General features: G+C 51.4%; 175 protein-coding genes, 1 tRNA gene, 3 pseudogenes and 1 riboswitch (2 of these 180 only partly in view). Of the genes and pseudogenes, 63 read left to right on the top strand and 116 right to left on the bottom strand.

Features of this window, described 5'->3' with window-relative positions; translation table 11 throughout:
* A protein-coding gene (asd, locus tag CR46_RS0109345; RefSeq protein WP_030072191.1) for an archaetidylserine decarboxylase crosses the window boundary here: on the top strand, positions 1 to 463 show its 3' portion. Its footprint begins 371 nt before the window's first position; the window shows 463 of its 834 coding nt (coding positions 372-834); the start codon falls outside the window, past its left edge; its stop codon occupies positions 461 to 463.
* Positions 464 to 477: 14 nt separating this feature from the next.
* On the opposite strand, the gene epmA is transcribed toward asd, so the two are convergent.
* On the bottom strand, positions 478 to 1,458 hold the full coding sequence (epmA, locus tag CR46_RS0109340; RefSeq protein ID WP_030072189.1) for an EF-P lysine aminoacylase EpmA: 981 nt from the start codon (positions 1,456 to 1,458) through the stop codon (positions 478 to 480).
* A 133-nt stretch (positions 1,459 to 1,591) separates the two neighbouring features.
* Entirely contained in the window at positions 1,592 to 2,158 is a 567-nt protein-coding gene (gene efp / locus CR46_RS0109335) for an elongation factor P (protein ID WP_030072187.1), read from the bottom strand.
* A gap of 104 nt (positions 2,159 to 2,262) precedes the next feature.
* Between efp and epmB the strand changes: the two genes are divergently transcribed.
* The 10 genes from epmB (at position 2,263) to atzF (ending at position 15,223) form a co-directional block, all read left to right on the top strand.
* Positions 2,263 to 3,285 (top strand): EF-P beta-lysylation protein EpmB, encoded by a 1,023-nt coding sequence (gene epmB / locus CR46_RS0109330; RefSeq protein ID WP_030072186.1) that lies wholly within the window; start codon positions 2,263 to 2,265, stop codon positions 3,283 to 3,285.
* Between the two features lie 287 nt (positions 3,286 to 3,572).
* Positions 3,573 to 3,709: riboswitch (guanidine-I (ykkC/yxkD leader) on the top strand.
* 58 nt (positions 3,710 to 3,767) lie between these two features.
* On the top strand, positions 3,768 to 4,856 hold the full coding sequence (locus CR46_RS0109325) for a putative urea ABC transporter substrate-binding protein (RefSeq protein WP_030072185.1): 1,089 nt from the start codon (positions 3,768 to 3,770) through the stop codon (positions 4,854 to 4,856).
* Positions 4,857 to 4,916: 60 nt separating this feature from the next.
* The gene (locus CR46_RS0109320) at positions 4,917 to 5,744 is read left to right on the top strand and encodes an ABC transporter permease (protein ID WP_030072183.1); all 828 of its coding nucleotides are present in this window, start codon (positions 4,917 to 4,919) and stop codon (positions 5,742 to 5,744) included.
* Positions 5,741 to 6,535 (top strand): ABC transporter ATP-binding protein, encoded by a 795-nt coding sequence (locus tag CR46_RS0109315; protein WP_030072181.1) that lies wholly within the window; start codon positions 5,741 to 5,743, stop codon positions 6,533 to 6,535. The genes CR46_RS0109320 and CR46_RS0109315 overlap by 4 nt, the downstream gene beginning before the upstream one ends.
* Positions 6,532 to 7,254: an urea amidolyase associated protein UAAP1 gene (locus CR46_RS0109310; RefSeq protein ID WP_030072179.1), complete on the top strand. Its 723-nt coding sequence runs from the start codon at positions 6,532 to 6,534 to the stop codon at positions 7,252 to 7,254. Before CR46_RS0109315 ends, CR46_RS0109310 begins: the two co-directional genes overlap by 4 nt.
* A 14-nt stretch (positions 7,255 to 7,268) precedes the next feature.
* Positions 7,269 to 7,907, top strand: coding sequence for an urea amidolyase associated protein UAAP2 (locus CR46_RS0109305; protein WP_030072177.1), 639 nt, complete (start codon positions 7,269 to 7,271; stop codon positions 7,905 to 7,907).
* A gap of 77 nt (positions 7,908 to 7,984) precedes the next feature.
* Positions 7,985 to 11,602: an urea carboxylase gene (gene uca, locus CR46_RS0109300; RefSeq protein ID WP_030072175.1), complete on the top strand. Its 3,618-nt coding sequence runs from the start codon at positions 7,985 to 7,987 to the stop codon at positions 11,600 to 11,602.
* Positions 11,599 to 12,678 (top strand): isopenicillin N synthase family dioxygenase, encoded by a 1,080-nt coding sequence (locus CR46_RS0109295; protein ID WP_051690156.1) that lies wholly within the window; start codon positions 11,599 to 11,601, stop codon positions 12,676 to 12,678. The genes uca and CR46_RS0109295 overlap by 4 nt, the downstream gene beginning before the upstream one ends.
* A complete protein-coding gene (locus tag CR46_RS17955) occupies positions 12,675 to 13,406 on the top strand; it encodes a hypothetical protein (protein ID WP_051690155.1) in 732 nt (243 codons plus the stop codon). The genes CR46_RS0109295 and CR46_RS17955 overlap by 4 nt, the downstream gene beginning before the upstream one ends.
* Positions 13,403 to 15,223 (top strand): allophanate hydrolase, encoded by a 1,821-nt coding sequence (gene atzF / locus CR46_RS0109285; protein ID WP_030072171.1) that lies wholly within the window; start codon positions 13,403 to 13,405, stop codon positions 15,221 to 15,223. The genes CR46_RS17955 and atzF overlap by 4 nt, the downstream gene beginning before the upstream one ends.
* A 46-nt stretch (positions 15,224 to 15,269) precedes the next feature.
* On the opposite strand, the gene CR46_RS0109280 is transcribed toward atzF, so the two are convergent.
* The 3 genes from CR46_RS0109280 to CR46_RS0109270 are packed head-to-tail and all read right to left on the bottom strand — an operon-like array spanning position 15,270 to position 19,108.
* Complete coding sequence (locus CR46_RS0109280; RefSeq protein WP_030072169.1) at positions 15,270 to 16,433, bottom strand: hypothetical protein; 1,164 nt, start codon at positions 16,431 to 16,433, stop codon at positions 15,270 to 15,272.
* Positions 16,434 to 16,467: 34 nt separating this feature from the next.
* Positions 16,468 to 18,174: a 2-isopropylmalate synthase gene (gene leuA, locus CR46_RS0109275; protein WP_030072167.1), complete on the bottom strand. Its 1,707-nt coding sequence runs from the start codon at positions 18,172 to 18,174 to the stop codon at positions 16,468 to 16,470.
* Between the two features lie 16 nt (positions 18,175 to 18,190).
* On the bottom strand, positions 18,191 to 19,108 hold the full coding sequence (locus CR46_RS0109270) for an ion transporter (protein WP_035536528.1): 918 nt from the start codon (positions 19,106 to 19,108) through the stop codon (positions 18,191 to 18,193).
* Positions 19,109 to 19,266: 158 nt separating this feature from the next.
* Between CR46_RS0109270 and CR46_RS0109265 the strand changes: the two genes are divergently transcribed.
* The 7 genes from CR46_RS0109265 to CR46_RS0109235 all read left to right on the top strand — a co-directional run bounded on the left by CR46_RS0109265 (position 19,267) and on the right by CR46_RS0109235 (position 26,087).
* Complete coding sequence (locus CR46_RS0109265; RefSeq protein ID WP_030072163.1) at positions 19,267 to 22,098, top strand: monovalent cation/H+ antiporter subunit A; 2,832 nt, start codon at positions 19,267 to 19,269, stop codon at positions 22,096 to 22,098.
* Complete coding sequence (locus tag CR46_RS0109260) at positions 22,098 to 22,430, top strand: Na+/H+ antiporter subunit C (protein WP_030072161.1); 333 nt, start codon at positions 22,098 to 22,100, stop codon at positions 22,428 to 22,430. The genes CR46_RS0109265 and CR46_RS0109260 overlap by 1 nt, the downstream gene beginning before the upstream one ends.
* Positions 22,427 to 23,938 carry a monovalent cation/H+ antiporter subunit D gene (locus tag CR46_RS0109255; RefSeq protein ID WP_030072158.1) on the top strand — a complete coding sequence of 504 codons (1,512 nt, stop codon included), beginning with the start codon at positions 22,427 to 22,429 and terminating at the stop codon, positions 23,936 to 23,938. The genes CR46_RS0109260 and CR46_RS0109255 overlap by 4 nt, the downstream gene beginning before the upstream one ends.
* On the top strand, positions 23,935 to 24,432 hold the full coding sequence (locus tag CR46_RS0109250; RefSeq protein ID WP_030072156.1) for a Na+/H+ antiporter subunit E: 498 nt from the start codon (positions 23,935 to 23,937) through the stop codon (positions 24,430 to 24,432). Before CR46_RS0109255 ends, CR46_RS0109250 begins: the two co-directional genes overlap by 4 nt.
* On the top strand, positions 24,426 to 24,695 hold the full coding sequence (locus CR46_RS0109245; RefSeq protein ID WP_030072154.1) for a K+/H+ antiporter subunit F: 270 nt from the start codon (positions 24,426 to 24,428) through the stop codon (positions 24,693 to 24,695). Before CR46_RS0109250 ends, CR46_RS0109245 begins: the two co-directional genes overlap by 7 nt.
* Before the next feature lie 28 nt (positions 24,696 to 24,723).
* Positions 24,724 to 25,110: a Na+/H+ antiporter subunit G gene (locus CR46_RS0109240; RefSeq protein WP_030072152.1), complete on the top strand. Its 387-nt coding sequence runs from the start codon at positions 24,724 to 24,726 to the stop codon at positions 25,108 to 25,110.
* A 143-nt stretch (positions 25,111 to 25,253) separates the two neighbouring features.
* Positions 25,254 to 26,087, top strand: coding sequence for a DUF6694 family lipoprotein (locus CR46_RS0109235; RefSeq protein WP_030072150.1), 834 nt, complete (start codon positions 25,254 to 25,256; stop codon positions 26,085 to 26,087).
* A 44-nt stretch (positions 26,088 to 26,131) separates the two neighbouring features.
* Here the strand turns inward: CR46_RS0109235 and serB are convergent, their stop codons facing one another.
* From serB to pgi (CR46_RS0109210), 5 genes are all read right to left on the bottom strand, one after another.
* On the bottom strand, positions 26,132 to 27,337 hold the full coding sequence (serB, locus tag CR46_RS0109230; RefSeq protein WP_030072148.1) for a phosphoserine phosphatase SerB: 1,206 nt from the start codon (positions 27,335 to 27,337) through the stop codon (positions 26,132 to 26,134).
* Positions 27,338 to 27,340: 3 nt separating this feature from the next.
* A complete protein-coding gene (gene parC / locus CR46_RS0109225) occupies positions 27,341 to 29,596 on the bottom strand; it encodes a DNA topoisomerase IV subunit A (protein ID WP_232222367.1) in 2,256 nt (751 codons plus the stop codon).
* A gap of 74 nt (positions 29,597 to 29,670) precedes the next feature.
* Positions 29,671 to 31,638: a methyl-accepting chemotaxis protein gene (locus CR46_RS0109220; protein WP_051690154.1), complete on the bottom strand. Its 1,968-nt coding sequence runs from the start codon at positions 31,636 to 31,638 to the stop codon at positions 29,671 to 29,673.
* 175 nt (positions 31,639 to 31,813) lie between these two features.
* Positions 31,814 to 33,709, bottom strand: a complete 1,896-nt coding sequence (gene parE, locus CR46_RS0109215) for a DNA topoisomerase IV subunit B (protein WP_030072143.1) — start codon at positions 33,707 to 33,709, stop codon at positions 31,814 to 31,816.
* A 154-nt stretch (positions 33,710 to 33,863) separates the two neighbouring features.
* On the bottom strand, positions 33,864 to 35,558 hold the full coding sequence (gene pgi, locus CR46_RS0109210) for a glucose-6-phosphate isomerase (protein ID WP_030072141.1): 1,695 nt from the start codon (positions 35,556 to 35,558) through the stop codon (positions 33,864 to 33,866).
* A 114-nt stretch (positions 35,559 to 35,672) separates the two neighbouring features.
* Here pgi (CR46_RS0109210) and cmoA point away from each other — a divergent pair, with 114 nt between their 5' ends.
* Both cmoA and cmoB read left to right on the top strand, forming a co-directional pair.
* Positions 35,673 to 36,416, top strand: coding sequence for a carboxy-S-adenosyl-L-methionine synthase CmoA (cmoA, locus tag CR46_RS0109205; protein WP_030072140.1), 744 nt, complete (start codon positions 35,673 to 35,675; stop codon positions 36,414 to 36,416).
* A 1-nt stretch (position 36,417) separates the two neighbouring features.
* Positions 36,418 to 37,449: a tRNA 5-methoxyuridine(34)/uridine 5-oxyacetic acid(34) synthase CmoB gene (gene cmoB, locus CR46_RS0109200; RefSeq protein WP_030072138.1), complete on the top strand. Its 1,032-nt coding sequence runs from the start codon at positions 36,418 to 36,420 to the stop codon at positions 37,447 to 37,449.
* A 28-nt stretch (positions 37,450 to 37,477) separates the two neighbouring features.
* Here cmoB and CR46_RS0109195 read toward each other — a convergent pair whose 3' ends face one another.
* The 4 genes from CR46_RS0109195 to CR46_RS0109180 all read right to left on the bottom strand — a co-directional run bounded on the left by CR46_RS0109195 (position 37,478) and on the right by CR46_RS0109180 (position 40,923).
* Positions 37,478 to 38,152: a zinc metallopeptidase gene (locus CR46_RS0109195; protein WP_030072136.1), complete on the bottom strand. Its 675-nt coding sequence runs from the start codon at positions 38,150 to 38,152 to the stop codon at positions 37,478 to 37,480.
* Between the two features lie 99 nt (positions 38,153 to 38,251).
* Entirely contained in the window at positions 38,252 to 39,370 is a 1,119-nt protein-coding gene (locus CR46_RS0109190) for an App1 family protein (protein WP_030072134.1), read from the bottom strand.
* Entirely contained in the window at positions 39,370 to 39,933 is a 564-nt protein-coding gene (locus CR46_RS0109185; RefSeq protein WP_030072131.1) for a type 1 glutamine amidotransferase domain-containing protein, read from the bottom strand. The genes CR46_RS0109190 and CR46_RS0109185 overlap by 1 nt, the downstream gene beginning before the upstream one ends.
* Positions 39,934 to 40,041: 108 nt before the next feature.
* On the bottom strand, positions 40,042 to 40,923 hold the full coding sequence (locus CR46_RS0109180) for a helix-turn-helix transcriptional regulator (protein ID WP_030072129.1): 882 nt from the start codon (positions 40,921 to 40,923) through the stop codon (positions 40,042 to 40,044).
* A 167-nt stretch (positions 40,924 to 41,090) separates the two neighbouring features.
* Here CR46_RS0109180 and CR46_RS0109175 point away from each other — a divergent pair, with 167 nt between their 5' ends.
* Genes CR46_RS0109175 through CR46_RS0109165 form a run of 3 tightly spaced genes read left to right on the top strand, consistent with a single transcriptional unit; the run spans position 41,091 to position 43,397 of the window.
* Entirely contained in the window at positions 41,091 to 41,795 is a 705-nt protein-coding gene (locus CR46_RS0109175) for an ABC transporter permease (protein WP_030072127.1), read from the top strand.
* Complete coding sequence (locus CR46_RS0109170; protein WP_030072125.1) at positions 41,792 to 42,538, top strand: ATP-binding cassette domain-containing protein; 747 nt, start codon at positions 41,792 to 41,794, stop codon at positions 42,536 to 42,538. The genes CR46_RS0109175 and CR46_RS0109170 overlap by 4 nt, the downstream gene beginning before the upstream one ends.
* Before the next feature lie 16 nt (positions 42,539 to 42,554).
* The gene (locus tag CR46_RS0109165; protein WP_030072123.1) at positions 42,555 to 43,397 is read left to right on the top strand and encodes an ABC transporter substrate-binding protein; all 843 of its coding nucleotides are present in this window, start codon (positions 42,555 to 42,557) and stop codon (positions 43,395 to 43,397) included.
* An 86-nt stretch (positions 43,398 to 43,483) separates the two neighbouring features.
* On the opposite strand, the gene cysN is transcribed toward CR46_RS0109165, so the two are convergent.
* From cysN to CR46_RS0109135, 6 genes are all read right to left on the bottom strand, one after another.
* A complete protein-coding gene (gene cysN, locus CR46_RS0109160) occupies positions 43,484 to 44,926 on the bottom strand; it encodes a sulfate adenylyltransferase subunit CysN (protein ID WP_030072120.1) in 1,443 nt (480 codons plus the stop codon).
* Between the two features lie 12 nt (positions 44,927 to 44,938).
* On the bottom strand, positions 44,939 to 45,898 hold the full coding sequence (gene cysD, locus CR46_RS0109155; RefSeq protein ID WP_030072118.1) for a sulfate adenylyltransferase subunit CysD: 960 nt from the start codon (positions 45,896 to 45,898) through the stop codon (positions 44,939 to 44,941).
* Between the two features lie 178 nt (positions 45,899 to 46,076).
* Entirely contained in the window at positions 46,077 to 46,811 is a 735-nt protein-coding gene (locus tag CR46_RS0109150; protein WP_030072116.1) for a phosphodiesterase, read from the bottom strand.
* Positions 46,811 to 47,257 carry a DUF1249 domain-containing protein gene (locus CR46_RS0109145; protein WP_030072115.1) on the bottom strand — a complete coding sequence of 149 codons (447 nt, stop codon included), beginning with the start codon at positions 47,255 to 47,257 and terminating at the stop codon, positions 46,811 to 46,813. Before CR46_RS0109145 ends, CR46_RS0109150 begins: the two co-directional genes overlap by 1 nt.
* A gap of 41 nt (positions 47,258 to 47,298) precedes the next feature.
* The gene (locus CR46_RS0109140; RefSeq protein WP_030072113.1) at positions 47,299 to 47,982 is read right to left on the bottom strand and encodes an NUDIX domain-containing protein; all 684 of its coding nucleotides are present in this window, start codon (positions 47,980 to 47,982) and stop codon (positions 47,299 to 47,301) included.
* Between the two features lie 105 nt (positions 47,983 to 48,087).
* Positions 48,088 to 48,732 (bottom strand): TRAP transporter TatT component family protein, encoded by a 645-nt coding sequence (locus CR46_RS0109135; RefSeq protein ID WP_030072111.1) that lies wholly within the window; start codon positions 48,730 to 48,732, stop codon positions 48,088 to 48,090.
* 177 nt (positions 48,733 to 48,909) lie between these two features.
* Between CR46_RS0109135 and greB the strand changes: the two genes are divergently transcribed.
* Positions 48,910 to 49,443: a transcription elongation factor GreB gene (gene greB, locus CR46_RS0109130; protein WP_084180465.1), complete on the top strand. Its 534-nt coding sequence runs from the start codon at positions 48,910 to 48,912 to the stop codon at positions 49,441 to 49,443.
* A 26-nt stretch (positions 49,444 to 49,469) separates the two neighbouring features.
* Here the strand turns inward: greB and CR46_RS0109125 are convergent, their stop codons facing one another.
* From CR46_RS0109125 to CR46_RS0109115, 3 genes are all read right to left on the bottom strand, one after another.
* Positions 49,470 to 50,198 (bottom strand): SIMPL domain-containing protein, encoded by a 729-nt coding sequence (locus CR46_RS0109125; RefSeq protein ID WP_030072109.1) that lies wholly within the window; start codon positions 50,196 to 50,198, stop codon positions 49,470 to 49,472.
* Positions 50,199 to 50,279: 81 nt separating this feature from the next.
* On the bottom strand, positions 50,280 to 51,269 hold the full coding sequence (locus CR46_RS0109120) for a methyltransferase (RefSeq protein ID WP_030072106.1): 990 nt from the start codon (positions 51,267 to 51,269) through the stop codon (positions 50,280 to 50,282).
* Positions 51,266 to 52,099: a methyltransferase domain-containing protein gene (locus CR46_RS0109115; RefSeq protein WP_030072105.1), complete on the bottom strand. Its 834-nt coding sequence runs from the start codon at positions 52,097 to 52,099 to the stop codon at positions 51,266 to 51,268. The genes CR46_RS0109120 and CR46_RS0109115 overlap by 4 nt, the downstream gene beginning before the upstream one ends.
* 418 nt (positions 52,100 to 52,517) lie before the next feature.
* Between CR46_RS0109115 and CR46_RS0109105 the strand changes: the two genes are divergently transcribed.
* Positions 52,518 to 53,324 (top strand): potassium channel family protein, encoded by an 807-nt coding sequence (locus CR46_RS0109105; protein ID WP_232222366.1) that lies wholly within the window; start codon positions 52,518 to 52,520, stop codon positions 53,322 to 53,324.
* On the opposite strand, the gene CR46_RS0109100 is transcribed toward CR46_RS0109105, so the two are convergent.
* Entirely contained in the window at positions 53,282 to 54,802 is a 1,521-nt protein-coding gene (locus CR46_RS0109100; RefSeq protein ID WP_035536512.1) for an amidase, read from the bottom strand. The genes CR46_RS0109105 and CR46_RS0109100 overlap by 43 nt on opposite strands.
* Positions 54,803 to 54,928: 126 nt before the next feature.
* Between CR46_RS0109100 and CR46_RS0109095 the strand changes: the two genes are divergently transcribed.
* The 5 genes from CR46_RS0109095 to CR46_RS0109075 all read left to right on the top strand — a co-directional run bounded on the left by CR46_RS0109095 (position 54,929) and on the right by CR46_RS0109075 (position 59,972).
* On the top strand, positions 54,929 to 55,840 hold the full coding sequence (locus CR46_RS0109095; protein ID WP_030072100.1) for a beta-keto acid cleavage family enzyme: 912 nt from the start codon (positions 54,929 to 54,931) through the stop codon (positions 55,838 to 55,840).
* Positions 55,837 to 56,793: an L-carnitine dehydrogenase gene (locus tag CR46_RS0109090; RefSeq protein WP_030072097.1), complete on the top strand. Its 957-nt coding sequence runs from the start codon at positions 55,837 to 55,839 to the stop codon at positions 56,791 to 56,793. Before CR46_RS0109095 ends, CR46_RS0109090 begins: the two co-directional genes overlap by 4 nt.
* Positions 56,793 to 57,248: a thioesterase family protein gene (locus CR46_RS0109085; RefSeq protein WP_030072095.1), complete on the top strand. Its 456-nt coding sequence runs from the start codon at positions 56,793 to 56,795 to the stop codon at positions 57,246 to 57,248. The genes CR46_RS0109090 and CR46_RS0109085 overlap by 1 nt, the downstream gene beginning before the upstream one ends.
* Positions 57,249 to 57,417: 169 nt before the next feature.
* Positions 57,418 to 59,019, top strand: coding sequence for a BCCT family transporter (locus CR46_RS0109080; protein ID WP_030072093.1), 1,602 nt, complete (start codon positions 57,418 to 57,420; stop codon positions 59,017 to 59,019).
* Positions 59,020 to 59,123: 104 nt separating this feature from the next.
* Positions 59,124 to 59,972, top strand: coding sequence for an alpha/beta hydrolase fold domain-containing protein (locus CR46_RS0109075; protein WP_030072091.1), 849 nt, complete (start codon positions 59,124 to 59,126; stop codon positions 59,970 to 59,972).
* Here the strand turns inward: CR46_RS0109075 and CR46_RS0109070 are convergent.
* The 3 genes from CR46_RS0109070 to alr form a co-directional block, all read right to left on the bottom strand.
* Positions 59,963 to 60,910, bottom strand: a complete 948-nt coding sequence (locus CR46_RS0109070; RefSeq protein ID WP_030072089.1) for an ABC transporter substrate-binding protein — start codon at positions 60,908 to 60,910, stop codon at positions 59,963 to 59,965. The genes CR46_RS0109075 and CR46_RS0109070 overlap by 10 nt on opposite strands.
* A gap of 113 nt (positions 60,911 to 61,023) precedes the next feature.
* A complete protein-coding gene (locus CR46_RS0109065; RefSeq protein ID WP_030072087.1) occupies positions 61,024 to 61,995 on the bottom strand; it encodes a GlxA family transcriptional regulator in 972 nt (323 codons plus the stop codon).
* 254 nt (positions 61,996 to 62,249) lie between these two features.
* Positions 62,250 to 63,485, bottom strand: a complete 1,236-nt coding sequence (gene alr, locus CR46_RS0109060) for an alanine racemase (protein ID WP_030072085.1) — start codon at positions 63,483 to 63,485, stop codon at positions 62,250 to 62,252.
* A gap of 419 nt (positions 63,486 to 63,904) precedes the next feature.
* Between alr and CR46_RS0109055 the strand changes: the two genes are divergently transcribed.
* Complete coding sequence (locus tag CR46_RS0109055; protein ID WP_030072083.1) at positions 63,905 to 64,393, top strand: pyridoxamine 5'-phosphate oxidase family protein; 489 nt, start codon at positions 63,905 to 63,907, stop codon at positions 64,391 to 64,393.
* A gap of 43 nt (positions 64,394 to 64,436) precedes the next feature.
* Positions 64,437 to 64,940 carry a CAP domain-containing protein gene (locus CR46_RS0109050; RefSeq protein ID WP_232222365.1) on the top strand — a complete coding sequence of 168 codons (504 nt, stop codon included), beginning with the start codon at positions 64,437 to 64,439 and terminating at the stop codon, positions 64,938 to 64,940.
* Between the two features lie 6 nt (positions 64,941 to 64,946).
* Here the strand turns inward: CR46_RS0109050 and CR46_RS0109045 are convergent, their stop codons facing one another.
* Together CR46_RS0109045 and CR46_RS0109040 are read right to left on the bottom strand one after the other, a co-directional pair.
* Positions 64,947 to 65,420: a CreA family protein gene (locus tag CR46_RS0109045; protein ID WP_030072079.1), complete on the bottom strand. Its 474-nt coding sequence runs from the start codon at positions 65,418 to 65,420 to the stop codon at positions 64,947 to 64,949.
* A 212-nt stretch (positions 65,421 to 65,632) separates the two neighbouring features.
* A complete protein-coding gene (locus CR46_RS0109040) occupies positions 65,633 to 66,745 on the bottom strand; it encodes an RNA-guided endonuclease InsQ/TnpB family protein (RefSeq protein ID WP_030072077.1) in 1,113 nt (370 codons plus the stop codon).
* 243 nt (positions 66,746 to 66,988) lie between these two features.
* Between CR46_RS0109040 and CR46_RS0109035 the strand changes: the two genes are divergently transcribed.
* Positions 66,989 to 68,089, top strand: coding sequence for an ADP-ribosylglycohydrolase family protein (locus tag CR46_RS0109035; RefSeq protein WP_232222364.1), 1,101 nt, complete (start codon positions 66,989 to 66,991; stop codon positions 68,087 to 68,089).
* Between the two features lie 14 nt (positions 68,090 to 68,103).
* Here the strand turns inward: CR46_RS0109035 and ovoA are convergent, their stop codons facing one another.
* Entirely contained in the window at positions 68,104 to 70,251 is a 2,148-nt protein-coding gene (gene ovoA / locus CR46_RS0109030; protein ID WP_030072073.1) for a 5-histidylcysteine sulfoxide synthase, read from the bottom strand.
* Between the two features lie 674 nt (positions 70,252 to 70,925).
* On the opposite strand from ovoA, the gene CR46_RS0109025 reads away from it, so the two are divergent.
* A complete protein-coding gene (locus CR46_RS0109025) occupies positions 70,926 to 72,455 on the top strand; it encodes a sensor domain-containing diguanylate cyclase (RefSeq protein ID WP_030072071.1) in 1,530 nt (509 codons plus the stop codon).
* Positions 72,456 to 72,549: 94 nt separating this feature from the next.
* Here CR46_RS0109025 and CR46_RS0109020 read toward each other — a convergent pair whose 3' ends face one another.
* Positions 72,550 to 73,323 (bottom strand): HNH endonuclease, encoded by a 774-nt coding sequence (locus CR46_RS0109020; RefSeq protein ID WP_030072069.1) that lies wholly within the window; start codon positions 73,321 to 73,323, stop codon positions 72,550 to 72,552.
* Positions 73,324 to 74,254: 931 nt separating this feature from the next.
* Between CR46_RS0109020 and CR46_RS0109015 the strand changes: the two genes are divergently transcribed.
* Both CR46_RS0109015 and CR46_RS0109010 read left to right on the top strand, forming a co-directional pair.
* On the top strand, positions 74,255 to 75,232 hold the full coding sequence (locus tag CR46_RS0109015; RefSeq protein ID WP_030072067.1) for a TAXI family TRAP transporter solute-binding subunit: 978 nt from the start codon (positions 74,255 to 74,257) through the stop codon (positions 75,230 to 75,232).
* 62 nt (positions 75,233 to 75,294) lie between these two features.
* A complete protein-coding gene (locus tag CR46_RS0109010) occupies positions 75,295 to 77,064 on the top strand; it encodes a TRAP transporter permease (RefSeq protein WP_030072064.1) in 1,770 nt (589 codons plus the stop codon).
* A 25-nt stretch (positions 77,065 to 77,089) separates the two neighbouring features.
* Here CR46_RS0109010 and CR46_RS0109005 read toward each other — a convergent pair whose 3' ends face one another.
* Entirely contained in the window at positions 77,090 to 77,632 is a 543-nt protein-coding gene (locus CR46_RS0109005) for a type 2 periplasmic-binding domain-containing protein (RefSeq protein WP_030072062.1), read from the bottom strand.
* A 436-nt stretch (positions 77,633 to 78,068) separates the two neighbouring features.
* Between CR46_RS0109005 and CR46_RS0109000 the strand changes: the two genes are divergently transcribed.
* Complete coding sequence (locus tag CR46_RS0109000; RefSeq protein ID WP_051690153.1) at positions 78,069 to 79,835, top strand: sensor domain-containing protein; 1,767 nt, start codon at positions 78,069 to 78,071, stop codon at positions 79,833 to 79,835.
* 108 nt (positions 79,836 to 79,943) lie between these two features.
* Here the strand turns inward: CR46_RS0109000 and CR46_RS0108995 are convergent, their stop codons facing one another.
* The 6 genes from CR46_RS0108995 to CR46_RS0108970 all read right to left on the bottom strand — a co-directional run bounded on the left by CR46_RS0108995 (position 79,944) and on the right by CR46_RS0108970 (position 86,055).
* Positions 79,944 to 80,255 carry a zinc ribbon domain-containing protein gene (locus CR46_RS0108995; protein ID WP_198023717.1) on the bottom strand — a complete coding sequence of 104 codons (312 nt, stop codon included), beginning with the start codon at positions 80,253 to 80,255 and terminating at the stop codon, positions 79,944 to 79,946.
* 201 nt (positions 80,256 to 80,456) lie between these two features.
* Positions 80,457 to 80,984 carry a hypothetical protein gene (locus CR46_RS0108990; protein WP_030072055.1) on the bottom strand — a complete coding sequence of 176 codons (528 nt, stop codon included), beginning with the start codon at positions 80,982 to 80,984 and terminating at the stop codon, positions 80,457 to 80,459.
* Between the two features lie 24 nt (positions 80,985 to 81,008).
* Positions 81,009 to 81,848 (bottom strand): hypothetical protein, encoded by an 840-nt coding sequence (locus CR46_RS0108985; protein ID WP_030072054.1) that lies wholly within the window; start codon positions 81,846 to 81,848, stop codon positions 81,009 to 81,011.
* Complete coding sequence (locus CR46_RS0108980) at positions 81,849 to 82,781, bottom strand: hypothetical protein (RefSeq protein ID WP_030072052.1); 933 nt, start codon at positions 82,779 to 82,781, stop codon at positions 81,849 to 81,851.
* Positions 82,778 to 85,636, bottom strand: coding sequence for a hypothetical protein (locus tag CR46_RS0108975; protein ID WP_030072050.1), 2,859 nt, complete (start codon positions 85,634 to 85,636; stop codon positions 82,778 to 82,780). The genes CR46_RS0108980 and CR46_RS0108975 overlap by 4 nt, the downstream gene beginning before the upstream one ends.
* Positions 85,636 to 86,055, bottom strand: a complete 420-nt coding sequence (locus CR46_RS0108970; RefSeq protein ID WP_030072048.1) for a hypothetical protein — start codon at positions 86,053 to 86,055, stop codon at positions 85,636 to 85,638. The genes CR46_RS0108975 and CR46_RS0108970 overlap by 1 nt, the downstream gene beginning before the upstream one ends.
* Positions 86,056 to 86,630: 575 nt before the next feature.
* Between CR46_RS0108970 and CR46_RS18135 the strand changes: the two genes are divergently transcribed.
* A complete protein-coding gene (locus CR46_RS18135) occupies positions 86,631 to 86,996 on the top strand; it encodes a GFA family protein (RefSeq protein WP_198023716.1) in 366 nt (121 codons plus the stop codon).
* Positions 86,997 to 87,068: 72 nt separating this feature from the next.
* On the opposite strand, the gene CR46_RS17950 is transcribed toward CR46_RS18135, so the two are convergent.
* The 5 genes from CR46_RS17950 to CR46_RS0108940 form a co-directional block, all read right to left on the bottom strand.
* Complete coding sequence (locus tag CR46_RS17950) at positions 87,069 to 88,193, bottom strand: GGDEF domain-containing protein (protein ID WP_051690152.1); 1,125 nt, start codon at positions 88,191 to 88,193, stop codon at positions 87,069 to 87,071.
* Complete coding sequence (locus tag CR46_RS0108955) at positions 88,190 to 88,726, bottom strand: molybdopterin-dependent oxidoreductase (protein ID WP_030072044.1); 537 nt, start codon at positions 88,724 to 88,726, stop codon at positions 88,190 to 88,192. The genes CR46_RS17950 and CR46_RS0108955 overlap by 4 nt, the downstream gene beginning before the upstream one ends.
* A 225-nt stretch (positions 88,727 to 88,951) precedes the next feature.
* A complete protein-coding gene (locus CR46_RS0108950; RefSeq protein ID WP_030072041.1) occupies positions 88,952 to 90,574 on the bottom strand; it encodes a serine hydrolase in 1,623 nt (540 codons plus the stop codon).
* Between the two features lie 57 nt (positions 90,575 to 90,631).
* Entirely contained in the window at positions 90,632 to 92,212 is a 1,581-nt protein-coding gene (locus tag CR46_RS0108945) for a ShlB/FhaC/HecB family hemolysin secretion/activation protein (protein ID WP_198023715.1), read from the bottom strand.
* Positions 92,213 to 92,304: 92 nt separating this feature from the next.
* On the bottom strand, positions 92,305 to 93,531 hold the full coding sequence (locus CR46_RS0108940; RefSeq protein ID WP_232222363.1) for a serine hydrolase domain-containing protein: 1,227 nt from the start codon (positions 93,529 to 93,531) through the stop codon (positions 92,305 to 92,307).
* Between the two features lie 281 nt (positions 93,532 to 93,812).
* Between CR46_RS0108940 and CR46_RS18550 the strand changes: the two are divergent.
* From CR46_RS18550 to CR46_RS0108930, 3 genes and pseudogenes are all read left to right on the top strand, one after another.
* Positions 93,813 to 94,625, top strand: a pseudogene (locus CR46_RS18550) (winged helix-turn-helix domain-containing protein); the annotation flags it as partial.
* A gap of 897 nt (positions 94,626 to 95,522) precedes the next feature.
* Positions 95,523 to 96,542: a hypothetical protein gene (locus CR46_RS18545; protein ID WP_232222384.1), complete on the top strand. Its 1,020-nt coding sequence runs from the start codon at positions 95,523 to 95,525 to the stop codon at positions 96,540 to 96,542.
* 197 nt (positions 96,543 to 96,739) lie between these two features.
* On the top strand, positions 96,740 to 97,057 hold the full coding sequence (locus CR46_RS0108930; RefSeq protein ID WP_030072033.1) for a monooxygenase: 318 nt from the start codon (positions 96,740 to 96,742) through the stop codon (positions 97,055 to 97,057).
* A 209-nt stretch (positions 97,058 to 97,266) separates the two neighbouring features.
* Here the strand turns inward: CR46_RS0108930 and CR46_RS0108925 are convergent, their stop codons facing one another.
* Complete coding sequence (locus tag CR46_RS0108925) at positions 97,267 to 98,544, bottom strand: RNA-guided endonuclease InsQ/TnpB family protein (RefSeq protein ID WP_030072031.1); 1,278 nt, start codon at positions 98,542 to 98,544, stop codon at positions 97,267 to 97,269.
* Positions 98,545 to 98,613: 69 nt separating this feature from the next.
* Here CR46_RS0108925 and tnpA point away from each other — a divergent pair, with 69 nt between their 5' ends.
* The gene (tnpA, locus tag CR46_RS0108920) at positions 98,614 to 99,012 is read left to right on the top strand and encodes an IS200/IS605 family transposase (RefSeq protein WP_030072029.1); all 399 of its coding nucleotides are present in this window, start codon (positions 98,614 to 98,616) and stop codon (positions 99,010 to 99,012) included.
* Between the two features lie 15 nt (positions 99,013 to 99,027).
* Here tnpA and CR46_RS0108915 read toward each other — a convergent pair whose 3' ends face one another.
* Complete coding sequence (locus CR46_RS0108915; protein ID WP_030072027.1) at positions 99,028 to 99,282, bottom strand: hypothetical protein; 255 nt, start codon at positions 99,280 to 99,282, stop codon at positions 99,028 to 99,030.
* A 259-nt stretch (positions 99,283 to 99,541) separates the two neighbouring features.
* On the opposite strand from CR46_RS0108915, the gene CR46_RS0108910 reads away from it, so the two are divergent.
* The 4 genes from CR46_RS0108910 (at position 99,542) to CR46_RS0108890 (ending at position 107,533) form a co-directional block, all read left to right on the top strand.
* Positions 99,542 to 101,215 (top strand): methyl-accepting chemotaxis protein, encoded by a 1,674-nt coding sequence (locus CR46_RS0108910; RefSeq protein WP_051690151.1) that lies wholly within the window; start codon positions 99,542 to 99,544, stop codon positions 101,213 to 101,215.
* Positions 101,215 to 104,307: a bifunctional diguanylate cyclase/phosphodiesterase gene (locus CR46_RS0108905; protein WP_030072023.1), complete on the top strand. Its 3,093-nt coding sequence runs from the start codon at positions 101,215 to 101,217 to the stop codon at positions 104,305 to 104,307. The genes CR46_RS0108910 and CR46_RS0108905 overlap by 1 nt, the downstream gene beginning before the upstream one ends.
* A gap of 317 nt (positions 104,308 to 104,624) precedes the next feature.
* The gene (locus tag CR46_RS0108895; RefSeq protein WP_030072021.1) at positions 104,625 to 105,689 is read left to right on the top strand and encodes a sensor domain-containing diguanylate cyclase; all 1,065 of its coding nucleotides are present in this window, start codon (positions 104,625 to 104,627) and stop codon (positions 105,687 to 105,689) included.
* A 146-nt stretch (positions 105,690 to 105,835) separates the two neighbouring features.
* Positions 105,836 to 107,533 carry a methyl-accepting chemotaxis protein gene (locus CR46_RS0108890; protein ID WP_030072019.1) on the top strand — a complete coding sequence of 566 codons (1,698 nt, stop codon included), beginning with the start codon at positions 105,836 to 105,838 and terminating at the stop codon, positions 107,531 to 107,533.
* Between the two features lie 263 nt (positions 107,534 to 107,796).
* Here CR46_RS0108890 and CR46_RS0108885 read toward each other — a convergent pair.
* The 3 genes from CR46_RS0108885 to CR46_RS0108875 form a co-directional block, all read right to left on the bottom strand.
* A tRNA-Arg gene (locus tag CR46_RS0108885) sits at positions 107,797 to 107,873 on the bottom strand.
* A gap of 51 nt (positions 107,874 to 107,924) precedes the next feature.
* Positions 107,925 to 108,872, bottom strand: a complete 948-nt coding sequence (locus tag CR46_RS0108880; protein ID WP_030072017.1) for an AEC family transporter — start codon at positions 108,870 to 108,872, stop codon at positions 107,925 to 107,927.
* Between the two features lie 97 nt (positions 108,873 to 108,969).
* Complete coding sequence (locus CR46_RS0108875; RefSeq protein ID WP_030072015.1) at positions 108,970 to 110,985, bottom strand: sensor domain-containing diguanylate cyclase; 2,016 nt, start codon at positions 110,983 to 110,985, stop codon at positions 108,970 to 108,972.
* 456 nt (positions 110,986 to 111,441) lie between these two features.
* Between CR46_RS0108875 and CR46_RS0108870 the strand changes: the two genes are divergently transcribed.
* From CR46_RS0108870 to rfaH, 8 genes are all read left to right on the top strand, one after another.
* Positions 111,442 to 112,587 (top strand): RNA-guided endonuclease InsQ/TnpB family protein, encoded by a 1,146-nt coding sequence (locus tag CR46_RS0108870; protein WP_030072013.1) that lies wholly within the window; start codon positions 111,442 to 111,444, stop codon positions 112,585 to 112,587.
* A 178-nt stretch (positions 112,588 to 112,765) separates the two neighbouring features.
* Positions 112,766 to 114,814 (top strand): capsular polysaccharide biosynthesis protein, encoded by a 2,049-nt coding sequence (locus CR46_RS0108865; protein WP_030072011.1) that lies wholly within the window; start codon positions 112,766 to 112,768, stop codon positions 114,812 to 114,814.
* A gap of 1 nt (position 114,815) precedes the next feature.
* Positions 114,816 to 116,051, top strand: a complete 1,236-nt coding sequence (locus tag CR46_RS0108860; RefSeq protein ID WP_030072008.1) for a capsule biosynthesis protein — start codon at positions 114,816 to 114,818, stop codon at positions 116,049 to 116,051.
* Positions 116,048 to 116,854 carry an SDR family NAD(P)-dependent oxidoreductase gene (locus tag CR46_RS0108855; RefSeq protein ID WP_030072006.1) on the top strand — a complete coding sequence of 269 codons (807 nt, stop codon included), beginning with the start codon at positions 116,048 to 116,050 and terminating at the stop codon, positions 116,852 to 116,854. Before CR46_RS0108860 ends, CR46_RS0108855 begins: the two co-directional genes overlap by 4 nt.
* A 1-nt stretch (position 116,855) precedes the next feature.
* On the top strand, positions 116,856 to 118,478 hold the full coding sequence (locus CR46_RS0108850) for an LTA synthase family protein (protein WP_030072003.1): 1,623 nt from the start codon (positions 116,856 to 116,858) through the stop codon (positions 118,476 to 118,478).
* Positions 118,475 to 125,806 (top strand): type I polyketide synthase, encoded by a 7,332-nt coding sequence (locus tag CR46_RS0108845; protein ID WP_030072001.1) that lies wholly within the window; start codon positions 118,475 to 118,477, stop codon positions 125,804 to 125,806. Before CR46_RS0108850 ends, CR46_RS0108845 begins: the two co-directional genes overlap by 4 nt.
* The gene (locus tag CR46_RS0108840) at positions 125,803 to 127,137 is read left to right on the top strand and encodes an aminotransferase class I/II-fold pyridoxal phosphate-dependent enzyme (RefSeq protein ID WP_030071999.1); all 1,335 of its coding nucleotides are present in this window, start codon (positions 125,803 to 125,805) and stop codon (positions 127,135 to 127,137) included. Before CR46_RS0108845 ends, CR46_RS0108840 begins: the two co-directional genes overlap by 4 nt.
* Before the next feature lie 6 nt (positions 127,138 to 127,143).
* On the top strand, positions 127,144 to 127,665 hold the full coding sequence (gene rfaH, locus CR46_RS0108835) for a transcription/translation regulatory transformer protein RfaH (RefSeq protein ID WP_030071997.1): 522 nt from the start codon (positions 127,144 to 127,146) through the stop codon (positions 127,663 to 127,665).
* Positions 127,666 to 127,747: 82 nt separating this feature from the next.
* Here rfaH and CR46_RS0108830 read toward each other — a convergent pair whose 3' ends face one another.
* Together CR46_RS0108830 and CR46_RS0108825 are read right to left on the bottom strand one after the other, a co-directional pair.
* Positions 127,748 to 128,809, bottom strand: a complete 1,062-nt coding sequence (locus CR46_RS0108830) for a TRAP transporter substrate-binding protein (protein WP_030071994.1) — start codon at positions 128,807 to 128,809, stop codon at positions 127,748 to 127,750.
* Between the two features lie 87 nt (positions 128,810 to 128,896).
* Positions 128,897 to 131,272, bottom strand: coding sequence for a cytochrome P450/oxidoreductase (locus CR46_RS0108825; protein WP_084180429.1), 2,376 nt, complete (start codon positions 131,270 to 131,272; stop codon positions 128,897 to 128,899).
* Between the two features lie 200 nt (positions 131,273 to 131,472).
* Here CR46_RS0108825 and CR46_RS0108820 point away from each other — a divergent pair, with 200 nt between their 5' ends.
* Complete coding sequence (locus CR46_RS0108820; RefSeq protein ID WP_030071992.1) at positions 131,473 to 132,150, top strand: IclR family transcriptional regulator; 678 nt, start codon at positions 131,473 to 131,475, stop codon at positions 132,148 to 132,150.
* A 210-nt stretch (positions 132,151 to 132,360) separates the two neighbouring features.
* On the opposite strand, the gene CR46_RS0108815 is transcribed toward CR46_RS0108820, so the two are convergent.
* The 5 genes from CR46_RS0108815 to gdhA form a co-directional block, all read right to left on the bottom strand.
* On the bottom strand, positions 132,361 to 133,716 hold the full coding sequence (locus tag CR46_RS0108815) for a type II toxin-antitoxin system HipA family toxin (RefSeq protein WP_030071991.1): 1,356 nt from the start codon (positions 133,714 to 133,716) through the stop codon (positions 132,361 to 132,363).
* The gene (locus tag CR46_RS0108810) at positions 133,706 to 133,996 is read right to left on the bottom strand and encodes a helix-turn-helix domain-containing protein (RefSeq protein WP_030071989.1); all 291 of its coding nucleotides are present in this window, start codon (positions 133,994 to 133,996) and stop codon (positions 133,706 to 133,708) included. The genes CR46_RS0108815 and CR46_RS0108810 overlap by 11 nt, the downstream gene beginning before the upstream one ends.
* A gap of 139 nt (positions 133,997 to 134,135) precedes the next feature.
* Entirely contained in the window at positions 134,136 to 134,369 is a 234-nt protein-coding gene (locus CR46_RS18130) for a transposase (RefSeq protein WP_232222378.1), read from the bottom strand.
* A 36-nt stretch (positions 134,370 to 134,405) separates the two neighbouring features.
* Positions 134,406 to 134,819, bottom strand: coding sequence for a nucleoside diphosphate kinase regulator (rnk, locus tag CR46_RS0108800; protein WP_030071985.1), 414 nt, complete (start codon positions 134,817 to 134,819; stop codon positions 134,406 to 134,408).
* A 146-nt stretch (positions 134,820 to 134,965) separates the two neighbouring features.
* Positions 134,966 to 136,318, bottom strand: a complete 1,353-nt coding sequence (gdhA, locus tag CR46_RS0108795; protein WP_030071983.1) for an NADP-specific glutamate dehydrogenase — start codon at positions 136,316 to 136,318, stop codon at positions 134,966 to 134,968.
* Positions 136,319 to 136,715: 397 nt separating this feature from the next.
* On the opposite strand from gdhA, the gene CR46_RS0108790 reads away from it, so the two are divergent.
* Positions 136,716 to 137,225 carry an REP-associated tyrosine transposase gene (locus tag CR46_RS0108790; protein WP_030071981.1) on the top strand — a complete coding sequence of 170 codons (510 nt, stop codon included), beginning with the start codon at positions 136,716 to 136,718 and terminating at the stop codon, positions 137,223 to 137,225.
* 1,011 nt (positions 137,226 to 138,236) lie between these two features.
* Positions 138,237 to 139,151, top strand: coding sequence for a transcriptional regulator FeaR (feaR, locus tag CR46_RS0108785; protein WP_030071979.1), 915 nt, complete (start codon positions 138,237 to 138,239; stop codon positions 139,149 to 139,151).
* Positions 139,152 to 139,207: 56 nt separating this feature from the next.
* On the opposite strand, the gene CR46_RS0108780 is transcribed toward feaR, so the two are convergent.
* The 3 genes from CR46_RS0108780 to CR46_RS0108770 form a co-directional block, all read right to left on the bottom strand.
* On the bottom strand, positions 139,208 to 140,617 hold the full coding sequence (locus tag CR46_RS0108780; protein WP_030071978.1) for an aldehyde dehydrogenase family protein: 1,410 nt from the start codon (positions 140,615 to 140,617) through the stop codon (positions 139,208 to 139,210).
* Between the two features lie 106 nt (positions 140,618 to 140,723).
* The gene (locus CR46_RS0108775; RefSeq protein WP_030071976.1) at positions 140,724 to 142,079 is read right to left on the bottom strand and encodes an alginate export family protein; all 1,356 of its coding nucleotides are present in this window, start codon (positions 142,077 to 142,079) and stop codon (positions 140,724 to 140,726) included.
* A 69-nt stretch (positions 142,080 to 142,148) separates the two neighbouring features.
* Positions 142,149 to 144,425: a copper amine oxidase gene (locus CR46_RS0108770; protein ID WP_030071974.1), complete on the bottom strand. Its 2,277-nt coding sequence runs from the start codon at positions 144,423 to 144,425 to the stop codon at positions 142,149 to 142,151.
* 317 nt (positions 144,426 to 144,742) lie between these two features.
* Here CR46_RS0108770 and CR46_RS0108765 point away from each other — a divergent pair, with 317 nt between their 5' ends.
* Positions 144,743 to 145,483 carry a ZIP family metal transporter gene (locus CR46_RS0108765; protein ID WP_030071972.1) on the top strand — a complete coding sequence of 247 codons (741 nt, stop codon included), beginning with the start codon at positions 144,743 to 144,745 and terminating at the stop codon, positions 145,481 to 145,483.
* A gap of 123 nt (positions 145,484 to 145,606) precedes the next feature.
* Here CR46_RS0108765 and CR46_RS0108760 read toward each other — a convergent pair whose 3' ends face one another.
* The 5 genes and pseudogenes from CR46_RS0108760 to pgm form a co-directional block, all read right to left on the bottom strand.
* A complete protein-coding gene (locus CR46_RS0108760; protein WP_156963059.1) occupies positions 145,607 to 146,962 on the bottom strand; it encodes a hypothetical protein in 1,356 nt (451 codons plus the stop codon).
* A 255-nt stretch (positions 146,963 to 147,217) separates the two neighbouring features.
* The gene (gene cysQ, locus CR46_RS0108755) at positions 147,218 to 147,976 is read right to left on the bottom strand and encodes a 3'(2'),5'-bisphosphate nucleotidase CysQ (RefSeq protein WP_030071967.1); all 759 of its coding nucleotides are present in this window, start codon (positions 147,974 to 147,976) and stop codon (positions 147,218 to 147,220) included.
* 91 nt (positions 147,977 to 148,067) lie between these two features.
* Positions 148,068 to 148,922: a UTP--glucose-1-phosphate uridylyltransferase gene (locus tag CR46_RS0108750; RefSeq protein WP_030071964.1), complete on the bottom strand. Its 855-nt coding sequence runs from the start codon at positions 148,920 to 148,922 to the stop codon at positions 148,068 to 148,070.
* Positions 148,923 to 148,945: 23 nt separating this feature from the next.
* Complete coding sequence (gene pgi, locus CR46_RS0108745; RefSeq protein ID WP_030071962.1) at positions 148,946 to 150,619, bottom strand: glucose-6-phosphate isomerase; 1,674 nt, start codon at positions 150,617 to 150,619, stop codon at positions 148,946 to 148,948.
* Between the two features lie 313 nt (positions 150,620 to 150,932).
* Positions 150,933 to 152,570 (bottom strand): annotated as a pseudogene (gene pgm, locus CR46_RS18425) (phosphoglucomutase (alpha-D-glucose-1,6-bisphosphate-dependent)); the annotation flags it as partial.
* 1,168 nt (positions 152,571 to 153,738) lie between these two features.
* Here pgm and CR46_RS18630 point away from each other — a divergent pair.
* On the top strand, positions 153,739 to 153,864 hold the full coding sequence (locus tag CR46_RS18630; RefSeq protein ID WP_269556849.1) for a hypothetical protein: 126 nt from the start codon (positions 153,739 to 153,741) through the stop codon (positions 153,862 to 153,864).
* Here CR46_RS18630 and CR46_RS0108735 read toward each other — a convergent pair.
* The 50 genes and pseudogenes from CR46_RS0108735 to CR46_RS0108470 form a co-directional block, all read right to left on the bottom strand.
* Positions 153,856 to 156,168: a glycosyltransferase family 2 protein gene (locus CR46_RS0108735; RefSeq protein ID WP_030071958.1), complete on the bottom strand. Its 2,313-nt coding sequence runs from the start codon at positions 156,166 to 156,168 to the stop codon at positions 153,856 to 153,858. The genes CR46_RS18630 and CR46_RS0108735 overlap by 9 nt on opposite strands.
* 36 nt (positions 156,169 to 156,204) lie before the next feature.
* A complete protein-coding gene (locus CR46_RS0108730) occupies positions 156,205 to 158,532 on the bottom strand; it encodes a glycosyltransferase family 2 protein (protein WP_030071956.1) in 2,328 nt (775 codons plus the stop codon).
* Positions 158,533 to 158,634: 102 nt separating this feature from the next.
* Positions 158,635 to 161,811, bottom strand: a complete 3,177-nt coding sequence (locus CR46_RS0108725) for a glycosyltransferase (RefSeq protein ID WP_030071954.1) — start codon at positions 161,809 to 161,811, stop codon at positions 158,635 to 158,637.
* 28 nt (positions 161,812 to 161,839) lie between these two features.
* Positions 161,840 to 163,006, bottom strand: coding sequence for a nucleotide sugar dehydrogenase (locus CR46_RS0108720; RefSeq protein WP_030071952.1), 1,167 nt, complete (start codon positions 163,004 to 163,006; stop codon positions 161,840 to 161,842).
* 75 nt (positions 163,007 to 163,081) lie between these two features.
* Entirely contained in the window at positions 163,082 to 163,870 is a 789-nt protein-coding gene (locus CR46_RS17945) for a polysaccharide lyase (protein ID WP_051690149.1), read from the bottom strand.
* A 36-nt stretch (positions 163,871 to 163,906) separates the two neighbouring features.
* A complete protein-coding gene (locus tag CR46_RS0108710) occupies positions 163,907 to 164,566 on the bottom strand; it encodes an HAD family hydrolase (protein ID WP_030071948.1) in 660 nt (219 codons plus the stop codon).
* Positions 164,563 to 165,303: a 3-deoxy-manno-octulosonate cytidylyltransferase gene (locus CR46_RS0108705; RefSeq protein WP_030071946.1), complete on the bottom strand. Its 741-nt coding sequence runs from the start codon at positions 165,301 to 165,303 to the stop codon at positions 164,563 to 164,565. Before CR46_RS0108705 ends, CR46_RS0108710 begins: the two co-directional genes overlap by 4 nt.
* Positions 165,304 to 165,324: 21 nt before the next feature.
* Positions 165,325 to 166,923 (bottom strand): aldolase catalytic domain-containing protein, encoded by a 1,599-nt coding sequence (locus CR46_RS0108700; RefSeq protein WP_030071944.1) that lies wholly within the window; start codon positions 166,921 to 166,923, stop codon positions 165,325 to 165,327.
* Positions 166,924 to 166,936: 13 nt separating this feature from the next.
* Positions 166,937 to 169,411 carry a hypothetical protein gene (locus CR46_RS0108695; RefSeq protein ID WP_156963057.1) on the bottom strand — a complete coding sequence of 825 codons (2,475 nt, stop codon included), beginning with the start codon at positions 169,409 to 169,411 and terminating at the stop codon, positions 166,937 to 166,939.
* A 5-nt stretch (positions 169,412 to 169,416) separates the two neighbouring features.
* On the bottom strand, positions 169,417 to 171,468 hold the full coding sequence (locus CR46_RS0108690) for a glycosyltransferase family A protein (RefSeq protein WP_030071940.1): 2,052 nt from the start codon (positions 171,466 to 171,468) through the stop codon (positions 169,417 to 169,419).
* 222 nt (positions 171,469 to 171,690) lie between these two features.
* The gene (glmM, locus tag CR46_RS0108685; RefSeq protein ID WP_030071938.1) at positions 171,691 to 173,034 is read right to left on the bottom strand and encodes a phosphoglucosamine mutase; all 1,344 of its coding nucleotides are present in this window, start codon (positions 173,032 to 173,034) and stop codon (positions 171,691 to 171,693) included.
* 283 nt (positions 173,035 to 173,317) lie between these two features.
* Positions 173,318 to 175,165, bottom strand: a complete 1,848-nt coding sequence (gene glmS / locus CR46_RS0108680; RefSeq protein WP_030071936.1) for a glutamine--fructose-6-phosphate transaminase (isomerizing) — start codon at positions 175,163 to 175,165, stop codon at positions 173,318 to 173,320.
* Between the two features lie 104 nt (positions 175,166 to 175,269).
* Entirely contained in the window at positions 175,270 to 177,243 is a 1,974-nt protein-coding gene (locus CR46_RS18125) for a glycosyltransferase (RefSeq protein WP_198023713.1), read from the bottom strand.
* A gap of 575 nt (positions 177,244 to 177,818) precedes the next feature.
* Positions 177,819 to 178,911 (bottom strand): annotated as a pseudogene (locus tag CR46_RS18120) (IS3 family transposase).
* A gap of 76 nt (positions 178,912 to 178,987) precedes the next feature.
* Entirely contained in the window at positions 178,988 to 180,268 is a 1,281-nt protein-coding gene (locus CR46_RS0108650; RefSeq protein ID WP_156963056.1) for a hypothetical protein, read from the bottom strand.
* A gap of 26 nt (positions 180,269 to 180,294) precedes the next feature.
* Positions 180,295 to 180,987, bottom strand: coding sequence for an HAD family hydrolase (locus tag CR46_RS0108640; RefSeq protein ID WP_030071932.1), 693 nt, complete (start codon positions 180,985 to 180,987; stop codon positions 180,295 to 180,297).
* Complete coding sequence (locus tag CR46_RS0108635) at positions 180,984 to 181,730, bottom strand: 3-deoxy-manno-octulosonate cytidylyltransferase (RefSeq protein ID WP_030071930.1); 747 nt, start codon at positions 181,728 to 181,730, stop codon at positions 180,984 to 180,986. Before CR46_RS0108635 ends, CR46_RS0108640 begins: the two co-directional genes overlap by 4 nt.
* A 61-nt stretch (positions 181,731 to 181,791) precedes the next feature.
* Entirely contained in the window at positions 181,792 to 183,402 is a 1,611-nt protein-coding gene (locus CR46_RS0108630; protein ID WP_232222362.1) for an aldolase catalytic domain-containing protein, read from the bottom strand.
* Positions 183,392 to 184,762 (bottom strand): hypothetical protein, encoded by a 1,371-nt coding sequence (locus CR46_RS0108625; protein ID WP_156963055.1) that lies wholly within the window; start codon positions 184,760 to 184,762, stop codon positions 183,392 to 183,394. The genes CR46_RS0108630 and CR46_RS0108625 overlap by 11 nt, the downstream gene beginning before the upstream one ends.
* A gap of 10 nt (positions 184,763 to 184,772) precedes the next feature.
* On the bottom strand, positions 184,773 to 186,743 hold the full coding sequence (locus CR46_RS0108620; RefSeq protein ID WP_030071926.1) for a glycosyltransferase: 1,971 nt from the start codon (positions 186,741 to 186,743) through the stop codon (positions 184,773 to 184,775).
* 4 nt (positions 186,744 to 186,747) lie between these two features.
* A complete protein-coding gene (locus CR46_RS0108615) occupies positions 186,748 to 190,074 on the bottom strand; it encodes a glycosyltransferase (RefSeq protein WP_030071923.1) in 3,327 nt (1,108 codons plus the stop codon).
* A gap of 88 nt (positions 190,075 to 190,162) precedes the next feature.
* On the bottom strand, positions 190,163 to 191,443 hold the full coding sequence (wecC, locus tag CR46_RS0108610) for a UDP-N-acetyl-D-mannosamine dehydrogenase (RefSeq protein ID WP_030071922.1): 1,281 nt from the start codon (positions 191,441 to 191,443) through the stop codon (positions 190,163 to 190,165).
* A 138-nt stretch (positions 191,444 to 191,581) separates the two neighbouring features.
* Positions 191,582 to 192,700: a non-hydrolyzing UDP-N-acetylglucosamine 2-epimerase gene (gene wecB / locus CR46_RS0108605; protein ID WP_030071919.1), complete on the bottom strand. Its 1,119-nt coding sequence runs from the start codon at positions 192,698 to 192,700 to the stop codon at positions 191,582 to 191,584.
* 18 nt (positions 192,701 to 192,718) lie between these two features.
* Complete coding sequence (locus CR46_RS0108600; RefSeq protein WP_030071917.1) at positions 192,719 to 193,012, bottom strand: hypothetical protein; 294 nt, start codon at positions 193,010 to 193,012, stop codon at positions 192,719 to 192,721.
* Between the two features lie 36 nt (positions 193,013 to 193,048).
* Positions 193,049 to 194,068 (bottom strand): hypothetical protein, encoded by a 1,020-nt coding sequence (locus CR46_RS0108595; RefSeq protein ID WP_030071915.1) that lies wholly within the window; start codon positions 194,066 to 194,068, stop codon positions 193,049 to 193,051.
* Between the two features lie 69 nt (positions 194,069 to 194,137).
* Positions 194,138 to 196,387: a coiled-coil domain-containing protein gene (locus CR46_RS0108590; RefSeq protein ID WP_030071913.1), complete on the bottom strand. Its 2,250-nt coding sequence runs from the start codon at positions 196,385 to 196,387 to the stop codon at positions 194,138 to 194,140.
* Between the two features lie 41 nt (positions 196,388 to 196,428).
* Entirely contained in the window at positions 196,429 to 196,977 is a 549-nt protein-coding gene (rfbC, locus tag CR46_RS0108585; protein ID WP_030071911.1) for a dTDP-4-dehydrorhamnose 3,5-epimerase, read from the bottom strand.
* Positions 196,978 to 197,173: 196 nt separating this feature from the next.
* Entirely contained in the window at positions 197,174 to 198,064 is an 891-nt protein-coding gene (rfbA, locus tag CR46_RS0108580; RefSeq protein WP_030071909.1) for a glucose-1-phosphate thymidylyltransferase RfbA, read from the bottom strand.
* A 241-nt stretch (positions 198,065 to 198,305) separates the two neighbouring features.
* Positions 198,306 to 199,199, bottom strand: coding sequence for a dTDP-4-dehydrorhamnose reductase (rfbD, locus tag CR46_RS0108575; RefSeq protein WP_030071907.1), 894 nt, complete (start codon positions 199,197 to 199,199; stop codon positions 198,306 to 198,308).
* A 152-nt stretch (positions 199,200 to 199,351) separates the two neighbouring features.
* Complete coding sequence (gene rfbB, locus CR46_RS0108570; RefSeq protein ID WP_030071904.1) at positions 199,352 to 200,416, bottom strand: dTDP-glucose 4,6-dehydratase; 1,065 nt, start codon at positions 200,414 to 200,416, stop codon at positions 199,352 to 199,354.
* 69 nt (positions 200,417 to 200,485) lie between these two features.
* A complete protein-coding gene (locus CR46_RS0108565) occupies positions 200,486 to 201,367 on the bottom strand; it encodes an ABC transporter ATP-binding protein (protein WP_030071902.1) in 882 nt (293 codons plus the stop codon).
* A 211-nt stretch (positions 201,368 to 201,578) separates the two neighbouring features.
* Entirely contained in the window at positions 201,579 to 202,988 is a 1,410-nt protein-coding gene (locus CR46_RS0108560; RefSeq protein ID WP_030071899.1) for an MBL fold metallo-hydrolase RNA specificity domain-containing protein, read from the bottom strand.
* 396 nt (positions 202,989 to 203,384) lie between these two features.
* On the bottom strand, positions 203,385 to 204,482 hold the full coding sequence (locus tag CR46_RS0108555) for a KpsE/RkpR family capsule polysaccharide export protein (protein ID WP_030071897.1): 1,098 nt from the start codon (positions 204,480 to 204,482) through the stop codon (positions 203,385 to 203,387).
* Between the two features lie 3 nt (positions 204,483 to 204,485).
* Positions 204,486 to 205,295 carry an ABC transporter permease gene (locus CR46_RS0108550; RefSeq protein ID WP_030071895.1) on the bottom strand — a complete coding sequence of 270 codons (810 nt, stop codon included), beginning with the start codon at positions 205,293 to 205,295 and terminating at the stop codon, positions 204,486 to 204,488.
* 164 nt (positions 205,296 to 205,459) lie between these two features.
* Positions 205,460 to 207,187, bottom strand: coding sequence for a polysaccharide biosynthesis/export family protein (locus tag CR46_RS0108545; protein ID WP_030071893.1), 1,728 nt, complete (start codon positions 207,185 to 207,187; stop codon positions 205,460 to 205,462).
* Positions 207,187 to 207,612 (bottom strand): DVU3141 family protein, encoded by a 426-nt coding sequence (locus CR46_RS0108540; RefSeq protein ID WP_035536557.1) that lies wholly within the window; start codon positions 207,610 to 207,612, stop codon positions 207,187 to 207,189. Before CR46_RS0108540 ends, CR46_RS0108545 begins: the two co-directional genes overlap by 1 nt.
* 274 nt (positions 207,613 to 207,886) lie before the next feature.
* On the bottom strand, positions 207,887 to 209,143 hold the full coding sequence (locus tag CR46_RS0108535; RefSeq protein WP_332245086.1) for an O-antigen ligase family protein: 1,257 nt from the start codon (positions 209,141 to 209,143) through the stop codon (positions 207,887 to 207,889).
* Between the two features lie 133 nt (positions 209,144 to 209,276).
* Positions 209,277 to 210,662 carry an undecaprenyl-phosphate glucose phosphotransferase gene (locus CR46_RS0108530; protein WP_030071887.1) on the bottom strand — a complete coding sequence of 462 codons (1,386 nt, stop codon included), beginning with the start codon at positions 210,660 to 210,662 and terminating at the stop codon, positions 209,277 to 209,279.
* Between the two features lie 5 nt (positions 210,663 to 210,667).
* Complete coding sequence (locus CR46_RS0108525; RefSeq protein WP_030071885.1) at positions 210,668 to 211,792, bottom strand: glycosyltransferase family 4 protein; 1,125 nt, start codon at positions 211,790 to 211,792, stop codon at positions 210,668 to 210,670.
* Positions 211,789 to 212,301: a glycosyltransferase gene (locus tag CR46_RS0108520; RefSeq protein WP_030071883.1), complete on the bottom strand. Its 513-nt coding sequence runs from the start codon at positions 212,299 to 212,301 to the stop codon at positions 211,789 to 211,791. The genes CR46_RS0108525 and CR46_RS0108520 overlap by 4 nt, the downstream gene beginning before the upstream one ends.
* Positions 212,298 to 212,759 carry a glycosyltransferase family protein gene (locus tag CR46_RS0108515; protein ID WP_030071881.1) on the bottom strand — a complete coding sequence of 154 codons (462 nt, stop codon included), beginning with the start codon at positions 212,757 to 212,759 and terminating at the stop codon, positions 212,298 to 212,300. The genes CR46_RS0108520 and CR46_RS0108515 overlap by 4 nt, the downstream gene beginning before the upstream one ends.
* A 1-nt stretch (position 212,760) precedes the next feature.
* The gene (locus tag CR46_RS0108510) at positions 212,761 to 213,990 is read right to left on the bottom strand and encodes an O-antigen ligase family protein (protein ID WP_030071879.1); all 1,230 of its coding nucleotides are present in this window, start codon (positions 213,988 to 213,990) and stop codon (positions 212,761 to 212,763) included.
* A gap of 2 nt (positions 213,991 to 213,992) precedes the next feature.
* Entirely contained in the window at positions 213,993 to 214,763 is a 771-nt protein-coding gene (locus CR46_RS0108505) for a Wzz/FepE/Etk N-terminal domain-containing protein (protein ID WP_030071877.1), read from the bottom strand.
* Positions 214,764 to 215,167: 404 nt separating this feature from the next.
* Positions 215,168 to 216,217, bottom strand: a complete 1,050-nt coding sequence (locus tag CR46_RS0108500; RefSeq protein ID WP_030071875.1) for a porin — start codon at positions 216,215 to 216,217, stop codon at positions 215,168 to 215,170.
* Between the two features lie 274 nt (positions 216,218 to 216,491).
* Positions 216,492 to 217,349 (bottom strand): ProQ/FINO family protein, encoded by an 858-nt coding sequence (locus CR46_RS0108495; RefSeq protein WP_030071872.1) that lies wholly within the window; start codon positions 217,347 to 217,349, stop codon positions 216,492 to 216,494.
* 19 nt (positions 217,350 to 217,368) lie between these two features.
* Positions 217,369 to 217,905, bottom strand: coding sequence for a dihydrofolate reductase (locus tag CR46_RS0108490; RefSeq protein WP_030071871.1), 537 nt, complete (start codon positions 217,903 to 217,905; stop codon positions 217,369 to 217,371).
* A complete protein-coding gene (locus CR46_RS0108485; protein ID WP_232222377.1) occupies positions 217,902 to 218,675 on the bottom strand; it encodes a thymidylate synthase in 774 nt (257 codons plus the stop codon). The genes CR46_RS0108490 and CR46_RS0108485 overlap by 4 nt, the downstream gene beginning before the upstream one ends.
* Positions 218,676 to 218,863: 188 nt before the next feature.
* Positions 218,864 to 219,652 (bottom strand): prolipoprotein diacylglyceryl transferase, encoded by a 789-nt coding sequence (gene lgt / locus CR46_RS0108480; protein WP_030071868.1) that lies wholly within the window; start codon positions 219,650 to 219,652, stop codon positions 218,864 to 218,866.
* Positions 219,653 to 219,764: 112 nt separating this feature from the next.
* Complete coding sequence (locus CR46_RS0108475) at positions 219,765 to 220,562, bottom strand: sulfite exporter TauE/SafE family protein (RefSeq protein ID WP_030071866.1); 798 nt, start codon at positions 220,560 to 220,562, stop codon at positions 219,765 to 219,767.
* Positions 220,559 to 221,737, bottom strand: a complete 1,179-nt coding sequence (locus CR46_RS0108470; protein ID WP_030071863.1) for a response regulator — start codon at positions 221,735 to 221,737, stop codon at positions 220,559 to 220,561. Before CR46_RS0108470 ends, CR46_RS0108475 begins: the two co-directional genes overlap by 4 nt.
* A 165-nt stretch (positions 221,738 to 221,902) precedes the next feature.
* Between CR46_RS0108470 and CR46_RS0108465 the strand changes: the two genes are divergently transcribed.
* Positions 221,903 to 222,664: an NRDE family protein gene (locus CR46_RS0108465; protein ID WP_030071861.1), complete on the top strand. Its 762-nt coding sequence runs from the start codon at positions 221,903 to 221,905 to the stop codon at positions 222,662 to 222,664.
* Between the two features lie 43 nt (positions 222,665 to 222,707).
* On the opposite strand, the gene ptsP is transcribed toward CR46_RS0108465, so the two are convergent.
* Both ptsP and CR46_RS0108455 read right to left on the bottom strand, forming a co-directional pair.
* A complete protein-coding gene (ptsP, locus tag CR46_RS0108460) occupies positions 222,708 to 224,969 on the bottom strand; it encodes a phosphoenolpyruvate--protein phosphotransferase (RefSeq protein WP_030071859.1) in 2,262 nt (753 codons plus the stop codon).
* 154 nt (positions 224,970 to 225,123) lie between these two features.
* Positions 225,124 to 225,621, bottom strand: coding sequence for an RNA pyrophosphohydrolase (locus CR46_RS0108455; protein WP_030071856.1), 498 nt, complete (start codon positions 225,619 to 225,621; stop codon positions 225,124 to 225,126).
* A gap of 188 nt (positions 225,622 to 225,809) precedes the next feature.
* On the opposite strand from CR46_RS0108455, the gene CR46_RS0108450 reads away from it, so the two are divergent.
* Positions 225,810 to 226,466 carry a histidinol-phosphatase gene (locus CR46_RS0108450; RefSeq protein ID WP_030071854.1) on the top strand — a complete coding sequence of 219 codons (657 nt, stop codon included), beginning with the start codon at positions 225,810 to 225,812 and terminating at the stop codon, positions 226,464 to 226,466.
* A gap of 405 nt (positions 226,467 to 226,871) precedes the next feature.
* Here CR46_RS0108450 and CR46_RS0108445 read toward each other — a convergent pair whose 3' ends face one another.
* Entirely contained in the window at positions 226,872 to 227,846 is a 975-nt protein-coding gene (locus tag CR46_RS0108445) for a malate dehydrogenase (RefSeq protein ID WP_030071852.1), read from the bottom strand.
* Between the two features lie 279 nt (positions 227,847 to 228,125).
* Between CR46_RS0108445 and CR46_RS0108440 the strand changes: the two genes are divergently transcribed.
* Both CR46_RS0108440 and CR46_RS0108435 read left to right on the top strand, forming a co-directional pair.
* Positions 228,126 to 229,235 (top strand): efflux RND transporter periplasmic adaptor subunit, encoded by a 1,110-nt coding sequence (locus CR46_RS0108440; RefSeq protein ID WP_030071850.1) that lies wholly within the window; start codon positions 228,126 to 228,128, stop codon positions 229,233 to 229,235.
* Positions 229,219 to 230,686, top strand: partial view of an efflux RND transporter permease subunit gene (locus CR46_RS0108435; protein ID WP_030071848.1) — the 5' end (the start) only. Its footprint extends 1,607 nt past the window's final position; the window shows 1,468 of its 3,075 coding nt (coding positions 1-1,468); its start codon is at positions 229,219 to 229,221; its stop codon lies beyond the right edge, outside the window. Before CR46_RS0108440 ends, CR46_RS0108435 begins: the two co-directional genes overlap by 17 nt.

Below are 230,686 nucleotides of genomic sequence, written 5' to 3'. Positions count from 1 at the left end.
GGAAGAGTTTATGGGCGGCAGTTTTGCGACCGTTTATCTTTCCCCGCGTGATTATCACCGTGTACATATGCCACTCACGGGTACCTTGCGGGAAATGATCTACGTGCCAGGGCGGCTCTTCTCAGTCAATCAAGCCACCGCTAACTACGTGCCAGGGCTGTTTGCTCGTAACGAGCGTTTAGTGTGCATTTTCGATACCGAGCACGGCCCGATGGCGATGGTATTGGTCGGCGCAATGATTGTAGCGGCTATCGAGACAGTCTGGTCAGGCCAGGTAACACCGCTTTCCGGCCACCCACAGCGCATGCGTTTCGGGCAGCCAATCACGCTTGAAAAAGGTGCCGAAATGGGTCGTTTCAAGCTCGGTTCCACGGTAGTGATGTGCTTTGCCAAGCCGGTAGCTTTTGAAGATAACCCGCTCGGCTCCAGCGTACAGATGGGCCAAACATTGGGAACGCCTTAAAAGCTAAGCAGCCGCTAGCAATTAGGTGTTGAAAAGGTAAGCACGTCTTCCAGGCGTGCTTTGCCTAACGCCAGTTGAATCAGACGATCCACTCCCAGCGCCACGCCTGCACTTGCAGGCATTCCGTGTTCAAGTGCCGCCAGCAAACATTCATCACAGTCCACTTCAGGCAGCCCCAAACGGCGGCGCTCGGCGTTATCTTCGCTGAACCGCAGCCGCTGTTCCTCAGCATCGATCAACTCATCATAGCCATTTGCCAGCTCAATACCATTGAGATAAAGCTCAAAACGAGAGGCCATCCACTCGCCGTCCGCATCCTGATGGCGGCGCGCCAAAGCGGCTTGGCTGGCAGGGTAGTCGACTACAACGCTTAACTCGTTTTGACCAAGCGTCGGCTCAATTACCATGCTCATTAACAGGTCAAGACAAGTATCACGACCCTCATCTGCTAGCGCATGCGCTGGCATTTGGCCACGCTCTGCGGCTAAAGCACGCAAGTTATCTAGAGACGTCGTGAATGGATCAACTGACAAGTAGGTGTGAAACAGCTCTCGGTAACGATGATATACCACCGGGCCTGCAAAGCTCGGCAGTATCGTGGCAACCAGGGTAGTGGTTTCGTCAATCAGCTCGGCCAAAGAAAACCCTGGCCGATACCACTCAAGCATGGTGAACTCGATATTATGGCGGCTGCCAATTTCACCGTCGCGGAAACTCTTAGCAAGTTGAAAAATCGGCCCACTGCCCGCTGCTAACAAACGTTTCATATGGAACTCAGGCGACGTTTGCAGCCATAGCCTGCGCTGGCCTTTATCGGTGCGCGCTAGTGTAGCAAGCGATACAAGGTGCACATCGGTACTACCGCCCTGCCCCAACACTGGTGTTTCTACCTCCAGCACACCGCGCTCAACAAAAAAAGCACGCACGGCGGCCATTAAGCGTGCCCGCTCACGCAGCGTTTCAATACTTGCCGTTGGCTGCCAGTTAGCCGTCATTGACTCTCTCCTAACGTTATAAAGCCACGCGTGTCATCGCGTGGCTTTATAAAACAGTTGCGTTGGCGGCTAACTTACCACCGGACATTCAAACAGCGCTTATGCTCTAGAAACGCTTATGCTTTAGAAACACTTACGCTCTAGAAACATAGTCACCAGAGCGCGTATCGATTTTCAGCACTTCGCCCTGATTGATAAACAGCGGTACGCGCACCACAGCACCCGATGACAGCGTTGCAGGCTTGGAACCACCCTGGGCAGTATCACCTTTCAAACCTGGGTCAGTCTCAACCACTTCCAGTTCAATGAAGTTGGGCGGCGTCACGGAAATCGCCTTATCGTTCCACAGGGTAATAATATAAGGCACCTGCTCCTTAAGCCATTTTGCAGTATCACCCAAGGCTTTCTTTTCAACAGCGTACTGCTCGAAGGAACCATCGGTCTTCATGAAATACCACATGTCACCATCGGTGTAGAGATATTCCATCTCTAAATCCATGACATCAGCCCCTTCCAGCGAGTCACCAGACTTAAACGTCCGCTCACCGACACGACCGGTCATCAGGTTACGCAGCTTAACGCGGTTAAACGCTTGGCCCTTACCTGGTTTAACCAGCTCGTTCTCAACGATTGAGCAGGGGTCGCCATCGAGCATTACTTTCAGACCGCCTTTGAATTCATTGGTAGAATAGTTCGCCATAATGCCTCTCAATGTTTTATTTCAGTAGCGTAATGCGCGAAGCCACGCTTCGCTAGATCGTTCTTTGAATAAGTGCGCGCATGATAACCCGAAGGAGGACTTTTTTGCAGGAGAACATCATTATTGCTGGTCAGCACACCTCAGGCCAGCCGACTGCCTCATGGCAACAGCAGCTTTCCCGAGCAATCCGCGACCCTGCTGTCCTTTGTCAACGCCTAGGCTTGAGCGATCAGTGGTTAGCTGGCGCCGATGCAGGCCATCAGCTGTTTGAGATCTGTGTGCCTGAAGCTTATCTGGCGCGTATCCCCCCTAACGCACCGGATGACCCGCTGCTGCGCCAAGTGCTACCCCTTGGCGATGAAACGCTAACCCCACCCGGTTACGTTACTGATCCCCTTGAAGAAGCTGATCATCAACCCGTGAAAGGGCTGATTCATAAGTATGCAAACCGCGTACTGCTAATCGCCAGTCCAGCCTGTGCGATTAACTGCCGCTACTGTTTTCGTCGCCACTTTCCCTATAGCGAAAGCTCGCCTTCCAGAAGCCAGTGGCACGCCGCGCTTGACTATCTGCAAGCCGACAACACTATCCAGGAAGCCATACTCTCTGGTGGCGATCCACTGGCTGCCAGCGACCGCCAGTTAGCGTGGCTTGTCGAGCAGCTCGACAGTATTGTGCATCTTAAGCGGCTGCGCATACATACGCGGCTACCCGTCGTCATACCGGACCGTGTTGATAACGCGTTATTGGATTGGCTCGCAAACACCCGCTTACAAAAAGTGGTCGTACTGCATATCAACCACCCCAACGAAATAGACCAAGCGGTCGTTGATGCCTGTGCTCGCTTAAAGCAGGTAGGCGTCACACTGCTAAACCAAAGCGTGTTGCTACGAGGCATCAACGATAACGTTAGCACCCTGGCAGCACTCTCTGAGCGCCTTTTTGACGCGGGGGTGCTGCCTTACTACCTGCATGTGGTCGACCCCGTACAAGGCGCCGCCCACTTTGATGTTCCCGATTCAGAAGCTAAAACGCTCGTTAACCAGTTGCTTGAACACTTGCCCGGCTTCTTAATGCCCCGCTTGGTGCGCGAAGTGCCCGGCAGAGCCAGCAAGACACCGCTTTGATACCCACGTTCGCGCCCAATAGCCCCCAGCAAGGGCGCTTACGACAAAACACACGCGTGTTAAATCGGTGCAATAATCGCCTCACGCGCACCATCACCAAGCAGCTAACGCGGCAGCCCTACTGCCAGGGCGAGCACCAATTCCAGCCAACTTTATGAAATCAAAAGCATTAAACCTAATCGGCCGCAATTTTGCTTTCTATATATAAGTAACAAAGTAGATAGGTAATAAAGTAGATAGGTAATAAACGGGGTATCGGCTGCGTAGGCTGCCACACAATTGAGTTTCCAATAGATCGCTAGGGTTCCGACGCCATCAATGTTCTGCCCCTGATGACGTGACTGGTCCAAGAGCAATCGACCTTGCACTTACTGATTGAAAGCGGTAAAGCAAGGTTACACGGCGGGACAAAAGCCCGGGAGGATAAGGTGCAGCCATGCGCCGACGCCCCCGAGTTTTTCTTCTAGCCGCTGGAGGCTTCTATGACCCGTCTCTCTCGTATTTCTCTAAAAAACTTACCGTTCGCTTCGCTACCTGCCGCTCTTCTGGCTGCTAGCCTTACCTCTCCGATGACGGTCACGCCCGCCCAGGCTCAAGAGCGCGATGAATTCAGCGTTTGCTGGTCTATTTATGCCGGCTGGATGCCCTGGGCCTATGCCGACGTTGAAGGCGTAGTGGATAGGTGGGCCGACGAATACGGCATAAGTATCGATGTGGTGCAAGTCAACGACTATGTCGAGTCGATCAATCAATTTACCTCGGGTAACGTTGACGGCTGTGCGATGACGAATATGGACGCACTGACGATCCCCTCTGCCAGCGGCGTCGACTCTACCGCACTCATTATTAACGACTACTCAAACGGTAACGATGGCATTGTGCTAAAAGGCAGCGATGACCTCGCCGACATTGAAGGTCGCCGGGTTAACCTTGTCCAGTTTAGCGTTTCCCATTACTTCCTTGCTCGCGCCCTTGAAAGTGTCGGCCTTACCGAACGCGACATTGAAACGGTCAACACGTCAGATGCTGACATTGTGGGGCTGTTTTCCAGCAGCACCACGGAGGCAGTGGCCGCCTGGAACCCGCAGTTAAGCGCTATTGCTGACATGCCTGACAGCCACGTGGTGTATACCTCAGCGGAAATTCCTGGGGAGATTCTCGACATGATGGTCGTCAACACCCAAACCCTGGCGGATAACCCGTCGCTTGGCCATGCACTAGTCGGCGCTTGGTATGAAGTCATGGGCTTGATTGAAGCTGATGATGAACATGCGCTCACCATCATGGCGGATGCGGCAGGCACTAACGTCGAAGGCTACCGGCAACAGCTTGCGGCCACATACCTGTATACCGATCCTGCACAAGCCATCGAACTCATGGAAAGCCCCGAGTTGCTCGATACGATGGAGCGAGTAGCCGAGTTTAGCTTTACCCATGGCCTACTCGGCGATATGGCACCCAATGCTGGTGTAGTCGGCATTACCACCCCCGCCGGTACTTTTGGCGATGAGAGCAATGTAAAGCTGCGCTTTGACCCAAGCTTTACCCAAGCATATCTCGACGCTCAGTAATACGCGTCATGGGAGTGGCGAGCGCCACTCCCCCCGCTCTCATTTTGTGTGGACACCGCCATGAAGCGATTAATTAACCTAACGCCCTCACGGGGTAGCCGCTGGCTTTTAGGCTTACTGCCTTTTTTGCTACTGGCGATGCTCTATATGAGCCTCTCCAACGCAAGACTGGCGGAAAACCCCAACGACCGCCTACTGCCCACGCCTTCAACGATGGCGAGCTCCTTTTACCACTTAGCCACTGCTGAGAACGTTCGCACCGGCCAGATTGTGCTGTGGACAGACACCTTTGCCAGCCTGGAACGCATTGTGATTGGTGTTGGTATCAGTGCGTTGATTGGCTTAATTGTGGGCATCTTGAACGGCGGTCTACCCATCGTGAGAGCCAAACTTTCGCCCTTGGTCACCGTCGCCTCACTGATTCCGCCGATGGCCATCCTGCCCATTCTGTTTATTGCCTTTGGTACCGGCGAGGCCGCTAAAATTGCGCTGATCGTGATTGGGGTAACGCCCTTTCTTATTCGTGACCTTCAGGGCCACGCTTTACGGCTACCCGATGAACAGTTAATTAAAGCGCAAACTCTGGGTGCCAGTTCCTGGCAGGTGCTGTTAAGAGTGTTACTGCCTCAGCTGACGCCGCGCCTGCTCAACGCGACCCGCTTGGCGCTGGGCACCGCCTGGCTCTTTCTGATCGCCGCCGAAGCGATTGCTGCACAAGAAGGCCTTGGCTACCGCATTTTTCTGGTCCGTCGCTACCTCTCCATGGACGTCATTCTGCCCTACGTAGCGTGGATAACGCTGCTGGCCTTTCTGCTTGACCAACTGCTGGCCTGGGTGTCGCGCATAGCCTTTCCCTGGTACCACGCAGGTGAAGGAGATAAATCATGAGCCTGCTCGCTGCCAAACGGCTAGAGAAGCACTACGGTAACCATGTGGTGCTCGAAAATCTTAATTTTAGCGTCGAGCCTGGAGAGTTCGTCACCCTGGTCGGTGCCTCTGGCTGCGGGAAAACCACCTTTCTTAAAATGCTGCTGGGCACAGAAGCAACGTCGCGGGGCAGCTTAATGCTGGATGATAAGCCCATTCCCAACGAGCCAGGCCCCGACCGAGGCGTTGTTTTTCAGAAATATTCTGTCTTTCCCCATCTCACCGTGCTTGGCAACGTCATGATTGCCGACGAGCTACACAGCGCCAAGTTATTGGGTAAAAGCTTTGGTGCCGCCAAACGCCGCGCTATTGAAAAGGCACGCGCTCGCATCGACGAAGTTGGCCTGAGCCACGCGTTAAACAAATACCCCCACGAGCTTTCCGGCGGTATGCAGCAGCGCTTAGCCATCGCTCAAGCGCTGATGATGCGGCCACGCATTTTATTACTCGATGAACCTTTTGGCGCGCTTGACCCAGGTATTCGCCAGGACATGCACGGGCTCATCAACCGCTTGTGGCAAGAGCAGCAGCTCACGATTTTTATGATCACTCACGACCTTAAAGAAGCCTTTGAACTAGGCACCCGGCTGTGGGTATTCGACAAAACCCGCCACGACCCCCAAGCCCCAGAAGCGTTTGGTGCCACGATTACCTATGACTTGCCTATCTCCCGAGACCGCCCTTCAACCGCTCTCAAAGAAGCGCTGCAACAAGGCGGCCTGCAAACCCACACCCAGGAGACGCTGCTATGAAGAACGACGCTCATTACACCACTGTTTTACCCGGTGGGCATCACTGGTCGCTGCGCCTGCGCCGGGGTACCACGCTCACCCTAACCGCTCAACAGGCCGACAGTAACGTGGGGCTTTTATGCTACAACCCGGAAAACCTGTTGGAACGGCTAAATTTGCCCGACACCTTGAAGTGTCAGCACACCTTTAAGCTTACCCAAGGGCACTGCCTTTACTCGGATATGGGGCGTATTTTTGCCTCTATTACGCAAGACAGCCTGGGTTGGCATGACAGCGTCGGCGGTAACCTAATGCCCCATCATCTGTTAAAGAAGGGCTGGCAACCGGTGAGCTATCAGCAGGCGCACAACGACTGGACCCGCACCGGCTTTGACGCCTTTTTAGTAGAACTCGCCAAGTACGGGCTGGGCCGTCGGGATATGGCCGCCAACCTTAATCTCTTTTCCCGGGTAGAGAGCGACGATGAGGGAAAACTGCGCTATATCAGCGGCCACTGCCAGCCAGGTAGTCGCGTCACACTGCGCATGGAGATGGACACGCTGGTACTGCTTCACACCTGCCCCCACCCACTTGACCCCAGCGCCAACTACCCCCGTCGCGGTGTAGACATCGCACTCGGCACCGCCGAACCGCCCACAGAAGATGACCCTTGCTACGTGTCACGCCCCGAAAACGCACGCGGCTTTGCCAATAACCGCCTTTACCACCTCGGCCTATAGAGGGGAAACGCCCAATGATTATTGAAAGCACTCTGCGCCCCGAAAACGCCTTAACCCGCACCACGGTCAACGCAGGCGACCATTACATTGGTACCGTGAAGCGCGGCCAAACCCTGCGCATTCTCGACCTAGAAGGCAACCAGGCCGCCGACACGCTATTTTTTAGCGCTGAAGATACCAGCGAGCGCTATAGCGCTATGGACACCGTGCGCGAACAGGGTGCGGTCTACCTCACCGCTGGCACCACACTCATGTCGAGCGAAGGGCGAGGCATGCTAACCATTACCGCCGACACCTGCGGTCGCCACGACACCTTAGGCGGCGCCTGCGCCAGCGAAAGCAATACCGTGCGCTACGATCTGGAAAAACGCCACATGCACTCCTGCCGAGACAACTGGATGCAGGCCATTGCCAACTTTCCAGAATACGGCCTGACCAAGCGGGACATCACTCACAACATCAACTTTTTTATGAACGTGCCCGTTACCGCTGACGGCAAACTGACCTTTGAAGATGGTATCTCCGCACCAGGCAAATACGTTGAGATGGTCGCTGAGATGGATGTCATTGTGCTGGTCTCCAACTGCCCCCAGCTCAACAACCCCTGCAACGGCTACAACCCCACGCCCATTGAGCTGTTGGTTTGGCAGTAAGCGACTCGCCCTAGGGACGACCCTAGATGGCCAAACAACCTGCGGGACGACCCGCCCTTGTTTGCAGGCAACCTCACATGTTTAGCAAAGTACTTATTGCCAATCGCGGTGCTATTGCCGCACGCATTTTACGCACGCTAAAAGCACTGAATGTTGGCAGCGTGGTGGTTTATGCCGATGCCGACCGCGACGCCCCCTACGTCCACCAGGCCGATGAAGCCTATTCGCTTGGCGCGGGCCCGGCTTGCGATACCTATCTCAACATCGACAAGCTGATCGCCATTGCCAAGCAAAGCGGTGCCCAAGCGGTGCATCCCGGCTATGGTTTTCTGTCTGAAAACACGCGTTTTATTACCGCCTGCGACGCCGCTGGGCTAATCTTTTTAGGCCCTACCGCGGAGCAGATTGAGCAGTTCGGTTTAAAGCACCAAGCCCGCGCCATTGCCAAGCAGGCTGGAGTACCGTTGGTACCCGGCTCAGCGCTGCTCTCAAGCATTGACGACGCCCTTAGCAACGCCGAGCAAATTGGCTATCCTGTGATGCTCAAATCCACCGCAGGCGGTGGTGGTATTGGTATGCAGATATGCCAAACCCCCGCCGAACTTGAGCGCGCCTTTGATTCGGTAAAAGGCCTGAGCGAGCGTAACTTTGGCGATGGTGGCGTGTTTCTCGAAGCCTATATTGCTAGTGCCCGCCATCTGGAAGTACAGCTCTTCGGTGATGGCAACGGCAGCGTAGTGGCACTTGGCGAGCGGGACTGCTCTACCCAGCGCCGCCATCAAAAGGTACTGGAAGAGTGCCCTGCGCCTAACCTACCAGAAACAGTGCGCAGCGCACTACACGCTACCGCCGTCACGTTGGGTAAGGCAGTTAATTATCGCAGTGCCGGCACCGTTGAGTTTATCTACGACACCCAGCGCCAGGCCTTCTATTTTCTAGAAGTAAACACCCGGCTCCAAGTGGAGCACGGCGTGACAGAGATGGTGTATGGCATTGATATTGTTGAATGGATGGTTCGCCTAGGGGCAGATCAACTTCACCCGCTTGCCACGCTGACCCAGCAGCTCACGCCTCACGGTCACGCGGTACAGGCGCGCTTGTACGCCGAAGACCCTGCCCATGATTTTCGCCCCAGCGCCGGGCTGCTCACCGAGGTGAACTTTCCGCACGCAGAGGGCTTGCGTATCGACCACGCCTTGGAAGCTGGGCTGGAAATCTCAGCGCTCTTTGACCCCATGCTGGCCAAAGTTATTGTTCATGGCTCAAGTCGCCAGGCGGCTATCGACCAGTTAGCCGGTACGCTGGACAACGCCAGCGTTTACGGCATTACCACCAACCGAACTTGGCTTGCCCATGTACTGCGCGCCGAGCGTTTTCAGCGTGCTGACCTGGACACCCACTGGCTGACAACCCTTGACTGGGCACCGCCAGCCATTGAAGTTATCGCCCCCGGCACGTTAACCACTCTTCAGGATTTCCCCGGTCGACAGGGTCATTGGGATGTCGGCGTTCCGCCCTCTGGCCCCTTCGACGACTGGTCGTTTCGGCTTGGCAACCGCCTGCTGGATAACCCAGTCGAAGCCGCCGGGCTTGAAATCACCCTGACCGGCCCGACGCTGCGCTTTCATCGTGCCAGCCAAATTGTGCTAACGGGTGCCCACATGACCGCCACGCTGGATGGTCAAACGGTCGCCTTCTGGCAAGTGCTAGATATCGCCGCCGGTTCTACCCTGACACTAGGCAAAGCCACTACGGGCACCCGCGCTTACCTGCTGGTACGTGGCGGCATTGAGTGCCCCCACTACCTGGGCTCGCGCAGTACCTTCACCCTGGGCCAATTTGGCGGCCACGGCGGACGCGCTTTGCGCAGCGGCGACATGCTCGACCTGCCACCGTTTGATCCCACATCGGCGGTTAAGCTGGAAGAGGCGCTAATTCCCACCTTCGGCGATCAAGACGGCGGTAAGACATGGCAGGTAGCCGTACTTTACGGCCCCCACGGCGCGCCGGACTTTTTCACCGATAACGATGTTGAGCGCTTTTTTGATCACCACTGGGAGGTTCACTATAACTCCAGCCGCACAGGCGTACGGCTGATTGGCCCCCGTCCCGAGTGGGCCAGAGCCGACGGTGGCGAGGCGGGCTTACACCCCTCTAATATTCACGACAACGCTTACGCCTTTGGCACCATCGACTTTACCGGCGATATGCCGGTCATTCTTGGCCCTGACGGCCCCTCCCTAGGCGGCTTTGTTTGCCCAGCGACGGTAATCCGCGCCGAACGCTGGAAGTTAGGCCAGCTCAGCGCGGGTGACAAAGTACGCTTTGTGCCAGTAAGCCTTGCCACGGCGCGCGCACTCGAAGATCGCCAGCTCGCCGAGCTTGAAGCACTTGCTGCTCAGCCAAACCAACCGTGTATTGATGAAGAGCGCGACAGCTCCGTTTTGCGCGACGTGCCCGCCGAACAGGCCGGTGAACGGATTGTTTACCGTCGTGCTGGGGATGACTTCCTGCTTATCGAGTTTGGCGCGATGGAACTGGATATCGCGCTGCGCTTTCGTGTCCATGCCTGGATGCTGTGGCTGCAGGAGCACTCGCTTCCCGGCCTACGGGAATTAACCCCCGGTATCCGTTCGCTGCAAGTGCATTACGAGCCGCGTGAGCTGAGCCTTGATGAGTTGCTCGCCCACCTGCTCACCGCAGAGCAGGCCCTCGTCGACGTGGAGTCACTGGAAGTTGCCTCTCGGGTGGTGCATTTACCCCTCTCCTGGGATGACCCCTCCTGCCAGGAAGCCATCGATAAATACCAGCGCAGCGTGCGCCCGGACGCCCCCTGGTGCCCCAGCAACCTGGACTTTATTCGCCGCATTAACGCTCTTGAAAGTGAACAGGCCGTGCGCGATATCGTTTTCAATGCCCGCTACCTAGTGATGGGCCTGGGCGACGTGTATCTGGGAGCCCCAGTCGCCACACCGCTGGATCCTCGCCAGCGTCTTGTGACTACCAAATACAACCCCGCCCGCACCTGGACAGCAGAAAACTCTGTTGGCATTGGCGGCGCGTATTTATGTGTTTATGGCATGGAAGGCCCTGGTGGCTACCAGTTTGTCGGCCGCACGCTACAGATGTGGAACCGCTACCGCACAACAGCACACTTTGAAAATCCTTGGCTTCTGCGCTTTTTTGACCAGCTGCGTTTTTATGAGGTCAGCCACGACGAGCTTGAACAAATCCGCCGCGACTTTCCCCACGGGCGTTTTGAGCTATCAGTTGAAACGACTCACTTCCGTTTAGCGGATTACCAAGCCGATATCGACAAAAACGCCGCTGACATTGAGGCTTTTCGCAGCAAACGCGAAGCCGCTTTCCAGGCAGAGATGGCCGATTGGCGCGCCAATGGGCAGTTCACCTTTGAAGACCAAACACCGCAAAGTGCCGAGGTAACCGCGTTAAATGATAACGAGCTAGGCATAGAAAGCCCTGTCACCGGTAGCCTGTGGAAACTGCTTATCCAAGAGGGTGAGCAGGTCAGTGCTGGCCAAGCAGTGGCCCTGGTAGAATCTATGAAGATGGAAGTGGAGATCACCTCTCACTGTGCAGGCCGAGTGGTTAGGCTACCGCTAAGCGAAGGCGCTTCAGTTGCGCCTGGGCAGCCGCTGGTAGTGCTCACTGATAGCAAGGAGGCAAGCTCATGAGCCCGCTTCCCGCCGATCCGCGCCTAGCCGACTTCCAAACCATTCCCGTGATCGATATTGACCCTTTACTGCATGGCAATGCCGCCGCGCGTCGAGCCGTTGCCAACGCCCTTGGCCGCGCTGCGCGCGAGGTTGGCTTCTTTCAAATGGTTGGGCACGGTATTGATGATTCGCTGCGTCATGGGCTGATCACACAAGCCAAGCGCTTCTTTGCCCAGTCAACAGACGCCAAGATGCAGCGCTATATAGGCCATTATCATCACCATCGTGGCTATGTACCACCCGGTGAAGAGTCTCCTGACCCCACAAAACCCGACATGAAAGAAGCGTTTGACCTCGCCTTTGAGTTACCCGAAAACGATCCCGACGTTGTGGCTGGCACCCCACTCCTTGGCCCTAACCCCTGGCCAGCGCTTGACGGTTTCCGAGCGCCAGTGGCCGCCTATTACGATGCCGTCTACCAGGTGGGCCGCGCACTAATGGGCGGCTTTGCCCTGGCATTAGGGCTGGAAGAGCAGCAGCTGCTGCGCCATGTCACCAAACCGCCCAGCCAGCTGCGCCTGATTCACTACCCTTACAACCCTGATGCACAAGACACCCAAGGCATTGGCGCGCATACCGACTACGAGTGCTTCACTCTGTTGCTACCCACGGCGCCAGGGCTGGAAGTGATGAACGGTGCTGGGGAGTGGATCGACGTGCCGTTTCGCGAGGATGCCTTAGTGGTGAATATTGGCGATATGCTGGAAATATGGAGCAATGGAGAGTTTGTGGCAACGTCCCACCGGGTGCGCAAGGTAAAAGAAGAACGCTACTCGTTTCCGCTGTTTTTCGCCTGCGATTACCATACTGAGGTCGCGCCGCTACCTGCATTAGTCAAGCGCCATGGCCAGGCTAACTATGCGTCGCTAAAAGCAGGCGACCACCTTTACGCGCAAACCATCCAAACTTTCCGCTACCTGCGTGAGCGTCTAGCAAAAGGCGACATCACACTCCCAGAGGGCGCTCGTGAAGTCGGTAGCCTAGGCCAGCACGGCAAGCACAAAGAGCAGCAAAACGAGGCGCCAAAGCGATGAGCGCTCCACTACCAGCAGTTGCCAATCGCTATCGAGGCGTTTGGCAGCGAACGCTATATGCCGAGCCTGCCATGTCGCCCTACCAACAGGCCGATACTATCTCACGGGTTTTCTGGCTGCAGGGCCAGTACTGGCATGCCGACCTGCGCTTACCGGCAACGCTACCTGATTTTTCGGGCATCACGTGCTTAACCTCATGCGACCACGCCCAGCTTGAATGGCTAGCAAGCCTTAGCGCTTTTGCAGGCATTACCCAGATTGAAGGCGAACTGTGTACGTGGCACCGCTATCAGGACCTTTGCCCTGGCTTAGAGCGGGATGTGGGCCTACTGCGCTGGATTGACGATGACACGCTGGAAGAGAGCCATCCTACCGGGCGCTATGTGGAGCACTGGCAACGGCTTACTCGCGACATCCCCAAGGAGACAGTGCGCACCGACGAACGGGGGCAACTTTGCTGGCTGCAGCTTGGCGACTACGCCATGGCGATTACTCCACGCCCTGCAAACATACGTGCAGATACCTTGTTTACGCCTTTAAACCGCTTAGCTGATGAGACTCTGCGCTGGCGCGCTAGCCTGTGTTTTGACTTCTTACAGCGCACCCAGGCGGGTTGGCAAGTTGTGCTTTCTACGCAGCCTTGGCGAGAAGGTTGGAAATATGACAACGGTATCAACCTACCCCACCCTTCGCGCGTCATACAAGCCTCATTAAGGAACCCACAATGACACTTCCGATTTCACTCGATATTGCTAGCCTACACACCGCCTATCGCAGCGGTGAATTAACGCCGTCTGACCTAATCGATCAATTACTGGCAGCGGCTGACGTCTATGGCCACGATGCGGCTTGGATTACCCGTTTAACCCGTGAACAGTTAGCACCTTACCTGCAGCGCCTAGAAGGCGAATCACCTGAGTCATTGCCGCTATACGGCATCCCTTTTGCGCTTAAAGACAACATTGATCTTGCGGATATACCGACAACAGCAGGCAGCCCAGCATTTGCCTATACGCCATCAGAAAGTGCGTTTGTGGTACAGCAGTTAATCGCTGCAGGCGCTATCCCCTTGGGCAAAACTAACTTAGATCAGTTTGCGACTGGCTTAGTGGGCGAGCGGGCGCTGGAGGTTTATGGCACGCCCGCTAATGCCTTTGATCCCACCTTGGTGCCGGGTGGTTCCAGCAGCGGCTCGGCAGTGGTGACGGCGGCGGGCATGGTCAGCTTTGCACTGGGCACCGACACGGCCGGTTCTGGACGGGTGCCCGCCTGCTTCCACAACCTTTATGGTGTTAAACCCAGCCTCGGGCTGCTTAGCACCCGCGGCGTCGTGCCCGCCTGCGCCACTCTGGATACGATCAGCCTATTTACGCTTACCGCCGACGATGCGGCCAACGTGCTCGGCATTACCGCCGCTTATGATGATCAGTGCGCCTGGTCAAAACGCGTTGACTTTGCCATTCACGGTAAGCGTTATGGCAAAGCACCGGCAGCGTTCCGCTTTGGCGTGCCGCTAGAAGCGCAGTGGCAAACCGATGCTGCGTATACCCAGGGTATGCACCTAGCAATTGCAGAGTTGGAAGCTATTGGCGGTGAAAAAGTCGAGCTAGACTGTTCACCCTTATTGGCAGCAGCGCGCTTACTTTACGAAGGACCTTGGGTCGCTGAGCGCTATCATGTGATTCGTGAGCTGATGCAGAGCCACCCCGATGCCGTGCATCCCGTCACCTTCCAAATCACCCAGGGGGGAGCAACACCGCTGGCGGTGGATGCGTTTGATGCGCGCTATCAACTTGCTGAGTACAAACGCCAAGCCGACGCGTTAATCCGCCACGTGGATGTCATGCTTTCCCCCACGACCGTCACGCACCCTAGCAAAGCAGAGGTAGCGGCAGACCCTATTGGCGTAAACTCGCGCCTGGGCACCTGGACCAACTTTATGAACTTGCTCGACTACAGCGCGCTTGCCGTGCCCGTCGGCTTTAGCGAGCGCGGCCTACCCATTGGCGTCACCCTGTTTGGTCCAGCATTGGCTGATTTGGAGTTACTCTCCCTCGCTCGCGCCCTTGAACAGCGCCTTATGCTGCCGTTAGGCGCCACCGACCACCCGCACCCGCCATTAGCGGAGCTCTCCATCGCCGCCCAAGATGGCAGCATGGAACTGGTGGTATGCGGTGCACACCTACAGGGCTTAGCGCTTAACCACCAGTTGACCCAGCGGGGCGGCACCTTGGTCAGCGTCACCCACAGCGCACCGCGCTATAAACTGTTTGCACTGGCGGGAGGGGCCCCTAAACGCCCTGCAATGCTACGTGATGACAATGGCCAAGCCATTGAAGTGGAGGTTTGGCGCCTGCCTATCGAAACCCTCGGTAGCTTCTTGGCAGGTATTCCCGCCCCGCTCGGCTTAGGTCAGGTAGAACTTGCCGACGGCAGCTGGAAATGCGGCTTTATCTGCACCGCAGGCGCGCTCAATGAAGGCGGAGAAGCAGAGGAGATCACTCAGTTTGGCGGCTGGCGGGGGTGGTTGGCGAGCCAAGCATAACGCTGACTAGCAGGTTCATGCAGGCACATGGTGCCAACGGGCCTGCTTAACCCCGAGCCTTCGTATGCCCCTTGCGCTTGGCAAGTGAACGGTTAGCCGCCTTAATACACAGCCGCGCCAGTGGTACCACTAGCCATAGCAGCGGTGTAAGTAACCAGCGGTAACAAAAGCGCGCGATGATCAACACCGGCAATAGCACGATCAACCAAATCACAAACTGGCCAAGCCATACCGGCCAGCCTAGCCATGTCGCTAGGTTGGCACCTAGCGCACTGACCAAACTTGGGTGGCGAACGACCACATAGGCAGTCGTAGCCACCGCCGCCACTTTCGCCATTCGCGGCAGCGTAGCGAAGCGTCCGCCCGCAGCCACCATTCCGTGACGCACACCAGTGCGAGCACCCTGTGCTTCAAGGCTACCCAACCGAGCACTACGAGCCGCTTTGCCCGCACGTAGCACCTTCACTGTGCTAGCCATCACCAAGAGATCAACTCCGGCCCAAGCAACAGCGCTTGCGCCAATGTCGTCACCGCGCCGCCATTGGCTTTCAAGGTCACGTAGGCCACCGGTGAAAAAATCCCCAACCCCTGCGATTAGGCGTTCGCCCTGTAACCACTCAACATCGCCTTGCTCACTGACCACAAACTGGTTCAGCAGTGCATGGCCGTTAGACGCTAATAGCGCAACTCCCATCTGACCTCGTCGATAGGGTGTCAATTGTGCTATCGCTTTCTCTATGTCCGTTTCATTGGCCTGGCCTTCGTTCACACTCGCTGATCCTGAATCGTCATCGTCCCACCAACGACTGACCTGCTGATAACGCTCACCTAGCCAATGCTGAGCGCGAAGCGTAGCAATATCGTGATCACGGAAGTAAACCACAGGCAAGATTGCATCCGCGCCAAAGCGTACTAGCACCTCCTGAAACTGAGGAGAGTCTCCGTAGTCGACTAAGGCGCTGCGCGCACTATCGCCGTATCGTAAAATTGCCAGCGAGGCACTCATCCAAAGCGCTTGGTCAGCAGCGTAGCTGAGAAAAAGCGCATTGATGTCAGGCGACTCCTGCTCCAGCGTAGACGCAAGTGCTGGCAGCGCCTGCTGTGCTTCCAGACGCACCAGTCGGGAATCAAACGGTTCATGAGAAGCCGCAGCCGACAGCAGCCCTGCGATGACTATTGCGGTAAACGCTATGAGCTGCCAAGGCCGCATTTTCAGCTACTCCAGCGAGCTGGTTATTGTTGGATTAACCCAACGTATCCGCTGTTACGTTCGCCGCTACAGGCTGAGTAGAGTAGTGGCGATTAATTGCACTAAGCACCCCTTTCATCGACGCACTGGTGATGCTCTCGTCGGTACCCACGCCAAACACCGCTTTGCCATCAATGCGCACTTCGACATAGGCAATTGCTTCAGCATCCGCGCCTTGGCCACGGGAATGCTCGTGGTAGTCAATAATTTCCACATCATGGCCGCTGACGACCAACGCTTTCACGAAGGCAGCTAGGGGGCCGTTGCCTTCACCGGACACCGTTTCTCGATTACCACTGTTTTCTAACACGGCTTCTAGCGCTACTTTAGGGCTATCCGGCTCAGAAGAGAGGCGATGACTAATCAGCGCCAGCGGAGAATGCTGTTCAAGATACTCATCGGCAAACGCTTGATAGATCATTTGCGAGGTAATTTCACGCCCAGTGCGGTCGGCCACTTCCTGTACCACTTGGCTAAACTCGATAGAGAGCCTGCGCGGTAGCTCAATGCCGTGCTCTTGTTCCAGCAGATAGGAAATACCGCCTTTGCCTGACTGGCTGTTAACGCGAATCACCGCTTCATAACTGCGCCCCACATCCAGCGGGTCGATCGGCAGATATGGCACATCCCAAAGCGCTTCAGGATGGGCGCGACGGTCTGCCATACCTTTTTTGATGGCATCCTGGTGCGAGCCAGAGAACGCGGTAAATACTAGATCGCCCACGTAAGGGTGGCGTGGATGAACGGGTAGCTGGTTACAGTACTCCACCTCGCGCATGACCGGCGTGATGTTAGAAAAGTCGAGGTTCGGGTGAACACCTTGGGTGTACATGTTCATGGCCAGCGTGACGATATCCACGTTGCCAGTGCGCTCGCCGTTACCAAACAGCGTGCCTTCGACCCGATCAGCTCCGGCCATCAACGTTAGCTCTGCTGCCGCAACGCCTGTTCCCCTATCATTATGGGGATGAACACTGACAATTAACGTGTCGCGTTTTTTAACATGGCGGCAGAACCACTCAATTTGGTCGGCGTAGTTATTTGGTGTGGCGACTTCGACGGTGGCCGGTAAATTAACGATCATCCGGTTATCAACGCTCGGCCCAAACGTGTCCATCACCGCTTCGACAATCTCTACCGCAAAGTCCATTTCGGTAGTGGTAAACAGCTCCGGCGAGTACTGGAAGGTCCAATTAGTGTTTGGGTTGGCGGCCATCAAATCGCGGATTTGTGCTGTGGCATCCACCGCGATCTGAACACACTCCGTTTTATCCACATTAAACACGACGCGACGAAACATCGGATCGGTGGCGTTATAGACGTGGACAATAGCGTTTTTAGCGCCTTCAAGCGCTTCAAAAGTGCGCTCAATTAAGTGTGGGCGCGCCTGAGTCAGCACCTGAATGGTCACATCGTCAGGGATTTTATCCTGCTCTATTAACGCACGGACAAAGTCAAAGTCGGTTTGCGACGCTGATGGAAAACCAACCTCAATCTCTTTAAACCCCGTCTTCAGCAACAGATCAAACAAGCGCTGTTTACGCTCTTGATCCATCGGGTCAATTAACGACTGGTTGCCATCACGCAGGTCAACGCTGCACCAAATGGGTGGCGTTTCAATACGCTGGCTTGGCCACTGGCGATCGGGCAGGTCAACGGCCACAAAAGGACGGTATTTTTTAGAGGGGTCAGATAGCATCATGGCAGCGCTCCTTTCGTTACTCTGTTCTAGGTAAGCCGGTTCTAGGTAAGCCGGTTTTAGGCAACCCTGTTTCAGATAGGTCGGCTTGGTCGTTTAGCGTCGTTGGGGCGCCTTTTTGAACCATCGCAGCTTCCATACGATCAAGTTGAGCTTTTAACGTATGCACGTCGCTTCGAAGTGCTTGCAGTTGGGCAGAGTCACCTTCACCGCTATCTAAATCCAGCTGGGCACTCTCTTTTTGCATGACGTCCAACACAATACCAATCATCATATTGAGAAAAATAAATGCATTAAGAAAAATGAAGGTTAAGAAATAGATCCACGCATAGGGATAAACTTCCATGGTGGGATAAAGCACAGCGGTGGCCCAGCTCTCAAATGTCGCTACTTGAAACAGTGTCAACATGGCGAGGGCAATATTACCCCAAAGGCTTTCATCAACATTGTGGAACAGGAAGCTACCAATAGCGCCGTAGATGTAAAAGATAATAAACATCAACAGTACAACATAGCCCATCCTGGGGATGGACTTCACCAAAGCCACCAGCAGCATTTGCAGCTCAGGAATCATCGACACCAAGCGCAAGACGCGGAAAATCCTCAGTAAACGTGCCAGCAGCACCATCTCCGAGTCGTCCATCGGTATCAGGCTAGCGGTCACGATCAGGAAATCAAACACATTCCAGCCTTTCTTAAAAAAGCTGACTAAGTTGCGCTCGGCTGCCATTCTGATCAAAATCTCAATCAGAAAGAACACCGTAACGGCAATATCTAGATAAAGCAGCCACTGCTCTATTCGAGAGGTTTCCTCATAGGTTTTCGCACCGATCACTAGTGCAGAAACCACAATGATTGATATTACTACCCCTTCAAAAAGCTTGTTGCTACGCAGTTTTTCGAAGCGGGCTTGCCAGGTATTGAATGGTTCACTCATGGAACAAGGAGTCTCTGAACGGTTAACGGCAACACTTTATACTAAAACCACACACTTACTATACAAGTGATATCCTGTTGTTTCACTTGATGTATCTCCGTCACTCAGGTGCCTATTGCGACCTTGGTGTTTTATGATTTTTTGCGCTGGATAAGCCCATGACACTGCTGTGGATAGCTTTACTGCCTTTGCTAGGCGTAGTGGTACCGGCATTAAGTGCCAAACGCGGCCGCACTTTGTGCTCGCTAGCGACAAGCATACTGCCTGCGGTTGCCCTACTGCTTACATTGCTGCAAATCCCCACCCTGTTAGAAGGTGAAATGCTGCGTTTTAACGCGGCATGGATGCCCGAATTAGGCCTAGAGCTGGCATTTCGTTTAGATGGCCTGTCGCTGCTCTTTAACCTGCTGATTCTTGGCATTGGCCTTCTAATTCTATTGTATGCACATTTTTACCTAGCCAAAGATGAACCGTTTGGACGCTTTTATGCGTTTCTCATGCTGTTTATGGCATCGATGGTCGGTATTTCGATGTCAGACAACCTTATTTTACTCTGGTTGTTCTGGGAACTAACCAGTCTTTCCTCTTTTTTATTGATTGGCTTTTGGTCTTACCGGAGCGATGCCCGTAAAGGTGCCCGCATGGCACTTACCGTTACCGGTGCCGGTGGTTTGGCACTGTTAGCGGGGTTATTGCTATTGGGCGATATGGCAGGCAGCTACCGGATGGATGACGTACTTAGCAGCGGTACTGCAATCGTCGCTGACCCACGCTATCCGATAATGCTTGGTCTGGTTCTACTCGGTGCATTTACCAAATCAGCCCAATTCCCCTTCCAATTTTGGCTACCTCATGCCATGGCAGCCCCAACACCCGTCTCTGCTTACCTACACTCTGCCACCATGGTAAAGGCGGGTATTTTCCTAATGGCGCGTTTGCATCCCGCCATTGCGGGCAGCGAACTTTGGAGCGTGGTAGTACCGCTAGTAGGGACTATTACACTGCTTTATGGGGCCTGGTTTGCGTTATTTAAGACCGACCTAAAAGGGATTTTAGCATTTTCAACCGTGAGTCACTTGGGTTTAATTACCGTACTGCTCGGTATCGGCAGCCCAATGGCAGTGCTAGCAGCTCTGTTTCATATTTTGAATCATGCCACTTTCAAAGCTGCTCTGTTTATGAGTGCAGGAATTATCGATCACGAAACGGGCACTCGAGAACTCAAGCAATTAGGTGGCTTGAAAAAAGCCATGCCGGTTACCGCGCTGCTGACTACCCTGGCCGCCGCTGCCATGGCTGGCGTTCCCCTCTTTAACGGTTTTCTTTCTAAAGAGATGTTCTTTACCGAAACGCTAGCTACCCCGGTACTGGGAGGTCTTAGCTGGTTACTTCCTGCGCTAGCAGCGTTAGGTGGCATTCTTTCGGTAGCCTATTCTGTGCGTTTGGTGCATGCGGTATTTTATAAACCCGCCAAAGAATCAACGCCTAAAGCACCACACGAGCCACCACACTTAATGCGCCTACCCGTGGAAATTCTGGTGGTTCTGTGCGTTTTAGTCGGACTATTTCCCGCCTTTTTTGCTACCGGTATTTTACAGTTAGCGTCCCAGGCTGTGCTGGGAGAACCACTTGATTTCCATTTAGCTATTTGGCATGGCGTCAACCTACCTTTAATCATGAGTGGGCTGGCCTTTATTGTGGGCATTGCGCTGTATTGGCGCCACGCCGATCTACGCCGTTTCATGCAGCCATTTGCTAGTGTCGATGCCCGCCGCGTATTTGAGCGTTTTATCGTCACCCTTAGCTACCGTGCCGAGCAACTGATCACCAAGTTTGAAGGCAACTCGCTTCAGCGCTATATGGGTTGGTTACTTTTCGCGGCGTTACTGATGGGCGTAATCGGTTTGGCAAGTACTGGCAATTTAACTGGTGCTAAAGGCAATCAGCCAATTGATGGCATCGTCTTGCTGGGTGCGGGTATGCTAATTTTTGGGGGTATAGCAACCGCTGCTACGCATCGCTATCGGTTAATCTCATTACTAATGTTATCTGTTGTAGGCCTATTCGTTGCTCTCACCTTTGCACGCTTTTCGGCCCCAGACCTAGCACTGACGCAGCTATCGGTAGAAGTTGTCACCATGATTCTGCTGATGCTAGCGCTATTTTTCTTGCCCCAAAAAACACCGCGTGAGTCGAGCCCCAAGCGCAATGTACGAGATATGCTGCTGGCAGGGGCGCTGGGCTTGGTGGTGGCTAGCCTTAACTATGCGGTGATGACACGTGAAACGCTGTCGATTTCTGAGTTCTTCGTTGAAAACAGCAAACCTGGCGGCGGCGGGTACAACGTCGTCAACGTGATATTAGTCGACTTCCGTGGCTTCGATACGCTCGGTGAAATCACGGTGCTAGCCATTGCAGGCTTAGCAATCTTTAAACTGCTAAACCGGCTACGCCTATTCATCCCTCACAGCGATGGCGAAGGTCGCGTTTGGTCGCCTGATCGCTATCCGGCTATTTTAACGTCAATCTCAATGACCTTACTGCCGCTGGCGTTGCTGGTTTCTGCGTTTATCTTTTTACGCGGCCATAATCAACCTGGTGGTGGTTTTATTGCCGGTTTGATTACCGCTGTCGCGCTGATTTTGCTGTATATGGCGCGCGGTGTGGAGTGGGCGCAAGAGCGGCTTAACTTCCCCTTCCAACCGGTAGCCGTCGTGGGGGTAGCCATTGCAACGCTCACCGGACTGGGCAGCTGGCTGTTGGGCTACCCGTTCTTAACGTCATCATTCGGTTATTTCACGCTGCCACTGATTGGCACCTTCGAGCTGGCCACCGCTTTGCTATTTGATCTTGGTGTTTATCTCGCCGTTGTAGGTGCAACACTGATGATCCTGGCCAACCTGGGTAAAGTTACTACTCCCCATCGGCCTGTCACAGACCCCAAAACAACGGACGACTCCACAACGTCCAACGATAAGGAGTCCTACTAATGGAAATGCTCTATGCCATTACAACGGGCATATTAACCGCCTGCGGACTCTATCTAACCTTGCGGGGACGTACCTTCCCCGTTGTCGTCGGTCTAACGCTGCTCTCTTATGCGGTCAATCTGTTTTTGTTTTCGATGGGAGGCTTAACCACTGATGGGGCTGCCCTGGTAAATGAAAATGCGAACGTTGCTGACCCATTACCCCAAGCACTGGTATTGACAGCGATTGTGATTGGCTTTGCGATGACCGCCTTTGTGGTCATTCTAGCCATGCGCGCACGCAGCGAAGTAGGTAATGACCATGTTGATGGCAAAAAGGAAGACCGCGAATGATTCAGCATCTAATTGTTTTGCCTGTGGTGCTACCGTTAGTTGCGGGCATCTTATTGCTTTACCAACGCCAAGGGTTAGTACGCTATAAGCGCGCCGTCAGCGTTGTTGCCTCGGTACTCTTATTATTTGTCTCAATTGCCTTAGTCAATCAAGCGGCGAGTGGTGAGATCACTTACTACGCGCTGGGTGATTGGCAGCCACCGTTTGGAGTGGTGCTGGTGCTTGATCGCTTGTCAGCATTGATGGTGCTAGTAACCGCTATTCTAGCGGTCGGCGCGGTCATTTTTGCCTGCGGCGGTGATGATGAAAAAGGCAGTAACTTTCATGGCCTATTTCAATGGCAACTGCTCGGTATTAACGGCGCCTTTCTAACTGGCGACTTGTTTAACCTCTTCGTCTTTTTCGAAGTATTGCTTCTTGCCTCTTATGCATTACTGCTGCATGGCGGAGGTAAAGCACGTATACAAGCTAGCGTGCACTATGTCGTGCTTAATTTAGCGGGATCGTCCCTATTTCTAATTGCGGTGGGTGTTCTTTACGGTGCAACAGGCACGCTAAATATGGCCGACATGGCGCATAAGCTGACCAGCCTGCCCGCTGAGCGCGAAGGTTTAGTCACCGCTGGGGCGTTAATGCTGTTAGTGGTTTTTGGTTTAAAAGCCGCTATTTTACCTCTCTATTTCTGGCTGCCCCGCGCTTATGCCGCCGCGCCAGCCCCTGTGGCTGCGCTATTTGCTATCATGACGAAAGTGGGCATCTACGCTATTTTACGTGTCTATTCACTGATATTTAGCGATCAAGCGGGAAGTTTAGTCGCATTAGAGCAGCCCTGGATATGGTGGTTAGCCTTAGCAACCTTAGCGGCAGCTGGCGTTGGCGTTATGGCCGCCCGTGATCTTCGTCTGCTAATAGCGTACTTGGTGCTTATTTCAGTAGGCACGTTACTGGCCGGAATTGGCATGCGCACTCCAGCGGCGACATCTGCACTGCTTTATTATCTTATTCATACGACGTTAATTACTGGCGGGCTCTTTTTGCTGGCAGAAATGATTGGCCTGCAGCGAGGCAAACCCGGCACACGTATCGTGAAAGGCCGCCCGTTAGTACAAGGAAATGCACTTGCGATTACCTTTTTTATCGGTGCCATTGCGGTGGCAGGCTTACCGCCATTATCTGGTGCCTTAGGAAAAGCATTGATGCTTAACGCCGCAGAAGGTGGAGAACGTTTGTGGCTTTGGCCACTGCTACTATTGACCAGTCTTGCCTCGCTGATTGCGCTTTCTCGTGCGGGTTCTACGCTATTTTGGCGCAGCCATCGAGGTAGCCCAAGCGGCAGCACCCTCTCCCGCTATCAGTGGGTTGGCATGCTGTGGTTACTCAGTGCGGCACCGCTAATGGTTGTCTTTGCAGGTCCAGTGAGTAGCTACACTCAAGCCACAGGAGAGCAGCTAGCCAACCCACAGCTATTAATTAATACGCTTCTGCCTGATGCTGGAGACGCCCAATGATTGCCCCTCGCACTTGGCTTCCTACGCCAGTATTGTCACTGCTGCTGCTATTGGTATGGCTATTACTCGTGCGTAGCTTTGCGTTTGGCCAGATTGTGTTAGGCGGCGCGCTGGCCATCCTTATTCCGTTGTTAACCCATCGTTTTTGGGATGCACGCCCGCGTATTGGCAAGCCTCTTAAACTACTGCGTTTTGCGCTTCGCGTACTGGGCGATATCGTTATTGCCAACTTTGAAGTTGCGTATTTGATCGCTAATCCGTGGCGTAAACTTAAGCCTCACTTTATTGAATACCCGCTGATGCTTGAAGAGCGCTTCACAATTACGCTGCTCGCCAGCACCATTAGCCTGACGCCGGGCACTGTATCAGCCAATTTGCGCATGGACGGAAAGTCACTGCTTATTCATGCGCTAAATGTGGACGATGAGGACGCGCTAATCGAACAAATACGCGCGCGTTATGAGCGTCCGCTGAAGGAGATATACGAATGCTGAGCATTGCACTCGCGATTACCTTGACGCTGGTAGTGATGGCATTATTGATGAATCTTTATCGCTTAACTATTGGCCCAGACCTACCAGACCGTGTGCTGGCGCTTGACACGATGTATGTCAATTCGATTGCGCTCATTGTGCTACTAGGACTGTGGCTCAACAGCAAGACGTACTTTGAATCTGCGCTGTTAATTGCCATGCTCGGTTTCATCAGCACAGTGGCCGTATGCAAATACATTTTGCGCGGAGATATTATCGAATGAGCCGTGTAATCGTTAAGGAGATGCGCCAATGTCATTCTTAGTTGAAGCGCTAATTTCACTGCTGCTAGTGGCAGGCGGCATTTTCGTCTTTATTGGCTCACTGGGCCTTGCCCACCTAAGAGATTTTTACATGCGCTTGCATGGCCCTACCAAGGCCACCACGCTGGGCATAGGCTGCATGCTTGTTGCTTCAATGGGCTACTTTTGGAGCGTCGATGGCAAACCGGATGTTCAAGAACTACTGATTACGCTGTTTTTATTCATCACTGCGCCAGTTAGTGCCCACTTGCTTGCCAAAACGGGCCTACATATGCAGCTCAAGCACGCTGATAAAACCCAAGGAAAACCAGTAGAACTGCGTTCAGAAGAAGTCGGTGAAAAGCCGGTACCCCACCCTGATAAAGGGCATGGCTGAAAGAGTGAAGCAACACCGTTTAATCGTTAAGCGCTGGCCAAAACGCCAGCGCTTTTTATATGTCACAGGCGCGAGACAGTAGTGAGGAGCGCCACTTTCCGGTAAGCTCCTTGCGTTTTGTTAGCCTGTTTTGAGGTAATTCTATGTGGAGCCTGCTTAGATTGTCGGCACTGTCATTAACCACGTTGATGATAGCGGGTTGCTCAGACCCCAAAATAGACACCAGCTCAATGCCAGCCGCCGTTGTTTCCGTTGAGAAAGTGCGTGATTCTCTCCCTACCTACAAGCGCGATGAGTTTGATCAAGCCTTGACGATCATAGCCATGTCATCGTTCAGCGGCATCGATTTACTCAATGCACGTCGTATGAATGCCGCAGAAGTGGCCGAATCAGCAAATGCCTATATGCACGGCCTGACAGGGGATGAGATTATTGAGCGCGCCGACAGAATGCTGCGCGAACGTCGCGCCCGCGAACGAGAGCAGGCACTGCAAACGCTTGATCGTCTAGAAAATAAGCAGGCGAATGCAACATATGACCAGCAACAACGCGCACAGGTACGTCTTGAAAATGCTGATTACTACATTAGTACTAGCCCCTACGGTGCCTTTGAACCTGTCATTGACCTTCAGGTAACCAATAATTCTGATCAGGTGATTTCAGAACTATTGTTACATGGTGTCCTAACCAGTCCGGACCGCGAAACACCCTGGGTCGATGAAACGTTTTATTATGTGATTGCTGATGGTTTAGCGCCTGGCGAGACTGACCAATGGAGCCTTGCTCCCAACCGTTTCGGTCCCTGGGGAAATAACCAGATTCCTCGCGACACAAAACTTACCTTAACACTACAAGGGGTAAATGACGTGCAAGGTAATCCGCTGTGGAATTCACCACCGCTCAGCGAAAATGAAACTGCTAAGCTAGAAGCGCTACGCGCTGAATATGGTGGTGTGAACACGCATACAGACAACTAGCCAAAGGCGGTACTAATGACCGCCTGTTCGCTCGACAGCGCGCGTCAGTCGATTAGATCTGCTTCGCGATAGCCAATCAAATACAGCACCGCATCAATCCCCAACGTTGAAATTGCTTGGCGGGCCTGGGCACGAACCACCGGCTTAGCACGAAACGCGATACCTAGCCCTGCTTTCGCCAGCATCTTCAGATCGTTAGCGCCATCGCCGACGGCAATGGTCTGCTCTAAAGTAAAGCCTTCCCGTAGCGCAATTTGCTCCAAAAGATCGGCTTTACGCTGGGCATCAACAATCGGCTCTTTGACTTCGCCAGTCACCTTGCCATTTTCGATCACCAGCTCATTGGCATGGATTTCATCAAAGCCAAGCTTATCCTGAAGATGACGGGCGAAGTAGGTAAACCCTCCTGAGAGGATCACGGTGCGGTAACCAAAGCGCTTTAAGTTCGCCATTAGCCGTTCAACGCCATCCATTAGCGGCAGCTCAGCGGCGATCTCCTTCAAGACGGCTTCGTCTAAACCGGCTAACTTACTCATACGCTCGCGGAAGCTCTCTTGAAAATCCAGCTCGCCACGCATTGCTCGTTCGGTTACGTCGGCGACTTCATCGCCTACGCCATGACGACGTGCCAGCTCATCAATTACCTCGGTTTTAATCAAGGTCGAGTCCATATCAAAACACACTAAGCGACGGTGCCGACGCCAGATAGTGTCTTCTTGAATAGCAATATCGACTCCATGCTGAGCGCCCAGTGCTAGGGCCTTTTCGCGCAAGGCCTCTAGCTCCGCATCGCTACCCCTAAGCCAACACTCAACACAAGCACCGTTAGCTGGCGCATCTCCTTCAAGCGCTTCACGGCCTGAAAGGCGATGGATCAGCTCAACGGTTAGACCAAACTCAGCCGTTAGCGCGCCTACTTCAGCTAATATACCAGCAGGCAATTTAGGAGCTAGTAGGCTTAAAATCAGCCTTGGTTGGCTGGCTTGTTCGCTCCAGCGCTGGTAATCCTCACCACTCACCACAATTGCCTGTACGTCTAACCCTAATGTATCCCCCGCTTCGCTTAGAGCGGCTTCCAAAGCACTGTCGTGATTAAGCCCCACCAACATTTCCAACGAGAGCATGCCAAACGTCACGCTTTGATTTATATCCAACAGACGAGCGCCCCCTGCCGCCAGTGCCTTACCCAGGCCAGCCAGCTGTCCTGGGCGCGCAACACCGGTCGCACGAATCAGATAACGCGTTGCCATGACTTACTCCCCTGCTTCTAAACGGTCGACTTTTTGGAAACCACGCGGCAATTTGCTGCCTCGTCTACCGCGCTCACCACGATAATACGCGAGATCGTCGGCTTTCAGGGTTAGCTTACGCTTACCGGCATGAATAATAAGCTCACTCTTATCTGCCACAATGGCAATATCGCGCACAAACTCTTCCCGTCGGGCCGCGCGCGGGCCAGGGATATCGAGCATTTTGTTGCCTTTACCTTTAGCCATTTCAGGCAGCTGGTCTAGCGGGAACAGCAGCAACCTACCTTCGTTGGACACCGATGCTACCCACAGGCCTTCACCTTCCGGCACTTCCACAGGTGCCATCACGCTGCAGCCTTTCGGTACGCTGAGTACCGCTTTACCGGCTTTGTTTTTACCAGTCAGAGCGCCAAGCTGGGCTACAAACCCATAGCCACCGTCGCTGGCCAATACAAACCGTTTGGTGGGCGGTGCCAGCATTAACCCCGCCATTCGTGCACCTGCCGCCACATTGACCCGCCCAGTGACGGGCTCACCTTGGCCTCGGGCGCTGGGCAAATTATGCGCCGCTAAGGTGTAGGCGCGGCCGGTGTCATCCAATAGCACTAAGGGTTGATTGGTTTTACCGCGCGCCGCTAGCTGGAAGCTATCGCCTGCTTTATAAGAAAGCCCTTCAGGGTCAATATCGTGGCCTTTTGCTGCACGAATCCAGCCTTTGTCAGAGAGCACCACGGTAATCGGATCGGCGCCTAGCAGCTCAACTTCAGAGAGGGCCTTGGATTCTTCACGCTCGACCAGCGGCGAACGACGCGCATCACCATGCTCTTTACCCGCCGCGCGGATCTCTTTTTCAATCAGTGTGGTCAGCTTGGCTTCACTGCCTAGCAACCCTTGTAGCGACTTACGCTCTTTCTCAAGCTCATCCTGCTCACCACGGATTTTCATCTCTTCCAGCTTGGCAAGATGACGCAGCCGCAGCTCTAGAATTGCTTCAGCTTGTCGTTCAGAAAGACCAAAAGCAGCAATCAGCGCCGACTTTGGCTCATCCTCTTCACGAATAATACGGATCACTTCGTCGAGGTTGAGATAAGCCGTTAGCAGCCCTTCTAAAATGTGCAGTCGGTCTTCGACCTTGCCTAAGCGGTGCTCTAAACGACGACGTACCGTGGCACGTCGAAAACGCAGCCATTCACTCAGCATATCGGCTAGTGGCATCACACGGGGGCGGCCATCTAGGCCGATCACGTTCATGTTTACCCGCACGTTCTTTTCCAGATCCGTGGTAGCAAACAGGTGCGCCATTAGCGATTCAACATCCACACGATTTGAACGCGGCTCAATCACTAAGCGAGTCGGCTCTTCGTGGGTGGACTCATCGCGCAAGTCAGCAACCATCGGCAGCTTTTTAGCCTGCATTTGCGCGGCGATTTGCTCTAACACTTTGGCACCGCTGACCTGATAAGGCACGGCGGTAATCACGATATTGGCGTCTTCACGTACATAGCGGGCGCGTAGTTTGACCGAGCCACGTCCAGACTCATAAAGCTTACGCAGGTCTGCTTTGGGCGTGATGATTTCCGCATCGGTGGGGAAGTCTGGCGCGGGTACGAACTCCATCAGGTCGACGGTAGTCGCTTCGGGGTTGCGCAGCAGATGGCAGGTGGCTTCGACCACCTCCGTCACGTTGTGCGGCGGAATATCGGTTGCCATGCCGACCGCAATGCCAGTGCCGCCGTTGAGCAGCACGTGAGGCAGACGCGCAGGCAGCACCACTGGCTCTTGCATTGTGCCGTCGAAGTTCGGCGTCCAATCCACGTTACCCTGGCCCAGCTCGCTAAGCAGAACTTCCGCAAACTTAGAAAGCTTGGCCTCGGTGTAGCGCATGGCAGCAAAGGATTTAGGGTCATCAGGGCTACCCCAGTTACCTTGCCCGTCTACTAGCGGATAGCGATAGCTAAACGACTGGGCCATGAGCACCATCGCTTCATAGCAAGCACCATCGCCATGGGGGTGAAACTTACCCAGCACATCACCCACGGTACGCGCTGATTTTTTGTACTTAGCATTGGCGTGCAGCGCCAATTCACGCATGGCATAAATAATCCGCCGCTGCACAGGTTTCATGCCATCGCCAATATTGGGCAAAGCACGGTCTAAAATGACGTACATCGAGTAGTCGAGGTACGCTTTTTCGGTGTAATCGCGCAGGGACAGCCGTTCGACGTCACCCTCTGCTACCTGAATATCCATGTCGATCATATCCTACCTTAACAACAAAACCGCCCCAGTCGGGGCGGCTGATAAGCGGACACACGGCCACTTAGCATGGCACGCTATGTTAATTGATACCTTTCATGCGACGCATCCGACAGTGCAGGAGCCTGCGATACCGCCTGCGCACCGCCGTGAAACTCATCTAGCAAGCCTTTTAAACGCTGGGCCTGTAACGACAGTTCATTAGCAGCCCCTGCGGCCTGGCTGACTAAGCCTGCATTCTGCTGGGTCACCGTATCCATCTGCGTTACCGCTCGGTTAATCTCGTCAATGCCGTTGGTTTGTTCGCTGGAAGCTTGGCTGATCTCGCTAATGCGTGCTGTTACTTCCTCAATGGCGACGACAATCTCTTTCATAGCGGATTCAGCCTCTTGAGCATAACCGCTGCCCGTCGCGATCTGCTCAGACGTGGTTTTGATCAGCCCATTAATATTCCTGGCCGATGCAGCACTGCGCGAGGCAAGCTCACGTACTTCACTGGCAACAACCGCAAAGCCTCTCCCGTGCTCACCCGCACGCGCTGCTTCTACCGAGGCATTCAGCGCTAATATGTTGGTTTGAAATGCAATATTTTCGATTACTTGAACAATTGAAGCGACTTCAACCGAGCTTTCGTTGATCGCTTCCATAGATTGCGCCAGCCTCGATACCTGCTGGCCACCGCGTTTTACTTTATCCGCTGATTCTTTTGCCCGCAGGTCGGCCTCTTGAGCATTGTCAGCGTTACGCTTCACCGTAGCCGCCATCTCTTCCATCGTTGATGACGTTTCCTGAAGAGAAGCCGCCTGTTGTTCTGTTCGGCTAGAAAGCTCCGTATTGCCTGCCGCTATTTCAGTGGATTCGCTGGCAATGGCATCGGCCACACTCCGCACGTCACCAAATAGCCGCTGTAGCTTCTCCGAGTATCGATTAACAGCACGGCGCAGTTCACCAATCTCATCCTCACGATAGATCGTTAGCTCTCGACTCGAGTTATCCTGACCCAGCTGATCGATTTGACGCGTGGTACTGCGTATTTGCGCTAGCAAAATACGACCACCCCACCAGCCAAGCCCCAGCAACAGAGCCAGCAAAGGGACGATAAATAGCAGCAGGTCACGTGTTAACGTGCGCGCCAAAGCCGTGACTTGCTCGCTAGGCGTTACTAACCCAAGCGTCCACCCTGTACGTGGCATGTCAAACAAGCGCACTTCAGCAGGCTCTGCTAACACGCCTGCGCTTTCGATACTCGCTTGTTCCCGGCCAGCAGTTATCGCCGTAACAACAGGCTGAAGCCAGGGCATATCACGGACAACGTCAGCTACACCTTTCATTTCATCAGAGGCTTGCTCTACTCCAGGTAGGTCAATGACATTGCGCTCATTATCCAACACAAAGGCGTAACCGCCTGTACCACCGCCATTTTCCGCAAGAAACTCGGCCACGCCGCCTAGCTGCATATCAATGGTGGCTACACCTGAAAAAGCGCCATCGATATAATACGGAACACTACAGGTCACCATGGCGACCCCTGTCGCTGGGTCGCGGTACGCGGCAGACCAAACGCACTGTCCTGGCGTCGCATCGCGAGCACTGCTATACCATGCTTCGTCGTGGTATGGAGCAATAGTGCTTGCGTTGTAATCATCCAGAAACTCCAACGCTCCCTGAGCATTACGTGCCCAGAAAAAGCTGAAGCGCTCGACACCCGGCGAAAATGCGCCTGGCTCAGGCCAAATACCGCCTCCGGCAATTGTCATATTGCCATTATCATCGACCACATTGGGCAGTGCTTGCTGGTAAATCGCTTCATCTTGAGGAAGCGACTCGGCCAACGCCGCTAAGCTCGAGGTATTCCCCTCGACACGAGCCAACTGGCCATTCAGCGCATTCACGATAGAGCCGCCCGTACGCTCAATCAGTGACTGACTTGCATCGATCACTAACGGCTGGCCACGCCATGCCATCACGCCGTAAATACTGACAGCCATTAGTAGTGTTAACACCACTGCAGACAACGTTAACTGCCGAGAGATTGTGTTGAACAAAGCTATTCCCCTGTCTATGAGCGTTTTTTACGCGTCTTAGTATGTAATAAGCTACCTAATTCAACTATCGGCCAAATAGCATGGCACTGTAATAATGCCTGTTAACGTCTGCCTGACAAGTTGGCTTCACGCCTCTGGTCGTTACAATGAGGCTGATGACCTCTCTATGGGGTAACTACACGTCTACATCAGCAAGATTGCCGTAATCTTCCAGCCACTTTTTGCGGTCACCAGCGCGTTTTTTGGCTAGCAGCATATCCATCATTTCCATGGTGCCGTCGCCCTCTTCCAGGGTTAGCTGAACCAAGCGGCGGGTTTCCACAGCCATGGTAGTTTCACGCAGCTGTAGCGGGCTCATTTCGCCCAGACCCTTAAAGCGCTGAACGTTAGGTGTGCCGCGCTTTTTCGCCAGCTGTTTGAGAATCGCAGCTTTTTCGCTCTCATCCAGGGCGTAGTGCACTTCTTTACCTAAATCGATTCGGTAAAGCGGCGGCATGGCTACGAACACGTGCCCGGCATCCACCAAGCTGGGGAAATGCCTGACAAACAAGGCGCACAGCAGCGTCGCAATATGCAAACCGTCAGAGTCTGCATCCGCTAGAATGCAGACTTTGTGGTAACGCAGCTTTTCAAGGTCTGCACTGCCAGGGTCCGCGCCAATCGCCACGGCGATATCATGCACTTCCTGAGAGCCGTAAATATCGTGGGTCTCGACTTCCCAAGTGTTGAGGATCTTTCCACGCAGCGGAAGAATGGCCTGGGTTTCGCGATTACGCGCCTGCTTAGCACTGCCGCCTGCCGAATCGCCTTCCACTAAAAACAGCTCGCTTAGCGCAGGGTCTTGGCCGGAGCAATCCGCTAATTTACCAGGCAGCGCGGGGCCGGAAGTGACCTTTTTACGGGCAACTTTTTTAGACTTTTTTTGACGCTGCTGGGCAGCGCTGATCACCAGTTCCGCCAGCCGTTCAGCCTGTTCGATGTGATGGTTCAGCCACAGCGAAAAGGCGTCTTTCAACACGCCTGAGACAAAGCCCGCAATGGTGCGCGACGACAAACGCTCTTTGGTCTGCCCGGCAAACTGGGGGTCAAGCATCTTAACCGAGAGCACAAAAGAGGCTCGCTCCCATAAATCATCGGCAGTTAATTTAACGCCACGGGGCAGCAAACTGCGGTATTCACAGAACTCTCGCAATGCGTCTAACAGCCCTGAACGAAAGCCGTTCACATGGGTGCCACCCTGGGGCGTGGGAATCAGGTTAACGTAGCTTTCCAACAGCGTTTCGCCACCTTCAGGTAACCACTGAATCGCCCAGTCAACGCCATGTTCGTCATCGCTAAAATGACCCACAAAGGGCTCATTGGGTACCACCTCATAGCCATCGGTGGCTTCAGCCAGGTAGTCCCGCAGGCCGTCGGCATAGGCCCATTCGGTTTTTGTGCCGTCGGGTTCTACCAGGGTCACCTTTAACCCAGGGCACAGTACCGCCTTGGCGCGTAGCAAATGTTTTAACTTAGAGAGCGCCAGCTTCGGGCTGTCGAAATAGCTTTCATCTGGCCAGAAGCGCACCAACGTGCCGGTTGCTTTCTTGGCCGCTTTGCCAATTTCATGCAGCTCTTCAACTTTTTCACCAAACTCGAACGCCATCGCGTGGCGCGCACCATTGCGGGTAACTTCAACGTCTAGGCGACGTGATAAAGCGTTCACCACCGACACGCCAACCCCGTGGAGACCGCCTGAGAAACGGTAGCTAGAGGAAGAAAACTTCCCCCCTGAGTGCAGTTTGGTAAAAATCAATTCGACACCCGACACCCCGTACTCAGGGTGCAGGTCGATAGGCATGCCGCGGCCATTGTCCTGAACTTCAATGGCCCCGTCGTTGTGCAACACCACGCTAATCGCCGTGGCGTGCCCCGCAAGGGCCTCATCAACACTGTTGTCAATGACCTCTTGAGCGAGGTGATTAGGCCGCGAAGTATCGGTGTACATACCGGGACGCTTACGCACCGGCTCGAGCCCTGACAGGACTTCGATGGAACTCGCGCCGTACTGGGAGGCATCAAACTGGGTCATGTAACGTCGGTCCCTGAAAAATAGCGCTAACAGCCGCGCAGAATATTGAACCGAGCCATCGCATTGCAACGGCTCGCGGGCGGCTTACAAAAGAACACAGGATAGCGGAAAAGCAAAAAGCTGTATATCCAGCCATGACAATCAGAATAAGGCGTTACTCCTGTTCTGATGCCCAAAACGCGCCAATCAAGCCACGGCTGGAGGCATCCATGCGCGAAATATCGCCTTCACCATCGATAATCGCCTGGGTATCGGTGGCAATTTTCTTACCCAGCTCTACCCCCCATTGATCAAACGGGTTGATATCCCAAATGACCGCCTGAACAAATACTTTGTGCTCATATAGAGCAATCAGCGCACCCAAGGTGAAGGGCGTTAACTTATCCAGCAGCACCGTCGTAGAAGGTTGGTTGCCACGATAACGTTTGTGCTCAGGGCGAGGGCCTTCATCGTCGAGGGCGTCATCCCCCAGCATCAACACTCGCGATTGGGCAAAACAGTTAGCCAGCGCTAGCCGGTGCTGGGCTTTAAGATGACGGCGGGTATCAGGATCTTCGACTTCATCATAGCGCTTCAGCGGCGCAATAAAATCGCAAACCACCGGCTGGGTGCCCTGGTGAAGCAGCTGATAAAAGGCATGCTGCGCATTAGGGCCTAGCTGCCCCCACAGCACCGGGCAGGTCGAGTAGTTCACCGCCTGACCTTGGCGGGTCACCGACTTGCCGTTGGACTCCATCTCTAGCTGTTCAAGATAAGCAGCAAAGTATTCTAAACGTCCGTCGTAAGGCAGTATCGAATGGGCGCGGATATCCAGAAAATTAACGTTCCAGATACCGGCGAGTCCCAGCAACACGGGCAGATTATCTTCCATCGGCGCATCGCGGAAGTGGCAGTCCATGGCATGAGCGCCTGCCAGCAGTTCACGAAAGTTATCCATCCCCACCACAAGCGCAATCGGGAGGCCAATAGTGCCCCATAAGGAGTAGCGTCCGCCGACCCAGTCCCAAAACATCAGCTGATGATCCGAGGTAATACCCCATTCGCTCATTTTCTCGGGACTCGCCGACACACCAATAAAGTGCTGACGAACAATTAGTTCAGCACTTAATGGCGCAGCGGTCGGTAGATCACCGTGAGCTGATAGCTTTCCTAATAGCCAGTCTTTAGCCGTATTAGCATTGGAAAGCGTGTCGATGGTGGTAAACGACTTTGACGATAAAACGAACAGCGTGGTTTCTGGATTAAAACGGCTTAAATAATCTGCCAGCTGAGAGCCATCCATGGTGGACGCAAAGTGTACCTCCAACGGATGCCTCCCTTTGGGGCGGTAGTCCGCTAATGCGTGGGTGACCATGAGTGGGCCTAAATCTGATCCCCCCACCCCCAGGTTCACCACATGGCGGATCGGCTTACCGGTTGCACCGCGCCACTGGCCCGCCTGCAGCCGCTGCACCAAGCACTCCATCTGGGCAAGGCTGTCATGAACCGACGCCACCACATCTTCGCCTTCTACTTCAAGGGAGGCATCTGCGGGTAAGCGCAAAGCCGTATGTAACGCTGGTCGATTTTCGCTGACGTTGACCCGTTTCCCACTTAGCAGCGCGTCAATTGCTGCTGGCATACCCGCCTCATGCGCTAGTGCGAGTAAATGTTCAAGCGTATCGTCGTCCCAGCGCTGCTTGGATAGGTCTAAGGTCAGGCCTGCTACCTGACGCGTAAAATTCACCCAGCGACTGTCGTCATCACCAAATAAGTTCTTTAAGTGGACGTGCCGCAGCGCTTCAGCATGATGCTTCAACGTCTGCCATGCAGGTAGCGTATCGGGAGTCGTGCGTGTTGCTGAAGCCATATGCCCTCTCCTGTGGCGTCATTCCGTGCAGCAGTAATCTGTTATAAACAGGTCTGTTCTGGTCTTACAAGGGCGCGTAAACTACGCAGCCTCATTAATAATCCTGGCTTGCCCATGAGTGATGCATCTTACCGCGACGCTATCTTTTCAACACCCCTAGATAAGGTGGCAAGGTTCTCCTTCGACGAGCAGGTTGTTGCCTGCTTCCCTGATATGATCCGCCGTTCAGTGCCTGGTTATGGGCAAATTCTCGGCATGTTGAGCTTAATTGCCCAGCGCCACCTACGTCATGGTGCGCATGTTTACGATTTAGGTTGCTCGCTAGGCGCATCAGGCTTAGCGCTGGCTGGGGCACTTCCCGCCGATGCCTTTCGCTATACCGGGGTAGACCTTTCACCCGCCATGGTGGCCAGGGCCAAGCAAACGTTTTTAGAAGAGTGCCCTGACCACGCCATGCAGGTTGAAGAAGCTGACATACGCACCCTTGAGTATGTGCCTTCTGGCATGATTATTCTCAATTTTACCCTGCAGTTTTTGCCACCCGCTGACCGCGATGCGCTGTTGAAACGGCTTTTTGATGCCCTTGAGCCTGGCGGCGTACTGATTTTGTCGGAAAAAACTATTGATGCCGATGAGCGAGACAACGCTTGGCGTGTTGAGCGCTACCATGACTTCAAGCGCGCCAACGGCTACAGCGATATGGAAATCAGCCAAAAACGTACAGCGCTTGAAAACGTGCTGATTCCCGATACGCTCGACGCCCTACATGGCCGTTTAGCCCAAGCAGGCTTTCCCCGTTCGATGACGTGGTTTCAGTACTTGAACTTTACCTCGCTGATTGCCTTTAAGGAGGGTTAAGGTGGCGCTGTTACCCGATGACCATCGCGTGCTTTACCAAGCTTTTCTAGACCAAGCCAGCCAGGACGCCGCACTGACGCCGTGGCTTGCCAAACTGCCAGAACAGCTGGCAAACGGGCTAGACCGGCAGCGCCACGGCGACCTCTCTGCTTGGGAGAAAGCCGTTGCCAAACTGCCTGCACTGCCAGAGGAACGCCATGTCGACCTCACCAGCGATACAGTCAGCATTGATGTTGCATTGAGCGATAGCCAGAAGCGCCAATGCTTTAACCTTTTGCGTAAGCTTTCGCCCTGGCGCAAAGGGCCCTTTCGATTAGGCGGCATTGAGATTGATACCGAATGGCGTTCCGACTGGAAGTGGCAACGAGTTGCTCAACATCTTGCGCCGCTTAAATACCGTAAGGTATTGGATGTTGGTGGTGGCAGCGGCTACCACGCCTGGCGTATGGCTGGTGAAGGGGCGTCCTTTGTGTTGGTGATAGACCCGTCACCACGTTTTTATTGGCAGTTTCAAGCAGTGCGCCACTTTGTTGGTGAAGCCGACGGCGGACGCACCCAGTTTCTGCCAGTCGGCATTGGGGATGTACCGGAAAAGCTAGCCTTTTTCGATACGGTATTTTCCATGGGCGTGCTCTACCATCGCCCTTCACCTCTTGAGCACTTACAGCAGTTAAAAGAGGCGCTCGCGCCCGGTGGCGAACTCGTGCTGGAAACACTGGTGGTAGAAGGCGATGAGCAAACCGTGTTTGTGCCCGGCGAACGCTACGCAGCAATGCCTAATGTCTACTTCCTGCCCTCTTCAAAAGCACTCTGCCACTGGCTTACACGGTGTGGCTTTACCAATGTGCGCGTGGTCGACGAAGCAGTAACCACACTGGAAGAGCAACGCTCAACCGAGTGGATGACGTATCAGTCGCTTGCGGATTTTCTCGACCCCAACGATCCAACCCGCACCATTGAAGGCTACCCTGCTCCGCGCAGAGCAGTCATTATTGCCAATAAGCCCACCGCCGTGATTAGTTCGCCAACCTAGTGCTGACGGTTGTTGAGCCAATAGACCTTCATCTTCTTAAGATCACCAGCCAGCGGCCAAGATTCATCACGCTGGCCAACGAGGCTGCCACGTAAGTAAATGCACAGGCGGTGAGCACATGGCGGGCACCGGGCATGTCATAGGGAGGCACGTACTCTTTCAGCAGCGGCAGCGCGCGGTTAAAGCTGGCATCGAACTCGACGGGTAGCGTCACTAGATGGACCAGTGCGGCGGTGCCAAAGCTGATCACCGCCATCGCAATGACCACTGCCAGCCCACCAGGCAGCCTGGTAAGCACAAACAGAAAGGGCGCGGCCATCATTAAAATAGCACCCAACTTTTCTGCCTTTTGCGCTACTTGAACCAAGCGGCTTCTGGCTAGCAGGGGTGCGTAGCCTTCATGGTGTTGAATAGCGTGCCCAACCTCGTGGGCAGCGACGGTCACCGCTGTGAGCGAACGGCCATCATAATGCTCGGGGGTTAAGCGCACACAGCGCGATTCAGGATCATAATGATCGCCAAATTCGGTACGCTCAACGCTCACGCCTTCAACACCTAAACGACGCAAAAGATGCTCGGCAAGTTCCGCGCCAGTGCCAGGGTAATCATCTCGCCCACGGGTATGGCGTTTTAATACCCACTTTGCCCATAAATTGGGCAAAATAAAAATCGCCAACGCCAACACGATTAACACAATGAACATGGTCACACTCACCACTGATGAAGAACCTAATCTAACGACCCATTAACAAGTGTTTAGTTTTACCATGGCCACAAAACAGTCGCACTCACATTGAGCTAACTACTCGGGTTCATTGTGATGCGCTTCTACATCCCGCTGCACGGCCTGCAACCCTCTGGCAGAAATGTCACCCTTAGCGTGGGCATGCTCAGCAATCAAAATGCTGTCAGCGGCAAGCACTAGTTCACAGTCGGTATGGGCAAGTTCAGCGCGTAAGCGCTGAATTGCCTGCTCCCGTTTAGGATCTTTATCAACTCGGCGAATATAGATAGCTTTTATTCGCGTGGGATAGGCTTTTACCACCTCAGTATAAACCTCCGGGTCGTGCTGGCCGCTGTCGCCAATCAAAATACACGGCATATCGTGATAGAGCGCTAACATGCGATCGATTAAATCGCGCTTGTGAGCTTCCGCCCGCCGTGGCCAGGGGCGGCGCAGAGAAATCCCCCACTCGCGTAGGAATAGAATAGGCCCCACAGGAATACGGTTAAGCTGAAAGAAGGTTTCCAGCATCTCATAGATAGCCCAGGGTCCTCGGGAAACATACAAAATAGGGCGTTCAGCTTTCTCTGTTTGCCCTCGATACAGCGCCTGATAAAGCGATGCCACCCCGGGGAAAGCCGTGCGACGATGAGGTTTACGGACAAACAAGCGGTACAGCATTTTGAGTTTTTCAGCGACACCGGTAAACATGACGGTATCATCAATATCACTGATAACCAGCAGATCTGCTTCGGGAGGCGGGACGTAAACTTCAACACTAGTTCGGATGGGTGAATGGCCGTCTGCATGAACCATGATATCGGCGCGATGCCAGGAAATATCGACCGGCAAGGCGGTGCTAATCGGTAAGTGGGCATCAAAATAGCCATCGCGGTCCGTGGTTAAACACAGCTGATTTTCACCAATGCGTATGTCTACTTTGGCATTGGCAAGGCCGCGTCGAAAGATACGCCGAGCAACATCGGCGGTGTCTCGCAACATACCTCGACGTGGTATCGCACGGCCTAGCGCGGCCTGGCGAAACACACGTCCCATCACAAACACTTCTTGCTGGGAGCCGTAGCCACGGTAAGGATGCACCATCATCCCCCCATGCCCACTGTCCCGCTTCATCGGTTTTGCAATAACGTGGGCAAGCCTTTTGGCAAAGCTTGCCCACTGGTGATACCACGCCATTAAGCGTGCTGACCTGAATGACGACCTTCCTGCAGCTCTTCCAGCAGTTTAGCGTTGAACGCATCTAGATCTTTTGGTGTCCGGCTAGTGACTAACCCGCTATCCACAACGACAGATTCGTCAACCCAATTAGCACCAGCATTGCGCAAATCTTGGGCTACGCTAGGTACAGAGGTCATTTTGCGACCTTTTACTAACTCTGCGTTAATTAATATCCAGGGGGCGTGACAAATTGCAGCCACTGGTTTGCCCGCTTGAAAGAAAGCTTTAACAAAGGCAAGCGCATCTTCATTAAGCCTAAGCTCATCAGGATTAAATAAACCGCCGGGAAGTACCAACGCATGGTAGTTAGATTCGTTGGCGTCAGCTAATGATGTGTCAGCTTCATACGTATCGCCCCAGTCTGTTTCTGCCCAAGCTCGAATAGCTTTACCGTCAACAGAAACAACATGTACCTCAACACCCTCTTTTTGTAAGGCAGCGCGAGGCACACTTAACTCAGACTCCTCAAACCCATTAGTAGCCAAAATAGCCACTCGTTTGCCATTTAGTGCTTGTTTCATCATGCTCTCCTTTTCGTGATGATAAATACATCTACAGCATCTGTTTAGTGTGGCGCATCTTATACAATCGTCAAGCGAAAGCAGCTAAACAAGGTAGTAGCTGGGCACTTAGGCGTTATACAACACTTCTCCCAAGCCACTCACGTTATAGCCTTGTAAAGCGTCTGCTCGATCAACAAAGCGCTGCTCGCGAGTAAACGAAATAAGTGCTTGAAACGCTGGTTCAAAGTAACTTCGCCGATGCATTACTAAATCAAATGATTCTTCAATTAGCGGTATAAAGTGTAGGTGTTGACGATGGGCTGCTGCTTCAACCCCAAGCCCAACATCCGCTTCACCTTGGGCAATGGAAAGGGCCAAATCATCTTCGCTCAACGAAACATTAGCTGCCAAATTTAGTGTATCCGGTTCAATCGCTGCACGCCGTAGCAGACAGCGCAGTAACTGAGCCGCACCTGCACCAGGCTGACGGTGGGCAAGCGTAACCTTTTGCCGAGCAACATCCTTAAGCGTTTGAATACTTAGCGGGTTTCCCTGCGCCACTAGCAATCCTTGCTGGCGCTTCGCCCAATGCAGCACGATTAAGTCTCGAACACCACCCAGCCCTAGTGCCGCTGGCTCGTTATAGCGCCCAGTTTCAAAGTTGAGCAAGTGAATGCCCGCCAGCATCGCTTTTCCTTCCATCAAGCGGTGCAGGCCATCACCACTGCCGTGGCAAAGTGACGCCAAGTCACTACCGCTTTCGCGAACCGCCCACTCCAGCAGTGGATCTTGGCTACCCGCTAATATTAGCGGCAGCGGTGAACGCAACGCTTGATCACCTTCTAAATGGTTGAGCACCCACATATCGATATGCTGGCGAGGAAAGAGCAATTTTCCGGTAGCACGACTGCAAGGTATCTGGCCCTGGCGCACCAAATCGTACACCTTGCGCTCTTTTAAACGCAGGTAGTCGGCGACCTCTGCCGTGGTGAGAAATTCCCTTAACATATTCATGCCCCTCGCAGTTTACTGCATGTAGATGCATATATTTCAGGCTTAAGTGCATTACAACAAGTTTGCGTACATGATGTCAGCTAACGCACCTAATGTGATTGAGTACATGTGTCGGTTGTTAAAAACGATGTTGAATAATAAAAACGATGGTGTAAGACATTATGCCTGCAAGTGACAACCCTTTTTCTACAGCGTTTGCGCTGATTCTAGGAATGGATCAGAGCCTCATCACTATTGTGATACTGTCGCTGCAGGTATCACTGATCGCGGTGTTAATCGCCAGCCTACTGGCGCTTCCATTTGGCGCTGCACTCGCCCTGTGGCGCTTCCCTGGCCGCAATGCATTGATTGTGCTGCTTAATGCACTTATGGGCCTGCCCCCTGTAGTTGCTGGGCTATGTGTCTATCTGCTGCTTTCCCGCGCGGGGCCGCTAGGTCCGTTTGGGCTGCTGTTTACGCCAACGGCCATGGTGATTGCACAAGTCATTTTAGTCTTCCCGATTATTGCCGCACTGACTCGCCAGCAGGTGGAAACGCTGCATAACGAGTACGCCGAACAGCTGCGCTCTCTGGGGCTTAGTCAGCTACGAATGATGCCTACCCTGCTGTGGGACGCACGCTTTGGGTTATTAACCGTAATACTCGCAGGCTTTGGCCGCGCTAGCGCTGAAGTCGGTGCGGTGATGATTGTCGGTGGCAATATCGATGGCATCACCCGTGTCATGACCACCAGCATTGTGTTGGAAACCAGCAAAGGCAATCTGCCACTCGCGCTTGGCCTCGGCATTGTGCTGCTTAGCCTTGTCACTCTGATTAATGCGTTAGCTCACATGGTCAGTGAAACGGCTAAGAGGCGGTTAGGATGAACGCGTCTATTTTCCCGCCTCCTAGTTTCCAGCCGTCTTCAATGACCACTGTGCCAGCGCTGCATTTTGAACAGGTTAGCTTTGAACATCGCGGCCATCGGCTCCTTGCACCCACCACGCTGACACTCTCGGGCTGCCAGCGCACACTGATTATGGGCCCCAACGGCGCGGGAAAAAGCTTAATGATGCGTTTAGCTCACGGCCTGCTCACTCCCAGCAGTGGCAATATTCACTGGCAAGGAGCGCGGCCTACCCAAGCCATGGTCTTTCAGCGCCCAGTGCTACTGCGTCGCTCGGCAATCGATAACTTAACCTACGCCCTGGCGGTGAGGGGCGTGCCACGACGACAGCGCAAATCTATGGCACATCAGGCGCTTGAAAAGTTTGGCTTAGTCGCGCTTGCTAAGCGTCCTGCCCGAGTGCTCTCCGGCGGCGAACAGCAGCGTCTTACGCTTGCTCGTGCTTGGCTACTCAATCCTGCCGTGCTGTTTTTAGATGAGCCTACCGCGGCCTTAGACCCTGCCGCTATCAAAGCGGTTGAAGATGCGGTGAATGAATTTCACCAGAACGGCACCCGCATCATTATGACGACCCACGATCTGCATCAAGCCCGCCGCTTGGCTGATGAGGTGGTGTTTATGTATAGCGGTCAAGTACTAGAGCACACACAGGCCCAACACTTTTTTGACACGCCAGCTTCCACACAAGCGGGCGCCTTTATTCGCGGAGAACTTGTTTGGTAACCCCAGGAGCAACCCTATGAAAAAAAACACAACGTTGGCTACCGCTAGCTTATTAACCTCAGGATTAGTAGGCCTCTCGTGGAGTGCCTCACTGCTTGCTAACGATGATTTCATCACCTTAGCGTCAACCACCTCCACTGAAAACTCAGGGCTATTTGACGCGATTATTCCTACCTTCACCGATGCCACGGGTATTGATGTGCGTGTGGTCGCTGTAGGAACAGGGCAAGCGTTTGAGATTGCCCGCCGAGGCGATGCCGATAGCCTACTGGTACATGACACGGCGGGCGAAGAGCAATTTGTCGCCGATGGCTACGCCAGCGAGCGCCTGGACGTCATGTATAACGACTTTGTGATTGTCGGGCCCAGCGATGACCCTGCAGACATTAGCAGTAGTGCCAACGTCGCCGAGGCGTTTGCACGTATCGCGGAAAGCGAATCGCCCTTTGCATCCCGAGGAGATGACAGCGGCACCCACCGTGCCGAACTGCGCTTATGGGAAGATGCAGAGGTGACCCCTCAAGGTGAATGGTATCGCGAGTTAGGTAGCGGCATGGGGCCAACCCTAAACACCGCTGCAGGCATGAATGCCTACACATTCACTGACCGTGCAACTTGGGTGGCGTTTGAAAACCCACAAGACTTAACCCTGTTATTTGAAGGCGACAATGCGCTATTTAATCAGTACGGCAGCCTGCTACTTTCTGAACAGCAACACCCGCACTTGAAACACGATTTAGCGGCTCAGTGGCACCAGTGGCTGGTGTCAGAAGAAGGACAGCAAGCGATTGCCGATTTTGACGTCAACGGCCAACAGTTGTTTTTCCCTAACGCGCAGTCTTCGTCTAACACACAGTAGCGCTGCTCCTTACGTAAAATCGGCCTGGGTCACAATGACTCAGGCCGATTTTTAACGTCAAATAACGTATTTGCTAACACTCCCTGCTAGCGCAGCAAGTCGCGCACATCCTTCGCTTCCCAGTGGGGAAAATGCTTACGCACTAGCGCGTTCAAATCACGCTCAAAGGCAGCCCAATCGGTAGTAGCGCCACTCACCTGCTCGCGGGCATCGGCTGTTCCGCGAATCATGCCAGCGCCAACCGTTACGTTGGTCAGCCTGTCGATGATGATAAAGCTGCCGGTACCAGGGCTTGTGCGATAGTCATCCACGGGAATTGCCGCCGTTAACTCTACCTCACAGCGCGCAATCGCATTTAAGCCCAGTGAATCCGTGGCATGTCTTTCGAGCGTATTGACGTCAATTTGGTACTCAATACCACTTACCTGACCCGACAGATCGCGGGTGGCGAGCTTAAAGTCATAAAGCTTGCCCGGTGTTAGAGCATCTTCATGCATCCATACGATATCCGCTATAAATGCATTAGAAAGTGGTAAGTCAGCGTCTGCACTAACAATCCAATCACCGCGGGAAATATCAATCTCATCTTCCAGGGTAACGGTAATTGCCTGACCTGGGTAAGCAGCGCTTAAGTCGCCATCAAACGTCACCACTCGGGCAACCCGTGACGTTTTACCCGATGGTAGCACTTTCACTTCCTGGCCTGGATGCAAAACGCCTGCCGCCAAGGTGCCGCAGTAACCACGAAAATCCAGATTCGGACGATTAACGTACTGAACCGGCAAACGTAAATCAGTGAGGTTTTGGTCACGACTGATTTCGACACTTTCCAACAGCTCAATCAGCGTTTTGCCCTCGTAACCCGCACCGAAATACCATGGTGACTGCTCACTTGGGTTAACCACGTTGTCGCCGTTTAGTGCTGACATTGGTACAAAGCGAATATCCGGTGCACTTAGGTTGGTGGCAAAGGCGCGGTATTCATCCACAATCTCATTGAAGCGCTGCTCGGAGAAGTCCACCAAGTCCATCTTGTTAACCGCAATCACCAAGTGCTGAATGCCTAGCAAATCGGCGATAAAGCTATGGCGACGGGTTTGAGTCTGCACCCCATAACGGGCATCAATCAAGATAATCGCCAAGCTGGCCGTTGAAGCGCCTGTGGCCATATTGCGGGTGTACTGCTCGTGCCCAGGGGTATCCGCAATGATGAATTTACGCTTTTCCGTAGAGAAGAAGCGGTACGCCACATCAATAGTAATGCCCTGCTCTCGCTCTGACTGCAAGCCATCCACCAACAGCGCCAAATCAACCGTATCACCGGTAGTGCCACTGGTTTTAGACGCTTGGGTAATTGCCGCCAGTTGATCTTCAAAGATCATTTTAGAATCGTGCAGCAGGCGTCCGATCAGCGTGGACTTTCCGTCGTCAACACTGCCACAAGTGATAAAACGCAGCAGGTCTTTGTTTTCGTGCTCGTGAAGGTACTGCTCGATATTGTCAGCAATTAAATTAGATTGATGAGCCATTAGACCTACTCCTTAAAAATAGCCTTCGCGCTTTTTCTTCTCCATTGAACCGACCTGGTCGCGATCGATCGCACGGCCACTACGTTCGCTGGTTTTGGTCAACAGCATCTCTTGAATAATCTCAGGCAGCGTGGCAGCCGTTGATTCCACCGCGCCGGTCAGTGGGTAACAGCCCAGCGTTCTGAAGCGCACAAACTTCTCTTCAGGCACTTCACCTGGCGCCAAGGGCAAGCGGTCATCATCAACCATAACCTGCATGCCATCACGCTCAACCACAGGACGCTTGGCGGCGTAGTAAAGCGGCACAATCGGAATCGACTCAAGATAGATGTACTGCCAGATATCCAGCTCTGTCCAATTCGACAGCGGGAAAACGCGAATTGACTCGCCCTTATTAACGTTGGCGTTATACACATTCCAAAGCTCAGGACGCTGGCTCTTTGGGTCCCAGCGATGGTATTTATCTCGGAAAGAGTACACACGCTCTTTAGCCCGTGAGGCTTCCTCATCACGCCGCGCGCCACCAAAGGCAGCATCGAAACCATACTTATCTAACGCTTGCTTAAGCGCCTGGGTTTTCATGATGTCGGTATATTTGGCACTACCATGGTCGAAGGGGTTGATATTGGCGGCCCGCCCCTCTTCATTGGTATGCACAATCAGCTCCATCCCCGCTTCTTCTGCCATGCGGTTACGGAACGCGATCATTTCACGAAACTTCCAGGTGGTGTCCACATGCATCAATGGGAATGGCGGTGTACCTGGATAGAAAGCCTTACGCGCCAGATGTAGCATCACCGAAGAGTCTTTACCGATGGAGTACATCATTACCGGGTTACTAAACTCAGCGGCCACTTCCCGGATGATATGGATGGATTCAGCTTCTAGCTGCTTTAGGTGGGTCAAACGTGCCGCATCAGGTGCAATAGGCACCTCATGCTGGGACGCCGACGGCGCAGAAAACTGGTTCATTACCTACTCCCTCACAAAACGGTGCTTGCACGTGCAAACGCTATTTACCGCCTAGCGGCAGCGTTGCCAAAGGCGGTTATTTGAGAGTAGGGTAACGCCGAGCTGATAATAACCCAAAAGAATTAATAACTATCTTTTTATATCTTTATTGCCTAAAAGGATCATGACCTACGTGTCATTAGATAACAACGCGTTCCACCCAGGAGTGCCAATCACTGCCATTTAGGTCAATAACTCGATAGCCAGGCCGCGACGCTTCGTCAATTGCAAACTGCTTAGCACCGGGCAAGAACTGGTCAGCGATAGCAGGACAGCCGTAAACACTAATTTTGGTATCCGCAAGCTTATGCTGCTGGGCATAGGCTTGGTGGGTATGACCAAACAAAATAATCTTAACCTGAGGGTAATGGCTTAAAAGCTGCCAAAATGCATCGCGGTCCTGAAGACCAATCGCATCCATCCATACAGCGCCCACATCCACAGGCGGATGATGCATCACAATCAAAGTCGGGCGATCATCCTCTTCCAGACGCTGCGCCAGTGCGGCTAAGCGCTCGGCACCTAGCTCGCCATACGGCTGGCCTGCTACCTGCGTATCAAGAAGCAGTAAACGCCACTGGGTTAGATCAACCTCGTCCACCAGCGGGTGCTCTGCTTGCATCAATGCTAGCTGATCATGATTACCAGGAATCCACACCCATGGACATGGCAACGAGTTCATCGCCTGACGTGCCAATGCATAAGAGGCAGCCGTTTCGTCTTGGCTCACATCACCGCTAAACACGACCATATCCGGCCGCTCAGCGACGACCGCATCCAGGACACATTCAAACTGCCGCCAAGGAATGCCCGCTCGTGAACGAGCTGTTTTATCGGCATGCAGGTGTGCATCGGTAATTTGAACCAACCGCATCAGGGTAGCTCCGGCATATCATAGGCATGGCCATGAGCTAAGCCATGGGCCAACCACTCACCCAGAAAGCGATTAAGCTGCAGTTTCTCGTCTGGCTGGTGCATTCTGGCATTCGGATAGCGGTAGCGACCACTAAAGTGGCGCTCACGCTGAAAATCAGTCACTTCTGCCATGCGCACATCATGGTAAAGGTGCACACGCATCCTGGGGCCTTCAATTACCACATCCAGCGGCCCGCTCTGAGTTACTTCCACCATGGTAGTGTAAGGCGCTTGCTCTAAAATTTTCAGATGTAAATCGCCGAAATGCTGGTCGTCGCCATGCAGCGCGATATCGCGCTGCTGGCCGCTTTCCATATCGCCTACCAAGCGAATCATGCGCATATAGTTGGCGCTACATTCGCCCTGCAGGGATTTTAAATCGGTGACATAGGCGGTTCTGGCCATGTTCACTCCTTTTCAGATTCGCTTGGCTTCAGTGTTTAGTTTCACGGTTGGCTGTCCGCATTTGCAGTCACTGCACGGTGAGAGGCAGCACGCAGCGAAGCTCGCTGGCTTGCCAGCCAATGCAGCCCAATCAAACACATGGCGTTGTCGAGTCTTCCCTTCTCTAGGAGTTCCCATGCCGTCGGGAAAGTTACCACATGAACACGAATATCTTCGTGCTCATCATCCAGCCCATGAATTCCCCCCATACCTTGGGTATCGACTAAACCACAAAAGAGGGTCACCCGTTCGTTACAGGCGCCGGGGCTTGGGTAATAGGTATGCAATTTAGTCAATGCGCCTACCTGGCAGCCTGACTCTTCCAACGCTTCACGGCGGGCAACGTCTTCAAGGGATTCGTCTTTATCTGCCAGTCCCGCCACCAGCTCTAACTTCCAAGGAGAAAGTGGGTCGTCAATCGCACCCGCACGAAACTGTTCAACAAGTACTAACGCATCGCGAGCAGGGTCGTAAAGCAGCACGCCAACAGCGTCAAAGCGGTTATGTACCTCGCGACGCATCGTGTCGCTCCAGCCACCTTCGAAGAGACGATGCCGCAGCTCTAAGGCTTCCAAGCGGAAAAAACCCTGATAAAGGGTATCACGTTGGATTAGTTCGACATCATCTCGGCCCAGCTGAGGCGGCGCTGACGCGTCGGGCGCTAATACGTTAGGGCTAGCGACCATGAAGCACTCCCAGTGTTAACAATCGTTCTATTATCAATGCTTACCACTGGGAATGCCAACGCGCTTATCAACCCTTAAGGGAGGAAGGCTTAGAGGAGGGAAGGACTACAACTCACTCAAAAGTTTCTCAGCATCTCGGCGCAGTGCTTCGTCAGAGGCTTGACGGCTTTCACGTGCCGTTCCTTCTACTGCGCGCTGGGCGTGCTCTCGCGCCGCTTGGGTATTGCCCTCTTCTTGCAAAAACGCTGCGTAGTAATAGTTCACATCAATACCGTCTGGGCGGATCTCTAGCGCACGTTGAAACATACGCTCAGCGGTATCGCTATTGCCAAAGCCTAACGGCCTACCTGGCGCACGATCATAAAGCGCACCAAGTGTGACATACGCCGACCCATTGCCACCCTGTGGGTCAAGCTCAATCGCCCGCTCCAACACATCGCGGGCATCGCCTGCAGTGCCTAATGCACCAAGCCCGCCACGTTCACGGGCATAAGACGCCAATATAATGCCTTGCCAAATCAGCACGTCCGCTTGATCAGAATGTTGGCTAGCAAGTTGCTCAGCCTCACTAGCAAGCGCTTTCAACGTACTCTCGCGCTCGTTAGCAGGCATTTCAGTGACGGTGTGTTCCCAGCGGTTTTTTAGTGAGAATACCTCGCCTTCATAAGCCGACACGCTTAATGGGGCTAGCGCCAGCGCGCTGCCTAACGCCGCAGCAATGAGTAAGCGAGAAAAAGGCGTTGTATGCATAATGAGCTCCTGATTTATTTTTATGCTTTTCTAGCAAGTAATACGGTTAGTTTTGGGATTTAAAGCCCTCACCACACAATGTAACGAACGTTTGAATGAATCGCCAATAAATATGAGCTTTGTGAACAACACTCTCATTAGCGTAAGCTGGTACTCTTTATGGAGGTGGAAACCGCAATGAAAGGCCGCAACATGACGCGCTGGCGCGATCCAGCAAAAGACCCGCGCCAAGAACCTAAGAGCAACCTGATCACCGCAGAGGGCGCAGCTCGCTTGCGCGCTATTCTGGATCACCTATCACGGGTTAAACGTCCTGCTATTTCGGCCAAAGTCGGTGAAGCCGCCGCCCAGGGCGACCGCAGTGAAAATGCCGATTACACTTATAATAAAAAAGAGTTAAACCGCGTTATTGCGCGCATTGGTTACCTAACCAAGCGGTTGGACGAACTGCAAATTGTTGATCGCCTGCCCGCTGATACCAGCAAGGTTTTTTTCGGCGCGTACGTAAGTTTGGAAGATCAAAATGGGGAGCACGTTCATCTTAGAATTGTTGGCCACGACGAAATCGACACTAAAAAACGCTGGATCAGTATCGATGCCCCCATGGCCAAAGCGCTACTGGGGAAAGAAGTAGACGACGATATTACCGTGCTCACACCCAATGGCGAGACGTTCTACACTATCACGGAAATTCGCTATCAGGGCATGTAACCACCGTCTACGTTAATGCGTTTGGGCTACCCTTCTAACGCGTAATCTACCGTGGTGACGACTCTGATTCGTTTGATATGGGGGGTATAGCTATCTAGATCCTCAATAGAAAAGTAGCCCTGGGTCGCTTGGCGTATTCCCCCTACCCCACTGCCAGAATCTTCTGCAAACTGCTGAGCCGCGTTGCGTGCATCTGCCGTCGCTTCGGCAATCATGTCAGGCTTAATGGCGTCTAGTCCGGTAAACAAAAACTCGGTGCGGTATTCATAGCTAGGCGATAACAGCACACCTTGCCGTACCAACGCTGTGGCCTGGGGCACCGCCTCTATCACACCACTAACATTATCAGTACGTAGCAGCAATGTGGCCTCAGCGCGATAGCGCTCATCTGGGCGCTCGCCACCATACATATTGCTAAATTGATCAGTAATACGCGGTGGCGTGACGCTGACGTTGCCCATATCAAAACCACGGGACTCCAGAAACTGGCGAACTAACTGCTCGTTGCTGGAAAGCTGCTGCTCCAAGTCAGAAAGCGAATTAGCGTTGACGGTATAGTTCAGCGGCCATAACACCATATCCGCCGCTACTTCGCGCTCGGCCAAACCACGTACAGTGACGCTGCGTGAGGCTTGCTGCCAAACTTCAGCTGCGCCTTTAAAGTAACTGCCGCCCCATACCAGTCCCAACGCTAACAAACCGCCTAATAGTAAGGCGCTACCAACAATGGCCGTCGTACGAACGTTTGCTGACATGTCACTCTCCTTCACACGTGAAGCCGAAACACGGCTAGCTACCTTGCATCATAGACGCAAACTAATAAGCGATTACACTCGTTATTTAGCAGCCCGATACACTTTAAAGCGCCGATTATCTGCCAGAACCTCAAAGTCTTGAAAGACCCGCTGCAGGTGATCGGGATAAGGCAAGAAGCCATTCGCGACAATCACCAAGCGCCCGCCCGCCCGCAGATGCGCGGGGGCTTCGCTGATCAAACGGTGACTTGGCCCATAGGTGATCTCTCGCTCCTGGTGAAACGGCGGATTACTGATGATCAGATCAAACTGCTCATTCTCAAGCGCTGAATAAACATCGCTCTCAAGTACCCGTCCGCTCAACTGGTTGGCTGCTAACGTTCGGCGGCACGCTTCTACTGCAAACGCGCTAACATCCACAGCGGTGACTTGGTGGCCTCGCTGAGCTAACCAAGCACTGATAATGCCGTCGCCACAGCCCACATCCAGTACGTTGAGCGGCTTTTTGGACAAGCTAGTCTCGATGCTTTCGAGCATCAAACGCGTGCCCTCATCCACCTTGCCGTGACCAAAGACACCAGGATGGCTAACCAATTTTAAATCCAGCGCTTCAAAGGTTTGCCAAGCGTTAACCGGCGGCTCCATCGCTATCGTGCGCGTGGCAAACAGTGAGCAACGCCGCGCGTTATCGAGCTTATCGCAGCGCATGCCCAGCTCGCTCAGTATCTTTGGCACGCGCTTGATGCCGCCTTGGTGCTCACCCACCACATCAAGCGGAGTGTTTTCTGGCAATACATTGCACAACCATGTCAACCACCAAATTCCCAGCTGATGGGCTTTCGGCCAGAACAGCACTACCTGCCCAGCCTGCTCAACAAACGGAGCATCAAACGGGCTAGCGGCGGATTTACCACTGGATGCCCACTGCTCGCGCAGCGCTACATCCCCACTGATCATGGCTGTTGAATGAGCTTGCAGCCAACCATCAGCAGGCGGTGCAACGGGCCATAAATGAGCCGATTGACCATAGAAACGTTCAAGAAGTTGGCAAGCGGGCAGTTGAGCGCTCATACATCAGCCTCGGGTTTAGTGAAGGTATAAAGTAAATAGCGGCCTAGCCGCCAGTGAGGGTCTTGGCGACAATACTGCTTTTCAAGCGCCAGCAGCGTTGCCTGCTCGCTCCCTTCCGTGGAAGGATGGCGCAAATAATCTTGAAAAATTCGAATTCCGGCAACGCCTTCCATGACAAGGCCATTATTTACTGCCCACTGGCACATTTCATCGTGGGTGACCGGGGAAATCGGCGTCAAGCGCTGGCGCTTACCCTTGCCTTCCAACTGATCGCTCAACGCTTTTTTTAAGTTGCCTTTAACGACATTAGAAAAACGTAAGGCATCGCGGTTAAACACCATCAAACTTAACTGCCCACCTGGGGCAAGCAGACTTGCAAGCGTTTGCACAGCCTGCTCAGGCTCCCCTAGCCACTCAAGCACAGCGTGACAGGTGATGAGCGGCCAAGGCCCAGGCGCTTGCTGCGGCAGCAACTGAAGCGGCGCGGCAAGATAGCGAAGCTGTTCTACCGGCCAAGCGCCTGCAGCACTTCGCTCTGCATGCCACGCGCTGGCATGGGCTAGCATATCCTGAGAGGGTTCGGCCATGGTGACCGCGTGTCCGCGCTCAGCAAACCACCCCGAGAGCTGTCCTAAACCACCACCCACATCAAGCACGGGCTGCTCGGTTAAATGCAGCATTTGCGGCAGCAAATAATCAAGCATTGCTAGGCGCAGCTCGCCACGGGGCGCTTGATAGAGCGAACGCGAGAACTTATCGACCAAACCGTCGAAATAGCGGTCACCCGCCTGGGTTAGCTCATAGCTTGTTGAGGTGGGGATTGAATGCATGTCCGCCCGCGCTTCAGATAAAGGGCGGCTAGTTTACCCTGTATATCGGCAGCGTTCTAACCAGTTTCATGCGATAAAAAAACCGTGGCCTCTCCACGTTTTTCAGCGCCTTATTGGCGTTATTGGCAAGGCGTTGTTACCTTTTAATTAGCCAGAGCATGTCGTTATCACGGAAGAGAGACACCATCACGGAAGAGAGGTTCTCATGATAGAAAACCTTACGACAGTAAATATAGTAATCGGGTTGTTAGGCATCAGCCTTATCATACTGGGTAATTACGATGCGATTAAAACAACGCTGTCGGCATCCAGTTCAGGTCCCTTTACTAATCGATTTATCAGTCAAATTTGGGCAGTGCTTCTTTACCTCCACCAACGTCGCTCAAATCACAAAATGCTGGCCTCAACGGGCCCATGGATGACCGTTGGCCTCATGGTCACTTGGCTAGTAGTTATTTTACTGGGCTGGTGGCTGTTATTTTCTGCCTCGCCACTAGCGGTCGTTAATGCAGAAACAAAACAACCCGCAGACGCTATCGAAAGGCTCTACTACGCAGGCTATACCATTACCACACTGGGCTATGGTGACTTCGTGCCTGGCACAAATAGCTGGCGTATTGCGCCAATAGCAGCAGCGGCCAATGGCTTTTTTCTATTCACACTGACCATCACTTATATGCTGAACATCGTGGCCAATGTAACCGAAAAACGGCAAATTGCGCTCACTATCAGTGCGCTAGGCGAAACACCCTGGCAAATTCTGGAAGCCACCCATGACAACGGCAACTTTCAAAGCCTCAGTCAACAGCTTCAATCGCTCCAAGCTTCTATCGGAAAGCTAGGCCAGCAACACCTCGCCTACCCTATTCTTCACTACTACCATGCTACAGAACGCAATAAGTCACTCGCTTTAGCGCTAACACGCCTTTACCAAGCGCTAATCATCACCAAGGTAAGCTGCCACGATATAGACAGCACCGCCCAGCAGCAGCTGACTACCAGCATAAAAATAATAGAGAGTTTTATAGCAACGCTAGACAGCGCGTTCATTACCGCCGTGAAGGAACTGCCAGAACTACCTAAGCTTGACACCTATCAGCAGTTGTCTGGTATTGCGGCCTCTCAAAGCACGTTACAAAAACATCTTTCCAGCGAAAACCAAAAAGTGTTGGCCGCTTACGTTCATAAAGATGGCTGGGCCTGGGAGGATGTTTGGCGCACCTGACACTGCCAGTCATCATGCTGTTCCATGGCAGCCGCCAGCTGTAGCAGCTGTTTGTCTTCACCAAGGCGCCCCACCACTTGCACACCAACCGGTAGACCATTTGCCGCCACATGAAAAGGCACTGACATAGCAGGCTGCCCGGTAAGGTTCGCTAGTTGGGTAAACGGCGTGCGGCTAAGCGCATCCACTGCTAAGCGCTTCAGCATGCCCGCTTTTAATGCCAGTGATGGCACACCTGGAACAGCCAACAACGACATTAGCCGCTCACGGGCGGCAGAAGGATAAAGCTCACCTATCGCAGGGGCAGTATCCGCCGCTACCGGCAATACCAACGCATCATAGCGCTGGTGAAACCGGCTCATCTGCTCGCTGGCCGTATGCCAATAGCGCTTAGCCAGCTCGTAATCACGCGCTGAAAGCTTAGCGCCCAGCCTACCAATAGCGCGGGTAGAAGGCTCAATCGCTAGCCGATGCACCGGCACGCCGGTTTGCTGGCTTACCCATTGAAGGTCAGCGGCTAAATGGCCTAGATACAGCGTCAGATAGCTGTCCGCCAACGCTTCGCCATCCACTGGTGGGTCACACCACTCCACCTCATGTCCCAACTCGGTCAGCGCCTTGGCGGATTTTTCAACGGCTATTTTTATATCTGCACTTATCTGGGCACCCAGGCCATGACTCAAAAAACTACCCATCGACACGGCGATACGCAGTGGCTTAGCAGAAGATGACAACGCCGCCACATATCCCGTTTCACGAGGTACTGGATAAGGGCCGGAAGGTGCCATGCCGTTGATCTGCTCTAACAGCGCCGCACTATCGCGCACACTTCGGGTGATAGCATGCTCTATCACCGCACCCTGCCATACTTCTCCGTGGGCAGGCGCTAACGGCACCCGCCCACGGGAAGGTTTAAAACCGAACAAACCACAATAACTGGCAGGAATGCGGATAGAACCACCGCCATCGCCTGCCAGTGCAATAGGCACCATCCCGCTGGCGACCGCCGCTGCGGCACCACCGCTTGAGCCGCCAGGAGAATAACCCTTACGACACGGGTTGTGCGGGTGGGGAAATGCCTTAGGTTCCGTAATCCCCATTAGCCCTAACTCCGGCGTTGCGGTTTGCCCCATCACCACTAACCCAGCCTCACGCACACGCCGAATAAGCAGTGAATCTTCTTTAGGGCACCACGCTGACAGCGAGGCGCTGCCAAACGCCAGCGGCTCGCCAGCTAGAGCCATTAATAAATCTTTACTTAGCGTTGGAACTCCAGCAAACACCGCGCTTTCCAGCACTTGGTCACACTCGTGTTTAGCTTTGTCGAAGCGTGTTCTCACTACTGCATGCAGAGACGGATTAAGCGTTTCAATTGCCGCCACCGCTGCATCAAACACCTCTGACTGGCTTACCTCTCGACGGCGAATCAGCTCAGCAAGACCGGTGGCATCGTACTTCTGGTAGTCCTCAGGATGCATCGCATTAACTCCGTTTAATTAACAACGACGCTTTATGTGCATCTAGCGTCGCTTAATGACAATCGCTATCTCGCTATCTCTCCATACTTAAGTACGTTATTCATAGCTACTGTCAAGGAGCGGCCAATGAACCGCAACGTTATTTTAACCTGTGCTGTCACCGGCGCAGGCGATACCACTGGCAAAAATCCCCATGTGCCTATCACGCCCCAACAGATCGCGAACGACTGTATTACCGCCGCGAAAGCGGGTGCCAGCGTTGCGCATATTCATGTACGGGACCCTAACACCGGCGGTATCAGCCACTCTCTTGATCACTTTCGCGAAGTAATGGAACGCGTACGCGAAGCGAATGTGGATATCGTCATGAATATTACCGCTGGCGGTGGCGGTGATTGGATTCCCGACCTCCAAGATCCTACCCGCGGCGGCCCCGGCACAGATATCCAGACGCCTGCCCAACGCCATGAACCTGTAGGCGAACTATTGCCCGAACTCTGCACCCTAGACTGCGGTAGCCTCAACTTTGGCGATATGGTCTACGTTAATCCTGCCGACTGGCTACGCGAGCATGCTCGCTTGGTACAAGCTGCTGGCGTTAAACCAGAGCTAGAGTGTTTTGACTTAGGCCATGTCTGGTTCGCCAGGCAGTTACAACAAGAAGGCCTGATTGATGGTGACCCTCTTTATCAGCTTTGTTTAGGCATTCCCTGGGGCGCTGAAGCCGATACAGAAAGTATGCTGGCGATGCGCAACAAGCTCCCAGAAGATGCCCATTGGGCAGCCTTCGGCATCGGTCGCCATCAGATGCCTATGGCAGCTCAAGCGATACTACTAGGCGGCCATGCCCGCGTCGGCCTCGAAGACAACCTCTTTCTAAAAAAAGGTGTCCTGGCCACTAACGGACAACTGGTAGACCATGCCGCCACGCTGATTGAAAACCTTGGCGGCCGAATCATGACCCCCGCAGAGACTCGCGCCCATTTGTCCTTACGCGATCCCAAAACCGGGACTGTCAGTGCGGGAGGTGGCGTATGAACCATCAACTTAGCGTGATAGGAACCGGCGTTATTGGCAATGGCTGGATTGCTCGCGCCTTGGCACAAGGTTGGGATGTCGTGGCCTTTGACCCAGACCCCAAGGCCCCAGCACGCACCCATGCCTTTATTGAAAATGCCTGGCCCTCTTTACAACGTCTTGGCTTAGCAGAAAGCGCCAGCCCAACACGCTTACGGTTCGTCGATAGCGTAGAGGAGGCGGTTATTGGTGCTGACTTAATTCAGGAAAACGTACCTGAGCGGCTTGAGCTTAAGCGCGAAATGCTTGCGGCGCTGGATGCGGCTACGGAAAAGCACGTTATTATCGGTTCTTCCACATCCGGCTTTAAACCCAGCGACTTGCAGCAAGACTGCCATAACGCTCCTGGGCGAGTTATCGTGGCTCACCCCTTCAATCCCGTCTATCTATTGCCATTAGTGGAGCTTGTTGGCGGTGAAGCAACCGTGCCTGACCAGCTAGCGCGTGCCCAGGCCCACTATCAAGCACTTGCCATGCGGCCAATGGTTGTGCGCCGGGAAATTGAGGGGCATATTGCTGACCGCCTGATGGAAGCGCTTTGGCGCGAAGCGCTGCACTTGGTTAACGACGGCGTTGCCACTACTGAGGAAATAGACGCCGCGGTGGTCTACGGCTGCGGCCTGCGCTGGTCGCTGATGGGAACATTTTTGACCTTCCATCTCGCGGGGGGAGAACAAGGTATGCGTCATATGTTGGAGCAGTTTGGCCCGGCGCTGAAACTGCCCTGGACGAAGCTTGAAGCCCCCGAGCTTACCAACGACCTTATTGATCGTGTGGTAGATGGCTGCAACCACCAGGCCGCAGGTCGCTCAGTGGCCGAGCTTGACAGCCGCCGTGATGACTTCCTGGTGGAGCTACTCGGCCTGGTACAAAAATATTGGCCCGAAGCCGAAGGCTTGGAAGGACGTATCTGATGGTGATTTTAGAAAGCCGCGTCGCCTCAGCATGGGTCGATTACAACGGCCATATGAACGATGCTGAATACGCTCGGGTATTCTCGCTAGCGGTAGAGGCGCTGATGGAGCATATTGGCCTGGATACTCCAGGCCGCGCGCACTTCGGCTACACGATTTATACCCTTGAGACGCATCTTTGTTACCGTCGCGAGGCCCACGAGGGGCAGCCACTCAGCGTGGCGCTAACCCTGCTGGATCGCGACACCAAACGTCTACATGTCTTCTTCAAACTGCATGACGAAGCAGGCAACCTGCTGGCCACCAGCGAGCAGATGCTGATGGGCATTGATAGCAATACCGGGCGACCCGCTCCCTTCCCTGCCCCCATTGAAGACGCCATTGCGGCTCTACCTCAAGCTGAGCCTTCGGTCTGGCCGGAATTGGCTAACCGCACTATCGCTATACGTCGTTGAAGCTTCAGTGAAAAAAACATGAACCGCCCGCAACCCGGGCGGTTCACCGGGACCGCCGGCCCGACGTCCGGCCCATGAGGACAAGAATATCGCTACGCCAACTCCCCCCCATTGTCCCTCTCCGCCTTCACACAACAGTTCACCTAAGGTCGAACTCAGCACTGACTACATGGTAACTGAGCTAGCACAAGGCGGTTTCTTCCAAGGCATGCACAAGGGAATGACGCTAACCGCTAGCGGCCTAGTGCTGCTCTTCGTGCTTTTCACAGGACTCGGTTCAGATACAGCGGGCAGCGTGTTTGGAGCAACACGTGCCTGGATTGAAAGCACTTTCAGCGGCTACTATCTAGTTACTGTCATGCTATTACTGGTGGTATGCGCTTTTATTGTTTTCAGTCGCTATGGCAGCATACGGCTTGGCCCTGATGACAACCGCCCCGAGTTCAGCAACTTTGCGTGGTTTGCAATGCTGTTCTCTGCGGGGATTGGTATTGGTATCCTTTTTTTTGGCGTCGCTGAGCCAATCTTCTATCTTGACGATACCGGTGCGTTTGGCTACCCCAACAACCCCCATGCGGACATGGCGGGAGCCACCGCCATCGGCTATGAACGCGCTATTGATGCATTACGCGTTACCGTTTTTCACTGGGGTCTTCACGGCTGGGCCATCTATGTCATTGTCGGTATGTCACTGGCGTATTTCGCTTATCGTAAAGGGTTGCCTCTCGCACTGCGCTCGGCGCTTTACCCCTTTATAGGTGAACGCATCTTTGGCCCTATCGGCCACCTATTCGATATCCTTGGTGTGCTGGGCTGCGTCTTTGGCGTAGCTACGTCGCTGGGGCTTGGGGTTAGCCAGATGGCTGTCGGCTTAGAGCGACTTATGGGTATCGATCCTGGGTTAAATACTCAGCTGATGCTCATTACAGGCATTTCAATTATCTCAATACTTTCTGCGGTGACTGGTGTGCGCGGCGGTATTCGACTTATTTCTGAAATGAATATTTGGGTATCGTTAGTCGTAGTGGGAGTTTTTCTCATTGGCGGGCCCACGCTGTGGCTCATCATGGCGTTTGGCGAGACCTTGCTAGACTACGCTATCAACGTCATTCCCATGGGACTTTGGTACGCAGATGAGGAAGGAGCAACCGCATGGCAACAGGGTTGGACAATCTTCTACTGGGGCTGGTGGCTAGCCTGGGCGCCCTTTGTCGGGCTGTTCATCGCCCGCATTTCCAAGGGCCGCACTTTGCGTGAGTTTGTATTGGGCGTTCTGTTAGTACCGACCCTGATCATTTTTGTTTGGCTGATCATCTTTGGCGGCAACGCCATGTATCAGGAGCTATATGCAACGAGCGGCCCTGGTAGCGCCGGTATTATCGAGCTGGTTAACGCTTGGAACCTGCCCTCAGCACTGTTTGCTACAGCCGATAACATTGTTGGCGGAGGCACCTTTGGATGGCTACTCTCCGCCATGATGGTCTTCCTGCTGATGAGTTGGTTTGTCACCTCTTCAGACTCCGGCACCTTGGTACTAACCACCATTTTGTCACTAGGCGACAGTGAGCCACCCAGGCGCTTCCGCGTTTTCTGGGGCGTGGTAATTGGCTTAGTGGCAGCAGTGTTGTTGGTTGCCGGTGGCCTGAACGCACTGCAAACGGCACTTATTGCTGCTGCCTTACCGCTAAGTGTTGTTGTGCTCGTGATGACCGCAGGTGTACTACTTTCGCTATTTCGCGAAACACTCGATGCACGACGCAAAAGACGCTGATTTAACAATCCCGATGACATCAGGCGTGCTTAACGGCAGCGCCTGATTGTCAGTGAGAGACAGCCTCAAACCAACGCACTAACGACTTACTGGTGGAGCTGCTAATGGACATAAACGCTTTTATCGCCCGCTTCGATGCGGGCTTAAAAGATATCGAAAATGGCTCTCCTGCAGTGGCACGCCAACGTTACGATCAATTATGCCAAACGTTTGCGCCGCCTAATCCGTCAGGCATGACAATCACTGACGAAACCTGGAAAAGCGTAGCCCTCCGACACTTTATCCCTGCATCCGCTCAGTCTGGCCAAGTGCTATACATTCACGGGGGAGGATTTACCCTGGGGTCTATCGACAGCCATCATGGCGTTGCAGCAAGCCTTGCAGAGCAGCTAAAGCGCCACGTTATCAGTATCAGCTATTGCTTAGCGCCTGAAGCGAGCTACCGCAACATGCTAGAAGAGTGCCTCAAAGTTGCTAAGGCTACAAAGCCCATCGCAGTGGTAGGCGACAGCGCTGGCGGACGCATAGCTATAGATTTAGCGCCCTTACTGCATCGCTCTTTATTGCATCGTTCTTTACTGGTAGGACTCATCTATCCGCCGGTCGGCAAATTAAATCAGCAAACACTGGGAGCCGATGCTCCGTTACTTAGCCGGCACGATGTTTTGTCACTCATCCCCTACTGCCCGTGGATTGGCAACCACGTCGATACATTTCCACCGGAGATGCAGATTGAGGTTCTTTCAGTTGAGCACGACCCTTTAACCGCACCGCTTGAAAAAGCCATTGCATCCTGGCGGGACAGCGGTATGCAGGTAGGCTATCGCTGTGCAAAAAACATGGTTCATGCGGCATTACATGCCCACGCTGACCTGCCTGAAATGCAAAGCGCTTGGCAAGATTTTTGCCAAGCGCTTAACAAACGGCTAACACAAAATAGTAGCTACTGGTAAGTCGAACGCACCGCCTGTATCGCGGGCTGCCCATCTCTAGCCATTACGCCATCCAGCCATGTCTCTACGGTGTCTAAATTAGCACTAATCCACTCAGAGGCTACCTCGTCAGCCGGAAGATCCTCATAGCTGTAGTGATGCACCCACGCGTTTTGATCCTCAATATCCACTACATATTGCGAAAGAAAACGGTGCAACTGGGGATCTTCCTCAGCCAAAATGGCCGGCACGATGGTCCAAACCGTGCTCTCAATTTGAGCGATGCCCGCCTCATCGGCATCATCCAGGTAAGCCATGTCGAAGCTGACGTTCATCCAGTGGGGCTCCCAACCAACAAACGTCACCCACTCTTCATTCGCCATCTTTTGCTCAGCCTGCGCCAACATAGCGGCAGTGGAGCTTTCACGCAGACGCCAATCTCCTAAGCCTACAATATCATTATCAATAGCCGCCAGAATGGCCGTGTTAATTCCGGTGCCCGCCTCGATGCCCTGAATTTCACCGTCAAAACGGTCACGGTAGGCATCCAGGTCGGCCACCGATGTCACGCCAGCATCGTAAACATACTGAGGAACCACCAGACCTGAATTCGCCCCCTGGATATTGGAGACCAATTTTTCAATTTTATCGTCAGCAACCAGTGGCTCTACCATATCGGTTTGTACCGGATACCAGCCGCCCAAATAGACGTCCACATCGTTGCGCGCTAGTCCCTCAAGAATCACGCTTACCGCCAAACCGCGCTGACTTGTTTGATAGCCCATCGCCTCCATCAACTGAGCTGCCACTTCGGATTTTACAGTGACACCTGGCCAGGGGGGGACGCCAAACCTTACTTCATCAAGGTCCGCTGCGGCTGGACCTGCCAACGCCAACACTGCCAATCCTGCGGTGCTAAGTGCCGACATGCCCTTCAAACCACCGAGTGCGTTCTTCATTATAGTGTCCTCTTTTGGCGATATACCTCACCAAGTTTGACGACTAGACAATAATAGAAACGACACAAAGCGACATTACCTACGCATAAAACGACAACCATATCGTTCAACGCTCAGTTACCGGCCTGTTGGCGTGCTTCTATCGGTGAGCAGCCGAAGTGACCGCGGAACGCCCTGGCAAAGCTTGAACTAGAACTAAAACCGCAGGCTACCCCTATGGCAAGAACACTCATATCAGTTTCATTTAACAAGCGATGAGCACGATGAAGGCGAAGTTGCTGATACCACTGACGCGGCGACACGTTTAGGTACTGTTCAAAAAGTCGCTGCAACTGACGAGATGACACACCGCTTCGGCGGGCAATCTCGGCCATTGCAAGGGGCTCTTCTAAATGTCTCTCCATTAATGCAACGGCTTCCACTAAACGCCGGTTATGGGTACCTAACCGCTGCGCTAACGACATCCGCTGTTGGTCGCTGCGGCTGCGTAAACGCTCATGAATAAGTTGTTCAGAAACATCGACCGCCAGCTTGGAACCATGCCGTCTAGCGATTACTGCTAAGGCCATATCCATGGCGGCGGCACCGCCCGCACAGGAAAAACGCCGCTCCCCGATCTCAAATAATTCGTCGGACGTTTCAATCGTAGGAAAACGCTCACGGAAGACCGGCAAGCTCTCCCAGTGCAAGGTGATCCTCTCTCCCTTCAATAGTTGAGCAGCAGCTAAGATAAAGCCTCCGGTGTCCAACCCACCTAGGGCACAACCGGATTGATCAAGCCGGTGCAGCCATGAAATGAGCGCCCGGTCTAAATGGTCCTCAGGCTCAAAACCGCTACACACCGCCAACGAGGGCAAATCAAAGCCACCCCCCATCGGCTGATCGACTAATAGCGTCATGCCATTGCTTGCGGTAACAGGCTCACCATCACGGCTAAATAGCGTCCACTCAAACAAGGTTTGACCACTAATACGATTAGCAATTCGTAACGGTTCCACCGCAGAAAAAAACGCCATCATTGAAAAGCGCGGTAGCAATAAAAAACCGACGCGCTCAGGCAGTGGACCAGAATAGTGCAGGCGCAAAATAATTCCTCATTATCAGCGTTTGTTCTGCTATTGCTCACAGTTATCAGCGATTTAAATAAGCATGGTAACAACAATAAACAAGCGTTATCGGGGTATCACAATTATTGATAGCGCTGAGCGGCTTGGCTTAGTCAAACAGTGCCAAAAAGCCACCCCGCTCGAATAAGCGGGGTGGCTTGATAAACCATGCTAATTGGTCACAGTCTTTGCTAGAAAAATCACTCGCTATCGCTATTCATGTCACTTTCACTTTATTCGCTATCGCTTGGACGCAACACCTTCGGATTTGAGTTTCCCCACACCGTGTAAAGGTCGGCGAGTAACGCACTATTGAGGTCTTCAAGTTCACCAATGGTAATTCGCTCGTCACCCTGGAGTCCGTAAAGCACGACTTCATCACCCGGTGCCACTCCCTCCACATCCGTCACGTCTACCATGGTCGTGTTCATCGACACTCTTCCCATGACCGGCACTCGCTCACCGTTGACCAGTACAAATGCGGCGTCACTGAAAGCACGCCGATAGCCGTCAGAATAACCGACGGGCAAATTCGCCAGCAGGCTATCGCGCTCCAACACCCTGACGTTATCGTAACCAACTCCGCTGCCTTGCGCGTAATCGTTGACCGACGCTACCCGCGTGCGAAACGACATCACCGGTTTAAACTGCTCATAATGAGGTAGATCGCCATACAGCAAGCCACCTGGGCGCACCATATCAAGGCGTGCTTCAGGCACTTCCATGGTGGCAAATGAATTGGCGGCATGCAGCGTTAGCGCATCTCGATCCAGGTTAGCCGTCTCGATTAACCAATCACTTTGCTCGTGAAACGCCTCTAGCCCTTGGCGAACAAAATCTTCATCTTCAAACGCGAAGTGGGTCATGATGCCCACCAGCTCCAACGATGCCAAGTCTTGAAGCTCTAACGCTTCCTGGCGTCCTGCTTCACTATCAAGCGCCATGCCGTTACGCCCCATACCGCCGGCATTCAGGCCCAAATGATAGCGCAGTGTTACCCCTGCCTCGGCTGCATCGCTGGATGCTTGCCGAGCGGCGGTTATATCCCCGAATAGCTCTTCCATACTGTAATCAAATGCACCGCGAACTTCTTCTGGTGTTGCACTGCGTACGCGCATTAAACGCCCATCGAAACCAGACGCCCGAACAACCCGCGCTTCTTCGTTACTCGCCACACCAATACAAGGAATACCTAACGCGATCACAGAAGGCATTAAATTCGCAATGCCATGACCATAAGCATCGGCCTTCATAATGGCGCAGAGATCCGCTTCTTCGCCAAGCAGTTCCTGAACACCACGAACGTTCCCTTCAAAAGCCGATTGCGAGATTTCCACCCAGGCATTGGCACTTAAGTGTTCTGGGCTATCAACTAGCAATGCTTGGTCACTGAGCAGCGGCGCCGCATAACTCGTACTGGTGATAGTGGCAGCAACGGCGGCAGCTAACAGGGTTAGTGGATATTTCATTATCAAATCCTTGATTAGTTTTCATTGTTAAGAACCCACTGCTCACACTAACCCGCCTTAATAATTCTTAACGATAGCGCGTGCCGCGTTTATTAAAAAAAGCAGTGCTAACACGCAATAAGGCTAGGCTTTCATCTGTTTGACACCCTCACCTCTCTCAGCTTGTGCTGCCGCTTTGCCACCCACTGATGGCGGTTGAAGTTTTTCTAAGTGACCATTTAAGCAGCGAAGAAACATCATGAGAAATTTGCTGACATCGACAATGGTGACTAGGCTGTTAGCAGGATTTGTACAAAAAGCTGCTCCACTTAAACAGCTTTCGTATAGATTCTTACCAACGATGATGAATCAGTATGTTGGTTGGCGATTATTAGCCTTCAACACGTAAATAGTCCTCAATACATAAGGAGTGTGACGCTATGTCCAGCCCGGAGCATAAGCAGAAAATCTGGAAGATGATTAAGGACATTAAGGTAGGTATGTTGGTAACGTTAGATAACGATGTACCACGAGCACGCCCCATGCATTTGGTTCAAGATGACTACGACGGAACGCTATGGTTTTTCACACGTCGTAGTGCCGAAAAGGTGTTTGAAACCGAAAGCGATCACGATGTATGCCTTAGCTTTTCCGATCAGGAAGATGGCGTTTATGTATCGCTTTCGGGTAAAGCTAACCTAATCGATAATCGCGAGCTGATTGAACGTTACTGGAACCCCTTTATTGCAGCGTGGTTCCCAGAGGGAAAAGATGACCCTGACGTAGCGCTACTAGAAGTTAACGTGCAGATGGGCGAGCACTGGAAGGCAAAAGAGAGCAAAGCCTTCCAGCTCTATGAAATAACCAAAGCCAATCTCAAAAAGGACGCTACCCCTAACCTGGGTGAAAATGAAAAATTCGGCGGCTAAAATAACCTCAAAGCGCCCAGCCTATTGGGCGCTTTCTAGTGCGATGACACTGATGCTAGTGGGCATCACCAGCGCATGGGCTGGTGATGGCCCTACCCCTAACGCACCCGATAAAGAGTGTGGACTTTCTACTCAGCAACAGGAAATGCTGGCGTTAGTTAACGAAGCACGCAGCCAAGCCCGACAGTGCGGCGATCAACAGTTTGCAGCAACAGAACCGCTGAGCTGGAACTGTAAGCTTGCAAGGGCTTCTCAACTACACGCCGAAGATATGGCAGAGAATGACTACGTTAGCCATACGTCTCCTGACGGTTCGGGTATAGAGCAGCGCATTAACAATCAGGGCTACCCATGGCAAGCGGTGGGTGAAAACATTGCAGCTGGTCAATTATCGGCTGCCGCCGTGGTAGAAGGCTGGCTAGAAAGCCCCGGCCATTGCAGCAACATTATGAACGCCACGTTCACAGAAATCGGCATGGCAAGTGCTCAGAATGCTGACTCACAGTTCACCACCTACTGGGCCCAGGCTTTAGGGAATGCCCGCTAGGGCTGCCTAAAACCCGCCATAGTGAACTGCTGAAATCGCATTCTTTGGCGATCCGTCAACAAGCTTGGTGCTGTAGGTCAAGTACACAAAGGTTTCAGTTTCAATATCGTGCATACGTACCACACGCATATTTTTGAAAAGAGCCGAGCGGCGCTGATTAAAAACCACTTCTTGCTCATCGACTTCATCAGGGTCAAAAATCACCTCCCCCGTTTGCCGACAGGCAACACTCGCTTCACTGGCTTCTTCAGCCAAACCCACTGCGCCGGAAATCCCGCCTACCTGAGAGTAAGAGAGATAACAGGAAATACCTTGTACTTTCGGGTCATCGAAACGCTCTACTTCAATGGTACTGTTCGGGCCAATCAACCTGAACTCTGTTCGCACGCTGCCAATATGCGCATCCTGCGCCAATAGTGAAATGGGAATTGAAAACATCATAACCAGTGATGTAATGGCAACAGGTTTTAGAAAACGCATGAGGGTGTCCTTAAAGGAATCAAAATAACAACAAGCCAAGAGCATACCTGTTGACACCCTCCAACCACTAAATCAGAGATTGTAGTGGCGGATTCCCAGGTTGTTGCCTTCCTGGTTCCTGCTTCGGTGTTCGTTGCCTTCAATGCCTTGGCACTGCCGGTCTTACACAAACTCCACAGGCGTCGATTCCCGAGTGCCCCTCGGTAGTTACTTCAACGCTCGGCACCGGCTAATAGCGCGGTGCCTGCTTGCAGAATGTTGCGGGCGGCGTTGAGGTCACGGTCAATACCTTCGATGCCACAGCCTGGACAATCCCAGGTGCGAACAGTGAGCGGTAGCGATTCCATGACAAATCCACAGCCATGGCAGCGTTTGCTGCTGGGGTAAAAACGGTCGATCTGGACGAACTGGCGTCCTGCCCACGCCGCTTTGTAGTCCAGCTGGCGCACCAACTCCCCCCAGCCAACATCACTGATGGCTTTTGATAGGTGGCGATTTTTGACCATGTTCTTAACTTGCAAACTCTCCGCTGCAATCACTTGGTTCTCGTTAACGATCTTGCGGGTGAGTTTATGCAGGTGGTCACGTCGCGTGTCAGCGATCTTGGCGTGACAGCGAGCGACCTTTAACCGTGCCTTGGCGCGGTTGTTGGAGCCTTTTTGCTTACGGCTTAATTGCCGCTGTGCCCGTGCCAGTTTCCTCTCATAGCGTGCCGTATGACGCGGATTGTTGACCCGCTGACCCTCACTGGTCACGAACAGGTCTTTTAGTCCCAGGTCGATACCGACCATCTTGGGCGTGATCGGAAGCGTCTCAGTGTCTACTTTGCATAGACAGCTGATGAAATACCGACCTGCTGCGTCCTTGGACACGGTCACGGTGCTAGGCGCTGACGGTAGCTCGCGGCTCCAGCGTATGTTCAACGGCTCGCGACACTTGGCGAGCGTGATTTGACCGTCACGGTATGAAAACGCTGAACTGGCAAACGTCGCCGACTGGCGGTGCTTTTTGGATTTAAAGTTGGGATACCGCGCCCGCTTGGCAAAGAAATTCTTGAAAGCGGTTTGTTGGTGGCGCAAGCATTGCTGCAGTGGCACCGAACTGACCTCGGCCAGAAAAACGGTATCCGGCTGCTTTTTTAGCTGCGTGAGAAACGCGCTGGCATCGTTGTAGCCGATTTTTTCCTGACGCTGATAGAACGCATCGGTGCGATAGCGCAGCACCGCGTTCCAGACATACCGCACGCACCCAAACGTTCGCGCCAGCAAAGTTGCCTGCTCGGGCGTGGGATAGAAGCGGTATTGGTAGGCGCGTTCGGTTTTCATACCTTACAGATTAGGTAGATTTATGTAAGGTTGCAAGGTATAGGGCGCCCTAGCGGACGCCGCGCTATCCATCTCCACCCAACGCAATCGCTTGGATGGAGTATTACGCGCTTTTCGATAACAACAACTTCAGTTCAGCCGTTAGACAGCCATGTCCATATACAGTCATCGAGGGTAGGAGCCGATATAGTAGGTTATCAGTGCAAAGACTCCCGCCAGTCCTCACCAACGTAAAGGCCCCTTATGACAAATGCCACGTTAATGACAAATACCGCGTTATCAAGAGCACGCGCTGCACTCAAGAACCTGTTTATTGGCGATGCATTAGCCATGCCCGTCCACTGGTTCTACAACGTTCACGATATTGACCGTGCCTTTCCAGACGGCATCACCACCTTTGAAGCGCCGCCTGAGTTTCACCCATCGTCGATCATGTCGATGCACTCCACCAGCAGCGGCGGCCGCAAGCGCTCCGGCAGCCCGCAGCCCGAGATCGTCGGCGACGTCATACTCAAGGGCAAACAAGGCTACTGGAATCGCCCGAATGTTCACTATCATCAGGGCATGCAACCCGGTGACAACACCCTGAATGCCCACTGTGCGTTAACCCTGATGCACAGCATGGCAGAAACTGATCAGCATTATGACAGCGACGCCTTTCTTGAAGCTTACATCCAGCTGATGACCGCCGAAACGCCCGCCCACCCGGATACCTACGCGGAATCCTACCATCGCGGTTTTTTTGCCAACCTGGAAAAAGGTTTGTCGCCCAAGCAGTGTGGCGCCGTGACCCACGACACCCCGTCGATTGGCGGGCTGGTGACCATAGCACCGCTGGTCATTGGTGAACGCTTGAAAGGCACCTCATTAGCGGATACCCGCAAACTTTGCCGTCAGCATCTCGCCCTGACCCACCCGGACACCTTCTTGGCGGACGTGTGTGATGCCTATGTGGCGCTGATCGATAACCTGCTGTTCAGAGATACGGACGACCACATAGAGGAAGCGCTGCTTAACGCCACCCGCAGCCTGGCAAAGCGTGAACTGACTACTCTGGTAAAAAGCCAGCATACCGAGCGAGAAGTGATTGGTGGGGTGCTATCAACGGCCTGCTATATCACCGATGCCTGGCCAGCCGTGCTCTATCTGGCATGCAAACACCACGATAACCCGATGAAAGCCTTGCAGATCAATGCTGAAGTGGGCGGTGACAACGTTCACAGAGGGGCCGTGCTGGGGGTCTTGCTAGGGTTGATCAACGCTGAAGCGGCTGATGAAGTGTTATATGCCCGATTAACCGAACAGGCGTCGATTAACCGGGCGATTGAATCCTTAGTAGGCTAAAAGCCAGTCAAAGGCTAGGAGCGACGCTCCCATAAAGTCACTTCCGAGAGGCTATGCTGATATTTATGCATGGTCTCTCTGATCACAAAGGGCACCTTTTCAGGCTCGCTGATCATCCGGAAGTGAGGTTCAAGCAGTTCCTTCAGGCCTTCCAGGGTAGTGACATTCTCCCCGTCGCGCTTGAAGCCGCCAATCCACTCCTCCTTGGGCGTGTACTCTTCAAGCCAGGTATAGGGCGAGGCAATCATCAGAATGCCCCCGGCATTGATGCGCTCATGGATGCTCTGCAAAAACTGTGACGGCTTGTACAGGCGATCAATCAGGTTGGCGGCCAGCACCAGATCATAGTGGTTGAACTGCGGCTTGAGGTTGCAGGCATCGCCCTGATGGAAGCTGACGCGCTCCGCTGAATCTTCCAGCCCCAGGCTCGCCAGGGTGCGTTCCTGATAGCTGACCAGCTCGCCTTCCTCAACACGGGTATAGCGCAGCACTTTCTGCTCGGCCATTTCCACCCCCTGGCGGATAAAGTTAGCCGAGAAATCCACCCCATCCACGTGTTCAAACTCACGGGCCAACTCAAAGCTGGAACGCCCGCTGGCACAGCCCAGATCCAGGGAGCGAGCTTTCTGGCGACCAGCCATGCTGGCCAACGCCTTGTTGGCTAGCGCCTGTGGGAAGTTGGCAACCCCGAACCACTCATCGCCATAATGGAACTCAGCGTACTCGGCCATGCGGGCATCGCTTTCATAGTAGGCGCTGGGCATCTTGACTTCGGCATCCGACACCACGTAGCGGAAACCGGCGTGCTGGAAGAAGTGACGGCGGAACGCATATCGGGCGCTGAGGCGCGTTTCGTTGCCACAGGAAATCCACGAACCACCTTTGATCAGGTTATGCTGGTTATCAAAGGTCGGCGTAGTGAAATCATCGTACAGCGGATGAACATCAAAGCCCGGGAACGGATAGGTCGGCGTCTCAACCCATTGCCAGACGTTACCCACCACGTCAAACCACTGGCCGTGCTGGAAGCGGGTCACCGGGCAGGAAGAAGCACCGTGATCCAGGTGCAGGTTGGCATTGGCAGGGGTATCGTTTTCCAGCTCGGACACACCGGCCTCCTCGGCCAGACGGTGCCACTCATCTTCAGTCGGCATGCGCACCGGCTGGCCGAGCTGTGCACTCTTCCAGTGACAGAACGCCTTGGCTTCGTGAAAGTTAACTTCTACCGGCCAATCCCAAGGCATTTCCACTTCTTCGGTCATCAGGCGCAGATGCCACTCGTTTTTCCACACCCAGAAGGTCGGGTGCGTTGCCTTGGCAAAGTTGCGCCAGCCCAGCCCCTCTTCTGACCAGAATTCATCGCTCAAATAGCCACCAGCCTCGACAAATTCGAGAAATTCACTGTTGCTGACCAGGAACTGGCTGGCCTTGAATTCGTCCACTTCAGCCTTGTGATGGCCGTACTCGTTATCCCAGCCGTAAAAGGCATCATCGAAATCCTTGCCCAGGGTGACTTCACCCCCCGGCACGGTAATCAGGCTGTTTTCCGGCGGCTCACCACTGATACGCACCGGCTCCCACTCTTTCTGAGGGGTTACCAAATGGAGCAGCTGCTGGCGGATCAATACCGACGATGTTTCCAAGTGAATCCGCTCGTGCTCGATGCCCATTACAATCGGCCAGAAGGGGCTGTCCCAACCGATTGGAAGCGAAAGCGGCAACTCACGAATCAGCTGCAATACCGCAGCGCGCACCTTGCCACGATAGGCCATGACCTCATCCACCGACGGCCATTCGTAGTGATCCTCGTTGAGGTCATCCCAGCTCATTTCATCAACGCCCACAGCGAAAATAGACTCCATATTCGGGTCTATCCGCGTAGGCAGCAGTTTGGCTAGCACCAGCTTGTTGACGAAGAAGGTAGCGGTATGCCCGAGGTAAAAAATCAGTGGATGCCGTAAGGGGATTGACTTGCGAATATAGGATTCTTCGCTGACCAGGGTGGTAAACAGCGACTCGTAGCGGTCGAAGGTCGCGGTAAAGCAGGCCTCGATTTCTCTACGCGTTGCGTCGGGATCGCTACCTGCAAGCATCACGGTGCGTGGAAAAAGGTCAGGTAATGTCGATGCTGGTAATTCGGAGAGGGAGCTTGGAGAAGTCATAGTTAAGAATGCCTTTTATCTTTAAACGACGATGGTTTTTTATGACAGTTCTTTTACAGAAGCCCTGGCTCAGCATAAAACTTGGACGCTAGCAACTGGCGTTCTTACCACGCTCACCAATTTCACCAGCTACCGCACTTCATTAAACTCGTCGCATCTACGTTGCAACCGCTGAACTTAGGGCTAATAAAATTCAATAGCCAAATCGTTAAAAACCAAAACTTAGACAAAAGCTACCACTAGTTGTACAAAAAAGCTCTAAAACCAGCAAATATTTTACGTTAGCGTTTGTAGGGGCTTGGTTAGGGTCAGGGTTTCGAAAGGTTGCATCATAGGCCCTGCCATGTCAGGAAGCTCGGGAGCGCTATCCTTACGGCAGGCAATACAGGTGGCATTGCCATCACTGATAGTGACCGATCTTATGCGGGATTCTATCCGGTTGTATCAGATAGGAACAAACACTGACCACGGGAGATACGGTTGCTCCCCCATGAATCGACGCGGCTATTCACGCCGCTACTAAATAATGCGTGCATCAAACTCAAAAACATCAAAAGAGTGCTGCCTCTGCCTACCCTCTTTTGCACTTATAGCCTATGCTATAAAACAACTGTTTGATTATAAAAACTATAAAGTACTTACCTCACTAGCCGCACGACCAAAAGGGAGTTGCTATGCTGGCTATTCAACCAACCGACTACAGTGCTCAACTATCGCTTAGCTCTCCACTACCGGACTTTATCCGACAAAATCTCGAAGGCTGTGCATCACTGCCTACACTCCCTTCTGTCGCTATGAATGTTCTCGCCACTGCAAGATCTCCACATGCTAATGTCAAAGCCTACGCGGATGCTATTGAGAACGATCCGGTTCTCACTACACGCCTGTTGGCGTTAGCAAATAGTGCCTACTATGCACGCAGCGCTCCGCCCATCAGTAGCTGCCAAGAAGCGGTGGCTTGTATTGGGCTAGACACTACCTTAGCAGCCACCCTTAGCTTCAGCCTATTTCGTCAGAAAGGGGCAAATGCATATCTACAAAGAGTTTGGAGTCGCTCGCTCATTGCTGCCATCGCCTCACGTTATCTTGCGGATCGCTTGTGCCGATCAAAAAAAGGGTTCGTTTTCACAGCTGCCCTTTTGCAAGATATTGGGGTGTTAGCCCTAGAGTCTCTTTATCCAGATGAAATGGAGAGTGTCTATGAAACGCCGATGGTCTTTCATCCTGAGCTGAGTCATAACGAGCAAGTGCTATTCGGTTGTGATCATGCCGTTGTGGGTGCTTGGCTTGCGGCCAAATGGGGAGTCCCCACTACCATTGCAGAAGCTATTCAGACAAGTCACCTAGACTTCTCCGCGACATCAGCGGAGCAATTATGCATCCGGCTATCTGGGCATATTGCTGATGCTTGGCTCTCACCAGCGCCAGCACAAGCGCTGGTAACCCTGATGAGAAAATTGGAAGGCCACCAGTTAGTAGAGCATATAGAACTGGGAGAGCTTCTGAACAATATTGAGACACAGCTTCCCAGCCTAGCCAATATTCTCGATATTACAGCCCCTACCCAGCGCGATAATGAAGCGCTACTGGCAGAGGCTCAGCAACTTTTGTTTGAGCAAACCCTAGATTTGAGAGCACGCTTAGATCAACAGCAAAAAGAACTGGCCCAACTCCTTGAGCGACAAAACGATCTAGAGTCACGGAGCCGCACCGACTCACTTACAGGAATCGCCAATCGGGGATGGTTAGAGGAGCAGTTAGATAAGCGATTTCAGAAATGCCGGGAAGATGATGGTGCGCTTTCAATCATATTTATAGATATTGATCACTTTAAAACCATCAATGATCAGTTTGGTCACGCTGCCGGAGATAGGGTGCTGGTGAGTTTTGCTAAGCTTCTCAATGCAAGTGTTCGCGATGGCGACCTTGCAGGCCGTTACGGCGGTGAAGAGTTTATGGCTATATTACCTGGAGAAAACGCAAACGGAGCCAGAAAATTTGCCCAACGTGTTGCCTATCGGCTTCAAAAACAACCAATGGCATGGTGTGAAGACCGTCCAATTCATGTGACTGTCTCTATCGGTATTGCCTGTCTAGAAGATGGAGGGTTTGCCAGTGCGTCTGAGCTCGTTAATGCCGCTGACCAAAGCATGTACTTCATTAAACATAATGGTCGTAGTGGTATTGCCGTATACGGACGTTAAATCTAAAACATCGACATTGACCAAGTAGTACCATGCTGGCTGTTACTTCCACCACTTTTGCTGCTGCATGATGGTTTTTACCAAATATCCGTTTTTATCCGAAATGTTGTTTGCGATGGCAGTTGGGACAAAGTGCTATTGCATTTTCAACCGTGTCGTCGCCATTATCCGCTAGGCGTACTATGTGATGAACTTCCAGGTAGGGTGTATTATCTTTTCGCTTTTTAAAAGGGGCATCATTGCCACAGGCTTCACATTTACCCCCTGCTCGTAGCAATACAGTTGCCACTACGTCCGGATTGCGTTTATACGTAGTGATTGCTACAACACATTTCTCAGGCTTTTTATTAGCTTTTTTAAGCCTGAATGCTCTAGCTTTTTCAGATGAATTCAAAGATCTTTCCACTTCAAGATTAAATTTTTCTTCATTATCTTCAATAGTAGATGATCGAGGAAAAACAAGGGTATTCAGCAAATCCACTACAGCCTTATTTAGACTGCTTTGAAATGAAACGCCTTGTCTACAAAAATGTCTTTTAAAATTAGACCACCGCTTATCGCCTTTAATCTGAGGCAGCTGCCTACTTATTTTATCTTCATCAAGATCAATATACGTTGTTAGTTTTGAAACGTCTTCCAACTTCATTCTATATGGTCGAGCACTTTCTTCATCATAATAGTGACTCACTATCTTAAAAACACCACATAATTGGAAGCAATCTACGCTGGGTCTTTTTTGGATTATAAAAACAAAATCACCACGCCTTGTTTGGCTCTGCTTGCTCTCTTTTGATACACCATAACCAGTGTGGTAGCAAAATTCACTGCCATTTTTAGGACCATGGTATGCATAAAAATAGTTTGGCATTTAATTCTCTACCTATTTTATTGTGGTGTATTTTCGGGGGTTTAACGTATGATGATCGAATGCAAGCATCATAGAAACGTAGCTATTTTTTATTGGAAGTATAAACAAAAGCTGTCGAACACTACTAGTGCTAAAACTCCCCATCCAGATTAAAAAAAGCAGGGATGAGGAGCTTTGATTACCTCAACTTATTGACTGCTTTTTTTGCTGACCGAAATCAATAAGGCCTACATAAAAATGTGTAAGCACCTATGGTTAATGCATTCTTAGTTACAATTTTTATTGTTCAGAAGATGCTTATAGTACCTAATTCTGTTTAAGAGTAAATGTAGAAAGACATCTTTTTTAAGAAATACCGTCACAAAAATCCGCGTAATACGCCTGGCAATGGGCTTCCGTAAGGCTTCAACAGAGCTATTGGCAGCGCCGCTGATGCCTTCAAAGCAGCCGTGTGATGGGCATGGCGAAAATTAGGCTAACTTGCTGTCTAGCGGTTGAGTTTCAGGATTCAGCCGAAGGTTCTTAGCTCTCAACCACTAAAATAGAGCTGATTGTGGCGCACTCTTTAGCGGCGCCTTGCAGGCTGCTACTTCACTGCCCGGCGACTCAATACCTGGGCATTGTCAGCCTTATACAAACTAAACATGCGTATGTTTCGAGTACGCTTTAGTAGTGCCCCAACTCTTGGCACTGCTAATAGCGCATTACCTGCTTGCGAGATAATGCAGCAGCATTAAGGTCTCAATAATCATCTATGTAATACACGCATGAGTCGTTCCTTAGCACTGGCACCACCCGTCAAAACTTGCACTGGCTTTTCAGATGTCAGATATTGAGATTGGGCTTAGCCAAAAACACCATTGTTCGAAATTTTTTCCTCACTTGAATTCCTATAATAAACGCAACACTGGATACACTCTAAGGAGAGACCATGCTTCCTCGCCAGTCTGGACTGACTCGTCGCCTACTTTTTTCTGCCGTTGCTACCTTCATGGGAGCCGCGTCACTTTCGGCCCACGCGGAGACGCGTGTGACCTATAAATCCGCTTCGGCGGGAACCGCTTATTATCAGATGGGCGTTGAGCTTTCTGAGGCCATTAAAGCGGGCACCGATGGCAATATCGTTATCACTCTGGAAGAGAGCCAAGGCTCAGTGCAGAACGTGATGGAGGTGATGGCACGCCATGGTAACTATGTGTTTACCACGCCGCCGGCACTAGTGACCCAGGCGGCCGCTAGCGAAGGCCCCTTTGCTGAACGGCCTAACCCTCGTTTTGAGGAGATTCGTGGTCTATTCCCAATCCCTGCCATTACCATGCATTTTGTGGTGAATAGCGATGAGGGCGTGGTGGGACTAGACGCATTAGAAGATAAGCATGTGTTAATTGGCCGTGGCACCTTTGGCGCTCGTGAGGCGGAACGCTATCTGGAGCTGTTTGGTTTAATGGATAGCTTGCGCATTGCCAATGCTGAGATTGGTAGCGGCCCTGATGCGCTGAAAAACGGCCAAATTGATGCGTTTGTCACGGCAAGCTCTTTCCCAACACCTAACGTTATCGAAACAGCCGCAAGCATGCCCATTAGCTTGGTGAGCTTGACTGATGAGCAGATTGAGCAGACAGGCTCCGCTCGCCAGACTATTCCTGCAGGAAGCTACCCGGGTATTGATGAGGATGTGCAAACGACGTCTTTACCCGTTATTGCTTACACCACCACCGATATGGATGAAGAAACCGCCTATACGCTAACGCGTACGTTTTGGGAGCGCCGTGAGACGATGGCCGAAGAAACAGCGTGGTGGGGAGGGATTTCTCACGAGATGATCGCGAATATGGCGGGTTCCCTACACCCTGGCGCCATTCGTTACTACGATGAGGCTGGCATCGAGTTTCCTGACCGCCTCCGCTGAAGGTTTTCCTTCCTTACTTCTGGCCGGCCTTAAGGGCCGGCCGTGTCATTAAGGCACTGGTTATGCTGACGACTAACTCTCCGCTCCATCCTGCGTGGGTGGCGCTGGGTGCTATGACGGTTATTTTTCATATCGGTTTGATTTTTTATGGCCTCACACCGGCATTGGTGAGCCGCCCTATTCATATGGCGCTCATTCTGCCGTGGATCCTTATCTTCGCAGCAAGTACGCCTCTGCAGCGCATTAGCGGCTGGGTACTGACTCTCCTAGGCGTGGCTGCGTGTGGGTATATCGCGTTCAATAGCACATCGCTGGCGAACCAGTATGGCTTCGTCTATGGCGACACCCAGATGATCATTGGCGTTTTCTTGATCTTTCTGGCGCTGGAAATGGCGCGTCGGGCGATTGGCTGGCCGCTTCCCTGCGTGGCGCTGCTCGCCTTGGCTTATGCAGTGTTTGGTGACCATATTCCTGGGCAGTTCGGCCACCCTGGCCTTCCAATGCAGAGCTTTGTGGGGACGCTTACCATCGCCGAAGGCGGATTGTGGGGCAAACTGACCGGGGTTAGCGTTGGCGTGGTGGCGGTCTTTGTTATTTTCGGCGCGGTACTTAATGCGGGCGAGGCTGGGCGCGGCTTTATGAATATGGCCAGCGCATTTGCGGGCAGGCTTACCGGGGGTGCCGCGAAGGTATCGGTGATCTCTTCGGCACTGATGGGGTCTATTTCGGGGTCTGCATCGGCGAATGTGGCCTCTACAGGGGCGATTACCATTCCTACTATGCGTCGACTGGGGTATCCCAAATCGTTGGCTGGGGCAGTAGAAGCAGTGGCTTCGTCGGGTGGGCAAATTATGCCGCCGCTGATGGGGGCGGGTGCTTTTGTAATGGTGGAGCTGACGGGCACACCTTATACGCAGATTATGGCGGCGGCGACACTACCTGCCTTGCTATACTTTTTTACCGTATGGATGGGCATTAACGCCTATGCCACACGTCACGATCTTCGCCCTATCGCGGCAAGTGAACAGCCCACTAGAAAAGAAGTGGTCGTCACTTCGCTTTTCTTTGCGGTGCCTTTTGCTATTTTGCTTGAGCGCATTTTCGTTGGCGGATATACCCCGCAATATGCAGCAAGCATTGCGGTACTGGCAGGCGTGTTACTGCTGTTATTTGATGTGACTCTAACGTTCTCATTTCGCCAGTTTTGGGTTCGTTTAGGCGAGGCCGTGGTTACCGCTGGCAAGCAAATAGCCATGATTGGGGCCATTATTATTTGTGCTTCATTGGTGATTGGCGTGCTTTCGCTCACAGGGCTTGGCGTTAAAATCACGTCGGGGATTCTTTCATTATCAGGCGAGATGCTATGGCCAGCTTTGCTCTTAACAGCACTGGCTTGCCTTGTGTTGGGTATGGAAGTACCTACTACCGCTGCTTACGTGATTTGTGTTTCTGTGGCGGGGCCTGCGCTAATCGCCTTGGGTCTGGAGCCTTTGCTGGCACATCTGTTTGTTTTTTGGTTTGCGCTGCTTTCCACCATCACACCGCCGGTATGTGGCGGTGTATTTATTGCCGCAGGCATGGTGGAAGAAAATTGGCTAAAAGTCGCACTGAAGGCTATGGCGCTGGGTATTGGGCTTTATGTGATACCGCTGGCTATGGTGGCTAACCCTGACATTATTGGGCTAGCTACCGCGCCGCTCAGTGCTGGTCTTTATACGTTGAAAGTAGCGGTTGGGCTATCGGCTATATCGTATGGCGTGATTGCCCGGCGAGCCTTTTGGCTGCGTACTTTGCTGGTGATAGCGGGTTTACTGGTCATCTTTTGGGTGTAGCACTAGTTGCCCATTGCGACCTAACTTAATAGACCCTGCTATTGGCGTTCGACAGCGGAGTTCGACCAAACATCACCCAGGTATCCAATGCAGGTCCTAGCTCTTTAACGGTACGCAACTGTTGGGGGTGTTGGGCCTGCACCTCTTGGGCGCATATCCCCGCGTCATACTCACCGTTCAATAGCCCCTCCGACACGTTTACAATCGACGGCTCTTCGATGATTTCTGAATAACCCGAAAGATCTGTGTAAAAGCGCGTAGCAGGCTGTAGCGCTAACGTTTTGGGAGTTTTCACATCGGCCCGTGCAAGGATAGCCAATGGCTTGCTGCCTGCAATGAACGCATCCACAGGAAATACACGATGCATATAGCGGCCCACATAGTGTCCGTGCTCAGGGTGAGCAGTACACTGTAAAACGCGATCTACTTTGTGTTCGAGCAGTGCCTTAAAGGCGTCTTCAAACGCGGTATAAAGCGATATGTTGCCTTGCGGTGCATGTCTGTTGAGATAGCGATTTGCGACCAGCTCATGATTGCTGCCTGCAGGGCCTAGCGTTGCTATAAGCACATTGTCTTCCTTATTGGTTAACGCTTAATCACACGGGTGACTCGCTTTCCTGCTCCGCCCTCCCCTCCGTCCATCGCCTCACCTATGGCGACGGTACCAACCACCGAGGGCGCGCCTGTCATAATAAGATTACCTAGCCTCTGACACCCGTCACTAGAAGTGACTCCTGCCGTTCATTGAGGAGCAGCCACGCAATGTTCGCCACCGCACAGACGATAAGGAATTAGGCGTCTAGCCTGGATTTTGTGGCTTTTTAGCCACAGTCAAGCTGCCATCGGCTTTATTTAAAGTAACCCAAAGTGTCCGCAGCAACCTAAAGCCTAAACACTATTACACCTTGCGAAATCATCAACGGAAGGGCTTAGGTAGCGAACTAGGTATTTCCAGGCTCGATAGTATGGCTTATCGAATACTGATTGTTTACAGGGAGTATGACATGACGTTAAAGAAGCCACAGGGTAACTCAATGGTCGTTGAACGACTCAACTGGCAGGTAAAAAATAACTTATTAAAAAGCTGCGTTTCACGGGCCGAGTTAACACTCAACTCAATCAGTGATGCGATCATCTGCTCAGACCTGCAGGGTAATGTCGACTACATGAACCTCGCTGCAGAACAAATGACAGGGTGGAAACTGGAGCAGGCCCAGGGAAGGTCTATAGAGCAGATCATGCCATTGATACATGACAACAGCTCTGCTGCTTGTCAGAATCCGGTCAGTCTAGTTCTCAAACACAGCGTACCGGTCAGCATGGTACCTGGCACTATGCTAGTACGTCGTAACGGTAGTACGGTAGCAATTGAAGATTCCGCTGCACCTATTAGAGAACCCAACGGCAAGATCAGCGGCGCGGTCATCGTTTTTCATGATGTCACTGCAGCCCTTGCCCTAGCCATTAATATGTCCTATCTCGCTCATCATGACGCGCTTACCCAACTTCCTAACCGCGTACTGCTTAATGATCGTATAGAACATGCTATTAGCCTGGCTGAGCGGCGAGGTAGTTCACTAGCAGTACTGTTCCTTGATTTGGACAAATTCAAAAATATCAACGACTCGCTTGGGCATACTGTTGGCGACAGCCTTCTGCAATCAGTGGCGCAACGGCTATCTGCATGTGTCAGGCACTCAGACACCGTCAGTCGTAGTGGTGGAGATGAATTTGTCCTGCTATTGACTGAATGCCGCAGTACGCAAGATGCCGCCTTAACGGCACATAAACTGCTCGTATCAGTGGCTGACTCATACCAAATTGGCCAACACAATCTGCAGATAACGAGCAGTATTGGCATTAGCGTTTATCCCGACGACGCCCTCACTGCACAAGCGCTGATTAAGAACGCGGACACCGCGATGTACCGTGCCAAACACGCCGGACGGAATAACTTCCAGTTTTTTAGGCAAGATATGAACATCTGGGCACTTGAACGGAAATCCATAGAAAACAGCCTGAAACAGGCATTGGAACGACAAGAGTTTGAAGTATATTACCAGCCCCTCATCAACCTTCAGACCGAAACAATCACTGGGGCTGAGGCCTTACTACGTTGGCAGCACCCAGAATGGGGGTTAACACTACCTGAGCGTTTCATCACGGTCGCTGAAGAGAGCAACCTGATACTGCCCATTGGTCGCTGGATATTACGGGAAGCTTGCTTGCAAGCACGCAACTGGCAGGATGAAGGGCTAGCCATGAGTTCGATGGCAGTCAATATCTCAGCTCGCGAGTTTTACCATGCTGACTTCGTAAGCGGAGTTCGCACCATTCTCTATGAAACTAATCTCGCACCTGGCTGGCTGCAGCTAGATATCACCGAGCGAGTATTGATTCAAGATACCACTACCAGCACTGACATTCTAAACCAACTCAAAGTACTGGGAGTACAACTGGCCGTAGATAACTTTGGCACGGGCTCATCCAGCCTAAGTGAGCTTTTGATGTACCCTATTGACGTGCTCAAAATTGATGGCTCCTTCGTCCACACCATTAGGGAGCGTAATGGCAACAGCAAGGTTGCCAGCGCCGTCATCGCTATGGCTGAAAGCTTCGGCTATAAAGTGATTGCAGAAGGCGTAGAAACACCCGCTCAGCTTGAGTTTCTACGCCATCAACATTGTAATGAAGGGCAAGGGTATTTGTTCAGTGGCAGTGTAGCGGGCGCAGAATTTACGAAGTTAATGCGCACGGGGCTAGCCACTTAAATGGCCCTGGCAGGAGTTCTGCTCAAGATCATCCTTCAGATTCCACTTGCGGTGGACACCCTTGCCGTGTTGGCTAACAGCTACTCCCAACGTCACTGCTCGGGACTTTCACCCTATAGATGTGCGCCATGCCCTTAACAAATTGATGGCCGCGACCTGATCGGCATTAGCTTCGAAGCCGCACTCGGGGCAAGTGCGGCTGGTGTTGAGCGGTGGAACAACGACCAGATGCGTCCCGCGCCAAGCCAGCTTGTAGTCGAGCTGGCGACGGAACTCGTGCCAGCCTTGGTCGAGGATGGCTCGGTAGAGGCCGGATTTGGCGCGGACGTTGCGTCGGACGTTGGCGATGCGTGCCTGAACCTTCTGAACGCGAGCCTTGGCCTTCTTCCAATTGTTGCTGAACGTGGTCTTGCGGCTCATGGCCTGCTGCGCCTTACGCACCTGCTCCCCATTGGGCATCAGTTCTTATTTGAAGGCTTGAAGGCGTTTCACAAAGCACCTCTGGCTGTCTATATATCCAGGATTATAGGGCGTCTGCGCTATCCTACCCCCGCACTAAAAGTACGGGGCATGTCTCGCTTTTGGTCAGTTCAGTGTCGTTGTAACTGCCCCTTCGCGAGTTCAAACGCTTAAATCGCACATCAGCATGGCTTTATCCGCTTCTTCGTCAGTCATCAACTGCGCCTGATAGGAACCACTGTCATGACTCACCAAGGTATACTCAATGTTTGAAAGCCTTTCCTGAACGTCAGCAATGGGCGCTGAAAACTCAATCAAAAGCACACTAATGCCATTTGAGTTACCAAGATAAAAAACAAAGCTTTCAACTGGCAGACCGTAGTACTCACCGTTTTTGGCTGCTAAACGGTAGCCGCTATAATCTGAATTTCGCTCGAAGAGCTCTATTTCCCCAAGACTCTCTTTATAAGCATCCGGCAAGACGATTTCGTTAACCTCCGGGTAGAGCGAACCCTCTGGGTAAGTCACCAAATTTCGGCGTAGTTGGCCCCACTCTTCAGACTGTGCGCAGCCGTCTTCCCACGACTCAAGCAGAGGTGTCCAATCAACTGTTGAGCCTGCCGCAGTGCCGCCGTAAAAAAGCGCGCACCCTAGGACTGTTACAAGCAGTGGCTTATAGGTACGTTTCATTCGGTTCCCTTTTTTAAGTTATAGTTAATCAAATAGGCTGGCAGGCACTGCGTCGGGTGCGCCTTGCTCAAGCCACTTTTGATAAGGCTCTGTATAAGCACTACTTTTATACTGCCAGTGATCCGTAATACTATTGCCTATATTAAATGTAATAGCTCCTGCTGCCTCTGCAGTGGATAGCACGGTGTTTTTTGATACACGACAGTTGCGTCCCGTTAGGCTAGAAAAGCGTTGTGTAAAGTTATCGCCAACAGATGTAACTTCAGGCTGCTTTCCTGAAACAAACCAGGCTTTGCCATGCTCGCCGTAAACGTTTCCACCAAAGCGCACATACAGATCGGCAAAGTGCAGGTATTTAGTTTCATCGTTACAAGAAGCCGTATGTATATTAATGCCTGCGCTTCTTGCTAAGCGCTCCATTAGCTCTTCGTTGCCGCTATCAATCACCGTAAAGTAGCTAATGAACTCCATAGGATCGACAGGCTCAGCACGAAAGCTATTGAGCAGGATTTGCTGTGTTCTTTCATCCCCTCTTAACACAGCATCGTAAAAGCCCATATACAGCGTCGAGAAAGGCATTTCGATGCGAAATGGCGGCTCACCTTGGCTGACTTGCATGGGGCGACACTCACTATCGAGTAAGCGTAGATTGTCACCAATGACTTCCCTCGCCCTGGGCGTCAGGTTTAAAAACGTTGCTACTGTTAACTGCAAAGGCTCAGACGTGCCTGCCTGCCGCTCTTCGATATAGTCAGCAAACGAATAGAGCCGCTCATCGTCTTGGCAGGCAGCCTGGGCGAATGCACTGGTAGGCAGTGAAAACAGCGATATTGCCCCGGCGGCAAATAGGGTCTTAAGATACATTTACTGGCACTCCTGTGGCCGGATAGTGACGCGGCGCGTTACATTAAAGTAGGGATTAATGGGATCTTCGATGGCGGTTGATTCAGCCAATTGGTAGCCATCGCCCTCTTGCTGAACGACTGGCTGCCAACTGCCCCGGCTTGAAATACCTTCTTCTCTGTAAAAGGCTTCCACCATTTCCCAAGCAATGTTTTTATCAACCACAACGCTGGCATTAGGCTCAGCCTGTTCGCCTTGGCAGGCGTTGGTATTTTCAACGTAGATACCTTGGCTAAACACGTTGTCGTATATCTGCCAAAACGCGTTTTCATCCATCACGTTGCCTAAACTGCCGACAAACAGGCGTGCAACTTGTCGAATAGTGTCAACGTTCTGGCCTAATAACCGATAGTGGTCGCCATCCAATAGATAAAATGCCCAGAACCAACGCGCATCAATCGCTGCCGCTTTGGTACCCCGCAAAAATTCCATATGTGCGCCTAGCTCGGGTGTTTGCCTTAACTTAGAAAGCAAAATATCGAGATACTCTTCAAACGGCAGTACCGGATGGCCAATTAGCTCCCCATCAAAGTAATAGACAGGGTTACACTCCATGCTCGCAATCACCATATTGCGTGCTAACAGCGTTTGAACGTTCTCCCCAGCAGACAAGAATGTGCGTAAGGTCACCTGGAGCGGAGCCATATCATCGCCATTGGCTAATGCCTGTAAAGTTCCCCGAGGATCTTCCTGTAAGCGGCTATCATCGCCATATTGGCAGCCATACTGAGCACTTTCCTGGGCAATGTAATAGTGCCAGGCTTGCTTTTGCTCTTCTGTTAATGCTGATTGTGCGAAGGGCTCGACCACCAAGTCGTTAGCCTGCGCAGCAGAAAGTGTTGTTACCCCTACTGCGACGACTCCCGCCCATGTCAGCGCTTTTTTTATGCTCATTCGTGGTTCCTTGTCACTATCACATCTAGCGTTTGGCCTGCCGAGTTGGCTGGCAGTTGCCTCGCCCCAAAAACGCCATAGCGTAAATCGTGCGTTTGTGAAAAGGTGGATACGTCGGTATTGGTGTGGCTGTGATGAACCACAAGCCAGTCACCGTTCGCAAGCACCCCTTGAATGCCTTCCAACGCTGCACCCGAAAGGCTTAATGCTTGAGGACGATAGCCGACTCCCCTGGCCCGCTCACGCAGGCGCTGAACCTCTGCCAGGTTCATACGACGAAGCTGGCTATCCCCTTCTGCTTGAGGTTCACCGTGCTCAGGCCCGAAATAAGCAAGGCCGTACTGACGCTCATGCCGCGCAAAACAGCTAAGCACCTGTGGTGTACTGGCAGCCGCGGTAAAACGGCTAGCCCCTAACACATCGGCAATGTGGTCGGCTTCACGACGCACGGCATGACAATTAACTTCACCCAACAGTGTGGGTTGAAAATGTACCCATAATGCGAGGCCATCTTCATTTCGCTGGATAACACGAGCGAAGTCGGCCGCAAGAGGAATACTAACGGGGCGTTTGGCAATCGCATCGCTACCACAGTCGCCATGACGGGCTGCGCGCCACTGCAGGCTATTTACTCGGCTAATATCCATTGCTCTTGAGAAGTTAGTGAGGCAAGTACCTTCGCCAGTGATCACCGGAGATCGATGGATCGCCCAGTTACCGTCACTCAACTGCTGTACATCAATCAGTACCGCGTGGTGGGGCGTGTTGTTGAGTAACGTAGTCAGCTGGTTTTCTAGCGGCGTCGAAACATCTAAATGCACCACGCTTAACGGCCTATCCTCATCTGGCAAAGCCCCTTGATTGACGTTTTCTTGAATCTCTAGAGGAGAAGAAGGTGAATCGGTTGGCTCAGCCAGTGTTTCTCCCGAGGCTTGCTCAGCAACAACAAGCGTCTCCTGGTCAACACCCCTAGGACGCTCTATGGCATTAGAATCTCCACTGACCAGCGGGGGGGCAATGTAGGTAGCGAAGCGCCCTATTGAATAGATCACCGGCTGAGTGTGAATCACCCACGTGGCAAATAGCGCGCCCCCTGTGGTCATTGAGCGCTGAAATTCTTCATTAAAGTAACGATACGTGGGGGTTTGCGTCACCGCCGCACTACTCAGCATGGGCACAGTGATCACCACCGCCAGCCCACCAACTTTAATAGCATGAGGTAACCAGCGACGCTTGGAACCCATCAGCACAGGAACGCTTGCAGCTAAGCCAATCGCATTCACCAACGCAAAAAACAGAGAAAAACCCATGGCAATGGGGGGCACAATAAGCGCACGAACGTATTGCTTACCCTCTTCTTCGCGAGGCTGACCATTGGCGAGCAGTTGGGCGTCATCATATAACCGCTGACGCTCCGCTTCGGCATACGCTAAATAATGCGGTAATAGCAGTTGGTCTCTGAACTGCTCTGGCGTCAGGTCTAATGTGATGATCATCTGCTCATCGCGCGGCTGTAACGCCTCGTGCAGTTGATCCTGAATTGGCTGAGAGGCAATAAAGGCATCGGCAGTCAGATCAAGCGGCAACGATGCACCTAAATGTTTCTGCATCGCCTGAGCTGCCTGCTCTCCTGCCTCGTGAGACTGCTTTGCAATGACCGCCTCAAAAAATCCCTCACGGTCATTGGCACGCCACGCACTAGGTAGCTCAACATTCTGCGCTAGCATTGCCTGCCTTACCTGGGCAGCAGCGGTGTCACTCGCCACAAAATGTTCATAAGAAGCAGGCACACCTAACACGGTGGCTAGTTTTTCATTCAAATGGTCGTAAGCAAGGTTTTCACAGCGCTGAACGGTTCGCTGCTCAGTAACAAAGCGATTGCCACGACGTACATTCTGGGTCACGACTTCCGGCGCATAACACCAGTCGGTGGGAGCAACATAGTGCCCTAAGTTATCGACCACTTCTTCACGGTAGATCTCTTCAACTCGGACAATACACTCATTTCTAAAACGGCCATCTTCACAGCGTTGCCGAGCGTTAAAGTAAGTTGTCAAACTTCGCTGCAAGGTCAGCACCTGCCGCGTAAAGGCCTCTTCACTCCCTTCTACTTGATTATCTTGCCATTGGCTTAACAAGTCTTCTTGCATGTCTAGCCAAGCTTGCTCTGCATAAGTAGAGATCTCTTGCTGAGCTGACCAATAATTATCTGAAATCGTTTTATACCCGTCCCAGGCATTACCAATAGACGCCTGTAACGTTTCATAGGCTTGGTAGCTTTCTGGTAGCTCTTTACTCGCTTCATTCGTCGCGACTTGATGAATAATGCGCTCTGCCTCCGCCTTGAGGTCATCAACAAAGGCGGGCGAGACAAACGTCATAAGTCCTAATACAGAAAGAAAACTGCGCGTATGCGGTGAATCAAGGTCTTCTTCATCGAACGCAATGCCTTCCAACTGCAGCGAGTTAGTAGCAAGCCCCCGTTTCATCAGAAGAAGATGCTGAGCATCCATGCGTTGCTCGGCAGAAGTGCGATCAATTAATACATCTACTAAGATGCGCTGACCAAAAAACATGACAGGGAAGCCAATAGCAATCGCCAACGCTACCTGTTTGATAAATACGCTGGTTTGCTTATTTTTTAAAGTAATCAGACGTAGTAGTAACAAACTAAGCCCGATACCCGACAGTATCCGCCCTTCTAGCTCTAGCGCACGAACATCACCGCTCGTTAAGCGAGCAACCGATGCATCTACCAAACGGCTGTTAAACGCTAATTCATAAATTAAATAGGCAATATTGAGCACGAAGAGCAGCCAAAGCCAAGCCCTCCCGTTTTTTAAGTAATGACGCATTATTCTCTTTTTTCGCTTGGGACAGTGATAATAACGGGGGCCGTTCGAGGTGCGGTCAGTACCGCCGTACCGCTTGCCGTTTTTAATTGGCCGCGTTCTGGCAAAGTCACAACCACGGCGCTGTCTTCAAGCGATATCAGCGTACCCGCTTGATTCAAATAAGCGCCTTGTTGAATAAAAAAGGCCTGCTCTTCATCAACACCGCGAGCAGCATCGTCAGGCAGAACGGTGCCTTCAATAATGAGTGGATTGCTAGGGGCTATGTTTTGCGAGGAGGAGCAGCTTTCTCCATCACCGCATAACAGCTGTGCAGCGAAATCATCCCAGCTATCAGCATAAACAGGTTGGTTATAGCTCTGAAAGCAGGAAAAGCTGGCTAGTAGGCCGAAAATGACGGCTGTATTTCGGCATGCAGACACACCTACTCCCATAATCGAATTTTTATTGGAATATTAATTATTTTTTATAATTACAGACCCAGCCTGCATAAGTCAACGCTAATCCTCAAGTAAATTAGCCTTATAGGCCGCTATTTTAAGAGCTGAGTGAAAGCCGACGTACTGGCAAAAGCTTATGCAAGCCATCAACCTAAAGCTGCTTGTGGCGTCAACGCCACTCACTTTCAACTTTCAGCATTACGCCAGGATGGCAAGCAGTAGATGGCACGCGCACCGATAATGCAGGCAAAGCAACTACCGCTGTGCTGAGTCTCCCGGCAGCCAATGCGCTAAAGCTATTGACTCTGTCTGGCTGCCGTCGCAGTGAAGTGGCGTTTATTTCATGATGTGAATTTCAGTAAGAAGATAAAAAAGCAGGGAATAAGGCAGGGTGATGGCTCTTGGCTTATTACTGTTGATAATCTACTTGAAAATGCTATTTTGTAAGAGGAATAATTTTTTAAGTGTATAGTATCGATCCATACCTGATACATACCTATAGGCCGATACTTAAGGCTAATAATGTATGTTAATACTATTTATTTTTAGGGGGCATTTTGGATAAAGTAACTGGGTCTTGCCTATGTGGACGCGTTGTTTATGAAGTTGAAGGGGAATACGATTCGTTTGTTCTCTGTAACTGCAAGCGTTGCCAGAAAGGTACAGGATCATCACGTGCAGCAAATATTTTCTTTAAAGAAGAGAAGATAAAATGGGTCAGCGGATTTGATAAAATAAATACTTATCATCATCCCAATAGTTTGCATAGAAAAACTTTCTGTAGTGTTTGTGGATCTGGCTTGCCGACTAGTTTAGAAGATTTTGGATTAGTGTTTATACCTGCTGGAAGCATAGATAGCCCAATAAATCATTCTCCCTCTAAAGAGCTGTTTGCCGATCAACGGCCCGAGTGGGTGAGCTAAATTTTGAGGCCCTGGACGAAAAATCTGAGTGCAACTCCTTTGACGCCCTCCCCTCCATCTCTACACATTTCCCTAACCGAATTCTATCCGGTTGCGACCATGCATTTTCGCTTGATATAAGGCTTTGTCTGCACGTGCATAAAGATACTTAAAAGTAGCTTCGTTTTTGCATGCTATCGCTACTCCTAGACTTATTGTAACTGAGGTGTCAACGCCCAATTGTTTTTGTGTTAGATTGCTCGTCTTTTTGCGCAGTCGTTCTGCTAGCTGCATGGCGCCATCAATATCTGTATCTGGTATTAATATACAGAACTCTTCACCTCCAATTCGAGCTAACACATCTATTTTGCGAGCTTCATCTTTTAGCACTCCCGCAAGAACCTGAAGTATTTGATCACCGGCAGGATGGCCAAATGTATCATTGACATATTTGAAATGGTCAATATCTATAAGAATTAAACCCAGAGGACTACCAGAGCGCTGGCTATGTTTACAAAAACGTTCTGCAAAGCTCAGCAAGTAGCGACGATTGCCTAATTTTGTGAGTTCATCAAACTGACTGAGACGCTTAACTTTTTGGTGTTCGCGTTTAAGTCTAATTAATGAAATTAGAAGTCCTACTATCAGTATCAAGGTCATGAAAGCCAGCACCGATATGGTGCGCCCCAGTCGTTTCATGACAATGCGCTGCTTAGCTGCTTCTGAATGCACCATTCCTTCAAAGGCGCTGTAAATCTGAGCCAAGTCGTTTTCGATCACTTGGCCATCACGCAGAAACTTTTCGGTTGAATCGCCTAAGATAATTCCATCGAGCTGCTGGCGCATCTCATACAGACGCTCCCTAATATCCTGTAACCTAGCCAAAGAGGCATGATAATCTGATTCTGAAAGCTGATTTGTCTGTAGGCTAAAACTGATTCCATCAATATGTTGTGGTATTCGCCATAAAAGATTCTCCAGTCGACTAAATACGTCAGGATTTCTAGGACTATCGCGTAAATCCTCCAAAGCGTTTCGAAACATAACGGCATGCGTCTGCGAGCGTACAATTACTGCTACCAGCGAGGTATAATTAGAACCCATTTGCTGACGAACATGTAAACCATATAACGACATTGCAATAGCAAAAGTACCCGTTACCAGAATGAAAGCTAATCCCAGCTTCCAGCCTATTGACTTGACAATCCCCAACTTCATTGGACGATGATATCTCGAATTGACCAGATCCAATGGGTCATGTCGGCTGTTCCAGCTTGAACAGATTCTGCCTCAGCCGGGACAATTAGCAACATGGGACCAAAGTCAGTCAGCGTTAGAGGCGCTCCGTCGAGGCGGGTAACGAGAAGATAATCTCGCTTGAGACGATCTTCTAAATTTATAAAAACGCTGTAATCGTCATGAGCGATGAAACGAAGCGTTGCCGTTTCATCAATATTTTGAGCAGAGAGCAAATCATTCAGCCATACGCCTGCAAAATTCCCATGCAACCCTTTGAAATGCTGAAAACTTGTAGCATAAAGGGGCAAGGATTCGATGTCGTCACGGCTAATAAAACGGCGTCCTTCCTGAGTATCCATCATCAATATGGGAGCCTCATCTTGTGAAGGAGCAAAAGTGCCAGGAACGGGCTTCACTTCAGCTGCCAGTAAAATTGTAGCAAAGAACACCAGTGAAGCTGAGGGTAACCACCATATGTATTTTTGTAAGCCAAACAACGGAATATTATTCATTATTTTTATAACTCATTGAAAAATTTTTCTATAAAAGTCACTTACTGATCAAAACACCTCCAGCGTATCTTGTATCAAATGATAATGCACAGTCTCTCATGGTAGCTCAAAGTTTGTAACAGATGCTTATGTGCCCTTTAGAGATGGTGCTGAGCCCTGATAACTACCCAACGGTCTGATAGCAACACGGTCCACGCAGTTGATCCAGCACTCAGCTGGGCTGCGTCATGGCCGGTGGAATCCTCCAAGGCCCGCCTCGTTCAGGTGTTCAACGGTCATCATTTCTGCTTGCCTATCCGCGCCCATGGTGAACTCAACCTGTGAAATCGAGCCCTCAGGTTGGTTCTCTGTCACCGGGAAGGCGACAAAGCGATCGCCGTCCCAATGGGTCAACCGAAGGCGTTGTGGTGCAGGGCCAATCTCGAGCACCAAACCATCAGCGGTCTCACGCACCTTAGCCACCCCGAAATAGGCATTGTCATAGTCCCCAGTATAAGCTTCGGCAGGCCGGGCCTCGGAGGGCTCAACCGGGGGTGTCACGCCCACTAGCTTCCCGACTGGGGCAGAGAGCGGTTCGATGCGCGGCCCGTATGCCGACAGCCAGTCGCGCTGTTCCACACCAAACTCTGCGCGATCAAGAAAGCTGGCAGCCAGCGCTTCGGGGAGACCTGTGGGACTGGCATTGGTCAGCACGATGATCCCAAGCCCTAGGTCCGGCAGCATCGAATAGGCAGTCGCCGCGCCAAACGCGAAGGCACCAGAATGGCTTAGCACAATGCGCCCGGTGGGACGTACGCCAACACCAAAGCCGTAGCCATAGGTGCCAGCCCTATCGGCCGCGTCACTTGGATGTCCGCTGATGACATGCGGCGAAAGTGCGGGCACAAGAGCTTCGGACGCAATCAGTTGCTCCCCTTCAAAACGCCCGCTGGAGAGCACCAGTTTCATCCATTTCGCCATGTCTCGCGCGCTGGAACTCACCCCGCCGGCCGGACTTTGCGCATCAGGCTGGCGCAGGTCTGCCACTCGGAAGCCGTTGGCATCCGGCACATGACTCGCGGCGCGATTGTCGCGCGCCATGTAATCCGAGTGGCGCGAACTGGTCACTTCCATACCGAGCGGACCATAAAGCGCCTCTTCCGAGAGCGTGGACCAGTCCTTGCCGGTCGCGGCGGCTACCGCTTCTGCCGCAGCAGTCAGGCCGAAGTTCGTATAGGCGTAATCGGCCCTGAACCGCCCCATGGGCAGCTGCGCCAGCCGTTCCAGCACCGCGCGGCGGTCATAGCCCACATCCTCGAGATCATCACCAGCGTGATCCGGCAGGCCCGAGCGGTGCGCATAGAGATCCCCGATGGTGACATGATTGCTGACCCACGGATCGCCCAAGTCAAACCACGGCAAGTGGTTGCGAACCGGATCGTCCCAACTGACGATCCCATCGGTGACCTGCGTGGCCACCACAGTGGCTCCGACAGATTTAGACAACGAAGCGAGCAGAAAGACTGTATCCGCATCAACCTGTGCATCAGCGCCCTCCGCTCGCAGCCCCCAGCCGCGCATCAGCAGTGTCTCTTCCCCATGCACCACAGCAACGGCGAGGCCCGGTACTCCGGTCCGCTCCAACATATCCTGCACCTGCTCATCCAACGAGGCGACTGCCTTATCGATCCGCGCCTGCGGCACCGGCAGCAGGTTCGCCCGCGCAGGAGAAACCGCCGGGTCCGGCAAGGCAATGGTCGGCAGCGTCTCCGCATGGAGCGGGGCATTGAGTGCAAGCAACGCGGCGGCAGCGCTTAGAACGCCCAAGGCCGACCTCAGAAGGGGGCGTGCGGCTTTCGGTGTGGTCATATCAGGGTCTCCTGTGGGATGGATGGCGCGATGGGCGAGGCGATGCCTCCTGCCGGATTAGAATGGCATTGCCAGCTGGAAAATTAGCTTGCCCCCCTTGTCGTCCACTCTATTTGAACGGGTCCAAGGAAGCGCACCGATAACCTGGAAATTCAGCCGTTCCCCGAACGTCCCACCAAGGCCCACTCCATAGGAGCCAAGATACATGTGTCCAGGTACATCTTCGGACCAGACCGCGCCATAATCCACGAAGGCCGAGGTTGAGAGAGTGGGCAGGAATGCCAGTCCGGCATCGACCTCTTGGTTCACCTGAGCCGAGGCCGCCGCACCGTTGTCGCCAGAGATGGTACCGCTGTCGAAGGCCAACCCATAAGTCTCGCCGCCGACGCCGAACTGGACAGCACCCGGCAGGGGCCTGCCAGAATATTGGCCGCGAGCCTGCAGCGTCATTGTCGTCGTCTCGCTGAAAGCCTGTGTGTAGCCCAGTTCGGTGGTAACAAAGCGGAAGTCGCCCGGCACCGTGCCCATATCGATATCTGAGGCCGTGCCGATATTCACCGCCCCTTCGAGGTTGATCTCGGATGTCTCAAAGCTCTGGCTATATTGCAGTGAATTCGTCGCCCAGCGGAACCGGCTACGTGCGGCGGCCGAGCCAAGAACGTCCACATCATCGTTGCGCACCGTCAGTTCAGCCTGCCCCCAGAGCGACCGCTCCAGCGTCCGCAGAAACGGATAGGACAAAAACGCCGTGCCCATAGCGGATGTCACATCGATGTCCGGCGCGCCGGCTCCCCCGTCGGGGTGTTGGCGCAGGTAAACAAAACTGTAGCCCGCGTTAAGGCCGTTCGATCCGAGCGGATAGCTTTGCATCATTTGAAGCAAGGTCATCCGGTCAGGGTGTTGCGGTGTGATGACACCGGTCAAATTGGTGGTCTCGAACCGGCTCAGGACATCGTTAAAGGTCACCACACCGGCCATTTGTAATGGGCCAACGGTGTCGGATCCCAGATTGTCGAGCCCGATCATTCCTGCGCTGCGATCTTGTCCGATCTCCAGGCGCAGCACCCCGCCACCCGTCGCGCCTTCTGGGCGCACAAAAGTGCCTTCAATCGACAGTCCGGCAAGGTCACTCATCAACAACAGCTCGCGTTCGGCCACCTTTACCCGGATCGGGTGCATGTCGAGAATACGTTGCAGGTAGGGGGCCAGCCGGGTCTCGATGCCAGGAATATGACTGTTGATCTCGATGCGGTCGACATAGCCTTCGAATACCTGCAGCCGGATCTGTCCGTCAGAAAAATCCTGCACCGGCACCACTGTCTTGGAAAAATAGCCCGCGGCAAGATAGGCCGCATCAACGGCGTCTGCCATGCGGTAAAGATCAGCCAGCGTGATCTCGGCACCGATCCGGCCCTGCCAGATCGGCGTCAACGTCGACAACGGTAGGGTCCGCGCCCCATCAACGCGCACCGAGGTTAGGCGAAAACGGATGCTTTTGGCGCGTTCTAGGTCAATCTTGTCGCGCTCGTCCTGCACGCCAATGGCGACACTGCCCACCTGAGGCGGCGGTTCATAGCGTTGCAGGATCACGGTCTGCTCGGAGAGGATGCGGTCGACGTCCGGCAAGCCCTGCGACAAGGCCGGCCTCGCAAAACAGGCGCAAAGTAGTGCAAGGGCACCCAAGCGGAGGGCTGAAGAACAGCTGTGGCGGAACTGCAATGTCAACGCCTTCACTCTGCAGAAGCCGTCGGTGTCATCGAAAACGGATGCCCGAGGGCAACGGATAACGCTTCAAACACGCGACTAGCGGGCGAGCTGCACGCAAGGTCAACGGGGTTGTCCGGCAGCACGTCCTCATCCCCGCAATCGCCCGAAGGGATATCGCTGTTGGCCTGTACGACTACCGTTGTGTCAGTCGTTGTGTCGTAGAACACCGTCGTGTTGTAACCGGGCAGCTCACCCGTGTGGCCGACCCAACCGTCGACGCACCCCATGGCGATGCCGTAGCCCGCCGGCTCGGGGAAGGACCGCAGACGCTCCTGCTGCGCCTCAGCGCTCAACAGGCCTTTGCCTGTGCCGAGGGAGCGTCCATAAACCAGCAGGTCGTCGAGGGTCGAGATCATTCCGCCCGCTGTCCATCCCCAGGAAGGATCCCAATGCGTCGCGTTCGAGGGCGCATCCGGCGTGGCAGCATCGCCTTGCAGGGTAAATCCCTGCGGATAAGGTTCTGGCATGAGGGCAGCACCGTCAGGACCGGTGGTCTCTGTCAGGCCCAGCGGGTCCAGGATCATCGAAGTAAAGACATTGTCGATATCTTGCCCGGTCACCTGTTCGATCACGAGGCCCAGCAGCACAGTATTGGTGTTCGAGTAATTGAACTTCTCCCCCGGCGCAAAGATCGGCGAGCCGGGGAAGGCAAAATCAAGCAGATCCTGCGGAGAATAGTGCAAGCTAGGGTCTGCGAAGAACAGATCAAGGAAAGGATCCGCCTGTGTATAGCTCAGCAGGCCGCTGGTCATGCTAGCCAGATGGCGCAGAGTGATGATGTCGCCGTTGGGAACGCCGGACACATACTGGTCGATCTTATCGTCGAGCGATAGCTTGTCAGCCTCGGCCAACTGCATCAGGGCGGTGCCGGTGAAGGTCTTGGTGATCGATCCGATCCGCGTGTGCATGCCGACTTCCATCGCAGCATCGGTTTCGGGGTCCGCGACGCCCCAAGCACCGCTCCACCTACCCTCGGGTGTGACAACGCCGGCAATCACTCCCGGCGCAGCGGCTCCGTCCAATGCCCCGCGAGCGGCAGCGTCGAGGGCGTGGACCAGCGCCTCAGGCAGCGGCTTGTCGGGTGGCGTAATGGACGCACGGGCCGTTACTGCCGCCGGGTCGGCCACGCAGAACTGCTGCGCCTGATCCTGAGCCTGCGCTGTAACGGGGACAGCGAGGGCAAAAGCCATGGCGCAGACCGAAAGGCCAGGCCGAAACTGGCGGGCCGTTCTGTGATGGAGTCTGTACGCTGTCATGTGCCTGTCCCTCGTCTGTTATGCACTTGCTGCTTGGATTGCTTCGAAAGCGAAGATAGCCCATTTATGATTGCAAACAAACAAATGTAAAGTTCAATTAAGGTGCAATATGGGTATAATTTGCGCTCTACTAACTCCCTTATGCCCTTTACCTAACGGCGGCCACCATTCGTGCGCTATGGCTTCCGGCAGTAAGTCTTGAGGCCCCCTACGACATGATTTCGGAAGATATCGAGGTAAACCTATGCGAAGGCGTCCTGCTGTGCGGTGAAGTACAGATGCGCCTACGCCCCAAGACACTGTCCGTTCTGGTGGCACTGATAGAACAGCAAGGCGAAGTGGTCAGCACGGCTGATTTGCGGCGCATGATATGGGGCAACGGCCCTGGTAACGAGGCGGGACCCAAACAATGCATCCGCGAATTGCGCCGGATGCTGGACAACAACGCCCAGGACACCGGGCTAATCGAAACCGTGGGCCGGCGAGGCTACCGGCTGACGCGTCCGATCCCGCTGGTCGGCGATGCGCCTAAGGATCTTGTGGCGGCGTCGACAGTGTTCTGCATCGGACGGGATAAGGAGCTGAAAGCCCTAAGTGAAAGGGCCGCTGCCGCCAGGAGTGGTCGACGGGCAATGGCGTTGATTTCAGGCGAAGCAGGAGCCGGCAAGACATGCCTTCTGGAAGCATTTGAGGCTAGTTTATCCCAGCGCACGCCGCTGTGGATTGCCAGGGGACAGGCCATTGCGCACCCTGGCGCACGCGAACCCTACGGGCTGTTGATGGATGTGTTGACGCAACTCATGGCCGGGCCTGAGGGGGCCACGCTGGTACGACTTCTGCCACTCATCGCACCCTCTTGGGTCAAGCAACAACCCGGGCATCGCTTGGAGGCGGAAGCGCTGGACCGTACTCGCCACAACTCAATGCTGCGGGAATTCTCGGCGCTGATGGAACGGCTGACCCGTGGCCGCCCTGGAGTTCTCGTGCTAGAAGATCTGCACTGGGCAGATCCTAGCACGCTAGCCTGGCTAGCGGCTTGGGGGCTACAACGCACACCGGCTCGATTACTGGTTCTGGGTAGCTATCGCGATGACGAATTAGACCGAGCTGGGACACTTGCGATAACACTGGGTCAGCTGAGTCGGCAGCCAAACTGCAGGTTGATCACCCTTGGCGGTCTCGATGAGTCGGCAGTGTCTGGCTACCTTGCAGAACGGTTCCCGGGCAACTCCTTTACTCCCGATTTGGCGCAGGCCCTCGCCCGCCGAACCGAGGGCCATGCCATGCTCGTTGATGCGGCGGCAGACGTTTGGCAGGCGCAAGGCCTGGTGCGGCGCGGCGAGGCCGGGTGGCAGCTGTCCTCCACACCCGAGGCGCTGGTCGCAGCCATTGCCCCAAGTGTCCGCATCCTGATCGAGGCCGAACGCACCAGCCGACTGCTGGCCGAGGAGCGCAGTTTGCTTGAAACCGCCAGTGTGGCGGGACCGACCTTTTCTGCCATCGACCTAGCCGACAACCGCGACGGGGTGGAGGCGGCGGAGCGGCAGCTGGAGCATCTCGCGCGGAACAGACGATTTATCACCCGCGCGGGCCTTAGCCAACGGCCCGACGGAACAGTGGCCACACGCTATGCCTTCCGGCACGCGCTACATCACGAAGCGCTCTACGATGGGCTGCCGGCAGCGAACAGGCAAGGCACGCACCGAAGGGTCGGTCTCCGACTGGAGATCAGCCACGGTCACGCAGCGGGCGAGATCGCCCCCGTGCTGGCCGATCACTTTGAACGCGGCGCTGACTGGCCGCGCGCCGCACACTATCGTGTGCTGTCGGGGCGACGTGCGCAGGCGCGCGGCGCCCCCATGGATGCCGTCGAACAGTTCCGCCGTGCTCGGGATCTGCTAACTCGAGGCAGCGGGATCGGTACGGTGAAGCCTGAGGCCGACCGCGCGACCGAACTCGACGCCCTGCTCGGGCTAGGGGCGGCACTCATCGTCGCGGATGGGTTTACTGCGGAAGAGCTTCGGGAGGTCTACCGTCGCGCGGGGCAACTAGCTGCCGAAGTCGGCGATCCAGCCACAACGATTCCAGTTCTTGCAGGGCTCTGGAATGATCACCTGACGCGTGCTGAACTGACCCGTGCCGAAGATCTCGCGCTTGGACTGCAGGCACTCGCGGGGCAGGCCCCGGCCCATATGGCGATGGTAGCCCATAATGCCGTCGGACAGACCCGTTTTTTCACCGGCGCCCTACCGGCCTGTGCAGCAGAAATCGCCGCCGTGCTAGAGATCGCGCCACGCCATGCCGAGCAAGACGGTAATGTACTCTTCGGTGAAGACCCAGAGGTTGTATGTCACCAGTACGCGGCCTGTGTCGCCGAATTAACCGGCGCCTCGGCAGAGGCTGAGCGGCACCTCATCGCTGGCAGTGCGCGCGCAGACCGTTTGGGCGCCGCCTTCGGGCGCGCCCAGATGCTCTGGTGCGGGGCGGTCTGCGCCCGTCTACGTAGCGATATTGAACTAACCCGTGACCGGGCAGAAGCGTTAGTCGCTCTGTGCCGGACTGAGGCGGTGCCCGTTTGGGGCGACGCAGGCGAAATGCTGGCAGGCTGGGCGCAGGCAATGTCCGGCGACACAACTGGGGCCTCGCGGATTGCGAAGGGTCTCTCGGCCTTCAGTGCGATGGGCGTCAGGATCACGCTACCCTTCTGCCACGGGCTAGCCGCAGAGGTAGCAGGGAAAATGGGCGACCCAGTCGCTGGGATGCACTCTTTACGTCAGGCTTTCGCGATTGTCCGGGCGAGCGGCGAGCGCTGGTACCTCGCCGAGCTTCACCGGCTGCGTGCGGGTCTAGCCCAAGAGGCAGGCCGCTTCGACATCGCCAGCCACGCGCTTACACGTGCCGAAACTGTGGCACGGGCACAGGGGAGGATCGTACTGACCACGTGAGAGCGGTCACGCTGGATGCAACCAGGCACGCCTATCCATTCATCGGCGTGCCTAAGCTTTTTGCAGGTTAACTGAGCTTAAAGCGAAAGCTTCACTTGAACTCGGAGCATAGATCTTGCACAGGTGGTTAAAAACACAATTAAACTAACAGTGAAAACTTCCATACTTCACCGTCAATATTTTTTACAGGAGGCAGTATGTCCGTCATATTACAAGTTCATTTCCCTTTTGATGGCCCTTTCGGTGACGAAATGGCCAACGCCATGTCAGCGCTGGCCGAAAGTATCAACCAGGAACCAGGCCTTATTTGGAAAATCTGGACAGAAGATGCAGACCAGAAACAGGCAGGCGGTATCTATCTATTCGACACCCGAGCCAATGCCAACGCCTATTGCAAAATGCATACCGCACGGCTGGAAGCAATGGGAGTGACCGGCATCAGGGCAGCAATCCTGGACACAAATGCGGCCCTATCAGCTATCAATAAAGGGCCTTTCAACAGCACTACTTCTTGAAAGTATGCCGCCTCACGCTCTTAAAATAACAGCAGCACAACTCAGAAGTGCCCTACCTGAGGCGGCATTATGGATAATTAGTTGACGTCCTCCCTTCCCTTCGCGCTGCCGCGACTCAGGAAGAGGATTCCCTTTCGGGTGGCCACTGGTCGCCCGGTGGTCTGGTTCCTGCTGCTGGCGGCCCTACTGCACCGCTCACTTCACAGGCGCTACGGGCGTCGTCCCGCCCTGATCAGGTCTGACTGGTTCGAGGCTTCGAGCAGGTCGAGGCCTCGGTGAAGCACGTTGATAGCTCCTACGACATCAGCGTTTTCGGCGTAGCCACAGTGCGTGCAAAGAAAACTCGCCTGCGTCTTGCGGTTGTCTGCCGACTTGTAAAAGCAGGCTGGGCAGGTCTGGCTCGTGTGGTGCGGTGGTACCGCCACAAACAGGCCCCCAGTCCATGCCATCTTGTACGCAAGCTGGCGCCGAATCTCGTACCAACCTTGGTCGAGGATCGAGCGGTTCAGTCCTGACTTTTGCCGGACATTACGTCCCGGTTGGGTAACCGTACCCCTTGCAGACTTCGACATGTTGGCGACTCGGAGGTCTTCGACAGCGACCATGGCGTGGTTATTGCAGATCGTCGTCGTTGCCTTGTGTTGATAGTCGCGCCGTATATCGGCAATACGCTGGTGAATACGCGCAATCTTGCGCTTCTGTTTTTTCCAGTTAGCGGAGCCGCGTTCCTTGTGCTTCAGTTTGCGTTGGGAAGCCGCCAGTTGGTCCTTTGAGGCAGCGAAGCTACGCACCCCGGAGAACGTAGTGCCATCGCTCAGCGTCATGTTCTTGGCAATCCCCATGTCGACGCCGACTGCGCCTTGGTCAGGTACACGGGTCGGCTTGACATCGACTGCACACATAATAGCGACGTGCCAGTTGCCACACGCATCGAGTGAGACGGTGGCGTTGCGAGGCTCACCGTCGATGACGCGGGACTGGTACATACGCACCCAGCCCAGCTTGTTGGGCAGCTTGATGCGGCGTTGATCGAGGGCGCAATACTTGGGGAAGTTGACGAAGCGCATGGTCGAGTGATGCGCGATGCGCTTGGTCCTGAAAACTGGGAACCCTCGCTTCCCTGAGCACCAATCCTTGATGGCCTTGTCTCGCAGGTCGCGTTGACGCTGCTGAAGGTTGTCCGTGTAAGCCTCTTTCAGAAAGATCAGTTCTGGCGCTTTTTTCCACTGTGTCAGTTGTTTGTTCAGGCCCGCTGCGCTCGGTAAACGCTTAGCCAGAGCGATGCGCTCCTTAGGGGCTAGATCATTGAGGGCCTTGTACAACGACTTGCGGTCACCCTCGAACGCGAGTTCTTTTCGGACGATGTCGAGCATTATTTCAAGGGACTTGTTGTACGCCAACCGTCCACACCTCGCCATACGGTAGAGCAGCGCTTCTGCTTCCGGTGTTGGCTTCAGCTTGAATCGGTAGGCTTTCAGGACCTTCATGGCAAACTCAGTGTGTGGTAACTTATAGTCAATCATAATCGGCTAATTGAGCATAGTTCAACATTCAGTATGTACAAAATCAATAAGGCGCGACACAGTGCTTACCTGCTTCACGCTCACATCGTGTTCGTAACCAAGTACCGTCGGAAGATTCTTGGTGAGCTTCACCATGAGGCCTTTCAGCAGATTGCTGGCGAAGTTTGCGCTGACTTCGAGGCCGAGCTTCGTGAGTGCCATGGTGAAAGTGATCACGTGCATCTGCTGGTCGAGTACCCCCCCAAGGTACAACTCACGAAGCTGGTCAATTCCTTGAAGGCGGTCACGTCACGGCGGATGCGAGCGGAGTTCAGCGACCTGCGGGGTGCCTACACCAAACCAGTGCTTTGGAGCCGGTCGTACTTCGTGGGATCGTGCGGCGGAGCGCCACTGGAAGTCGTTGCCCAGTACATCCAAAATCAGCGGGGCTGACGCCCCGCACCGCATTCACCCCACACCTTGGTCGGTGTGGGCACCCTGCGGATTAAGGGGTGGATGATCAAGTAACCAGCCTGGGGGCGCACCTTCAAACAGCGGGCGCAGATTCGCATTGAAATAGCGGTCTTTAAAGTTGGCTGTTGTGCTAGCGCCTACAAGCTGGGAATGTTGAGGTAGTGAACAGAAAAATTTGTCGCTTGAGGAGTTGAAAAAGACTTGAGTAATAGTTTTGTCATAATAAGGCAACAAAATAGATAGACTCAAAAACGCCACCCTAGAATTGCTGCTCAGTTGACAGGGCCGAAATGAGGTCGCAAGCAATCTTTGCCGCCAACCCAATTAATCCTATAAGCCACTAATATTATTAATTTATTAACTTTACCTAACTTAATAAAAGCTAATATTTGTTATATACTTATAATTTAAAATAATAAAAATACCGCTGCAGCTGATATAGTTTGTAACACCTTAGTTTTTTGCCAATTGGTACATTCCTAGCTCATCAGATATCCAAGGGGCTGCCATGCGTACTAACTTGCCCATCACTTATATTGAGTATGCTTACGCTGAAGACGATCTTCTGATCTCTCGCACCAATTTGAAAGGAGAGATCACCTACGCCAACCCAGCGTTTGTGCAGGTTAGTGGATTTAGTCTCGAAGAGTTACTGGGCGAAAACCACAACCTAGTCCGTCATCCTGATATGCCACCAGCGGCGTTTAAAGACTTTTGGGAGACCATACAGCAAGGCAAGCCTTGGTCTGGCCTGGTCAAAAACCGGCGTAAAGATGGCGACCATTATTGGGTACGCGCCAATGCAATGGCTATCCAAGAAAACGGCCACATCGTCGGTTATGCCTCCCTGCGTACCAAGCCCTCCGCCGCAGAAGTGCAGTATGCAGAAAAAATTTACCACGCTTGGAAGAACGGCCAAGGGAAAAACTTCACTCTATATCGTGGTCAAATACGCCGTCGCCATCCGTTCGCGTTTTTGGGTCGCTGTCAGTGGAGATCGGCTACCCTGCAAACGCGTTTACTAACGCTTATTGCTAGTCTTTCTATTGGGTGGTTAACGTTTAATCAGTGGCAGCTTTCTCAAGATCTTTCTCAGTTAGTCATCGGAGGGCTACTGCTTACCGTGGTAGCTGGGCTAGGCTTAAGCGTGTGGTGTAAAGTGCGTCAGATGGTTGAAACGTCTCGCGCGTTTGTCCTTCAGGTGGCGGCTGGCAATCTGGCCGCCGACGTACCACCCCGCCAAAATGATGACTTTGATCGCCTTGTCGATGCACTGGTCACGATGCGAAAAGGCTTAAGTGCCATCGTCAGCGATGTCAATGATGGTATCAACCAGGTCAATCCCTCGGTGGCCGATATTCGTCAAAGCAACGCCTTCATTGCCCAGAGCAGTGATGAGCTGGCCTCTTCAGTACAAGAAACCGCTGCCAGCACTGAACAGTTGACGGTCACCGTTAAGCAAAATGCTGAAAATGCGCAACAAGCCAGCAACCTCGCAACGACTAATATGCAGGAAGTGCAAAACGCAGGCGACAGCATGGGACAGGTCGTTCAGCACATGAAAGCGATTACCGAAAGCGCTAAGCATATGGATGACACCCTCGCTTTAATTGATTCCATTGCCTTTCAAACGAATATTTTAGCCCTCAATGCCTCGATAGAGGCCGCCCGTGCGGGTGTTCATGGTAAGGGTTTTGCTGTTGTCGCGAGCGAAGTACGCGGTCTTGCAAAATGCTCTTCAGATGCGGCGAAAGAGATTCACCAATTAATTAATACGTCTAACGACGAAATTGCAGCAGGTGTGAAATTCGTGGAAGCCACTGAGCAGATTATTGAACGTGTTATGCAGGCTAGCCAGCGAGTTAACAATTTTATGAGTGAAATAAGCGCTGCCTCTCAAAGACAAAGCAGTGGCATTACACAAATAGGAAGCGCCATCAACATCATGGAGCAAGGCGTTCAGCGTACGGCCGAGCAGCTGCAGTCTACTAATAGGGCGACCCAAACACTGGAACAAGAAACCCACCAGCTATTGAATGCGATCCGCGCGTTCCGCACTACCCCTAATGGCTCTGAATTAACACTTGAAATTTCAGCACTCGCTGGGGAGAGCAGTGACCTGACGAGTCAGCCATTTACGTTACCAGCCTCGATGACAGTTACATCACGGGAAGCCAAGTGATGAAAATCCACCCTCCTCCTACACCTCATGATGAGCCGGAGCGCTTGAAAGCGTTATGGCACTGTACAATGAACGATCGGCATCAAGACACGATGTTAGAACGTATTACGTCAATGGTCGCGAATCTTTACGACGCTCCGTACGTCCTAGTGAGCTTTGTAGATGAAGAGTGTCAGTGGTTCAAAAGCCACCATGGTTTAACGTTTAAAGAGACACCCCGTGATATCTCTTTTTGTGCACATGCTTTGTGCGGAGAAGGCATCTTTGAAATAACGGATGCCACCCAGGACACGCGTTTTGTCGATAATCCCCTGGTGACGGGTCCACCTCATATTCGTTACTACCTCGGCGCACCGCTGGTGTCTCGTGAAGGTTATAGCCTAGGAACGCTATGTATTTTAGATACGAAAACAAGAGTTTTCAGCCAAGCACAGCGGACACATTTGGCAACGCTGGCAGATCTGGTGATACAGCGTCTTGAGCTACATCGGTTGCACTGCCAAGAGCGAATAGTGACCACATCAGGCCTAGGGCTTTGGGAGTTGGATATTGCCTCAGGTGCCACATGGTGGAACGACGTCGTCTATACGTTGTATGGCGTTGCCCCTGACTACTCTCATGACAAAGCAAACGGTATCAGTGTGTACACTGCTGAAGATCAACGTCAGCTGGAAACTAGTTTGGCGAAAGCAGCTAATCAGCAGGTGCCTTTTGATCTTGAGTTACGCCTAGCGCACAAAGATAAAGGACTACCTACGTGGGTGCGCGTCACAGGAGTTCCCGTTACTGTTGGTAAGGAAACCACGCAAATAGCAGGAACCATTCAAGATATTACGCCGCTCAAAAAAAATGAGCGACGCCTGGACCGACAGCAGCGACTTGAGCGATTAATTACCCACTTACAGACGTCTTTTATTGCTGAGCATGACTTGTCACAAGCATTTTCAGATGCACTGGCCGAGCTAGTAGCGCTGACTGAGAGCGACTCAGGTTTTATCGGTGAAGTATTATACGATGACAAAAACACACCTTTTCTAAAAACTCATGCCATTACGGATATCAGCTGGGATCATGCCTCACGCCGGCTGTTTGAAAAAGCATCTCAGGGCGGAATAGTATTTAGTAAGCAAGCATCACTTTTTGGTCACGTGTTACAAACGGGAGAGATGCTAATTGCTAACGCTCCTGACCAAGACCCACGACGTGGCGGCCTGCCTAAAGGCCACCCTCCTCTTAATGCTTTCATCGGCATTCCCGTCACTGATAATGGTACATTGATCGCCATGATTGGTCTGGCGAACCGCCCCGGCGGGTATCAGGCATGTCTCATGGAGGAGCTTGCCTCGTTTTTACGCAACTTAGGCCAACTCATCAGCTCGCTACGCCTGCGTGTTCAACACGACGAGGCACATAAACGACTCGAACTCTCAGCAAGGATCTTTTCTGACAGCCAAAACGCCATCATGATTACTGATCAAGACAATCGAATCGTTGATGTGAATCGTGCCTTTGAGCTTATGACGGGGTATACCCGAGGCGACGTTTTAAACCATCAGCCCAGCTTTCTCTCCTCAGGCTGTCATACCCAAGCATTTTACCAGGACATGTGGCAGTCCTTATTAAACAATGGGAGCTGGCGTGGTGAACTCATCAATCGACGTAAAAACGGTGAACTACTGTATGAGTCATTGTCACTTTCCTTGATTCGTAACGCCCAAGGAGACATCACCCATCATGTGGCTATCTTCTCGGACATGACGCGGCTAAAAAAGCATGCCGAAGAGCTACACCGTGCGAGCCATTTCGATAAGCTTACGTTGCTACCTAACCGTCATCAAATGCTCAACAAAATACGTGAAGCGATCGCACACGTTAACGACGGTAACACCCTCGCCATTGGTGTTTTAGACCTTGATGATTTCAAGAAAATCAATCAACAGTTTGGCTATAAAGCTGCAGATAACGTCTTGATATCCGTTGCCCAGCAATTAAGAGATCGAGTGGGGCCTCAAGGGGTTGTTGCACGCTTAGGCGGCGATGAGTTTGCTCTGCTTCTTCACGATATGAATGGTAAACCAGAGCAGTTGCGTGCGATCACTAAAAGCTTCGTGCTGGAGCAGCCGAACGGACTCGAATCATCCCCAGTGGTGGTGAACGTAAGCCTAGGGATTACATTGTTCCCGCTGGATGACGCTGACCCTGATACGCTACTACGCCACGCAGACCAAGCCATGTATCAAGCAAAACTACAGGGGGGAAATACATTTGCTTTCTTTGATCCTGACCATGAGAAAAAGCTAAAAGCACAACAGACAGTGCGTAATGAAATCTCTCAAGCCCTTAACACAGGTCAATTTGAGCTATATTTCCAACCTCAAATTGATGCACGTTCACTTAAACTGCTCGGCGTAGAAGCCCTCATTCGCTGGAACCACCCAAAGCGCGGCTTAGTCATGCCTGATCAATTCTTACCTCTCATCAGTGGTACCGATACTGAGTTGGCACTGGATGCCTGGGTCATGGAAGGATCACTGACACAGCTGTCGGCATGGCAAAAAGAGAGGTTAGACATTGACGTTAGCATTAATCTGACCCCTCAATCGCTTGTGCATGAACAGTTCATTGACACTTTGCGGGACACGTTATCTAGGCACCCTGACGTCTCTCCGCATTCCATCTGTATTGAAGTGCTGGAATCAGCGGCACTAGACGATTTGCCCAGCGCTACCCAAATATTAAACCGATGCCGCGAAACGGGCTGTAAAGTTGCCCTCGATGATTTTGGTACGGGTTACTCGTCGTTGAGCTACCTGCGTAATTTGCCGGTCGACTTGGTAAAAATCGACAAATCCTTTGTGATGGGAATGCTTAAGCGTCCAGAAGACCTAGCCATTGTTGAAAGCATAACGTATTTAGCCAAGCGCTTTAACAAGCAAGTCGTCGCAGAAGGTGCTGAGAGCGATGCGCATATTGAAACACTGCAGCGAATGGGCTGCGACTTTGTACAAGGCTATGGCGTCGCAAGACCTATGCCTGCAAGCCAACTGCTCTCTTGGTCGAAGCGCGAAGCTCTTGAGAAAAAAGATCACTAGGAAAAGCGAACAACATAATTATACAAAAAGGATACGAAACGAGTATCGCGTACAATAAACGTTAGCCGTATAATTGATTTATGTTCATTTTTACCACTATGTGCCCCGCCATGGCACGTGTTCAGTGAATCTTATCTGGTTGTTTTATAACTATTACATAGCGAATCACCCTACAAATGTAAAACGGTTGTAGAAGGAACTGATATGGACAACCCATGCCAAGATTACTTATGCCATGGCGACGATATGCGTAAAGGCGCTCTCAACGCTACGGCTTTTGAGGGGCTTAATCGCCTAATCGGGAGCATTGATTACTTATGACGCATAGGCCAACGCTTGACGCAGATGATTACGAGACGCGTCGTCTTAAGGCACTTGCAGATTATCAAATTCTCGACACGCAACGGGACGACGCGTTTGATGAGATTGTCGAAGCAGTCTCATTGATCTGCGACACCCCCATTGCCGTGGTTAATTTTATTGACCGTGATCGGCAATGGTTTAAATCTGAAAAAGGGCTAGGCGTTCAAGAAACCCCGCGTGACATCTCGATTTGTGCGCATGCCATTTTACAGCCCGGAGTTTTTGTCGTACCGGATACCACGCAAGACGCCCGATTTGCTAACAATCCCTTGGTTACAGGAGAGCCTCACTTGCGTTTTTATGCGGGTGCGCTGCTAAAAAGCAAAGACGGTTATCCATTGGGAACGCTATGCGCACTGGATTATGAACCTCGCGAGCTGACACAACGCCAACATTTCGCCCTTCAGGCATTAGCCAACCAAGTTATGGCCCACATGGAGTTAATGCGCAGTCATCGCATACAGGAAGCGTTAATTCGTGAATTGCAAACAACGCGCCAGGAGTTAGAGGAGTTATCTTCCATCGATTCATTAACAGGCTCGCTAAATCGCCGTGCTTTTGAAGAACGTTTTCAACAAGAAGTGGCCATGATTCAGCGTGGGGCCCCTTCGGGTGCATTAATGCTGATTGACTTAGATAACTTCAAAAATATTAACGATACATATGGTCATCAGAGCGGCGATCACGTCATGGTACGTTTCATAGAGCTGTGTCGTCGGGTGTTTCGTCAGTACGACGTTATTTGCCGGTGGGGCGGTGACGAATTTATGGTCATGCTGCCGAGAACCAGTCCGTCAGAAGCTACCCATGTTGCAAGCCGCCTGCACCAGCAACTTGCCGTAACGCCTATGCTCATCAACAGTGCAAATTCGCTCTATTGTACGGTCAGTATTGGTATTTGTGCGATTACCAATACGAGTACGATGGATACGTGCTTATCGATGACTGATGCCTTGCTTTACCAGGTCAAAAAAGAGGGCCGCAACAGTACAGCTGTTGAAATAGAAGGAGCCAGCTAAAGAACGACACTCTCCTAAAGTCTAAGTTTCATTGTTAGCCAACCGTCTTTTTTGTAATTTACTCATAACATTTAGCAATATAAAGTAATACATTCTTAAGGCCTTGCTGATGGGCTTAACCGTAACGGCTGTTTTCGAGGTGTCACATGCTTAACCACATATTTCGAATGACCATTAAACTACGCTTGATTGTTATGATGGTGATTATGCTGGTATTTATGTTGGTTATTGGGGCATTAGGCTTTAGCGGGATGACTTCTTCGAACCAAGCTGTTGACACGATTTATCAAACTAATCTCAAAAACACACAGCAAATTGCCTCTTTGAATGAGCGTGCAAAAGATATGCTGTTAGAGCTTTCTTTAGCGGGGCAGCACGATCCAGGCTTAGCCGTCAGCGCCTTACACGACCACCCGGTGCAACTGCATAGTGATAATATTCAGGATAATGAACAGCAGATTAATAGCCTTTGGCAAACGTATGTCTCACAACGTTTATCCTCAGCGGATGAGGCACTCACCGAGCAGTTCCAACAGCACTATCATCGCTTGCAAGATGCTGTTAATACTGCCCTGCCCTTTTACGCATTAGGCGATTACGACAACGCCAATGAAATTGCGTTTACGCAAGCACTGCCTGCTTACCGGACACTCAACGCAACGCTCGACGACATCATTCACTTTGAAGAACGCGAGGCTCAGTCAGCTTATGAAAATGCAGCAGAGCATGCTGCATTCATGCGTAATGTAATGATCGGGGCATTAGCGGTTGCTGTAATCTTGGCAGGGTTATTAAGCTGGATATTAATTCAGCGTATTCTTCAGCCACTTGCCCAAGCTCGCCAACACTTCCACGCGATGGCAGAAGGCGACTTAACCCAAACCGTTAAGCTCACCCATCAGGATGAAATTGGCGATATGCTCAGTGAACTTGGGGATATGCAAAGCAAACTCCAAGGATTAATTAGTCATATTCAGACATCTGCAGAGGCTATTTCTACGGCTTCTGGACAAATATCATCAGGTAACGTGGATCTCTCACAGCGTACTGAAGAGCAAGCTTCCAGCCTACAAGAAACGGCTGCCAGCATGGAGCAGGTCGCTGCAACGGTGAAAAATAACACCCAGCACACTGGCGAGGCTAATCAGTTAGCACATGCGGCTAGCCGCTCTGCAGGTTACGGTGGTGAGAAAGTTAGAGATGCTATTAGTAAAATGAACGAGCTAAATGCAAGCTCAGAGAAAATTAGCGGCATTGTGGAGTTAATTGATGGCATCGCGTTTCAAACTAATATTTTGGCGCTTAATGCCTCGGTGGAAGCTGCCAGAGCGGGTGAGCAAGGGCGCGGATTTGCTGTTGTCGCTCAAGAAGTAAGAAATCTCGCACAGCGTAGTGCCGATGCAGCCAAACAAATCCAGCATCTGATTCTTGAAAACAATCAGGTAGTGGAACAAGGCAGCGCGCTAGTCACAGCGGTTGGCGACTCCATGGCGCAGATCGTAAAGAATATCGACAGCGTTTCGGGGTTAATGGAAGAAGTGAGTCGCGCGTCTGACGAGCAAACCTCAGCGATCGACCAAATGAGCATCGCGATTAACCAAATGGATGAAGTCACCCAGCAGAATGCCTCACTGGTGGAGCAAACAGCCACGGCCTCTGCTTCTATGGAAGATCAAGCGCGAGACTTAGCGGAAGCCGTCATCTTTTTTAAAGTCGACAAAGCGCAAGGAACTCTTCCCCGCGCTAACGTCCAACGTATGCAAAGTTACGCCCTACCACAAACGCAACCATCTACAGACAGGCGACATACTGTTCCAGCCGATGATCAATGGGAAACCTTCTAACGCTCGCGTGATACAAAGCCACCACCCGAACGACGACAAACTGATTCTTTGACATCCACCGACCACTAAATCAGAGATTATAGTGGCGGATTCCCACTACTGGACGGCCATGCCCGACCGCGAGAATGTAGGTGGCTGATGTGCTGGGGATGGGCATCTGGCGTGGTGCTGATACAATGCTATAGCGAGCGTTTTTTGTGGGGACCAAACAGAAAATGCAGCGAAAACACCAAGCCAATACTTATCTAAACTGTTGATTTTACTGGCGTCCCTGGCAGGAGTCGAACCTGCGACCTGCCGCTTAGGAGGCGGCTGCTCTATCCTACTGAGCTACAGGGACTTATGGGGCGCATAGTATAGCGTGTTGGTAAGGGCCAGCCAACCGCAGTGTTCAAATCCAGCCTAAAAGGCGCAGCACAAAGATACCGGCGGTGACGGTTATGCTGGCCATTAAGGTGGTGATAGCGATGATATTAGCGGCCAGTGCTACGTTGCCATTCATCGCTTTTACCATGACAAAGCTCGCGGAGGCGGTTGGGCTGGCGAAGAATAAGAATAACAGCCCTAATTGTGCCCCAGAGAAGCCGAGCATCCATGCCGCTAGCGTGGCAAGTAACGGCAGCACAATCATTTTCATGCTACTGGCGCTTAACGCTGTTTGGCTGCCGCTGCGCATAGTAGTCACCGACAGCGTCGCGCCTACACAGATCAATGCTAGCGGTAAGGTTAACGAGGCGAAGTAATCCCCTGAGGTAACTAACCAGCGGGGAAGCGGAATCGAAAATGCCGTAAACGGTAGCGCAGCAAGTACAGAGATAATCAGGGGATTAGTAACGATATGCTTTAACAGGCTACGCCAGTCTGTTGATTGGCCGGGCTGATAAGCCGCCAACGCCACTACCGAAAGGACGTTATACATCATAATAACTACACCAAGCAGGAGACTGCCGGTAGAAAGTCCGTAGTTACCATACATCCCTGCGGCCAGTGCCAACCCAACAATACCGCAGTTACCACGGAACGCACCCTGCACATAAATACCGCGGTCGGCCTTGGGCACGCGATAGCTAGCCCACACCCAGCTAATAAAGAACTGGCCAAGCGTGGCGGCGGCAAAAAACAGTAATAAGGGCACGTCTAAGGCAACGCTTAGGTCTGCTTTGATGAGACTTAAAAAAATGAGCGTGGGCAGCGTTGCTTTAAAAACCAGTGCTGATGCGGTGGAAACAAACCCGCTGTCAATCCACTTTAGCCGCTTCAGGCCAATGCCTACAAACACCATGGCAAACACAGGCAGCGTGATATCTAGCGTGCGGGAAAAAATGTCAAGTAGGCTCACAAAAGCACTCTCAATCGAATAAGCAGATGCTTATATTCTACCGTTGCCCAAGATTTGTCGACCGACTGCGGCTTACCCTAACGAGGATTTGTACGCTTTACTCAAACAGGGCCATAGGGTCTGGTGCCTTTGGCAGTTTAACCACGACACTGTCACGCCCTTTGCCTTTGGCATCGTAGCTGGCTGCATCCGCACGGGAAAGAGCCGCGTCTACGGTGGTGTCGGTCTCGTCGAAGCAGGTGACCCCGATACTTAGCGTCACCGTGTACTCTTTGCCCTCATGAACAACGGATACCTCGCTGACTGCCTGACGTAACGATTCAGCGATACGCTCTGCCTGGCCTAGGGTACAGCTAGGCAGCAACACACCGAACTCATCGCCCCCTTGGCGCGCTACGTGGTCGCTGCGGCGAACTTCCCACGCAACGACCTGGGCGATACGGCGCAGCATTTCATCGCCTAGGGCGTGCCCGCCTTCATCGTTAATCGGTTTGAAGTGATCTAGATCAAACAGCAGCAGCGCCGAGGGCGTGCTGGTTTTCTGGAAATCAGCAAAGGCTTCTTCAAGGCGGCGCTCAAAACCTCGCCGATTCAGCAAACCGGTTAAGGGGTCGTGCTCGGCTTCCCAACGTTGCAGCGCCTCTTGCTCGCGGCGTTCGGTAATATCTTTCACCACGCCTACTAAACCAAGCGAATGCCCGCCCTGGGTAAGCATGACCACACGAGCATGTATATCTAGCCATAGCATCTCTTTGTCGCTGCGAATAAAGCGCAGTTGACGCACGTAGTCATTGCCAGTTTTTAAGCTATGCATCCACATATCTTTCGCGCCGGAACGATCATCAATATGAATCTGATCAAGCCATGCTTCCATCGGCATGTTAGCGCTAATACCCAACACATCTAACAGGGCGGGGTTCATGTAGGTAATGTTGCCACCAAAATCAGCCACAAACATGCCTTGCGGCGATGCATTTAATACAGAATCTAAAAATGCTTCCCGTTCTTGAAGATGACCAACAAGCTGCTGTCGCTCTCCCTCAACGCGATTAAAGGTAGTGGCTACTTGCTCAAGTTCCTGCATATTTGTTTCAAGATCAACGTAAGCACGACGCCCAAGCCCTACATCCCCAATCTGCGCTTCTAGCTGATTAAGAGGTGCTAATATACGCGCAAGTAGCCACCATAAACCGGGCATCATTAACAGTGCGATGACGACCCAAATCCACCCCAGCTTGTGTATGAAGCCAGACAGCGGCAGTTGAGCTTGTTCTGTGGGCAAATAGAGCCCTACTACCCAGCTAGCAGGCCATACTTGTGAATACGACTGCAGACCCATACGGCCATCCAACAGCCTACCCACGCCATCGCCTTGCCAGCCGTCCAGCGCTAAATCAAGCAAAGGGCTCGCTTTAGAGTCAAAGTCTGCGTTATTGATTAAGGATCGATCGGGGTGATAAAGCACCTTACCGGTGGCGGTAACAACAGCGGCATACCCTTTGCTACCTAATCGGATAGTGGCCAAGCGATTAAACAACCCACTGCTGTCTAAACTGACCACCCCTCCTATAAACCCCGCGAACTGACCGGCGTTATCAAAACGGGGAACGCTAATTAACACCATTGGTATATCACTGGCACGGCCAACAAACGGCTCACTGACATAGGGCCTGCGTGTGCCCTTTAGCGTTTTAAAATATTCAAGTTCTTGGGTTTCAAGCCCTGCACGTCCCTGCACAACAGGCCAATCTGATAAAATCCGGCCCTGTGTATCGCTGATAACCACGGCATCAAACCATGCCAGCAACGCATCATTTCTACCTAGCTGATGACTTAGCCATTGCGCATTATTGGATACGCCAATAACATCGCTGAGCCTCTCCAGGGCCTGAAACCGGTGATCAATTTGCTGAGTGATTTCATCTGCAATTAGGTTAGCTTCGTAGCGTAGATGGGCCATATTGGTTTCTTGAACCATGGTTTTTCCTACCTGCCATGCCATCCCCAGCACCAGAGCCGCTAGTAAAAGCAATGCACAAGAAAGCCCCAGCAATAGCCGACTTTTCAATGAACCAAGCATCATAAGCTTGCTTGGATTAAATTTACTGGACATGCGTTTCATAAAGCCCTGTTCCAGAAAAACAAGCTTTATGAACGTAACGCGTGAATATCAATTTTATCAACATCTTCCATGCGCCCCCTCGTCTACTATTACTTTTATATCCATCGTTTTTGAAAAAGTAGACACTTGACACGCCAGTTACCTGTTTTCTGCTAACACTCACTAACTTTTTACCCAGTAAGTCAGCCCTAATTATTTTACGAACCACCAATTTATCAAAAAATTGGACAATATGCGCGCAACCTTGCCTGAACCTAGCCAATGCCTAATTGTGACATTAAGTAACAGAAACCTCTATTAGCGTAATACAATTTTAGCAAAACTCCGCGTAAACCCTCGCCCAGTCGGGCGGGGATATAAGCGGGCAGTGCGATAGCGCTGCAGGGTTTGATCTTTGCCCTTCGCCACTTATAATGGATAGATATACAGCTTTAATAGCCCCATACCATGCTGAAAGCCACGAAAGTACGTCTCTACCCGACCCCTGAACAGGCAGCGTTCTTGAACGCCCAGTTCGGCGCGGTGCGGTTTGTGTACAACAAGGCATTGCATATCATCAGCACACAGTATAAACGGCATGGCACCAAGCTCCGCGCCAAAAAAGATCTCAAGCCGCTGCTAGCGGTGGCGAAGAAGTCCCGTAAGTATCACTGGCTCAAGGATTTTGACTCGATTGCGCTGCAGCAAGCGTGCATTAACCTGGATCGGGCCTTCCAGAACTTCTTTAACCCCCAGTTAAAAGCCCGTTACCCCAGGTTCAAGCGCAAGCACGGCAAACAATCGAGCTATCACTGCACCGGCATCAAGCTCGGTGAAGGCGAGATCAAGATACCAAAACTCACGTCTATCAAGGCGCGCCTTCACCGTGAGATCACCGGTACGCTGAAAAGCATCACCTTAACCCGCACCACCACCGGCAAATACTACGCCTCGGTGCTGGTCGATGACGGAGAGGAAGCCCCGGCACCGCTGCAAACAGTGGACGCCGTGCTGGGTGTGGACATGGGGCTGATACACCTCGCCATCGACTCGGAGGGTCATAAAACCCCCAATCCCCGCTTTCTCAAGCGTGCGCGCACCAACCTGCGCCGCAAGCAGAAAGCGCTCTCCCGCTGCCAGAAAGGCAGCAAGGGCCGTGCGAAAGCACGGCTAACCCTTGCCAAGGCGCACGAGCGCCTGGCCAATGCCCGTGCTGATTTCCAGCACAAGCTGTCTCGACAATTCATTGACGACAACCAAGCGGTGGTGGTTGAGACGCTGAAAGTCAAAAACATGCTGAAAAACCGCAAGCTGGCAAAACATATTGCAGATGCCAGTTGGCACAGCCTGATCCAAAAGCTGGTGTACAAGGCAGCAGCCCAAGGCAAGCATCTGGTCAAAATCGATCAGTGGTTTGCCAGCTCTAAAACCTGCGCTGGCTGCGGCCACAAGGTCGATAAAATGCCGCTCAGCATTCGTGCCTGGGATTGCCCCGGTTGTGGTGCGCAAGGCATTGACCGTGACATCAACGCCGCGATCAACATTCGTCATCAGGGTATTATCAAACTACGAGCCGAAGGACTGTCGGTTTCCTGCCCACGGAGGCCTGCGTAAGCCCGGTCACGCGCCGGCAGCGGCCTGAGAAGTGGGAAGCCTCGCCCGTGGCGCACCAGCGCTTAGGGCGGGGAGCAGTCACACCTAATTGATAAGCTCAACCTTTTCACGTATGTTCGCCGCTTTAAGTCTTTGCGCTGATAGCGCGCTTGTTTTCAACATGGTTGCGGCTCTTCACATGGCAAAGCTTATAGCAGGCTATACATCTCCCGGTATTTCTAAGATCTCTGCCCTTGCTTCTTTTTTACCTGAATACACGCGTTTTGCACGCCTTGGGCGGCTGAGCGCTAAGCCCCATGCGGTTATTGGCTGGGGGCTTAAACCTACTAGTAAGCGCGCCCGAGAGTATGCCCGCCGCCATCGTCTGGCGTATATCGCTCTAGAGGATGGGTTTCTTCGTTCTTTAGGGTTAGGTGTTGAAGGCTACCAGCCCCATAGCATGGTCGTTGATCACACCGGTATTTATTACGATGCCTCGCGACCCAGCGATTTAGAAAATTGGCTAAATAACGCTACCTTTACAATAGAAGAGTGTGCTCAAGCATCGCGCTGCATTGAACAACTGTCACGCTATCGCTTGTCAAAATACAACCACGCGCCAGACCACCCCGTGCCCCTTGCTAAACACGCTAGCGCTTTTGAAACGTCTAATGTGTTAGTGGTTGACCAAACGGCTGGCGATGCGTCTATCCATCACGGCGGAGCCAACGCAGATAGCTTCCAGCGGATGTTAGCAAGCGCGTTAACTAACCACCCTACCGCTAACATTTTAGTCAAAGTACACCCAGACGTCATTGCAGGCAAAAAACAGGGCCACTTGGCGCACGTTCATCATAATCCCCGTTGCCACATTATTAGCGACAACATTAACCCGTGGGCACTGTTTGACTGTGTCGAAGAGGTTTATGTGGTCACCAGCCAACTTGGCTTCGAAGCATTAATGGCAGGCAAGCGCGTTCACTGTTTTGGCTTACCCTTTTATGCGGGCTGGGGATTAACCGTTGATCAACTTAGCTGCTCACGACGAAGGGTAACACGCTCGCTCGAAGAGGTCTTTGCCGCCGCATACCTACGCTATACCCGCTACGCCAATCCTTACACGGGCGCTCCATCAACGCTGGAAGAAACCATCGCCTTAATTGCTGATCAAAAACGCCAGCAAGAACGTTTGCGCGGTGAGTGGTTAGCTTGTGGTTTTTCTTCCTGGAAAAGGCGCTTCATTGGTGATTTTCTTGGCCCAGCAGCTAAGGTACAGTACCGAAAAGAGCTCCCCACCGCTGATGAACAGCCGTTAGAAAAAACAAAGGTGCTGGTGTGGTCTAGCCGTATTAACGACGATTTTAAGAGCCGCCACCCTCACCACATGGCTACGCTATGGCGAATGGAAGACGGCTTTATCCGTTCTGTGGGCTTGGGGGTTGATCTTGCTCAACCCCTCTCCTTGGTGATTGACCGTTATGGCATTTACTACGATCCCAGTCAGCCTAGCGAGCTTGAAACCCTGCTCAACAATGCTGATTTTAGCGATGATTTGCTAACCCGTGCGGCCCAGTTACGTAAACGATTAGTCGCTTTAAAACTATCTAAATACAATGTGCCAGGCAAAGAGACCATTGACCTACCCACCAACACACACACTATTTTGGTGCCTGGGCAGGTAGAAAGCGATGCATCGATTGCAACTGGTTCACCAGAAATATGTACGAATAGCGCGCTGTTAACCGCTGTTCGTGAAGCGAACCCTAATGCCTTTATTGTTTACAAGGCCCATCCAGACGTGTTGACAGGTGCTCGTATTGGAGCACTCGATACCAACGCCAAACGCCTGTATGATCTTGACGCTAGCCATATCGATATCACCACGCTATTAGCACGCGTTGATGCTGTGCATACCATGAGTTCGCTCACTGGCTTTGAAGCACTGCTTCGTCAACGCCAGGTATACACCTATGGCCTGCCATTTTACGCTGGCTGGGGGCTCACCCAGGATGCCATGCACTGCCCACGACGAAACCGAGGGCTATCGCTTGATGCATTGGTAGCAGGAACACTGCTTCTGTACCCAAACTACGTCGACCCTAGTTCTCGACAGCTATGTAATGCAGAAACAGTGGTCAGCCTGTTGGAACAGGCTAAATCACAATACGTTTTAACAAAAAAACATAGGCTTACATGGAAGCAGCGACTGTATCGCTGTTATCGTAACTTATTTATTGGAAGTCATTAAGTTGAAGCAAAAGCGTGCATTCTTATTTTTACAAGGCGTCTGCTCGCCCTTTTATCAACGCCTGGCTCGTCGGCTTACCGACGATGGACACCGCGTGGTAAAGGTTAACTTCAACGCTGGCGATATGGCTTACTGGCAACGCACCCACAGCCAGAACCATCTATTTCGGGGGCCTTTAAGTGAGCTGCCGGCCTATATCCAATCGCTGTGGCAACGCTATCAGATCACTGATCAAGTGCTGTTCGGTGACCGCCGCCCAATTCACCGGCCAGCGGTTGACCTAGCGCCAGCGGCCGGTATTCGCACGCATGTGTTTGAAGAGGGGTATTTTCGCCCTTTTTGGATCACGCTTGAACGCGATGGCGTTAATGGCCACTCCTTGCTGCCCCGCGATCCCCAGTGGTTTTACGAAACAGGTAAAGCGCTGCCAAAGCTGCCCGCCCCTGTTCGCTTTCGCTCATCGTTTAAAATCCGCGCCGCTCATGATGTGTGCTACCACTTAGCCGGCCTTGCCAACCCCTTGGTGGCACCCCACTACCGTAATCATGCGCCCATTACCGCACCGGTGGAATATGCGGGCTACGTTAAGCGCTTTACGCTACTAAGACAGTGGAAAAAGCGCGATGCAAAGCGTATCGAGCAGCTGATAGAGGGCAAAAGGCCTTATTTTATGCTGCCCCTACAGCTCAACACGGATGCGCAGATTCGTGATCACTCCCCTTACGCCAATATGGAAGAGGTGATGACTCACGTTATGGGGTCGTTTGCCTTACATGCCCCTAGCGATGCCCTGCTGTGTATCAAAAACCACCCGCTAGACATGGGACTGGTTAATTACCCAAGTATTATTCAAAAGCTTGAAGAGTTTTACGGCCTTCAGGGGCGTATCGTTTATCTGGAATCAGGCAACCTCAACCCACTGCTTAAGCACGCTACAGGGACGGTCACAGTGAACAGTACCGTGGGTATTGTGTCACTGGAAAAACAGTGTCCCACCTTTGCGCTTAGCGACCCTATCTATCGTTTAACGGGCCTAACTTATGAAGGTTCTCTCGATGAGTTTTGGCACCAGCCACCACCGCCCAGTCAGGCGCTATTTGGTTATTTCCGCAATACGGTAATGCACACCGCACAGATTAATGGTGGCTTTTATTGTCAGCCCAGTATCGATTTAGCCGTTAATAACGCCGCCCATATATTGGAAGCCTGCCCTTCACCGCTGGAGAAGTTACTTTGAGCGTGGGTCAACTAACACTACCCGTTACGGGCAAATCACGCTGCGTGCTGATTACCGGGGCTACCGGCGCTATAGGTGGAGCGCTAGCACAGGCTTACGCAACCCCAACAACGCATTTAGTGCTGCATGGGCGCAATCAATCGTCGCTTGAAACGCTGGCAACGGCTTGTCGTGAAAAGGGAGCAAGCGTGTCGCTGTCATCTGCTCACCTGACCGACGATAGCGAACTCACCGCTTGGCTAGATAGCGTATGTGCCCAACACGTACCCGATATCGTGATCGCCAATGCGGGTATTAATACACATCCCCACGATAACGCACTAGAGCCATGGGATGAGGTTCAAGCGCTACTGGATATTAACTTAAAAGCTCCCATTGCAATGGCCCAGCGCCTAGTGCCTGCCATGCAAGCACGAGGCAGCGGCCAGCTGGTCTTTATTAGCTCTCTAGCTGGCTGGCACGGCTTGCCAACAACGCCCAGCTACAGCGCCAGCAAAGCAGGCATTAAAGCGTATGGCGAAGGGCTTAGAGGGTTGCTCGCCCCCCATGGCATTGGCGTTACTGTGGTCATGCCTGGCTACGTCACTTCCCCCATGTGTAATGCCATGCCCGGCCCGAAGCCGTGGGAATGGCCGCCAGAGCGTGCGGCCAATGCCATACAACGTGGCGTTGCTGCGAACCGCGCCCGTATCAGCTTTCCTTTTCCGTTGAATTTTGGCACTTGGTGGCTGGCCGTTTTACCTGCAGGACTTTCTCAATGGCTGATCAAACGCTTTGGTTTTCATCATCCCGGGGGCGTGTAGCGTGCAGCTTTTTGTATCCACTACCTTTATTAGCCCGCTGCTGGTTGGCCTATTGGGAAGCTTGCTGTTCGAGGCACTGCTAAGCCCTCGCCCACAACCGTTTTGGCAGCGCGGTGTGGCTGCAAACATCGTGCACCTTGGCAGCTGGCTACTGCTGTTTGGACTGTTTGTTCTGCTACTACAACGCCCTTGGTTTGCAGTCGTTTTTGTTCTGTCGCTGCAATTGGTGGTCGTGCAGTCCAGCAATACCAAGTCACGCACGCTGAACGAACCCTTTATCTGCCACGATTTTGAATACTTCTGGGATGCTATTTTGCACCCCCGTCTCTATGTGCCTTTTTTCGGCATCGGCTTAGCCATTGCCGCTAGCAGCGCAGGGGCTGTTGCCATTGGTAGCTTCTTATATATTGAAGCCTCGCTAATCAGCCAATGGGGCGGCATGATGTTTTTGGTCAGCAGCCTGGTCATGACAACCTCAGGAGCATTATTGGTTTGGCTAGGCTGGCGCAAACTTCCGCCGATCACACTTGACCCTGTCCTTGACCTCAATCACCTGGGGCTGTTTGCCAGCCTGTGGGCTTATGGCATTGCCCTAATGCGCTCCCGGCCGCCCGCATCAGAAGCCTCGCCTTTTCACTACGTCACTCATCATCCCCTAGATCAGGCTGCCCATGCAGCGCTCCCCAATGTGGTGTTAGTGCAAAGTGAATCGTTTTTTGACCCGCGTGCCTGGTGTAGCGAGATTGCCGCAGACTTACTGCCGCACTATGATGCCACGCGCCCCGAAGCGGTCATGAAGGGATCGCTAAACGTGCCAGCTTGGGGTGCCAATACAGTACGTACCGAATGTGCCATATTAACGGGCATTGCGCCTGACACCTGGGGGCCACGACAGTTCAACCCCTACCGCACGCTGTCACGTCACCCGCTACCCAGTATTGCCAGTGCCTTTCAAGCACAGGGATACCGAACCGTTTGCGTTCATCCCTACCCCGCTACCTTCTACATGCGCGACAGCGTTATTCCCAAACTGGGCTTTGAAACGTTTATCGATATCAGCGCATTCGATAGCCAGGATAAGCACGGCCAATACATTGGTGATCAAGCCGTTGCACGAAAGGTTGGACGACTGCTTGAAGATGACGATAATAGGCCACTATTTGTGTTTGTGGTTACGATGGAGAATCACGGCCCGTTACATTTAGAAGCGCCGGAGCAAGCGTGGTTAGCATCCACTTTACCAACGGCGCCATGGCCATTACCAAATCACTTGCGTGATTTAGCCGTTTACCTGCACCATTTGGGTGAATCGGATAAAATGCTTGGAAGCGTTAAAGCAGCGCTAAACTCAGCGATAAGGCCAGGGCTGTTGGGCTGGTACGGTGATCATGTTCCGATATTACCCACCGCCTACAGGCACTATTCGCCCCCTGCTAGCAGCACCCCGTACATGATATGGTCAACGGAAATAGAGCGTGATACGCACGACCATCCGTCCTACGAGCAAGAATCGTATACGCTGGAAGCAAACGAACTTGGCGTCTACCTATTTAAACAGGCGTTTGGGCGCGATATAAATAGCGATGTGATCAAGGCAGAACCAGAACCTCAGGAGCAAGAATGACTAAACGCGTTGCCATTATCGGCGCCGCCCATCGTTTCCCCGGCACCACCCCTGAAACGTTCTGGCAGGACCTGCAAGCCGAAAAAGACCTCGTCACCCAAGTGGCCGCTGACCGCTGGAGCCAAGATGCTTACTGGCACCCAGACAAACGTCATCCTGGCACCAGCATCACGTTTGCTGCGGGTAGCCTAGGCGATATCAGCGGATTCGACGCAGCGTTTTTCGGCATTTCGCCCCGTGAAGCGGCGAACATGGACCCGCAACAGCGCATGCTGTTAGAACTCGCTTGGGAAACCATGGAAAGCGCAGGCATAGTGCCTAGCACCCTTCGCGGCAGCCAGTGCGGCGTTTTCATTGGTGTCGCCAGCCTGGACTACTCTTATCGTCTAGCCGATGACATGGGGGCAATTGACGCCTCTACTGCAACGGGCAACACCTCAAGTATTGCTTCTAACCGGCTCTCTTATGTGTTTGACCTGCATGGCCCCAGCATGTCGCTGGATACCGCCTGCTCGTCTTCTATGGTCGCTTTTCACCAAGCCTGCCAATCGATACGCAGCGGTGAAACAACGATGGCGCTGGCGGGCGGTATTAGTCTCCACCTACATCCTTATGGCTTTATTATTTTCTCTAAGGCCAGCATGCTTTCACCCACTGGCCGCTGCCAAGTTTTCGATGACGCAGGCAACGGCTACGTGCGCTCGGAAGGTGCGGGACTGTTTTTGCTCAAGGATTACGACCTGGCGGTCGCCGATGGCGACAATATTCTAGCCGTTATTGCCGGTTCGGCGGTCAACACTGACGGCCACAAGTCTGGCCTCACTGTTCCTAACCCCAGCGCTCAAATTGATTTAATGCGTCGTGCCTACCAGCAGGCGGGTATTACTCCTGATGAGATCGACTACCTTGAAGCCCACGGTACCGGTACCGCCGTTGGCGACCCGATAGAAACCCGCGCGATTGGTGAAGCACTCGGCAAATTCCGCAAAACGCCACTGCTGATTGGTTCAGTAAAAAGCAACGTTGGTCACCTGGAAACCGCCTCTGGCGTCGCCGGTCTTGCCAAAGCGCTTTATAGCCTGCAGCACCGTGAAGTGCCTGCCACAATCGGCATACGCAAGCTGAATACACGCATCAAATTTGATGAGTGGAACATTAGCGTTGTTACCAAAGCGCAGCCGCTCAAGAAACAGGGCCGCTTGGTAATTGGCGTTAACTCCTTTGGTTTTGGCGGCGCAAATGCCCACGTCATTCTCGAAAGCGCCCCCGAAAAAACGCCCGCGCCTCGTCAAGTACCTGACATAGCGCTACCTATTCGCATTAGCGCGCGTAGCCAAGAAGGGCTAACAGCCAATGCCCAGGCGCTTGCCAGCCATTTGCGTGATAGTCACCAGGCTTTCTATGATATTGCGCACACGCTTTATAACCATCGTGAGCAGCATACGTTTGGGGCTCTTTGCTTTGCTCAAACACCGGGCGAAGCCGCCAATGCGCTCAGCAAGTTTGTCGACGGTGAAACCAACAGCGTTGTAACGCTTGAGCGTTTAGCAAACGCCCGCGGCCCCGTGTTCGTTTATGACGGCAATGGTTGCCAATGGGAAACCATGGGCCATGACCTGCTAAATGAGCCCGCGTTCAGCGATGCCATTGACCGCGTAGATGCTCTGTTCCAGCAGCATGGCGAATTTTCGCTACGCGATGAACTCGCCGGGCGCAACCCTCCAGTGGCCAACGGAAGTCGCTTTGAGCGTACTGAAATCGCCCAACCGGCGCTGTTTGCTCTTCAAGTGGCATTAACCGAATGGCTTAAATCCAACGGTATTGTACCTGTCGCCGTATTCGGCCACAGCGTTGGTGAAGTTGCTGCCGCTTGGGCATCTGGCGCGCTTACCTTAGAAGATGCGGTAAAGGTCATTTACTACCGTAGTTTCTACCAAGGCAAAACCCGTGGCCTAGGGGAAATGACCGCGGTTGCCATGAGCGCGGAAGAGATTGCTCCCTGGCTTGAAAAAGCCGAATTCAACAACATCAGTTTGGCGGGCATTAATAGCCCCAAAGGCATCACCTTGGCGGGTGATCGTGATCAGCTGAGCGCTATTGAAGCAGCGCTCAGCGAACAGAGTACGTTTGCTAAGCGCTTGCCATTAGATTACGCCTTCCATAGCCCTGCCATGGACAGCATTCAAGCTGGCGTTGTCGACGCCTTGGCTGACATTCGCCCCCGTGCGACTGATATTCCCTATGTCTCGACCGTTACCGGTGTCATCAGTGACGGCACAGAGCTAGATGCCCACTACTGGTGGCTTAATATTCGTGAACCGGTTCTGTTTGATCATGCCGCCACGACACTTATCGAGCAGGGCTACAACGTCTTTGTTGAAGTTGGTGCGCATCCGATTCTACGCCGCTATCTAAACGAGTCCTTGCGCCAGCAAGAGCGCAGTGGACTAGTATTTGGCACCATTGAACGCCATAAGTCAGGCGTAGATGGCTTGTCCCACTGCCTAGGACAGCTGCTGCTAAGCGGATTACCCCTTGATAGCCGTCACTTCTTCCCGGTGGAAGGCCAGCGAGTTCTGCTGCCACGCTACGCATGGCAACGCACTAACCTCTGGGTACAGGGCACCAACGACGGCCAGGGTCTGCTGTCTCGTTACTACCAGCATCCACTGTTGGGTTATCCGCTTGCACAGCAAGACCACACCTGGGAAAGCCAGCTGGACACCCAACGTCAGCCGTGGCTTGCTGATCACGTGGTCGGTGAAGGCGCGGTGTTTCCAGGCGCTGGCTTTGTAGAGCTTACGCTAGCGGCCGCCTTACAGCAGAAAGACACACCACTTTTAGACATTGAAGAGCTGGAGATCCGCGCCCCGCTGCTGCTAGACGGCCCCAATGGCCGCACCATGCGGTTAACGCTGAACCCAGACGACGGCCGCTTAACTATCCATTCCCGCGAGCCTGCTACCGGCAGCGAATGGCAGCTTAATGCCGTCGCCCGCCGCATGCGCGAAAGCCGTGGCTTTTTGCTCAAACGCCAAGCGCCTAGCCTACCCAGCCGCGCACCTGACTACACCCTGGCTGAACACTTGCAGATGGCCGAACGCATCGGGCTACATTACGGCCCTGCTTTCCAAGCCATCAGCCGTGGCTGGATTGAGGGCGATAGCGTGATTGGCGAGATCACGCTAGCGAACGATGTCCAGGCCCAGCTCGATACACTACACGTTCATCCAGGCATTCTGGACAGTGCTTTCCAGATGTTTATTCCGCTGCTGGCTCAGCATAGCGAGTTCGCCGCGCAGCTTGCCTTTGTACCGGTTCGCGTTGGCCGCATTCAGGTGAATGCAGAAGCCGGTACCCCTGTACTGGCGCGGGCGGTCATGGGCAAACGAGCACCTCACTCTTTCACCGCTGATTTCGAGCTGTATGATGCCGCTGGCAACGCCGTGGCTGTGCTAAGTGAGACTCGCTTCAAGGCCATCCGCTTGAACCGCGCGCATCATCAGCACTTTAGCTATTTAGAGGTCGAATTAACGCCTGCCCCGCTGACCGCAGCAACATTACCGCTACCTAACAACGCGCTCGTTAGGCTGGCGGGACTAAGCGATACCTATGCCGCCAGCACCGGCCAACGCTATGCCCAGGAAGTGTCGCCACTACTTGATAGACTTAGCGAAGCGTTTGTGTCGTTCAATGATGACGGCAGTGAAGATCAGCTCGCACCGGAAACCATTTGGCAGTTACTGGTGCAAGATTATCCCGACTATTTTGCGCCTATTCATATGGTGGGTCGTTTAGGGCTGCATCGCGAACAGCTCACCAACGGCAGTGCCACCCTTGAAAGCCTAGGTATTACTTCTGAACACTTAGCCGGTATTAACCGCGTTCTCATCGGTGAGGACGGCTGGCAGGTACTAGCAACCGAACTTGGCGCACTGATGGAGGCGACACTAGCGACCCTGCCATCAGGACAGCGTCTCCAGTTATTAGAAGCTGGTGCCTGTGCTCCCGCTCTTGGTCAGCGCCTACTCGAACAGCTGGCTAACACTACTCATATTGCAAAAGATGCGCATCACTATCGCGCTATCACTACCAGTGATAGCGCTCGCCACCAAGCCGAACAGCTCCAAGAGCGCTTCCCGCTGATGGATGTTCAGTCGCTAGACGACGCCCTACCAACACTGAGTAGCGCCGCAAAAGCTCAACTGGCGTTTATCAGCGTGGACGTCACTCAGCCTGAGCGCAGCCGCCAACTAATGGAAGCGCTTCCTGCACAGCTTGCACCAGGTGCCCAAGTCATGGTGATAGGCGTTCATCCCAGCCGTTGGTTGGATGACCTTCTAGCCACGCCAGGCATCGACCAAGCCGCTCTGGAGCAAGACACCGTAATTGAGTGGCTAACCACTCAGGGCTTTAGCGTTTCACCGCCGGTTGAACTTGAGGAGAGCGGGGCTTACCTGCTGCATGGCCAGTTTGCGGCAGAAGCCGTTGAAACTCGTCAACCTGACTCAGCGACTCAAAACGCATCAACGGCCTACCATTTAATTGTCTCTGACATTGAGCACGAAGCACTCGCCGCCCAGCTTGCCGAGCAATTAGGCACAACCTCTACTTGGCTAACCGTCAGCGATGCAGCGCCGCAAGCGCTATTAACAGCCGCGTTAGGGGCACGCCAAGACGTACCTGGCGAACTCAATGTAATTGACTTGCGTTGGCTGAAAGGCGCTACCACTAGCGCCCAAACCCAACGCTGCTACACCGCTCAGCAGTGGTCGCTGGCGTTAGAGGCAAGCGGGCTTGAGAGCCAAGGTAGTCGTGTCATGCTTTGGCTAACCACCCAAGCCGCCAGCACTGGCGATGACGCGGCGCTATGGGGCTTCGGTCGCTCGCTGGCAAACGAGGCCGTTGGTCATCGTGTTACGCTGATTGATCTACCAGAGGCACTCAGTGACGCGGCGCTAATCGCGTTTGCAGCATCAATCGCCACGCCAGATAGTGAAAATGAACTGGTCATTACCGCAGAGGGTGATCGGTTTGCCACGCGCCTGCGCACGCTGCCTGCTCCTCATCCAGAGAAACAGGCAAACGCTGAACCGCATCAAGCAATGTCATTAGGCTTTACCTTACCAGGCCAATTACGCCAACTGCAGTGGCGGCCACGCCCGCTACCGGAACTGGGCGCGGATGAGGTAGAAATTCGTGTTAAAGCAACCGGGCTAAACTTCCGTGACGTGATGTATACCCTTGGTCTGCTGTCCGATGAAGCGATTGAAAATGGCTTCGCTGGCCCGACCCTGGGGCTTGAGTTCTCGGGAGAGGTTCTTGCGGTTGGCGCCAATGTTCAGCACGTTATGCCTGGCCAAGCGGTCGTTGGCTTTGGTCCCGCCAGCTTCAGCGATCGGCTGATTGCCAGCCAACACGCAGTAGCGCCGCTGCCTGAGGGCGTCAGCTACGCCGCTGCTGCCACCATTCCGACCACTTTCTTCACGGTGTACTACGCACTGAAGCATCTGGCGCGCCTGGAACCCGGCGAGAAAGTGCTGATCCACGGTGCTGCGGGCGGTGTTGGCATCGCCGCACTGCAAATTGCTCAGTGGCTAGGTGCCGACATCTACGCCACGGTGGGTTCTGAAGAGAAGCGCGACTTCCTGCGTTTGATGGGTGAGGAGCGCATCTACGACTCACGCTCACTCACATTTGCCGAAGAGATCCTAGAGGATACCCAAGGCGAAGGCGTGGATGTGGTACTGAACTCGCTGGCGGGCGAAGCGATCAATCAAAACCTACGTGCGCTACGCCCGTTTGGTCGTTTCCTAGAGTTAGGCAAACGCGATTTCTATGAAAACACCCAGATTGGGCTACGTCCGTTCCGTAATAACTTAAGCTACTTCGGCATCGACTCCGACCAGCTGATGAAAGTGCAGCCTGCCCTCACCCAGCGCCTGTTTGGAGAAATGATGGCGCTGTTTAACGATGGCACGCTTAGCCCACTGCCGTTCACCGCATTCAGCCACAATCAGGTAATTGACGCCTTCCGCTATATGCAGCAAGCGCGTCAAATCGGCAAAGTCGTGGTCACCTATGAACAGCCTATTGCGCCACCGCGCAACGAAACATTAGGCACTGGCACAATGACCCTACCTGGCGATGCCAGCTATCTGGTCACCGGCGGGCTTGGCGGTTTTGGACTGAAAACCGCCCAATGGTTAGTTAGCAAAGGCGCACGTCAGCTTGTTCTGTTAAGCCGTAGCGGCCCTGCTAGCGAAGAAGCCCAAGCCGCCATCGCGACCTTTGAAGCCCAGGGCGTGAAAGTGCTGGCAGCCGCGTGTGACATTACTGATCGCGATGCCTTGGCCGTTGTCATGGAACGCATTCACCATGAGCTAAGCCCGTTACGGGGCATCGTTCATGCTGCCACGGTCATTGATGATGGTTTGATACGTAATTTGGACGCTGAGCGGATTCAAAAAGTGCTGGCACCTAAAATTGATGGCGCTCGACACCTGGACGCCCTCACCCACGACATCGCGCTCGACTTCTTTGTCCTCTACTCCTCAGCGACCACGCTATTTGGTAACCCAGGGCAAGCCAATTACGTGGCGGCTAACCACTGGCTAGAAGCCTTTGCTGCCCGTCGCCGCGCCGCTGGCTTACCCGCTACCTGCGTACGCTGGGGGGCGATTGAAGATGTTGGCTTCCTAGCGCGCAACACGCGCACCCGAGATGCACTGCAAGAGCGGCTAGGCGGTTCAGCCTTGCGCTCTGATGACGCCCTCAAGGTGCTCGAGCAAATGCTGTTAACCGAAGGGCCAAGCCTTGGCGTTCTTGAACTTGAGTGGGGAGCGCTAGCGCGTTTCTTACCCACCGCCCAAGCGCCGCGGTTTAATGAAATTGCTCGCGCCAGTGACGATGATGGCAGCGTTGATCACGATGACGATATCAGCGCCTTACTTGCAGATCTTTCACCGGAAGAACTGCACAGCACGATCACTGATCTCCTGCGCGCAGAGCTAGCCAGCATCCTATTAATTGATGAAGAAAAAATCGACATCAACCGATCAGTGTACGACATGGGGTTTGACTCGTTGATGGGGGTTGAACTGATGACGGCCATTGAGAACAGGTTAAACGTTCAGGTACCAGTCATGGTGCTAAGCGAGGCATCAACACTGAACAAACTCGCTGGCGTGCTGATTCAAAAGTTACATCAGCATGACAAGGATGTTGAAGAGACGCCACAAGATGCGTTAGCCTCTCTGGCCGCTCGCCATGGGGCGGATGGGCACACTAGTGAGCCGGCCTCAACATCTACGACCGAGACACCATGACTGCAAAGCGCTCTGAACTGAAACGAAAGCTGTTGGAACAAGCACGCAAGCGTCCAACACCACGGGCCACCAGCCCTCAAGCGCCTGCAGCATTTGGCGCTGAGGCTACTCGGACAGTCCCCGAGCGCTTTACACGCTTCGATGCTCACCCTGGCTATCAGCAGTTAGCACTGCTGCGCCAGGGCGCAAAGCAGCTAGGCCTGATAGATCCGTTCTTCAAAGTCCATGACGGGCTTGCCGGGGCCACTAGCGTTATTGATGGTCAGTCTTGCATCAATTTCGCTAGCTACAACTACCTGGGTTACTCCGGTGACCCACGGGTTATTCAAGCCTCCTGTGAGGCAGCAGGCCACTATGGCACGTCCGTCTCCGCTAGCCGTGTTGTGTCGGGCGAACGGCCTATCCACAGGGAACTCGAGCAGGCTATTGCCAACATCTATGGGGTTGAAGACGCCGTTGCCTTTGTTAGCGGCCATGCAACCAATGTGTCTACCCTTGGTTACCTGTTAGGCCCGAAAGACCTAGTGCTTCACGACGAGTACATTCATAACAGCTCATTAGTTGGCGCTCAGCTTTCCGGCGCTAAGCGCATGCCCTTCAGCCATAATGACCCCAACGCGCTCGACGCCCTGCTGAGCAATCATCGTCACCAATTTGAACGTGTAATTGTGGTGATAGAAGGGCTTTACAGCATGGATGGCGACATCCCAGAGCTACCCCGCTTTATTGAGATAAAGCAACGCCACCAAGCGTGGTTGATGGTAGATGAAGCGCACTCGTTTGGTGTTATGGGTGACACAGGCCTAGGCTTACGAGAGCATTTTGCGATTGACCCCACCGATGTCGATATCTGGATGGGTACCATGAGCAAAACGCTATCTGGCTGTGGGGGCTATATCGCCGGTAATAAGGCGTTAGTAGAAACACTGCGCTACTTTGCCCCAGGCTTTTTGTATAGCGTGGGTATGCCCGCTCAAGTGGCCGCGCCTTCACTTAAAGTACTGGAGTTAATGCCCCAGGAAACCGAGCGCGTTACCCGCCTGCAGGCAATTTCGCGTTACTTTCTTGAACAAGCGCAGGCAAGGGGAATGGATACCGGCCACAGTATCGGCTCTGCGGTCGTGCCCGTTATTGTGGGTAGTTCACCGCTGGCAGCCCACTTATCCCATGCGCTACTTGAGCAGCACATTAACGTGCAGCCTATTTTGTACCCTGCTGTTCCTGAAAAGAGCGCTCGTTTACGCTTTTTCCTTTCCTGCGAACACACTGAGGCCCACATCGACCAGACACTGGATGTTCTTGCAGTGCTGCTCGCTAACGCTAAAGGGTGAACAATAATGGAGGAATTAGAAACCCAAGAAGCGTGGATTAATCCCAGCTGGTATGTCATTCAGTGCAAAGGCGGCGAGTCGTTTCGCGCCGCCGAGCACCTTGCTAACCAAGGGTACGAGGTGTTTCACCCCGTGCTAAGTGTTAAACGCAAGCGCCAGGGCAAATATACCTTGGTGACTGAGCCCCTGTTTCCTTATTACCTCTTTATTCGCTTGGATCAAATAGTCAGCAACTGGCGGCCGATTCGTTCGACCCGTGGCGTACTGCGCCTACTCACCTTTGGTAATACGCCTATTGCGGTGCCAGATGCGTTAATCGAAACACTACGTGATCAACCGCATCATCAGGAAGGTAGCCACAGTATTTTCAGTGTCGGGGAAAAAGTAACGATTACTGACGGCCCTTTCAAAGATTTAGAAGCCGTCTTTAAACGCTGCAAGGGCGAAGAGCGGGCTATCGTTCTGCTTAACGTGCTGCAGCGCCCTCAAGATGTTGAGCTTTCTATCGACAACTTAAGAAAGAACTAACAAGAGGCCGTCGTGACGGCCTCTTTTTCTACCTTTTGTCTACCTTACATACTTTTGTCTACCTTACATACTTTTTTCTACCTTACATACTTTGATCAACTACCGCCTCAGCGCTCAATCTTTCTTCACTATCTACAGCGTCGAGCTGCTCAAGGAAGAAGCCGCGTGCGGCGTCACCATCCACGCCGCGTTTCTCAGCCTCGGCCTCCCACTGACCAGGAAGATCTGCGGCTATTTGCTGGAAGCGCTCAAGCTCTTCGGCAGGAAGCTCCACAAACGTGTTGCCCTGCTCTTTCGCAAACTCAATGCCACGCTCATCCACCACGTCCATCATGTAGCCAAACAGACGAGAAAGTCGCTCTCCTGATACCTCCTCAATGGCTGCACGATCCTCTTCAGAAAGCGAGGCCCATGTATCAGGGTTGATGACCATCGAGAAACTTCCCCGATAAAAACCACCCGGCATCTGAACGGTGTAGGGCAGCACTTCCGCTAGACGAAAACTTTTGAGCCCTTCAAGGGTCAGCATTGCGCCGTCAATAACACCTTGTGTAGCAGCCTCATAGGTGCTGGCTGGTGGGAGTGCTACGCCGGTAAGCTCAAGTGCGTTCGAAATGTCCGCCATAATGCCGCCACCGATACGAACACGCTTACCGTCTAGGTCGTCAAGACTATCAATCTCTTCGGTAAGATAAAGGGCACCAGGGCCGTGCACCCCAACCCCAATCACCTCAACCCCCCGGTGCTCATTCGCCTCGGCTAGGAACTCATTATGGGTGCGCCAATAAGCCACCGAGGCAGACTCGGACGAGAAGTCCTCAAACGTAGGGAGTTCGGGTAGCTTGGTCAGCTCGAAACGGCCTGGCATTAACCCATGAAAAAGCCAGGTAACGTCGGCAACGCCATCTGCGATTAATTCCATTTGAGAGCCGGGCGGGCCCATATCGTGAACCACGTTAACAGTGACGCGCCCTTCGGTCGCTTCCTCTACCCAACTTCCCCATGTCGGCCAAACAATCGTGTTAACGCCGTGATTAGGGCCTGCCCAAGTACTAACCTGCAGTTCAGTTGAGGCGGTGGCATGTTGTAAAGTGCCCAAAGCCATCAAGGCAGAAAGCGTTGTCAGTGTGGCGAGTTTTTTCATTATTAATATCCTCTCGTTCATTTCAGAAGTGGCATGCAAGGTGTTGCGTTTTAATGTTGTTAGTTGTTGCTTATTAATTGTTAGCTATTAGAGAGCGAGTACAAGACGATCACCCTTAGCTCTCGAACAGCAGGCCATCATACGATCACCGGCAGACCGCTCAGCACGGCTGAGCACCAAGTCTCGGTGATCAATGTCCCCTTCGGCAACGGCGACTTCACACGTACCACACAAACCTTCGCAGCAGTCGCTGGGCACATCCACGCCAAACGCCGTCAGTGCTTCCAGCAAGGTCTGATCATTACCGACCTGAAGTGTCACGTTAGAGTCGGTAAGCACGGCCTCGAAGGCATGCTCTTTTTCAGGATCAAGGATGTTAGAACGAGCCGAAAAATGCTCAACATGTAAGGTTCCTTCCGGCCAGTTCTGTGCCAATAGCTCAATGGCTTCTAACATTCGTTCAGGGCCACAGCAGTAGACTTGCTCACCCTCAGCCACGCTGCTAAGTGCGGTCGAGATATCAAGCCGACAGCCCTCATCACTCGCATGAACGGTGAGTCCTTCGCTGTGGTCGCGCTCGACGCGCTCCAAAAAGGCCATGGTTCGCCGCCCAGCACCGCAATAGTGGAGTGTATACGGCTTACCTAACGCCTTAAGCTGATCGGCCATAGTAAGAATCGGCGTAATACCAATTCCGCCTGCTATCAAGATATAGCGTTCTGCCGTCTCATCCAGGTGAAAATGATTCTTTGGACCAGCAATATGCAGTGCGTCACCTAGTTTGATCGTCTCGTGAAAATGTAAGGAACCGCCACGCCCCGAAGGCTCACGTAGGATAGCAATAGATAAACGATGCCGGTCATTACGCTTGCCACACAAAGAGTAATAGCGCCGCCACTCGCCTGAGACCAACTCGATATGCGAGCCAGGTGACCAGTCCGGCAGCTCACGGCCATAGGGGTCGACAAGATCAACCCGAACGACTTCCTCGGCTTCACGCGCTACCTCAGCGACTAAAACCCGGCGCACAATATCCTCTTTAATAGGCGCACCAATATGGAAATGCGTTGGGTTCTCAAGCACCCCACGGTTACGATGTTCAGGGTTCTGTTCAGGGTCCCACTTCACCCAAAGCGAGGTTGGGCCACGGAAAGAAGTATTGGGCAGATATTCGAACGCTTGGTCTTCAACGAGGTGTATATGGGGTAAACGGCGGACAAATTCATCAAGGATAATACGCATTTCCATGCGAGCAATATTCTTCCCCATACATTGATGCGCACCGTAACCAAAGGTGAAGTGCTCCGCTGAGTTATGGCGGTAAATATCGAACTCATCAGGGTTTTCAAAATGGCGTGGATCACGGTTAGCCGACGCTTGTACTAACAACAGTTTGCCACCTTTGGGGATCGTCACACCCCCTACGTCAGCATCCTCAGTAGCGATACGGCGCCAAGCCACCACAGAGCCAGCAGCACGAAGACACTCCTCAATCGCGCTGGGGATTAGCGTGGGGTTCTCACAAATATCGTTCCAAGAAGCACGGTTCGATAGCAGTATGCGGAAAGCGTTCGTGGTGGCGAAAGCGGTCGTCTCATGGGCAGCCACCAAAATCGCCATCATCATTGAGCGCAGGTAACTCTCAGGCACAACGTCGGGGTGCTGGTGGTGCATACGGATTGAATCGTACATCCACCCCTCACCGGTTGGCTCGTCTCGCATGCGATCTAGAATAGCCTGCGCCGTTTGCCAGAATTGACCCACGTCTTCAGCAATCTTCAGTTGTTGTTCTGGCGAGGGGCGGCCCCAGGTGTTAAGCGTGTGGGCGACCGAGAATTTGCGAAGCTCTTTGGCATCTTCGCTGGGCACCCCCAGAAAGCGCAGCGCCACGGTCATGGGAATTTCCCGAAACATCTCTTCTACCAGATCCGCGCGGCCTTTATCGATGAAATGATCCATATAGCTACGCACTAACTCGCGCACCCATGCCTCATGCTTCTCGAGGTTCTCAGGCAGGAAAGCATCCATCAGCAGGCGGCGGCGCTCCATATGGTCTGGCTCATCCTCGTTGACCATGGTGCGACGCATTGCAAAGCCATAGCTTTCGAGAATTTTCACCGCTTCTGGCGGCGCTGGCGTCAGTTTCTCCAGGGCAATCGCCGGTGAAAAGGTGAGATTGTCACGAAAAACAGCTTTTACCTCGTCATAGCGGCTCACAACCCAATAGCCAAGCTTAGGACTAAAGAACACCGGCTCCTGCTCGCGAGACCAGCGCAACGCTTCAGCGGGGTCAAGCTGGTAAGACGCACCGAAAGGATCAAAGGCAGCAGCATCCCGCGAAACGGGGCATCCCGTCGGTGATGTCATGGGCGCTTGGCTAGTTCCATGGCTAGTGGCATCAGCTGGCTGATGAAAAGGACAGCCTTCTGACATTTTATCGGGCTGGCGTGCAGGTGTGGTCATGATGTCTCCAAGGGGAACGCTCAACAAGACGTTTGTTTTATTTTTGTCTCTATTAACGCACAATCATTATCTATTATAGAAACAAAAAATAGATGAAGTGTCGCGCATCGTCAATACGTGTTTGCAGCCCCAAGGTACTGCGCCATACTTGTCGGTCGTTCATTATCCACCCGCAAACGTCTGTCTGAGGTTCCCTACTGATGTCGTCCACGCTTCAAACGCTTGATCGCGGCCTGCTCGCCTTAAAAATAGTTTCCGAGCATAACGAGGGCATCAGCATCGCTAAGCTTGCTGAGGAGCTTGACGTACATAGGGCGATCGCCTATCGCATCGTCGCCACACTCGAATCACACGCACTACTTGCCCGCACCCAGGGAGGCACTCTTAGATTAGGCGCGGGCATTACTTTGCTAGCTTCCCGTTTTGAACCCCAGCTCCATGCGGTCGCCTTGCCATTGTTAAAAACCCTGGCCAAAGCAACACGCGCAACTGCGTTTATTTCTCTAGCCCAAGGGGAAGAGTGCATGGTGACGCTGGTGGCTGAGCCTGAAGAAGGAATGCTACGGGTGGGATATCGCGTAGGCAGCCGCCACCCGTTAACACAAGGGGCGGCTGGTATCGCGATTTTGGCAGGACGAGCACCGAAGGAAGAGGACAGCCCAGCGGTAAGGCAAGCCCGCCTTGATGGCTATAGCCTTACACGGGGGCAACTTCAGCGCGGCGCGGTTGGCGTCGCCAGCCACATCCCCACTACCCGTTCAAGCATTGGCATGGAAGCTTGTGTCGGAGTCGTCGCGATGGATGATCTAGATAGCGAGCGGGCGATTGATGAAGTAAAGACCTCCGCGATACGGCTAGCGGAACTGATTGGGCAATAGTGATAAAGACAATAGTGATAAAAACAATAGTGATAAAAACAATAGTGACGCAGTTAATCAGCCCTCTTATTCGCGCTGATAGTAAACTGGGAATAGCTAGGAGGGTTTTGTGGCAGGCCTTGCAAGAAGCAACGGCGAGCGCTCATCTTCCGAAAACTCCGTTGTAGCAGCTTCTTGACGTCCTCCCCTGCCTAAAGTCGGGAAAGGATATCAATGTTGTAGAAAAAGGGCTGCATTTTCCTGTTTACGCTGATCCAGTGTTTTAGTGATAGATGACACTATCGTTTTACTGATCCCCTGCTGCTGTGCGAGATGAGCAAATTGGCTGATTGCTTGAGATACTTCTTCAACGACTTGCCGCGCTTCATTCCAACTCCCATAGCCGGCACTTGCGGCAAGCTTTTGCATGACCTTAATCGGCGGAGCTTTGCCATAACCACCAAAAGCGGTGGCGTGTTCGTTAAATGGATGGGGGCTATAGGTGACATCGTAAAAGGGGGCTGGCTGCCATTGACCGTCGTCCGACTGCAAAAAAGCCCAGTTTTTACTGTGATCGTCTTGGTTAGACGACAGCAGATTAAATATGGCGCGTCGAAATTGCAGTTGCCCTGCGGCTGGGGATTTACACAACTGTCGGCTGGCTTTGATCAAGTCAATATAATCTAAACTTGGGGTTCGAAAGTCCGCATCCAGCAAACCACAGGCACTGTGCATATGAAGGCGGCCTGCATGAGGTTCGTCTCTTAAAGCAGAGCGCTCAGCCATATAGTCAAAACGTTTAAGCGCTAACCACGCAGGTGCACCGCTAATGCGAGGCGCTTCAATAAGTTGCCAAATCGGCGGTTGACACTTGGCTTGCTCGGCCATTTGCAAATAGACAGCCTCACACAGACCTTCTTCATGCCCTAGCGCTAAATGCTTTGAAGTAAACTTAATCAGCCAAGCTTCATCACCGCGTTGTGCGAATGTTCGACAACGTTTAATTTCGCCAGAAGGCATATAAATCTGCGCCTTAGGCCTTGCACCTCCTGAACTGCCACCGGCCACTAATGCGGCCAACACTTGCTGAGCGTACCCATCGAAATCATCGTGGTTGCTATCAATATGGTCAGACATTGAAACATCGAAGAGCGTTTGCGCTTCTAAACCCAACGTCGCTAAATCAATGTCAGATTGGAGCTCAGTTGAGAACTCAGATGCCGGCAAGAAAGAGAGCGCCCCCATACCTTTATCACCAACAAAGGCCAGTCTATCCATCGCCGTTAATTGATTAGGGAGAATGCCCTTTTGACGGAAAATACGATCTTGCAACAGCATTCCCCAGCCATCAGGTAAGCAATCACCAAATACACCATGCACACCTTGATGAGGCTGTTTCGGGGCGGCTTGCACTTGCGTATTGGTTTGCAAAGTAAAAGGCGACAAATTTCCAAACTGCTTCACATAGCTGTCAACATACTGAAAAAAAACGCCTTGCCGATTCTGAGCCAACACACCGACTGCCACCTGCTCACCTGAGCTTAAGGTTCGAGCTACGTTGAGTTTTTGGATAGGTTTAAAAGGCATCTTTTAGCACCTCATCAATGCTACTTGGGACAGTAGCTTGATTCTTGCTTGGTTGAGTGAGCTGATAAAGCCGATCCAACGAGTCGAGTGTCTGCCAAAGCAACAGCAGTTGGCGAAATGAAATTTGCCCAGTCAGCTCAAACTTCTTAATGGTCGCTGCTGGTACACAGCTGCGCTCTGCCAGTGCAGCTCGTGATAACTTTGCTTGTTGGCGTAACTCACGTAAGTAAGTGGCATACGCTTGGCTCACATCGGTATCATCTAGTAATGTAAGATTCATCATCAGAAACCAGAATGGATACAATAATGTCCATTATATGGATTAAAACCGCATAATGGCTACTATTATATCCAATAGAGACAGTGATATAGAAAATTACTCGATGACCACAGTGAAAACAGTGCTTCGAGCTGGGAAACTACTTGCCGATCTGAACAAAGTCACGCCCGTACCGCTCGGCCTTGTAAGTCAGTTGTTGGGTGAGCTGATGCCAGCCCACGTCGCTAATGGCCTTGGCCACCCGGTGCCGCGCCTTGGTGCGGTTGTTCGAGTTTTTCTGTTTGCGCGATAAACAGCGCTGTGCCCGTGCCAGCTTTTGCTCAGTGCGCCGCAGAAAGCGCGGGGTAGGAACTTTGTCGCCGTCACTGGTGATGACGCGGTGGGTCAGCCCCAGGTCAACACCGCCTACTTACCGATGAAACTGCTTTTCACGCTCGGGCTGCCAGAAAATCGCATCAATGCGCAGGCGTACCTCAGTGTTGTTGGGTAGCGGCCACTCGATCACATCGCCGACTCGTAAGCCAATTAACGCCGCACCAATAGGTGCCATCACTGAGATACCATCTTCAACGCTTTCAAGGGCATGAGGATAAACCAAGGTACGAATCATCTGACGCTCACGGGTTAAATCCGTAAAGCGCACCTGACTATTCATGCTCACCACATCCTCAGGAATATCCTGAGGATCAAGCACCTCTCCGCGAGCTAATTCTTCTTCAAGCAGCTCCGCAACCATCATGTCTTTTTCAGATGCCGTATCAATCAAGCGCTGAAGCCGGTCGGCATCAAGGCGATTAATAATAATAGGAGGACGCTGCCCCATGTCTACTCTCCTTGGAAAGCAAATAGCGGTGATACCAATGGATGCGCTTAAGATCTCCCCCTTATAGCGCACCAACGAAAACAGCCCTTCCCCAAAGGGAAAGGACTGTGTCGTAACAGTGTATGTGGTTTAGCTAATAAAAGCGACTATATAACACCCTGCTCAATCATCGCATCGGCCACTTTACGGAAGCCGGCAATGTTAGCACCCAATACAAGATTATCCGGCTCGCCAAACTCACTGGCCGTGTCGGCACACTGGCGATAAATATCCGCCATAATCTGCTTAAGCTTTTGGTCCACCTTCTCCAGCGGCCACTGCTCCATGCTGCTATTTTGCGCCATTTCAAGCTGACTGGTCGCCACGCCACCCGCGTTGGCCGCCTTGCCAGGTCCATAAGCAATTTTTGCTTCCAAAAAGCGGTCCACCGCCTCTTTTGTAGAAGGCATATTGGCACCCTCACTCACACAGGTAACGCCGTTGGCCAATAACGCCTTCGCATCCGCTTCAGTGAGTTCATTTTGGGTGGCACAAGGGAACGCTGCATCGCCTTCAATACGCCACACCGCATGGCCATCCTGCGGGTAGTCTCGCGCTGAAATGTAGTGCGCGTCAGGATACTCGTGCAAATAACTTTCTAGCGAGATGCGCTGAACTTCCTTCAACTGTTTTAACAGCCCTAAATCGATACCGTTAGGGTCATGAATAGTGCCCTTTGAATCACTACAGGTAACCGGCTTAGCTCCCAGCTCATACAGTTTCTCAATGGTGTAGATAGCCACGTTACCCGCACCTGATACCAAACACGTTTTACCCTGTAACGATTCATCTTTTGCCGACAGCATGTTCTCGGCAAAATAAACTGCACCATAACCAGTCGCTTCTTTACGACCAAGAGAGCCGCCCCAGTTCAACCCTTTACCTGTTAGTACGCCTTCGTAACGCCCAGTTAAACGCTTATATTGACCAAACAGATAGCCAATTTCACGCGCACCCACCCCAATATCACCAGCAGGCACGTCCGTATGCGGCCCAATATGGCGGTAAAGCTCTGACATAAACGACTGACAAAAACGCATGATTTCGTTATCTGATTTACCTTTAGGGTCGAAATCAGAGCCACCTTTACCACCACCAATCGGCAAACCAGTCAGGGCATTTTTGAATATTTGCTCAAACCCTAAAAACTTAATCGTGCCTGAGGTCACGCTCGGGTGAAAACGCAAACCTCCTTTGTACGGGCCAAGCGCCGAATTAAACTGAACACGGTAACCTTTATTCACCTGCACACGACCGGCGTCATCGACCCAGCTCACTCGGAACATTATCTGACGCTCCGGCTCAACAATACGCTCAATGATGCTGTGATCATGGTAGTGCGGAGCACGCTCGAACAGCGGACGCAGGCACTCAAGCACTTCTTCTGTTGCTTGATAAAACTCAGTTTGTGCAGGACTACTTTTTGCTAAACGCGTCAGCGTATCGTGAACATAAGGCATAGACAGTCACCCATTTATAGTTAAAAACGTCGATTTGCTGGCCAGAGCGTTGACGTATTTAACTGCGAGTGCGCTAACCTGCATACCCTATGCCGGTTCGGTATGAGCAAAAAAAACAAGAAAAGTAGACTAAAGTGGAAACCAAATTGCCCTTTTATGGTGCAATTAACAACCACTAATAAACGATATATAAACGAAAAGCCTACCAACAATGAGTCACTTGAAACTTCCCTTAGGTGCTTTGGCACTGGGATGCAGCCTCTGTCGACTCATTATTCATTGTGTGTCGAGCTGTTATGGACAAGTAGTCGTTCAAACTCAGCGTCAACATACAATGCCCACCACCCTTAAATTACCCCTAAGCTAACAAGAGAGAGTCTGCTGCAAAGAGGCATACATGGCCACATTCCGGCGCGCTTATATTCCTGGGGCAACGTATTTCTTTACGGTGGTCACCCATGACCGACGACCGCTACTTGCAGAACAGCAAAATATCGACGCCCTTGGGCAGGCTTTCCGGCGAGTAAAAAAGGATAAGCCTTTTATGATGGAAGCCGTTGTCTTACTTCCCGATCACCTCCACTGCCTCTGGACACTTCCACAAGGCGACGCTGATTATTCATCACGCTGGCGGGATATTAAAAAATTTGCTTCCAGAAGTTTCGCCCTACCCAACAAGACAGCGTCCGCGTGGCAAAGAGGGTTTTGGGAACATGCCATCCGCAACGAAGCAGATTGGCGACACCATATGGATTACATCCATTACAACCCAGTAAAACATGGTTGGGCCAAAGCACCACGCGACTGGCCATGGTCAAGCTTCCACAGCCATGTAAAAAATGGATGGTATCAAGATAATTGGGGAGTAAACGACACACCGCCCCTAGTTGATATTGATGGTGAGTAATCCAGCACACCCGCGGGTGCGCTGACGCTTACGCCGCACTACAACACCTGTGTGCACAATACATTAGTAGCGCGTGGTAACGCCGATCGCGAGGAACGAGCGCAGGCGGCACCCGCGAAAGGCGGCGGAACGACGCCCAAAGGCACTTCTCACAACCCTAGCACCGCTGCGCGCTGCCTTTGCGGGTGCGCTGACGCTTACGCAGCACTACAACACCTGTGCACGCAATACTTAAAGTAGCGCGCGGTAACGCCGGTCGCGAGGAACGAGCGCAGGCGGCACCCGCGAAAGGCGGCGGAACGACGCCCAAAGGCACCGTTCCCAACCCCAGCACCGCTGTGCGCTGCCTTTGCGGGTGCGCTGACGCTTACGCCGCACTACAACACCTGTGTGCACAATACATTAGTAGCGCGTGGTAACGCCGATCGCGAGGAACGAGCGCAGGCGGCACCCGCGAAAGGCGGCGGAACGACGCCCAAAGGTACCGCTCCCAACCCCAGCACCGCTGCGCGCTGCCTTTGCGGGTGCGCTGACGCTTACGCCGCACTACAACACCTGTGCACGCAATACATTAGTAGCGCGCGGTAACGCCGGTCGCGAGGAACGAGCGCAGGCGGCACCCGCGAAAGGCGGCGGAACGACGCCCAAAGGCACCCATCCAAAATCCCGATGAATTCAATGCACTAGTAGCGCGTGGTAACGCCGGTCGCGAGGAACGAGCGCAGGCGGCACCCGCGGAAGGCGGCGGAACGACGCCCAAAGGCACCCATCCAAAATCCCGATGAATTCAATACACTAGTAGCGCGCGGTAACGCCGATCGTGAGGAACGAGCGCAGGCGGTACACCCAGGCATAAAATGATTCTTAAATTCATATATTTATCTTATTTTTGTAACAAAAAATAAGATAAGGCCTTTCATTTAGGCGAAGAAATGACCTTGACTTGTCTTCGCAAGCTATCTAACTTCGCTGCTGAGCTATCCTAAAAACACAATTATTAATAGGCCAGCCATGCAGATACATACTCCCTTATCAGGAGATTTCGATCGCTGGATCAGTGACGTTAACCATATTTGTGGCCCTTTTTCAGCAAAGCCTCTGGAAAAGGAGTTTGCTGGCAACATCCATAAAATGGGTGGCGGAGCCTTAGAAATGTCTCGGGTTAACATCTCTGGCGCCCAGCTTTTTCGTGGCTTAGATGAGATACGCCGTTGTGACAGGCCAGATTTTTTTTGTATTTTTCAATTACAGGGAGAATCTCGCGTTGAGCAGACAGGTAACGCCTCTACGCTCGTGGCTGGTGATATCGTTCTAGTGGACTCAGCGCTTCCCTTCTCCTGTACTTATACGCATGAGTCGCAGCAAATATCGCTTATCCTGCCCCGGCCAATTGTCGAACGCACCCTAAACCTATCGGGTATTGAGCTTGGTATACGCATACCCTGCCATAGCCATATAGCCAGTTTTGCCAACCACTTGATCGCCGAGGCGGCCCATTACGATAACCTTGATGCCGAGGAAAGCTCAGCAATTGTTGATTCACTGATTATGTTATTGAAGCCTTCCGTCATCCGCAGCGTTGGGCAACAAAATCCAAATGAAAGAATTTTCTTGCAAGCCGCTTCTTTTATTAGGGAAAACATTGGAGACCCTTCGCTAAGCCCTAAACTAGTAGCCAATGCGACGGGCGCATCGGTGCGCAGCCTCTATCGAGCCTTTAGCTTTCGCTCTATGACAGTTTCAGATTACATTAAAACCCAGCGATTAGAGATGTGTGCTGATTACCTAAAAGCATCGAAAGGTAAACTGAATTTGACCGAAGCAGGCTACCGCTTCGGATTTACCAGCCCTAGCGCGTTTTCAACGGCTTTCAAACAACACTTTGGAATAACCCCCACCCATTATTGCCAGCAGCGCGTTTTTTAAAACAAGCCTGTTAGGCATTGCACCTAACAGGCCTGAATGAGCGATTTACCGGACGATTATTTTTTTATGCTGATAACTCGAGACTGAGTGACGCCCTTAAGCCCTTCCATGCCGAATTCAACACCATAGCCGGATGCTTTGTTACCACCAAACGGCACCATGGGATGAATCGCCCCATGCTGATTCACCCAGACAGTGCCAGCTTCTAACTTCGAAGCTATTGTCTCCGCCTGTTCTAGACTATTAGCCCAGACAGAGGCACCAAGTGCATCCGACAAGCGATTGGCAGAGGCAGTAGCATCATCCAAGCTACTGTAACGAATGATTGGCAGAGCGGGGCCAAATTGCTCTTCATCGACCAGTCTCTGACCATCTCGGGCGTTGCCCACCAGCGTCAATGGTAGAAAGTAGCCCGTACTCGGAACATCACCAAACTCCATGACATCGCAACCATTCGCCCGCGCATCAGCCACTAGTTCTTTTACTTTGTTGTACTGCATTGCATTTTGCAGAGGGCCAATCAGGTTACTCTCGACCATGCCGTCGCCAATAGGCACCTGGCTAGCAACGTCACTAAGCGCGGTAACCACAGCGTCATAGTCGTTCTCGTGAACATACAACCGCTTGATACAGGCACATGTCTGACCTGCATTGAGGAAGGCTCCCCAAAAAAGCCCTTCTGAGATGGCAGCAGCCTCTGTGCCAGGCATGATAATAGCGGCATCGTTGCCACCAAGTTCCAGCGTAATAGGAGCAAGGTTTTGCGAAGATGCCTCAATAATACGCCGCCCTGTCGACTCGCTGCCGGTGAACATAATCTTGTTAATATCAGGATGACTCGTCAGCACAGCACCAATACGACCATCGCCGGAAACGGTATTAAGTACGCCGGGAGGCAGAACTTGGTTAATCAGCCGAACCATCTCTAGTGTCGCAATAGGAGTGTATTCAGACGGTTTAAGCACCACTGTATTGCCCATACGGATAGCGGGAATAATCTGCCATATGGCGATCATTAGTGGCCAATTCCAAGGTGCTATCGCAGCCACGACGCCCAGGGGATAGCGGTAAAGCACATCCTTACGCGTATCGTCTTCATACACCGTTTCGGGCAATAGCTCCAAAGAAGACGGCACCTTGGTCCAACCTACACAAGCCTGCATCTCGAAGCGAGACCCAGGACCCGACAAAGGTTTGCCCTGCTCTTGGGTAACCAGCCCAGCCAGATATTCTGAGTTTTCTTCCAGTACTTGGGCGACGTTCGCAACTATCTCTCTGCGCTCTTGGTCACTGACCCTTGCCCAAGCACCTTGAGCCATCCGCGCAGCCTCTACAGCAACATTGACATCATGCTGGCTATTCAGGGGCGCAAGCCCTAATGAATCACCTGTCGCAGGGTTGAAAATCTCTTGGTGATCAGCTGCCTCAGTCTGTTTACCACTCACTGTATTATGATAAGTCTGCATAACATTACTCTTTTGAAGATGTGCCCAAGCGTTAAGCCGGGTAACGGCCCAAGCTCTCCACCACTCTAGCCAGAGAACTCAGGGCTATAGACATAGCGGTATTACTTCAAAACGGCATAATCGCAATTAGCTGAGCATAGGTATTGGTAGCATTGCTTCCGATTTGGCTACCACCGTCTGCGGCACTTTTATCCGGGTTATAAAACCCAACGACTGGGCTGATAATCAGGTGCGGGGAGACCACCCATTCGGCATATACATTCACTTCTTGGGCATCTAGATGTCCTGTACCGCCCGCTGTGTCACTGAAGTCGAAAAAGAGCGCGCCAACACTGAGTGTTTCAGATGGTGTTGCTTTTAGGCCCAGATGGTGCACCTCTGTGTCAGTGTTGAAAGGTCCAGCATAGTTAGCGGCGACTTCACCTTGAAACCAAGTGCCATAACCACGGTTGAAGCCAAAAAACAGGGGGTCAAAGCGTTGGTCAAAGGTTGAGAATCTATAGTTAACACTAGGTGCCCAAGGAAGGTCACTGAATGTCCAGCCTGCCTCGGCGTACCATGCATTAGCGTCTTTCCCGGAACGGGCTCCCGGCTTCTGGTTAACAAATTCCGCTGAGAGAAATAACGCCTCAACACCGGCATTGCCTTGATAACGCAGGCTAGTGGTTTGCTGCCCATCTCGGGAAAGGTAACCGGTGGCAGGAGCATACGTGTCGTCAACGTCAAGCCCCTCGATATATGCCAAGCCAAAAGTACCTTTCTGACCAACGTACTCAGCATTGATACCCGCAAGCTCCATCTCCGCCTGTGCTCGATTGTCAGAAGAGAGCCAAAACAAGTCGGCGCGCAACCCATCGGAACCACCAATACGCACAATGGCCGTTTCATTAAAAGCCTTGCGCGCCGCGAGCCAGTAAGCACCACCTCGATTGAAGTCTAAGCCAGGCGCATTAAGCGCATCACCAAAGTTCAGTGCGTCATCATTGATGAGAAAACCATCTCCGATGGTAAACGGCTGCCGCCCTAAAGAAATATCGAGACCATTCTCGCCAAGCACCGGTATCAGACTGCCTGAGCGCCACCCAACGTAAGCATCTTCCAGTTTAGTCTCCCGCTCCTCTCCCGAGGTAAATCCCCCGGCGTCGCCATCCCCCCACGTCCCCGACGTCACCAAATTAACCGCACCGTATAACCCGCCGCCTGACCCAATAGAGTGGCGACCAGAAAGCCCATACTTAACATAGCCCTCCTGCCACTTGGCATCTCCCGCCTCACTCTTGGCACCAAGGTTATAGCGCTCTTCACTGTAGAAAGTCCCTACCACAGCCTCGATATCGACATTCAACTCAGTGTTGTCTTTGTCGTAGATGTTGTAAGCAAGGGAAGGTGTAGAAACTGCCGCTACCGCCGTCGCAGCAGTGACAAAGCCAGCCACACGCTGAATAAAAATTTTTGTTCTCATTAGTTTCACTTCCTAGAGATCCGATGTATGACCAGGCATATCTGCCTGGTCAGGCGTGACCTAGCTCAATCAGTTCTCCGGAGTTTCCGGCGCAGGCAGGTTCAAGGTCGGCGTTTGGTCGAAGAAGTTCCAGGGTTTGAGCATGGAATGAACATACTCCGTCGGCATAATTGGCCACTCTTCAGCGCGGGCCACATGCGTAGCGCCTGTTGTCATCCACAAAACGGTATCAACGTTCTCGATAGGTTGGTCATCTTCGACAAAGGCTTCTAAGCCTGTATCGGTGGCAGCTCGGTTCGGGTATTTACCTTCTGGGAAACGCTCATCAGGATCGTATTGGGTTACCCAGATTTGCTTATCCATAAAATTGACGCGTTTGAAAAGCCAATCATCTTCACTAAACAGTGCCCCTTTGGCGATTGGGTGGGTTCCTCCAGCGAACGGAATGACCTGATAGCCAACGGGATAGCCCATACGGTTTTCTTCGTTTGGGTTAATCATCAGGCGAATAGTGGACGGGTCAAATTTCTGCACAGAGTCAAGCTCGGTGGGAACCACTCGCTCTCTGGTAACCATGACACTTTTACGAGGGCCGCCAGCAGTATTCTCTTCAACGACAGGATCAATTTCCATTAAGCTGTTTTGCTCACCATCGACATCTAAATCTAGGCGGAAGTTATAGATGTGCTGGTGGGTAGTCCCTACGATATTGTGGTCAATCAGTGTGCCGTAACGAGTATCTTCTTCAGCAGTTTCATCATGCATGGTGCGCGACCTCACTGCCTTTACTGCTTCGATACCGGATGCCCCAACGGTTAACTGAATATTGCCATTGGCCATAAAGATCCAGTCGAACATATAGTCGTAGTTGCCAATCGTACTAACCCAGCGAACTACCAGTTCACGGCGCTCGCGACTTTCATTACCAGGGCTGCTGCCTAGCATTTCGGTGTGCTTGAATTCTGGACCGGCATAGCGCTCAAACACTGCAATAGCATTAGGAATGGTAAAGGGGTCGCCATTACTATCGGCTAGCGTGGCGGGCAGAAGTGTCGCGTTAGTGGGCACGTCGGCACCAGGTACTAACGGGGACGTTAGGTTGCCCATCCCATACTCACCGGAATCAAGGTAAGCCTTGAAGTACCAGCCTACGTCTGGATCACCATAAGGCACGATCATGCCGCCTAGTGAGCCTTCATACATGACTTTTCGTTTTTCACCCTGATCGTTATAGGTAAGGGTAGAAATCACCGGGCCAACACGCGCATCTAACTTGAGATGAAAATCCCAGTTTTGCCATTGGATCATACTATCCGACATGGAGACATTTTGGCCTTCTGGCTCCGTCGTCAACAGCGGCTTAACGTCGGCGATCTCATGTTGATCACGCCCATCATAGGGCCGTGGTGTCATCGGTATGGGAACGACGCCTTCGTCTTCGATCTTCAATATATTGTTATTTTCCAGATCAACGACCGCGACAAGGTTTTCAATTGGATGCGCCCAATAATTGCCATCGCCAACATCAAGGTAGGACACTACCTTTAACAGTCTAGACTCTTGTTCCAGACCATCTTCGCCATCAAAGTAACCCACTGTAAGCGGGGTACCCACCACCTTGTCAGTATCCTCGATGCCGCGCCTTCTCAACGCTTCTTTGTAGGCTTCACTTTCGGCAATAATTTCCTGAACAGCCATAAAGTCATCGTAGGTAATCATGCCATGTGCGCCTTCGATATGCTCCCACCGAAGTATCTCGCCAGACGCCAAATCTAGAGTGCCTTCAATTACCCTACGACCGTCCAAGACGGTGAATTCAACATGCCGATTAAAATCATGCTCACCACCAAAGGACCAGTCCCAGACACTGCTCTTATCCTGGTCTGCTAGCCGTATTTCGGTAAACCGCATGTTGTCTTGATAATGAGACGATGACTTGACAGCATCGGCAGCCTGACTAATTTCCTCAGCCGTCAGTGAATCGAGAGGATGACGCCGACTTTCTGTCATCATGGTCTGTGGCACATGATCCCTAAAAAGATCGTGCACGAAGCTACGTTCTACCTGAACTTCCCCATCATGCAGCCTGGCCGGAGCAGAGAGTTCAACGGGCTCCCCATTGTAGAACGCCTGCGTCTCCCCCAAGGGCACTCGAATTTCGGTCTCACCATAAGTGATCAACAGCTCATTGCTGTCATCATTGAGTTCATAGGTTGCTCCCGAAGAGCGAAGCACTTGGTCGATGGGCAAATAATCCGGTGAACCACCATGCGCCATCGCCGCTGGACTTAGCAGCAATAGAGATGACGCAAGTGACAGTGCGAGTAACGTTTTTTTGTTATCCATGATTACTCCTGGCAATAATTCTATTGTTAGGTAAAGGTTCAGTACCGATAAGATAGCGGTCGTCGAGCAACCGTTGCGCTGGAGACCGCTACGAATCAAGTTGTCGTAACCATAGAAATAACAGGTATGGATGTCAGGAGCTTTTGAACTGCTGCCAGAGCGTTGTGGAAACGTGCCAAGCATTGGAAAAACGCTATTTTCAGCGTAAAAACAACGAGAGCTAGCTTGGAACGTAATTGTTGCTATTGGACCGAGCACTCATTTTCAGCCCTAATGCCCTCAAAGGCCGTCAACTTGCCTCTTAAACAGGAACTGATATGGCGCTAGAAGTAACCCTGTTTGCCGTATTTATCGCTGCGCTGATCACCGCTTTGACGACGGGGCTTGGTGCCCTGCCCCTAGCGTTAAGCAAAAATGTCGGTCAGAAATGGCTGAGTGCCGGTGCCGCCATCGCCGCTGGTCTAATGCTCGCCGCTAGCCATACGCTTATAGAGGAAGGTATGGCAAAACAGGAGTGGCTCACTCTGGCTGGCATCGCCACCGGACTTATTCTGGTTTATCTCGCCTACCAAGGGATTGAGAGGCAGAATGCGCCAGACATTGGCGAGCTAAATGACGCCGACGCCAAAAAAATGCTCATGATCGTCGGGGTTATGACCGCCCACTCTTTTGCCGAAGGCATCGGGGTGGGCGTATCTTATGGGGGTGGTCAGGATCTTGGCTTGCTAATTACCGCCACAATTGCTATCCATAACATTCCCGAAGGGCTGGCCATTGCACTAATCCTTGTCCCTCGCGGCATGTCAGTACTCAGGGCAGCAGGCTGGAGTATTTTCAGTAGCTTGCCACAACCACTTGTGGCGGTACCCGCCTATATATTCGTGAACACGTTTCAATCGATACTTCCCTTTGGCCTAGGATTGGCTGCCGGGGCGATGATTTGGATGGTGTTCGCAGAACTGCTTCCAGATGCCAACAAAGAACTACAACCCGCAACCATCGGCGTCATTGTGGTTTTTGCCTTCCTGAGCATGATGATTTTCCAGATTTCTATTTGACGACAAGCGCGAAATTCTCCCCCCATACCTTGGTCTGGGTGGCGATGGATAGCGCGTGGTAACGCCGATCGCGAGGAACGAGCGATTCCTATAAACGTCGATAATAAGGTCTCCCTACTATTGTCAGGCTGTCGCGAAATACCGCGTCACCAACTGCCGATACCAAAGCATTCGAAAAATATTGACGCCACCAAGCAGCATTGGCAATAGATAAACAATAAAGGATGCATTTTTCATAGCAGGAAAGAGAGCCGACGTTATAAACACCACCAAGACACATAAAAAAACAACAACATTGAAATAAAATGCCTGCCGCTCATAACCGCACAAATTAATCATAACGGATTCAACAACACCAAGCTGCGCAGTAGCAATATAAAAACCAAGCGCAACCACAAAAACAAACGATGCTAAAAAGTTATTTATTTCAACAAAAGCATATAAATAAAAAATCACACATAGCGTTAATGAGGGAAATAATGCAGCAATAATAATCCTAACTTTACGACGAAGTCTTAGCACAAACTGCTCGTCAAAATATTTTGCCAATATCATTTTAGATAAATCAGCAGTACCGTTATTGATCACTCCCCTAGGAACAGCAGAGATAGAGCTAAAAACCAAAGCTGCAATAGAGGCAACAACCGCAATTTCGCCACCTCCCAAAGCGGCATAGAAAGACGGAAGAATGAAGCTAACTCCCCCGCTTGCCGCGTTTGAAAGCCCTACTATTAAGCTTGATACCGTTTTATCTTTAGATATTAGGGCAATGCCATCTTCGCTAGGTGGTTCGCAAGCTTGGCAATAGCGCCAAATCAAGACAGCGCATAGCGACACCAAATAGGAGATAGACAAAATAATAAAGATGCTAGAACCATCAACTTCACCTTTTAAAAAATAAACACTTAGCACACAAGCAACGAAAAATAATCCTATCAAAATATCGTTTATCAGCAGTCGGTAAAAATCTTTTTTAAAAACAAGATAATTCCTAAACACCTGATAAACCGATGTCGAAGCGATTAACAAAAATAACGACAAAAAATCTGGAATAATTAAAAACCACGACACCGTTAACAAAATAAAAAAGGAAACTAAACCTCCAACAACAAAAGATGACAGAGAGTAGCTTAAAAAAGTATTAACACTATCTTCTTCTGCCATTGCTTTAACTAGTATCGTAGAAAATCCTATGCCGCTAATCATCACAAAAAATGCGGCTAACGTATATTGTGTAGAAAAAGCCACCACCTCTTCATTAGCAATAAAGAACATAGCAAACGTAATAACAAATATTCTAAAAGCACCAGGCGTAGCTGCTGTAACAATAGGTAATGAACGTAAAAAAAAGCTTGGCAGCCGTACCATAAAAGCAATCTCTTGTAGCCAAATGATGAAATCAGCGAAGGCCAAAGTATACGCATCAATGGCTATCCGCGCGACTGGCAGCGGAACGACACCCGAAGGCACCCCATCCAATCCCAACCCCCGGTGGATTCAATACATGGAGTAGCGCGTGGTAACGCCGATCGCGAGGAACGAGCGCAGGCGGCACCCGCGGGAGGCGGCGGAACGACGCCCAGAGGCACCCGTCCAAAACCCCGATGAATTCAATACATTAAGTAGCGCGTGGTAACGCCGATCGCGAGGAACGAGCGCAGGCGGCACCCGCGGAAGGCGGCGGAACGACGCCCAGAGGCACCGCCCCAATCTCAGCACCGCTGCGCGCTGCTTTTAATGCCCCCAAACAACAAAGTACGGGTTGAGCTTCTCGCTGGGGTTGGCGTAGCTAAGCGGCTGCCCTTCTAGGGTTTCCACACGACCACCGGCTTGAAGCACCACGGCATGTGCGGCACCCGTATCCCATAGGCAAGTCGGACCTAAACGGGGATACGCATCGGCTTTGCCTTCTGCAATCAAGCACAGCTTAAGCGAACTACCCATGGGCAGCATTTCATGCTCACCTAGCGTTTCAAGCCAGGCAGCAAGGTCGGGGCTTGGGTGCGAACGACTCCCCACCACGCGCCAAGCAGCCGTTTCCGGCTTACCCGCCACACGAATTTCATGGCGTTGGCCGTCTGCTTCCACCTTAAACGCACCCACACCTTCAGCAGCCACATAAGCGGTTTCAAGCGCAGGAGCAGTCACCACGCCTAACACCGGCTTACCCTGTTCAATCAGCGCAATATTCACGGTGAACTCACCGTTACGCTTGATAAACTCTTTGGTGCCATCAAGCGGGTCGACCAACCAATAACGGCCATCGCTGTCTACCCCACTAAAGCCCTCGATATCTTCTTCAGAGAGTATTGGTAGCTGCACAGCAAGCCCCTGCAAACCACGCATGATCACCTCATGGGCTGCTTTATCCGCTTCCGTGAGGGGGCTTTTATCTTCCTTCTCTTCCACGCTAAATTCGCGGGCGTAAACGGACATAATGGCACTGCCCGCTTCGTGCGCGATTTCTAGCACCTGCTCTAATAGCTTTTTCATAGAACCTCTCCATCAAAACTGCTATAAACGAAAAAAGCCGCTGCAGTATGAACTGAGCGGCTTTTATAATCTTCGTCTTACGGCTAGCGATTTACACGTCGTAACCCGCTTCGCGGGCGAGCGTGGTATTGGCTTTTAACCAGCCTTCAATATGCCCACAATCAAAGGTGCGACCATGCATACGGAACGCTTGCACGGTTTTGCCTTCCTGCATCAACCGATCAATCGCATCGGTCAACTGAATTTCATTACCCGCACCGGGGGGCTGGTCACGTAGCAACTCCATAATGCGATACGGCAGCACATAGCGGCCAATCACCGAAAGGCGTGAAGGCGCTTCTTCAGGCGCTGGCTTCTCTACCACACCACGCATATCGGCACTTTCACCGGCGGCTGGCTCGTCACAATCAACAATGCCATAGCGGTAAACTTCTTCCTGAGGCACAGCTTCGACCATGATTTGCGAGGCACCGTTAGCATCCCAACGCTCTACCATGCTGCCCAAGTCACACGCTGCATTACCCACCTGTGGTTTCACCAACACGTCGGGTAGAATAACGGCAAATGGCTCGTCTTTATCTAACAGGTGCGCGGCGCAGAAAATAGCGTGGCCTAAGCCTTTGGCATTAGGCTGACGGACGCTGGTCACTTTGAGTTTTTTGGGTGAAATAGCCGACAGCGTTTCTAACAACGCATCCTTGCCCTTACTCGCTAATGAGTGCTCAAGCTCGAAGTGGGCATCAAAATGGTCTTCGATGGCAGATTTACCTGCCCGGGTTACCAAAATGATTTCATTAATTCCCGCCGCCAGCGCCTCTTCCACCACGTGCTGAATAAGCGGACGATCCACCACGGGCACCATCTCCTTAGGGATCGCCTTGCTAATAGGCAGCAGGCGCGTGCCAAAACCCGCCACCGGAATAATCGCTTTGCGAACTTGAGTCATTAACTACGTCCTTTATCGTTTCGTTACTTACGCCACTCGTTCACTTTATGCAGCAATTGAGCAGTACTCGGATCTTCTACATTCTGATACTCAACCGGCTCGTCCGCCAGTGTTTGGTAAAGGCTAGTTGCCAACCGCTTACCTAACTCTACCCCCGGCTGATCGAAAGGGTTCAAATTCCATAATACCGATTGAACAAACACTTTGTGCTCATAAAGCGCCAGTAATGCACCGATCGACCACGCATCCAACGTTTTTAGCAGCACAACTGAATTAGGTTGATTACCGCGATACCCCTGGGCCATTAAACCGCGCAGCTCTTGAGGAATCGCATCATCGCCTAACGCAAACAGCTGAGACTGCGCCAAACAGTGCGCTAAGGTTAACTGCTCCTGGGCTTTCAGTGAACGATTAATCTTTTCACACCCAACGCCAGCCCGCTGCGCCACGGCCACAAAATCAGCGCTGACGGTATGAACACCCTGATGTAACAGCTGATAAAATGCATGCTGCCCATTAGGCCCTACATCCCCCCATAAAATAGGACAGGTTGCATGGGTAACCGACCGGCCATCTAGACCAACGCTCTTACCGTTAGATTCCATTTCCAACTGCTGCAAATACGCAGGCAAGCTTTTTAACCGGCCATCATAAGGAAGCACCGCATGGGTAGGAATGTTTAAAAACTGGGAGTTCCACGCCCCTACCAACGCCACAAGAGCGGGCAAGTTTTCCTCGATGGGCGTGTTCAGAAAGTGCTTATCCATGGCATGCGCTCCCTCTAGCAGCGCATCAAAGCACTCTAAACCCAGCTGCATCGCCACGCTGATACCAATGGGTGACCATAGCGAAAAGCGCCCGCCAATCCACTCCTTAAACACCAGCTGCTGCGCCTCAGGCACACCAAACTCGGTCATTTTTTCAGGCTTAGACGACACGCCAATCAACTGATGACGGCAAACAGTGGCTTCATCGACTTCAAGCGCATGGCTTAACCACGCTAGCGCCGTGCGCACATTAAACTGGGTATCAGCGGTAGTGAACGATTTAGACGCTAGCACCAATAGCGTGGTCGCAGGGTTTAAGCACTCCATTAAGGGCAGCAGCTGCGCACCATCCATCGTGGAAACATAATGCACGTTCACTTTGGCACTGCTGGGGCGGTCCGCTAGCGCTTCACTGACCAATTTTGGCCCCAAATCAGAGCCACCTACGCCAATATGCACTATATCAGTGATCGCTTGACCAGTAGCACCGTACCATTTACCGCTATGAACGCGCTCCACCATCTCCGCCATACGCTTGCGCTGGTGTTGGCAAAAAGCTGCCGCGCTCTCCATCCCCTCGGGGGGTGTTTCGCTGCTCGGCCACCTTGCCGCCACGTGCAACGCTGCACGCCTTTCAGACGTGTTGACCTTTGCACCTGCAAACAACGCCTGACGCTTAGCTGCCAAACCACAACTTTCCACCCAATCCTTTAAAAGCATTAGTGTTTTAGTGGTTAAGCGCTGCTTGCTGAAATCAATATGCAGGCTACCAAATGTAAACGCCAATGCATTAGCACGTTGCTGGGCAGCAGTAGAACCACTGCCTAACAAGTCACTTAACGACTGGGCCTGAAGATGCTCGGCATGCACATGCAGTTCACTTACGGGGGTATAAACGCGTGGAGTGGCGCTCGATAGCGGAGAGTTCATGAGTGTCTTCCTTGAAAAAATTAAGGGTGGACGTGATAACTATACAAAGCAAAAGCCACGCCAGCCCAAACCTCTTTACATTCAACGCTAGAGTTTACAATAGGATGACAAATAATTGTTAAGTATGAGTAGCAATCTCGCACTCCGATAGTCGAATCCCAACACCGCTTCGCGCTGCTTTTGCGGGTGCGCTGTCCCAGGTTGAAGTGCCCCAATCATCGCGAGCTGAAGCTCCCTCCCACACGGTACCGTGCCGCTGTTCTATTGTAGGAGGCCGATTGATCGGGCGATGGCGGCGTAGCCGCCCCACTCCTTACCCCTTTAACACACCAGAAAGCAGCGTGGTGGCACTATCGATTAGTTCATCCAAATGCTGCGGGCCTTTAAAGCTTTCCGCATACACTTTGTAAAGCGATTCCGTGCCACTGGGGCGGGCCGCAAACCAACCATTGTCAGTTGTTACCTTCAAACCACCAATGGCTGCGCCGTTGCCGGGGGCGTTGACCAATACGGCAGTGATCGGGTCACCTGCCAAGGTAGTTTCAGTAACACTCTCAGCGCTGAGCTGTTTGAAAGCCGCCTTTTCTTCAGCAGTACAGGCAGTATCGACACGCTTATAGAACGGCTCGCCGAAACGTTCGGTTAATGAACGGTAATACTCACTGGGCGTTTTCCCAGTAACCGCCATTATTTCCGCCGCTAGCAAACACAGTGCAATGCCATCTTTATCAGTCGACCAAGCCTTACCATCACGAGTTAATAAACTAGCGCCAGCACTCTCTTCACCGCCAAAGGCTAACCAGCCATCGTGCAAGCCTTCAACAAACCACTTAAAACCGACAGGCACTTCATATAGCGTACGCTGATGGCTCGCCACGACCCGGTCAATCATCGAAGAGGACACCAGCGTCTTACCAATGCTAAGTGTTTCTGCCCACTCAGGCCGATGGCCGATCAGATAATCCACACACACCGCTAAAAAGTGATTGGGGTTCATCAACCCGTTGGCATCGACAATGCCATGGCGATCAGCATCGGGGTCGTTACCAAAGGCAATATCAAAGCGGTCTTTGATATTCAGCAAATTAGCCATCGCTGCTGAGCTTGAGCAGTCCATGCGGATTTTGCCGTCATGATCCGGCGGCATAAAGCTGAAGGTGGCATCGACCGAGGTATTCACCACTTCAAGATTTAAGCCGAAGTGTTCAGCCACTGCCTGCCATACCGGTAATGCCGTACCGCCCATAGGGTCGACACCCAGCGTAAGATTAGCGTTTTGAATAGCAGCCATATCCACCACGCTGCCCAACTGCGCAACATAGTGGGCAGTAAAGTCATACTCCTGAGCATGAGCCAACGCCTGCTCTAATGGCACCAACGTAATGTCATTTAACTGGCGCAGCAAATAAGCATTAGCGCGAAGCTCAATCCAAGACGTGGCGTCAGTATCTGCTGGGCCGCCATGGGCAGGGTTATATTTAATACCACCATCTTCTGGTGGATTATGAGAAGGCGTAATAATCAAGCCATCAGCTAACGCCGCCTGGTCGCAGAAATGCTGTTTTTGAGCATGATTGTGCTGCAGAATCGCCCGGCTCACCAACGGCGTTGCCGTGATGCCAGCATCTTTTTCGATAAGCACCGGCACCTTGTTAGCCGCCAACACCCGCAGCGCGCACTCCCAAGCAGGTTTTGAAAGCGCATGGGTATCAACACCCAAAAACATAGGCCCCTGGTAGCCTGCTTCCGAACGGTAATCCACCACCGCTTGGGTAATCGCAAAAATGTGTGCAGCGTTAAAGGTGCGTTCTGAGGCACGCCCCCGATGACCAGACGTACCAAATGCCACCCGCTCTTTCGAGATATTGGCATCCGGAGTTTCATCAAAAAACGCCTTAACGATGGCATCCATTCTACTTGCTCCCTCATTAACATTTAATTGGTTTGCGCGCGCCTGCCAAAACCTAACAGCGAATTGCGGATTTCCGACGCTAACGGCATCTCTTGCTGCCTGTTGCGCCATTTTAGCAGTCGCGGCTGGATCATTAAGTAACTGCTCTATGGCAGCCTGCCATGCCTTAGGAGAGTCTTCTACCAGAAGCCCATTGACCCCATGGCTGACTATTTCTGTATAAGGATAACGATTAGCGTAAACCCCCACCCCACCCATCGCGGTAATATCGAAAAACTTAATAAACGACTTTCCCTGATTAAAAGGAGTGTTTAACAATGGTGCCAACCCAATATGAAGCAGATTACTTGCTTGGTAAGTGCGAAAAGCGCTCCACGGTAACGGATCGGGTACCGCGGTACGAGGCAATGCCGCTAACGCGCTAGGCGTATGTTTGCCAAGCATTATTTCCAGCTGAGTATCGGTGCGGGCTTGCTGAATAGCCGTTAACGCGGGCGCGATGTGCTGTAAGTCATTCAGATGCGCCCGTGTGCCATAAAAGCCAATTTTCCAAGGGGTATTAGAAGAAGGCAACGATGCAAAATGCGCTAACGGCGGTAGCGCCGCAATCATTGGAGGCGTTAGTACCACAACGCGATGATGATAGGGCTGGAAACGCTCAGCGAGTGCACCACTGCAAGCAATAACCTCATCACATAAGGCAAGCAACCTAGGCTGCAGCTTCGCGATACGTGCCATGCGCTTTCGATAGGCTTGCGGTAACGTTGAGTCGTTGGCCGCCGCCTCAATATCATCGTCAATTAAGTAACCAATATAGCCAAATGCGTGGCGGTTGCGTTCTAACCAGCGCAGCCAACTGGGCGGCAATGAACGACACAGTAGTAGATTCGCACCGGCATACTGGCGCAAAAAGGAACGACCGTAACGCCAAGCAGCACCGAAAGAGCGCGAAGCAACAAAACGCTCAACCGCTGCCCCCTGGCTTTGCAGCGCAGGCGCTGCAGATTTAAGAAAATAGATATCTTCTGTTGGCAGGCCACCATCGCTAAGCACGACCCACGAAGAGTGGCTATTCACCATAAGATCTCTTTAAGCTGTATCAACATAGCTGCTTTCGCGGGTGCGCTGACGCTTACACCGCGCTACAAAACCTATAGATTCAATACATTGGTAGCGCGTGGTAACGAATCTCGCGAGGAACGAGCGAATGAGGCACCCGCGGGAGGCGGCGGAACGACGCCTAATGGCACCGCCATCAACCGACCCCAGCACCGTTGCCGCAGCCTTCGCGGGAGCGCTGTCGCTACAACACTTTTATCGGCAATTATCTTAATGAAAAGTCTTCATGTACCAACGTCAGATTGGGATTGTAAGCAGGATCACAATCCAAATGTTTCCCCCAGGTACGGCGCATGTACGCCACTTCACTTAGCCAGCGGGCGCGTTTAGTTGGCGTATCATCGGCACCACGCGAGATAGACTCATGGTGGTAAAGTTCAGCAAACGGAGACCACAAGTTACGGTAGCCTGCCTCTCTCACTTTGATACAGAAGTCGACATCGTTATAAGCAACGCTTAGGTGCTGTTCATTTAAGCCACCAACGTTGTTAAATACATTTTTGCGCACTAACAAACAGGCAGCCGTCACCGCCGATAAGTTCTGAACCAGCTTCAAACGCCCAGTGTAACCGTCACTTTCACGGGGGAAGAAACGATGCGCGTGGCCCGCCACATCACCTAAACCGAGAATGACCCCACCATGCTGCAGCATGCCATTTGGATAATAGAGTTTGGCACCCACACAGCCAATTTCAGAACGACAAGCCTGGCTGACCATTTCAGTTAGCCAATACTCGTTTACCGGCTCTACATCATTATTGATTAAGCCAATAATGCTGCCATTAGCGTGCAACGCACCAAAGTTATTAATCGCTGAGTAGTTAAACGGATGATCCCAATGCAATACACGCACTCGTGAGTCACGCTGAGCGACCTCTTGCATATAAGCAAGGGTCTCTGGGCAGTCGCTCTGATTATCTAAGATCAATAGCTCGAAATGGGTATAAGCCGTGCGTTCTAAGATAGCGTCTACACAGGGCCGTAAAATATCTACACCATTACGGGTAGGCACCAATAAACTCACCAGTGGCGCAGGGTTAGGAATAGGCCATTCGATACGTACCGAGTCATTGGTTAATCCAGGTTGAACCATCGCTTTCGCACTCGCCACGTGCTGCTTTAGTACACTACTTACTAAGGAGATGGCGTCCTGCTGGTGAAGCGGATGAGGGAAGTCTTCACTACGGTGATATAACATAGCAGGCAAATGACACACCGATTTTTCGTTGCCGTGAGTCACTTTCCACATCATAAAAGTAAGTGCTAATGCATAATCTACCGCTGCTCGGCTGGTGAGGTTAGAGAGCAGATCTGCCTGCTCTGACTCCAGCTGCCATAATAACCTTCGCTTATATAGCGCTACTCGGCCAATGTAGTTAGTTGAAAGTAGCAAGTCCGGATTCCAGCCTGGCTTAAAACGTGGCTGGCAGCGCTTACCACCAGCTGTTATCACATCCTCATCAGTATAAAAAAGCTGTGCATTAGGATAATCGTTCCACGCTTTTGCAAGCATACACAGCGCTTCAGGGGCTAACTGATCCCCCCAGCTAATACGCATTACCCCATCGCCTTGGGTTTGAATAAACCCTTGGTGGTCTAACTTTGCCAAGGTGCGATGGTAACTACGAATCAGATTAATGCGGCTAGTGCTAGGAATATAGCCTTCTAACGTTCGACGCTGAGCATCAGTAATCTCAGCGGAAAGCACGATAAACACTTCCCAAAAAAAGTAACTTTGCGCTTTTAAAGAGTTAATGGTGGCAATAAAAGGCGCCTCGCCTTGCTCTAGGTCGCCCAACGTTACTGGCATGATGAGCGAGAATAACGGCGCCGTTTTCAAATTGGCAATTATTGACTGAGGATCTTCGCTCGCCGTTTTTTCGGTCGTATCTACCCATCGCGCATAGTCTTCTGACACATGTTGTTTTGCATGGGTTTGGTTATATTCCGCCAAGGCAATACTGCGCCAGCTGCGTCCTTGCGCTACTGACTCTACATGAAGATGACGAATCACCTCACGCGAAGTCATCCCTTTGTAACTGGCATGATTATTGATCAAGCGGCGCGCCAAGCGGTTATGTGCAAACCAAGGCGTCAACCACACCCACTCAACAGTCAGGTGCGCTAAGGCAGCTTCGCTAGCCAGCAGTGAAAATGTAATTTTCTTGACACCCATCGGCACCCAGAGAATTCGCTTAGTCGTTTTCCCCGGACGCAATGACACCGACGTTTCGATAATGCCTTTATGGGTATAGAAAAAAATCGTGGCGGCACCGTGAGCATCGGCTCCTAACCCGTCCAGTTCCAACATATTCCAGCCGGGAAGTGGCTTCTCACCATCACTAACACAGTGAGTGCTTGCTTTCACTGCCGTATTAATATTGGTTGCAGCTTCGCTCTTGAAGAGAGGTGCATCGACCACGTGAACAGTAGGGTTTCGCCGCCAGAAGGGAGGAACTACATTGTACCTGCCAATGGCGGCCATCATTTCATTTAACCTAACAATATGCTGCCTCATCGCCATCCTTAACCCATTTCGTTACCAAGGCAACACTTACCCAATAAGAGTGCTAGCGATCTGCTCCCAACGCAGTATCCCCAACGTTTTGAGGTATTCATCTGAAGCGATGATACGCTTTTCACGAATGCCTTCAAACGCCTTCTTATCCAGCTGTGCACACTTTTGGTGAATGACCTCATCAAGACTATGGGTAACCTTCGGGGTCTGCACAACAAAACGAGCATTGGTTTGCGTTGCCAGAAACTCAGGTGCGACGGCACGGGCTAACTCAGGATCAACATTCCCTGCGCTATGTACAAAGACAATACGCTGAAACAAACGGCTTAAATAATTAAACATGGAGTAGCTAGAAGATGAGCCAAATATCAAACATGTTTTTGGCATCAGCGCCTTCGGATATTCAATGACTAGCAACCGCCCAAAATTGGGTAAACCATTATCATACGTTTTATAGCGCGTATGACTGAACGACGTTAGCACTTCTACATTAGAGGTTTGCTTCGGCGTTAACTTATTGCCCAGGTCACCGCCCATAGTTTTTTCTTGGTAGCGGTCGTTTTTAAACAACGCCACACAGTCACTTTTTTCTAGCCCTAACGACACTGCTAGTGCGATAGCGGCGGTCATCGCGCCTTTATGGGTCCAGTGAGTATCAGTAGGGATAAAAGCGCTATCGCCTAAGGACTGTAACTCATTAACAGGATAAACCATTTTGGCTGATGCCTTTAGGCTCAGCACCTGCTGTATAGGGCCACTTTCGCCTTCTATTCGGGGGTGATAACTCGCGCCCATCACACTCTCTTTCGAGGGAGCCACCAATAACGCCCAAGGAACTTCACCTGCCAAAACATCCAACTGAGTAAGGTACTCATTCCAACTGGCCATGCCAGAGTGGGTCAGACGCATCCGCCCCATAAACTGGTCAACACTGCCATTGGTGTCGTTATCCAAAAATAGCCAACCTTGCTTACCTATCAGAACTTTTAGTTGCCGAGCAGTTTCTACGTCACGGATATCAACGTCCACGTCTTGCAGTAACCAACGCTCATCTTCAAGTGCCAACCATAAGCGGAAATGACCTAGCTTAGGCGGCACGGTAAAACGGAAGCCACATCTCCGTTGTGGGTGATTGTCTGCGGGCACTGAAAAAATGTTAGTAATAACATCCGGGCGGTCAATTTCCAGCGGATGGCAAAGCTCAAAGTCGGGCTGCCACTCCGCTATAATGCGCACCTGGGACTGCATTTCCGCTAGGCTTTTGGGCAACAATAACCAACCCTGCACAACTCGGCCAGAAGGTTGAAAGCGGGAACCACGCTGGGCAGAAGGAAAATCTAATGCCCAGCGCTCTATTGGTGGTTGCTCACTAGTTGTGGCAGAAGACCAATCTTTTAAACGACGCTTAAGCCAGCGTGTTAAGTCCGAACCTGAAGAGGTTTCCATCGCGTTTTTGTCATTAGCTGGCCCTTTCGGCTTATTTTCTGTTACAGATTTTGTTTCCGTTACGGCCTGGGTTTTATTAACAAGCTGTTGCAACCATTTCATTTGATGTTTGACCTTAGGCGCAAGCTCAGCAGCCACTCGACACGCAGTATCATTGCGGTCATGGCGCATAAAATAGTCGCGCTGCTTTTGATAGTTAGGTGTCGCCGCACTGCCCCGCTTAGCTTTACCTAATACAAATTCCTCTACCGACTTTACCAAGTAGTGGTTAATACGTGCCCCTTCCCAAATGATATGCTCGCTTAACCCAAATCGTGGGTTACCTTGCTTATCGCGGCGCGGTTCAATCGGCTCGCCCAAACTGTTAACGTAATACCCCTGCTTCAAACGGGCAAAATGAGGGTTATCGAAACGCTCAACATAACCCGGACGAACCACACTTTTAATATGATGATTGGGGCCAAATGTCTTTTTAGCTCGCTGCGTAAAACGCTCAATAACTAAGCCATCTTCACGAAATTTGGCACCATTAGAACCAAAGCAGGCCCAATTCAAGCCCAATGCGCCCACACTAGGCGACGCAAAGCGTGTTTCTAACCACTCAATAAGTGGCCGTTCACCAGCACAAGGCAATAGATACTCATCAGCATCAATAAACGCCACTAGATCAATATGACTAGGACATGTTTCCAATAACTGCTGATAGGCTAGCAGCTGAGGTGGTGTCTCGCCCGTTGGAACCGAGATCAATGTTACCAAGCCCTGCTCAGCAAGCACCGACAGTAATTCGTGAGTACCGTCAGTACTCTCATTATCAGCTATTAAAAAATGGCTGGCTCCCACCGTCAGATGGAACGCCAGCCACTCAACTAAGCTATCTACTTCATTTTTAACAATGGCAGCAATCGCAAGCTTCAAACAAAACCCCTAACCGTCTGTGTAACCTGTTTGTGTACTTAAGAATCAGATAGCTCAAGAATTGATTAACTTGAACATTTAGTACCTAGAACATTGAGCACCTTAAGAAAACTCTTCACGCTGGGTGAGCGTATAAACATTCGCCAACGCTTGACGCAACTGCTCAGCACTAAAGCAGAGTTGCGCTCGCTGTCGAGCTGCTTTCCCTAACTGCCTGCACCGAACAACGTCACCGGCAAGCTTAGCCACCTGCTCAGCAGCGGCCATCGTGTCACCAAAGGGAACCAGTATACCTGTGGCTTCCTCGTCGCTTTCAGCTGCAAGAACATCGTCAGCAACAACAAGCTCACTTAATGCGCCCCAGTTATACGCCACCACAGGCCTGGCCGCGGCCATTGCTTCTAATACAGTACGCCCAAAAGACTCCTGAAAGCGCGATAGGTTCACCACGATATCCAACTGCGCCAAAGCCGTTTCAGGGTGCTCCACATAGCCCGAAAAGCGTATATTGATGGGTGCCTTGCCTTGAGCTTGGCGGCGCTGTAGGTCGGCAATGGCGGGTGTTTCCCCACCAAACAGCACGACTTCCACCCTGGGGGCCAACGTGGATAGATAAGCCGCCATTTGCTCTACATCTTGCAAGCCTTTTTTAGCCACATTGCTACTCAACATGCCCACGCGCACGCGGGCCTGCGGGTTAAAATCTACGTCCGGTAGTGTAAGCAACGGCAACATGGCAATCGTATTGGGCACAATAGCTAGGCGCTTGCGGGAGCTAGGTAAGGTAAAAGCCTCCGCCACACAGCGAGAGTTCGCTACTACAACATCTGCCAATTGATGCACTTGGGCCACTAGCTCACTAGGTGTGGCACCCAATAGAGCGCACAAACTTTCATCAAAAGCAGGCAGTTCACGCACATGCACAAGAGCAGGAACGCCCGCCCGCTTCGCAGCGATATAAGGCTCGTGTAGTACCGCAGTATTACCATGCAACGCACTGGCGTTGTAGCGAGCAATTAACGCTTCAAACTGCGCAACCGTAGTGTTATCGGCCTGTTTACCCACCTGCCACCAACCATAAGGCAGTACTACCAACGCCTTACAGCGCTGTAACAACGCCTTTTCATAGGCAAGATTATTAGCTTCCGGTAACGTCACCACGACGTTCCAGCGCAGCTCGCCCATGGCATCCAGCACATCAACTAGACTACGTTCTGCACCAAACAGCGTACTACCTGCTTGATGGCCACAAAGTATGACCGTAGGCCGGTTTGCGAAGACCCGCTCACCCTGCCATTCAGGGTGAGGCAGATAGCCCTTGGCCTGCCCCACGCTGAGATAATGCGCAAGCGGGTTCATACTAGCTTCTGCTGCCTCAGGGTAACGACGCACATAGCCAGAAGTCGAAAATCCAGGACCAGGATCACGCCTCTCACTAGCGCCACTTTCCACATAGTGGTTTAACGGCTCTACCGGCGTGTGCTGCAAATCGATATAGCGGGTCAAATACCAGCCCGCATCTAACAGGCCAGATTCACTAATTAGCTCAAACTCACTAGGCGGCGGGTTCGGGGGCGCAGTCGCTCTAAGCATATCTGCGGGAGCTGTAAACAGCCGCTCAGTGGGCGCGATGGGCATAAATAGCCGTTGGGACGAACGATGCCAGCGGCCTGCCAACTGCATATACCGAAAACGGTTGCCGATGAACTGACTCACCAAATGGGAAGCTGAGTGCTGGCTTAACGAGCCGCTATCCGCCAAGCCAAACGAAAGCGGCACGCCGGGCAGTACCTCACTAACGCTGCCTGCACCGAAGGCAGCGTCTACCCGCCAGCGCCACTCGGTATCCGCATTGACCTTTACCCCATCCCAATAGCCCAAGGCTTCAAACACTTCGCGGCGAAACATCAACGACGACATATTGGGATACACCCAACCGTACTCATCCAACCGCCAGCGATGGAACATAAGCTCAGGGGTTACCCGCACCCAGTGAGACAAGCACGCTTTGATACTAGGCTGATCAATTAACTGCTGGCATTGCAGGGCAAGCTTTTGGGGGTGCGACCAGTCATCGCTATCGTGGGTAGTAATATACGGGGCAGTTGCCGCCGCCATCCCCGTATTACGGGCAGCGTAAGCCCCTTGGTTTTGGGTATGACGCAGTAACATCAAGGTAATATGGGGTAGAACACTGTCCTGAAGCTGCTCGACTTGAGTAACACTGTTATCAGAACTTGCATCGTCCACCACGATAATTTCCAAGCGCACGCCCTGCTGACAAAACAGGCTGGTAAGCGCTATCGCAATAGTATGCTCCGCGTTATACAGCGGAATCACCACACTGATAAAAGGCAGTGAATGGTGAATGGTGAGTAGTGAGTGTTGAGTGGTGAATGGTGAGTCGTGGGCCGCAGCTCCCGTAGCGCGTGATAAGCCTTCACCGAAGGCGGTGCTCACCCGCGGAAGATGCTGCCCCTGAGACACGGAATAGTCAGGCGCGAGATTATACAAATGCAGCGGCTGTTTGGGGTCAGCCAAGGTAACTGGCTGTAATCCCTGGGCCTGAAAATAGCGATTGATCACCGCCAACCGCTCAAGGCTTGTGCCTGAGGTTAAATGCTCTTTCAATAAGCTGAGCGCATTCGCCTTAGCCAATGCGGTATCAGCATGGTCTGGATAGTGCGTCTCTAAAAACGCCAGGGCTTGTGCTAATGCACTATCTTGCTGGGCGTTATCTTCAAATAGCTGACAACAAGCGTCTACCACCAGCAACGCTGGGCCAGGGCAACCAAAGCCTGGAAGTGTGTTCTCTGGTAGCAGAACCTCTAACACCGCTGGCCAGTTAGTTTGCCAAGCATACCACCGGGCAAGCTCCCAGCGAGCGGTTAAACGTTCAGCCAGCGTAGCGTTGGGGGCGGTTAACAAGAGCTGAAGCCGTGGCAAAACTACGGCGTCAGCACCACGCCACAACGCGTGCCCCCAACCAATAGCCTGGTTACGGCATGGTAAGCGACCTTCTGCTTTACCATGCTGCTGATAATGATCCCAGGGGTCGACACCAGCAGCGGCCACATCGGGGTAGGCCGCTAAATACCACGCGGGGTCAAAACCCGCGTTGTTAACACCTTCGTTATCAACGGTGGTCGTCGACGGTTCATTAGCACGTCGCTTACGCCAGCGCTTAGTGAATAAAGACGTGGCCAGTAATAGCTTAGTTAATAACGACTTGGTTAATAACGACTTAGCTAATAACGACTTGGCTAAAAACGAACGCATGGCAGCCTGCTATTAAAATGCATTCAGATTAATCGCTGCCGAACAGATCACGGGTATACACTTTATCCGCAACATCTTGCAGCTCTTCCACCATCCTGTTCGCCAAAATCACATCCGATTTCTCTTTAAACGCATCAAAATCGCGCATGACTTTGGAATGGAAAAACTCGTCTGCGCCTAGAGCCGGTTCAAACACAACCACTTCAATGCCCTTGGCTTTCAGGCGCTTCATCACGCCCTGCATCGCGCTGGCACGGAAATTATCAGAGCCGGTTTTCATAATCAGCCGGTACACGCCCACCACTTCGGGATTGCGACGCAGCACCGATTCAGCAATAAAATCTTTACGGGTGCGGTTAGCCTCAACAATGGCCTGGATCATATTACTAGGTACATCTTGATAGTTGGCCAGCAGCTGCTTGGTGTCTTTTGGCAAGCAGTAACCGCCGTATCCAAAGCTTGGGTTGTTGTAATGCTTACCAATGCGGGGGTCTAAGCCTACGCCTTCAATGATCTGCTTGGCATCCAGCCCATGTGATTCTGCGTAGGTATCCAGCTCGTTAAAGTACGCCACGCGCATCGCTAAGTAGGTATTCGCAAACAGCTTTATCGCTTCGGCTTCGGTACTGTTGGTCAGCAGTACATCAACATCTTGCTTGATTGCGCCCTGCTTCAGTAGCTCTGCAAACGTAGCGGCACGCTCAGAACGCTCACCAACAATAATCCGAGAGGGATAAAGGTTGTCGTGTAGCGCTTTTCCTTCACGCAAAAATTCAGGTGAAAACAGCAGGTTTTGGGTATTAAAACGCTCAGCGGTTTCAGTGGTAAAGCCAACCGGCACGGTGGATTTAATCACCATCACCGCATCAGGGTTAATCGCCATCACCTGGTTAATCACCGCCTCCACACTTTTGGTGTTGAAGTAGTTCGTTTCTGGGTCGTAATCCGTAGGGGTAGCAATAATCACAAACGCTGCCCCTTGGTAAGCGGCTTCGGCATCCAGGGTTGCCGTAAAATGCAGGTCTTCCCGAGCCAAAAATGCCGAAATTTCAGCATCTTCAATGGGAGACACACGGTTGTTCAGCATTTCAACCTTTTCAGGCACGATGTCAACGGCCACTACCTCATGGTGCTGAGCCAACAGCATCGCGTTTGAAAGGCCCACATAGCCCGTGCCAGCAACTGCAATTTTCATCCTTTTCTTTCCTCACCTGAAGTCGTTACATTCATAATGCATTAAAAACAACACCTGTCGCCCACAGGATGTTATTCAAAGCGATGGGCTAAGCGCGATTGTATCAAAATAAGCGCAGTCGGTTTTGTAGCTGCCATCTTCATTTCTAGGTGCCCATTCAGGGCTGCTACCACCGTGGAAGGTACTAAATAATAAGCGCTGAATCTGACTTGCCTCTGTTGTCTCAGCCCGGAAACGCAGCCCCGTATGCTCGATGAGCCGTTCCCCATCAACAGAAACAGTGACACGACCATTACTCTCTGTAGCAGGCTCATTGAGCGACACTTGCATTTCCACGTGGTGGTACTGCCCTGGCACAAAGGTAAATCCATTGGCAATGTACGTGTCCCCAAACCGTCCTTGCATATCTTGATGATAAATATACGTTTGCAGCCCACCGTCTCGGCGGAACATTAAACGCGCGCTCCACCCTTCTGGCGTTATCGCATTGCCGCCTGTTATTGGATTAGCAGGCCCTAAGCCATGCAGCTTACCGCCACGGGCAAAATCAAAGCCATCACAAAAACGCACCCAAAAGGAAAACGCATATTGCTGAGCAGGCTCAATACGAGGCGACACGACCACACGGCGACTGCCGCGTTCATAGCCCTCATAGTCAACGCGAAGCGCCGTGCTGTTTTTAACACCTTGGCTAGATGCCAAATAGGTATGTGGATGTTCCACAATGGCCTGACCTTGCGGAGAGAAAGTAACGCTATCAAAATTTTCCAGGGATACAGCGGGGTTTGAATCTCGCTCCCAGGGCTGCCATACGAGCAAACCAATTAAAGTGATGAATATAGCAGAGGCCCAGTTAGTAAACATTTTTCAGAAGCTACTCAGAAAAATAGGCAATGGCCTTCAAGAGCTCAAAAGTTTAGCTAAGCTTTCCGTATGGGTTATATCCTTCTCATTACACCACTCGAACCAATCAGCTACTTCACTCCACCCATTCAAGAACACAAAGTCCAACCCAGCGCTACTGGCTGCCTGATAGTCGTACTTACTATCTCCTAAAAACAAAGTAGGCTGTTGAATATTATCGTTACCAAGCTCGCGTTTTAGTATTTCATCTTTCGTGTCTGGACTTCCGAAAATACCACCGTCAAACAACTCAGCTAAGCCCCTGGCAGCGAACACTTCGCGCAGCTCTGCTTGGTCGCCACCAGAAACAATTAGCCAGCGTGAGCTTTCAGTACGTTCACGTAATGCCTCTAACCCTTCCGCTATATCACAAGCCATTAATCCCTCATGTACCTCTATGGCATAGCGGCTTAAAAGCTTATCTAAATTCGGGCCAGTGTGGCCAGGTGCCACAAGGTTTTCGAGAAAATAGGCAAATTTTTTGTAGCGCGAGATACCACCATGCTGTACATGGTAATCCACTAATGCTTGGGCAGCTGCCTCGCCATAAGGCAAGGCAGCTTGATAGAACGCATCAGTTTTAACACGATTAGAGTTTAGAACCACACCATCGCAATCAAAGACAAGGGCGTTGTACTCGGTTATTGAATATTTCATCCCAATCCTACCTTACGCATGGCGGCTTCTACTTTCGCTACATCGTCAGGTATATCCACCGCTAGGCTTCCGGGCTTAGTTTCAACGAGCCGAACGGTTTTATCCATTTCTAGGAAGCGTAGGATTTCAATGTCTTCACTGTGTTCCAGCTCGCTTTTACGACCAAAACTACGAAAGGACTGCAGCTCTTCACGGGTAAACGCGTAAATACACACCTGTTTTTTATAGCGAACAGGGGCACATTTTTGATCTTTAAATCCAGGAAGTGCCACACGAGACATATACACGAGCGTGTTATTTTCGGTGGTAATGACTTTGGGAATATTAACACTGTGGGGGTCTTCTTCATCAGAAACCCAGCTAAAACCGTTGATCACATCACTCATGTTATCGAGCTTGGCGTCGCGCACTTTCAAAATATCAATCGGGTCTACCAGGGGTTCATCCCCCTGCACATTGATATAAATATCTGCGTCTATCTGCTCAGCCGCCTGAGCAAGACGATCGGTTCCTGTTAATGCATCATCGGTGGTCATGACTGCCTGGTAACCTGCCGCTTCAACCACTTCAGCGATGCATTCGCTTTCCGTTGCAACGTAAACATTTTCTTTACCTACCGCCTTTGCTGAAAGCTCAGCCACCCACAGCACCATAGGTTTACCCAATAAATTCACCAAGGGTTTACCGGGGTAACGGCTAGAGCCGTAACGAGCAGGTATTAATACAACACTACGCATTGTGCTCTTCTCTTTGTTGGCTTAAAGCGCGTACACGGATTCGGTATGCAGACCGTAGCGAGTAGGCGTAACCGCCACAAGGTTTACCGCTTGTCCAGTTGCCAAATACTGCTCAAACAGCTGGTGCATTTCTTGGCTGCGAGGGTCATCCGCTCCATAGCCATCAAAGCCTGCCATAACTACCTTATTGGCGTTACCGCTGCTGACAACAGCAAGGGCATAAGCAACGACAAGGGAGGTAGGAGCTGCACAATAGGTATCACCAAACATAAAAGTATTGGGTTCTACTTTAAGCCCATAATCCAGCACCTCTTTATCCGCAAGAGAAGCGCGAACATCAGCAGGCAACATTGATAGCGGCGTAATCAGTGGCTGGGGTAACTTAGCATGGGCTTCGCAATCCGCCAGAAGACGCACAGGGTGACAGGCAACCCGAAGATCAATCAGCTCGGCATCAATCGCGCTTTGGGTGTTAAGCGCCATGACCAATGGCTTTTCTTGCTTAATATAGCGCTCAAGCGCTTTACGATGGCGGGCAACCCCAGGGCCTGTGCCTAATAGCAGCACATCGCGTCCTTCAAAGACCTGCTTGGGCGACCAATTGCCTTTAGCTTCACCCCGGTAAAAATGGCGGGCAGCATCTAGGGTATTCAAGCTAAATTTCTTACCGCCCTCTACCCGTAGGTGCTCAATGACGGCCAGCACGTCTTCTTCATCATAGCGGGAGTCGCTAAGCATTTCTTGAATATAGGTGGGGTGAATGCCGTACTTGCCTGACAAGTAATAGTACGGGTTGGTGCCCCAACCATAGTGCTCTTGCATGGGTTTAAAGTGTTTACGCAGCAACGCCATTAACGGCACCATACTGACTTGCTTATCGCGCCGCTCGGCAAGCTCAATGGCCAGCTCTTCAGTGCGGGCATTACCAGGGCCACGACCCATACCGGTTACAGTAGCGTCTACCCAGGTAACGCCCTCATCAATAGCGCGTAACGTATTAGAAAGCGCAAGGCCTAAATTATCGTGAGTATGTATACCCATAGGGCCTTCCCATTCAGTACGCATCCACTGAATAATTTGCGCCGCTTGGTCCGGATTCATGCTGCCCATACTGTCGGCGAAATAGAGCGCATCTAGTGGGTAAGCTTTCGCTTCACGGGCAAGCTCTTTTACTTCTTCTTCTGTACGGTCGGCTACCTGCATTAAGTTAAAGCCAACTTTAAAACCACGCGCTTTGAGCCAAGTTACCGCAGGCAATGAATCCGCAAACTCATGCACGTGGCAGGCAATGCGTACTAGCTCAACAGGTGAATTTGCAGCATCGTTGGGGAACAAGCGCTCTAACGCCTCCACCTGAGGTACATTACCAACAAGCTCACTGCCGTTGATCATTACACCAACGGTTAAGCCAGCGGGAATGGTTAATCCACGAATAAACTCATCGGTAGTAAACGCACAGGAACCTTGGAAGCCCTGATTTTTCAGCGAGCGCAGGCCCAGTTCAACAATGTCCACGCCAGCAGCCTGCATGGCCTCCAGGTACTCATGGATCAGTTCTTCCGAGAAATCCCACGCGTTGTAATAACCACCATCGCGCAGTGTGCAGTCTAGTAAAAACATGGCTAATTCCTTGCTACGCAAACAGCTTTTGTGCCCGCAAACCATAAAATCTCACCGTAGCGGCTGTGGCTGCGGTAAACCGGAAACGTATATTATCTAGTTTATTTGGCACTTGAAATGTAAGCGTATCGCCATCTGTAGTTGCCAGCACCACGCCACTATCACTTTCAGCAATACAAGTTCCAGCACCAGCGACTATATCAAGATCAAATTTAACTTCATAAGCACCTTCTCCACATGATATTGTTGGACTATCATCTTTCGTAGACACATCTGTATCGCTAACTAGAAATGATTCATTGGGAGCAAGCGTTATAGCATCACCTTCTGCTAACATACCGCCATTACTTGCAACTGCTGTGAAGCGTTGCAAACATAATGCAGACTTTAACCCTTCAAAACAAATGTCGCTCAACACCTTAGGATCAATAGAGTAGTCTGCCCAGGGGTATGGCTTCCCTTTCTTACGTTGACTAGAAATCATTTCTTTTGGCAAAAAATAAGATTTATAGTGCCGCTGCGTGCGGAACACTTCATCAAGTGCTAAAGGTGAATAGTGAACCACACCTGGCTTACGGAAAAAGGCAGAACACCACATCGAATCTGTTAATGCATTAGTAACTGAAAAATCAGTAACAGAGGCATAAGCTAATTTATCGGCAGCACGCTCACCGATCAGGCTGATCAATTTCCCCTTTAAATCATGCTTAGCAATTAAACCGTCAACAAACGCTTTCTCACTTTCAAGCTGTGTTTCTTGTAAAATTTTTTTATTTTCACCGACAGTAGCAGTAACACCATCTACAACAAATAAAACATCTGGAGTTATCTGCAAAACTTTTTCGATAAAATAATCAAAAAAAGCCTGTTGCTCAATAAAACTGCGTTTCATAAAACAAGTTCCTAACCATATAACCACCTTACCTTTAGGAGTTAAATAACTTGGATTCCAATGTAAGCGTGTTTGCTCCAGCGCTGCAAAATCATGCGCTCGACTAAATAAATTTCGCAGCTGATCCTCTCTTTCTTGTTCATCTTTACAAGAAAGCAAAAAAAATCCTTTTTCGGACTTTCCAAGCTGTCTTTCGCTCCATGCTTCAACATCGCCCGGAAAAAACCTCGGCGGAAAAAAAGAGATATTGGTATTTACAATTCTTTTACGATTACTTTTTAAACACAGCTCATTAAAAGTGAGGCTGTTATCGTAAACCTGATGATAAGGCCTCATATGACTGCCGAATAAAAAACCTAAAAAATTAGACTTTCTCTTGTAAACAGACTTAAACTTATACTTTAAAAAAATATCTATAGCATTACCAACAGGCTCAGGAACCTTATCAATCTCTACAATAGTGAAATACTCGTGAGAAATAATCACCTCACAAGAACCTAAACGTTGCAAAATAGAATAGAGAAACCCACCTGCTTGAAACGTCAAAAAATTCAGATGTTTTTTTGTATCGTAATAACCACTAATCAGATTGAAGCGAGTGCCTTTAACGTCGAATGCTTTCTCTTTTGCGACTCGTTGCGCCCAATAAACATACTTCACCTTTTTAAAGAAATCAACAACACTTGTTACAAGTTCAACATCCTGGTCATTATAGGCACTTATATCTTTTTTCTTATAAAGATCAACATACTGGCCTATGTGTCTTAATGACTGATAAAAAACATCAGGCGTTTCGGCCTTTCCATGACCACCTTCATGGCAAAAACGTATTTTCTTAATACGACTTTCAAAACCATTCTTAGTTATTTCTTCAAAAAAGGGTATTTCATGGTACTTCACATGGAAAGCATCCAGTTCGTTTTGTGCATAAACAATATTTCTACCCACCAACTTATCAACACTTGCCAACAAATTTGTTTTACTTTCAAACTTCTCAAAAACCTTTTTAAAAGATACTCCCTTATAAAGAGAACCTACAAACTCATTTACTTTTTTCCGATGATATTTTGAAATATCAGTTTGGGGATTGATGGCAATAGCACTTGCTTTCTCAAAAAACAAAAGTGCTCGTAGAGCAGCAAAGCCACCACCGCTAGACCCATAAAAAACGATGTTACTTTCTTCAATATTATGTTGTTTACAAAGCAACCCCAGCAACTTTGCAATTTTTTCCATAGGATCTACATACTGATCACCTGCATACCAAGCTAGCCCTAAGCTATCAGAGTGGCGTAGCATTGGATCTGCAACATAAAGTGTGTTGCCTGGAAAATATGGTGCCCAACTCCAACGCTGAAAAACAGGCAAGCTATATTTTTCTCTAGGCACATCACCAGAAAAAAGAACAAATAAATTTTTGTAACCAGGCTTAGGAGACCACAAAAAATCTAAACATGTATCTTCATCATGCATCTGATAAAGAGTGGGTTCTTGCCAAGAAAAAAAATCACCTATTTTAAATTTTTTAGATGAAATCTCAGTAAGCTTTTTTGAGTCAGCCTTACCCGAGCTAGGTAGCACTTTATTATTCTTCATTAACATCACACTTGCTTCCAATTCTTAAAAACCAGCCACTCGGGGTAGCCATCTAACGGATATTCTGCAAGATCCAGGTCTGCGATGTAATAACTCTTAGCTTTTACTACCTGCCCCATCACAACCGGCTCCACCTTACCCTGTTGAAGCAACTCAAAGTAGAGGTTACACAAAGCTTCCGGCGCTTTGTGAAAGCTAGGCCAGTGAAACAGAGCTACCTTTTGCTGGGAATGCTTGCCAATAAACGCAGCGGCTTTTTGACAATCTTCTAAGCGTGAAAAATCACCTGCAATCACAGTATCAAACTCAAGGGGGTCGTCCCCCCGCTCGAACATACTTCGCGGTGCAGGAAAAGCTCGCTGCGTTTTAGCATCCTTCACATGCAAATGCTTTTGAGAAGCATGCCACCAAGCGCAAATTTCTCGATAGATATGACGCAAGCCAAAATAGACCGTGCGTACGTGGGTAGCTTTAGTTCGAGTTAATGAAGACTCTTCATCTAGCGCAAAGGCAAGCGGTGTATCTGATTGAATTTTAGCAAATGATGCTTTACCAAACTGAGCCTGCATACGCCAAATGTATTCGGTGTCGCCACCTATACGCACATGATCCCACTCGCCAATGGTGTCCAACACTTCCCGACGGAACATGAAGGATGACTGGCTCCAATGCGTTAGGCTATTGTTTGGTCGCCAGTTTTGGGTGAATGCTAGGTTTTCATGAGCGCGAATCCAGTGAACAGAACAGCCTTTGACATCGGGGTGACTTTCTAGATATGCGACTTGAGTAGCGATTTTCTGCGGATGAGACCAATCATCACTGTCATGTGTGGTTAACAGATCACCTGTCGCAAAGGTTAGTCCATAATTACGCGCTGCATAAGCACCACCATTTTGAGGCGGCTGTACCGCCTTTACACGAGCATCTTGCTTTTCAAGTGCTTTCAATACCTTGAAAGTATCATCCGGTGAGCAATCATCCACAGCAATAATTTCGATATTTTCATAGGTTTGGGCCAGCAATGATTCAATTGCAATACGCACCTGCTCACCAGCGCTATAAATCGGCATGATAATAGAGACTTTGTTAGCTCCCCTTACCTTTCCAGCTGGCAGTCCTTCTACATTACCGATGGATAGTGGCTTGCTTTTATCTTTGAGACAGACACCACTAAAGCCATGAACAGCAAGGCCTTGATTAATGAGCTCGATACGTCTTTCATCATCATTGACCGTATTAGCCAGTGCAAAATGAGCGTCTGCATCCTTTGGGTGTTGCTGAACAAAAGCATGTAGCGTTGCATATGCTTCTTCAATTCGGTTTAGGGTAAATAGGCAGAAATACTTCAAATACACCGTTTCTTTGCGTGACTTATTAGCCCCCACTAATTGCTGCATTTTTTCTGCGAACGCTAATGCACCTTCAATATCACCGCAGAAGTAGAGCCATCTAGCCGTATGCCACATTGCCCACCAACGGGAAGCTTCAGTTGCAGCTGGATCGTTATATACTTCTTCTAATGCTTTTAAGGCTGTAACCGAGTGGCCATTCCATAACTGAACTGCTAAGTTGGCAGTGCTATTCGCTTCTTTATCTTTTATCTCATTCCCTTGCACTTTACCTTTGTACAGGTAGTGCAACAATGGAATCTCATTAGGGCGCATTTGCGCTTGATGGCTTTCCAGATAAAAGTCGTTATCGAAGCGTTTGCAAGGGTTTAGGCCTAGCCGCCAACCTACCGCCAAGTAGTGCAATACAGGATCTACTTTCTTGGGTAGCCAAATAGCATGTTCAACAACGTACCATTTCCCGTTTACTAAACGGGATTTTTTTACCAGGGAGAGATCTTCTTCTAACTTGCCTGGTCTGAGAATAGAAAGCGCATTTTTTAGCAACTGATCGCAGGCAGCTTTATTATCTATCTTGCGTAGCGCAAGGGCTAAATTCACATAACAGGGCTTAAATTCACATTGACGTTGGAGCGCCTTAACATAATAGGAAGCCGCCTGCTCGTAAGCTCCCTGTCGATACAGTTCGTTTCCTTTCTGAAAGTCCATAGCGTAATTAAGGCTCTCTGTATGCGTTATGTTCATTGATTAGGTGCATATTCTTTAGGGCCATCAAACCCGAACTGATTATACGAACGTCTTAAATGCTATCATAGCTAGGCTTATTTACCAGAAATACGCTGCATCGCACCATGAGTAGTAGTATAGCCAGTTTCAAAACAAGAATATCGCTATTTGCTATGCTCTTACCCATATAGGCCGCATAACAACCTATGCAGAGGGTAAGGCGCTAGCAATATGCTCGGCACACCACTGAGCAAGCTGAGCATCGCTAGCTTCTACCATGACACGGATGAGTGGCTCGGTACCGGATTTACGCAGCAGCACACGACCATTGGCGGCAAGCTTATCTTCTGCCTCGGTAAGCGCTTGCTGAACAGATGCACTTTCAAGCGGGTCTTCATCGTGACTAGCTTTAAAGCGCACGTTTACCAACACCTGAGGTAGCTTGTTCATACCTTGCTTCGCCATATGCAGCGTGGTGCCTTGGTTTAAGAGCGATGTAAGTACACGTAGCGATGCAATTACCGCATCTCCTGTCGATGCGTGATCCAGGCTTAGCAAATGACCAGCCCCCTCACCACCCAAGCGCCACCCGGTGTTTTTAAGCTGTTCCATCACGTAGCGGTCGCCTACGTTTGCACGCACAAACTGTACATCAATCGCGGCTAACGCCTGCTCCAGCCCCAAGTTACTCATCTGGGTGCCAACAACGCCCCCCGTGTAACCTGCTGCTTTGGCATCTTTCGCCAGCAGGAACAGCAGCTCATCACCATCTACCACCGCCCCTGTGTGGTCCACCATCATCAGGCGGTCGGCGTCGCCATCTAGCGCAATCCCAAGATCCGCTTCGTGTTCTAACACCGCCGTACACAGGCTGCGCATCGCCGTCGCGCCGCAACCTGCATTAATATTCATACCATTGGGCTGGTCATGAATACTGATAACGTTTGCCCCTAGCTCTTTATACACTGCAGGGGCAACCTTATAGCCAGCGCCATTGGCACTATCCACCACGATCTTCAAGCCGCTTAGGCTTAAGGTGCCGGGCAAAACCGCTTTGCAGTATTCAATATAGCGGCCAGCGGCATCTTCAATACGCCGCGCTTTGCCTAACGCTTCTGAACTGACGCACTCCATCCCGCCTTCCAAGGCAATACGCAGTTTGCTTTCAATTTCCTGCTCTTGAACGTCGGTTAGCTTATAGCCCCCCTGCCCGAAGATCTTAATGCCGTTGTCATCAAAAGGGTTATGAGATGCACTGATCACCACCCCAGCGTCAGCGCGGAAGGTTGAGGTAAGATACGCCACCGCAGGTGTCGGCAACGGCCCCACCAAGGCAACATTAACGCCTGCTGCCGAAAAGCCAGCCTCTAAAGCAGATTCCAGCATATAGCCACTGGCACGGGTGTCTTTGCCAATCAATACTTCTTTAATACCTTCCGCCCCAAGAACCTTACCAGCCGCCCAGCCTAGTTTCATCGCAAAGCTAGGGGTCATGGGGAATTCGCCAACACGGCCACGCACGCCATCGGTGCCAAAATATTTACGCATAAAATCAAACCATTAAAAAAATATTGTGAAATGCGAGACAGGTTTAGAGATGTTTTCCAAACCGTCCATCCCGAGAGGGTGGGGTTGTCGCGGGCGCATACACCTAGTACTCAACTTGCTTGAACATGCAAGTAAGTCTATAGAGCCACGGACACTCACGGAAAACACGGACGAAAACCTAAAACCTCAAAAATCTTTTAAGGTTTTATTTTTGAATTTTTCTTGTCCGTGTCGTCCGTGGCATAAAAAAGGTTTTATCCATAGCAAGGTTAGCAAGAGCCCCTCACTCCACTGTCACGCTCTTGGCCAGGTTCCTCGGCTTATCCACATCGGTGCCTTTTACCAGCGCCACGTGGTAAGAAAGCAACTGTAGCGCCACCACGTGTAATACTGGCGAAAGCAAACCATAGTGCTCTGGCATCACTAGCACATTCACACCGTCACTCGGTTTCACGGCACTGTCACCATCGGCAAACACATACAGCTGGCCACCACGGGCGCTGACTTCCTGCATATTGGCTTTGAGCTTTTCGAGCAGCTCATCATTAGGGGCCACTACTACCACCGGCATATCTGCATCCACCAGTGCTAACGGCCCATGCTTTAGCTCACCTGCGGGGTAGGCTTCTGCATGAATATAGGAGATTTCTTTTAGCTTCAGCGCACCTTCCAACGCAATGGGGAAATGGCGGCCACGGCCTAAGAACAGCGCATGATGCTTATTAGCAAAATGCTGCGCCCACGCCTTAATGCTTGGCTCTAGCGCCAGCACCTTCTCAACCGCAATGGGCAAGTGACGTAGTTCATCTAAGTAGGCTTTTTCATCAGTGTCAGCTAACCGCTGTTTAGCTTTGGCTAACAATAGCGTCAACAAAAATAGCGCACTCAGCTGAGTGGTAAACGCTTTGGTAGACGCCACGCCGATTTCCGGGCCAGCACGGGTAATAAAGCGCAGCAGGGTTTCACGCACAATGGCAGATTCAGGCACGTTACAAATTGCCAGCGTATGGGCATGCCCCATAGATTTCGCATGCTGCAACGCAGCCAACGTATCCGCGGTTTCACCAGACTGGGAAATCACCACCACCAACTGGTTAGGGTTCGCTACGCTAACGCGGTACCGGTATTCACTGGCAATTTCCACGTTGCACGGTATGCCCGCGACTTGCTCAATCCAGTACTTAGCCGTCATGCCCGCATAGCTAGACGTACCACACGCCAGGATCAGCACGGAATCCACCTGCTCAAAAACAGCGTGCGCCTCAGCACCAAAAATACCTGGCTGCAGCTGACCTGCACCGCTGAGCATTTCTAGGGTATTACCCAACGCCTGGGGCTGCTCGAACATCTCTTTTTGCATGTAGTGATTAAACTCACCCAGCTCTACCGCATTCGCAGACAAGCTAGAGGTCATCACTTCCCGCTGGGCTGGCTGACCCAGGGCATCTACCAGGGTGATCGAGTCACGGGTTAACCGCGCCACATCGCCGTTTTCCAGGTACATCATTTGCTGGGTGACGGACAGCAGCGCTGAGGCATCAGAAGCGGCGTAGTGGCCGTCTTCTGCAATGCCGAGCATTAACGGTGAGCCTTCACGGGCCACGACCAAGCAATCCGGCTCTTCTTCACTCACCACTGCCAAGGCGAACGCACCTTGTAAATGCGCCACGGCGCACTGCACGGCAGAGAATAAATTTTCCGCTGGCTCACCAATCTGGCCCTTAAAGCAGGCTTGAATAAGGTGGGCGATGGTTTCGGTGTCGGTGTCTGAGGTGAACACGTACCCCAAGCCCTGAAGCTGTTCACGCAGGGTTTCGTAGTTTTCGATGATGCCGTTATGCACTACCGCCAAGCCACTGGAAATATGCGGATGAGCATTACGCTCCGCAGGCACGCCATGGGTCGCCCAACGGGTATGCGCAATACCTACATTACCCACAACACCCTGCTCTGCAACGCGTGCTTCTAATTCAGCAACACGCCCCTTGGCACGGGCGCGCACTAGCGCACCAGAAGCATCTAACACCGCTAAACCGGCAGAGTCATAACCGCGGTATTCAAGTACCTTTAAGCCCGAAAGCAAAAAGGACGTACATTCTATTGCGCCCACGGCGCCAACGATTCCACACATACTTACTATTCCCCACATAAAAACAGCATAAAACGACAATGGCCCATGCGGTTACAAGCAGGGCCATCACCTAAAACTATCGTAAAATACTAAGCTTGATTAAGTCATTCTTTATTGCAGTTTTCAGGCAAAGAGAAATCAAGGCCAATGGCGCGTTCAGGATGGTGGTCGGTTTGAGACGTTGTATCTAAGTACTGCTCACGACGCACGGGCTGTGCCCCTGGTCGTGTTAAACGACCTAAGCCTTTTTCTAGCGGGAAGTACTCAAGCTCGAAACCATGGCCTTTAGCCCAGTGCTCGCATATATCCTTCTCTTCCTGTCGGATGGTGTCATCCATCCACACCTCCGCATTGGGTGAGAGTTTGTCGGCCAAGGCTGGCAATGCAGGATAGCGACTGAATAAGCACGTCGCCCCGGGCGGGCCATCCACCCACAGAAGATCAACGCTCCCAACGCCTTCCAGCAGCGACACCGGGTACCAGCGCGAAGGCTTCTCTGCATCTTCGGGGTTCAGGTGCTCGCCTTCCCAGGCTTCCAAATCCCCAATTCGCAGATCAACCCAACCTTCCAGAGATTCCGCATGAAGAGTACCAAGGGTCTGCGCCCCATAGTGGTCGCTATGCTCAATGGAGACGAGCTTGCCAACGCCGTTCTGGCGCAAGGCATCGGCAATTACCAAGGTAGAGGCACCGCTGCCAAATTCGACAATGACCCGAGGGCGAGTCGCCATAATGTGCGCATGCAGACGAAGAAGCACGTCGGGGGAGGTTGCCCAGCCCCGAAGCGGAGGAAGCTGCCCCTTGATCTTCAAGCGCCGTTGCAACCATGAGAGGCTTTCCAGCTGAGCGTAGAGGCGGTTCTGAACAATGAGCAAATCGCGAGTGAACTTGCCTGCGTTGTCTTTGCCCGCTTCCAGCAGCTTTTTTTCAAGCTGTTCCATATTGTTTTCTGGTTTCATATCAGTGTTCTTATTGTTTAATTTTACTAAGCTGCTTTCTACATCAGAGGTCTCAGAAACGCTTCCTCCCTTATCCAGCGAATGAGAAAAGATGGCGAGGCGATAAATACCCAGCAATTGCTCATGTACTTTTTGGGAATCGAAAAACTGCTGGATTATCTTGATGCCAAAGGCACCGAGACCCGCACGATAGCTTTTCGAGGCAAGGAGGCTCTCTATGTCTCGATGCACCATTTCAGGCTTATAATCCTTATGCTGATTCCCTACACCACCAAAATTTGAACACACACCTTGCTGCCAAGTATTAGTGTTCACCAAACCACAGTAGCTTTTGCTACCCACCGCAATGGCCGGCACACCACAACTCATGGCCTCTAAGGCACAACGACCAGGGGCAAACACAAAGTCACTCGATTGATATGCGCTACGGAGCGCCTCTCCTTCGAGCCACCCTCGAAATTCGATGGCATTACCACCACGAACCGCTTCTAGACGGGATCGAAACGCTTCTGTTTGTGTACCATCGCCCACAACAGCCCAGGTTAACTTTCCTGAATAATTTTTCGTGGCATACTCAACAGCATCCGCAAAGACATCCAAAATGAATTCTTTGTCCTTATCGAGACGCGACACCAAAGCAACCTTCAGCTTTTCTTCGCTACTCTGGGGCTTTTCTGGGAGCGGTTGAAAAAAATCTGTATCAGGGACGTTGGGTACTACATGAAATTTTTCTGGGCTCTTGGCCTTCTCGCTCAGCAAATAATCTCGGACGCCAGATGACACTGTTAACACTGCCGACACTTTACCAATATAGCGGGGGAGATCGTCAGTGTATTTACCATGAAATGTCAGCACTAGAGGTACGTCCAGCTGTTCCGCCAGTACTAGACCAAACTTGCGAGAAGCAAAGGGGTGAGCGTGCACCAGATCAACTGGTGCATCAGCATTAAGCTTCAAAGCCTCATTAATTGCGGCACCGATATCTGTGTAATCAGTTCGAATAACGCCAACGCCATAACCTGCCAGCGAGTCAGCAAATGAACCAGCGGGGCAAACAATCGTGGCCTTGTGACTGTTATTAATCAAAAAGCGAGCAGTTGCGAGAACGTTTTCGTGCAACCCTCCATGTGAAGCTTTAAAAAAAACTGGTATTACGACATGCACGGTCCTACCCCTTTACTTTTATATACAGCTTACAGCCATAGTGATTAGATTTTTTCTTAGCAGTTTCGGCGATTAATAGCTAACCAGCTTATACAATCAGTCATCTCGCTTTAACTCATAAGAAAAATAAAGCACGACCTGACAATACTGATAGCTGTTCAATTATACTTATTATCAACCAAGAACAACGTTGTCTTCTGGATGTTGCAGACAACTAGCTCTCAAGTCATTGTTTCGTCTTCTCTTAAGGAGCTGCCAATACTGAACGCATTTAGCTGACAGGCTGGCGGCTATATAACCGATTCAAGAAAAATGCAGCTCCCATGGTACGCAATTTAGGCTGCTTTGATGTCTGGACACAATCCCTTAAGGCTATAAAGCGTCAGTTACAGATATAGCTGAAGCTCAGCTAAGTAACTATACGAAAGAAATCCTATATTTACTGCCATAGCATGACAGCACCTCATGCACATGAAGCACATGATTTCTTAAAGAGTGAATGATCTTACCTAGCAAGAGCGGACACTGGTTTAAGCAATCATTCGGGCTTCAAAGACCTCTGGGCTGATCATCCCTATGGCACTGTGCCGCCGTTGCTTGTTGTAGTCCAGTTCGATGTATTCAAACACCTGGCGTCTCATCGTATCCCGCGTTTTAAATTGCTCTCCGTGGATCGCCTCAACTTTGAGACTGTGGAAGAAGCTTTCACAAGCATTATCATAGCAGTTGCCTTTGGCGCTCATACTGCATTTAAGCTCATGCCGGGTAAGCAGCGATTGGTAAAGCGCGGAACAGTACTGACTGCCCCTATCCGAATGGACTAGGGTATTTTGCGTTTCCATAGCGCCATTTGTAGCGCATCATAGACAAGATCGGCCGTCATACGCTCACTCACCGCCCAACCAACCACCTTACGAGAATACAGGTCAAGGTGATGTACCCCACCCACTTTTGATTAGGGGCTGTGGCCGTGAAGTTTTGCGCTAGCAGATTCGGCGCTACTGGCAGCGAATGTCGAGAGTTGGTGGTAGCCTTAAACTTGCGGGCTGCTTTAGCGCGCAAGCCCTGACGCTGCATGCTGGCAGCCACCGTCTTACGGTTGATCGGCAATCCATCATCTCGAAGGTCTAGTGCCAATCTCGAGGCACCTGAGCGCCCCTTACGTTGGTGATAAGCCTTCGCCACGCGCTGATCGATAATGGCTGCTGCGTTTTGGGTTCACGCTGTCGCCAAGCGTAGTAGCCACTCCGAGCGACTCCGACAACATGGCACATGCGCTGAACACTGAAAGCCTGGCGATGACGATGGATAAAGGCGTACTTCACTTCAGGCTCTTCGCAAAGTACACCACGGCCTTTTTTGTGATGGCCAACTCTTCATTTGCTTCGGCTAATTGGCGCTTCAAGCGGGCGTTTTCTTCTGCCAACGACTGCTCTCGTTCAGAGGTGTCTTGCTGAAGCTGCGCTTTAGAGCGCCACTGATAAAGCTGGCTCGCATGTATGCCCAACTCACGAGCCCTGCTGCCACACCAATGCGATCAGCCAGCGCTAACGCTTCTTGACGGTAGGCATCTGAGCAACGGGGATAAGATTTTTTCTTCATTGATGTCGTCGATCTTGCCATGGTTCACCTCATCGTAGCGTATTACATACTTGAGATGTCCACTGCTACTGGGCAAGATCAACCTGCATACTTCCCCCTAAGGATGTCGATAAACAGGAACCAATTTATTAACACCATTCCCCATAACATCTCTAACAAACACCTTCACTGCATCAACTTCATCTAGACTTTCCTCCGATTCTTTTTTTGGAATATCAAAAAAAGATTTTTTTTGATACCAAAAAACGCCTACTTTCCTATCCCTCTTGTACGCATAAACTGCAACCTCATAGTTTAGTCCACACATATCTAAATCTTTCAATATAGATGACAGGTCTACAGAAATTCTCCAAAAATCTTCATAGTCAAAAATACTGACCTCAGGTGAAAAACTCATCACATCAACAGGCAGCAAAGAAGTTTTCTTTTTATCAAAAACATTAGACAAGTGACCAGCTATATTTTTAGCTGACATATCGAAATCAACAACAAGCCCTATTATTTCTTTTACTAGATTTCTTGGAGGAGGAGCATGTCCCTTTGCCCAGTCCCCTATGTACAGACCCACACCATCTTCACTAAAGAATGATGAAACACCTACCCTGCTCCAAGAGCGCTCATTAAAAAAAGGTCGTAGGTGAGACTTCATGTGCCAATCAGATTTATTTTGAAGGTAAACAACGTCAACTTCCGCTGAAAAACTAGCTCCAAGAATAGTGTTTGTAATCCCTCTCTCTTCAAAAAAACTTTTTATGTAAGCCTTAGCCTCACCACCACTCATATTGGAGTCAATACCCAACCAAGTATCAGGAAAGGCGACCTCTAGATATTTAATCACATGATCAAGAAGATAGTTTTCAATTGATATCTGAGGGTTCCAAACAATGGTGATTGATTTGCTTGCAAGGCGCCTCGACAAATCCAAGGCAGCAAAGCCACCACCTGACCCTCCCATTATGATAAATTTAAAGTTGCTAGTAATTGCCACATGCTCAAGCAGCATGGTCACTTTTTCTTGTATTATAGAGTCATTGGAATTCCCAGCATACCACCCAAGTAATATTTCTTCATCCAAATCAATTGTTGGATCCGAAATAGATATAAAAGGCATCCCAAGTTCTTTAGAGATTTTTATACCAGAAAAATACGGCGGATATGAATCATCTCGCCTTGCCAAGGCACCAGAAAAAAAAACCAAACAATGGTTGTGGCTTTCTGTTTGCAAACCATCAACCAAAATATCTAATGTAGTCTCCCCACTAGGCAAACAATAAACACCATCATTAATTTTCTCTAATCGTTTAAACTCTTCTAACGAACAGCTCTTTACAACGTACGAAAACCTAGAGAAATCCTTATTAATATAACTTTTTTTCATATTTACACCCATACCACTCTATTCAATTATTTATTTGAGAGCCGAAACGACATATTAAAAATTGAATTGAATGAAGCGATATTTGATATTTGAATCCAATCCTCCCAGCCTGCTACCTCGCTCCAGCCACTCAGAAACACAAAATCAAGGCCAGCTGCATTTGCGGCTTGGTAATCATATTTACTATCGCCTAAAAACAAGGCGGGGTTTTGAATATTATCGGAAGCTATCTCACGGACCAGTATCTCGCCCTTGGTGTCGGGACTGCCGAATATACCGGCGTCGAACCACTCTGCAATGCCACGTTTTGCGAATACATCGCGTAGCTCGGCTTGGTCACCGCCGGAAACGATCAACCAGCGAGCGTTAGGAGTCTGCTGTCGCAGTGCCTCCAGCCCCGGAGCTATATCACAGCTCAAGAGCCCTTCACGCACACAGCCGGCATAAGCCTGCAGCAGCGCATCCAGAACGAGGGACTGCGCGGTGTAGTTCTGCTGCGCGGCATGGTTCGGTAAGATCTGCTCCAGGAAGTAGGCAAACTTCTTGTAACGCGATACCCCACCGTTGGCGACGTGGTAATAAACCATAGCCCGGGCGGCGTCTTCTCCGTAGGGCAGGGTAGCTTGGTAGAAGGCCTCAGTCTTGACCGTATTGGAGTCGAGCACAACACCATCGCAGTCGAAGACCAGGGTGGTGTAGTCGGTGACCGGATACCTCATGTCGGCACCTGACCGGCTTGGCGCAGCGCGGCTTCAACCTTGGCAACATCCTCAGGCACATCCACCGCCAGGCTGCCGGGCTGGGTTTCCACCATGCGGATGGTCTTGCCCAGCTCCAGAAAGCGCAGGATCTCAATATCCTCGGCGTGCTCCAGTTCGCTCTTGCGGCCAAAGCCACAGAAGGCGGCCAGCTCCTCCCGGGTGAAGGCGTAGATACAGACCTGCTTTTTGTAGCGCTTGGGGGCGCACTTGGCGTCCTTGAAGCCCGGCAGGGCTACCCGCGACATGTAGACCAGCTCGTCGCGCTCGCTGGTGATCACCTTGGGGATGTTGATGCTGTGAGGGTCTTCGTTGTCGCCCACCCAGCTGACGCCGTTGATGATGGCATCCATGTGGGCCAATTTGGCGTCGCGCACCTTAAGGATATCCGCCGGGTCGGCTAGCGGTTCATCGCCCTGGACGTTGATATATAGATCGGCCTTGACCTGCTCGGCGGCCTGGGCCAGACGATCGGTGCCGGTCAGGGCATCGTCGGTAGTCATCACCGCCTGAAAGCCAGCGGCTTCGACGACCTCGGCAATGCGCCTGTCGTCGGTAGCGACATAAACGTTCTCGACGCCGACGGCACGGGCCGAGAGCTCGGCGACCCACAGAATCATCGGCTTGCCCAGCAGGGGCACCAGCGGCTTGCCCGGGTAACGGCTGGAGCCATAGCGGGCGGGAATCATGACCACACTACGCATAGCGGCCTCTTGTTCGTCATGTTGAAAGGAAACGCTCAATGACAATGAACGTGCGAGCGCTTCAGAGCGCGTAGACCGATTCGCTGTGCAGCCCGTAGCGGGTGGGGGTAATCGACGTGACCGGTAGCGCCCCGTCGGCATCCTGGTACTGCTCCAACAGCTGGTGTATTTCTCCGCTGCGCGGGTCATCAGCTCCGTAGCCGTCAAAACCGGCCATCCGGATGCGAGACGCCTGGCCGCTAGTCGCCACTGCCAAGGCATAGGCCACAACCAGCGAGGTCGGCGCTGTACAGTGCGACTTTGCAAACTCGAACGTATCTGTCTGCACGTTCAAGCCGAAATCCAGCACCGCTTTGCCCCCAAGCGAGTCGCGCACATCTGCTGGCAGCATGGAGTACGGGGTGATCAGCGGCTGGGGCAGCCGGGTATGCGCCTCGCAGTCTGCCAGCAGGCGCACCGGGTGACAGGCCACCCGCAGGTCGATCAGCTCGGCATCAATGGCGCTCTGGGTGTTGAGGGCCAGGACCAGCGGCTGATGGTCGCGGATATAGCGCTCCAGGGCCCCGCGGTGGCGGGCCACACCTGGCCCAGTACCCAGCAGCAGCACCTCGCGCCCGGCAAAGCGCTCCTTGGGTGACCACTGGCCCTTGGGCTCACCGCGGTAAAAGTGGCGCGCCGCATCCAAGGTGTTGAGGCTGAACTTCTTTCCGCCCTCCACCCGCAGGTGCTCAATCACCGCCAGCACGTCTTCCTCGCTATAGCGGGGATCGCTGAGCATCTCCTGGATATAGGTGGGGTGGATACCGTACTTGCCAGCCAGGTAATAGTAGGGGTTAGTGCCCCAGCCGTAGTGAGCCTGCATGGGCTTGAAGTGCTCACGCAGCAGCACCATTAGCGGTACCATATTGACCGGCTTACCGCGGCGCTCGGCGACCTCGATGACGAGTTCCTCGGTACGGGCATTACCCGGCCCGCGGCCCATGCCGGTGACGGTGGAATCCACCCAGGTAACGCCTTCATCCAGCGCCCGCAGGGTGTTGGAGAGCGCCAGGCCCAGGTTGTCGTGGGTGTGGATGCCCATGGGGCCTTTCCACTCGCTGCGGAACCAGTGGATGATCTGCGCTGCCTGATCCGGGCTCATGCTGCCCATGCTATCGGCGAAGTAGAGCGCATCCATCGGGTAGGCCTTGGCCAGACGAGCGAGCACCTTCACTTCATCTTCAGAACGATCCGCTACCTGCATCAGGTTGAAGCCTACATGATAGCCACGCTTCTTCAGCCAGGTGACCGCCGGCAGCGCCTTCTCAAACTCATGCACATGGCAAGCGATACGCACCAGGCCCACGGGCGAGTCCGCCGCCGCATTGGGGAACAGCCGCTCCAGCGCCTCCTGCTGGGGCACATCCCCGACCAGCTCGTTGCCGTTGACCATCACACCCACGGTCAAGCCCGCAGGAATGGTTAAGCTGCGAATAAACTCGTCAGTGGTGAAGGCACAGGGGCCCTGGAAGCCCTGGTTCTTCAGGGTACGGAAGCCTAGCTCCACCACATCCACCCCAGCGGCCTGCATGGCATCGAGGTATTGTTGAATAAGCTCGGGAGAAAAGTCCCAGGCATTGTAGTAGCCACCGTCGCGTAGGGTGCAATCTAAAAAAAATTGTTTAACCATCATTAACCTCTCTTTTAGTTTTAACTTTTTCCCAGCAAGACCAAAATAAACCCTCCACCACACCTTCCTTAATAGAGTACGACCTTTTATCAGGCCTCAGATCATCTTGGCCATCAAGGTAATTACTAGAAGCAGGATTTGTTTTATAAGTGCCTTCTGAATACACATGCTTACCAAACATGGAAATATCAGGTGAACAGTGAACCACACCTGGCTTACCTGCTATTCTCGAAGGGTACATCGAGTCAGTTCCCATAGAAGCAATAAATATATCTGAAAGCATCGCAAAGGAAATTTTTTCTTCAGCTGTAAATCCATGTATATCTATAAACTCAAAATATTGGCCGACCTTTCTCTGTATATCCTCAACATCCTTCCTTTTCTTTGAGTAGGGAAGATAGCTTTCAGAACAAGTTCTTGTTATTCCATCGAAGATTACCACCGGCTCGTAACCCATCTCTAATACATCAGATATTATTTTAGAATACGTATCATTTTGCTCAACCCATGCTTTCTCTTCAGATAATACACTCAACCAAATAACTGGCCTACCCTCATCACTATAAAACGACAAGGGATACGCTGCATCTCGTAAAGCCTTATCTATAAAATTACTTTTTTTATTATACGCCCCCCAAACCCAGAAGCCAGGCTGAAACACCACCCTGTTTTCATGAATACACTCAGCTGAAAACTCTCCCCAGTCCACAACCAGCATTTCAGAACCACCACCCAAAATCTTTGAAGTATCAATAAAATCAGTTTTTTTCCAATATACATGACGAGAAGGAGATGTAACAATGTCACACACACCTTTGTTGACAATGGGACAAAGCATTTCATAAAAAAAGTGGGAAGGCCTAACCTCTGTATTCAAGAGCAACCCATAAAAAACCTTTTCACTTTCTAAATATTTTTTAAATCCATCTAAGTCTCTATATGCCACTTCTAAAAATGCAGAAACCCAAGCTTTGTAGCCATCTCCTCGTTTGAAAAGACAAGCTTTTGAATCGGAAAAAGAGAAACTTCCCACCAACCCGTTTAAAAACTGAACCAGAAACAATTCAAATCCAGAGGTCGAGATAAACCTCAAGAAAACCAACCTACTTCTCAAAAAAGTTCCTGAGAAATAAAAAACTTCAGATCCAGATTGAATGAAGAAGCCATTAGGAGAAACATTCCCTTTCACCACTTCTAGAATATGACTCGTACCTTTTTCTGAGTTAAGATAGTGATATATATTTTTTGCATGCCAGCTAGAAACAGAGCCATAACCTTCATCAAGTTGAATTTTTTTAGCCCTTTCTCTTAAATCACAATTAACCCGCAGAATTTCTAGAACATTGGTATTATTCAAAGCCATACTCTCCATGTTAAATTAGCTCTAGAAAAAGACAATTAAACTCGACGGAAAATTTTGACACATTGTAATTTTCTCTCAGAAAACTCATGCCTAGCTGAGAGGCTGTTTGAAAACTTGGCTCCTCATTCGCAAACTTAATAACTTCATCAACAACCGCGTCCTGATTTTTCCCTAGAGAATTTTCAGGCCAAATATACTCAGCACCCGGCCAGTGCTGGACTAAGGAAACTCCTCCTCCTGCAAAACCATCAGCTATAGCAAGATGAAAGCTTTCTGGGCCAGGAAAATCCAGATCGGGGTCGCTGACCGATAGCACGTAGCCTACTTTCTGTCTTGCCAACTCTTTCTTTATGTCTACATGACCTACAAAATCTACAGAGTCTTGCAATCCGTTTTCTTCGATGTAGGTCTGGCAGTCAGAAAAGTAAGCCATCTCCGTTGGATTCTTTGCAACCCAAGCCAAATCCTCAGCTCGCTTGCCGAACACTTTTAAATTAAAGCGTACGTCGTGCTTTTTGAGCTCTTTGAGAATTTCTAGCGCTTTTTTGTAACCCTTTCGTGAAGGCAAAACACCAATAATACCTAGCGTGAAAAGCCGGTCAGGGTGCCAAGTAGTATCATAGTCGTCTACCCGCACATAGTTATGCATTAAGCGTGCTTTATGACGAGGAATATTGGGATACTTCTCTAGCAGCCGCTCAAAGAAGTAGGTTGACACGGCAACAACAGCGTCCACCTTATCAAGGTCCATATTAGAGCCATGATCTCGGGCCAGCTCCATACGGTGCATTCTTACGACTAGGCGTTGACGTGGCTTCTTATGCTTCGCATACCACTCTGCATTACCTAATAGCCACTCACACCAAATATACTCAGCCCATTCCAGGCATTCACGACTTTGCACTTCGTCATGAATGGCATGACCTTGCCATTTGTCAAACCTGATATCGAAGTACTCACTTAACTCAGGAGTAGCATCTTCAATGAACTTGAGATCATGCCCTGCAATAAGCAACCTTGGCTTGGTCAGCTTTAAGAAAGCAGCATACTCCCCGGACTGAATAGACAGCAAAACTTCATTTATCCGCCTAGAGTATTTGAATTTTTTAAGTATAGCCCAGTGGGTTCTTACAAAACGTGAAAACTTATCAAACGTCTCTACATTCACATCACCTCTATTCTTAAAAATTAGAGATTCGATAGACACCCTCAACCCAACGTTAAGGCGAACCTGGATATAGTTGATGCCTAATGGTTCAAGCAACTGCTGTGTTGAAGACCAAACCTCAAGGTGGTCCGATAGCTCACGCCGCCCGTACCTTTGAGTACTAGCGGGTGTCATAGAAGGTATTTTAAAATATATAAAGGTTGGAGATGCGAGGTACTCAACCACTTCCGCGTGCGCGAGCATTGTTGCAAGGAATACAGTATCCTCCCCCATGCGTAAATGTTCAGGCCAGCGGATACTATGCTTTCTTAATAAATCAGCTTTAACAAAGCTTGTTACGACAGTACTTTGTTTCTTGATAATGAGTTCAATTTTTTCTTTTTTCGTGAGGGCACTGTGCCATGAATCCATTTGGTTCATGCGTTTGCGCTGCTTACCATTCTCTGCTAATAGTTCCGACCGTATTAAGCAGGCATCGGTTTCTTCTGCTAGCCGGGTCAGCTCATTGAGAGCATCCGGCAGGATTTCGTCGTCGCAGTCCAAGAAATAAATATATTTACCACGAGCTTCCTCAATACCCTTATTACGCGGCCTCGAAGGCGATCCGCTATTCCTCTCCAGCTGAATAAAACGCCAGTTTTCAACCTGAGTACATGTCTTTTTAATCAGCTCATCCGTCCCATCCGTTGAGCAGTCATCGACAAAAAGCGCCTCATATAGCGCGGGATCAAAGTGTAGCCTCTCAAGTGACGCCATGCAGCGACCAATCTTATCAATGGCGTTAAAGCAAGGAATTACGAATGATACAAGCATGACATCACACCCAATATGCGGTAAAAGATTGCTTTTGAGCTTGGTGCTTCAACCAGTCAGTAAACTGACTAGCACTACCCATCACGACGGCATCGGCACCAGCTGGTTCCTTAATATACCGCTGACCAGACCGCTGCTTTAGCGCCACCAAGTGTTCTGTCATGTACTGCAGGTGAAGTGCCCCCTCCTTGATCCGCTCAGCATCAGCGTTCATGCCAGGGCGCAGCGCCACAAAGTGCGAAGTCTCCACTGGGCGATAACGATCGACCATTGCGTATCTCTCAGCATGCAGCGCCGAGGTCACGGAAACACCATAACGATTAAACTCTTGGTATAACTTAGCGACGTCCAGAGGCTCCATGCTTATATCGGCCACCAGTAGCAATCTCGACCCTGAAAACTGCATGCCATACTGCTGATACCATGAAATGGCTGCTAACGCTTCTTCTCTTTTCTTGACAATATAGATAAAAGTCAGGGCTGTATCACTTTCTACGAATGGCAGCCCAATAGTCTTCAAAATACTGCGCCAGCGCTGTTTGTAGGTATGCTTTTCCAGCACTTCATGCAGCGCCTTGTGGCGTAAGCTGTCCACCTCATTAGAGGTAAGGGATTTGATGCGTTTCGGGTCGCGATCCGGGAACACAACCAAGTCCCCAAACATCTCATCCACACCCTTAGAGTAATTTGAAACGACCAATGTATTACTCGACATAAGCTCAAAGACCCGCCTAGCAAACATCGTAGGAGATTTAGTTACGGTATTGAAATTCAGCCCGAATTTGCTGGACTTATACACACCAGGCATTTCATGATGAGGCTTAGACGGGTTCAAGAATTTCTTGTACTTTTCTGGCCAGCTATGAAGCGGATCGTCGTCATCATAAAAACGATCATAGAGGTCTAGTTTAAATCCACCCTCTACCAATCCGTCTAAAATCGACTCCATGACCTTGCTTCTATTCTCATGATTAGCATACCAACTGCCCGCGAACACAGCGTGGTCACTACGAACACCCTCTTCTACTGGGTTAAAAAGCCGCGGATTTGTTGCAAAAGGTAGTGCAAAAACATTCTTTATCCCATGCACTCTTTTGTAGCTCTCGACGCACTCGCCTGCTGTTGTAAACACGTAGTCAAAGTTCTTTGCCGTATCCACAAAATTATGAACAAGGTCATGATGGTGTGTCGGGTCTTCTTTATTCCAGAAAACAGTTGGAATGCCTGCTTTCTTACAGTAATCAAGAATTTCAAAAAGATCTTTCCGATTTTCGTTTCTAAAGTTTTCGCTCGTATAAACTCTTCCTTTCCATGGCCGCCTTGCTGAGTCGACACCAGACCACGCTGACTCACAAAAGAATACATCGGGGTTCTTATCCTGAAAAACATCTAACCAGTTACCTGGCTCTATTGGTAGCGCCTCAAATTCTTGACAAAAGCTGTTGTAAGTAAACTCGTCCGCGATGATTGCCACTTTGAAATCAGATGGCTTCTTCAGATCACTAACAAGCTTTTTTTCAGAGGAAGGGCTAAACTTAATTGCCTTAACCTCTAGGTCAGAAACCTCAACTTTAGTATTTCCTTTACAGTGGAACAGTACCGCCCCAAGCCTTACGTAGCTCACAGCACTTGATGCTTCCAAATAGGCGATTTGGGCCTTTTTCCCTTCCGTGTGTTGGAGGTACATGAAACTCCCTCCAAACACCTCCGACTGTGGTAGCGCTATCTCATCCGGCGAGATCTTTTTGCCGTCTTTATCGAAGAGTTCCACCAACAGCACACCGGCCTTGTCTCCGCCGTTCTTGATGCTGACATTGCCCAGAATACGAATGACGTTATCGCCATTTAGATCAAACCGCTGCCAAGTGACCTCTCGTGTCAGCTTAATGGCTGGCTTATGGGTGGGCTTGGTCTGGGCTTTGGCTTTCGGCTCCACGGCCGCCTTCTTCACGGGCGTGGCAGTAGCGGCCTTGGTCGGGGCTTGTGTTTCCGCTTGCGGCTTGGTCGGCTCGGTCGGCTTGGCTTGCGCTTCAACCGCCACCTTCTGTACCTGGGCACTCCCCTCTCCCTTCAGCGTCCGCACCATAGGCTCGGTATACGCGGAAAACAGCAGCTCGGTACTCGGTTTCGGCGCCGGCTGCTTCAGTGACCCCTGAAGGGCTGTGGCCAAGCTTGCGGCACTCCCAGCCTCAAAGCTCACTACGCCTTCGTATTTATCAGCATACTCGGCCAACGGTGCCACGTCAGATACCACTAGACGCTTACCATGGGCCAGGGCCTCGGCGGCCTTCATAGGCGGCACAAGCTTGCATACCGCTAGGGGCTTACGGGGTATTACTACGCTATCAATCAGGGCGTAATATTCTGCCACTTGATCGTGGGGTACGCGACCTACTTGAATTAGCCATCGCGTTTGTTCTGCTTTTCCTACTTGTTCATTACTATCTTGTTCATTACTGTCGCTTACTGCGGTAGTAATAGGCTGATCATCACCTACTAACAGTAGTTTTAGTTTTTCTCCTGCTGCGACTAGCTGGGTACAGGCATCGAGTAGCACCTCTAACCCTTCATAGGCGCTAAAGCTGCCAATATAGCCGATGACTTTTTCGTCATCTGTAATTCCCAGTTTTTTCTTAAGTGCTGGGTTTACTGGCTTAATATTCGGCAGTTGGCTGACGCCATTAGGCACTAGAGCGATGTTGCTCGCTTTAACACCGCGCTTCACTAGCTCATCTTTCATGGGCTTGCTAAGCGTGAATACGGTTTGCGCCCGTTTAGCAACGAACGCATCCCGTTCAGCTTCTAGCTTAAAGGCAGCGGTATTTTTATACTCCGCTTCGCGGGCCGCCCGTGAAAGCTCCCAGAAGCCACGCACTTCATTGTAAAAGGGTAGCCCCAAGTGCTTCGCAGCAATCCAAGCGGGTAGCCCTACCGCATGGTTAGAAGCCGCTAGTACCGCGCTTGGGCGGTATACTTTAAAGAGTTCAACGTACTTTTTTACGTTCGCTTCTAGGCGCTCTTTATTACCTACTGGTGCTTTATCGTTTTGCCAGCGGGTATGAATATAACGTACGCCTTCAATGGTGGATTCTGGCGCCACCTTATTCTTGGCATGTAACTCCCATGGCCTGCCAGGGCGCACAAAACATAGCGTTTCAAACCCATGCTGGTTAAGTGCTTGGGCTATTCCTTGAGTTCTAATCGCATACCCATTGCTGGCGTAGGTTTGGCCGTGGCTAACTACGTAGGCAATTCTTCCCTGTATAGGCGCATTAATCGGGTACGCTGGTTTTTCCGCTAATGTAGAAGCGTATGAGAGCAGCTCGTCCATGGGTGTCCGTTGGTGAATAGTGAATGATGAGGAATAAACGCCCTTCGGGCTAGCGAGGGGTTTGACTCGACCCTCGCGCGCAAAACGCTTAACCTAGCAGGCCGACAGCATCGATAACGCTGGCTTTTTCGCGTACTTTCTCAACGTTTTGGATAAACGGTTTATGGTTCACTAAGACACACACTACATCTGCTTGGGTAAGGGCTTCTTCTAACGTTACAAGCGTTACGTTAGGCTGTTGAAGCGTTTTTGGCAGTGTTTGAATATTGGGCTCTACCACTTGCAAATGGCAGCCAAGCGTTGCAACTTGCTCTGCAATGCCTAATGCGGGGCTCTCGCGCAGGTCATCAATATCGGGCTTGAAGGCAACACCAAGACAGGCCACGGTTAAATCACTGCGTTTGGCATCAGGGTGTTGCTGATGGTAGACCTCTAATGCCTCTTTTACCCGGCCTAATACCCAGAGGGGCTTGGCATCGTTAACTTCACGGGCGGCACGCACAATTTTGGCTTGCTCTGGGCAGGCATCCACAATAAACCAGGGGTCTACCGCAATGCAGTGGCCGCCTACGCCAGCGCCAGGGGTCAAAATATTGACACGCGGGTGGCGGTTAGCTAGGGCAATCAGTTCCCACACGTTAATATCTAGCTCATGACAGATGGTGGAAAGCTCATTGGCAAAGGCGATATTGACATCGCGGAAGCTGTTTTCAGTGAGCTTGGCCATTTCTGCCGTGCGGGCGGTAGTGGCAACACACTCCCCTTCCACTACAATTTGGTAAAGCGCACAGGCCGCTTCGGCACACTTCGGCGTCATCCCGCCAATCACCCGGTCGTTTTCTACCAATTCACGAATCACATGGCCAGGCAACACACGCTCTGGGCAGTGGGCAATACGAATATCCGATGCTTCACCGTGGGTTTGCGGGAAAGTGAGATCGGGCCGCGCTTCGGCTAGCCACACGGCCATTTGTTCTGTTGCGCCGATAGGACTGGTCGATTCCAGCACCACCAAGTTACCCGCTTTCAGTACCGGGGCAATGGATTTCGCAGCCGCTTCTATATAGCTGAGATCCGCTTTGTGATTTTGGCCGTTTTCATCGGTGTGGAACGGTGTTGGTACTGCCACCATAAAGGCATCCGCTGGTTCAGGCGTGGTGGTTGCACGCAGGTAACCTCCGGTAACAGCCGCATGCACGACCATGTCTAGCTCTGGTTCTACAATATGGATGTCGCCGTTATTGATGGTGTCGACGGCATGTTGGTTAACATCCACACCAATTACTTTTTTCTTACGTGAAGCGAAAACCGCAGCGGTAGGCAAGCCAATATAGCCCAAACCAATCATAGAGATAGTGTCGAATTGCATGTTTCATTCCTTGATAAAATTTATTAGCCACGGACGACACGGACAAAACCATAAATACTTTTTAGCTTTTAAGTTCTTAGGTTGCTTTTGACCTTGTCCGTGTTTTCCGTGAGCGTCTGTGGCAAAAAAGTTGTCAGCTTATGAGCTTGCTAGCACGTCGCGGATGCGTTGACAGGCTTTGCCGTCGCCGTAGGGGTTGTGGGCGTAACTCATGGCGTTGTAGGCCTGCTCATCGGTCAACAAGGCTTTCAGCGCACTGGTTATTGTTGTTGCGTCAGTGCCTACTAGTTTGACGGTGCCTGCTTCTACGGCTTCTGGGCGTTCCGTGGTGTCACGCATTACCAATACGGGCTTACCTAATGACGGTGCTTCTTCTTGAATACCGCCGGAATCAGTCAAAATGATATGCGCTTGGTTCATTAGGTAAACAAAGGGCAGATAGTCTTGTGGCTCAATAAGGTGAACGTTTTCAACATCTGCCAACAAGCGGTTAACCGGCTCGCGTACATTCGGGTTAAGGTGCACGGGGTAAAGAATTTGTGTTTCTGGGAAGGCTTTGGCGGTATCTGCTAAAGCTTGGCAGATCCGCTCGAAGCCACCGCCAAAGCTTTCCCGGCGATGGCCGGTAACTAATATCAACTTCTTGTTGGCATCTAGCATTGGAAAACGTTTTGCTTGTTCTTCTGCAAGCGCTGGATTAGCTTCCAGTTTTTCAACTACATCTAACAGTGCATCAATTACCGTGTTGCCAGTCACGTGGATATCGGCTGGGCCTACGCCTTCATTAAGTAAATTTTGCCGTGAAGTAGACGTAGGAGCAAAATGCACGGCGGCCAGAGCTCCAGTTAACTTACGGTTACCCTCTTCAGGCCAAGGGGAGTACAAATTACCGGTGCGCAGGCCTGCTTCTACGTGGCCAACCGGGATTTGCTGATAATAGCAGGCAAGGGTGGTGGCAAAGGTGGTAGCCGTATCACCGTGAACCAGCACTATGTCTGGTTTGAAGTCTTCCAGTACGGGTTTCAGCCCCTGAAGTATCCCGCAGGTGACATCGTTGAGGTCCTGACCAGGCTTCATGATATTAAGGTCGTAATCGGGCGTTAGCTCGAAAAGATCCAAGACTTGATCCAACATCTCACGGTGCTGGGCAGTCACACAAACCTTGGCTTCAAAGCGCTTGTCTGCTGCAAGCTGTAACGCCAACGGCGCCATTTTAATGGCTTCAGGGCGTGTACCAAATACCGTTAAAACTTTCATAACTTCCCTTTTCCTTGCCTATTGTGCGACGTTTTCGAGCAACTGGTATTCGAGTTCTTGGCAGCGCTGGTAGTAATGCTCTAGCAAATGCTGTGTTTCACTTAGCTGACGCGATTCTGCTGGCGAGCCTGGCAGCACTGGTTCTTTAGTGCTGCTGGTTTTTAGGCGTTGTTCGCAAAGCATAATATTAGTTTTAAAAAGCGCACTACCGTAGGTTGCGGCTGCTTTTTGGTAGAACGTAAGCGCTTCACGATAATTACCTTCGCGGTAGTGTTTTGAGGCGCTAGCGACAATGCTGGTGGTCACATCCATGGTGGCTATGTCTCGATCGCTAATAGTTAGTAGTCATTACTTGTCTTGTGTGCGGCGGGTTATATGCTGCCCCAGCGCATTAACGGTCTTTTTAAGGTACGCTTGATGTTCTTCAAATTTATTATCTAATGCTTGATGTAAAGCAGTCACTGAAGCTGCTATCGCCTGCTGCTTTTCAAACGTTGCTTGCAACGCTTCTACTTCAGCTTGTTGCTCTGTTAGCTGCTGCTGTAGCTTCTTATTTTGTTGTTGCAATTGTTCATACTTAACCTGTTGTTGACGCAGCTGCTCTTCGCTATCTTTCAAATGTTTTTGATAGTCAGCCTGTTGCTGTTCATGCTTTTTAGATTGCTCTATCTGCTCTTTTTCTTGCTGGGCCTGCTGTTTTTCTGATTCTTGCTGGGCTGTTTTTAGCTGTTTTGCTAACTTGGCACTTCGCCTCGCTTCTTCCTTCCAGCGGTAGTAGTAAGCGTGGCGGGTAAGCTGTAACAGGGGTAGGTCTGGGTCTTCTTCATTGCGAGCCTGTAGCTCAAACCCGTGCTGTTCGCACCAGCTGAGGATTTCTGCTACTTCTGGCGTACCTTGATAAAGCGGCACGCTACCTACCCGTAGCCAGAGCTGATTCATTTGCTGATCATGCTGGCTACCGGCTAAGGCTTGTAACGTTGGCCATACAAGCTCTGGCTGCTCCACTACCAGCATATCGACTGCTTGGCTTCCAATCTCTTCTAGTAACCCTGCAACACTTTTTAGTGCTTGCGTGTCACTTTCAATAAGCTCAAGCCCAGGGTAAAGCGTATAAAGACCCGAGGCTGGCTGACTTGCATTAAATTCCGGTAAATTAAACTCGTAATAAGGTAGCTCGCCGCTCGCTTCTGCTAACTTGGCTATTTGCTGTGCTGCGCTGGGAATAGCCGCTTGCACTTCTTGCCACTGCGCTTCTTGTTGGGAAGGTGTGACAAACAGAGCCTTTTCTGTAGAGATACTTCCTAATAACGCTAGCGTTTCTGGCCTAAGGGGGCCGATGTACAGAATATTTGCGTGGGTGCTGGGCATGTGTCGGTCGCTTTTATTTGCTTGAGCCTAAAATTGCGCTGGTGTGACTAACGTTATGGGGCTTATGCATTATTTTTCAGCTGGGGCAGGAAGCTGTTGCTGCGGCCTAGCAGGCAACCGTTCTTCAAACTGGCCATGGCGCACATAGTGAAGTAACGGATTTTGCCCTGATTCTGCAACATCGGGATATTCACTTAGGTAGAAATAGGTGTCGAACTTATCGCTTGGGTTTCGACCCTCAATGGCGCCAAACTTCAGAAAGTGTTCGGCTGGGGCAATTCCTGAGGTTTTTACATCAGGATACTGTTCACAGTACCACTGTGCATCAAAGAAGGGGCTTTCATTAATGGCCGCAATTTGTTGCGGTAACGCACGCTTAAACGGACGGCTATAGCGGTAGGCTGCGGCAGCGTTACGGTGCCCGCTTACCCGCAACCATTGCACTACGCTTTCATATTGGTGGCGCTCTAGCTGATGCTGCTGCTTAAGCACATTAATGGTTTTTTGGCGGGTTTCCGCTTGTTTCTTGTAATGCTCACTGTTCTTACTAGTTTTAACCAGTTGCTCTTGTGTTTCATGTAGCTGACCTACAATCAGCGATTTTTCTGTGTTTTCCTGATCTAACACACGTTGTTGTTGTATAGCTGCTTTTTCTGCTGCCGTAAGCTGCTTTTTAAGGTTTCCTTTGGCTTTTAAGGTGTTTTCTTTTTCTTTGATTTGTTGGCTAAGTGCTTCTTGGAAGGCAGTTAGCTGTTGCTTGAGTTGGTCTTTTTCTTGACCGAGTTGCGTGCGCTCTTTACGTGCGGTTTCCAGCCTTTTTTGTAGCTCTTTTTGCTGCTTTTCAGTCTGTCTTTTGAACTCTACCTGCTGTTTAGCCACTTGCTCCGCTTTTTCGATTAGCTGCTTCTCTTTTTGCTTGGCCGTTTCAGCGGCATTGCGAAGCGCCACTTGGTGCTGTTCGGCAGTGGCTGCTGCGGCTGTTTCTAGCTGGGTGATGCTTTTTTTAAGTTTTTGCGCTTGCTGCTCTTTTTCTTTTACGTCTTTTTGCAGTTGGCCGATGGATTGCTGTTGTTCATCCAGCTGCTCTTCTTGTTTTTTAGTTTTTTTCCTGAGCCAGTTTAGCTTAACTGTTTTTTCATTAAGCTCTTCTTCTTGGCTCTGGTTTTTGAGTAGACTTTCTTCAAGCGCTTCTTGCACTTTCATTAGCTGCTCTAACAGCGCGGCATTTTCTGTTTCAACGCTGTGTGCATGATCTTGAAGGCGGGCTTGCTCTTGTTCTAGCTTTGCGTGCTTTTGTTGATGTTCAAGCGTCCGCTCTTCAAGTGCCTGCTGCACCTTGGTTAACTGCTCTAACAGCGCGGCATTTTCTTTTTCAATGCTGTGGGCATGCTTTTGTAGGCTAGCCTGCTCTTGCCTCAGCTTGGTTACGCTTGCCTGCTCCTTTTCCAAGGCGGTTTGTGCTGCCTCTCTGCCTTGCTGGCTCTCTTTTAGCGCTTTTTCAAGTTTTTCGTTGGTTTTTTCTGTTTCTAGAAGCTGGGCATTTTTTTCCGAAAGGCGCTGGCTAACTTCTTCTACCTGCTGCTGCTTCGCTTTGCTTTTGGCCTTTTCACTACTGTGTTCTTGGTTAAGCTCTGCTAATTGTTGCGTTAATTGGCTGCTGTGTTCTTGTACGTTTGATAGCTCGGTTTTTACAGCTTGTAGCTCTTTTACCTGCGCTTGCTGCTGTTGATGCTCATTACTCAAGTAGTGCAGGCTTTGTTCTACCGCTTGCACTACTGGCATTTGCCAAGAGGAGGCACTTGCACTACTGGCTTTCAGGTAGTTATGAGCTTGCTGAAGCAGGCTATTTTCTTGGACAAGCTGTGTCGCCATTAAGCGATATAGCGGCGCAATATACTCAAGCGTAAGGCTAGCTGCTTCTGGAAGCGCTTCGCTAATAGGCGCTCCTGGCACATAACCATGTAGCGATACTTGGCGACGTTTTGTTTTATATAGCTTGAGAATGAGATCTGCTTGGTGGCTCCATTGCCATAGAGCTTCTTTTGGGCGGCTGGCGTTTTGCAAGTTTGCAGCCAGCCACGCTGCTGGATGCGGCCACGCAATAACGCATTCACGCGTAGTATCTATTTTCAGCCAGTGTTCTAGCGTTGATACGGCGCTTTCATCAAAGGCATCAACCAGCAACGTTTGACTTTCAGCTTCGCTGGGGTGCCCAGTTGCGATATCGCTTAGTGTTAGTTCAGTCGCATTCTGCTCGCGCACGTCGGCATTTGATTCGACCTTGAATTTATCGGTTCCTACGTACACGACTAAGGACATGGTGTGGGCAGCTCCATTCACTTCTTTTGTGTTCATTAATTTTAATTAAAACGAGGGGCGTTTAGCAAACTTACGCCGTGCTGATCTTTGGCTGACAGCACAGGCGGTTGGCTGTTTACCAGGGGCCATTGAATATTAAGTGTGGGGTCGTCCCAACGCAGCGACACTTCATCCCCTGGGGCATAGTAGTTGGTGCATTTATACTGAAACTCAGCTTCTTCACTGGTGACATAAAAACCGTGGGCAAAGCCAGGTGGTACCCATAGCATTTGCTTATTCTGTTCATTCAGGGTTGCCCCCACCCATTGGCCGAAGGTCGGCGAGTTTTGGCGCATATCCACCGCTACATCGAACACTTCCCCTTGGGTGACACGCACTAATTTACCCTGTGGCTGTTGGTGCTGGTAATGCAGGCCGCGCAGGATTCCGTGAGCAGATTTGCTATGGTTGTCCTGCACAAAGGTGTGGTGACCACAGTGGGCTTCGAATTCACTTTGGCGAAACGTTTCCATGAAGAAACCACGCTCATCGCCGAAGACCTGGGGAGTAATTAACACCACATCGGGAATGGCGAGTTTTTCGTATTGCATAGCTAGTAGACCACCTAAATTAGCAGCGTTTTAATTGGCCACGGACACTCACGGAAAACACGGACAAGGTCAAAAACAAAAACCAATAAAGAATTTAAGGCTTTGTCCGTGCCGTCCGTGAGTGTCCGTGGCGAAATAGGTTTCCCGTGAAGGTCCGTGGCGAAATAGGTTTCCCGTGAGGGTCCGTGGCTAGATATTATCGTTTGGCTGCTATCAGGCGCTGTAGGTATTGGCCGTATTGGGTTTTGGCGAGTGGTTTGGCGAGTTCGGTTAGGTGTTCGTCGCTGATCCACTGTTGCTGCCAGGCTATTTCTTCCAAACAGGCGATTTTGAGGCCCTGTCGGTGTTCAATAGTTTGTACGTACTGGCTAGCTTCTAGCAGGCTGTCGTGGGTGCCGGTGTCTAACCAAGCGAAGCCGCGGCCTAGCCGTTCTACACGTAAATCGCCACGCTGCAGGTAGGCGTTATTCACACTGGTGATTTCCAGCTCGCCACGCTCTGAAGGCTTTACGTTTTTGGCGACTTCTACAACATCATTATCGTAGAAATATAGCCCCGTAACGGCGTAAGCAGACTTGGGCTTTTTGGGTTTCTCTTCAATGGAGATAGCGCGACCCTGCTCATCAAATTCAACTACGCCGAAACGCTCAGGGTCTTTCACCAAATAGCCAAATACCGTTGCGCCTGACGTGCGGGAACTGGCGCGTTTTAGCTGATCTGAAAAGTGTTGACCATGGAAAATGTTGTCGCCTAACACCAAGCAAACGGGGCTTTCGCCAATAAACGCTTCACCGATAATAAAGGCTTGTGCCAGACCATCGGGACTTGGCTGTTCGGCATATTGTAGATTAATGCCAAAGTCTTCGCCGCTGCCGAGCAGGTTTTGGTATTGAGGTAGATCTTCAGGTGTGGAGATAATCAGAATATCGCGGATGCCTGCCAGCATGAGCACCGAGATCGGGTAGTAGATCATCGGCTTATCGTAAATTGGCAGTAATTGCTTGGATACACCACGAGTAATGGGGTGTAACCGTGTGCCCGAGCCACCGGCCAGGATAATACCTTTTCTTTGTGAGTTTTGGCTCATAGTGGGCTCTTTCATCGGTTTAGCTAAGGGTTTTCATTTTTAGCCACGGACACTCACGGAAAACACGGACAAAGTCAAAACCAAAAACCCAATAATAAATAAATGGTTTTGTCCGTATCGTCCGTGGCGGGTATTGGGTATTGGCCACGGACACTCACGGAAAACACGGACAAAGTCAAAAGCAACAACTCAATAACAAATAAATGGTTTTGTCCGTGACGTCTGTGGCGAATAACATTTTTTAATTACTGAGATGTTCTTTAAGCGTTAATGCTAGCTGGCTCTGCCAGGGCGGCATGGTGATGCCTAGTGCGCTTTCTAACTTACCCAACGCCATGCGTGAGTTCAGCGGGCGCTGAGCGGGTGCTGGGTACTCTGCCGCGGGGATGCCTGCGGTGCTTTCAGGCGTAATCGTTAGTGCTTCCCCGGCTTTTCGGGCTTGACTGAAAATCTCGCTGGCGAAGCCGTGCCAGCTGGTTTCCCCCCTGGGGGCTAAGTGGTAAATGCCTTGGGGAATGTGAATAGAGAGCCGTGAGCCGTAAACCGTGAAAGACAACGCGGTGATTTGAGCGATTAGGCGCGCGGCCGTAGGCGCGCCTATTTGATCGTTAACGATGCTCAGTGCGTCACGCTCGCAGCCTAGGCGAAGCATGGTTTTCATAAAGTTGCTGCCACGGGCAGCGTAGACCCAGCTAGTGCGAAAAATCAGGTGGCTGGCACCGCTTTCGATAATCCCTTGATCCCCTTCCAACTTGGTTTGGCCGTAAACGCTGAGTGGGCCTGTGGGGCTATCTTCCTGCCAGGGTGTTTCGCCGTTGCCTGGGTAAACGTAATCCGTTGAGTAGTGCACCAGAGGAATGCCGTGCTTGGCTGCATATTTCGCTAGCTGCGCGGGCAATTCAGCGTTTAAGCGCTGTGCCTGCCCTGGTTCACTCTCGGCGTTATCAACCGCTGTGTAGGCCGCCGCGTTGAGTATTAAGCCAGGCTGGTGTTTGGCAAGGTAAGTATCTACTGCGTCGGCGTTGGTTAAATCGAGTTCTTGGCGTGTCGGGGCCAGAATAGTGCCGAACGGGGCAAATTGGCGCTGGAGTTCAAAGCCTACTTGGCCGTTACCGCCGGTGATGAAGATGTTCATAATAAACCCCTTTTTTGCCACGGACACTCACGGAAAACACGGACAAGGTCAAAACCAATCAAAAGGTTTTGTCCGTGCCGTCTGTGAGTGTCCGTGGCTAAATAGGTTTTGTCCGTGCTTGCCGTATCGTCGGTGGCTACTTTTATTACTTCCTACAAACTGCCGAGACGTTGGCCTTGGTAGCTGCCGTCTTGTACGCGTTTCCACCAGGTTTCGTTGGCGAGGTACCACTGCACGGTTTTGCGTAGACCGGTTTCGAAGGTTTCTTCTGGCGTCCAACCGAGTTCTCGTTCAATTTTGCTGGCATCAATAGCGTAGCGTACGTCGTGGCCGGGGCGATCGGTCACGAAGGTTATAAGGTCACGGTACGACTGTTCCTGTGGAACTAGCTCTTGAAGCAGGTCGCACAGTGTTTCAACAACGGTAAGGTTAGCTTTTTCGTTATGCCCGCCGATGTTGTAGGTTTCGCCGATTCCGCCTTCTGTAGCCACTTTGATTAAGGCGCGGGCGTGGTCTTCCACATATAACCAATCGCGGATTTGCTGGCCATTGCCGTATACCGGCAGCGGCTTTCCTGCTAGAGCATTGAGGATCATCAGCGGGATTAGTTTTTCTGGGAAGTGATATGGCCCGTAATTGTTGGAGCAGTTGGTCACCAGTGTGGGCAAGCCGTAGGTGCGCTGCCATGCGCGCACTAGATGATCGGAACTGGCTTTACTGGCCGAGTACGGCGAACTAGGTGCATAAGGCGTGGTTTCTGTAAAGAGGTCGTCGGTGCCTTCCAAATCGCCATACACTTCATCTGTACTAATGTGATGAAAACGAAAGGCCTCTGCTTTTGCTTTATCTTGCTGCTGTAGGGTTTTCCAATACGCGCGGGCGGCTTCTAGCAATACGGCGGTGCCTACCACGTTGGTTTGAATAAACTCGGCGGGCCCGTCGATGGAGCGGTCTACGTGGCTCTCTGCAGCCAGGTGCATCACTACATCGGGCTGGTGCTGTTCAAACAGCTGCTGCATGGCCGGGGCATCGCAAATATCTGCCTGCACAAAGGTGTAGCGCTCGCTGTCTTCCACACTTGTCAGCGATTCAAGATTGCCTGCATAAGTGAGTTTATCGACGTTGACAATACGGTGCCCAGTATTGTGAATTAGCTCACGTATAACGGCAGAGCCAATGAAGCCTGCACCACCGGTAATGAAAAACATTTTACTCATGCTGCAATCTCATATACTCACATAAACCATCTAGTCAGCTATGCACTAACCATCCCACTAATGTCGTCTCTAGCGTTCGCTTTGTCGTAGCTCTAAATTTGCACGCGCTTCTTTAGCTCTGTTGCCAGCTTCTTTTACTGCTTTTTTCGCCTCAGCAATGGCTTCTTTATCGTCTTGTTCTTTGGCATCAGCTAGGGTTTCTTGAGCGGCTTTTAAGTCAGCGTGGCAAACTTGTAGGTATTTTCGCGCCCCTACTACATCGCTCGGCAGTTCGGAGTGACGTTTCTTTTCATCGACATCTGAGTGGTAAGCGGTGATGGCATCATTGATGTCGTCGTACCAGAAGGCGCTACCTTTTTTAAGATAAACCCCTGCCTGACAGAGGTCCTTCAAAATGCCTTCTGAGTGAGAAACCATTATCAAAGACGCTTGACCAGTTTTTGAGGCAAAGAGTTCTTTTGCCTTGGCTTTAAACGCACGATCGCCAACGGCAGTGGCTTCATCGGAAATATAGACATCGAAGTCAAATGCGAGAGAAAGGCCAAACGAGATACGCGACTTCATGCCTGATGAGTAGGTACGAATAGGCTCATCAAAGGCTGGGCCTATTTCTGCAAACTCTTCTACGAACTTGATTACCCGTTTAACTTCATCTGGGCCGCTACCTTGCACACGGGCAACGAATTTTACGTTTTGGCGCCCTGTCATGTTGCCTTGCATCCCGCCGGAAAGCCCTACTGGCCATGAAACGCGGCTATGGCGAATGACTTCTCCACGTTCTGGGGTATCCATTCCGGCAATAAGGCGCAAAAGCGTAGATTTACCTGCTCCGTTTGCACCAATTAAGCCAACACTGACGCCCAGAGGAATAGTGAAATTGACGTCTTTCAGTACCCAATTACTACCATGGTGGTTGTGGTAGCGCTTGTAGAGATTCTTAATTTCGATCATTTGGGATTCGAAGCCGGTGATATTTCTAAAAACGTTTTAACTTGCAGCGTAATTTTGGGCATATCGCGAAAGCGGTGCTGTGCCTATGGGCGGCTGCGCCGCCATTGCGGGTGCCTCGGTTTCGCTCGTTCCTCGCGACCTCGTTACACCGCACTACGTATGCATTGATTTTGTAGCGCGGTGTAAGCGTCAGCGCACCCGCGAGGTGGATTCAATTGATAACTGTCAGCGGCTTGCTTTTACGTGCGTACATTGCATCTAGCTCATCTCTTAGCGCATTTTTTGCAGTTTGATCGCCGTGTACCAAGCGAATGGTGTGGGGCCAGCGACGCATGCGTTTTACGAAATTGAGCAGGTCTTTTTGATCGGCGTGGGCTGAGTAACCGCTGATGGTGGTAACCCCTGCTTTGATGTCGATACGTTGGCCGTCTATTTCTACCCAGCCACCCTGTGGGCCATATTGTTGAATGGCTCGCCCTGGTGTGCCAGCACCTTGGTAGCCAACAAACAGTACTTGGTGGCGTTCATCGCTTAGCATGGCTTTTAGGTAGTTCATAATGCGCCCGCCTGCGCACATACCGCTGGCGGCAATCACGACCGCTGGGCGGCCCGTTTTTGCTAGGTATTGAACCGTTTGTTCGTGGGCCTCGTGACTTTCTACCGTATAGAGATTTTCAAAATTGAGCGGATGGCGGCCACTGCGCAGGCGGCGTTGAGCTTCCTTATCCCAGTAGGGTTTTAACTGGCGGTAAATACGAGTAAAGCGGGCGGCCAAGGGGGAATCGACGATAATTTCTAGCTGTTGCCACTGGCTGTTTTTGCTGCGCTTGGCTTCATAAATAATACCTTCCAGCTCGTAGAGCAGCTCTTGAGTACGGCCGATGCTGAAAGCGGGCACCATCACTGTACCGCCGTTGATGAGCGCTTGTTCTATGGCGTTTTTGAGCGTGACCCGGCGTTTACGGCGGCCTGCATGCTGCCGGTCGCCGTAGGTGCTTTCTAACACTAGCTGATCGCAGCTGTAAGGCGATTTTGGTGCGGGTAGCAAAGGTGCATAGGGTGCCCCGAGATCGCCACTGAAGACAACGCGCTCTTTGCTGCCATTGGCCTGCTGGTGGGCCACTTCAACATAGCTTGAGCCGAGTATGTGCCCTGCCCGCTTCAGCTTGATGCGCGTGGTGATGCCTTGACCGGCTTCTTTACGTTCATCTACCACGGTGTGCCACTTGCCGTAAGGCACGCTGACAATTTGTGATTGAAGCTGCGCTTGGAAGCGCTGGATTAGCTGGGCATTGCGGGTGAAGCCGATTTTTAGGGCGTCTTCAATCACCAGCGGTAGCAGTATGGCCGAAGGGATGGAGCAAAGGATAGGGCCTTTGAACCCTGCTGCTAGTAGATAAGGCAGCCGCCCAACGTGATCGATATGTACGTGGGTAATGACCAGCGCTTTAATGGTGCTGATATCAAATTCAATTTGCAGCTGTTGGAAGCTGTCTTCTCGCGCGTCTTCGCCTTGAAACAGGCCGCAATCTACCAGCAGTGAGTGTTGTGTATTAAGGATAAGCTGGTGGCAGCTGCCGGTAACCCCCGTAGCACCACCATGGTGGATGATATCTAACATCGAAAATTCCTTTTTCGGTGGTGCTGTTGGGGGCTTTGCTGGTGTGGGTACGGTGCCGTTGGGCGGCTTCGCCGCCGTTGCGGGTGCCTAGGTTTCGCTCGTTCCTCGCGACCTCGTTACACCGCACTACGTGTGCATTGACTTTGTAGCGCGTGGTCAGCGAAGTGCACCCATAACCGATTGAATGCACAACTTTTGTAGCGCGGCGTAAGCGTCAGCGCACCCGCGGGTGCAGCGCGAAGCGATGCTGCTTTGGAGCCACCAACCTTACAGGGCGGCTGCGCCGCCGTTGTGGGTGCCTCGGTTCTCGTTCCTCGCGACCTCGTTACACCGCACTACAAGTACAGATACAACCGTTGTTACGTCAGCGCACCCGCGCTACAAAAAACCCACCCTTTAATCTCGATGGTCTTTCACGATCATGATGATCATGCTGAGAATGAAGGCTAGGAAGATGGTGATGATGGCGAAAACGCTGCTGTTATAAAGCCGGTTAGGCTCTGTTGGGTACTCTGGGAATAGCGGGCTTTGCAACACGCTAACTTGTTTGAGTTGGCGAGCGGCTTCTAAGCGGGTGTTTTCTAGTGCAGCTAACGCGCTGGAGTAGGTTTCCTGGGCGAACTGGGCCTGCAATTCCAAGGTTTCATACTCAGCAGAGATACGGTTAAGCGAATTGCCCGCCGCTTGTGCTAGGCGGTCGCGCTGTTCAACAATTTGGTCGCGCAGCGCTTCGATGCTGCGCTCTACTTGGCGGAGTTCTGAAGATTGCGAGCTCTGGAAACTTGCTAATGCGTTACGCTGGGCCTGGAGACGGGCTAAGTCACCTTCAAGCGTAGCGACTACTTGATTAATGCTTTCTACCGTTGATGTTGGCGATACTAAGCCGTATTCATTTTGGAAATCGAGTAGTTCAGAACGCGTATCGCGAAAGCGCTCTTCCAGACGCACCATTTGCTGCTCTAAAAAACGGACCTGTTCTTCTGCTAGCCGATGGCCCATTGCATTCATATGGTCTTCACCCGCTTCTAGAAGCAGTGCAGCCATATCGTGGGCAAACTCCGGCGTATAACCTTGAACATAGATATTAAGTACGCCTGCATATTCGTCTAGTTCGACGTTTACCCGGCGTAGGTAGTATTTGTGCAGGTCTTCAATAGGGACATTAGGATCACGCAACTTGGCAAAGATATCACCATGCTCATTGTAATGCTGACGAATGCCTAACTGCTCATCTAGTACCCGCAACATATCGACAGATAACAGATGCTCTCGTAGTAGCAATAAATCTGCGGTATTGCCCGCACCACTGCCTAATAGCGAAGCAAAGCTTAAATCTGGCGCGGCCACTTGAGGGCTTTCTAATACCACCGTAGCCCGGGATACATAGCGCTCTTCCGCCCATACAAACCAATAAAAACTGACAAGTGCGATTGCAATAAAGGCGACTGCCCACTGCGGTGATTTTTTAATAAACCGAGCTATTGAACCTTGCATGAATTATTTTGCCTTTAACCGATTAACAAAGCGCAGGTGCATTAATAGCCCTAGCGTTATTAAGGTGAAAGTGAACAGCCACAGATAAAGCATACTAGTGCCGTTAACTACTTTGTAATTTTCAAAAAAACCTAAGCGAAGTGTTTCCAACCCGTGAGGAATTGGGTTGAGCATTAGATATTCAAGCAACCAGTGAGGCAAACTATTTAGCGGCATTATTACCCCAGATAGAATCATCAGCGGTAAGGAAAGCATACTAACAACCTTACCTACTTCAGGTACCATAGTAGCTGCTACAGAAGTTACTAGGCCTAACCCTAATCCGAGACACCACAGTGATGCCCATGCTGCTAGTGCGCGCACTGCATTGTCTGGGTACATATCTAACCCCAGCATTAAGCCACCGGCAATAAAAATAAGAAAGACAAAGCTGCGTAGCGCACCTTCCAAAAAAATACGTACTAACACAGGGTCAACAGGCTGTACTTGACGGTAAGCAAATAAAGCTCTGTTAGCATCAATAGCACCCATCCCACGCATCATCCCTTCACGTACAAGCATAAAGCCCATCAGGCCCATAATAAGCCAAGGTATAAAGTCAGCATTAGCAACAAGTCGATCGCCACGAATGAAACCTCTAATCGCAATCATGATACCTACGAAGGCGACAGGTTCGAAGACCATCCAGAACCAGCCCATTCGGTCTCCCATTGTTCGCGAGAGCGCTTCCCTTACGAACATGGCATACCAAACACTGCGGGTAACTTGCCAAGGCGTGCGGGCACCCTTCGGTGCGCCTTTTACATTTGCCATAGCTCTACTTTTTTAATGTGGAATAAGTTAAGTGGCGGTTAATACTTGCCACGGACACTCACGGAGGACACGGACAAGATCAACAACACACAAAAACTTTTTGGTTTTTTTCCGTGGCTTCCGTGTTGTCCGTGGCAACATGCGTACTTCCGTGGCTCACGCTATTACAGATCAACTGCGACACGGGTGGCGACGGCGATTTGGAACAATATCTGTGTAAGCGTGGAAGCTAGCTGTAGGTTGTGGGTAGGGGCAGCTGGCATGACAAGGATTTCATCACCCGGGCGTAGGTTAACGTTGCGGGCGTTTTCTACCGCGCCGTTCTGGCGAACAATGAGAATATGATCTTCATCGGCGCGGTTGGTGAAGCCACCGGCACTTTCAATGTAGTCGATCACGTTCATGCCCGGGCGAAACACTGCGGCTTGGGGCACCAGCACTTCACCGCTAATCAGCATGGAATCACTAATTTCAGGAATAGTGATAATGTCGCCGTCTTGTAACCGAATATCAGAGATTCTATCGTTGTAGGCGACTACTAAACGTCCACTAGGCTCTAACTCCCGGGCACGTTCAACAAAGTCTTGAATAAGTTCGGCTTCTTGGGCACGAATCTTCGCTTCTTCGTTGGTGCTAGATTCAGCGCTTAAATACGTGGTTTCTAAACGGCGTAAGCTATCTTCCATAGATTGCTTTTGCTGCTGCCTGACGCTTTCACGCTGTAGTGAAATGCTTTCCACCGCGGTCATGTTCTCTGGCACGGGGATGGCGTCTAGCAGTTCACTTAGGCGTGCATCGCGAGGTAAGGCAAACCTAGAGGGGCCGTAATAGCTGCCTTCCACCTCGACCACGATGGTTTCACTGCGCTTGTCAGCGCTGAACAGTACTTCATCGCCACTGCGGATGGTTTGTCCGTAGAACATATCTAGGGGGAAGTATTGGGCAAACGGGCCATCATCACGGTTACCGCGTAACAGCACATGAGAAACACCGCTTCTTAGGCGTGCCAGGTTTACTAGCTCAGCACCGCTTAGCTGGTTACCCAGCAGCTCGTAGCGATGTTCACGATGAACATCGCCGCCTACGGCAATGGCTGGGCCGCGTTCTTCTACAACAATGGTGTCGCCATCTTGGAACTGCGGGCGGGCAATAGAGCCATTAATAAGGAAGTCATACAGATCGACTGTAGCCACGGTACGGTCGTTACGCATCACGCGAATTTGCCGGTAGCTACCTAGGTCTTGGTCGATGCCGCCTGCTTGATCCAAAAAGTACAGTACCGAATCATTCGGGGTGCCTGCAAAGCGGCCTGGATTTTCTACATAGCCAGTCACAAACACGGCTACAGGCTGCACGCCTTGCACGTTGGTATAAACTTGAACATTTTCTGGATAAACCGAGGTAATGGCACCGCGCACACTGCTTTCTACCTGCTGGCTGTTTTGGCCTTCTACATTTAATGGGCCTGAGCCAGGAATAAAGATATTGCCTTGAGCATCTACCGGTAGCACCCGTTCAAATTCAAGCGCGCCCCATACTCGCACGGTAATTTGGTCGCCGGGCTTAACTTGGTAACCGGCATTTAGGCCATCTCCCATCGCACCGCGAAACCCACCGGTAAACAGGTTGGCACCGAACGGCGGAAGAACATCAGGGTTTTGCGGTTGCGCTGACACAGGACCATACGTTCCGCTACGCCAATCAGCCCGGGGGGTGTCGTTTACTTGTTCTACCTGCTGCTGGCTAGCTTGTTCTTCCGGCAGAATGGTGTTGGGCAGGCTGATACTTTGCGCCCAACTCGTACTGCTTATTAGGCTACTAACAAGCAACAGTGACACAGCGGCTAAAGGGCGTTTCAACGAAAGCCGCTTGATAAGACGAGTAGCATTCATTAGTAGCGCCCTTGTGCTGCAGTAGTTGAAGAAGACATGCTTTGATTTAGCACGCGCTGGTTAACCCAACCATTCGGCGTTTCACAGGTAAGAGCCGTGCGAGCTGCGCCATTTCCTGCTTCTACTACCCGAAGCTGACGGCACTCTCTACCGCTGGCGGCTAGATAAGGCGCATCGGCAATAATTTCGACGTTATCACCCCATGGGCTGCGCGCTACGTTTATTACTGCCCCGGCAGGCGCTTGGGATAAAAAGCCATTGAGGTTGTCATCTGCCAGTAGTTTGGCTGAATCTGTGTTTAGCACGTACTGCGCTTGCTGCTGTGTGCTATTGGGATAAGTAGCGCAACCGCTTACTACGGCAACACTTAACGCGGCCAGCAGCATGCGAGCTGGCCGCGCTAGAGAAACGGGGATATTTGACATGATAATTTTCCAGTAAAAAGGCACGCTACCGCCCAGGGATTCATACGGGCGCATTCCCTTGCCCTACGCTGTGCGGCTAAAAATGTGGTTAACCTATGCTATTGATGCAAATTCATTGTAAGGGATTAAAACGCAAGGCTCTACGTTGACAAACGTTATACAAGCAGTTCAGTAAATTTTGCCTTCCTGATTTTTAGCTAAATAAAAAAGCCGACTATATTTTAGTCGGCTTTTTTTATCAATAAATCATAGACTTAAAATTCACACACAAGGTTCAGCAATGGCTTTTATTCTGGGTTACGTTCGCATAAATTCCCCACAGGGTAGCCAGTAAAAAAGCATACATCATGACCCCACTGTTATGTGTTAGAAACACTTGGGATAAGCCAAAATCAATATAGGTAACAGGGAGTAACACACCCGCTGTGGCGATAGAGCGCGTTGTTAAATCGTCAGCCGCTATTTGTTTGCCAAATAGCCGCATAGGGATGATGTACAACGCTAGTAACGCTAGCAAGCCAAGCAACCCCCGCTTAGCAAAAGCATCAACAAACTCGTTGTGGGCATGGCCATACTGAGATGCTTCTTTATTGATGACGCCCTGCTCTCCTAGCTGGGCCATTGCCTGTTTATAGCCATTGCTGCCCCAGCCTGTTAGCGGCTTTTCTTGGATCAGTAGTGCAGCGCCTCTCCACATTTCAAACCGGGACCCCACCGACGTCCCTCGATTCTCACCCGAAATATACAAGTCAATATCAGTAAATGCCTGATGAACTCGACTTTGCACTCCCAACTGAGGAACCGCATAAACAGCAATACCGGCACTTAATACGGCGACAACAGCTGCGATTTTTAGCTTTGGCGAAAGCACCGTTCCGTAAGCACGGTAGAGCACCAGTAATACGATAGGAAAGCCTACCCAGCCCCCACGACTACCAGAAAATAGCGAACCCAGTATGCCGCCTACTGCGCCTAGGAGCATAAAAGCTATCCACATATGGCGCTGTCGCTGTAGCACGGCCCAGCCAAGCCCTGCTAAGCAAAGCACTCCCAGCAACATACTGAGGTTGCCGAACTGAATAACGTGAGTGTGGCCACCTGCTCGCGCAACGCCTTCAACGAGCTTTTGCCACCCTGCCCAAGTGCCAGCTGATATCGCCCCAACGGCAAGCCCCCCCCATAAAAAAGAGAGTTTAGGTGGGTAAGCAAGCACCCACCATAAGGCAGGTACGGCAAGTATAAAGCGGATAGGTTTATCGACTCCCCTACTCCCCTGAGCATCCCACCAAGCTTCAGCAAGGCTAATGACCGCATAGACGACTAATGCAGCGATAACCCAGCGATCTTGGGCAGTTAGCTGCGGTAAGCGCCTCATAATCAAAAGGCTAACGCCTGCAAAAAACAGAACCACAGCTCCCAGAGAATAGCCACTAGGGACTACCAGGGCCAAAGCGCCTAATAGAAAAATCGCCACACTGGTTAACCAGTGTGGCGCATGCAGTGTGCCATTTGCGGGCGGATTTTGAGACACAATCAAAACAAAGTTCCTGATGACCGTTGAACACTCGTAAAGGCCGATAAGCCTTCACACAGGCTTACATTATTACAGGGCTTGTACTATTGAGCCAACCACCACTTTGAAAAGCGAGTTTCGACATCACTTTTTAGTATGCATTTTTATTGATAAAACCTTTAAAAACAGTCATTACAATAATCTTAAGATCTAACCATAAAGACCAGTTATCGATATACCAAAGATCGTATTCAACACGACGCTCCATTTTTTCCAATGTGTCAGTTTCACCCCGCAAACCATTGACCTGTGCCCAGCCAGTAATACCTGGCTTCACTTTATGACGACGCATGTAAGATTCGACTAGTTCTTTATACTGTTCATTATGTGCTAATGCGTGTGGGCGCGGCCCTACTATCGACATTCTTCCCTGCAGTACGTTGTAAAATTGCGGTAGCTCATCTAGTGATGTACGGCGCAGGAAGGCACCTACTTTAGTGATGCGGCTGTCGTTCTTTTTCGCCTGCGTTACTTTTCCACCGTTTTCGTCATGCACATGCATAGAGCGGAATTTGTAGACTTTAAAATGTCGCCCGTTGGAACCTTCTCGGTACTGTTTAAACAGTATTGGCCCTGGCGATGTAAGCTTGATGGCTAATGCAATCGCCGCACATACCGGCAATACAAGCAAAGAAATAAGAGATCCTATTACAATGTCTTCAGAACGTTTGATAAAGCGCGACATACCACTCATGGGAGAAACGCTTAAATCTATCGCGTAATGGCCTGCTACTTCTGACATGCGATGGTTCAGCAAATGCATATCTTGAAAAGCGGGAATAAACCGCACTTCGGCGGTGTGATTGCGTAGTGCATAAAATAGTGCGCGCACGGCACTGCCCATCTCAAAGGGAACACAAATCCACACTTCCCGTGCGTTAGATTCATTGATGCGTCGGGCGATGCGATCTATGCAAACATCATTTAGCGGCGTCTTAATACGCTCAACACCCGCTATCGTATGCCCCTCCCAGGAGGCACTTCGGATTCCCTTGGCAACATCGAGTACGTTTTGACTTAGTCCAACTAAAAATACTGGCCGACGCGCCCCTCCTCGTAAACGGACATGCCGCAATCCTAACTGAACCAGCAATCTCGCGCCGCCAGCCATTAGAAACGATGCTAACAGTGTTAACCCGATCCAAAGCCGTGAATAACGTTCTGCGGCATGCGCAAAATAAATCAGAGATGCAGCAGTGATTCCAACGGCCAACCAGACCAACAAGAGCTTTGCCAACATGTGATAAATGGGCGTAATGCGCCAACGCTTATAGCTCTCAGACATGCTATTAATAACCAAAACCAATAAAGCAATGCAAATTAATGCCAGCACATACCGCTCATGAAGCTGAAATGAGCCAAAGCGCATAAAGTGAGCTAGCCAACCGCCAACAAAAATAGAGAACACATCAAAAAACGGAAAGACCACCTGCGGCGGGTAACGCTCCGAAAACGTCATTGTTTTTGGATTACCCATTGTTGTTATCCTTTGCCATTTGTTTTTTGGTGGTCAGTCTGCTGCCTGCTAAGAATACTCTCAACACCTACGCTAAAGACATTGTGAAAGCTAAACTTCTGTCGCACCTTTTTAGCCTCTTCTGACATATCTGCCTTGGCATCTGGAGACATCGCGTAGTACCTTTTAAGCGCTCGAGACAACCCTTCAGCTCCATCGTTATAAAAATAGCCATTTCTGTCATTGTCCAAATACTCGTTGGCTGCTTTCAGTTGATTATTGGCAATTACCGGCGTACCACACGCAAGCGCTTCCAAGGCCACTAACCCAAAACTTTCTGTCTCCGATACCGAAGGAAACACGAATACGTCAAACATAGCCATGATAACTGGGAGCTCCTCTCTGGCTAACGCGCCCTTGAATTCTACTTTTTCAGCAATGCCTAGCTGTTTGGAGAGCGATTCTAGCGATGCTCGTTGGGAACCATCACCAACAATGGTCAACTTAGCACTAGAAATACTTAGTTTTGCAAACGCCTCGATCAACTCGTGACAGTTTTTCACCGTCTCTAGCCGAGATACAAATCCTATATGGAAGGTATCACTGTCTTTCTGCAGCTCATTTTTATCAACATTTCCTCTGACAAAAAACTCATCCCCAACACAGTCTGGAAACACCTTAATCACTTTTTCGATTGGTATTTTTAACTCACTACTTACTTTTTCACGATAATAATCAGAAGGAACAACGTAAAGATCAACACTCCCTTTAATAGCATTAAACAGCACTGTAAAAAAGCGTGATCCTGTTATTTTTTTAAGATCAGAGCCATGAAAACGCAACACTATGTATCTTTTCCGACAAAGTAATTTATTTAAGAAAAGCACCGGTAGAAAATACACTGGATAGTGAATTTCTAACATTGCATTTTTAGGCTGCGAAAAAATCGAGAGAATACAACGAATCATTAAATCCGTATAAAGTGTTATTTTGGACAACTTGCTAGTTGGCTTATTTCTAATTGCGACCAGTGATACATTGTTCTCACCGATCATTTGCTTCCATGCACGCTCAGTAGAGCGTACGAATGTGCCGTAAAACGGTGCGCAGCTAGTCGGATACATATTGGTCCATAGCAGTAGCTGTTTCATTCGTTAATACTCCGTAACCCCAAGTAAGCACCAATACGTTGCCCAAGGGCATTGTCACTAGCAGTGTCGCCAGACACAACGGGAATGCTATCCGCTGCCTGAGCCACACAGGCATCTAATGCTGCGTGAAAAGCGCTTCTATCAAAGCAAAATCTTAGTGAGGGGTATTGATTAGCAAAAGCATTAGCCGTATCTAATTGATGGTCATTGCGGTGTTCAGAATACGCAAATTCTCGCGGCAAAAATACCCCTCTTTTTCGACTGTCTAGGCATGATAAGATAGTGCCCATACCTGCATGAGAAACGATAACCTCCGCTTGGGAAAACCAGTGGTAGTACTGATTATTTGACAATGTTTTATAAACGACCATACGGTCGCTTTCAAAACCACTCTCCTCACCCACTTGAGCTACTACATTCCCTGTATACCCTGATTTCTCCAACCATTGAGAAACATAAGTTAACATGCGTTCAAAAGGCAACTGGGTACCTACCGTAATAAATATCATAAAACCTTTCCCCAGTAAGAAAGACGTTTATCCTGCTCTGCCAAATGCTCCCATTGCGTTAAGCATACATCGCAGAATAATTTAGCAATTTTTCCTGAAAAGGATAAAGTTTGATAATTTGCCATACTATCTACCCAAACCACTTTTTTGCCGAGTACTTTGCCCACAATACAGAATAGAAGCCCTGGTAAAGCACCGGTTGATATCACTATATTTGGTCGCGTTTTTTTTATCGCGCCAAACACCTCGCGCGTTGCTTTTAGGAGTTTTTTTATACCACTTTCGCGATGCACATTAGCAATTTCGAAGACAACACAATTATCTACATAAACATTTGGCTCACTTACGGCAAATATAAATTCAACATTACTACAATCAGATGTTTCTTTAATTTGTTTATATAACCGCTGCAGTTGAACAAAGTGACCACCAAAAGAAGCTACCATTAGAATCTTCATATTAAGCACCCTTAGCTTCTAGCAATTCCATTTTAAGCATGTATAAATAGGCTATCAATAACGCTGTAGCGCTTGACGCAATCCCAGAATTGACAACATGACCTGCTGTAAGACTTACTCCAATAATCATAGCTATGAGCAGTAAAAAACATATACTACTATTCGCACTGTGCTGGAAAATACTTATTGAGTAACCAATACCTAGTAACCAGGGAAAATAAAACAGTATTGGCCCAACGACACCGAAAGCAACCCACACATCAATGATATCAATTTCAACAATGGAACCCGTTACAGCACGCAGCTGGTCGACTCCAACACCTAACAGGACATCCCAAAAACTAAAATTTATAATAACGCTATTATATGTAGTCTGCACAAAAGTAATCCGCCCACTAAGTAGTGCCCCCCAAAAACCGCCATGCAGACTGTAAAGATATAAAATTCGATCAAGCAAGCCTGTTGCTTGAATAAATTGATAACCCAGTACCAATACAGCGAACGTACCAATTAGCCCTGCTATATAGATAACAGGAATGCGTTTTACATTGAAGTAACCGCCGTGGATCAATGCATATATATAGGCGAGGCAAATTCCAATCATAGCGACTTTAGTCGCTTTCATGAGGAAAAAAAACAACAGCAGTATAAACACGCCAGAGAGCACCCAGGCGTTTCTATTCTCGGCGATATAAAAAAGAACAACGCTTGCAGAAGCGAGCATTAAATAGCTCATTTCGTTACCAGCAATAATAAAGCCCTTACCGCCTATCCCACCAGCGTACTGAGACTCCCCAAAACCAAAAACACCTAGCGCAACATTCGCAGCCATAGCAACAAAATATAAAAGCATCAATGAAGCTATCTTTCTTCTACTCCAAAAGCTGTCTTTGACACTTTCACCTATTAGGTAAAACAGCAGCGCAAGCGCTAAAAGCCCTCGTACAGCCCAGGTAATGCTTTCCGTAACTGCACCATAGGCAAATTTTTGATAAGCAATGCTAGTTACTACTAACACAATCATGATAAATAGCTGGAAAAATCGCCAAGGATGGTAGACCAGCAGCATCAACACAATCCCTATGAAGCCTAAAGCTTTATAGGGAGCAGATATACTCGGTATTGCCGCTTCCTGATAATAAAAATAGCCATTCAAGGTATCTACTACTGGCCATAGTATTAAAAATACCAACAGCGTGATATCAAGGCAGGTCTTAACCTTTACATCCATGATTAATCGCCATGTTGATAAGCAATACGTACTTTTTTAGCAAAAATGCTTATTACCGCAGCAATCGGTGCGAATAGCAATGCTAGCAAAAAACCTACTGCAACAATAAAGCCCTTACCTAATCCAACTGGCTCCAAACTTTGCACCGCAAGCTGAGAAGCCTCACCTTCATTAATGCTATCGATACGACGCTCTAACAAAAACACTTTTTCAAAATAAGCGGCTTCAATCTCGCCTGCTGTTTCGCTACTACTGGCACGAGCGGCTTCTAACGCTTCTGAATAAGCTTCAAACTGATATTGAAGATTATTTTTTAGCATATTAACTAAATTTCTTTGGTCATCTTCAATTGCTAACACAAGACTCTCATGAAAGCGCTCAATAAGAGGTTGGTACTTTTCTTCAGCCGCACTAGCTATTTTTAACAAAAGAGTGTTACGCGGGTTATTAACACTAACTTCAAAGGGTAGCTCTGCAATACTACTATCTGACAGTATATTACGTCTTTGCTGCTCTAAAAAAATATTATTAACCTTAGCAACAACTTCCTCAGGTGTTTCTAAACCTCGTTTCGCTCCTTCAACTGTTTCATAAGAAGCGACACCGTACATTGTTGTAAACTCATACTGAACAGGCTTTAAAAAAGCTACCAGCAAAGTAATCAGTAGCACGATAGCAATACAACTCAACATTACTTTCCATTGCCGGAGCAAAAGCACCACAAAGTCAACTAGTGTTATTTCGTATGCTTTATTACTGCCTTTGTTGTCCATGCACTCTCTCCACCCCTGATCAAAAATCAATGTACAACCGCCAAGACTTAAAATCTTAGCTAGCTAACTAAAATTTAGACCTATTAACTGAATTCACACCCTATACTAGGATTGTTTAATAACTACAATTGCGATAGTTGGTGCAACTAATGCTATCAGGTTTCTACTTATGTTCTCATTCCCCTACAAAACCCACTACAAAACTCTAGCGCTATCATACCTGTTTGATGGCTGCTATGTAACTCAGTGCAGTTAGAACTTTTAACGTATTCTAACATCTCGTTACTAAAAGAATCTTATTCTCATCTATCCACCTTTCTGCAGGCCACAAAAAAACCGGCCTCAAAGAGGCCGGTTCTATTCTACTTACAGGGGTTACCTGCTAAACATGGCTAAGGCCAAGCTTAGAAGTGGTAACGTGCGCCTGTCAGGTAGTATACGTCATCGCCGTCAGCACTGATTTCAGAGTCACGGCCATCAAGAGTAACGTTGATGGACTGCTGGTCAGCTTGGTTCAACTCCAGGAACACGTCGAAGTTGCTGGAAACTTTGTAGTAAGAACCCAGAGACCAAGCAGTACGGTCGTCGTCTTGGCCATCAGGATCTACGTTGTAGATATCAGCAGCGAAGGCCCAAGGACCAGTGGTGTAAGTACCACCTAGACCGACGGTGTCGAAGCCACCACCAAGAGTGTCGCTGTTTTCACGACCTTCATAACCTAAACGAAGAGACAGCTGATCATTTACGGCATAAGAACCGATCAGACCACCCAGCATTTCGCCGTTACCGCCGCCACGTACTACGTCGTCAACAAAACCCAGACCTACAGTGATCGGGCCTTGCTCGTAGCGTACGCCACCTTGTGCAGCTACTACGTTACCTTCATCACGTACCGGCTCAAGCTCTCCACGCTCGCTGTAGTGCTTCAGCTGCAGGAAGGCAGTCCAGCCTTGTAGGTCAGGCGTGTAGTAACCGATAGAGTCGCCACGCGACTGTTTCGGATGACCAGCGAACTCTAGACCACGATCGATGTAAACATCGAACGGCAGAGAAACAAACTGGTTGTAGAAGCTGTCGAAGTTACCCGCTTGGAATGTACCGTACTGCTTGCTCTGTACGCCCAGGTAGCTCTGACGAATTTCAGTGAAGCCAGAATCGGTGTAACGCTCGTCGCCTTTAAAGCGCCACTCTAAACGACCGAAAGCGGTCAGGTCAGAGTTAACTTCGTGGCTCATGCGCAGGCCAAGACGAGAGTAGACATCAACGAATTCTTCGCTGTTGTCGATTTTTTCGTCAGCGTCGTTGTACTCGGGGCCACCACCAGCGATACCCATGGCGATACGGCCATAGACGTCGAGTTTGGTGCCGTCTTGGTCATAGACGGTAGCTGCTTGAGCGGCAGCAGAGGCACCGAGGGCGCCAATGATAGCAGTCGCTAAAAGTGTCTTTTTCATGATGTAGGTTCCTTAACTAGCTTACTGTTTCGATCGTTTCTACAGACTTGTCATAAAATTGTTATGAAGCCTGCAGTTGGCTTGTGGGCCATGCTCTTTTTTCCATCCTCCGGTTTTTCCCGGTGGTATGCGGCATGTCCTCAATCAAGCCTTGTTATAGTCCAATGCTCGCAGATCAAACTCTATACTGGGATTCCAGTGAACGCAATAGAAAAAAACAGTGTTTTTTTACGATTTGCCTTATTTTAAGGAACCCACGGGGCGTTGACTGGTCTCAGTGCTCGGTAAATTTTTGTTGCAAGCCTCTTAATTTATCTTCAAGGCTAAGCGGTTTTGTTAATTCGTCTTTTTTGGGGCTTTTTTCATTCCCGCCGTCATTCCCACCATGGCTAGGCGCTGATTGAGGCAAAGATGCTGCTTTGTTAGGCACTTGCGGTGGCTGTCGTTTCGACGGGCGTGCTGCAGGCGTTCGCGTATGTTTATCCTGGCTTTGTTTATCCTGGCTTTGTTTGCGCCGCTCATTGGCATGTCGCGCCGCTTCTTTATCAACAGTGCCTGCGGAATTTCCATCTAAATCTATTCGCTCAGCGCCTTCCCGCATTGATTTTATATACCGAGGGAGATTTACATAATTCGCAAGCGTGCGACGAATTAATTTTCCTGACCACGGTTCACGCTGAGCAAGGTCTTGATGAATACCTACTTTTAACGGCTTTGTGTGACCGGTAAAAAATGCTTTAGGGTAGCGTTCATACCACTGATTAAGAAGTGACTGGGGGGACGGCGGCGGAGAAGCATCTTTGGCGGCCGACGCTTCATCAACCATCGGCAACTCTAGCTCGTGATGCGTTTCAGATAGTTGCTTAGCGTCAGATAACTGTTTAGCCTCGGGTGATTGCTGGGACAGTTCTTGAAATAGATCTTGAGATAGATCTTGAGATGGATCTTGAGACGGCCCTTCCGACGGTACTGAGCGGTGTGTAGGCTGCGAAGGCGGTAAGCACTGCTGTACCTGAGCAGACAATTGCTGTCTAAGCGTATCGTTCTCTTCACGCAGCGTACTCAGCTCGGCTTTAGTCTGTTCAAGTCGCGCTTCCAGTGCTTCTAATAGCTCTAATACACTTGCGGCCATACCCCCTCCTTTGCGTTAATCAGTCGGCGATCCGCTCGTAAACGACAAAGTCGTATTGAGGCTGTCCTTCTGCTGGCGTACCCGCTACGCGCTGAACTTCCTGCCACTCTTTCATAGAGAATTCAGGGAAGACGGCATCACCTTCAACATTCACATCGACTTCAGTAATATAGAGGCGTTGCGCATAAGGAAGCGCTTGTCGGTAGATCTCACCCCCTCCCATCACCATAATTTCTTCGGCAGCTTCAATAGTAGCTTGTTGGTCAGCCAATGCTAATGCCGCTGGTAATTCATGGCATATTCTCACGCCTTCAGCCGTAAAGCCTGTGTCACGAGTGACAACAATATTGAGCCGATTGGGCAACGGCTTACCTATCGAAGCGTAGGTTTTACGCCCCATGACTAGCGGCTTGGCTTGGGTCATACGTTTGAAGAATTTTAAATCTTCAGGCAGGTACCAGGGTAGTTTACCTTCTACGCCAATTACCCGATTTTTAGCCATTGCCACAATCATGGCGACCGGCACTAACGGTTCATACACACTGTGCTGGTTCATACGGCTACCTGTGCTTTGATGTGTGGGTGCGATTCATATCCATCAATATGGATATCGTCGAAGGTAAAATCGAACAGGTTAGTGACCTGGGGGTTAAGCACTAAACGTGGCGGCGCTTTAGGTGTACGGCCCAATTGTTCTTGGGCCTGCTCTAAATGATTGCTGTAGAGATGTGCATCGCCTAGCGTATGCACAAACTCACCTGGCTCAAGGCCGGTTACCTGGGCAACCATGGCAAGCAGTAGCGCATAGCTTGCAATATTAAACGGCACGCCTAAAAAGATATCGGCACTACGCTGGTAAAGCTGGCACGAGAGACGCCCATTAGCCACGTAAAATTGAAACAAACAGTGGCAAGGCGGCAACTTCATTTCATCGACTTGACCTGGATTCCAGGCTGAAACAATCAGTCGCCGCGACTGGGGAGTGGTGCGAATTTGCGCTAACACGTTGGAAATCTGATCAACGCTTCCACCGCTTGGGGCCGGCCAGCTGCGCCATTGGTAGCCATAAACAGGACCAAGGTCACCATTTTCATCTGCCCATTCGTCCCAGATGCGCACGCCGTTCTCTTTAAGATACCCAATATTGGTATCGCCTTTAAGGAACCACAGCAGCTCATGAATGATAGAGCGTAGGTGTAGCTTTTTTGTGGTGAGTAGCGGGAAGCCGCGCGAGAGATCGAAGCGCATTTGATGACCAAACACTGAGCGCGTACCAACGCCAGTGCGGTCATTCCGATCAACGCCCTGCTCCAGCACAGTGCGCATTAAGTCTAGGTACGGCTGTTCAAGCGCGTCTTTCGGCGTGGGCGTTATTGCAGTCACAGAAATTCCAGATTAAAAATCAATTTGGGCACATATTCTATACGCGTAAACATCAGGCGGCCAGGAGCATTCCCCTCACTCCTCACTCCTCACTCCTCACTCCTCACTCCTCACTCCTCACTCCTCACTTTCTACACCTTGGCATCAACGGGTTGGTTGCGTGACCAAGCAATAAAGAGTAGACCTAGCGCAATCATCGGGAGCGTGAGCAGCATACCCATCGTGAACCAGCCAAAGGCAAGGTAGCCAATGTGGGCGTCGGGCATGCGTACAAATTCAACCATAAAGCGGAAAACGCCATAACCTAGTAGGAATAAACCCGATAAGAACCCTCTGGCACGTGGTTCAGCAGACACCCACCACAGAATGGCAAACAGTATGATCCCTTCCAGGAAAGCTTCATAAAGCGCGGAAGGGTGACGTGGCTCTGGCCCCATACCAGGAAACGGCATTCCCCAAGGTAGCGACGTTACACGCCCCGGGAGTTCATGGTTGATGAAATTACCAATCCGTCCTGCACCTAAACCGATTGGTACCAGAGGGGCAATAAAGTCCGTTAATGTGAGAAATGCCAGCTGTTTACGACGTGCAAATAGCCATGCCGCTAACAGCACCCCTAGTAAGCCACCATGAAAACTCATACCGCCATCCCACACGCGGAATACCCATAATGGGTCAGCGGCCCACTGGCCTAACCCGTAAAACAGCGCATACCCTAGACGCCCTCCTACTACCACACCAATGGCACAGTAAAACAGTAAATCACCAATATCATCTTTCGTAAGGCCAATACGCGGTGCCCGCTTACACCCTAACCACCATGCCGCAACAAAGCCCACTACATACATTAAGCCGTACCAATGGACCTGCAGCGGGCCTAATGAAATAGCGACAGGGTCAATCGTTGGGTAATTAATCATTGAGCATCTCTAGAGGTAACAGGAGGAAAATAGCAGGTGAAAAAACAGTAAGTGAAAAATAGTAAGTGAAAAACAGCAGCATGACATCAGCGAGTTAAGCCGCTATTCAAAATTACGCCAATATAAAGCGTATACCTACGGCGGCCAGCAAAGCTGCAAACGAAAATCTCAGTACATTGGCTGGAAGCACATGGGCTAAGCGAACGCCAATGCGGGCAAAGGGAACGCTTGTAAGCACAATACCAATAAATGCAGGCCACATGACGAATCCAGTCGCCCAGGGCGGTAACAGCGGGTTACCCCACCCCACCACTATAAACGTTATTGCCCCAACGGCTGCTATTGGTAAGCCACAAGCAGCGGAAGTTCCCACTGCCTGGGTCATACTCGCACCACACCGAGAGAGCCAGGGAACCGTCATTGCGCCACCGCCGATGCCAAACAGCGCTGATATGGTGCCTACCACGCCGCCGGCAATGGCCATGGGGGCGTTACCCGGAGGCACACTACCTGGCTTAGGTGAAAGGCCAAGCACCATTTTAGTGGCTAATAGCAACACAAATACGCCGAACAACGTGCCTAGCACAGTGCCGGAAAGGTTGTCTGCGATAAAACCGCCACCAATTGCCCCTAGCATTAGCCCTGGCAACAACGCCATAAACCATGGTTTATGAATACTACCTTTTCGATAATGTCCTAACGCTGACGAAGCACCGGTAATAACAATGGTTGCTAGTGATGTACCCACCGCTAAATGCATGGTGATTTCAGGGGCCACTCCTTGTAGACCGAATGCAAACACCAGCGCAGGAACAATGATTAAACCGCCCCCCACACCAAACAGTCCGGCCATCGTACCTGCCGCTGAGCCCAACAATAAATATCCTGCCCAAATACTCAATGCTGTCATTTTTGTTGCACCTGATTATGCGCACCAGGCACCCACTTAGTGATCATACTGAGCAGCGTTTCAGGCTTGTAAGGCTTTGCTAATACGTCATCTATTCCTGCAGCGTTATAAGCATCGGCACCCGTGTTATCGACATTAGCGGTCAGCGCGATCAATGCGCTACGCTGTTGGCCGCCACTAAGGTGCTCGAAGGTTCGCCAGCGGCGTGCGGTTTCTAGCCCATCTAATGTCGGCATAAAAATATCCATAAATACGAGGTCATAAAAGGTCGTTTGCTGGCGGTCTAGCGCCTGCTCGCCACTACTAACACCATCCACCTGAAGCCCTTGAGTTTCCAACATTTGACGCGCCAGCATTAAATTAACAGGGCCATCGTCAACGACCAGAATACGTAGCTTGCGCTCTAAAATAGCGTGTGGCTGTTCATAGTCGTCTGTTTCATTGACGCTTTGCTCAGCAAAATTAGCAAGTAATGCACGTATATCTGCCAGTCGCTCACGCACGTAGGTAATATTTTTTTGGCATGCATGCGAATTGTCCTCTTCCAACATAGTGCTTAAATAATCAAACAGCGTGTCGGCTTCGCGTTGTAGCAACGTTAAATAGCCTGATTTTAAACGTGACTCCTCACGCGCGCGGTCACGTCCTGCGATAAGATGCTTCAACTGTTTTTGATGGTGATGAAGGTCATCAAGCAAGGTAGGGTCGGGTTTAATGTGGACACCAGAAGTCGCTGGCAACTGCTTATTTCTTAAAGCACGTTCGACGCTGACTAACCATTGATTAACCGACGCTAAGCGCGTTAAAGGCAGCTCTCCCGCGTTTTTTACTGCTGCTGGCTCCTTCACATCAGCCTTTGAAGCTACTAGCATCGTCGCTACTGCATTCGCATGGTGCTCCAGCTCTGCAAGCTCTTGCATAAAGCGGGCATCTTTCTGTTTTGCACGACTTTTAATCAACATCAAAAAGACGCTAACGTTTAAACAACTGCCTAACAGCAGTGCTAACGTTAGCCATAGCGTGGTGCTCCACGATGTTTGTCCTGGTGAAAGCCCCCAAACGACCCATCCGACCAATACACAGAGCAGTACCAATGCCACCTGTACCAGTAAAAGAGGCCATAAAATAGGCCAAACGATGGCGTTCCAGAAGTGCTCTCGCTGATAGCGTTGCATAGTGTGCGCCTTCCTAGGTGGCTTCTTAAATAATGCGCCTTAACATGTTGGCGGCCATAGCATGGCTAAGCATGTTTATATTAATGTTAATTGTATGTCTACGCTTCCATACTGTCATGCCTCACTGGCTGATTGGGTTTCTAATACCGTTTGTGAGCCTCACCTATGTGTTTAATCACTTTTTCTTGGTCTCCTGGCGCAACCATTCCCTTGCGCCTAGCAGGCAATCGAGATGAATTTCATCAGCGGCCTACCGCACCACTCGCACGCTGGGAAGAGCAGCCTTCTCTGGTAGGAGGGCGCGACTTGGAAGCTGGCGGAACGTGGTTAGCGGCAAACTCGAAAGGGGTTGTCGCTGCATTAACCAATGTACGCGACCCTCGACTGGCAACACCTGGCAATGCGCCTAGCCGCGGCGAACTGGTGGCGAGCGTTCTACAAAGCGATGATGTGGAAACCTGGCTTACCACCTTAGAAAACAAAACAGCCCTCCACTATGCTGGATTCAACTTACTAGTAGCCACTCAAGATCGTCTGTGGCATATACACCGCGGCCTGCACGGGGTCGTGCTTACCCGTGTTACCCCTGGGGTTCATGGCCTATCGAATGCCACTCTGAACACGCCCTGGCCAAAATTGAACCTGGTTCGCAATGCCTTATTAACCAGCACCAACGAACAGTGGCAAAGCGCAACACAACAGGCGCTACACAACCCACAAACGGCACCAGATGATCAGCTACCAGACACCGGAGTGGGGTTAACACTGGAGCGTCAGCTCTCTTCTGCATTTATAGTGGGTGAACACTACGGCACCCGAGCGACTACTTGGCTAACGCTAAATCAGCAGGGGCAAATAAACATAACCGAGCAGCGGTTTGGGCCACTCGGTCGATTTGAGGGGGAGACCACCTTAAAAACTCACTAACACTTCAGCTCTAGACCACCCCTGCCAGGCATGAGTCTCGGCATTAATCTCGTGGGGGCAATAAATGTGAAAGCTGCCACTCATCCATGCGCTTATTGAGATGTTCATGCACCAACGCTGGGGTATCCCGCTCCATGATTTCGCTGAGCAGTGTTTGTGCATCGTGCATAGACACGCGCCGGATAGCCGCTCGTACTTTGGGTAGGCTAGGGGCATTCATGGAAAGGCTGGTAAACCCCATGGCCATTAGTAACAGCGCACCAGCAGGATCGCCCGCTAATTCACCGCATAACGATATGGGCTTTTCTAGTCGTTTCGCATCCTGGGCGAGCTCTTGTAGCGCACCTAATAGCGCTGGGTGTAAGGCATCGTACAGGCTAGAGACGCGAGGATTGTTGCGATCTACTGCGAGCAAATATTGGGTGAGGTCATTACTACCCACCGAGAAGAAATCCACCCGCTTCGCCAACGCATCCATTTGATAAATCGTCGCCGGCACTTCAATCATCACACCCACTTTGGGCCGTTCAACCGCAATTCCTTCTTCGCCTAACTCTAAAATGGCACGATCTAGCAGGCGAATGGCTTCATCGACCTCTTCCACATTTGTAATCATCGGGAAGAGTACATAGAGATTGTTTAAATCATGCGATGCTTTCAACATAGCACGCAGCTGAACCATCAATACTTCTGGATGATCAAGGGTTACCCGCATCCCCCGCCAGCCCAAGAACGGATTCGCTTCTTCAATAGGAAAATAGGGAAGGTCTTTGTCACCGCCGATATCCAGCGTTCGCATGACGACTGGCAACGGCGCAAAACCTTCCAGCTGCTCGCGGTACATGCGCATTTGCTCTTTTTCACCGGGGAAGCGCTCGGTAATCATAAAAGGCACTTCAGTACGGTATAGCCCTACGCCACCAATACGGCTTTTTAGCAGCGCAGAGGCATCAACAGCAAGCCCTGTGTTCACCATCAACGGCATTGTATGGCCATCGGGTGTTTCGCTGGGCAAGTCTTGCTCGTGCTCCAGAAGCTCGCTCAGCGCTGCCTCTTCAGCAATCAGGCTTTCGTAGCGAGCTTTTAACTCAGCCGCTGGACGCACAAATAGCCGGCCTCGGTGACCATCCAGCACTACCGGCGCACCGTTCAAACGCGGCAGAGGAAGATCTACCATCCCCAGCACCGTAGGAATCCCCATGGCACGAGCAACAATAGCAACGTGCGAGGTACTTGAGCCGCGCACCGACACTAGGCCTTTGAGTTTGTCTCTTGGCACTTCACCCAGCATAGCAACGCTAATTTCATCGCCGACTAGAATGGCATTTTCCGGGTAGGTTTCTGGGGTAGAGGGTGTGTCCTCCTGAAGATGCGCCAGCACACGGCGGCCAAGATCACGAATATCTGCCGCCCGCTCCCGTAGGTAGTCGTCGTCTACTCGTTCAAGGTATTGAACATGCCGACGCACGACATCGGCCAGTGCTCCCGGCGCCCATTGGCCTTCACGAATGCGTTTTTCAACTTCTTCAGAAAGCGCTGCTTCACCGAGCATTTGTTGATAGACGTCAAATAGCGCCAGCTCTTGAGAAGATATTCGGTTAACTAAGCGCTCTGCTGCCGCACGAATTTCATCGCGGGTTTTGCCAATGGCTTCTTTTAACCGCGCAACTTCGTAGTCTTGATCACTAGGAATAAGATCAGGAACGCTATTCAAGTCAGCGGGTGGCGTAATCACCACCGCCTCCCCCATCGCCATCCCCGGCGACGCTGCCACGCCCTTGAACATGGCTTGACCACCCGGAAGGGCCGGACGGGCTAGGTTACCCGTCGCCAGCGCATGAGCCAGTACTCCCGCTAACTGGGCAGCCATGGTGACAAGAAAAGCTTCGTCTTCATCGTCATACTGGCGTTTTTCAGCCTGCTGTACGACCAAAACGCCCAGCATAAGGCGTTGATGAATAATGGGCACGCCAAGAAAACTTGAGTAGCGCTCCTCGCCGGTCGCTTCAAAATAACGAAAATGGGAGTGGGACTGGGCGTCTTCTAAATTAAGCGGTTCACTGCGCTTAGCCACTAGCCCCACCAGGCCTTCCCCTAGCGGCAATACCACACGGCCTACTGCTTGCGTACGCAGGCCAATGGTTTCCATCAATACGAGTGACTCAAGCTCCTTGTCATACAAATAGAAGGAGCACACGTCAGTCTGCATCGCCTTGCGTATGCGACGTACCATCGTTGACAGCGCGGCGTCGAGGTTTCTAGCGCCATTCACTTCTTGAATAACGCGTCGCAGCACCTCAAGCATGGACGTTTTACTATTCACTATTATTTGCCTCGCTGAGGGATTTTCGGCCAACTCTCACTGTCTCGTAAAAACTATTTTTTTAAAACCAGTTCTTGAAAACCAGTTCTTGAAAACTAGTTCTTGAAAACCAGCTTTGAAAACAGTGGAGCACACGTTATCCATCATTATCTTGTTGCGCCAAGCGCTGAACGCGAGGAGAAAGCTCTCTTAGCGCGCGCCGATATACCTCACGTTTAAACGGCACCACCTGCCCCAGTGGATACCAGTAACTGACCCATCGCCAACCATCGAATTCGGGGTTGGGCGTTGCCGTCATGCAAATTCGATTTTCTTGGCAGCGAATTTTAAGTAGAAACCACTTCTGCTTTTGACCGATGCAAACCGGCCGTGAGTGGGTGCGAATCATGCGTCGTGGTAGACGGTAGCGCAGCCATCCCCGAGTACAGGCGACAATATCAACGTCGTCGGCGGTTAGGCCGATCTCCTCAAAAAGCTCACGAAAAAGTGCTTGATGTGGTGTTTCGTTTGCTTTGATGCCTCCCTGGGGAAACTGCCACGCGTTTTGCCCTACACGACGCGCCCAAAGCAGCTGCCCCTGGCTATTGGCAATAATAATGCCAACATTGGGGCGAAAGCCGTCAGCGTCGATCACGGACATCACCTTAATAAATTTTCAGTTATCCCCATTTTTCCACAAGGGAGACAAGCGTATCAATACAATATAACGCTAAGTGGTTAAACCATGGTGACTCTGCGATAATTCGCCGCCTTGCAAACCGTGACTACCGTTAATAACTGACCTAATCATCAGCAACCAACCAACACCATAAGGGGAGCGCCGTGAGTCTGGCCATTTTCGATTTGGATAATACGCTGCTATCCATCGACAGCGATCATGCCTGGGGTGAGTTTTTACTTGAGCAAGGTGCAGTTGACCCCATTGCCTACCGCGAGGCCAATGAGCGTTTCCTAGCTGACTATAATGCCGGCACGCTAGATATGGCAGCATTTCTAGAAATGGCCTTAAAGCCACTGGCGGAAAATACGCCTGAACAACTAGCCGCCTGGCACCAGCAGTTTATGGCCAGCAAGATAGAACCCAACATTCTGCCCAAGGCAGAGGAGTTGCTTGCCCGCCACCGCACCAAAGGCGATACACTGCTGATTATCACCGCTACAAACCGCTTTATTACTGCCCCTATCGCCGAACGCTTAGGTGTGGACGACCTCATTGCCGTTGACCCTGAAATGGTCGATGGCCGCTACACAGGACGAGTATCAGGCATTCCTAGCTACCGCGAAGGTAAAGTGACTCGCTTGCAGCAGTGGCTTGAGAATCAAGAGCTAACCATGGACGGCGCATGGTTTTACAGCGATTCCCACAATGACCTACCGCTGCTTGAGCAAGTGGAACACCCAGTTGCCGTCGACCCCGACGACACCCTGCGCCAAATCGCCGAAGAACGCCACTGGCGAATTATGAGCCTGCGGGATTGAGTGGTGCACCCCCGTCATTCCCGCACGCCCTTAGTGGGAATCCATTTTGGGCTGCCCCAACTCCGTCATTCCCGCGCTCCCTTAGCAGGAATCCATTTTGGGCTGCCCCAACTCCGTCATTCCCGCGTGCCCTTAGCGGGAATCCATTTTGACTTTGGTTTTCGGGCTACGGCGGCAAAGGTCAAGGTGGATTCCCGATTACCCCATTCGGGAATGACAGGCCTGGGGCTGATTCGGGAATGACAGGGTTGAGACTGGGTCGGGAACGACGGCTGTGGTGAGTGGTGAGTCTTGAGTGACCAAATTGAAAAACCCCGCAAGCATTAAGCTTGCGGGGTTTGGTATTACTAGGCACTGTTCTTAAAACGGTTTTTAGAACAGTTCAAAGAAAGCCAGCCAGCGTGCTTAGCCGAGCAGGTGCTCAACCGCTGCGCGCTCTTCACGCAGTTCTTTCTCGGTCGCCTGCATCTTCTCTTTGCTGAACGCGTCCAGTTCAAAGCCTTGAACGATTTCATACTTGCCACCCTGGCAACGTACCGGGTAGGAGTAGATGATGCCTTCTTCAATGCCATAGCTGCCGTCAGACGGGATCGCCATGCTGACGATACCATCGCAACCCAGCGCCCAATCGCGCATGTGATCAATGGCTGAAGACGCCGCAGACGCTGCAGAAGACGCGCCGCGTGCTTTGATAATCGCCGCGCCGCGCTGCTGCACGGTCGGAATAAAGTCGTTTTCGTACCAGTCACGCTCTACCAGATCGAAGGCGGCTTTGCCGTCTACTTTGCACTGTGCCAGATCCGGGTACTGGGTAGCACTGTGGTTGCCCCAGATAATCATGCCGTCAACGTCAGTGACGTGCTTGCCGGTTTTCTGAGCTAGCTGCGTCAGCGCACGGTTGTGGTCCAAACGCGTCATTGCAGTGAACTGGCCTGCGTCAAGGTCGGGCGCGTTGCAAGAAGCAATCAACGCATTGGTGTTAGCCGGGTTACCGACAACTAGCACACGCACGTCACGGCTAGCGTGATCGTTCAGTGCTTTACCTTGTACAGAGAAGATCGCGGCGTTGGCTTCCAGCAGATCTTTACGTTCCATACCCGGGCCACGCGGACGTGCACCTACCAGTAGGGCGAAATCGGCATCTTTAAAGGCAACGTTCGGATCATCAGTAGCAACGATGTCTTGTACCAGCGGGAAGGCGCAGTCGTTAACTTCCATGACAACGCCGCTCAGGGCGTCCATGGCTTGGGGGATTTCGAGAAGCTGGAGAATGACTGGCTGATCCGGCCCCAGCATATCGCCAGCGGCGATGCGGAAAATAAGAGAATAGCTGATCTGGCCGGCACCGCCGGTAATCGCAATACGTACTGGATCTTTCATCATTGCTCCTTGATGGTTCGCCTAAAGTGGGTTCTCGCCTGAGAGTGGGTCGACAGAACTCAAGACGACAAGATGGTATGCCCAGATGTGCAAAAACTCAATCATACATGAGACTACTACCCATTCGCGCAGTGGCTTGGTACTCGCTGCTAGACGCCAGTTGCGCTATGGTGTGTTGGTCAATAAGCAGACCTTCTTTTTATCTCTTTTTGGCATGCCTTACCTCTCTGCATGACATACCTTGTGTGATTTTTGGGTTAATACGGATATAACTACCCCATGCGACGAATTCCTTACTCTTACGCGCTTGCTAGCTTACTGGTCCTGGCACTTGTGGTATGGCTAGCAATTGGCGATTTTCAACGTTTTCAAAGCACACCGCCTGAGACAGGCACCATTGAACGCGATTCAACACCTCGTGTGGAGGTGATGACCCAGCAGAGCGCGCCCTATATTCCTAACCATGTGCTGCAAGGCCAGCTAACCGCGGAAAGAGAGACACTGTTACGCGCCAACGTGACGGGTTATGTCGCAGAAAAACCGGTGACCCAAGGAGAAACCGTCAGCCAAGGCGATACACTGCTGGTACTGGACAACGACGCGCTGCCCCAACGCCTACAACAAGCACGTGATGAGCTGGCGCTAGCTGAAGCGGAATACGCGGGCGCTCAAAATCTACGCCGCCGTGAGTTGATTTCTCAGCCAGAGTTGCTGCGCCTGCAAAGTGCATTAAGCGCCAGCGCAGCCCAGGTCGCTCAGTTGGAAAAGCAGTTAAACGATACCCGACCAACCGCTCCCTTTGAGGGCGTGCTAGACAGAGTCCAGGTAGAACTGGGTGATTTACTGCAACCCGGCGAAGAGTGGGCACGGCTAATCGATGACCGGCGCTTAACCGGCACTGCCTGGGTTGCTCAACAGCATATTGACGAATTGAGCGTTGGCTTACCCGTCACTGCGCGACTGCTCAATGGCCGCTCACTCTCTGGCGAAGTATCTTTCATTAGCAGCCGTGCGGTAGAAGCCACTCGCACATTCTATATGGAAGTAACACTCGACAATCCAGACAGGCAACGCTTAGCCGGGAGCAGCGCTGAATTCACCATAACGCTGCCCCCTCGTCAGGTTCACACCTTGTCTCCGGCGCTTTTCAGCCTCAATGATCAGGGCCAATTAGCCATCAAACATGTCGTTGAGAATAACCGCGTTGCCCAAACGGCCATTGAGCTGGTGAGTGCCGATACCGAACGCGCCTACGTTTCCGGCTTGCCCAATCGTGTACAGCTGATCACTCTGGGCGCGGGATTAGTTAACCCAGGCGACACCGTGATACCTGTATCACGCGAGGAAAGTGAGCCTGCCCAGGAAGATGGTCATGCGTCAGTTAATTAATGCGGCGCTAACCCACACGCGAACCACCCTGCTGCTCTTGGTTGGCCTTCTGTTGGCGGGTACAACTGCCTGGCAGATGATTCCGAAGGAAGCTAACCCAGACGTTACTATTCCGATTATCTACGTTGCGTTGTCGTTGGAAGGCGTTAGCCCAGAAGATGGCGAGCGCCTGCTGATTCGGCCAATGGAGCAAGAGTTGCGCGGTATTGAAGGGCTGCGCAAGTTTACCGCCCAATCTAGCGAAGGCCATGGCTCGGTGACGCTGGAGTTTGATCCTGGCTTTGACCCAGACACAGCGCTTTCGGATGTGCGTGAACGGGTAGATATTGCCCGCAGTAGCTTACCGGATGAAGCTGACGAGCCGCGGGTAATGGAGGTGAATGTCTCTGAGTTTCCGGTGCTAAGCATCGGCCTTTCCGGCGAGCTGGACACCCGGGAGCGGGTGACCATTGCACGTCGCTTAAAAGAGGAAATAGAGGGCATTGCCGACATTTTAGAAGTCGACATTGCTGGCGATCGCGAGGACTTACTCGAAATTGTCGTTGATCCGCTGGTGCTGGAAAGCTATGGCGTTGACTTCGATACGCTGTTTAATCAAATCTCACGCAATAATCGCTTGGTGGCTGCAGGCAGCTTGGATACTGGCGCTGGGCGGTTAGCATTAAAAGTACCTGGCATTATCGAATCATTAACCGATGTCATGGACATGCCAGTAAAAGTTGATGGCGATCAGGTGGTCACATTTGGCGACGTTGCCTGGATTTTACCCACCTACAAAGATCCTGAAGGATTTGCCCGCATTGACGGCCAGCCGGCGGTAGTGCTGGAAATTTCCAAACGCGCCGGGGCGAATATTATTGCCACCATTGATGCAGTAAGAGAGCGATTTGCCCAGGCGGATGACCTGCTGCCGGATCAGCTGCGCATCACCACGATTTTGGATGAATCGGTCACCGTTCAAAATATGCTCTCTGAGCTACTTAATAACGTCGTCACCGCCGTGGTACTAGTGTTGATTGTCGTGGTGGCGGTCATGGGATGGCGTATGGCGTTATTGGTAGGATTAACCATTCCTGGTGCGTTTTTAACCGGCATCCTACTAATCTGGGCATTTGGCTTTACCCTTAACATCGTAGTGCTATTTGGGCTCATTTTAGTAGCGGGCATGCTAGTGGATGGTGCAATTGTGGTCAGCGAACTCGCAGACCGACACCTGCATGAGGGACAGTCTTCCCACCAGGCGTGGCTGAATGCGGCGACGCGCATGAGCTGGCCTGTCATAGCTTCTACGGCAACAACGCTTGCGGTATTTGTGCCGCTGCTGTTTTGGCCAGGCGTGGTAGGCCAGTTTATGAAATATCTCCCTGCCACCGTCATTTTATGTCTTCTTGCATCACTCGCTATGGCGCTGGTTTTCTTGCCTACCCTGGGTCGGCTGTTTACCCGCACAT

Source organism: Vreelandella neptunia, from assembly GCF_000712975.1.
In the GTDB taxonomy this organism is placed as follows: domain Bacteria; phylum Pseudomonadota; class Gammaproteobacteria; order Pseudomonadales; family Halomonadaceae; genus Vreelandella; species Vreelandella qaidamensis.
The sequence above is the reverse complement of the archived record's forward strand: the minus strand, read 5'-3'. Positions and strand labels throughout refer to the sequence as shown.

Bases quoted from the DNA above. Each gene is read 5' to 3' on its own strand.
- epmA (WP_030072189.1), bottom strand. From the start codon at position 1,458: ATGACGGCTAACTGGCAGCCAACGGCAAGTATTGAAACGCTGCGTGAG.
- efp (WP_030072187.1), bottom strand. From the start codon at position 2,158: ATGGCGAACTATTCTACCAATGAATTCAAAGGCGGTCTGAAAGTAATG.
- CR46_RS0109325 (WP_030072185.1), top strand. From the start codon at position 3,768: ATGACCCGTCTCTCTCGTATTTCTCTAAAAAACTTACCGTTCGCTTCG.
- CR46_RS0109320 (WP_030072183.1), top strand. From the start codon at position 4,917: ATGAAGCGATTAATTAACCTAACGCCCTCACGGGGTAGCCGCTGGCTT.
- CR46_RS0109315 (WP_030072181.1), top strand. From the start codon at position 5,741: ATGAGCCTGCTCGCTGCCAAACGGCTAGAGAAGCACTACGGTAACCAT.
- CR46_RS0109310 (WP_030072179.1), top strand. From the start codon at position 6,532: ATGAAGAACGACGCTCATTACACCACTGTTTTACCCGGTGGGCATCAC.
- CR46_RS0109305 (WP_030072177.1), top strand. From the start codon at position 7,269: ATGATTATTGAAAGCACTCTGCGCCCCGAAAACGCCTTAACCCGCACC.
- uca (WP_030072175.1), top strand. From the start codon at position 7,985: ATGTTTAGCAAAGTACTTATTGCCAATCGCGGTGCTATTGCCGCACGC.
- CR46_RS0109295 (WP_051690156.1), top strand. From the start codon at position 11,599: ATGAGCCCGCTTCCCGCCGATCCGCGCCTAGCCGACTTCCAAACCATT.
- CR46_RS17955 (WP_051690155.1), top strand. From the start codon at position 12,675: ATGAGCGCTCCACTACCAGCAGTTGCCAATCGCTATCGAGGCGTTTGG.
- atzF (WP_030072171.1), top strand. From the start codon at position 13,403: ATGACACTTCCGATTTCACTCGATATTGCTAGCCTACACACCGCCTAT.
- CR46_RS0109280 (WP_030072169.1), bottom strand. From the start codon at position 16,433: ATGCGGCCTTGGCAGCTCATAGCGTTTACCGCAATAGTCATCGCAGGG.
- leuA (WP_030072167.1), bottom strand. From the start codon at position 18,174: ATGATGCTATCTGACCCCTCTAAAAAATACCGTCCTTTTGTGGCCGTT.
- CR46_RS0109270 (WP_035536528.1), bottom strand. From the start codon at position 19,108: ATGAGTGAACCATTCAATACCTGGCAAGCCCGCTTCGAAAAACTGCGT.
- CR46_RS0109265 (WP_030072163.1), top strand. From the start codon at position 19,267: ATGACACTGCTGTGGATAGCTTTACTGCCTTTGCTAGGCGTAGTGGTA.
- CR46_RS0109260 (WP_030072161.1), top strand. From the start codon at position 22,098: ATGGAAATGCTCTATGCCATTACAACGGGCATATTAACCGCCTGCGGA.
- CR46_RS0109255 (WP_030072158.1), top strand. From the start codon at position 22,427: ATGATTCAGCATCTAATTGTTTTGCCTGTGGTGCTACCGTTAGTTGCG.
- CR46_RS0109250 (WP_030072156.1), top strand. From the start codon at position 23,935: ATGATTGCCCCTCGCACTTGGCTTCCTACGCCAGTATTGTCACTGCTG.
- CR46_RS0109245 (WP_030072154.1), top strand. From the start codon at position 24,426: ATGCTGAGCATTGCACTCGCGATTACCTTGACGCTGGTAGTGATGGCA.
- CR46_RS0109240 (WP_030072152.1), top strand. From the start codon at position 24,724: ATGTCATTCTTAGTTGAAGCGCTAATTTCACTGCTGCTAGTGGCAGGC.
- CR46_RS0109235 (WP_030072150.1), top strand. From the start codon at position 25,254: ATGTGGAGCCTGCTTAGATTGTCGGCACTGTCATTAACCACGTTGATG.
- serB (WP_030072148.1), bottom strand. From the start codon at position 27,337: ATGGCAACGCGTTATCTGATTCGTGCGACCGGTGTTGCGCGCCCAGGA.
- parC (WP_232222367.1), bottom strand. From the start codon at position 29,596: ATGATCGACATGGATATTCAGGTAGCAGAGGGTGACGTCGAACGGCTG.
- parE (WP_030072143.1), bottom strand. From the start codon at position 33,709: ATGACCCAGTTTGATGCCTCCCAGTACGGCGCGAGTTCCATCGAAGTC.
- pgi (WP_030072141.1), bottom strand. From the start codon at position 35,558: ATGGCTTCAGCAACACGCACGACTCCCGATACGCTACCTGCATGGCAG.
- cmoA (WP_030072140.1), top strand. From the start codon at position 35,673: ATGAGTGATGCATCTTACCGCGACGCTATCTTTTCAACACCCCTAGAT.
- CR46_RS0109195 (WP_030072136.1), bottom strand. From the start codon at position 38,152: ATGTTCATTGTGTTAATCGTGTTGGCGTTGGCGATTTTTATTTTGCCC.
- CR46_RS0109190 (WP_030072134.1), bottom strand. From the start codon at position 39,370: ATGGCGTGGTATCACCAGTGGGCAAGCTTTGCCAAAAGGCTTGCCCAC.
- CR46_RS0109185 (WP_030072131.1), bottom strand. From the start codon at position 39,933: ATGAAACAAGCACTAAATGGCAAACGAGTGGCTATTTTGGCTACTAAT.
- CR46_RS0109180 (WP_030072129.1), bottom strand. From the start codon at position 40,923: ATGTTAAGGGAATTTCTCACCACGGCAGAGGTCGCCGACTACCTGCGT.
- CR46_RS0109175 (WP_030072127.1), top strand. From the start codon at position 41,091: ATGCCTGCAAGTGACAACCCTTTTTCTACAGCGTTTGCGCTGATTCTA.
- CR46_RS0109170 (WP_030072125.1), top strand. From the start codon at position 41,792: ATGAACGCGTCTATTTTCCCGCCTCCTAGTTTCCAGCCGTCTTCAATG.
- CR46_RS0109165 (WP_030072123.1), top strand. From the start codon at position 42,555: ATGAAAAAAAACACAACGTTGGCTACCGCTAGCTTATTAACCTCAGGA.
- cysN (WP_030072120.1), bottom strand. From the start codon at position 44,926: ATGGCTCATCAATCTAATTTAATTGCTGACAATATCGAGCAGTACCTT.
- cysD (WP_030072118.1), bottom strand. From the start codon at position 45,898: ATGAACCAGTTTTCTGCGCCGTCGGCGTCCCAGCATGAGGTGCCTATT.
- CR46_RS0109150 (WP_030072116.1), bottom strand. From the start codon at position 46,811: ATGCGGTTGGTTCAAATTACCGATGCACACCTGCATGCCGATAAAACA.
- CR46_RS0109145 (WP_030072115.1), bottom strand. From the start codon at position 47,257: ATGGCCAGAACCGCCTATGTCACCGATTTAAAATCCCTGCAGGGCGAA.
- CR46_RS0109140 (WP_030072113.1), bottom strand. From the start codon at position 47,982: ATGGTCGCTAGCCCTAACGTATTAGCGCCCGACGCGTCAGCGCCGCCT.
- CR46_RS0109135 (WP_030072111.1), bottom strand. From the start codon at position 48,732: ATGCATACAACGCCTTTTTCTCGCTTACTCATTGCTGCGGCGTTAGGC.
- greB (WP_084180465.1), top strand. From the start codon at position 48,910: ATGAAAGGCCGCAACATGACGCGCTGGCGCGATCCAGCAAAAGACCCG.
- CR46_RS0109125 (WP_030072109.1), bottom strand. From the start codon at position 50,198: ATGTCAGCAAACGTTCGTACGACGGCCATTGTTGGTAGCGCCTTACTA.
- CR46_RS0109120 (WP_030072106.1), bottom strand. From the start codon at position 51,269: ATGAGCGCTCAACTGCCCGCTTGCCAACTTCTTGAACGTTTCTATGGT.
- CR46_RS0109115 (WP_030072105.1), bottom strand. From the start codon at position 52,099: ATGCATTCAATCCCCACCTCAACAAGCTATGAGCTAACCCAGGCGGGT.
- CR46_RS0109105 (WP_232222366.1), top strand. From the start codon at position 52,518: ATGACCGTTGGCCTCATGGTCACTTGGCTAGTAGTTATTTTACTGGGC.
- CR46_RS0109100 (WP_035536512.1), bottom strand. From the start codon at position 54,802: ATGCATCCTGAGGACTACCAGAAGTACGATGCCACCGGTCTTGCTGAG.
- CR46_RS0109095 (WP_030072100.1), top strand. From the start codon at position 54,929: ATGAACCGCAACGTTATTTTAACCTGTGCTGTCACCGGCGCAGGCGAT.
- CR46_RS0109090 (WP_030072097.1), top strand. From the start codon at position 55,837: ATGAACCATCAACTTAGCGTGATAGGAACCGGCGTTATTGGCAATGGC.
- CR46_RS0109085 (WP_030072095.1), top strand. From the start codon at position 56,793: ATGGTGATTTTAGAAAGCCGCGTCGCCTCAGCATGGGTCGATTACAAC.
- CR46_RS0109080 (WP_030072093.1), top strand. From the start codon at position 57,418: ATGGTAACTGAGCTAGCACAAGGCGGTTTCTTCCAAGGCATGCACAAG.
- CR46_RS0109075 (WP_030072091.1), top strand. From the start codon at position 59,124: ATGGACATAAACGCTTTTATCGCCCGCTTCGATGCGGGCTTAAAAGAT.
- CR46_RS0109070 (WP_030072089.1), bottom strand. From the start codon at position 60,910: ATGAAGAACGCACTCGGTGGTTTGAAGGGCATGTCGGCACTTAGCACC.
- alr (WP_030072085.1), bottom strand. From the start codon at position 63,485: ATGAAATATCCACTAACCCTGTTAGCTGCCGCCGTTGCTGCCACTATC.
- CR46_RS0109055 (WP_030072083.1), top strand. From the start codon at position 63,905: ATGTCCAGCCCGGAGCATAAGCAGAAAATCTGGAAGATGATTAAGGAC.
- CR46_RS0109050 (WP_232222365.1), top strand. From the start codon at position 64,437: ATGACACTGATGCTAGTGGGCATCACCAGCGCATGGGCTGGTGATGGC.
- CR46_RS0109045 (WP_030072079.1), bottom strand. From the start codon at position 65,420: ATGCGTTTTCTAAAACCTGTTGCCATTACATCACTGGTTATGATGTTT.
- CR46_RS0109040 (WP_030072077.1), bottom strand. From the start codon at position 66,745: ATGAAAACCGAACGCGCCTACCAATACCGCTTCTATCCCACGCCCGAG.
- CR46_RS0109035 (WP_232222364.1), top strand. From the start codon at position 66,989: ATGACAAATGCCACGTTAATGACAAATACCGCGTTATCAAGAGCACGC.
- ovoA (WP_030072073.1), bottom strand. From the start codon at position 70,251: ATGACTTCTCCAAGCTCCCTCTCCGAATTACCAGCATCGACATTACCT.
- CR46_RS0109025 (WP_030072071.1), top strand. From the start codon at position 70,926: ATGCTGGCTATTCAACCAACCGACTACAGTGCTCAACTATCGCTTAGC.
- CR46_RS0109020 (WP_030072069.1), bottom strand. From the start codon at position 73,323: ATGCCAAACTATTTTTATGCATACCATGGTCCTAAAAATGGCAGTGAA.
- CR46_RS0109015 (WP_030072067.1), top strand. From the start codon at position 74,255: ATGCTTCCTCGCCAGTCTGGACTGACTCGTCGCCTACTTTTTTCTGCC.
- CR46_RS0109010 (WP_030072064.1), top strand. From the start codon at position 75,295: ATGCTGACGACTAACTCTCCGCTCCATCCTGCGTGGGTGGCGCTGGGT.
- CR46_RS0109000 (WP_051690153.1), top strand. From the start codon at position 78,069: ATGACGTTAAAGAAGCCACAGGGTAACTCAATGGTCGTTGAACGACTC.
- CR46_RS0108995 (WP_198023717.1), bottom strand. From the start codon at position 80,255: ATGAGCCGCAAGACCACGTTCAGCAACAATTGGAAGAAGGCCAAGGCT.
- CR46_RS0108990 (WP_030072055.1), bottom strand. From the start codon at position 80,984: ATGAAACGTACCTATAAGCCACTGCTTGTAACAGTCCTAGGGTGCGCG.
- CR46_RS0108985 (WP_030072054.1), bottom strand. From the start codon at position 81,848: ATGTATCTTAAGACCCTATTTGCCGCCGGGGCAATATCGCTGTTTTCA.
- CR46_RS0108980 (WP_030072052.1), bottom strand. From the start codon at position 82,781: ATGAGCATAAAAAAAGCGCTGACATGGGCGGGAGTCGTCGCAGTAGGG.
- CR46_RS0108975 (WP_030072050.1), bottom strand. From the start codon at position 85,636: ATGCGTCATTACTTAAAAAACGGGAGGGCTTGGCTTTGGCTGCTCTTC.
- CR46_RS17950 (WP_051690152.1), bottom strand. From the start codon at position 88,193: ATGAAGTTGGGGATTGTCAAGTCAATAGGCTGGAAGCTGGGATTAGCT.
- CR46_RS0108955 (WP_030072044.1), bottom strand. From the start codon at position 88,726: ATGAATAATATTCCGTTGTTTGGCTTACAAAAATACATATGGTGGTTA.
- CR46_RS0108950 (WP_030072041.1), bottom strand. From the start codon at position 90,574: ATGACCACACCGAAAGCCGCACGCCCCCTTCTGAGGTCGGCCTTGGGC.
- CR46_RS0108940 (WP_232222363.1), bottom strand. From the start codon at position 93,531: ATGGCTTTTGCCCTCGCTGTCCCCGTTACAGCGCAGGCTCAGGATCAG.
- CR46_RS0108930 (WP_030072033.1), top strand. From the start codon at position 96,740: ATGTCCGTCATATTACAAGTTCATTTCCCTTTTGATGGCCCTTTCGGT.
- CR46_RS0108925 (WP_030072031.1), bottom strand. From the start codon at position 98,544: ATGAAGGTCCTGAAAGCCTACCGATTCAAGCTGAAGCCAACACCGGAA.
- tnpA (WP_030072029.1), top strand. From the start codon at position 98,614: ATGTACAAAATCAATAAGGCGCGACACAGTGCTTACCTGCTTCACGCT.
- CR46_RS0108910 (WP_051690151.1), top strand. From the start codon at position 99,542: ATGCGTACTAACTTGCCCATCACTTATATTGAGTATGCTTACGCTGAA.
- CR46_RS0108905 (WP_030072023.1), top strand. From the start codon at position 101,215: ATGAAAATCCACCCTCCTCCTACACCTCATGATGAGCCGGAGCGCTTG.
- CR46_RS0108895 (WP_030072021.1), top strand. From the start codon at position 104,625: ATGACGCATAGGCCAACGCTTGACGCAGATGATTACGAGACGCGTCGT.
- CR46_RS0108890 (WP_030072019.1), top strand. From the start codon at position 105,836: ATGCTTAACCACATATTTCGAATGACCATTAAACTACGCTTGATTGTT.
- CR46_RS0108875 (WP_030072015.1), bottom strand. From the start codon at position 110,985: ATGTCCAGTAAATTTAATCCAAGCAAGCTTATGATGCTTGGTTCATTG.
- CR46_RS0108870 (WP_030072013.1), top strand. From the start codon at position 111,442: ATGCTGAAAGCCACGAAAGTACGTCTCTACCCGACCCCTGAACAGGCA.
- CR46_RS0108865 (WP_030072011.1), top strand. From the start codon at position 112,766: ATGGCAAAGCTTATAGCAGGCTATACATCTCCCGGTATTTCTAAGATC.
- CR46_RS0108845 (WP_030072001.1), top strand. From the start codon at position 118,475: ATGACTAAACGCGTTGCCATTATCGGCGCCGCCCATCGTTTCCCCGGC.
- CR46_RS0108840 (WP_030071999.1), top strand. From the start codon at position 125,803: ATGACTGCAAAGCGCTCTGAACTGAAACGAAAGCTGTTGGAACAAGCA.
- rfaH (WP_030071997.1), top strand. From the start codon at position 127,144: ATGGAGGAATTAGAAACCCAAGAAGCGTGGATTAATCCCAGCTGGTAT.
- CR46_RS0108830 (WP_030071994.1), bottom strand. From the start codon at position 128,809: ATGAAAAAACTCGCCACACTGACAACGCTTTCTGCCTTGATGGCTTTG.
- CR46_RS0108825 (WP_084180429.1), bottom strand. From the start codon at position 131,272: ATGACCACACCTGCACGCCAGCCCGATAAAATGTCAGAAGGCTGTCCT.
- CR46_RS0108820 (WP_030071992.1), top strand. From the start codon at position 131,473: ATGTCGTCCACGCTTCAAACGCTTGATCGCGGCCTGCTCGCCTTAAAA.
- CR46_RS0108815 (WP_030071991.1), bottom strand. From the start codon at position 133,716: ATGCCTTTTAAACCTATCCAAAAACTCAACGTAGCTCGAACCTTAAGC.
- CR46_RS0108810 (WP_030071989.1), bottom strand. From the start codon at position 133,996: ATGAATCTTACATTACTAGATGATACCGATGTGAGCCAAGCGTATGCC.
- rnk (WP_030071985.1), bottom strand. From the start codon at position 134,819: ATGGGGCAGCGTCCTCCTATTATTATTAATCGCCTTGATGCCGACCGG.
- gdhA (WP_030071983.1), bottom strand. From the start codon at position 136,318: ATGCCTTATGTTCACGATACGCTGACGCGTTTAGCAAAAAGTAGTCCT.
- CR46_RS0108790 (WP_030071981.1), top strand. From the start codon at position 136,716: ATGGCCACATTCCGGCGCGCTTATATTCCTGGGGCAACGTATTTCTTT.
- feaR (WP_030071979.1), top strand. From the start codon at position 138,237: ATGCAGATACATACTCCCTTATCAGGAGATTTCGATCGCTGGATCAGT.
- CR46_RS0108780 (WP_030071978.1), bottom strand. From the start codon at position 140,617: ATGCAGACTTATCATAATACAGTGAGTGGTAAACAGACTGAGGCAGCT.
- CR46_RS0108775 (WP_030071976.1), bottom strand. From the start codon at position 142,079: ATGAGAACAAAAATTTTTATTCAGCGTGTGGCTGGCTTTGTCACTGCT.
- CR46_RS0108770 (WP_030071974.1), bottom strand. From the start codon at position 144,425: ATGGATAACAAAAAAACGTTACTCGCACTGTCACTTGCGTCATCTCTA.
- CR46_RS0108765 (WP_030071972.1), top strand. From the start codon at position 144,743: ATGGCGCTAGAAGTAACCCTGTTTGCCGTATTTATCGCTGCGCTGATC.
- cysQ (WP_030071967.1), bottom strand. From the start codon at position 147,976: ATGAAAAAGCTATTAGAGCAGGTGCTAGAAATCGCGCACGAAGCGGGC.
- CR46_RS0108750 (WP_030071964.1), bottom strand. From the start codon at position 148,922: ATGACTCAAGTTCGCAAAGCGATTATTCCGGTGGCGGGTTTTGGCACG.
- pgi (WP_030071962.1), bottom strand. From the start codon at position 150,619: ATGAACTCTCCGCTATCGAGCGCCACTCCACGCGTTTATACCCCCGTA.
- CR46_RS18630 (WP_269556849.1), top strand. From the start codon at position 153,739: ATGAGGCACCCGCGGGAGGCGGCGGAACGACGCCTAATGGCACCGCCA.
- CR46_RS0108735 (WP_030071958.1), bottom strand. From the start codon at position 156,168: ATGAGGCAGCATATTGTTAGGTTAAATGAAATGATGGCCGCCATTGGC.
- CR46_RS0108725 (WP_030071954.1), bottom strand. From the start codon at position 161,811: ATGCGTTCGTTTTTAGCCAAGTCGTTATTAGCTAAGTCGTTATTAACC.
- CR46_RS0108720 (WP_030071952.1), bottom strand. From the start codon at position 163,006: ATGAAAATTGCAGTTGCTGGCACGGGCTATGTGGGCCTTTCAAACGCG.
- CR46_RS17945 (WP_051690149.1), bottom strand. From the start codon at position 163,870: ATGTTTACTAACTGGGCCTCTGCTATATTCATCACTTTAATTGGTTTG.
- CR46_RS0108710 (WP_030071948.1), bottom strand. From the start codon at position 164,566: ATGAAATATTCAATAACCGAGTACAACGCCCTTGTCTTTGATTGCGAT.
- CR46_RS0108705 (WP_030071946.1), bottom strand. From the start codon at position 165,303: ATGCGTAGTGTTGTATTAATACCTGCTCGTTACGGCTCTAGCCGTTAC.
- CR46_RS0108700 (WP_030071944.1), bottom strand. From the start codon at position 166,923: ATGTTTTTACTAGACTGCACACTGCGCGATGGTGGTTATTACAACGCG.
- CR46_RS0108695 (WP_156963057.1), bottom strand. From the start codon at position 169,411: ATGAAGAATAATAAAGTGCTACCTAGCTCGGGTAAGGCTGACTCAAAA.
- CR46_RS0108690 (WP_030071940.1), bottom strand. From the start codon at position 171,468: ATGGACTTTCAGAAAGGAAACGAACTGTATCGACAGGGAGCTTACGAG.
- glmM (WP_030071938.1), bottom strand. From the start codon at position 173,034: ATGCGTAAATATTTTGGCACCGATGGCGTGCGTGGCCGTGTTGGCGAA.
- glmS (WP_030071936.1), bottom strand. From the start codon at position 175,165: ATGTGTGGAATCGTTGGCGCCGTGGGCGCAATAGAATGTACGTCCTTT.
- CR46_RS0108650 (WP_156963056.1), bottom strand. From the start codon at position 180,268: ATGAAAAAAAGTTATATTAATAAGGATTTCTCTAGGTTTTCGTACGTT.
- CR46_RS0108640 (WP_030071932.1), bottom strand. From the start codon at position 180,987: ATGAGGTATCCGGTCACCGACTACACCACCCTGGTCTTCGACTGCGAT.
- CR46_RS0108635 (WP_030071930.1), bottom strand. From the start codon at position 181,730: ATGCGTAGTGTGGTCATGATTCCCGCCCGCTATGGCTCCAGCCGTTAC.
- CR46_RS0108630 (WP_232222362.1), bottom strand. From the start codon at position 183,402: ATGATGGTTAAACAATTTTTTTTAGATTGCACCCTACGCGACGGTGGC.
- CR46_RS0108625 (WP_156963055.1), bottom strand. From the start codon at position 184,762: ATGGCTTTGAATAATACCAATGTTCTAGAAATTCTGCGGGTTAATTGT.
- CR46_RS0108620 (WP_030071926.1), bottom strand. From the start codon at position 186,743: ATGCTTGTATCATTCGTAATTCCTTGCTTTAACGCCATTGATAAGATT.
- CR46_RS0108615 (WP_030071923.1), bottom strand. From the start codon at position 190,074: ATGGACGAGCTGCTCTCATACGCTTCTACATTAGCGGAAAAACCAGCG.
- wecC (WP_030071922.1), bottom strand. From the start codon at position 191,443: ATGCAATTCGACACTATCTCTATGATTGGTTTGGGCTATATTGGCTTG.
- wecB (WP_030071919.1), bottom strand. From the start codon at position 192,700: ATGAAAGTTTTAACGGTATTTGGTACACGCCCTGAAGCCATTAAAATG.
- CR46_RS0108600 (WP_030071917.1), bottom strand. From the start codon at position 193,012: ATGGATGTGACCACCAGCATTGTCGCTAGCGCCTCAAAACACTACCGC.
- CR46_RS0108595 (WP_030071915.1), bottom strand. From the start codon at position 194,068: ATGCCCAGCACCCACGCAAATATTCTGTACATCGGCCCCCTTAGGCCA.
- CR46_RS0108590 (WP_030071913.1), bottom strand. From the start codon at position 196,387: ATGTCCTTAGTCGTGTACGTAGGAACCGATAAATTCAAGGTCGAATCA.
- rfbC (WP_030071911.1), bottom strand. From the start codon at position 196,977: ATGCAATACGAAAAACTCGCCATTCCCGATGTGGTGTTAATTACTCCC.
- rfbA (WP_030071909.1), bottom strand. From the start codon at position 198,064: ATGAGCCAAAACTCACAAAGAAAAGGTATTATCCTGGCCGGTGGCTCG.
- rfbD (WP_030071907.1), bottom strand. From the start codon at position 199,199: ATGAACATCTTCATCACCGGCGGTAACGGCCAAGTAGGCTTTGAACTC.
- rfbB (WP_030071904.1), bottom strand. From the start codon at position 200,416: ATGAGTAAAATGTTTTTCATTACCGGTGGTGCAGGCTTCATTGGCTCT.
- CR46_RS0108565 (WP_030071902.1), bottom strand. From the start codon at position 201,367: ATGATCGAAATTAAGAATCTCTACAAGCGCTACCACAACCACCATGGT.
- CR46_RS0108560 (WP_030071899.1), bottom strand. From the start codon at position 202,988: ATGTTAGATATCATCCACCATGGTGGTGCTACGGGGGTTACCGGCAGC.
- CR46_RS0108555 (WP_030071897.1), bottom strand. From the start codon at position 204,482: ATGCAAGGTTCAATAGCTCGGTTTATTAAAAAATCACCGCAGTGGGCA.
- CR46_RS0108550 (WP_030071895.1), bottom strand. From the start codon at position 205,295: ATGGCAAATGTAAAAGGCGCACCGAAGGGTGCCCGCACGCCTTGGCAA.
- CR46_RS0108545 (WP_030071893.1), bottom strand. From the start codon at position 207,187: ATGAATGCTACTCGTCTTATCAAGCGGCTTTCGTTGAAACGCCCTTTA.
- CR46_RS0108540 (WP_035536557.1), bottom strand. From the start codon at position 207,612: ATGTCAAATATCCCCGTTTCTCTAGCGCGGCCAGCTCGCATGCTGCTG.
- CR46_RS0108530 (WP_030071887.1), bottom strand. From the start codon at position 210,662: ATGGGTAATCCAAAAACAATGACGTTTTCGGAGCGTTACCCGCCGCAG.
- CR46_RS0108525 (WP_030071885.1), bottom strand. From the start codon at position 211,792: ATGAAACAGCTACTGCTATGGACCAATATGTATCCGACTAGCTGCGCA.
- CR46_RS0108520 (WP_030071883.1), bottom strand. From the start codon at position 212,301: ATGATATTTATTACGGTAGGTACCCAGTTGCCTTTTGAACGCATGTTA.
- CR46_RS0108515 (WP_030071881.1), bottom strand. From the start codon at position 212,759: ATGAAGATTCTAATGGTAGCTTCTTTTGGTGGTCACTTTGTTCAACTG.
- CR46_RS0108510 (WP_030071879.1), bottom strand. From the start codon at position 213,990: ATGGATGTAAAGGTTAAGACCTGCCTTGATATCACGCTGTTGGTATTT.
- CR46_RS0108505 (WP_030071877.1), bottom strand. From the start codon at position 214,763: ATGGACAACAAAGGCAGTAATAAAGCATACGAAATAACACTAGTTGAC.
- CR46_RS0108500 (WP_030071875.1), bottom strand. From the start codon at position 216,217: ATGAAAAAGACACTTTTAGCGACTGCTATCATTGGCGCCCTCGGTGCC.
- CR46_RS0108495 (WP_030071872.1), bottom strand. From the start codon at position 217,349: ATGGCCGCAAGTGTATTAGAGCTATTAGAAGCACTGGAAGCGCGACTT.
- CR46_RS0108490 (WP_030071871.1), bottom strand. From the start codon at position 217,905: ATGAACCAGCACAGTGTGTATGAACCGTTAGTGCCGGTCGCCATGATT.
- CR46_RS0108485 (WP_232222377.1), bottom strand. From the start codon at position 218,675: ATGCGCACTGTGCTGGAGCAGGGCGTTGATCGGAATGACCGCACTGGC.
- lgt (WP_030071868.1), bottom strand. From the start codon at position 219,652: ATGATTAATTACCCAACGATTGACCCTGTCGCTATTTCATTAGGCCCG.
- CR46_RS0108475 (WP_030071866.1), bottom strand. From the start codon at position 220,562: ATGACAGCATTGAGTATTTGGGCAGGATATTTATTGTTGGGCTCAGCG.
- CR46_RS0108470 (WP_030071863.1), bottom strand. From the start codon at position 221,737: ATGCAACGCTATCAGCGAGAGCACTTCTGGAACGCCATCGTTTGGCCT.
- CR46_RS0108465 (WP_030071861.1), top strand. From the start codon at position 221,903: ATGTGTTTAATCACTTTTTCTTGGTCTCCTGGCGCAACCATTCCCTTG.
- ptsP (WP_030071859.1), bottom strand. From the start codon at position 224,969: ATGCTTGAGGTGCTGCGACGCGTTATTCAAGAAGTGAATGGCGCTAGA.
- CR46_RS0108445 (WP_030071852.1), bottom strand. From the start codon at position 227,846: ATGAAAGATCCAGTACGTATTGCGATTACCGGCGGTGCCGGCCAGATC.
- CR46_RS0108440 (WP_030071850.1), top strand. From the start codon at position 228,126: ATGCGACGAATTCCTTACTCTTACGCGCTTGCTAGCTTACTGGTCCTG.